The sequence below is a fragment of the Desulfuromonas acetexigens genome, from assembly GCF_900111775.1.
GTDB classification, from domain to species: Bacteria; Desulfobacterota; Desulfuromonadia; order Desulfuromonadales; family Trichloromonadaceae; genus Trichloromonas; species Trichloromonas acetexigens.
This window is the reverse complement of record NZ_FOJJ01000023.1, coordinates 1-230133: the sequence shown is the minus strand read 5'-3', so window position 1 is coordinate 230133 and position 230133 is coordinate 1. Positions and strand designations below refer to the sequence as shown.

Annotated in this window: 196 protein-coding genes, 2 tRNA genes, 1 other RNA gene, 1 pseudogene and 1 riboswitch; of the genes and pseudogenes, 144 read left to right on the top strand and 56 right to left on the bottom strand. The window is 60.9% G+C overall.

From position 1 onward, the window contains the following. Positions 1-46: 46 nt before the first annotated feature. Positions 47-316, top strand: a complete 270-nt coding sequence (locus BQ4888_RS10015; RefSeq protein ID WP_092056913.1) for an AbrB/MazE/SpoVT family DNA-binding domain-containing protein — start codon at positions 47-49, stop codon at positions 314-316. Continuing rightward, the gene (locus BQ4888_RS10010; protein ID WP_092056911.1) at positions 306-602 is read left to right on the top strand and encodes a hypothetical protein; all 297 of its coding nucleotides are present in this window, start codon (positions 306-308) and stop codon (positions 600-602) included. The genes BQ4888_RS10015 and BQ4888_RS10010 overlap by 11 nt, the downstream gene beginning before the upstream one ends. A 367-nt stretch (positions 603-969) precedes the next feature. Here the strand turns inward: BQ4888_RS10010 and BQ4888_RS17980 are convergent, their stop codons facing one another. Next, positions 970-1269 carry a type II toxin-antitoxin system RelE/ParE family toxin gene (locus tag BQ4888_RS17980; RefSeq protein WP_092056910.1) on the bottom strand — a complete coding sequence of 100 codons (300 nt, stop codon included), beginning with the start codon at positions 1267-1269 and terminating at the stop codon, positions 970-972. Further along, positions 1266-1487: an addiction module protein gene (locus BQ4888_RS10000; RefSeq protein WP_092057144.1), complete on the bottom strand. Its 222-nt coding sequence runs from the start codon at positions 1485-1487 to the stop codon at positions 1266-1268. The genes BQ4888_RS17980 and BQ4888_RS10000 overlap by 4 nt, the downstream gene beginning before the upstream one ends. Positions 1488-1752: 265 nt before the next feature. Between BQ4888_RS10000 and BQ4888_RS09995 the strand changes: the two genes are divergently transcribed. The 4 genes from BQ4888_RS09995 (at position 1753) to BQ4888_RS09980 (ending at position 7720) form a co-directional block, all read left to right on the top strand. Then, positions 1753-4383 carry a DEAD/DEAH box helicase gene (locus BQ4888_RS09995; protein ID WP_420841951.1) on the top strand — a complete coding sequence of 877 codons (2631 nt, stop codon included), beginning with the start codon at positions 1753-1755 and terminating at the stop codon, positions 4381-4383. Positions 4384-4554: 171 nt separating this feature from the next. Further along, a complete protein-coding gene (locus BQ4888_RS09990) occupies positions 4555-5637 on the top strand; it encodes a hypothetical protein (protein ID WP_092056906.1) in 1083 nt (360 codons plus the stop codon). A 68-nt stretch (positions 5638-5705) separates the two neighbouring features. Next, positions 5706-6341, top strand: a complete 636-nt coding sequence (locus BQ4888_RS09985; protein WP_092056904.1) for a LysE family translocator — start codon at positions 5706-5708, stop codon at positions 6339-6341. A gap of 38 nt (positions 6342-6379) precedes the next feature. After that, a complete protein-coding gene (locus BQ4888_RS09980; protein ID WP_170232817.1) occupies positions 6380-7720 on the top strand; it encodes an NlpC/P60 family N-terminal domain-containing protein in 1341 nt (446 codons plus the stop codon). A gap of 55 nt (positions 7721-7775) precedes the next feature. Here BQ4888_RS09980 and BQ4888_RS09975 read toward each other — a convergent pair whose 3' ends face one another. Then, positions 7776-8957 carry an AI-2E family transporter gene (locus BQ4888_RS09975; RefSeq protein WP_092056900.1) on the bottom strand — a complete coding sequence of 394 codons (1182 nt, stop codon included), beginning with the start codon at positions 8955-8957 and terminating at the stop codon, positions 7776-7778. 190 nt (positions 8958-9147) lie between these two features. On the opposite strand from BQ4888_RS09975, the gene BQ4888_RS09970 reads away from it, so the two are divergent. Further along, positions 9148-9711, top strand: a complete 564-nt coding sequence (locus tag BQ4888_RS09970; RefSeq protein ID WP_092056899.1) for a flavin reductase family protein — start codon at positions 9148-9150, stop codon at positions 9709-9711. A 14-nt stretch (positions 9712-9725) separates the two neighbouring features. Here the strand turns inward: BQ4888_RS09970 and BQ4888_RS09965 are convergent, their stop codons facing one another. Beyond that, a complete protein-coding gene (locus BQ4888_RS09965) occupies positions 9726-10649 on the bottom strand; it encodes a YeiH family protein (protein WP_092056897.1) in 924 nt (307 codons plus the stop codon). A gap of 99 nt (positions 10650-10748) precedes the next feature. Between BQ4888_RS09965 and BQ4888_RS09960 the strand changes: the two genes are divergently transcribed. From BQ4888_RS09960 to BQ4888_RS09825, 28 genes are all read left to right on the top strand, one after another. Beyond that, a complete protein-coding gene (locus BQ4888_RS09960) occupies positions 10749-11627 on the top strand; it encodes a LysR substrate-binding domain-containing protein (RefSeq protein WP_092056895.1) in 879 nt (292 codons plus the stop codon). Then, positions 11624-12304: a metallophosphoesterase family protein gene (locus BQ4888_RS09955; protein ID WP_092056893.1), complete on the top strand. Its 681-nt coding sequence runs from the start codon at positions 11624-11626 to the stop codon at positions 12302-12304. Before BQ4888_RS09960 ends, BQ4888_RS09955 begins: the two co-directional genes overlap by 4 nt. Before the next feature lie 170 nt (positions 12305-12474). After that, a complete protein-coding gene (locus BQ4888_RS09950) occupies positions 12475-13287 on the top strand; it encodes a helix-turn-helix transcriptional regulator (protein ID WP_170232816.1) in 813 nt (270 codons plus the stop codon). A 244-nt stretch (positions 13288-13531) separates the two neighbouring features. Then, entirely contained in the window at positions 13532-16591 is a 3060-nt protein-coding gene (locus BQ4888_RS09945; RefSeq protein WP_092056889.1) for an eCIS core domain-containing protein, read from the top strand. Between the two features lie 238 nt (positions 16592-16829). After that, positions 16830-18968, top strand: a complete 2139-nt coding sequence (locus tag BQ4888_RS09940) for an ATP-binding protein (protein WP_092056887.1) — start codon at positions 16830-16832, stop codon at positions 18966-18968. A 37-nt stretch (positions 18969-19005) separates the two neighbouring features. Continuing rightward, positions 19006-20295 (top strand): eCIS core domain-containing protein, encoded by a 1290-nt coding sequence (locus tag BQ4888_RS09935; protein WP_092056885.1) that lies wholly within the window; start codon positions 19006-19008, stop codon positions 20293-20295. 10 nt (positions 20296-20305) lie between these two features. Beyond that, positions 20306-21070 carry a HEAT repeat domain-containing protein gene (locus tag BQ4888_RS09930; RefSeq protein WP_140396640.1) on the top strand — a complete coding sequence of 255 codons (765 nt, stop codon included), beginning with the start codon at positions 20306-20308 and terminating at the stop codon, positions 21068-21070. Positions 21071-21104: 34 nt separating this feature from the next. Beyond that, the gene (locus BQ4888_RS09925) at positions 21105-21704 is read left to right on the top strand and encodes a Pvc16 family protein (protein ID WP_092056882.1); all 600 of its coding nucleotides are present in this window, start codon (positions 21105-21107) and stop codon (positions 21702-21704) included. Between the two features lie 2 nt (positions 21705-21706). Beyond that, entirely contained in the window at positions 21707-22261 is a 555-nt protein-coding gene (locus tag BQ4888_RS09920) for a carboxypeptidase-like regulatory domain-containing protein (protein WP_092056881.1), read from the top strand. An 89-nt stretch (positions 22262-22350) separates the two neighbouring features. Beyond that, positions 22351-23565: a phage tail sheath family protein gene (locus BQ4888_RS09915; RefSeq protein ID WP_092056879.1), complete on the top strand. Its 1215-nt coding sequence runs from the start codon at positions 22351-22353 to the stop codon at positions 23563-23565. 53 nt (positions 23566-23618) lie between these two features. Then, positions 23619-25163 (top strand): lamin tail domain-containing protein, encoded by a 1545-nt coding sequence (locus BQ4888_RS09910; protein ID WP_092056877.1) that lies wholly within the window; start codon positions 23619-23621, stop codon positions 25161-25163. A gap of 33 nt (positions 25164-25196) precedes the next feature. Next, positions 25197-25631 carry a phage tail protein gene (locus BQ4888_RS09905; protein WP_092056875.1) on the top strand — a complete coding sequence of 145 codons (435 nt, stop codon included), beginning with the start codon at positions 25197-25199 and terminating at the stop codon, positions 25629-25631. After that, complete coding sequence (locus BQ4888_RS09900; protein ID WP_092056873.1) at positions 25628-25996, top strand: hypothetical protein; 369 nt, start codon at positions 25628-25630, stop codon at positions 25994-25996. The genes BQ4888_RS09905 and BQ4888_RS09900 overlap by 4 nt, the downstream gene beginning before the upstream one ends. Then, on the top strand, positions 25939-26178 hold the full coding sequence (locus BQ4888_RS17910) for a DUF6760 family protein (RefSeq protein WP_176374252.1): 240 nt from the start codon (positions 25939-25941) through the stop codon (positions 26176-26178). Before BQ4888_RS09900 ends, BQ4888_RS17910 begins: the two co-directional genes overlap by 58 nt. Then, complete coding sequence (locus BQ4888_RS09890; RefSeq protein WP_092056871.1) at positions 26169-26606, top strand: phage tail protein; 438 nt, start codon at positions 26169-26171, stop codon at positions 26604-26606. Before BQ4888_RS17910 ends, BQ4888_RS09890 begins: the two co-directional genes overlap by 10 nt. 32 nt (positions 26607-26638) lie before the next feature. Then, the gene (locus BQ4888_RS09885) at positions 26639-28375 is read left to right on the top strand and encodes a hypothetical protein (protein ID WP_092056870.1); all 1737 of its coding nucleotides are present in this window, start codon (positions 26639-26641) and stop codon (positions 28373-28375) included. Position 28376: 1 nt separating this feature from the next. Beyond that, a complete protein-coding gene (locus BQ4888_RS09880) occupies positions 28377-28994 on the top strand; it encodes a CIS tube protein (protein ID WP_092056868.1) in 618 nt (205 codons plus the stop codon). 10 nt (positions 28995-29004) lie between these two features. Further along, on the top strand, positions 29005-30093 hold the full coding sequence (locus BQ4888_RS09875; RefSeq protein ID WP_140396639.1) for a phage late control D family protein: 1089 nt from the start codon (positions 29005-29007) through the stop codon (positions 30091-30093). Then, the gene (locus tag BQ4888_RS09870) at positions 30090-30998 is read left to right on the top strand and encodes a phage baseplate assembly protein V (protein ID WP_092056864.1); all 909 of its coding nucleotides are present in this window, start codon (positions 30090-30092) and stop codon (positions 30996-30998) included. Before BQ4888_RS09875 ends, BQ4888_RS09870 begins: the two co-directional genes overlap by 4 nt. A gap of 2 nt (positions 30999-31000) precedes the next feature. Next, positions 31001-31405, top strand: coding sequence for a GPW/gp25 family protein (locus BQ4888_RS09865; RefSeq protein WP_092056863.1), 405 nt, complete (start codon positions 31001-31003; stop codon positions 31403-31405). A 73-nt stretch (positions 31406-31478) separates the two neighbouring features. Next, positions 31479-35474 carry a putative baseplate assembly protein gene (locus BQ4888_RS09860; protein WP_092056861.1) on the top strand — a complete coding sequence of 1332 codons (3996 nt, stop codon included), beginning with the start codon at positions 31479-31481 and terminating at the stop codon, positions 35472-35474. Between the two features lie 3 nt (positions 35475-35477). After that, a complete protein-coding gene (locus BQ4888_RS09855; protein ID WP_092056859.1) occupies positions 35478-36377 on the top strand; it encodes a baseplate J/gp47 family protein in 900 nt (299 codons plus the stop codon). Positions 36378-36456: 79 nt separating this feature from the next. Next, positions 36457-37440 carry a phage tail protein gene (locus tag BQ4888_RS09850; protein ID WP_092056858.1) on the top strand — a complete coding sequence of 328 codons (984 nt, stop codon included), beginning with the start codon at positions 36457-36459 and terminating at the stop codon, positions 37438-37440. A 20-nt stretch (positions 37441-37460) separates the two neighbouring features. Further along, entirely contained in the window at positions 37461-38714 is a 1254-nt protein-coding gene (locus BQ4888_RS09845; protein ID WP_092056856.1) for a hypothetical protein, read from the top strand. Between the two features lie 69 nt (positions 38715-38783). Further along, positions 38784-39872, top strand: coding sequence for an Ig-like domain-containing protein (locus BQ4888_RS09840; protein WP_092056855.1), 1089 nt, complete (start codon positions 38784-38786; stop codon positions 39870-39872). A gap of 120 nt (positions 39873-39992) precedes the next feature. Further along, positions 39993-41288 carry a PqqD family peptide modification chaperone gene (locus BQ4888_RS09835; protein WP_170232815.1) on the top strand — a complete coding sequence of 432 codons (1296 nt, stop codon included), beginning with the start codon at positions 39993-39995 and terminating at the stop codon, positions 41286-41288. A 104-nt stretch (positions 41289-41392) separates the two neighbouring features. Continuing rightward, positions 41393-41908, top strand: coding sequence for a hypothetical protein (locus BQ4888_RS09830; RefSeq protein WP_092056852.1), 516 nt, complete (start codon positions 41393-41395; stop codon positions 41906-41908). 33 nt (positions 41909-41941) lie between these two features. Continuing rightward, the gene (locus BQ4888_RS09825) at positions 41942-44182 is read left to right on the top strand and encodes a M6 family metalloprotease domain-containing protein (protein WP_092056850.1); all 2241 of its coding nucleotides are present in this window, start codon (positions 41942-41944) and stop codon (positions 44180-44182) included. A gap of 81 nt (positions 44183-44263) precedes the next feature. On the opposite strand, the gene BQ4888_RS09820 is transcribed toward BQ4888_RS09825, so the two are convergent. Both BQ4888_RS09820 and nrfD read right to left on the bottom strand, forming a co-directional pair. Next, complete coding sequence (locus tag BQ4888_RS09820; RefSeq protein ID WP_092057140.1) at positions 44264-44605, bottom strand: flagellar basal body rod C-terminal domain-containing protein; 342 nt, start codon at positions 44603-44605, stop codon at positions 44264-44266. Between the two features lie 68 nt (positions 44606-44673). Beyond that, positions 44674-44772: riboswitch (cyclic di-GMP riboswitch) on the bottom strand. 128 nt (positions 44773-44900) lie between these two features. After that, a complete protein-coding gene (gene nrfD / locus BQ4888_RS09815; protein ID WP_092056848.1) occupies positions 44901-46127 on the bottom strand; it encodes an NrfD/PsrC family molybdoenzyme membrane anchor subunit in 1227 nt (408 codons plus the stop codon). Between the two features lie 515 nt (positions 46128-46642). Here nrfD and BQ4888_RS09810 point away from each other — a divergent pair. The 16 genes from BQ4888_RS09810 to BQ4888_RS09735 all read left to right on the top strand — a co-directional run bounded on the left by BQ4888_RS09810 (position 46643) and on the right by BQ4888_RS09735 (position 66943). Beyond that, positions 46643-47770 (top strand): cytochrome-c peroxidase, encoded by a 1128-nt coding sequence (locus tag BQ4888_RS09810; protein ID WP_092056846.1) that lies wholly within the window; start codon positions 46643-46645, stop codon positions 47768-47770. A gap of 12 nt (positions 47771-47782) precedes the next feature. Further along, positions 47783-48856 (top strand): metallophosphoesterase family protein, encoded by a 1074-nt coding sequence (locus BQ4888_RS09805; protein ID WP_092056845.1) that lies wholly within the window; start codon positions 47783-47785, stop codon positions 48854-48856. A gap of 21 nt (positions 48857-48877) precedes the next feature. After that, a complete protein-coding gene (locus BQ4888_RS09800; protein ID WP_205747990.1) occupies positions 48878-49285 on the top strand; it encodes a hypothetical protein in 408 nt (135 codons plus the stop codon). Positions 49286-49443: 158 nt separating this feature from the next. Then, the gene (locus BQ4888_RS09795) at positions 49444-49686 is read left to right on the top strand and encodes a hypothetical protein (RefSeq protein ID WP_092056843.1); all 243 of its coding nucleotides are present in this window, start codon (positions 49444-49446) and stop codon (positions 49684-49686) included. An 88-nt stretch (positions 49687-49774) separates the two neighbouring features. Then, entirely contained in the window at positions 49775-52426 is a 2652-nt protein-coding gene (locus tag BQ4888_RS09790) for a PD-(D/E)XK nuclease family protein (protein WP_092056841.1), read from the top strand. Further along, complete coding sequence (locus BQ4888_RS09785; protein ID WP_092056839.1) at positions 52423-55767, top strand: UvrD-helicase domain-containing protein; 3345 nt, start codon at positions 52423-52425, stop codon at positions 55765-55767. The genes BQ4888_RS09790 and BQ4888_RS09785 overlap by 4 nt, the downstream gene beginning before the upstream one ends. A 115-nt stretch (positions 55768-55882) precedes the next feature. Then, complete coding sequence (locus BQ4888_RS09780; RefSeq protein WP_092056837.1) at positions 55883-56626, top strand: TlyA family RNA methyltransferase; 744 nt, start codon at positions 55883-55885, stop codon at positions 56624-56626. Then, the gene (locus BQ4888_RS09775) at positions 56623-57396 is read left to right on the top strand and encodes an SAM-dependent methyltransferase (protein WP_092056835.1); all 774 of its coding nucleotides are present in this window, start codon (positions 56623-56625) and stop codon (positions 57394-57396) included. The genes BQ4888_RS09780 and BQ4888_RS09775 overlap by 4 nt, the downstream gene beginning before the upstream one ends. Beyond that, a complete protein-coding gene (locus BQ4888_RS09770) occupies positions 57393-58352 on the top strand; it encodes a peptidase U32 family protein (protein WP_092056834.1) in 960 nt (319 codons plus the stop codon). Before BQ4888_RS09775 ends, BQ4888_RS09770 begins: the two co-directional genes overlap by 4 nt. A gap of 8 nt (positions 58353-58360) precedes the next feature. After that, complete coding sequence (locus BQ4888_RS09765) at positions 58361-59479, top strand: metallophosphoesterase family protein (RefSeq protein WP_092056832.1); 1119 nt, start codon at positions 58361-58363, stop codon at positions 59477-59479. Next, complete coding sequence (locus BQ4888_RS09760) at positions 59476-61722, top strand: ATP-binding protein (RefSeq protein ID WP_092056830.1); 2247 nt, start codon at positions 59476-59478, stop codon at positions 61720-61722. Before BQ4888_RS09765 ends, BQ4888_RS09760 begins: the two co-directional genes overlap by 4 nt. Further along, positions 61697-62044, top strand: a complete 348-nt coding sequence (locus BQ4888_RS09755; RefSeq protein ID WP_092056828.1) for a histidine triad nucleotide-binding protein — start codon at positions 61697-61699, stop codon at positions 62042-62044. Before BQ4888_RS09760 ends, BQ4888_RS09755 begins: the two co-directional genes overlap by 26 nt. A 38-nt stretch (positions 62045-62082) precedes the next feature. Next, on the top strand, positions 62083-63687 hold the full coding sequence (locus BQ4888_RS09750) for an FAD-dependent oxidoreductase (protein ID WP_170232814.1): 1605 nt from the start codon (positions 62083-62085) through the stop codon (positions 63685-63687). Beyond that, positions 63684-64298: a methyltransferase family protein gene (locus BQ4888_RS09745; RefSeq protein WP_092056824.1), complete on the top strand. Its 615-nt coding sequence runs from the start codon at positions 63684-63686 to the stop codon at positions 64296-64298. The genes BQ4888_RS09750 and BQ4888_RS09745 overlap by 4 nt, the downstream gene beginning before the upstream one ends. Positions 64299-64410: 112 nt before the next feature. Then, positions 64411-65829 (top strand): HD domain-containing protein, encoded by a 1419-nt coding sequence (locus tag BQ4888_RS09740; RefSeq protein ID WP_240746321.1) that lies wholly within the window; start codon positions 64411-64413, stop codon positions 65827-65829. A 76-nt stretch (positions 65830-65905) separates the two neighbouring features. Further along, a complete protein-coding gene (locus tag BQ4888_RS09735; protein ID WP_170232813.1) occupies positions 65906-66943 on the top strand; it encodes a polysaccharide deacetylase family protein in 1038 nt (345 codons plus the stop codon). On the opposite strand, the gene BQ4888_RS09730 is transcribed toward BQ4888_RS09735, so the two are convergent. After that, the gene (locus BQ4888_RS09730; protein WP_092056820.1) at positions 66920-67903 is read right to left on the bottom strand and encodes a glucosaminidase domain-containing protein; all 984 of its coding nucleotides are present in this window, start codon (positions 67901-67903) and stop codon (positions 66920-66922) included. The genes BQ4888_RS09735 and BQ4888_RS09730 overlap by 24 nt on opposite strands. Before the next feature lie 464 nt (positions 67904-68367). Between BQ4888_RS09730 and BQ4888_RS17575 the strand changes: the two genes are divergently transcribed. The 3 genes from BQ4888_RS17575 (at position 68368) to BQ4888_RS09715 (ending at position 69602) form a co-directional block, all read left to right on the top strand. Further along, complete coding sequence (locus BQ4888_RS17575; RefSeq protein ID WP_092056818.1) at positions 68368-68532, top strand: hypothetical protein; 165 nt, start codon at positions 68368-68370, stop codon at positions 68530-68532. A 14-nt stretch (positions 68533-68546) separates the two neighbouring features. After that, positions 68547-69023, top strand: coding sequence for a ferritin-like domain-containing protein (locus BQ4888_RS09720; protein ID WP_092056816.1), 477 nt, complete (start codon positions 68547-68549; stop codon positions 69021-69023). A gap of 177 nt (positions 69024-69200) precedes the next feature. Continuing rightward, positions 69201-69602 carry a hypothetical protein gene (locus BQ4888_RS09715; RefSeq protein ID WP_092056815.1) on the top strand — a complete coding sequence of 134 codons (402 nt, stop codon included), beginning with the start codon at positions 69201-69203 and terminating at the stop codon, positions 69600-69602. Between the two features lie 82 nt (positions 69603-69684). Here BQ4888_RS09715 and BQ4888_RS09710 read toward each other — a convergent pair whose 3' ends face one another. Then, complete coding sequence (locus BQ4888_RS09710; RefSeq protein ID WP_092056813.1) at positions 69685-70077, bottom strand: FxsA family protein; 393 nt, start codon at positions 70075-70077, stop codon at positions 69685-69687. Between the two features lie 266 nt (positions 70078-70343). Beyond that, the gene (gene mazG, locus BQ4888_RS09705) at positions 70344-71015 is read right to left on the bottom strand and encodes a nucleoside triphosphate pyrophosphohydrolase (RefSeq protein WP_170232812.1); all 672 of its coding nucleotides are present in this window, start codon (positions 71013-71015) and stop codon (positions 70344-70346) included. Positions 71016-71299: 284 nt separating this feature from the next. Between mazG and BQ4888_RS09700 the strand changes: the two genes are divergently transcribed. The 21 genes from BQ4888_RS09700 (at position 71300) to BQ4888_RS09600 (ending at position 86859) form a co-directional block, all read left to right on the top strand. Further along, a complete protein-coding gene (locus BQ4888_RS09700; protein ID WP_092056810.1) occupies positions 71300-71848 on the top strand; it encodes a YceD family protein in 549 nt (182 codons plus the stop codon). A 101-nt stretch (positions 71849-71949) separates the two neighbouring features. Next, positions 71950-72129, top strand: a complete 180-nt coding sequence (gene rpmF / locus BQ4888_RS09695; RefSeq protein WP_092056808.1) for a 50S ribosomal protein L32 — start codon at positions 71950-71952, stop codon at positions 72127-72129. Positions 72130-72153: 24 nt separating this feature from the next. Next, positions 72154-73224, top strand: coding sequence for a phosphate acyltransferase PlsX (gene plsX, locus BQ4888_RS09690; protein ID WP_092057134.1), 1071 nt, complete (start codon positions 72154-72156; stop codon positions 73222-73224). 87 nt (positions 73225-73311) lie between these two features. Beyond that, on the top strand, positions 73312-74226 hold the full coding sequence (gene fabD / locus BQ4888_RS09685) for an ACP S-malonyltransferase (protein WP_092056806.1): 915 nt from the start codon (positions 73312-73314) through the stop codon (positions 74224-74226). A gap of 73 nt (positions 74227-74299) precedes the next feature. Next, positions 74300-75037 carry a 3-oxoacyl-[acyl-carrier-protein] reductase gene (gene fabG / locus BQ4888_RS09680; RefSeq protein WP_092056804.1) on the top strand — a complete coding sequence of 246 codons (738 nt, stop codon included), beginning with the start codon at positions 74300-74302 and terminating at the stop codon, positions 75035-75037. Between the two features lie 70 nt (positions 75038-75107). Continuing rightward, positions 75108-75341 (top strand): acyl carrier protein, encoded by a 234-nt coding sequence (gene acpP, locus BQ4888_RS09675; RefSeq protein WP_092056801.1) that lies wholly within the window; start codon positions 75108-75110, stop codon positions 75339-75341. A gap of 166 nt (positions 75342-75507) precedes the next feature. Further along, a complete protein-coding gene (fabF, locus tag BQ4888_RS09670; RefSeq protein ID WP_092057132.1) occupies positions 75508-76740 on the top strand; it encodes a beta-ketoacyl-ACP synthase II in 1233 nt (410 codons plus the stop codon). 2 nt (positions 76741-76742) lie between these two features. Beyond that, positions 76743-77198, top strand: coding sequence for a ribose 5-phosphate isomerase B (rpiB, locus tag BQ4888_RS09665; protein WP_092056799.1), 456 nt, complete (start codon positions 76743-76745; stop codon positions 77196-77198). A gap of 257 nt (positions 77199-77455) precedes the next feature. After that, on the top strand, positions 77456-78706 hold the full coding sequence (gene glyA, locus BQ4888_RS09660) for a serine hydroxymethyltransferase (protein ID WP_092056797.1): 1251 nt from the start codon (positions 77456-77458) through the stop codon (positions 78704-78706). After that, positions 78707-79183, top strand: coding sequence for a deoxycytidylate deaminase (locus BQ4888_RS09655; RefSeq protein ID WP_092056795.1), 477 nt, complete (start codon positions 78707-78709; stop codon positions 79181-79183). Then, positions 79180-79653, top strand: a complete 474-nt coding sequence (gene nrdR / locus BQ4888_RS09650; RefSeq protein ID WP_092056794.1) for a transcriptional regulator NrdR — start codon at positions 79180-79182, stop codon at positions 79651-79653. Before BQ4888_RS09655 ends, nrdR begins: the two co-directional genes overlap by 4 nt. An 83-nt stretch (positions 79654-79736) precedes the next feature. Further along, on the top strand, positions 79737-80843 hold the full coding sequence (gene ribD, locus BQ4888_RS09645) for a bifunctional diaminohydroxyphosphoribosylaminopyrimidine deaminase/5-amino-6-(5-phosphoribosylamino)uracil reductase RibD (protein WP_092056792.1): 1107 nt from the start codon (positions 79737-79739) through the stop codon (positions 80841-80843). Further along, the gene (locus BQ4888_RS09640) at positions 80828-81478 is read left to right on the top strand and encodes a riboflavin synthase (protein WP_092056790.1); all 651 of its coding nucleotides are present in this window, start codon (positions 80828-80830) and stop codon (positions 81476-81478) included. The genes ribD and BQ4888_RS09640 overlap by 16 nt, the downstream gene beginning before the upstream one ends. A gap of 33 nt (positions 81479-81511) precedes the next feature. Then, positions 81512-82717 (top strand): bifunctional 3,4-dihydroxy-2-butanone-4-phosphate synthase/GTP cyclohydrolase II, encoded by a 1206-nt coding sequence (locus BQ4888_RS09635; protein ID WP_092056788.1) that lies wholly within the window; start codon positions 81512-81514, stop codon positions 82715-82717. A gap of 25 nt (positions 82718-82742) precedes the next feature. Beyond that, positions 82743-83207, top strand: coding sequence for a 6,7-dimethyl-8-ribityllumazine synthase (gene ribH, locus BQ4888_RS09630; RefSeq protein ID WP_092056786.1), 465 nt, complete (start codon positions 82743-82745; stop codon positions 83205-83207). A 5-nt stretch (positions 83208-83212) separates the two neighbouring features. Continuing rightward, positions 83213-83683, top strand: a complete 471-nt coding sequence (gene nusB, locus BQ4888_RS09625) for a transcription antitermination factor NusB (RefSeq protein WP_092056784.1) — start codon at positions 83213-83215, stop codon at positions 83681-83683. After that, positions 83680-84135, top strand: coding sequence for a M17 family peptidase N-terminal domain-containing protein (locus BQ4888_RS09620; RefSeq protein ID WP_092056782.1), 456 nt, complete (start codon positions 83680-83682; stop codon positions 84133-84135). Before nusB ends, BQ4888_RS09620 begins: the two co-directional genes overlap by 4 nt. A gap of 52 nt (positions 84136-84187) precedes the next feature. Next, a complete protein-coding gene (locus BQ4888_RS09615; protein ID WP_092056780.1) occupies positions 84188-85498 on the top strand; it encodes a homoserine dehydrogenase in 1311 nt (436 codons plus the stop codon). Between the two features lie 316 nt (positions 85499-85814). After that, the gene (locus tag BQ4888_RS09610; RefSeq protein WP_092056778.1) at positions 85815-86045 is read left to right on the top strand and encodes an antitoxin; all 231 of its coding nucleotides are present in this window, start codon (positions 85815-85817) and stop codon (positions 86043-86045) included. Beyond that, entirely contained in the window at positions 86045-86443 is a 399-nt protein-coding gene (gene vapC, locus BQ4888_RS09605) for a type II toxin-antitoxin system tRNA(fMet)-specific endonuclease VapC (RefSeq protein WP_092056776.1), read from the top strand. Before BQ4888_RS09610 ends, vapC begins: the two co-directional genes overlap by 1 nt. Positions 86444-86553: 110 nt before the next feature. Next, the gene (locus tag BQ4888_RS09600) at positions 86554-86859 is read left to right on the top strand and encodes a HigA family addiction module antitoxin (protein WP_092056774.1); all 306 of its coding nucleotides are present in this window, start codon (positions 86554-86556) and stop codon (positions 86857-86859) included. Between the two features lie 206 nt (positions 86860-87065). Here the strand turns inward: BQ4888_RS09600 and BQ4888_RS09595 are convergent, their stop codons facing one another. From BQ4888_RS09595 to BQ4888_RS09585, 3 genes are all read right to left on the bottom strand, one after another. After that, entirely contained in the window at positions 87066-87422 is a 357-nt protein-coding gene (locus BQ4888_RS09595) for a PIN domain-containing protein (protein WP_092056772.1), read from the bottom strand. Positions 87423-87566: 144 nt separating this feature from the next. After that, complete coding sequence (lpdA, locus tag BQ4888_RS09590) at positions 87567-88931, bottom strand: dihydrolipoyl dehydrogenase (RefSeq protein ID WP_092056770.1); 1365 nt, start codon at positions 88929-88931, stop codon at positions 87567-87569. Positions 88932-88945: 14 nt separating this feature from the next. After that, complete coding sequence (locus BQ4888_RS09585) at positions 88946-89377, bottom strand: MarR family winged helix-turn-helix transcriptional regulator (RefSeq protein ID WP_092056768.1); 432 nt, start codon at positions 89375-89377, stop codon at positions 88946-88948. A gap of 432 nt (positions 89378-89809) precedes the next feature. On the opposite strand from BQ4888_RS09585, the gene BQ4888_RS09580 reads away from it, so the two are divergent. Continuing rightward, the gene (locus tag BQ4888_RS09580; protein ID WP_092056767.1) at positions 89810-91057 is read left to right on the top strand and encodes a hypothetical protein; all 1248 of its coding nucleotides are present in this window, start codon (positions 89810-89812) and stop codon (positions 91055-91057) included. A gap of 35 nt (positions 91058-91092) precedes the next feature. After that, complete coding sequence (locus tag BQ4888_RS09575) at positions 91093-93213, top strand: LTA synthase family protein (RefSeq protein ID WP_092056765.1); 2121 nt, start codon at positions 91093-91095, stop codon at positions 93211-93213. A 37-nt stretch (positions 93214-93250) separates the two neighbouring features. On the opposite strand, the gene BQ4888_RS09570 is transcribed toward BQ4888_RS09575, so the two are convergent. The 6 genes from BQ4888_RS09570 to BQ4888_RS09545 all read right to left on the bottom strand — a co-directional run bounded on the left by BQ4888_RS09570 (position 93251) and on the right by BQ4888_RS09545 (position 99914). Continuing rightward, positions 93251-94522 (bottom strand): hypothetical protein, encoded by a 1272-nt coding sequence (locus BQ4888_RS09570; protein WP_240746320.1) that lies wholly within the window; start codon positions 94520-94522, stop codon positions 93251-93253. Beyond that, on the bottom strand, positions 94519-95538 hold the full coding sequence (locus BQ4888_RS09565) for an NAD-dependent epimerase/dehydratase family protein (protein WP_092056761.1): 1020 nt from the start codon (positions 95536-95538) through the stop codon (positions 94519-94521). Before BQ4888_RS09565 ends, BQ4888_RS09570 begins: the two co-directional genes overlap by 4 nt. 25 nt (positions 95539-95563) lie before the next feature. Next, positions 95564-96037 carry a tRNA (cytidine(34)-2'-O)-methyltransferase gene (locus tag BQ4888_RS09560; RefSeq protein WP_092056759.1) on the bottom strand — a complete coding sequence of 158 codons (474 nt, stop codon included), beginning with the start codon at positions 96035-96037 and terminating at the stop codon, positions 95564-95566. Between the two features lie 4 nt (positions 96038-96041). After that, positions 96042-96983 (bottom strand): lysophospholipid acyltransferase family protein, encoded by a 942-nt coding sequence (locus tag BQ4888_RS09555; protein WP_170232811.1) that lies wholly within the window; start codon positions 96981-96983, stop codon positions 96042-96044. 172 nt (positions 96984-97155) lie between these two features. Then, positions 97156-98445, bottom strand: coding sequence for an O-acetylhomoserine aminocarboxypropyltransferase/cysteine synthase family protein (locus BQ4888_RS09550; RefSeq protein ID WP_092056756.1), 1290 nt, complete (start codon positions 98443-98445; stop codon positions 97156-97158). 191 nt (positions 98446-98636) lie between these two features. Next, positions 98637-99914, bottom strand: a complete 1278-nt coding sequence (locus BQ4888_RS09545) for an O-acetylhomoserine aminocarboxypropyltransferase/cysteine synthase family protein (protein ID WP_092056754.1) — start codon at positions 99912-99914, stop codon at positions 98637-98639. Positions 99915-100046: 132 nt separating this feature from the next. On the opposite strand from BQ4888_RS09545, the gene BQ4888_RS09540 reads away from it, so the two are divergent. From BQ4888_RS09540 to BQ4888_RS09525, 4 genes are all read left to right on the top strand, one after another. After that, the gene (locus tag BQ4888_RS09540; protein ID WP_170232810.1) at positions 100047-101720 is read left to right on the top strand and encodes an Rqc2 family fibronectin-binding protein; all 1674 of its coding nucleotides are present in this window, start codon (positions 100047-100049) and stop codon (positions 101718-101720) included. Positions 101721-101774: 54 nt separating this feature from the next. After that, positions 101775-101861, top strand: a tRNA-Leu gene (locus BQ4888_RS09535). A 138-nt stretch (positions 101862-101999) separates the two neighbouring features. Further along, on the top strand, positions 102000-102230 hold the full coding sequence (locus BQ4888_RS09530; protein ID WP_092056750.1) for a hypothetical protein: 231 nt from the start codon (positions 102000-102002) through the stop codon (positions 102228-102230). Positions 102231-102291: 61 nt separating this feature from the next. Continuing rightward, positions 102292-102723, top strand: coding sequence for an SseB family protein (locus BQ4888_RS09525; protein WP_092056749.1), 432 nt, complete (start codon positions 102292-102294; stop codon positions 102721-102723). Positions 102724-102765: 42 nt separating this feature from the next. On the opposite strand, the gene BQ4888_RS09520 is transcribed toward BQ4888_RS09525, so the two are convergent. The 8 genes from BQ4888_RS09520 to BQ4888_RS09485 form a co-directional block, all read right to left on the bottom strand. After that, the gene (locus BQ4888_RS09520; protein WP_092056747.1) at positions 102766-104466 is read right to left on the bottom strand and encodes an LTA synthase family protein; all 1701 of its coding nucleotides are present in this window, start codon (positions 104464-104466) and stop codon (positions 102766-102768) included. Positions 104467-104621: 155 nt separating this feature from the next. Beyond that, positions 104622-105623: a lytic murein transglycosylase gene (locus BQ4888_RS09515; protein WP_092056745.1), complete on the bottom strand. Its 1002-nt coding sequence runs from the start codon at positions 105621-105623 to the stop codon at positions 104622-104624. Between the two features lie 3 nt (positions 105624-105626). Then, positions 105627-106511, bottom strand: coding sequence for a carbon-nitrogen hydrolase (locus BQ4888_RS09510; RefSeq protein WP_092056743.1), 885 nt, complete (start codon positions 106509-106511; stop codon positions 105627-105629). Beyond that, a complete protein-coding gene (locus BQ4888_RS09505; RefSeq protein ID WP_092056742.1) occupies positions 106508-107533 on the bottom strand; it encodes an agmatine deiminase family protein in 1026 nt (341 codons plus the stop codon). The genes BQ4888_RS09510 and BQ4888_RS09505 overlap by 4 nt, the downstream gene beginning before the upstream one ends. Before the next feature lie 20 nt (positions 107534-107553). Next, entirely contained in the window at positions 107554-109128 is a 1575-nt protein-coding gene (locus BQ4888_RS09500) for a bifunctional DedA family/phosphatase PAP2 family protein (protein ID WP_092056740.1), read from the bottom strand. Between the two features lie 10 nt (positions 109129-109138). Then, entirely contained in the window at positions 109139-109687 is a 549-nt protein-coding gene (locus BQ4888_RS09495; protein ID WP_092056738.1) for an HDIG domain-containing metalloprotein, read from the bottom strand. A 46-nt stretch (positions 109688-109733) separates the two neighbouring features. Further along, the gene (locus BQ4888_RS09490; protein WP_092056736.1) at positions 109734-110060 is read right to left on the bottom strand and encodes a type II toxin-antitoxin system PemK/MazF family toxin; all 327 of its coding nucleotides are present in this window, start codon (positions 110058-110060) and stop codon (positions 109734-109736) included. After that, positions 110060-110317: an AbrB/MazE/SpoVT family DNA-binding domain-containing protein gene (locus BQ4888_RS09485; RefSeq protein ID WP_092056734.1), complete on the bottom strand. Its 258-nt coding sequence runs from the start codon at positions 110315-110317 to the stop codon at positions 110060-110062. Before BQ4888_RS09485 ends, BQ4888_RS09490 begins: the two co-directional genes overlap by 1 nt. 175 nt (positions 110318-110492) lie before the next feature. Here BQ4888_RS09485 and BQ4888_RS09480 point away from each other — a divergent pair, with 175 nt between their 5' ends. Genes BQ4888_RS09480 through BQ4888_RS09470 form a run of 3 tightly spaced genes read left to right on the top strand, consistent with a single transcriptional unit; the run spans position 110493 to position 115365 of the window. After that, positions 110493-111167: a TetR/AcrR family transcriptional regulator gene (locus BQ4888_RS09480; protein WP_092056732.1), complete on the top strand. Its 675-nt coding sequence runs from the start codon at positions 110493-110495 to the stop codon at positions 111165-111167. A gap of 51 nt (positions 111168-111218) precedes the next feature. Next, entirely contained in the window at positions 111219-112265 is a 1047-nt protein-coding gene (locus BQ4888_RS09475; protein WP_170232809.1) for an efflux RND transporter periplasmic adaptor subunit, read from the top strand. A gap of 1 nt (position 112266) precedes the next feature. Further along, a complete protein-coding gene (locus tag BQ4888_RS09470) occupies positions 112267-115365 on the top strand; it encodes an efflux RND transporter permease subunit (RefSeq protein WP_092056728.1) in 3099 nt (1032 codons plus the stop codon). 93 nt (positions 115366-115458) lie between these two features. On the opposite strand, the gene BQ4888_RS09465 is transcribed toward BQ4888_RS09470, so the two are convergent. From BQ4888_RS09465 to BQ4888_RS17570, 4 genes are all read right to left on the bottom strand, one after another. Continuing rightward, positions 115459-122484, bottom strand: a complete 7026-nt coding sequence (locus BQ4888_RS09465; RefSeq protein WP_092056726.1) for a beta-ketoacyl synthase N-terminal-like domain-containing protein — start codon at positions 122482-122484, stop codon at positions 115459-115461. A 2-nt stretch (positions 122485-122486) separates the two neighbouring features. After that, the gene (locus tag BQ4888_RS09460; protein ID WP_092056725.1) at positions 122487-129302 is read right to left on the bottom strand and encodes a type I polyketide synthase; all 6816 of its coding nucleotides are present in this window, start codon (positions 129300-129302) and stop codon (positions 122487-122489) included. Beyond that, entirely contained in the window at positions 129299-130900 is a 1602-nt protein-coding gene (locus BQ4888_RS09455) for a PfaD family polyunsaturated fatty acid/polyketide biosynthesis protein (protein ID WP_092057130.1), read from the bottom strand. The genes BQ4888_RS09460 and BQ4888_RS09455 overlap by 4 nt, the downstream gene beginning before the upstream one ends. A 103-nt stretch (positions 130901-131003) precedes the next feature. Continuing rightward, positions 131004-131291: a hypothetical protein gene (locus BQ4888_RS17570; RefSeq protein WP_170232805.1), complete on the bottom strand. Its 288-nt coding sequence runs from the start codon at positions 131289-131291 to the stop codon at positions 131004-131006. On the opposite strand from BQ4888_RS17570, the gene BQ4888_RS09450 reads away from it, so the two are divergent. Then, positions 131274-131597: a DUF1499 domain-containing protein gene (locus BQ4888_RS09450; RefSeq protein WP_240746319.1), complete on the top strand. Its 324-nt coding sequence runs from the start codon at positions 131274-131276 to the stop codon at positions 131595-131597. The genes BQ4888_RS17570 and BQ4888_RS09450 overlap by 18 nt on opposite strands. Before the next feature lie 38 nt (positions 131598-131635). Here BQ4888_RS09450 and BQ4888_RS09445 read toward each other — a convergent pair whose 3' ends face one another. The 3 genes from BQ4888_RS09445 to nadB are packed head-to-tail and all read right to left on the bottom strand — an operon-like array spanning position 131636 to position 133741. Beyond that, on the bottom strand, positions 131636-131845 hold the full coding sequence (locus BQ4888_RS09445) for a hypothetical protein (RefSeq protein WP_092056720.1): 210 nt from the start codon (positions 131843-131845) through the stop codon (positions 131636-131638). A gap of 2 nt (positions 131846-131847) precedes the next feature. Continuing rightward, positions 131848-132120 (bottom strand): chorismate mutase, encoded by a 273-nt coding sequence (locus BQ4888_RS09440; RefSeq protein WP_092056718.1) that lies wholly within the window; start codon positions 132118-132120, stop codon positions 131848-131850. Positions 132121-132142: 22 nt separating this feature from the next. Next, positions 132143-133741, bottom strand: a complete 1599-nt coding sequence (nadB, locus tag BQ4888_RS09435) for an L-aspartate oxidase (RefSeq protein WP_092056716.1) — start codon at positions 133739-133741, stop codon at positions 132143-132145. A gap of 233 nt (positions 133742-133974) precedes the next feature. Here nadB and BQ4888_RS09430 point away from each other — a divergent pair, with 233 nt between their 5' ends. Together BQ4888_RS09430 and BQ4888_RS09425 are read left to right on the top strand one after the other, a co-directional pair. Beyond that, positions 133975-134601, top strand: coding sequence for a lytic transglycosylase domain-containing protein (locus BQ4888_RS09430; RefSeq protein WP_092056714.1), 627 nt, complete (start codon positions 133975-133977; stop codon positions 134599-134601). A gap of 106 nt (positions 134602-134707) precedes the next feature. Further along, positions 134708-134782: transfer RNA gene (locus tag BQ4888_RS09425), tRNA-Gly, on the top strand. Between the two features lie 332 nt (positions 134783-135114). Here the strand turns inward: BQ4888_RS09425 and BQ4888_RS09420 are convergent. The 3 genes from BQ4888_RS09420 to BQ4888_RS09410 are packed head-to-tail and all read right to left on the bottom strand — an operon-like array spanning position 135115 to position 137329. Then, a complete protein-coding gene (locus BQ4888_RS09420) occupies positions 135115-136386 on the bottom strand; it encodes a Y-family DNA polymerase (RefSeq protein ID WP_092056713.1) in 1272 nt (423 codons plus the stop codon). After that, positions 136371-136733, bottom strand: a complete 363-nt coding sequence (locus tag BQ4888_RS09415; protein WP_092056711.1) for a LexA family protein — start codon at positions 136731-136733, stop codon at positions 136371-136373. Before BQ4888_RS09415 ends, BQ4888_RS09420 begins: the two co-directional genes overlap by 16 nt. Continuing rightward, positions 136730-137329 (bottom strand): LexA family protein, encoded by a 600-nt coding sequence (locus BQ4888_RS09410; RefSeq protein ID WP_092056708.1) that lies wholly within the window; start codon positions 137327-137329, stop codon positions 136730-136732. The genes BQ4888_RS09415 and BQ4888_RS09410 overlap by 4 nt, the downstream gene beginning before the upstream one ends. A gap of 389 nt (positions 137330-137718) precedes the next feature. On the opposite strand from BQ4888_RS09410, the gene BQ4888_RS09405 reads away from it, so the two are divergent. From BQ4888_RS09405 to BQ4888_RS09375, 7 genes are all read left to right on the top strand, one after another. Next, positions 137719-140844 carry a DEAD/DEAH box helicase gene (locus BQ4888_RS09405; RefSeq protein WP_092056706.1) on the top strand — a complete coding sequence of 1042 codons (3126 nt, stop codon included), beginning with the start codon at positions 137719-137721 and terminating at the stop codon, positions 140842-140844. Between the two features lie 376 nt (positions 140845-141220). Then, positions 141221-143419, top strand: a complete 2199-nt coding sequence (locus tag BQ4888_RS09400) for a hypothetical protein (protein ID WP_092056704.1) — start codon at positions 141221-141223, stop codon at positions 143417-143419. 90 nt (positions 143420-143509) lie between these two features. Beyond that, positions 143510-143944 (top strand): hypothetical protein, encoded by a 435-nt coding sequence (locus BQ4888_RS09395; protein ID WP_240746318.1) that lies wholly within the window; start codon positions 143510-143512, stop codon positions 143942-143944. 39 nt (positions 143945-143983) lie between these two features. Beyond that, positions 143984-145549 (top strand): restriction endonuclease, encoded by a 1566-nt coding sequence (locus BQ4888_RS17565; protein ID WP_170232807.1) that lies wholly within the window; start codon positions 143984-143986, stop codon positions 145547-145549. Between the two features lie 842 nt (positions 145550-146391). Continuing rightward, positions 146392-146946: a PEP-CTERM sorting domain-containing protein gene (locus BQ4888_RS09385; RefSeq protein WP_140396637.1), complete on the top strand. Its 555-nt coding sequence runs from the start codon at positions 146392-146394 to the stop codon at positions 146944-146946. Between the two features lie 3 nt (positions 146947-146949). Continuing rightward, entirely contained in the window at positions 146950-147726 is a 777-nt protein-coding gene (locus tag BQ4888_RS09380; RefSeq protein WP_092056700.1) for a hypothetical protein, read from the top strand. 16 nt (positions 147727-147742) lie between these two features. Then, positions 147743-148972: a YfaP family protein gene (locus BQ4888_RS09375; RefSeq protein ID WP_092056698.1), complete on the top strand. Its 1230-nt coding sequence runs from the start codon at positions 147743-147745 to the stop codon at positions 148970-148972. Positions 148973-149474: 502 nt separating this feature from the next. On the opposite strand, the gene BQ4888_RS09370 is transcribed toward BQ4888_RS09375, so the two are convergent. Next, positions 149475-150614 (bottom strand): IS4 family transposase, encoded by a 1140-nt coding sequence (locus BQ4888_RS09370; protein ID WP_092056695.1) that lies wholly within the window; start codon positions 150612-150614, stop codon positions 149475-149477. Between the two features lie 81 nt (positions 150615-150695). Continuing rightward, complete coding sequence (locus BQ4888_RS09365) at positions 150696-150974, bottom strand: hypothetical protein (RefSeq protein ID WP_092056693.1); 279 nt, start codon at positions 150972-150974, stop codon at positions 150696-150698. Between the two features lie 404 nt (positions 150975-151378). Here BQ4888_RS09365 and BQ4888_RS09355 point away from each other — a divergent pair, with 404 nt between their 5' ends. Genes BQ4888_RS09355 through BQ4888_RS09345 form a run of 3 tightly spaced genes read left to right on the top strand, consistent with a single transcriptional unit; the run spans position 151379 to position 153733 of the window. Then, entirely contained in the window at positions 151379-151621 is a 243-nt protein-coding gene (locus tag BQ4888_RS09355; protein WP_092056689.1) for a hypothetical protein, read from the top strand. Beyond that, positions 151614-152807 (top strand): site-specific integrase, encoded by a 1194-nt coding sequence (locus tag BQ4888_RS09350; protein ID WP_092056687.1) that lies wholly within the window; start codon positions 151614-151616, stop codon positions 152805-152807. The genes BQ4888_RS09355 and BQ4888_RS09350 overlap by 8 nt, the downstream gene beginning before the upstream one ends. Continuing rightward, positions 152804-153733: an HD domain-containing protein gene (locus tag BQ4888_RS09345; protein WP_092056685.1), complete on the top strand. Its 930-nt coding sequence runs from the start codon at positions 152804-152806 to the stop codon at positions 153731-153733. The genes BQ4888_RS09350 and BQ4888_RS09345 overlap by 4 nt, the downstream gene beginning before the upstream one ends. Positions 153734-153794: 61 nt before the next feature. Here the strand turns inward: BQ4888_RS09345 and BQ4888_RS09340 are convergent, their stop codons facing one another. The 3 genes from BQ4888_RS09340 to BQ4888_RS09330 are packed head-to-tail and all read right to left on the bottom strand — an operon-like array spanning position 153795 to position 159749. Further along, positions 153795-156938 carry a tyrosine-type recombinase/integrase gene (locus BQ4888_RS09340; RefSeq protein WP_092056683.1) on the bottom strand — a complete coding sequence of 1048 codons (3144 nt, stop codon included), beginning with the start codon at positions 156936-156938 and terminating at the stop codon, positions 153795-153797. After that, entirely contained in the window at positions 156931-159258 is a 2328-nt protein-coding gene (locus tag BQ4888_RS09335; RefSeq protein ID WP_092056681.1) for a site-specific integrase, read from the bottom strand. Before BQ4888_RS09335 ends, BQ4888_RS09340 begins: the two co-directional genes overlap by 8 nt. Continuing rightward, a complete protein-coding gene (locus BQ4888_RS09330; protein ID WP_092056679.1) occupies positions 159255-159749 on the bottom strand; it encodes a hypothetical protein in 495 nt (164 codons plus the stop codon). Before BQ4888_RS09330 ends, BQ4888_RS09335 begins: the two co-directional genes overlap by 4 nt. 208 nt (positions 159750-159957) lie before the next feature. On the opposite strand from BQ4888_RS09330, the gene BQ4888_RS09325 reads away from it, so the two are divergent. The 8 genes from BQ4888_RS09325 to BQ4888_RS09290 all read left to right on the top strand — a co-directional run bounded on the left by BQ4888_RS09325 (position 159958) and on the right by BQ4888_RS09290 (position 173002). Next, complete coding sequence (locus tag BQ4888_RS09325) at positions 159958-162072, top strand: class I SAM-dependent DNA methyltransferase (RefSeq protein WP_092056677.1); 2115 nt, start codon at positions 159958-159960, stop codon at positions 162070-162072. Beyond that, positions 162069-163133, top strand: coding sequence for a restriction endonuclease subunit S (locus tag BQ4888_RS09320; RefSeq protein ID WP_092056676.1), 1065 nt, complete (start codon positions 162069-162071; stop codon positions 163131-163133). Before BQ4888_RS09325 ends, BQ4888_RS09320 begins: the two co-directional genes overlap by 4 nt. Beyond that, a complete protein-coding gene (locus BQ4888_RS09315) occupies positions 163130-163693 on the top strand; it encodes a KwaA family protein (protein WP_092056674.1) in 564 nt (187 codons plus the stop codon). Before BQ4888_RS09320 ends, BQ4888_RS09315 begins: the two co-directional genes overlap by 4 nt. Further along, positions 163690-164601 (top strand): Kiwa anti-phage protein KwaB-like domain-containing protein, encoded by a 912-nt coding sequence (locus tag BQ4888_RS09310; RefSeq protein ID WP_092056673.1) that lies wholly within the window; start codon positions 163690-163692, stop codon positions 164599-164601. The genes BQ4888_RS09315 and BQ4888_RS09310 overlap by 4 nt, the downstream gene beginning before the upstream one ends. Before the next feature lie 171 nt (positions 164602-164772). Continuing rightward, positions 164773-165741, top strand: coding sequence for an AAA family ATPase (locus BQ4888_RS09305; RefSeq protein WP_092056671.1), 969 nt, complete (start codon positions 164773-164775; stop codon positions 165739-165741). A gap of 6 nt (positions 165742-165747) precedes the next feature. Next, positions 165748-168246, top strand: a complete 2499-nt coding sequence (locus tag BQ4888_RS09300; protein WP_092056670.1) for a S8 family peptidase — start codon at positions 165748-165750, stop codon at positions 168244-168246. Further along, positions 168243-169751 carry a Fic family protein gene (locus BQ4888_RS09295; protein ID WP_092056668.1) on the top strand — a complete coding sequence of 503 codons (1509 nt, stop codon included), beginning with the start codon at positions 168243-168245 and terminating at the stop codon, positions 169749-169751. The genes BQ4888_RS09300 and BQ4888_RS09295 overlap by 4 nt, the downstream gene beginning before the upstream one ends. After that, the gene (locus tag BQ4888_RS09290; protein WP_092056667.1) at positions 169748-173002 is read left to right on the top strand and encodes a type I restriction endonuclease subunit R; all 3255 of its coding nucleotides are present in this window, start codon (positions 169748-169750) and stop codon (positions 173000-173002) included. Before BQ4888_RS09295 ends, BQ4888_RS09290 begins: the two co-directional genes overlap by 4 nt. Positions 173003-173489: 487 nt before the next feature. On the opposite strand, the pseudogene BQ4888_RS09285 reads toward BQ4888_RS09290, so the two are convergent. From BQ4888_RS09285 to BQ4888_RS09245, 9 genes and pseudogenes are all read right to left on the bottom strand, one after another. Beyond that, positions 173490-174938 (bottom strand): annotated as a pseudogene (locus tag BQ4888_RS09285) (dihydrolipoyl dehydrogenase family protein); the annotation flags it as partial. A 120-nt stretch (positions 174939-175058) separates the two neighbouring features. Then, a complete protein-coding gene (arsB, locus tag BQ4888_RS09280; RefSeq protein ID WP_092056664.1) occupies positions 175059-176114 on the bottom strand; it encodes an ACR3 family arsenite efflux transporter in 1056 nt (351 codons plus the stop codon). 150 nt (positions 176115-176264) lie between these two features. After that, on the bottom strand, positions 176265-176684 hold the full coding sequence (locus tag BQ4888_RS09275) for an arsenate reductase ArsC (protein ID WP_092056662.1): 420 nt from the start codon (positions 176682-176684) through the stop codon (positions 176265-176267). A gap of 76 nt (positions 176685-176760) precedes the next feature. Continuing rightward, the gene (locus BQ4888_RS09270; protein WP_092056660.1) at positions 176761-177138 is read right to left on the bottom strand and encodes a DUF2703 domain-containing protein; all 378 of its coding nucleotides are present in this window, start codon (positions 177136-177138) and stop codon (positions 176761-176763) included. 31 nt (positions 177139-177169) lie between these two features. Continuing rightward, complete coding sequence (locus BQ4888_RS09265; RefSeq protein WP_092056658.1) at positions 177170-177868, bottom strand: cytochrome c biogenesis CcdA family protein; 699 nt, start codon at positions 177866-177868, stop codon at positions 177170-177172. 40 nt (positions 177869-177908) lie between these two features. Further along, positions 177909-178271 carry a thioredoxin family protein gene (locus BQ4888_RS09260; RefSeq protein WP_092056657.1) on the bottom strand — a complete coding sequence of 121 codons (363 nt, stop codon included), beginning with the start codon at positions 178269-178271 and terminating at the stop codon, positions 177909-177911. 23 nt (positions 178272-178294) lie between these two features. Continuing rightward, positions 178295-178531: a thioredoxin family protein gene (locus tag BQ4888_RS09255; RefSeq protein WP_092056655.1), complete on the bottom strand. Its 237-nt coding sequence runs from the start codon at positions 178529-178531 to the stop codon at positions 178295-178297. A 49-nt stretch (positions 178532-178580) separates the two neighbouring features. Continuing rightward, positions 178581-179900: a permease gene (locus BQ4888_RS09250; protein WP_092056653.1), complete on the bottom strand. Its 1320-nt coding sequence runs from the start codon at positions 179898-179900 to the stop codon at positions 178581-178583. 73 nt (positions 179901-179973) lie between these two features. Next, a complete protein-coding gene (locus BQ4888_RS09245; protein WP_092056652.1) occupies positions 179974-180306 on the bottom strand; it encodes an ArsR/SmtB family transcription factor in 333 nt (110 codons plus the stop codon). A 190-nt stretch (positions 180307-180496) separates the two neighbouring features. Between BQ4888_RS09245 and BQ4888_RS09240 the strand changes: the two genes are divergently transcribed. Continuing rightward, positions 180497-181321 carry a cation efflux transmembrane domain-containing protein gene (locus BQ4888_RS09240; RefSeq protein ID WP_217882322.1) on the top strand — a complete coding sequence of 275 codons (825 nt, stop codon included), beginning with the start codon at positions 180497-180499 and terminating at the stop codon, positions 181319-181321. Between the two features lie 91 nt (positions 181322-181412). Here the strand turns inward: BQ4888_RS09240 and BQ4888_RS09235 are convergent, their stop codons facing one another. Next, entirely contained in the window at positions 181413-183638 is a 2226-nt protein-coding gene (locus BQ4888_RS09235; protein ID WP_092056648.1) for a vitamin B12-dependent ribonucleotide reductase, read from the bottom strand. A 285-nt stretch (positions 183639-183923) separates the two neighbouring features. Here BQ4888_RS09235 and BQ4888_RS09230 point away from each other — a divergent pair, with 285 nt between their 5' ends. The 34 genes from BQ4888_RS09230 (at position 183924) to BQ4888_RS09065 (ending at position 220420) form a co-directional block, all read left to right on the top strand. Further along, positions 183924-184982, top strand: a complete 1059-nt coding sequence (locus tag BQ4888_RS09230) for a sensor domain-containing diguanylate cyclase (protein WP_092056646.1) — start codon at positions 183924-183926, stop codon at positions 184980-184982. A 3-nt stretch (positions 184983-184985) separates the two neighbouring features. Beyond that, positions 184986-186350: a sigma-54-dependent transcriptional regulator gene (locus BQ4888_RS09225; protein ID WP_092056644.1), complete on the top strand. Its 1365-nt coding sequence runs from the start codon at positions 184986-184988 to the stop codon at positions 186348-186350. A 74-nt stretch (positions 186351-186424) separates the two neighbouring features. Continuing rightward, a complete protein-coding gene (locus tag BQ4888_RS09220; RefSeq protein WP_092056642.1) occupies positions 186425-186898 on the top strand; it encodes a hypothetical protein in 474 nt (157 codons plus the stop codon). Beyond that, on the top strand, positions 186889-187713 hold the full coding sequence (locus BQ4888_RS09215; RefSeq protein ID WP_092056640.1) for a NosD domain-containing protein: 825 nt from the start codon (positions 186889-186891) through the stop codon (positions 187711-187713). Before BQ4888_RS09220 ends, BQ4888_RS09215 begins: the two co-directional genes overlap by 10 nt. After that, positions 187710-188771 (top strand): right-handed parallel beta-helix repeat-containing protein, encoded by a 1062-nt coding sequence (locus BQ4888_RS09210; protein ID WP_092056638.1) that lies wholly within the window; start codon positions 187710-187712, stop codon positions 188769-188771. The genes BQ4888_RS09215 and BQ4888_RS09210 overlap by 4 nt, the downstream gene beginning before the upstream one ends. 92 nt (positions 188772-188863) lie before the next feature. Next, the gene (locus tag BQ4888_RS09205) at positions 188864-189760 is read left to right on the top strand and encodes a phosphate/phosphite/phosphonate ABC transporter substrate-binding protein (protein ID WP_240746317.1); all 897 of its coding nucleotides are present in this window, start codon (positions 188864-188866) and stop codon (positions 189758-189760) included. 6 nt (positions 189761-189766) lie between these two features. Continuing rightward, the gene (locus BQ4888_RS09200) at positions 189767-190309 is read left to right on the top strand and encodes a tetratricopeptide repeat protein (RefSeq protein WP_092056634.1); all 543 of its coding nucleotides are present in this window, start codon (positions 189767-189769) and stop codon (positions 190307-190309) included. Positions 190310-190311: 2 nt separating this feature from the next. Next, the gene (yedE, locus tag BQ4888_RS09195) at positions 190312-191376 is read left to right on the top strand and encodes a YedE family putative selenium transporter (RefSeq protein WP_092056633.1); all 1065 of its coding nucleotides are present in this window, start codon (positions 190312-190314) and stop codon (positions 191374-191376) included. 18 nt (positions 191377-191394) lie between these two features. Further along, the gene (pqqD, locus tag BQ4888_RS09190; protein ID WP_092056631.1) at positions 191395-191712 is read left to right on the top strand and encodes a pyrroloquinoline quinone biosynthesis peptide chaperone PqqD; all 318 of its coding nucleotides are present in this window, start codon (positions 191395-191397) and stop codon (positions 191710-191712) included. Next, entirely contained in the window at positions 191705-192709 is a 1005-nt protein-coding gene (locus BQ4888_RS09185; protein ID WP_092056629.1) for a GeoRSP system radical SAM/SPASM protein, read from the top strand. Before pqqD ends, BQ4888_RS09185 begins: the two co-directional genes overlap by 8 nt. A 345-nt stretch (positions 192710-193054) precedes the next feature. Continuing rightward, entirely contained in the window at positions 193055-193981 is a 927-nt protein-coding gene (locus BQ4888_RS09180; RefSeq protein ID WP_092056628.1) for an SPASM domain-containing protein, read from the top strand. Between the two features lie 69 nt (positions 193982-194050). Next, positions 194051-195214: an aminotransferase class V-fold PLP-dependent enzyme gene (locus tag BQ4888_RS09175; RefSeq protein WP_092056626.1), complete on the top strand. Its 1164-nt coding sequence runs from the start codon at positions 194051-194053 to the stop codon at positions 195212-195214. A 22-nt stretch (positions 195215-195236) separates the two neighbouring features. Beyond that, positions 195237-195512, top strand: coding sequence for a hypothetical protein (locus BQ4888_RS09170; RefSeq protein ID WP_092056625.1), 276 nt, complete (start codon positions 195237-195239; stop codon positions 195510-195512). Positions 195513-195554: 42 nt separating this feature from the next. After that, positions 195555-196874, top strand: a complete 1320-nt coding sequence (locus BQ4888_RS09165; protein ID WP_092056624.1) for a PhoH family protein — start codon at positions 195555-195557, stop codon at positions 196872-196874. 79 nt (positions 196875-196953) lie between these two features. Next, a complete protein-coding gene (tsaD, locus tag BQ4888_RS09160) occupies positions 196954-197967 on the top strand; it encodes a tRNA (adenosine(37)-N6)-threonylcarbamoyltransferase complex transferase subunit TsaD (protein ID WP_092056622.1) in 1014 nt (337 codons plus the stop codon). A 29-nt stretch (positions 197968-197996) separates the two neighbouring features. Continuing rightward, positions 197997-198497: a DUF2062 domain-containing protein gene (locus tag BQ4888_RS09155; protein ID WP_092056620.1), complete on the top strand. Its 501-nt coding sequence runs from the start codon at positions 197997-197999 to the stop codon at positions 198495-198497. Between the two features lie 32 nt (positions 198498-198529). Continuing rightward, positions 198530-199324 carry a 16S rRNA (adenine(1518)-N(6)/adenine(1519)-N(6))-dimethyltransferase RsmA gene (gene rsmA / locus BQ4888_RS09150; protein ID WP_092056618.1) on the top strand — a complete coding sequence of 265 codons (795 nt, stop codon included), beginning with the start codon at positions 198530-198532 and terminating at the stop codon, positions 199322-199324. A 27-nt stretch (positions 199325-199351) separates the two neighbouring features. Then, complete coding sequence (locus tag BQ4888_RS09145) at positions 199352-200230, top strand: peptidylprolyl isomerase (RefSeq protein WP_092056616.1); 879 nt, start codon at positions 199352-199354, stop codon at positions 200228-200230. A gap of 118 nt (positions 200231-200348) precedes the next feature. Beyond that, positions 200349-205067 (top strand): NAD-glutamate dehydrogenase domain-containing protein, encoded by a 4719-nt coding sequence (locus BQ4888_RS09140; protein WP_092056614.1) that lies wholly within the window; start codon positions 200349-200351, stop codon positions 205065-205067. Positions 205068-205427: 360 nt separating this feature from the next. Beyond that, the gene (gene panB, locus BQ4888_RS09135; RefSeq protein ID WP_092057126.1) at positions 205428-206231 is read left to right on the top strand and encodes a 3-methyl-2-oxobutanoate hydroxymethyltransferase; all 804 of its coding nucleotides are present in this window, start codon (positions 205428-205430) and stop codon (positions 206229-206231) included. A gap of 75 nt (positions 206232-206306) precedes the next feature. Next, positions 206307-207158 (top strand): pantoate--beta-alanine ligase, encoded by an 852-nt coding sequence (gene panC, locus BQ4888_RS09130; protein WP_092056613.1) that lies wholly within the window; start codon positions 206307-206309, stop codon positions 207156-207158. 5 nt (positions 207159-207163) lie between these two features. Beyond that, entirely contained in the window at positions 207164-207562 is a 399-nt protein-coding gene (panD, locus tag BQ4888_RS09125) for an aspartate 1-decarboxylase (protein WP_205747998.1), read from the top strand. A gap of 4 nt (positions 207563-207566) precedes the next feature. Further along, the gene (locus BQ4888_RS09120; RefSeq protein WP_170232806.1) at positions 207567-208838 is read left to right on the top strand and encodes an amidohydrolase family protein; all 1272 of its coding nucleotides are present in this window, start codon (positions 207567-207569) and stop codon (positions 208836-208838) included. 73 nt (positions 208839-208911) lie between these two features. Next, a complete protein-coding gene (smpB, locus tag BQ4888_RS09115) occupies positions 208912-209370 on the top strand; it encodes an SsrA-binding protein SmpB (RefSeq protein ID WP_092056608.1) in 459 nt (152 codons plus the stop codon). A 105-nt stretch (positions 209371-209475) separates the two neighbouring features. Continuing rightward, positions 209476-209832, top strand: a transfer-messenger RNA (tmRNA) gene (gene ssrA, locus BQ4888_RS09110). A 184-nt stretch (positions 209833-210016) separates the two neighbouring features. Further along, positions 210017-212146 carry a type I restriction-modification system subunit M gene (locus tag BQ4888_RS09105; RefSeq protein WP_092056607.1) on the top strand — a complete coding sequence of 710 codons (2130 nt, stop codon included), beginning with the start codon at positions 210017-210019 and terminating at the stop codon, positions 212144-212146. Next, on the top strand, positions 212143-213432 hold the full coding sequence (locus tag BQ4888_RS09100; RefSeq protein WP_205747988.1) for a restriction endonuclease subunit S: 1290 nt from the start codon (positions 212143-212145) through the stop codon (positions 213430-213432). Before BQ4888_RS09105 ends, BQ4888_RS09100 begins: the two co-directional genes overlap by 4 nt. Positions 213433-213492: 60 nt before the next feature. Continuing rightward, positions 213493-214143 (top strand): four helix bundle suffix domain-containing protein, encoded by a 651-nt coding sequence (locus tag BQ4888_RS09095; protein ID WP_092056605.1) that lies wholly within the window; start codon positions 213493-213495, stop codon positions 214141-214143. Beyond that, positions 214140-217175, top strand: coding sequence for a type I restriction endonuclease subunit R (locus BQ4888_RS09090; RefSeq protein WP_092056603.1), 3036 nt, complete (start codon positions 214140-214142; stop codon positions 217173-217175). Before BQ4888_RS09095 ends, BQ4888_RS09090 begins: the two co-directional genes overlap by 4 nt. Before the next feature lie 17 nt (positions 217176-217192). After that, positions 217193-218227 (top strand): Fic family protein, encoded by a 1035-nt coding sequence (locus BQ4888_RS09085; RefSeq protein ID WP_092056601.1) that lies wholly within the window; start codon positions 217193-217195, stop codon positions 218225-218227. 77 nt (positions 218228-218304) lie between these two features. Continuing rightward, positions 218305-218637, top strand: coding sequence for a hypothetical protein (locus tag BQ4888_RS09080; protein ID WP_092056599.1), 333 nt, complete (start codon positions 218305-218307; stop codon positions 218635-218637). 123 nt (positions 218638-218760) lie between these two features. Then, positions 218761-219159: a ParB N-terminal domain-containing protein gene (locus BQ4888_RS09075; RefSeq protein WP_092056597.1), complete on the top strand. Its 399-nt coding sequence runs from the start codon at positions 218761-218763 to the stop codon at positions 219157-219159. Continuing rightward, entirely contained in the window at positions 219159-219749 is a 591-nt protein-coding gene (locus BQ4888_RS09070; RefSeq protein WP_092056596.1) for a plasmid pRiA4b ORF-3 family protein, read from the top strand. Before BQ4888_RS09075 ends, BQ4888_RS09070 begins: the two co-directional genes overlap by 1 nt. Beyond that, complete coding sequence (locus tag BQ4888_RS09065; protein WP_092056594.1) at positions 219746-220420, top strand: virulence RhuM family protein; 675 nt, start codon at positions 219746-219748, stop codon at positions 220418-220420. The genes BQ4888_RS09070 and BQ4888_RS09065 overlap by 4 nt, the downstream gene beginning before the upstream one ends. A 134-nt stretch (positions 220421-220554) precedes the next feature. Here the strand turns inward: BQ4888_RS09065 and BQ4888_RS09060 are convergent, their stop codons facing one another. Together BQ4888_RS09060 and BQ4888_RS09055 are read right to left on the bottom strand one after the other, a co-directional pair. Then, positions 220555-221064 carry an ATP-binding protein gene (locus tag BQ4888_RS09060; protein WP_205747987.1) on the bottom strand — a complete coding sequence of 170 codons (510 nt, stop codon included), beginning with the start codon at positions 221062-221064 and terminating at the stop codon, positions 220555-220557. 563 nt (positions 221065-221627) lie between these two features. Then, complete coding sequence (locus tag BQ4888_RS09055) at positions 221628-221813, bottom strand: ferredoxin (RefSeq protein ID WP_092056593.1); 186 nt, start codon at positions 221811-221813, stop codon at positions 221628-221630. A gap of 163 nt (positions 221814-221976) precedes the next feature. Between BQ4888_RS09055 and pap the strand changes: the two genes are divergently transcribed. Then, the gene (gene pap / locus BQ4888_RS09050) at positions 221977-223467 is read left to right on the top strand and encodes a polyphosphate:AMP phosphotransferase (protein WP_092056591.1); all 1491 of its coding nucleotides are present in this window, start codon (positions 221977-221979) and stop codon (positions 223465-223467) included. 197 nt (positions 223468-223664) lie between these two features. Here the strand turns inward: pap and ppk1 are convergent, their stop codons facing one another. Next, positions 223665-225929: a polyphosphate kinase 1 gene (gene ppk1 / locus BQ4888_RS09045; RefSeq protein WP_240746315.1), complete on the bottom strand. Its 2265-nt coding sequence runs from the start codon at positions 225927-225929 to the stop codon at positions 223665-223667. 259 nt (positions 225930-226188) lie between these two features. Here ppk1 and BQ4888_RS09040 point away from each other — a divergent pair, with 259 nt between their 5' ends. Beyond that, positions 226189-227766 carry a Ppx/GppA phosphatase family protein gene (locus tag BQ4888_RS09040; protein ID WP_092057123.1) on the top strand — a complete coding sequence of 526 codons (1578 nt, stop codon included), beginning with the start codon at positions 226189-226191 and terminating at the stop codon, positions 227764-227766. A 90-nt stretch (positions 227767-227856) separates the two neighbouring features. On the opposite strand, the gene BQ4888_RS09035 is transcribed toward BQ4888_RS09040, so the two are convergent. Then, on the bottom strand, positions 227857-228084 hold the full coding sequence (locus BQ4888_RS09035; protein ID WP_092056589.1) for a hypothetical protein: 228 nt from the start codon (positions 228082-228084) through the stop codon (positions 227857-227859). A 55-nt stretch (positions 228085-228139) separates the two neighbouring features. Next, positions 228140-228373, bottom strand: coding sequence for a hypothetical protein (locus tag BQ4888_RS09030; protein WP_092056588.1), 234 nt, complete (start codon positions 228371-228373; stop codon positions 228140-228142). Positions 228374-228699: 326 nt separating this feature from the next. Here BQ4888_RS09030 and BQ4888_RS09025 point away from each other — a divergent pair, with 326 nt between their 5' ends. After that, positions 228700-229131, top strand: a complete 432-nt coding sequence (locus BQ4888_RS09025) for an acyl-CoA thioesterase (protein WP_092056586.1) — start codon at positions 228700-228702, stop codon at positions 229129-229131. A gap of 47 nt (positions 229132-229178) precedes the next feature. Further along, a complete protein-coding gene (blaOXA, locus tag BQ4888_RS09020) occupies positions 229179-229967 on the top strand; it encodes a class D beta-lactamase (RefSeq protein ID WP_092057121.1) in 789 nt (262 codons plus the stop codon). Positions 229968-230133 lie beyond the last annotated feature (166 nt).

Sequence of the window (230133 nt, the reverse complement as noted above, 5' to 3'; positions counted from 1 at the left end):
CCCATGCTTCAGGCCTCTGTTATTCTCATTCCAGGAGGTCAAAGCCATGCTGACACAAACAGATTCCCGCAGACGGATAACCCTGCCCCCCGCCACCGGGATCAAACCGGGGGACACGGTGGAGATCGAAGTGCTTGAAGACGGCCGCATTATGCTGATTCCGGTGGAAACCGTTCCCCGTCATCAGTTATGGGCCTGGACCGTTGAGAGCAAAGCGGCCATCACCCGTTCCCTGTCCGACCCCCGCCCTTCGGAGACGGTCGAATCCACGGAGGAGGCCGCAAACGTCGCCAAAAGGTGGGCCGGTGAAGATTGAAATCCGGCCCGCCTTCGATGAGGCGGTCATGGCCGCCGAAGTGCCGGTGCGCAAAGCCGCCGCCAAAATGCTCGTGCTGTTGCAATCGCTCGATCTGCCCGATCTGTGGAAACACCCTGGGCTGAACTTCGAAAAACTGCATGGCATGATCGAACCGACCACCGGCCGGCAACTTTACTCCCTGCGTGTCACCGGCAGTTCCCGCGCCATCGCCTGCCTGCTCAACGGGCCGACCCTGGTGCTGGTCAGTCTGCATGTGCAGCACGACAAGGCGTACCGTAGGTGAATTGTTTTCTTATAGCATTGTGGCGGTTACCGTAATGCCCATTACGATGATTTCTTGCCTGTGTGGTCTTTGCCGTTTCCGCTTGGGAGGCAAGCGGCAGCAATTTTTAAAGATGGGAGAACTGATGATGAAGCAGGCGCAATGCGAGCAGATAACCCGGTGACCCTTTGGGCATCCGCCGTCCAGGAGTTAAGAGGGGTAAACAGCGTTTTGGGATGTTTGGCCTTGTCGGTAGTTGTGTTTGGACGCCTGATCGGGTTGTTGATCGATTTTGTTCTTGTCCCAGAAGAGAGAGGCAGGGGCGATCATGGAGCGGGGAGTGTTTTCAGCGGAGGGTTAATGAAAATTTGACGGGGTCGGGTGACGGCTATAGGGTTCGCTTCCGCCAGTGTCGCGGGTTTCGTCGTGCATGGAAGACGGCGAGAATGACCACCCGATGTTCCTCTGGAACAAAGAAAATCTGATACGGAAAGCGCCGGACCAGTGCCCTCCGCAGATTTTTGTGAAGGATCGGAAACTGTTGAGGGTTACGGAGTATGGCGTGAAATGCGGCGTCAACATTGAGCAGAAAATCGGACCCAAGTCCGGAAACACGTTCCTCATACCATTCATAGGCGGCGCTCAAGTCCGTTTCCGCTTCGGGACGGACGAGCAATTCGAGCGTCACCGTTTACCCCTGATCCGCTCGCGGACGACGTCCCAGGGCGAGCCTTTGGCGAGGTCGGCATGGTAGCCGTCCAGCCTTCTGTTTAGTTCCTCTTTCTGCTCTTCTGAGAGTTGGATGGCTTCGGGGGCGCTGGCAATGCTGTCCCAGATATCTTCAACCAGTTGAATACGTTCGGAAATGCTCAAGTTTAGAATGTCTTTTTCAGCCAGTTTCCCCATGGTGTGACCTCGCAACCAAGCATAAGAGATATGTTTGCATCTTAACAAATGCATCCGGATTTTCCAATCGGTTCATACTTTATCCTTCTTCGATCACCAGCCATCTTCTGACATTTGTTCTGACGACTTTTAGGCACCATCCCAAAAAGACCTTGGAAGGGGAGGGCGGGAGAGTGTATTTTCAGCTCTCGTCCGTCCTTCATGACCTTCGCCGAAAGTTGTCGTTTTCGTGGAACTGACTCTCAATCCCGCCGGTCATCTGGTGATGATCGGACTATCCGATCCCGCCGCCGCGCCACGCCTGGCGCCGATTTCCCAGGCTTTCGCCGAGTCTTCCTCCGCCGGAATCATCGCCCTCGCCGGCGGAAAATCCTCACCGGACTGGCCCCTTTCCTGGCTTTACTGGCGGGACTTCGGGGCGCGCTATCTGTCGCACCTCTGTCAAAGTCGACCGGATGTCGACCGACTCGATCCCGTGCCGCCGCTGGATGCCGCCACCCTGGCGTCCCTGGTCTTGCGCCTTCCGCCCATGCCCGGTGCCGAGTACGCCGGACCCGACGTGCTGGGGGAGCTCTGGCGCACGCTGGATGCCTGGACGCTGGCGGAGATTGCCCGCGAGCCCGAGGGTCTGGCCGGGTTTCTTTATCGGCGCGCGCCCCTCTGGCGGCAGGTCGGCCGGGTCTGTTTTCATCTCGCCGAAAACCGCCAGGATCCCGACTACCCTTTCGCCTTCATGGCGACGTACATCCCCCGCCTCGGAAAAAATGCCCGCGCCCAGCACCTGCCTCTGAGTCAGGCCCTGCGTGAGTACGCCGGTGCAGATAACCGGGCGGCTCTGCTGCGGCTGCTGGAGCCGGTTTCCGCGGCGAGCAGCTGCTGTCCGTGGGTGGGGGAACTGGTGGAGAACAACGACATCTATCATCCCCTGGCCTGGTCCCCCGAGGAGGCCTATCTCTTTCTCAAGGATGTTCCCCTTCTGGAGGAGAGCGGGTTGGTCGTGCGCCTTCCGGATTGGTGGAAAAAACGGCCCCGGCCCAAGGTGCAGGTCGCCATCGGTTCGCAGGTCGGCGACAAGATTTCGGCGCAAGCGCTGCTCGATTTCCGGGTCGGTCTCACCCTGGAGGGGGAGCCTCTGTCGCCGGAAGAAATCGCTGCTCTCATGGCTGCTGGTGAGGGGCTGACGCTGGTGCGCGGCCAATGGGTCGAGGTGGATGGCGAGAAGCTTCGTCAGGCCCTCGATCACTGGCGCAAGGTGGAAAAAGAGGCGGGCGCCGACGGCCTCTCCTTTATCGAGGGGATGCGTCTGCTCGCCGGGACGCAACAGAATCTTGCCGGGCAGGACCCGATGCTGGAGGAAACGGGCTGGGCCTATGTGGAGGCCGGCGAGCGGCTGCGCGAGCTTTTGGCCGATCTGCGCGATCCGTCTCGTCTAGCCGCCGTTGCCGCCGTGCCCGGGTTGCGGGCGACGCTGCGCCCCTATCAGCAGGTCGGCGTGAACTGGCTCTGGTTCCTGTCGGAACTCGGGCTTGGGGCTTGTTTGGCCGACGACATGGGCCTGGGCAAGACCGTTCAGGTGCTGGCTCTGCTCCTGGCCCAGGGGGAGCGGAGACCGAGCCTGCTGGTGCTGCCGGCCTCGCTGTTGGCCAACTGGAAGAGCGAGCTGCAACGCTTTGCCCCCTCGCTCACGGCGTTGTGCCTGCATCCCTCGGAAATGAACCGGGACACCCTGGCTGCCCTGGCCGCCGATCCCGAAAAGGCTCTCGCTTCCGTCGATGTGGTGCTGACGACCTACGGCATGGTACAGCGCCAGGAGTGGCTGAAAAAAACGGACTGGAACCTGATCGTGCTGGACGAGGCGCAGGCGATCAAAAATCCCGCCACTCGCCAGAGTCGCGAGGTCAAGGGGCTCTCCGGGCGGGCGCGCATCGCCCTGACCGGGACCCCGGTGGAAAACCGGCTTTCCGACCTCTGGTCGCTTTTCGATTTCATCAGCCCCGGCCTGCTCGGTTCGGCGAGCCGTTTCAAGCAGTTCGTCCATGCCCTGGAAGGGCACGAGCCGCCTTCCTACGCCCCCTTGCGCACCCTGGTGCAACCCTATATCCTGCGCCGCCTGAAGACCGATCGGAGCGTCATCGCCGATCTCCCCGACAAGGTGGAGATGCCCGCCTGGTGCGGGCTGAGCAAGGTGCAGGCGCGGCTTTACGGCGAGGCGGTCAAGTCCCTGGCGCATGCCCTGAAAGAGCAACGGGAAGGGATGAAACGCCGGGGGCTGATCCTCTCGACGCTCATGCGTTTCAAGCAGATCTGCAATCATCCCGGCCAGGCCCTGGGGGACGGCGATTTCGCCGAAGAGCGCAGCGGCAAGTTCGTCCGCTTGCGCGAACTGGTCGAGGAGATCGCCTCCCGCCAAGAGAAAGTTCTGGTCTTTACCCAGTTCCGGGAGATGACCGAACCGCTCGCGGCTTTTCTGACACAGATTTTCGGTCGTCCCGGCCTGGTGTTGCACGGCGGCACGCCGGTGGCGGAGCGGAAAAAGCTGGTGGATCGCTTCCAGCAGGAGGAAGGTCCGCCCTTTTTCGTCCTCTCCCTCAAAGCCGGCGGCACGGGACTCAATTTGACCGCCGCCGCCCACGTTATCCATTTCGATCGCTGGTGGAACCCAGCGGTGGAGAATCAGGCCACCGACCGCGCCTTCCGCATCGGCCAGAAAAAGAATGTGATGGTGCACAAGTTTGTCTGCAAAGGGACGGTGGAGGAAAAGATCGACGCCTTGATCGCCGCCAAAGCCGACTTGGCGTCCGACCTGCTGGAAGGGGCGGAACGTTTGCTGACGGAAATGGATGACGAAGCCTTGTTGCGTTTGGTGAGCCTCGATCTGGATCAGGCCGCCCTATAACAGGCTGATGAAAAAAACTCATCTGCGGCGTTGTCCTCATCCCTCGTCAACGACGTACCTTTCAGGTACGCCTTATTCCTCGGGATTTCGTCCGCCTTGCATCTGGGCATTTTTGATCAGCCTTGGAAAACCAGTTTTTCAACAACCTGCTAAATCGGGAGATGAAGGAAGATGCGATATTACGGTTGGCCCACCTATGTGACCGTGGCCGAACGGCGGGCCAAGGCCGAGAAGCAACTGGAAAAGATGAAAAAGAAGGGGGTGGCGGTGCAGCCGGTGGCCTTGAGCGGCCGCAAGATCGCCGCTTCCTTCTGGGGCAAGGGCTGGTGCGAGCAGATGGAGTCGTTCAGCGATTATGCCAATCGTCTGCCCCGGGGGCGCAGCTATGTGCGCAACGGCTCGGTCTGCCATCTCGAAATCGCCGCCGGCCGCATCACCGCTCTGGTCAGCGGGACGACCCTCTATAATGTCGTCATCACCATCGAGCCTCTCAAGGCGAGCACATGGGAAGTGGTCAAGGGCGCCTGCTCGGGCAAGATCGCCTCGCTGGTCGACCTGCTGCGCGGCAAGCTCGACGACTCGGTCATGGAAGTCGTCACCGACCGCAAAAAGGGGCTTTTCCCCCTGCCCGGCGAAATGAAGTTCGACTGCGATTGTCCCGATTGGGCCGGTATGTGCAAGCATGTGGCGGCGGTGCTCTACGGGGTCGGCGCTCGTCTCGACCAGTCGCCGGAGATGCTTTTCGTGCTGCGCGGGGTCAATCACCAGGAACTGATCGACGTCACCGCCGCCGTCGCCGACGCAACCCGGGCGGGAAGTTCTCGCCGACGCATCGCCGCGACCGGGCTCGCCGATGTCTTCGGCATCGAACTGGCCGATACAGGCGTGGCCGAGGATCCGCCGACTCTGGCGCCGCCCAAAAAAGGCGTGCCGGAAAAGAAATCAACGCCTGCGGCCAAGAAGTCTGAAGCAGAACGCACGGCGGCGAAAATCGCGGCCGTGAAGAAGGTTTCGGAGCGGCACGTGGTGAAGAAATCGCTTCCCGAAAACCATTTGCCCGAACCTTTTACCGGTAAGATTCTTTACGCCTGGCGGACCTCCCTCGGTGAAACCCAGACCGAGTTCGCGGCTCGTCTGAGTCTGAGCGCCGGTTGTATTTCCCAGTGGGAGAGCAAGGGCAAGAAGCCGATCGGCATGCAGGCCCGTTCCCGGCTGCTTCTGGAAAAAGCCTGGAAGGCGACCCACAAGGATTAGGACTGTTGCTGATGCCCCACATCCTGTGGCACGAGGCGCCGGGAGTGTTGTGAAAGGATTGAGAAGCCATGCCCGAGGCATCCACCCTGAGCCTGTTCGTTGTCGCGGCGGCGCTGCTGGTCGTTGTGCCGGGGCCGAATACGCTCTACATCATCACCCGCAGCGCCCATCAGGGGCTTGCCGCCGGGGCTCTTTCCTGTCTCGGCGTCATGGTCGGCACCCTTTTTCACACAGCGGCCGCCGCCCTCGGGATTTCCGCGCTGCTGCTTTCGTCGACGACGGCTTTCAATCTGGTGAAATATGCCGGGGCCGCCTATCTCGTCTATCTGGGGATTCGCACCCTGCGCCGGGGGGATGACCCCGGCGAGGAGAAAGGAGCGATGGCCGAAAAGGGGGCGGGCGGGACCTTTTTCCAGGGGATGCTGGTCAACGTCCTGAATCCGAAAACCACGCTCTTCATTGCCGCCTTTTTGCCCCAGTTTGTCGATGCCGCGCGCGGTTCGGTTCCGGGGCAGATCCTCTTTTTCGGGATGGTTCTGATCCTGATCGGCGCGGTGAGCGATTTGGCCTATGCATTTTTTGCCGCCAAACTGGGAAGCCGGTTGCGCGGGGATTTTCGCTTTCCTCTGCAACCCTATCTTGCCGGATGCATCTATCTCGGCCTTGGCGCGGCGGCGGCGTTGACCGGGCTGCGGAAACCTTAAGAGCCGTCCGGTCGCAAACGGCGACGGAAGGGGATGCCATGATCCGAAAGCTTTCCATGCTGCTTTTTCTCTGCCTGCTGACGGCGGGGTGCGCCCGCGATCTGACTGGTCGGGAAGTTCGCGATCTGACACTTTTGCCGCAGAACCCCAAGGCGTATCTCGCTCCGGAAAGGGCGGAATGGCCGTTGGTGTCTGCCGCTGAACAGGAGGCGCTGGCCGCTGCTTTTCTGAAAAACCATTTTGCCGCCTGGGAAAGCGCCGCTCCTCTGGAAACGACGAAAAATCCCTTCTGGGCCCTGGACTGGATCGGCAAACACCCGGCCTTTGCCGAGAATCTGCGTCCCCTCGATCCGGCGCGCCGGGACGCCTTGATCCAGCAGGCCGCGCGGGATGCCTACCCGAGTTGCGATCGCCGGGGTATTTCCCTGCGCCGCCTCGATGTTCGGGCGCTGCCGACGCGCTCACCGCTTTTTAATGACCCCCGCAAGGCCGGCGAAGGTTTTCCTTTCGACAATCTGCAGCATGGCGTCATCCCGGCCGGTGTGCCGCTGCGGGTGACGCACCTGAGCATTGATGGCGCCTGGGCCTTCATCGAAACTGCCCTCCTTTACGGCTGGGTGCCGGTGGCTGATCTGGCCTGGGTCGATGAGGACTTCATGGCGGCGTATAAAACCGGGCGTTATTTCGCGGTGACCGGCGATGAGACCGCAGTGGTCGATGAGGCGGGCATTTATCGCTTTACCATCGGCACCGGCGCGCTGCTGCCGCTGCTCGATAGCGACGGCGACGGCTATCGGGTGCTGATTCCCATCGCTGACCGGAAACAGCAGGCGCTCGTCGAGAAAGGTTTGATTGCCGGGGATCGGGGCGGGATTTTTCCCCTGGCCTTCACTGCCGCCCAGGTCGCCGAGTTGGCCGGAAAAATGATGGGACAGCCCTACGGCTGGGGGGATGGCTATGCGGGGCGGGATTGTTCGGGAACGCTGCGCGATCTCTTCGCCCCCTTCGGCCTGTGGCTGCCGCGCAATTCGTCGCGCCAGGCCGCGGTCGGCCGGGTTGTTCCCTTGGCGGAGTTACCGCCCCGAGAGCGCGAGGCGCGACTGCTCGCCGAGGGGGTGCCCTTCGCCACCCTGGTTCATCTGCCCGGCCACATCCTTCTTTATCTCGGTGAACGGGAGGGGCGGGCGGCGATGCTGCACACCCTTTGGGGAGTGCGGACGAAGGATCTGAAGGGACGCGAGGGGCGCTGGCTGGTGGGCAAGACCGTCATTACCACCCTCGAGCCGGGACTGGAAGCGGAAGGATTCTCCCTCGACATCGGCAGTCTGCTGGAACGGGTGGACGGCATGAATTTTCCGCTGGAGCCGGCCGGTCGATAAAGGGAGCCCCTCCGCGATGCGGTTCCTTCGTCACCGCATCCTACAAGGAGGGGGCTTAGGCGGTGCCGGAATCGTTCTCCTGCTTGTTCGGGGTGTCGGGTGCATCGGCCGGATCGACGATGGGGGGGGCGGACGGCGGGGAGTTGTCCGCCGTGAGGATGAGGGGGGGCGAGTTGAATTCGCGGATGAAGATTTCCCAGAAGGCGACGAAAAGGGCCGCGATCAGGGGGCCGACGACGAAACCGTTCATCCCGAAGAGGACGAATCCGCCCAGGGTCGAAAGGAGCACGATGTAGTCCGGCAGTTTGGTGTCGCGCCCGACGAGAATGGGGCGCAGGAAGTTGTCGACCAGCCCGATCACCGCTACGCCGAAAACGACCAGGATCGTCCCCTGAATCCAATTGCCGATGGCGAAGAGATAGATCGCCACTGGCGCCCAGATCAGCCCGGCCCCGACCACGGGGATGAGCGAGAGCAGGGTCATCACCACCCCCCAGAGCAGCGGCCCGCGAATATCGAGGGCCCAGAAGATGATCCCGCCCAGGGTACCCTGGGTGACGGCAACGACCAGATTGCCCTTGACCGTGGCCCGCGCCACTTCGGCGAACTTGGTAAAAAGCAGCTGTTCCCGGGCGTCGCCGAGGGGGAGGGCACGCACCAGCAGTTCGATCAGGCTACGGCCGTCGCGGAGCATGAAGAAGGCGACGTAGAGGGTCAGGCCGAGGCTGACGAAGAATTGCATCGTCCCCTGGCCGAGCTGCACGGCATTTTGCGCGATGAACTGGCTGGCGGTGAGGGCCGCCTTGGAGAGCTGGGCGGTGACGTTGTTCAGATCGAGATTGAGCCGTTCGAGAAGATTCTGGACCGTGGGGAAGGCCTGGCGCACCTGCTCGACGCGGCCCTGGATGTCGAACTCGCCGCTTTGCAGGCGCTGGTAGAGCCCGGCTCCCTCCTGAAAGAAGGAGGTCATGACAAAAAGAGTCGGGACGATGCCGAGGATCAGGCAGATGACCAGGGTCGCCAGCGCTGAGAGGGTTGAGCGGCCTCGCCACAGGTTACGCAGACGGGAATAGAGGGGATGAAAGATCAGACCGATGAGGCAGGCCCAGAAGATCGATCCCCAAAAGGGCTTGAGCAGAAATAAAAAGAGCAGACTTACCAGAATCAGCATCAGCAAAAAAGAGCGCTGTTCCAGCTTGCTGTGCTCTTTGTCGTAGCGCGGGTGATCGTCGGTCATATCGCTTTTATCCCTTGTAAGATGTTCAGGCCGGCATGGTGCTGGGCCGCCGGGTCTTCGGGGGGACCTGAAGCCCGATGGAATATATGATCTATACTCTAGCAAACGGGCGATTTTCGCAATAGTTGTCCAATATCGTTGTCCAACCCCTGTCCGAGCCGCCGCCGGTAAGCGGCGGAAGGAGAGTATCATGAAAAAATCACTCGGTTCCAAGACCTTGTTATTTCCCGCCCCGGTGCTGCTGGTCGGCACCTACGACGGCGAGGGCAAACCCAATCTGATGAACGCCGCCTGGGGCGGGATCTGCAATTCCCAGCCCCCTTGCATCGCTGTTTCCTTGCGCAAGGCGACCTATTCCTACGCCGCCCTCATGGAGCGCAAGGCCTTCACCGTCGGCATTCCTTCCCAGGAGCAGATTGTCCAGGCCGATTACGTCGGCATCACCACGGGGCGCGAGGTCGACAAGTTCGCCGAAACCGGACTGACCCCGGTGCGTAGCGAACTGGTGGATGCTCCCTACGCGGCGGAGATCCCCGTCATTCTCGAATGCCGGGTGCTGCATGTCCAGGAAATTGGTCTGCACACCCAGTTCGTCGGTGAAATCGTCGATGTCAAGGCCGACGAAGGGGTGCTCGCCGAGGATGGACTCCCCGACATCCGCAAGATCCAGCCTCTGATCTTCGATACCGCCCATCGCGGCTATTACGGCCTCGGCCCGCTCTTGGGGCAGGCCTTTGCCATCGGCAAAAAGTAAGCTTTTCTCGACCCTCAGCCGAGGCGGACCGCCGTCAGGCTGAGGGTTCCCGCCAGCAGCCAGAGGCTGATACCGAGGGCGAGAGGAGCGAATCCGACCCGCCGCAGCAGGGGGCGGCTGAGTCCCGCGCCGATCAGAAAGAGCGTGACCGTCAACGCCTGCCGGGCGATTCCGGCCAACGCCCCCCAGAGAGGATTGAGGTGGGGGAAGAGGGAGTGGAGGAGGGCGGCGGCGACGAAGGCGAGGATGAAGAGCGGGATTTTCGCCCGTTCCTGCGATTTGTGCAGCAGGGCGAAGGCCAGGGCGAAGGGGACGATCCAGAGGGCGCGGGTCAGCTTGACCACGGTGCCGACGGCCAGGGCCTCGCTGCCGAAGGCCGCTGTCGCGCCGACGACGCTGCTGGTGTCGTGAATGGCCAGGGCCGCCCATTCGCCGAACTGCTGCTGGCTCAGATCGAGAAGGTGACCCAGCGGGGGGAAGAGCAGCAGGGCGACGGCATTCAGAACAAAGACGACGGCCAAGGCGACCGCCGTTTCGTCGTCTTTGGCTTTGATGACCGGGGCCATGGCGGCGATGGCGCTGCCGCCGCAGATGGCCGTGCCGAAGGCGATGAGGGTGCCGGTATTGGCCTCGGCGCGGAAAACCTTTTGCAACAGCTTGCCCAAGAGCAGAGTCAGGGTGATGCCCGCCAGGGTCAGCGGTAAAGAGGCCTTGCCGACCGTCCACACCTCGCCGAGACTGAGGCCAAAGCCGAGCCCCGCCACCGATAGCTGCAGCAGTCTTTTGCTCCAGAGGGACGATTGCAACGGCCAGGGATTGCCGAAGAGCAGGCTGAAGAGGATCCCCGCGGCCAAGGCGGCGGCCGGCGGAAGATAGGGCAGGGCGCAGCTGCCGAGCAGTAGCAGAAACAGGCCTTTTTGAACGGTAAACGGAACCATGACAACCTCCTGTCGACTTTGTGCTTGTCAACATAGCAGATGGTTTTTATTATAAAAAATAGATAATTTTTACGAAATCCATCAATTAAACTTATATCTATGGCCCTAACCCTTCGCAAACTGGAAATATTCATCCAGGTCGCCGACCTGGGGCAGGTGACAAGAGCGGGACAGGCGCTGTCCATGAGTCAGTCCGCCGTGAGCATGGCCCTGGCGGAACTGGAAAGCGCCGCCGGTGGCCCCCTTTTTCTTCGTCAGGGGCGACGCTTGCTGCTCAACGACCGGGGCCGTCTGCTCCTCGAACCGGCGCGGGAGATCCTGCGCAAAACCGCTCAGTTCGAGCGCCTGCTCAGTGACTCGGGGGAAGCCCCGCGCGGGCTATTGCGCATCGGCGCCAGCACCACCATCGGCAATTATCTGCTGCCGGAGTACATCGCGGAATTTTCACGACGTTACCCCGAGGCCCGAGCCACCCTGCAGGTGGGAAACACCCAACAGATCGAGCAGTCCCTCGCCCGGGGGGAGATCGATCTGGGCCTGATCGAAGGGCCGTCCCATGCGCCCCAACTGGAAATTCTGCCTTGGCGGGATGACGAACTGATCGTCATCGCCGGGCGGGAGCATCCCTTGTGTCGTGAATCGGCCGTGACCCTGGCGATGCTGACCGCCGCCGACTGGATCATGCGCGAGCCGGGATCGGGGACGCGAGAGGTTTTCGAGGCGGCCCTCTCCGACAGGTCCGGACAGGTTCGCATCGCCCTCGAACTGGGGCATACGGAAGCGGTGAAAAAGGCGGTGGAGGCGGGGATGGGAATCGCCTGCCTGTCCCGTCTGGCCGTACAGCGGGAGCTGGATCACGGCTGGCTGGTCGAAATCAAAACCGCCCTCGATCTCAAACGCCCCCTGGTGATTCTTTTGCCCCGTGGGGCGAGCCGCACCCGCCTGTTGCAGGCTTTTCTGGAGAGGCTTGAAGGATGAAGCGGTTGTTGGCGATCGGCGACATTCACGGCCGGCTCGGCAAACTCAGGGAGTTGGTGCGTCAGGTCTGGCCCGATGGCGAGGATCAGGTCGTTTTTCTCGGCGACTATATCGACCGGGGGCCCGACTCCCGGGGGGTGATCGACTTTCTGCTGGCTTTCGCCGAGCGCTTTCCTCGCACGGTCTTTCTGCGCGGCAATCACGAACAGCTTTTTCTCGACGCTCTGGTGGAGCGTGGCATCCGCACCGGTAAAACCCTGCGGGAGATTTCCCCCCTCTACCGCCGCAATGCCCTTGGCGGCGATGTCGAGCTCTTCCTTGGCAACGGTGGTTCGGCGACCCTGCTCAGTTACGAGGGAACCTGGGAGATTCCGCCGGAGCATCGGCACTTTCTCGAAGAAACTGTCCTGACTTATCGCTCCGGCAGGTATCTTTTTGTCCATGCCGGCGCCGGGGACGGCTTCGAGGCCGAGGAGCAGGATCCCTACGTGCTGCTCTGGAGCCGTTTCTCCCCACCGGGACGGGGGGAGGAAGTGCAGGTGGTGGGGCACACCGTCACCGACGACGGCCAACCGCGCTTCGAGGCGGGGCGGATCCACCTCGATACCGGGGCCGGAACGGACGGCCCGCTGACCGCCTGCGATCTGTTGACGAAGCGGATATGGCAGGCACCGTGATTCCCCGCCGAAGGGCGGTGTTCGGAGGGAAGCGGTGCGCCGTTTGACTTGAAGCGCTTCTGTGTCAGAGTTGAACCATGGTCCATCGTGGCCGGATGCCCTATGGCGATGACGGAAGAAGGGAGGGGAATTCCGGGCGGTCCGTGCCGCCCCCTGCCGCTGGAAAATCGATGATCAAGAGCATTCCGTCCGAACCCCGTGTCCATCATCGCTGCACCCCCCTTGATCCGCTCCCCGTGGAAGCGGATGCCCCCCCGGTGCGGGGAACCGTCCTGGTTGTCGAACCCGGGGAAAGTTTCTACCTCATCCCTTTGCGCTTGATGCTCCCCGATTGTCGGCTGATTCTCTGCTGCGACGAAAAGGAAGCCCGCCAGATTTTCTTCTATACCCCCGTCGATGTCGTCCTCATCGATCATTCCCCGGCGCTCTCCGCTCTCGCCCTGCTGCACCTCTTCAAGGTCGGCCGACCTTCCGTCCCGGTGCTGGTCATGGCTCGGGAAGGCTCCGAGGAACTGGCGGTCGAGGTCTTTCGGTCCGGGGCGCGCGACTATTTCCGCAAGCCCATCTCTGTCGATGAAATGTACGGTGTTATCCGTTCCCTGTTGGAATTGCGCGCCGGCGCGTTCAAGGTCCGCGCCGCCAATTCATCCAAAGAAGGTTTCGACAAAGCCCTCCGTTACATCCAGACCCATTTCCATCTTCCCCTCTCCCTGGCTCAGGTTGCCGGCAAGTCGGGCATGAGCCTCTCTTCCTTTGTGCGGATTTTCAAAAAACGCACCGGCATGACCTTCGTCGATTACCTGCAGATCGTGCGCATGGCGGCGGCCTGCCGCATGCTGCGCGACCCCGGTCTCTCTCTGCTGCGCATTTCCCTGGCCTGCGGCTACAACAACCAATCCCATTTCAACCGCGTCTTCAAAAAATGCGTCGGCGTCTCCCCCCGGGTCTACAAGAAATATCTAGGGCAGAACGTTTTCCGCTGAGGAGTCAAAGCGAGAGGTTTTATAGGAAGAAGTCCGAGGGAAGTTCCCGGCGGGTCGAGGAGGGTTTTCATGAGTAGCCGAGAGCAGGAACAACAAACCAAACCGGTCGAACGGAGTGAGGCTTCCAGGGAAAAGCGTGATAATGATTCCTCAGGCACTCGTGCCGTAGGCCTCGCCCGGATTGTCGCGGATCATCTTCAATCCCCCCCGGACGCAAAAGAGTCGTCAGGCGCCCGGAACCTTGATGTTTCCGATGTGCCTCGTTTCGGTTCGGGTGTGGCCCCTTCCGTGTTGCTACGGCAGCAGCGGCGGCAGGGAATTGCTGGCCCATGAACTTGCCCACGTCGTCCAGCAACAGGCCGGTCCGCGTTGCCGCCTGTTGGTCGGAGGCGCGGAAGATGAAAATGAACGTGAAGCCGATCAGATCGCACGCCAAGTGGTAGCCGACGAAACACGCATGGCGGAAGACGGGGATGCGTCCAGTCCTGACACGGCCGGCGCTTCCGGGACGATTCGGCGGCGAAGCGTCCGCGGAGTCTTGCAACGGGACGCCGATAGTGAGGCAAGGGCTCAGCAGGCGCGGGCGCGCCACGCCGAACTCGATCGTTTCGAGGCGACCCTGGTGTCGGCGCTCAATGTCGGAGTGGCGAGTCATTCTCCCGATATTCTGATCAGTTATGCGGGAAGCATGGGGTTTCGCTACCGGCAGGCGATCGCCGATGAACGACCTGAGACCCGGATTGCTGTCGCGACGGTTCTTGCTCGGATACATACCGCCCTGGCCGGTTACGCCGAGACGGCGGAGCGGGATGTCGACGGTGCGCTGTTGATGGAGAGTTTTGGCGGTGAGCTTCACCCCTGGACCTCGGCGCGACCACAATCCCTGGAAGAGATTCCGCCCTTTACTCTCGAAAACTTGGCCGCCTGGCGGGCGGACGCCGCGTTGGGAGAAGCTCGTGCCGCTACGGAACGGGCCGCTTCCCGGCGCGGCACAGCACGCCGTGAACAACCGGCGCCACCGCCGCTTATGGATCCGGGAGAAGCTCGCACCTTCGCTCCTCTCGCCCCTCGGGAAGCCGCCGGGGCCACAGCCGCGGCGCAACCCCGCACGCCCGAGGAAGAAGTCGGACAGGCGGCACCGGGTGGCGGACGAATTGTGCGCGATGGTCTGGCTACCCTGGCCGCGACCCCTCTGCGCAGTGTCGCCGGCCCGTCTCCTTCGGCCGGCACCTCCAGTGGCCGCTCGGAAGGGGCGTCGTTGCTCGACGCTTCTTTACACATCTGGTTTGTTTCCAATCGTCTCTATGTGGTTGATCGCAGCGGACATCTGGCTCCCGGCGAAGAGAGCTGGTTTGACCTTTCCGCCATGACCGGCATGTTCAGTCGTGGTGGGGTCTTTTTCCTGCTGCCGGTGGAGACCAGGGTTGGCGGACGGTCCATCCATTTTGAGGTTCGTCCCGTCAGCGGCGGCGCTGGCGGCGCCCTGGGCGGAATTTACCCGGCGCGGACCCTGACCGGTTTGATCCCTTTGCTGGAGTTGAGGCAGGCGGCCCGCTCCCGCAACGCCGGCATCGGCCTGATCGTTGCGCCCAACATCGGTGGGCGGCTGACTTGGGGTGATCTGAGTTTCGAACGGATTTCCCAGGCTTTGGATCGCACGCCTCGGCACATGGAGTGGGCGATTCTCTCCGAGTGGGCGCGGATTCGCCGGGATCCCCTGGGCGAGGCGGCCAATCAGCTGGTGGGACTGGGAATTTCCTATGCCGCGCGGGCGCTGCCGCCGGTGGGTGCGGCGGCTTTCGCCTATCAAGCCTTGCGCTTTTCGGCTTGGCTCGGGGATGTGGCCAATGTGGCGGGCTATGCCCGGACCGACGACGAGATTGACATTGCCGCCCAGGCCATTGCCCGCAAATTGGCATCCTTCGTCGTCTCCGAGGCGATTTCCCGGGGGATTTGTGGGGTTGGTCGCGTCGGTGCCGGCGTTGCTCGGGGGCGTGGCGAACGTTCCGGCGGAGCAAGGGAAGGGCGACGGGCCAGGATCGAAGATGAAGCGTCTTCGCCGGGACCACGTCCGCCCGCCAGGCGCTCCGAGCCGGAACCCTTGCCGTCTCGGGAAGAGCCCTCCGTCACGGCTCGCCCGGCGGAGCCCCCGCCGACATCGACCCGACCCCCTCGTCGCGCGCCCGACGAAGCTTCACCAGATGAATCTGCGGCAAGCGCCGAACGTCCCGCCGCGACTACCGCCCGTCCCGCTGTTCCGCCACCGACTTCCCGGCCCCTGGTTCATGCCCTGGACGATGTTTTGACCGCCGACCGCGGTCGCTTCGACGTCAACAATCCCGCCGTGCAGGCGCGCTTGAGCGCCCCGCAGCTTGAAGCGTTGCTACGACTGCAAGCGGCCTACGAACGCTATCGTTCCAGGCGGGTCGGGGAAGGGCGGGATGCTCTCTCGCCCGAACAGTGGGCGCGGGCGGTTACATCGGGACAACCCAGACGGGATGCGGAACTGCTGTTTGGTCGAGACTACGCACGCACCGGCCGGGGGGGCGCCGCCGCGCGGCCTGCGGTGCGCCTGAGCGAAATCCCTCGACCGGCAAATTATGACGACCGGCGTCTGGCCACCGATCTGGCCGTGCTGCGCGGCGAGTCCGGCCTCTGGGACTGCCTCGGCCGTTTGCGGCAACGGGGGGTCGCCGGCAACGAAGTAAACGCTTCACTTTTCAATATCCTCAAAGGGAACATCGCCGAAATCCTGGCGCGACCGATCCTCCATCGCCGACTCGCCGAAGTTCGCGTTCAACATCCCGGCGCTCGGGTTGAATACCGAACACGGGTGGCGCGGGTTCGAGGGGATGGCGGTCACCGTAGGCCGGTGCTGTTCAGCGACGGTCTGATTGTCAGTGAACGCAACGGTCGATTGATCATTCACGAGGCCTTCGAGGTCAAATCAGGTTCCCGGGGCGGTGCCGAGGCGACCTCACAGTTTTTCGAGTGGCGCGAGGGGCGCCTTGCCGACGGCGATCAGTTGGTCCTTGCCGACGGGCGTCGCTTCACCTATGAACCTGGTCGGACCGGAGCGGGCTATGTCGAAGGGATGCAGCAATCGACCCCGCATGTCATCGCCCCCAGGGGCAGCGAACATCTCGGTACCACTTCGGGAGAGCAGGTGGCGGCTGCGGGAGTTCGCCACGCCCTGGGACAGACCGCTTCGGAAATCGACTTCCTCGCCAGGCGGATTCTGGAAGGACTCAGTTCTTCGTCGTCGTCCGCTGCTGCGGCAGCTCCAGCCTCGGCGACGGAATGATCTGGTCGGTTGTTTTTCCCTGTGAGCTGAGTTGGATGGGCGCGGTACCGGGAGCATTTTTGCTGCCGTTCGGCATTCCCCTTGAGATCAATCCGCCATATTGATCAGATCAATCAAAAATTTGCGCAGATCGGTAAAGAAATGCTTTGTCCCGCTGATACGCTAAAAGAACTTCGAGGGTGGAAACCTCGTGGTGTTGTTGCTGTGTTCACTGGCTGGCGTATTCAGGGACGAAGAAATGGCCGAAGTGAAGCGTACCTTGCCCGTGCTATCGGAGAACGCGACCGGATCGCCGGAGGCTGCCCCCTGGGCGGCGCTGGAGCGTCTCGATCTGCTGCTGGCGGAGGCGGCGCGGAGCGCGGAGGTCGTTTACGGGGTCAGATTTGACGATGACCGTTTTCGCGGCCTGCACCTCGATGCCGGAGAGGTCGGGCGGTTGCTCGATCGGATGCCGGGACTCCCGCCCCTAGCCGAGGGCCGCACCCGTTCCGTTCCGCTGCTCGACGAAAAGGATCTGCGCTTTGTCGCCCTCGGCCAACGCTTCGAATTGGCGGCGCTGGACCTCGACATCCTGCTGGTCGCCCTGGCGCCGGAGATCGATCCCCGTTACGAACGGCTCTATGCCTATCTGCAGGACGACGTCACCCGCAAGCGCCCCGGCGTCGATCTGATTCTCAACCTGCTCAGCGCCACGGCCGAAGAAAAACTCGCCGGGCACCGCCATTTTCTCCCCGCTTCCCCGCTGCTGCGCCACCAGTTGCTGCAGCTGCACGAAGATCCCCCCGGCAGCCATGCTACCCTCCTGAGCCGCTACTGCAAAGTTGATGAGCGCATCGTCGATTATCTGCTCGGCGGCGACGGCTCGGCTCTTCATCCCGACGATTGTCTCACGATCTTTCCCGCCGACAGCCGGATTTCCGAGACACCCCTCTCCGAGGCGCAGCGTGAGACCTTGCCGCGCCTTCTGGCGGAAGGGCGTGCCGTCCTTCATCTGCGCGGCGTTTCCGGTTCCGGTCGCCGGACCGTCGCCGCTTATCTGGCCCGCCGTTTGGGATGCGGCCTGGTGTGCTTCGATCCGAACAGGGCGTTGGCCCGGGGGGAGGACGATTTCCAGGCGATCTGCCGACGGGTCGTGCGGGAAGCCCGTCTGCGCGAGGCGCTGCTCTTCGTCGCCGAGGTCGATACGCTGCTTGATGACGATAAGGATGCGCGCCTGCGGGAATTCTCCCAAGCGCTGGAGGATTGGGACGGGCCGACGGTGCTCGCCGGGGAACTCCCCTGGCGCCCCTTGTCCCTCTACCGCACCCGGCCCTTCGCCCGGGTCGAGCTGGAAATTCCCGACTTCACCGAGCGGGCGCGTCTGTGGGGGCGAGAAGTGACGGGGCTTTCGGCGGAAGAGCTGGAAGCGGTCGCTGCCCGTTTCAACTTCACCCCGGGGCAGATTCGCGCCGCCGCCCACAGCGCCGGGCAGATGGCGCGCTCCCGGCAGGGCGGGCCTTCCCGCATTCAGGCGGCGGAACTTTTCGATGCCTGCCGCCGCCATTCCAACCAGAAGCTCGGCGCCTTGGCCCGCAAGATCGACCCCCGCCACGGCTGGGACGACATCGTTCTGCCCGAGGACGCCCTGGAGCAGTTGCGGGAAATCTGCCGTCAGGCGGTGCATCGACCGCTGGTTCTGGGTCAATGGGGCTTCGAGCGCAAACTCTCCTACGGTAAGGGGTTGAACGTCCTCTTTTCCGGCCCGCCGGGGACGGGCAAAACCCTGGCCGCCGAGGTCATCGCCTGTGATCTCGGTCTCGATCTTTATCAGATCGACCTGTCGCGGGTGGTGAGCAAGTACATCGGCGAGACGGAGAAGAATCTCGACAAGATTTTCACCGAGGCCCGCACCAGCAACGCCATCCTCCTCTTCGACGAGGCCGACGCCCTCTTCGGCAAGCGTTCGGAGGTCAAGGACGCCCACGACCGTTACGCCAATATCGAAACCGGCTACCTTCTGCAGAAGATGGAGGAATACGAGGGGATCGCCATTCTCGCCACCAATCTGCGCGGCAATCTCGACGAGGCCTTTATCCGGCGCATGAGTTTCTGTGTGGAGTTTCTCTTTCCCCGGGAAGGGGAGCGGCGGCTCATCTGGGAAAAGATCTGGCCCGAGCAGGCGCCCCGGCGGACGGATCTGCCTCTGGAACGCATGGCCGAGCGGTTCGAGATCAGCGGCGGCAATATCAAGAATATCGCCCTGGCGGCAGCTTTTCTGGCGGCCCACGACGGCGGTGAAATCTCCGTCCGTCATCTGCTGCGGGCGACTCGCCGGGAATACCAGAAGATGGGCAAGATTCTCGATGACGGTGATTTTCGGGAACGGATGGATGACTGATGTCCCACGGAGAACGCACCCCAAGGAGGTGTGATCCATGAAAAAGCGTGAAGAACAAGGTCTGAATCGACCAAAACAGCGCCCAGTGACGACTCCTGTGAAGGAAACTCCGGCGCGCCTGCACGATCTTCCCGGCCTGATGAGCGGCGGCGGCCTCTCCGGTGAGGCGGCGGTGCGGGAGCGGCTTGACCGCTTGGCGCCGCCGCAAGGGGTGAGCGCCGCCCTGGCCTTGCAACGGGCGGTAGGCAACCGCGACATTCGCCGAGCGATGGAAAAGTCGGCCCAGGGGGCGGAGAATGCTGCTTCGGCGAACCTGGAGCGTTCCATCGAGACGACCCGAGGGGGCGGGAAACCTTTGGACGATAACCTGCGCGGCGCCATGGAGCAGGCTTTCGGGCACGATCTGAGCGCCGTGCGGGTACACACCGGCGGCGAGGCCGACCGGTTGAGCCGATCCCTGGGGGCCGAGGCCTTCACCACCGGCTCAGATATCTACTTCCGCGACGGCCAGTACCGGCCCGAGACGGAAGGCGGAAAGGAATTGCTGGCGCACGAACTGACCCATGTGGCGCAATCGGGCCCAGTGGTTCAAGGCAGGCTCACGGTTGGCGCTCCCGACGATGCCTATGAGCGGGAGGCGGACGAGACGGCGCGGCGGGTGGTGCGGCACGAGCGGCAGGGGCCGGCGCGGTATTTGCGGCAGCCGGCGGCGGAACGGCTGGCGAACCGTTCCCGCCAGATTCGGCGTAAGCTCAGGTTTACCGGCACCGCCCCCCATCTGGCGCGGGTCATGACTCTGCTCAACGGCGGTCTCTTTGGCTACACCGTCTCGACCGACGCCGCGGGCAATCTGAGCATTGCCGCCAATCAGGATGTCGGCCCGCCATCTGAAGCGCAACAGGCGCTCTACAATCGCCTCAATACCATCGTCGGCGACAGTCATCAGGTGACCATCGCCGTGGAAAGCGGCGGCGCGGCCCTGGGCGGCAGTTATGCCACCGGCACCATCGATGTGGCCGACCTGGAGGCCTTCGGCCGTGGTGAAGGGCTATCGGCGGTGGCGGCGCTGATTCACGAAGTTGAGGAGCAGTACCGCAAGCAGGTCAGCGGTCAGGGCTACGCCACCGCCCATGCCGGGGCGCTGGTCGCCGAGACCGAGCAGAGCGGCGCGACCCGAGGCACCGAGCGGCCGATTTCCTCAAGTATCAATCCTGACGGTACGGTCAATGCCGTAATCGAGGTGCCCTACACCTATCCCGATGGCCGTACCGTCACCTTGACCATAACCGTCAGCCACAACAACATCACCAACGTGACACGGCGATAGGATGTTGATCATGAACGATTCGACGAAGATGCCCATCGACCAGGCTGTGGAAAAGGCTCTGGATTATTTCTCCACCGAGGATGTCGGACTTGGCGAAACGGAGCGGATGCGTAATTTCGAGCTGGCCCGAGGCGTTCTGAAAGAGCAACCGACAGCGGCCGTCGGCCTGCTGGCCGAGGTTTTCTCCGGCCTCAGCCATCCCCATAAAGTCGGAGCCTATCGGCTGATCGTGGAATTGGGGGCGGCGGCGGTTCCGGCCATTCATCGGTTGATCGGCGGCGCCGGCCCTCTCGAACGGATCTGGTTGATTTCCATCCTCCATGCCCTGGGGGATGGGAGCGAGACCGCGCGCCTGGCCGAACTGGCGGGCGACCACGACCTCTATGTCCGGCAACTGGCGGTGCTCGCCCTGGTCTTTCAGGGGAAACAGGCGGCCGTGCAAAGCGACCGGCTGATCGCCGTCCTTGTCGAGGCGCTGATGAGCGAGGAGAAGGTTGAGGGCAGCGCCTTCTTTATCGCCGATTCGGCTCTGAGCTGCCTGCGTTTGCTCACGGGCGAAGCCTTCTCGGAGGGGGTCGTACCGGCGGTCCATTTCTATAATTTCGATCATTTTCTCTTTTCTCCACCGGTGCATCCCTTTCCCTACACCTCGGATCGGGTCAGTACCCTGCAACACCGGCAGAAGTGCCGGTTGCAGGAGCAGGTGCGGGAATGGTGGGCGGCCCATCGAGGGACAGTGCAGTTGCACCCGATCACCAGTTGTTTTGACCTCTGATTTAAACCCCAATACAAGGGGATAGCTGATTCCCATGCTCGACGATCTCGACCGCAGCCTCAACGAACTCCTTCGCCGCGAACTGCCTTCCGCCGTGGTGCAGCAGGTGGCGATCAGCTTTGCCCCGCCGGACGACAAGTTTCCGCCGTCGGCGGTGCATTTGCCCGCCATCGACCTGTTCCTGTACGACATTCGCGAGAATCTCGAACTGCGCGACCGCGAATGGCGCCTGGAGCGGCGGAGCGACGGCACGGGGCTGAAAAAACGCCCGCCGGTACGGGTCGACTGCTCCTATCTGGTGACGGCCTGGGCGGCCAATTCGTCAAGCACTCCGGCCTACGACGAACACCGTCTGCTCGGCGAGGTGATGAAGGTGCTGTTGCGCCATCCGGTCCTGCCCGCCGCCGTGTTGCAGGGAAACCTTCAGGGGCAGGAGCCGCCCTTGCCGGCGGTAACCCTCCTTTCCGGGCAGTTGCAGAGCCTGGGGGAATTCTGGCAGGCCTTGGGAGGCAAACCCAAGGCGGCGCTCAACTACACCGTGACCATCGGCGTTGATGCCCTCGCCGCCGTGGAAACCGGGCCGCTGGTGACGGACAAGATGCTGAAGTTCCGCCAGGGAACCGGGGAGGAGTGAGCATGGCCGCGCTGCAATGGGAAATCCGTCGGCATCAGGCGGCGATAGCGGGGCGGGTGATCGACGCCGAGACGGGAAAGGCGATGCCCGGCGCCCGGGTGACGGCCACGGCCGGGCCCCTGAGCTGGGAAAGTCACAGCGGCGCTGACGGACATTTCCACTTTCTCGACCTGGTCGACGGCACCTATGGGTTGACGGCGAGCTATCCGCCGGGAGGCAGCCGTTACGGCAGCGCCCAGGTCGAGGCCGTGGTCGGCCGCGACGGAACCGGGCGCATCCAGCTGGCGACGGCCGATCTTTCCCTGCCGGCCACCAGGGTGCGCGGTCGCATCACCCGTCCCGGCGGCCAGGGGGTGGTCATGGCCGAAGTGGTAGTGGAGGGCAGCGGCGAACGGACCTACAGCGCCGCCGACGGCCATTATGCCCTGATCGGAGTGGAAGTCGGCGTGCGCCGGGTACGGGTTGCCGCCCGGGGATTTCAACCGGTGACGGGGGTGGTGACCCTTGCCGCCGCCGGCGCGGTCGCGACCCTGAACCTGACGCTGACCCCGGTGTAAATCGGATTGTGGAAGGACGAGGCGAAAAAAAGCCGAATCGTGGCGGATAAAATGACAACGCGGCATAAACCAGGACAAGGGAGGATGGCATGGCTGAGTATCTAGCGCCAGGAGTATTCGTTGAGGAAGTACCGTCGGCGATCAAACCGATTGCCGGAGTGGGCACCAGCACCGCCGGTTTCGTCGGCATCTCGGCCAACATAGCCGATACCGCCATGCCGGCCAAGCCGGCGGGGGGCAATTACAGCCAGGTGGCGGCCCTCGACCCCCAGCCGATCAACAGCTGGGAGGAATTCAAGCAGAAGTTCGGCGATTTCCAGACCGCCAACCAGTACCTGGCCCATGCCGTCTACGGTTTTTTCAATAACGGCGGCACCCGCTGCTGGGTCAATCGCGTGACCTCCATCGACGACGTCGATAACGCCGTCGACCAGTTTCAGGCCATCGACGAAATCGCCATCGTCGCCGCGCCCCTGCCGCCGGAAGCGGTAGACGCCAGTGTCACCCAGAGCGCGCTCAACGCCATCCACGCCCATCTCGTCGCCCATTGCCAGCTGATGGAAGATCGGGTCGCGATTCTCGACAGCGTGCGCGATGTGGACAGTGACAACCTAGTCATCAGCACCGACGATTCGGGCATCTGGCGGCCGGCGGCCAATCCCAAGGGTTACGGCGCTTTCTATTTCCCCTGGATTCAGGTCGCCGATCCCCTGCAGGCGGCGGGAACTCGCATCGCCGTGCCGCCGAGCGGGCACCTGGCCGGGATCTATTCCCGCTCCGACGCCCAGCGCGGGGTGCACAAGGCCCCGGCCAACGAAGTCGTCATGGGTGCCCTCGGTTTGCGCTATCCAGTGAGCAAGATCCTGCAACAGTCCCTCAATCCGCGTGGGGTCAACTGCATCCGTTCCTTCGACGGCACGATCAAGGTCTGGGGTGCGCGCACCCTGGCTTCCGATGCCGCCGGCGATCCCGAGTGGACCTACATCAACGTCCGCCGGCTCTTCAATTTCATGCGCGAGTCCATCGATCAGGGCACCCAATGGGTGGTGTTCGAGCCCAACGACATGGCCCTCTGGGCGAAAATCAACCGCAACATCACGGCTTTTCTGACCAATGTCTGGCGCGCTGGGGCGCTCTTCGGCAGCACCCCGCAAGAAGCCTTCTACGTCAAATGCGATGCCGATACCAATCCTCCCGACGTGCGCGACCTGGGCCAGGTCGTGACGGAAATCGGCGTGGCCGTGGTCAAACCGGCTGAGTTCGTTATCTTCCGCATCAGCCAATGGGCGGGGCCGGGGCAGTAAGACAGAAGGCTGAAGGCTGAAGGCTGAAGGGCGGAAACCATGGAGTTTGGGTTATGAGCGGATCGGGGTTGGCAGCGCCGGGAGTTTATTTCAGGGAGGAGGTTTCCGCGCCCGCGCGTCCCGCCCTGCGGACTGGCGTGCCGCTTTTCATCGGGTTCGCCGCCGAGGGAACGGGGCGGGGGCTGACTGAAATCCGGGGCTGGGTGGAATTCGTCCGGAACTTCGGGGACGTCCGCTCCGACTCCTACCTGGCTTACGCCGTACGCGGCTTTTTTGGCAACGGCGGCCATCTTTGCCAGGTGGCGACTCTGGCCCGAGGGGGCGATGTCGTCGCCGCCCTCGGCTCTCTGCTGGCGCAGGCGGCGGACGACCCGCTGCTGGATGAGGTCGATCTGCTCTGCTTTCCCGACGCGGTTCTGGTTCCGGAACGGACGGTGGAACTGCAACGGGCGCTCCTTGACTTCTGTCGGCGCGATGCCCAGGGGAGGCCCCATTATCTCTTCGCTATTCTCGATGCACTGCCCGCCGCCGGAAGCGATGAAATCGTCAAACAACGCAACGCGCTGGTGCTCAACAATCCGGCCGCCATTCGCAGCGGGGCTTTGTATTTCCCCTGGATTCTCCTCGCCGACGGGCCGGCGGCCGGCCGGGGTTTCGTTCCCCCCTGCGGTCATGTCGCCGGAATTTACGCCGCGCGGGACTCGGCGGTCGGCGTTCATCAGGCGCCGGCCAACGTTGAACTGGAGGGGGCACTCGACCTCCAGGCAAATGTCGATGCGCTCTTGCAACAGACGTTGAATCCCCAGGGGATCAACTGCCTGCGGGCTTTTCCGGGGCGGGGTATCCGCGTCTGGGGCGCCCGCACTCTGAGCGACGAACCGGAATGGACCTACGTCAACGTGCGGCGGGTTTTTCTCACCGTCTGCCGCTGGATCGAACGCTTCATGGAGTCGCTCGTCTTCGAGCCTCATGACGAGGGGCTCTGGTTGCGGGTGAACCGGGAGCTGAACGCCTACCTGACGGAGTTGTTCCGCCAGGGGGCGTTTATGGGCGCAACGGTCGAAGAGGCTTTTTACGTGCGCTGCGATGCCGTCACCAATCCCCGGGAAGTGCGCGATCTCAGCCAACTGGTCACGGAAATCGGACTGGCCCCGGCTCTCCCGGGGGAATTCATTGTCATCAGCATTGTTCAGGGGGAGGAGGGCGTGACCCTCGCCGTCGACGGCGACAGCGAATCCCTCCAACCCCTGCGCGCCGCCGCCCAGGTCGCCGAAGTGCCGATCCTGCACATCGAAGCCAATCCGCCGGGGGCCGACGTCGCCGGGGAATACCTGCTCATCGCCAACCGCAGCGGGCGGGGGGTGGAAATGACCAACTGGAAAGTCGTCGATCGGGTTGGACATCGTTACGTTTTCCCCCGCTTTGTTCTCCCCCGGGACGCCCAGGTGCGTCTCTGGACGAAGGCCGGCGTCGACACGGGCGGCGACCTCTTCTGGGGGTACGACCGCGCCGTCTGGAACAATCCCGGAGACACGGCCTTTTTGTACGATGCCCAGGATTATCTGATTTCGACCTATACCTATCAGGCGAGCCAATAAACCCAGGACAGAACCTTTCGAAGGAGATGAGCCATGCCCACAGGAGAAAGAAAAGATCCCTATCGTTCCTATAACTTCCTGGTCGAAATCGACGGCATCACCCGCGCCGGTTTCCGCGAGTGCTCGGGCCTCGATTCGACCCAGGATCCCATCGACTACCGGGAGGGGACCGATCCCCTCACCACCCGCAAGCTGCCGGGACTGGTCAAGTATTCCAACATCTCCCTGAAATCAGGGGTGACCGACGATGCCGAGCTGTGGGAATGGCGCAAGAAGGCGATGGAAGGGAAGGTCGAGCGCAAGAACGCCTCCATTGTGCTGCTCGACGACACCGGCACCGAAAAGGTGCGCTGGAACTTCATCAACGGCTGGCCGACCAAATGGACCGGGCCGACCTTTAACGCCACCGGCAACGAGGTCGCCATCGAAACCCTCGAAATCGTTCATGAAGGGGTCAGCAAGGCATGACGTTGCAGACCGAGTTTCCCTTCACTCTGCCGCGTGGCTTTGTCGACGGCGAGGGCAACCTGCACCGCGAGGGGGTGATGCGGCTGGCCACCGCCTTCGACGAAATCGCGCCGATGAAAGACCCCCGGGTGCAGGCCAATCCCGCCTATCTGGTGATTATCCTGCTGTCCCGGGTGATCGTCCGGCTCGGCACCCACTCCAGTCTCAACCCAAAAATGGTGGAAGGGCTCTTTTCCGCCGATCTGGCGTTTTTGCAGGATTTCTACCGGCGGATCAACGACTACGGCACCAGCCGCATGGAGGTTTCCTGCCCTCACTGCGAAGGCCGTTTCTCGGTGGAGGTAAACGGCTCGGGGGAGCCCTAGGCTACCCCTCGGACCGGCTCTACGAGGAGGTGGCCTACATCGCCTATCACTTCAACTGGCCCCATGACCAGATCCTCGGGCTGGAGCATCGCGAACGCAGGCAGTGGGTCGAGCAGATCGCCGGTATCAACCGTCGGCTCAACGACAACAGCAACGGAGGCAGCGGCGAATCATGGCCGTAGGCGCGCGGATCGATCCCTATCGCGGGTTCAATTTTCTGGTGGAGATCGACGGCCTGGTGGTCGGCGGTTTCAGCGATGTCACTGGTTTGCAGGCCGAGATCGAAGTTCACGATTACCGGGAAGGGGGGCTCAATCAGTATATGCACCGGCTGGCCGGACCGGTGCGCTATCCCGGCAACCTGATTCTCAAACGGGGCGTGACCGACAATTTGAGCCTCTGGCTCTGGCACAAAGAGGTGCGCACCGGCAAGATTCAGCGGCGCAATGTCTCGATCCTGCTCCTCGACGATAGCCGCAAGACGGTCAGGGTCTGGCATCTCGATCAGGCCTGGCCGGTGAAGTGGGCGGGACCGGACCTGCGTGCCGAGGGGAACACCGTCGCCGTGGAGTCGCTGGAGTTGGCCCATAGTGGGTTTTCGCTGGTGTAGATCAAGGACAAGGAGTCATTTCGAGGATTTTTATGGATCACCCGAATCCCGACATAACCGCCCAAGATGGCGGCGCTGGCGGCGAACCCCTGGAGGGGGCGGTGCGGGAGCGCATCCTGCGGCTTCATCCCTTAGGCGGAGACGGCGGATTGGCGGGGAGGGTGATGCGGAAAGCCTCGGGCTGGGAAGAGGCGGGATCTTTCGCCGCCGAGGTTATGAGCCGCTTCTGTTCACCCTTTGCGGTGACGCCGATGGCCATGCCTCTGGCGCTGCCGGCGGCGGAGTCCCGAATACCCGCGACCGGGTCGGCTTTGGTTCCGGCGACACCGTCGGTCCATCAGCGGCAACTTCCGGTGGTCGATTCTTCCCCCTCTGGAACAGTGGGGTCGGGAAGTCTGGTGCAACGCAAAGTCATGGGCGGCTCCGATTCTACCCCTTCGGCCCAGTCAATCGGAACGGTTTCAGAGCCGTTTTACTCCCCAGAGAAGTTAGCCGAAGGATTCCATAAAAACATAGCTGGTTCAGACAATTACAAAAGTAAAGCTAATGTATCGCCTGAGCTTAAATCTCCACCGACGGCGGCGGGGACCTGGGCCATGACCGCACGTTTGCATGGCACGCTTGGCGCGCGACTGGTACAGCGGCATTCAAGTTTCTCCGGGGCGTTGCCGGAGAAGGAAGCGGGGGAGGGGAGTCCGTTCTCGGTTCAAAAAATGTCCCTGGCGGCGGGTGAAAGTACCCCGTTGGCCAGGGGGAATGAACCGATGGGGAGAGCCGTGCAAAGGAAATCTTCCGGCGGATCCGAGTCGGGCAAGAGCACTGTGGTCACTGCGGACAACGTCCCGGCGGCAAATTACCCCGTAGGAGCGGACCCCCGTGTCCGACCGCCTTTCCTAAAACAACAGCGAGAAAGTGTTTCAACCTCTCCGAAAACCGCTGTTATCCAACTTCGACCGGAGCCGCCGGCATTCTCCCTACCTCTGGTGAAAACGGCGCCGCTAGGACCCTCGACAATCCAACGCAAGGGCGGCGCGGCGTCCCTGGCCGACGACATTTTCGCGCGGTTGCCAAATATCTCTTCCGCTGGGGCGATCCCGCCGTTGCCCTTGGCTGCGCCGGTGGTCGCTCCTCCCGGCACGGCGATTGGCGGCGCGGCTTCGGCGTCGATGGCTGCGCGATCCAGCGAATCGTCCTCCATTCCCGTTGCTCCTTTCCAACAAAGGGTGCGCCATGACGGGGTTGCTCCAGGAGAAGGCCCGTTGCCCGTCATTCAGCGAATCCAGTCGGGCGGGGGGGCTTCCGGGGTGATTTCGCGCAAGGCCAAGGAGGCCGTGACCGGGCCGGAGTTGTCTTGGGGAGGACCTCGGGCGGGTGTTTCCGAAACGGCGGGATTAGGGATCTATCCTCGCACCGATTTTTTTTCTCCGACCGTTCCGGCAATCACCTCCGGTTCGGTGCTCGCGGCGCCGCTCCCGTTGGCCCGGATACAGGGCATGGCCGGACCGGACACGGGGGGAAACATCCAACGGAAATGGTCCGATTCGCCGTCGGTGATGCAACGTGCGGAGGCAGCCGGGGCGAGTGCGTCAGCGACGCCATCCAGCGGAACGAGCGAGAGCGCGGCGGGATTTTCTTTGGGGAGATCCCCGGAAACGGACGCCGGAACGCCGACGCCGGGTGCGCCCGTCGATTTGGAACGGGTGGCCGATGAGGTCTATCGAATCATCGAGCGACGGCTGATTGTCGAGAAGGAAAACCGGGGGCTGTGAGATGAAACTGGAAAAAGCCAATATCAGCGTGGTCATCGGCGGCGGCGGGGCGGTGGAAGTCCTCTTCAATCCCAACGAGTACCGCCTCTCCGGATCGAACCAGTTCGCCGAGGTGGCCATTCCCGGCCTGCCGTCGCCGCCCCTGCAATTCGTCAAGGGGAACAGCCGCACCCTGACCATGCAGCTTTTTTTCGACACCTTTGAAAAGGGAAGCGACGTGCGCGAGCACACCCGCAAGGTGACGCGCCTGCTCGACATCGACCCCGAATTGCACGCGCCGCCGGTGGTCCTCTTCACCTGGGGCGATCTCAACTTCATGGGGGTGCTGGAGCGGGCCGAGCAGCGCTTCACCCTCTTTTACGCCAGCGGCATCCCGGCGCGGGCGACCGTCGACGTCACCTTCAAGGAGTTCACCGAAGGGACCGAACAGGCGGGGAAAAATCGCTCGGCCACCTTCGACAAGCGGCGCACCGTGCGGCGCGGCGACACCCTGAGCGGCATCGCCGGCCGAGAATACGGCGACCCCGGCAACTGGCGGCCGATCGCCCTCGTCAACGGCATCGACGACCCCTTGACCCTGTATCCGGGCCAGGTGCTGGTCATCCCCGCCATCGAGTGAGTCGCGGCCTATGGCGGGGATAAGCGGGTATATACCCGATTACAAGATTACCGTGGGGGGGGAGGATCTGCGCCTCGGCTTCAATGCCGATATCCTCTCGCTGAGCCTGACCGACAACTGTAATAGCGCCGACAGCTTCACCTTTTCCCTGCGCGAGCGCCATCCCGAAAGCGGTCGCTTCGCCGGGGGCGCCAAACTGAAGTGGTTCGACAGCGACACCTTCCGCGAGGGGGGGGAAGTGACCATCGAGCTCGGTTTTCGTGGCGCGAAAATGCAGAAATTCAAGGGGGTCATCACCAGCGTCAGCCTCAGTTTTCCGGAAACGGGTATGCCGACTTTGACGGTGCAAGGGCGCAGCCTTTACGACCGACTGCTCAACCAGTGCGAGACCCTCTCCTTCGAAAACAAGACCGACAGCGACATGGCGAAAAAGATCGCCGAAACCCGCAAGCTCGGCGCCAGGGTCCAGGAGACCAGCACCAAGTACCCCCTGGTTTCGTCGGGGAACGATACCTACGCCGCCTTTCTGCAGAAGCGGGCCGAGCGTATCGGTTACGAGCTGGTGGTCAAGGAAAACACCCTCCATTTCGAACTGCCGGCCTACCTCAGGGGAGCCGGCCCCGAGTTGACCCTGGAATGGGGACTCGATTTGTTGAGTTTCTCACCGACCCTTTCAACCTACCGCAAGGTGACTCATGTCAAGGTTCGGGCCGCGCAGACTTCCCTCGGGCGCGGCAAGGAACCCATCGAAGGGACGGCCGATCCCGGCGCCGAGCGGGGCAAGCTGGGGAAAAAGAGCGCCTCGCAGATCGCCGAGGAGATCAACGGTAAGAACGAACAGGTCGTGGACGATCATCTGGCGACTACCCAGGAAGAAGCGGAACTGCTGGCCAAGGCCAAGCTGGAGGCAAGCTCCATCGAATTCATCAGCGGTCGGGGAACCTGCGACGGCAACCCGAAACTTTCGGCGCGGACCGTGGTCGCCATCAAAGGGGTTGGCGAAACCTTCAGCGGCCACTATTACGTGACCTCGGCGACTCACACCATCGACGGCAGCGGTTACCGCACCAGCTTTGAAGTGAAGAGGAACGGACGATGAGCATTGTCGAACTGATGCGCGGCGTCGGCCGCGAAGCCTCGGACCGCCGTCAAATCGGCGGGGTGGCGACGGCCATCGTCCGGGACATCCGCGACCCCGACGGGCTCGGCCGGGTCAAGGTCGATTTCCCCTGGCGTATCGACTCCGGGGCCGGGGTGTCCGTTACCGACGGCGACGACCGGGCGCACAGCTATTGGGCGCGGATCGCCACCCTCTTCGCCGGGGCGGGACGGGGCAGCTTTTTCATCCCCGAAGTCGGTGACGAGGTATTGGTGGCCTTCGAGCACGGCGATCCGGGGCGGCCCATCGTCATCGGATCGCTCTGGAACAGCGAGGATACGCCGCCGGAAAGCATGGACGGCGAGGGACAAAATCACATCCGCGCCATCCATTCCCGCGGCGGCCACATTATCCGCCTTGTTGACGACACCGAGAATCAGGCGGCCAAGGTGGAGATCATCAGCCAAGGGGGGCACAAGTTGACTCTTGATGACGAAGGCGGCCAGGGGAATATCGAACTGAAGACCGCCGGCGGCCACACCCTGACCTTCGATGACGCCGGCGGCAAGGCGACCCTCGCCGACAGCGGCGGCAACAAACTGGAGTTCGACGCCAACGCCGGTGCCCTCAAGGTTCAGGTGAGCGGCAACGCCGAGCAGCAGGTGGGGGGGAATATGACGATCAGCGTCAGCGGCAGCGCCACCATCTCGGCCCCCTCCGGAGTGACCCTCGACAGTTCCTCCGTCAAGCTTGGCACCGGCGCCTCTCTGGCCCTGGTCAACGAAACCTTGCTGACGATTTTCAATACCCATACGCATGTCGGCAATATGGGCGCGCCGACTTCGCCGCCGGTCGTTCCGGCGGTGCCCGGCACGCAAAGCACCATTTTCGTCAAGGGAGCCTGAGCATGGGCAGCGAATTTCTCGGCGTCGGCTGGAACTATCCTGTTTCCCTGGAAAACGGGGAGATCGCCCTGGCCCGTCATGAAGAGGATATTCGTCAGGCGATTCGGATCATTCTCGAAACGGCGCCGGGTGAGCGACTGATGCGCCCCGATTTCGGCTGCGGCATTCACGATTACGTCTTTGCCCCGAACAACGTGCGCACCGCCGGACTGATCCGTTTTCACGTCGAAACCGCCCTGCGCCGCTGGGAGCCGCGCATCGATCTGGAAAGCGTCAGCGTCCGCCCCGACCCGGACGCCCCGGCAACGATCCTCATCGACATCGCCTACAAAGTGAAAACCACCGACAGCCGCTACAACCTGGTTTACCCCTTCTATTTGGAACGAGGCGGGGAAGGCGGGGAGTGAGAACGCCCTCACCCCCGGCCCCTCTCCCGCTGGGAGAGGGGGGAAATGATGAATCCATTCAGGAGCCCGAGGCATGGCCGAGCAACCGCTGATATTCAAACAAACGGCCGACGAAGTCGCCGCCTATGTGCGCGCCGAGCTGGAACAAACCGGCTTGAGCGGCGCGCCCGCCGCCGGTGTGCCCCGTCCCGGCGAAGCCATGACGCGGATCTTCGGACGGCTTTCGGAACTGATTATCCAGCGCCTCAACCGCCTGCCGGAAAAACATTTTCTCGCTTTCCTCAACGAAGCCGGGGTCGAGCCATTGCCGCCGCGCCCGGCCTCGGCGGAGGTGGTCTTCACTCCGGCCAAGGACGCCGCAGGCGTGACCCGGGTGGTCGCCGGCACCCAGGTGGCGACGAAGAAGACCGCCGACCGCCCGGAGATTGTTTTCGAGACCGAGCGGGATCTCAACGTCATCAAGGGCGTCCTCACCGCCTGCCTGGCCGTCGATCCCGTCAAGATCAGCGATCGCATCAACATCGCCGGGGGCACCGACAGCGGGTCTTTCGCCGCCTTCGCCGGAGAAGTGGAACGGGAGCGCCTCCTCTACCTGAGCGACGCCGCCCTCTTCGAATTCGACGATGACGTCAGCCGCGAAAATGCCGAACTGACCCTGAATTTCACCTATGCCCCACCGGGAAACCCGGCCAGCGACGGCTGGCGGGTTTCATGGCTCTATTTCGACGGCACCATCTGGCGGAATCTGGTCACGGAGGGGCAGGGGAGCGTGGTCGACAACACCGCCGATTTTTCCCGGGACGGCTCCGTCGTTTTCAGCAAGCTTCCGCTCCTGGTTCCCTACCCCTTCGCCGATAAAATCACCACGGCCCATCTCGCCTGCCGCTTGACCGGCGGCAGCGCCCGCGAGCATTTGCCGGAAATCGCGACGCTGACGGTCGGGCGGAACATCGTCATCGCCAGCGCCCCACCGCGTCCGGCCGATCTGCTGCAATGCGCCATTCATGCCGGTAGCGCCTTGTTGCCCCTGCCAACGGCGGACGAGTTCTTCCCCTTCGGCCAGGGACCGGGGCGGCTCGACGCCTTTTACCTGCGCTGCGACGAGGCCTTCGCCAAGGAAGGCGCGACCGTCGAGCTCAACCTCGATCTCATCGGCCTCGACGCCGGCGACAGCGGCACGGAACTGACCAATCTGCGGGTCGAATGGGCCTACGCCGCCGCCTCGGGCTGGAAGGTTCTCGGCACCAGCAGTCGTTCCGCCGTCACCGGCACGATTCTCGATTTCAAAGACGAAACCCGCGGCTTCACTCAGGGCGGCGCCGGGTTAAAGGTTTCTTTTACGTCCCCCTCCGGAGCGGAAGCCTTCGCCGCGACCCAGGTCGGTCAGGAAGAGGGCTTGTGGCTGCGGGCGCGAATCATCGCCGGGGGCTTCTGGGCTGATTCCTACTTCCGAGAGGTCCGCATTCCCGTGGCCCGGCCGCCGCTGGTGAAAAAGTTGACAGTCAGTTATCGCGATTACCGCAGCGCTTCCGCTGCCCCCGCCCCGCCGTCCGCCCTGCACACTCGGGTCGATCAGGTGACGGGCCTGAATCAACCGTTGCCCCTTTCCCCCTTTGCCGGAGAACTCGACCTTCCCGCGCTCTATTTCGCTTTCAGCGAAATTTTTCCTGTCGGCGAGTGGGTGCGGCTGCTGATCGAAGTGGACGAGGAGCGCGGCGCGGGGGGTGCGGCGCCGCTGCTCTGGTGGGAATACTGGAGCGGCGCCGAGCAGGATTGGCGCCCCTTGCCCGTTTCCGATGAAAGTTTCGGCCTGACCCGGCGCGGCTATCTCGGCTTCTACGGTCCCGAGGGGCAGGCGCGGGCGACTTTCTTCGGCACTCAAGCGGTCTGGCTGCGGGTGCGGCCCCATGTGCGGCCGCCGACGGCGACGGCTCCCGCCGATCTGACGTTGACCGTCGATGGCGAGGCGACGACGACCCTGCGTCTCGACGGCTCGTCTTCCACGGCGGCCAAGGGGGTGCGGGTCGCCCGTTACCACTGGACCCTGCAACCGCCCCGGGCCGCCGCCGGCGGTAGGATCGACCTGACCGTGAGCGCGCCGGAAGCCGCCGTGACCCTGGATGCTTCCGCCTCCGCCGAAATCTCCGGCCGTGAGATCGTGCGCTACCACTGGCGCCTGCTGTCGTCGAGCCCTCTGCTGGCCGAGGCCGGAGCGGACCGGGTCGTTCTCGCCGCCGGGGCCGAAGCGACTTTCACTCTCGACGCCTCCGCTTCCGTCGATCTCGGCGGCGATCCGCCGGCGCGTTATCTCTGGCGACGCGTCGCCGACGTCGCCGAGGCGGAAAAGGCCCTTCCGGCGGCCCTGGCCGGACCCTACCTGCGCTCGATTCGCCCGAATATCGTGCCGGTGGTCAACGCCATGACCGTCAGCGAGGAACTGCTCGGCTCGGGCAACGGCAAGGAGGGGCAATCCTTTACCCTTTTCCGGCCGCCGGTCCTCGATCCTTTGGCGCTCTATGTGCGGGAGACGGACCGCCCGGCCGGCGACGAACTGTTGGCGCTGGAACGGGAGTTGGCGCTCGCCGACGGCGATGAAACGCCGGATTTCCCCACGACCCTCCCGGCCACGGAAGGCCTGTGGGTGCGCTGGCGGCCGGTGCCCCATTTCTATGGCTCGGGTCCGGGTAGCCGCCATTTCGATGTGGATTGGACGACGGGCGGGATCCGCTTCGGCGACGGCCGCCGGGGGCGGGTGCTGCCGCCGGGGCGGGACAATCTCAAGGCGCTGCGCTATCGCACCCACCAGGGGGAACTGGGCAACGTCGCCGGAGCCGAGATCACCGTGCTGCGCAATCCCACCGGAACCTTGGCCGCCATCAAGAAGGTAGCCAATCCCTGGAGCGCTTCCGGCGGTTCGGCCGCCGAGGCGGTGACGGAAGTCGGGCGGCGCGGCCCCCGCGCCCTCAAGCATCGGGGGCGGGCGGTCACGCTGGAAGATTATGCCTGGCTGGCCCGGGATGCGAGCGGCGAGGTGGCGCGCGCCTGGTGCCTGCCGACCCGGGACGCTAACGGTCTGCCGAGCGCCGGTTGGGTGACGCTGGTGATCGTCCCCGCAGGCGCCGAGGATAAGCCCTTTCCGAGCCCGGCGCTGCTCCGCCACGTGCGCCGCTACCTCGAAGGGCGCGCCCTGGTCAATTTGCCTGCGGCCGGGCAGCTGCACATCAAGGGACCGGAATACGTTCAGGCCTCGGTGACGGCGCGGATCGTACCGACCAGTCCGGACCAGGCCGACGAAGCCAAGCTGGCGGTCATCGCCAACCTTCGCGCCTTCCTCCATCCCTTGACCGGTGGTCCGCGCGGCGAGGGCTGGGAACTCGGCCGCGACGTGCATCTTTCTGAAATCCAGGCGGTCATTGAGGGGACTGCCGGGGTCGAGCATGTGGTCGCGGCGTCGTTGGGCAGCAGTCTTATGCAATGGCACCTGACCCTGGCCGCGCCTCTGCCCGAATCGGTGCCCGACGGCGCGCGGGTGGCGACCTTCGACGAGCGGTTGCGGCTGACCCTGGCCCACGCCATGACGGTCGGCCCGACGGCCGCCACCGCCGCCGGTCAGGCCTGTACCGAGGAGCACGAGCGGCTGCTGCCGGTCTGCGGTTTCAAGGTCGGCGATCGCGTCGACGTGGTCGACGCCGACCAGCGCGTTTGGGTTCGAGGCCTGCTCATCGGCGCCTTGACGGTCGAGGGGACCTCCGTGCTCTTCGAGCAGGGTTTCGCCGAAGACGAGACGTTGCCGTCGGCCGACGAACTGGCGCTTTTGGCCCGGGACGGTTCGATCCGCCTGCCTCTGGTTGCCTGGACCCTGGAAGCCGGACGGGTTCTCGGCGCCAGTCTGCAACTCTTCCAGCCGGGGGTGGACTTGATTTGCATCGTCGCCGAGGGGCACCGCTCGCCGAATCTGGAACTGCTCGCTTTCACGGAACTGACCGTGCGCCGCGACGGGGTGGCCGTACCCCGGGGGCATCTGGCCCATTCGGGCAGCCACGATATCGAAATGGTGCTGGAGGAGTAGCCGATGCCGATCCCGCTGCCGATACTCGACGACCGCCGCTTCGACGACCTCAGCGAGGAACTGCGGGCGCTGATTCCCCGCTATTGCCCGGAATGGACCGACCACAACCCTTCCGATCCGGGGATCACCCTGCTCGAACTTTTCGCCTGGCTGGGGGAATCCCTGATCTATCGCCTCGACCGCATCCCCGAGGCGAGCTTGCGGCAACTGCTGGCGCTGCTGCGCCCGGAAGCCGAAGCGGCCAATGATCGGGCGCGAGCGATCGAGGATCTGCGGGCGCTGGTGCTGGCCGATCTCGAAACCCCCTGGCGGGCGGTGACCGCCGACGATTTCGAGTTTCTGGTGACGCGAGCCTTCGCCGACCGGGTGGCGCGGGTGCGTTGCCTGCCGGATACGGATCTGGATGCCGCGCCCGCCGGACAAAACCGCCCCGGTCACGTCAGCCTGGTGGTGGTGCCCCGCGTCGCAAACCCGGACCCGGCGACCCTGAGCGCCTTGCTGACGTCGATCCTGGCTTTTCTTGATGAACGGCGCTTGATTACCTGTCGCCTGCACGCGGCGCCGCCGGGCTGGGTTGACGTGGCCGTCTCGGCGCGGGTGGTTCGCGCTCCCGGCAGCGCGGCCACCGACGTGACGACAGCGATCCTGGCCCGGTTGCAAACCTTTTTCGCCCCGGTCGGCGACGGCTCCGCCTCCTCGGGCTGGCCCTTCGGCAAAGACGTGCACCTCTCCGAAGTCGCCGCCGCCCTCGAAGGGGTGGCGGGGGTCGATCATGTGAAACATCTCTGCCTGTTCCAGGTCGACGCGGGCGCCATCGGCCCGCGCACACAGGTCGTTCCGGTTCCGCCCAACAGCCTGGTGCGCTTCACGGCGGCGCAATCGGAAATAATCAGTGATTTGTGATTGGTGATTAGTGATTGGTTGAAGGCATTTTTCCAATCACCAATCACTAACAACCAATCACCGCTTTTTGGAGTTCTTTATGGCGGATGCGACATCGAACCGGCTGCTGCGACTGTTGCCGGGCATCTATCGGGAAAGCCCCTATCTGGCCGAGTTCCTGCGCCCCTTCGAGGCGGTGCTGCTGGAAAGCTGGCGCGACGGCGCGGGGCGGACCCAGGACGGCTTCGCCCGGCTGCTCGACCGCATCGACGGCTTTTTCGATCCGGCCCGGGCTCCGGCCGATTTCCTCCCCTGGTTGGCCGGCTGGTTCGCTCTCGATCTCGACGACGGTTGGGACGAGGCGCGCCGCCGTCAATACATCCGCGAAGCGCTCGATCTCTACCGCTGGCGGGGAACGGTGCGCGGGCTGACCCGCTTTATCGAAATCTACACCGGCCAGCGCCCGCGCATCTACGAATGCCGGTGGCCGGCGGGGATGCAGATCGGCACGGCTTCGATGATCGGCGGTCTCGATCCCGATGTCCATTTCGCCACCTTCACCGCCGAGCGTCAGGCCGAAGAGGTCTACGACTATTACCTCGTCACCGAGGACGGGCCACCGACGACGGTCTGGTACTACCGGGCCGACCGGGTGAGGCGGGTCGATGTCGATCCCGTCGCTCGCACGGTGACTCTCGATTATCTGGAACCGGGCGCCGCCGCCGTCAGCCGCCGCACCCACGCCGCCGCCCGGGTGACCCGGCGCGACGGTCTGCCGGCCACGTCCTACCACTTGAGCGGTCTTCCCGTCGGCGGCGGGGATGCGGTCACGGCCGAATATCGCGGGGATACGGTCTTCATCGATACAGTGGAGATGCCCTACCGCTTCATCGTCGATGTGGTCGTCGCCGCGGACAAGCTCGATGAGGTGCGCGTCGACAAGGTGCGGGCCATCATCGATCTGGAGAAACCGGCCCACACCCTCTACTACCTGCGCATGATCCCGGTTTATCGGGAGGAAACGCTGCAAAAGATGCAGATCGAAGTTCGTTCCACGATCGGCAGCGATGCCGTCGTCCGCTGATAAGTCGGAAAGGAGTCAACATGGCTGAATCCAGCGAATTCAAACGGATGAATTATTTTACCGGCTTTTTCACCACGGCCGAGGACTGGCGGGCGGAGCAGGCCTACCATCGGGAGGCGCTCAAGCTGCACAACCGGGGGCTGCACCGGCCGGGGGTGATGCGCGAGGTCGCCGACGGCCTGCGAGTGCGGGCGGCGGGGGGGCTGACCGTCGAGGTGCTGCCGGGGGCGGCCATCGACGGGGCGGGCAACGAAATTTTTCTCGGGCAGCCGCGTCTGTTGACGGTGCCGACCGAGGGCCTGACCGCGCCCCGCGTGATCTATGTCGCCTTGGCCTATCGCGAGGTCGAAACGGACCGGGTCGAAAACGTGCAGGTGCCGGGCTACAGCGGCAACACGCGGATTACCGAACGCCCCGAACTGCGCATCGTCGAAAGTCCGCCGGACAACCGCGCGACCCTGGAGTTGGCCCGTATCGATCTGCAACCGGGAGTAACGGCCATCGGCGATCCGGCTGATCCCGAGGCGCCCCTGGGTAACGAAATCGACCGCCGGCGGGTACCTTACGCCGGGACCGTCGGCGGGGCCGAATGCTGCCCTAGTCTGAGTGTCGAATTGCAAGCCCGAATCGATCAGCTCATGGACCGCACTTGGAGCGATTTTGCCGCTTTGGCGACACGCTTTCCCACCCCCCTTTCCGGGGATGTGCGCCATGCGGCCCTGACCCTGCAAATGCTCGCCCGGCTCGGTTTTATGCGCTCCGATCAGGTGCTTGGCCTGCTGCGGGTGCTGGCCGGGGTCGAGCAGGTGCTGGCGGACGAGCTCGAAACCCTCTATCCCGAGTTGGAGGCCCTGGAAGCTTACGAAGAGCTGCTGGGTGCGCTGATCCGCCTCTTCGATGCGCTGATCGAGGATAATCTCGATCTGGCCCTGACCCGGCAGGACGAAGTGGCCGAGGCGGCCGACCGCCTGGCGATGGTGGAGATCGAGGAGCCGATGGCTAACGCCGGTGCCGACCGCACGGTGACCACGACCGGTGTCGAGGGCCCCCTGGCCCTCGACGGCAGCGGCTCCCAGGCCTTCGAGGGGCGGACGATCCGACGTTACCACTGGAACCTGCGGGAGAGCGCCACGGCCCCGACCGGCAACGCCGGCAGCGACCGCACCATCGTCATTGCCGGCGACGAAGGGCCGGTGGCCCTCGACGCCTCCGGCTCCCAGGCCTCCGGCGACGGCACCATCGTCCGCTATCGCTGGGACGAACGCCCCGAGTGACCGGCCTTTAAATTACCTATTGTCTTCAGCCTTCAGCCTGCTCTTATAAATGCGAAAGGAGCTTCCGTCATGGCAACCCGATTCCCCATCGAAACAGACCAGCCGGTCATCGAAGTCACTCTTCCCGTCGGTCGCCACGTCCTTGAACTGGTGGTCGAGGACAGCGCCGGACTGCGCAGCGCGCCGGACACGGTGGTCATCACCGTGCAGCGGGCCGACGCGGTGGCCGTCGCCATCGCCCCGGTGACGGCGGCCCTGCTCGCCGGCGGCCAGCAGCAATTCGCCGCCGCGGTCACCGGCACCAGCAACACCGCCGTTATCTGGTCGGTGCAGGAAAGCGGCGGCGGCACGGTCTCCACCACCGGCCTCTACACCGCCCCCGCGACCGCCGGCACCTTCCACGTGCGCGTCACCAGCGTCGCCGATCCGACCAAGAGTGCCAGCGCCACCGTGACGGTCACGGCGGTCAGCGTCGCCATCAGCCCGACCAGTGCTTCCGTCGTCGTCGGCAACACCCGCCAGTTTACCGCGACCGTGACCGGTACCAGCAACAGGGCGGTCACCTGGTCGGTGCAGGAGAGCGGCGGCGGCACCATTTCTGCCAGCGGCCTCTACACCGCCCCAGCGGACGCCGGTACTTTCCACGTGCGGGCGACCAGCGTCGCCGATCCGACCAAGAGTGCCAGCGCCACCGTGACGGTCACGCCGATTTCCTGCGTGGCCGGTTCGCCGGGCGTCCCCTGTACCGGCTCATCCCCCCTGGTCTGTGTCGCGGGAGCACCCGGCACCCCCTGCACCGGTTCCGCGCCGATGATCATCTGCACCAGTGGGAACCCGACGGTGGTCTGTTCCGGGTCGACCCCCATGATCACCTGTACCAGCGGCAACCCCACAGTTCTGGAATGTGTCGCCGGTGCCCCGACCGCGACCTGTACGGGATCGGCGCCGATGGTGGAAATCTGTACCGCTGCCCGGCCGTCGGTGACCGAATGCATCGTCGGTGGACCGACCAATAACACGTGTACGGGAGCTGCGCCCCGGATTCTCGAATGCACCGTTGGCGGTCCGACTATCATTCGCAGTGAACCGGAAAAAGAGGTCGAGAAGGCCCCAGCGGAAAAACCGACGGTTAAACCCAAGGGCAAGCCCAAGAAGTAATTGGTGATTGGGGCAACCCCCGTGGTTGCCCTGGCACGGGACGGTAGATGGCGAGGTAGGGGCGCAGCATGCTGCGCCCCTGCGGCCCCGTGCAATCCACATAAACAGATGCGAGGCCATTTGCGACCATATTTTCCGCTGCGGGTGGTGAAGGGGGAGGGCTATTCCATCTTCAATCCCGTAGATAATCAAGACTATCAGATCAATCTCAGCGGTTACCGCATTCTCGAACTCTGCGACGGTAATCGCAGAGTCGAGGAAATCGCCCGGTCCCTTGAGATCCCCTTGCGTCTCGATGCCGAGCGCTGCGAGGCTTACGTCAGGGACTTTCTCGAGGAGATGACCGCCCTCGGGATGCTCTGCTGGCGGCGGGAACCGATCCCGGCGTCGAGTCCCTGGGCGCCACCGCAAACGGTCTTCTGGGATGTGACCTCGGCCTGTAATCTGCGCTGTGTCCATTGTTACGGCACCAGCGAGTCCCCCGCCCCTGGTGAACTGAGCACCTGCGAGGCGCTGCGGGTGCTCGACGAAATGGCCGCCTGCGGAGTCGAGGCGATTTCCTTCAGCGGCGGCGAACCGCTGTTGCGCAAGGATTTCATTGAACTGGCGACTCATGCCGGTCGTCAGGGGTTCAAATCGGTGGGGGTGGCGACCAACGGCACTCTGATCGATGAAAGCATGGCCCACCGGTTGCGGGAAACTGGGATCGACGTACAGGTGAGCATCGACGGTGACAGCGCCGAAATCCACGATGCCCAGCGCGGCGTCTCCGGCGCTTTCGCCAAGGCCCTGGCGGGAATTGGCGCCTTGCAGGAGGCCGGTTGTCCGGTCTCGGTTTGCACCAGCGTGACTCGCCTCAATGTCGAGCGGATTCCGGCGATCATCGAACTGATGGAACGCCTCGGCGTGAACCGCTACCGGGTGCAGGGACTGGTGGCCATGGGCCGGGGTCTGGACAATCGCGAGAGCCTGGGCCTTGAGCCCCAGCGCATGCGGGAATTGGTCGCCTATCTGGAAGGGCGCGATATCCGCATCAGCAGCTACAACTTCACCCTCAAACCACCCCCCGCCGGGCCCGTCGATTTCTGCGGGATCGGCGCGTGCAGCGCCGGCGCCACCATCTGTTCCATCACCAGCGAAGGGCGGGTCGTTCCCTGCACCTATTTCTGGGGGCTGAACGGCGACGACTTGCGCGCCCACAGTTTCGGCTGGATCTGGGAAAACTCACGGCTGCTCAACTACTTCCGCAGCATCCGCCTGGATGACGTCAAGGGCGTCTGCCGCGCGTGCCCTTGGCTTTCCGTCTGTCACGGCGGCTGCAAGGCCGAGAACTTCGCGGCCGGGGATCTCTTCGCCTCGAACCGGACCTGCTGGGTGGCGGAGGAGTTGCGGGAGGGAGCATGCCAGGAAGTATGATGGCCGATTGGGGATTGAGGAGTCGGGAGGATGACCGTTCGAGATCGTAGCGCAAAAGAAAAAAGAACGGTTTTCACGGGGCGTTGTCGGAGGGAAAAATCGCTATGTACGACCGGAATGGATCCGATCCGCAAGAAGCCACCTGTGTCGAGCCGTTGCGCCGCATGGTAAAGGGCGATTTGACCCTATGGCGGGGCCTTGCCGGGGATTGCGACCGCGCCGCCGTCGCTGCGGCCCTCGGCGTCAGCCAGAACGAAGAGGATCTGTGCGGATATCCGGGGGGTGTTCCCACCGGCTACCGGATTTATCCGGCAACAGCCGCCGCCCCCTATGGGGTTTTCGTCTGGTATGAGGAGGATCGCGCGGTGGCGTTGCAGATCCACTCCTTCACGCCGGAGCGGCCCGTTCTCGAGCAGTTGGGGGAACCGGAGGCCCGAGAAATTTCCCGTATGCCGGGCTTCAAGACCCAGTGGATTTACGCCGCGCGGGGGCTGACCCTGCATATCGATGACGATACCGGGGCCGTTGCCTGGCTCTATGGCTATCGGCCGATGAGCCTCGATGCCTACCGGGCTTCCTGGCTTTTTCGGGTGGAAATCCTGCGGCACCGAATCCAATGATCGTTTAACCGCCAACCTCAGAGGGGAGGCTCCATGAGCGCGATCTTCGGCGAAACCCTGATACTGACCCAGGACAACGGCCCCGATGTGCCGCTGGTGGTCTTCGGCGACGAATTCTACGCCCGCTATGAAACTCCTGAGGGTTACACGGCGGTCTACGATACCGATCTCGGCCTCTTCTGCTATGCGGTGGTGCTCGACGGACGCTTCGCCTCCAGCGGCGCGCCCATCGGCAAGCAGCCGCCACCGGGGCTGCGCCGGCACCTGAAGGAATCCGGGGAGGTGCGCAACGAAAAGTTCAATCTGCGCTACAACCGCATCATGCCCCCCGAGGACGTCGCAGCCGGCCATCGCCTGCGCACCTTCGGCATGGCCCAGGGCCTGCTCCCCGGCCGCCGGGTCAGCCAGGGGGCGGTGCGCGGTCTGACCATCTTGGTCGACTTCCCCGACCTGCAAAGCACCATTCCCGTCGCTGAGGTGGAGGCCCTGCTCAACGGCGACAACTATCGGGGCAACGGCAATTTCTGCTCGGTGCGGGAATATTTCGCCCTGATGTCGAGCGGCAAGCTCGATTTCCGCAACCGGGTGATCGGTCCGGTGCGCCTTTCCCAGAATCGGGACTACTACAAAACCACTCTGCTGGTGCGCGAAGCCCTGGAACTGGCCATCTCCGAATACGGAGTCGATCTGTCCGAGTTCGATTCGCGCCGCGAGGGGATCGTCGACGCCCTCAACTTTCTTTATGCCGGGCGCACCCTCTACGAAGGAGAGCTGTGGCCGCACAACAGCTATCTTGAACTGCGCTTCGGCGGCATGCGTACCAACTTCTACATGCTCACCAGCCTCGGCCGCCAGAGCGTCGATCTGAGCATCGGCACCTTCTGCCACGAAAACGGTCATCAGCTCTGCCGTTTCCCCGATCTCTACGATTACGGCACCCGCGATGGCGATTTCGAAAAGAGCCAGGGGATCGGTCGCTATTGCCTGATGAGCTCGGGCAACCATCTCAACGGCGGCCGCACCCCGGCGCCGGTCACCGCCTATTACCGCTATCTGGTCGGCTGGTATGACCGCCTCGTCAATCTCAACGGCGGTGGCGACTTCGAGGCCCGGCACGGCGAGTACGGCACCCTTTTCAAATTCGAGACGGACAAGCCGAACGAATATTTTCTGCTGGAAAACCGCAGTCGGCTGGGGCTCGACGCCCATCTTCCGGCCAGCGGCCTGGCCGTCTACCACTGCGACACCCTCGGTTCCAACGAATGGCAGGGGGGAACGGCGACCAAGCATTATCAATGCGGACTGAAGCAGGCGGACGGCCATCTCGATCTGGAGCTCAACCGCAATTACGGGGACGAGGGGGATCTTTTCGCCGGCATCTCCGGCATCGCCCTCTCCCACGCCACCACCCCCTCGTCCCGCGCCTGGGACGGCGCCGATTCAGGTTTCACTCTGCGGGACGTTTCCGCCGCCGGGGAAGTCATCCGTTTTTCCGTCGGTGAACCACCGCCCTCCCAGGCCACAACCGTTTCCGGCCGGGCGGTAGTCGATTTGCTGATTCCCGACAAGAAACCGGAAGGGGTACGCAGCGTCATCCGTCTTGACGCCTCCGGCCGTCTGACCGCCGTCACCGTCGGGGTCGACATCATCCATCCCTACATCGGCAATCTGCAGGTCGAGCTGGAGGCTCCCTCGGGCAGGAAGGTGCTGCTGCACAACCGCACCGGTCGCGGAACGGACGATCTCCACCAGGAGTGGAGTTCGGCGGAGTTCGCGGCGTTACAGGAGTTGTTCGGAGAAGAGATCTCCGGGGATTGGACCTTGCACGCCCGCGATCTTTCCCGTCGCAATGTCGGCCGCCTCAACGCCTGGTATCTCGAAGTGGGCTATGAACCGGCACAAACGGTGATCGAACAGGCGACGGCACCGCTCATCGCCATCCCCGACGGCGACCCCAACGGCATCCGCAGCCCGCTCCGCATCGACGCCGCCGGCAAGGTTAAAGAGATCGTCGTCAGCCTGTCGATAGTCCATCCCTATATCGGCGATCTGCGGGTTGAACTCATCGCCCCTTCGGGACAGCGGGCAATTCTGCACAACCGCTCCGGCGGCAGCGCCGACAACCTGCGCGGCACCTACGACAAAAGCGCGGCACCGGGGCTGGAGACGCTGGTCGGCGAGGAGGCCAAGGGGGAGTGGACCCTGGCCGTCTATGATCTGGCGCCAAGGGATACGGGCAAACTGGAGGTCTGGGCGATTCGGCTGGTCTGCTGAGGAAAAAGGAAAAAGGCAGGGAAGGGTGGCTAAAAAGGCGCGCTGAAGAGGAAGATCGTCCTATTCGGCGCGCCTTTTTGGCTATTTTTTGATGCTGAGCAGGGTTCCGGTCAGTTCGTCCTGGGCCTGAATCATCTTCAGGTTGGCGCTGTAGGCGGCTTTGGTCGGGATGGTTCCGGCAATCTCCTCGGCCATGTCGACGTTGGAGAGTTCCCGCGTTGTTCCCCGATCCTCGACCACATCCCCCGGCGTGTCGACCTTGGCGACCTCGGCCCTGATTCCGCCCTGGGCGGTTTCGCTCAGGGTGACGCGATCCTTCTTGAATCCTTCGGTATTGACGTTGGCGAGATTGTTGGCCGAGGCGGCCATGCGGGTTTCCATGGCCTTCAGACCCTGGATGCTGGTATCGAGCGCTTTGATCATGAAATCCTCCCTTGCAGGGATGCGAGCAATGGTCGTCGGGGAGGGGGAAGGGCGGGAAGGACTCGAAGGAGTGCAACCCTGCCGCCCTGTTCTCCGCGACCGTCGTCCGGGAAGTTAGGCCAGTGGCTTTGCGTCCCACCCTTTCGGATGGTTTGCCTTTTGTTTTCATCCTAACCGCTGGAGGTGTTCGCGGTCAAGACGTAAATCTTTCGCTGTGGTAAGGATTTAGCGAGAATAATTCAAGCCGCCCGGCCTTCTACCGCCGGGCGGCTTGTATTATTTCGTGGAGCTTTTCTCAGTGGGTATGTGCGCCCAGTTCTTCGTCGGTGATGGCGACACCCTGGCAACTTGTCGCCGTCGAGCCGTCCGGCAGGTGGACGTGGCGGACTTCCAGGTCGAAGACCTTTTCGGCCAGAGTGTAGAGAAAGAGGCAGAGGGCGAAGCCGCCGAGAATGATGCCGAGTTCCGCCAAGGAAGGGGTGTACCGCAGCAGTCCGTCGAGGGTTTCGGTGGTGCCGGCGCGGACCGGCACGAGTTGTCCGGCGACGACGAAATCGTAACGCATGAAGAACATGCCGATCAGCGAGAGCACGCTTGCCACCGTCAGCCCCAGGGGACTGCGGAAGGATGGGGTGAGGATCATGGCGAAGGGGATGAGCATGCCGAGCAGCACTTCGAAGACCCAGAAGTTAAAGGCCAAGGGGCCTTTCAGCAGTACCATCAGCGCTTCGTACATCCCTTCCTGCTGCTGGTAGAGGCCGGAGATGAACCGCCAGATGGTCAGGAACATGAGGATGCCGAGAAGCAGGGCGAGGATGCGGCCGAGGAGGAAGAGGTAGTTGCGGTCGTGCCCGCAGAAATCGAGATCGCGGCAGCGCACCTTGAGGTAATGCACCAAGCCCATCAATGCCGTGCCCGAGATCAGGGCGGTCACCACCAGATAGACGGGGGAGAAGACGCCGCTCCAGAAGGGGCGGGCGGAAAGGAGTCCGAAGACGCCGCCGAGGTTGGAAGGGGCGGCGATGGCGAGAATGAAACCGACCAGGCCGGTGTAAAAAGCGCCGACGCGGTTGGCCTGCATGCAGTAGTAAAACTCAATGACCAAAACCACCAAATAGACGCCGTAGAGCGCGCCCATCCACCAGATGGGCGATTCCAGATTGGGGCTGAGAACGGCGTAGATCACCAGGGCAAAGGGCTTTTCCAGTTCCATGGCGATGACCCCGAAACCGCAGACCAGCATGATGATGGCGAGGATGATTGCCCGGCGGGCCGAGGCGTGGAACTGCTCGATGCCGAAGACATGCCCGAGGCTGGAGATCAGGCACAGGCCTGAGCAGGAGACGGCGAAGAAGACATAGCTGGAGATGAGAATGCCCCAGGGAACCTCGCGACTGGTGTTGTAGACATGGCTGTGTCCCAGGGTAAAGACGGCGATCACTGCCGTCAGGCCGATGAGCATGCCCCCTCCGAGCAGGAGAAACCATTTGCTTTCCTTGGGTGAAGTGCCGATTTTAAGCATGATTGTCTCCTCCTGGGTGGGAGTTTTACGGTGCCGGATTTTGGCCGTTTTTTCAATCGGGGGAAAGTCCGATAATTAATTAAAAATTGAGTTCATATTAATTACGGTAGATAGTGAGTATTGAATAGTTTGGCCTAGAGCAAAAGCCGTACCTGCTGCCGATATATTCTGATTAATGCGTCGGATTAATCTCATAATGTGCCGTAAAATTAACATGAATTCTTTTTCTCACAAAAAATGTGATTGTCTGTTCAGGTAAAGCTGCGCGATGTGTCGAAGAGGCGCTACGGCAAATGACGGCACAATGTCGGTCTTTTGGCCAGGGTCAGGGAGAGGCCGTTTGTCGGGGCGGGGGAGGGTGTTACCGAAATTATTCCGGTCGCACTTGAATCGAGACAGTCTCTGGTATAATTCAACACCGTCGAATGAAAATGACCCGTTTGGACCTTGCCCGTTCCGTCGGAAAAAGCGGTTTTTCGATAACCCTGTCCATAACATCGCGAGGAGGAAAGATTATGAGACGACTGCTAGGTTGGGCGCTCTGCCTGATGCTGCTGGCGCCGGGGCTGACCCGGGCGGAGCAGGCCCTGCTCGGGCTGCCGCCGGTGCCGGTGCCGGAAAACAATCCCCAGACCCCGGAAAAGATCGCCCTTGGCGACAAGCTCTTTCACGACCAACGCTTCAGTTCTACCGGCGAGGTGAGTTGCGCCACCTGCCACGATGTGCAGAAGGCCTTTACCGACAGCCCCCTCAAGGTTTCCGAGGGGATCGAGAAGTTGACCGGCACCCGCAACGCGCCGACGGTCATCAACTCGGCTTATTACACCACCCTCTTCTGGGACGGACGCTCTCCGGACCTGGAAGACCAGTCCATTCATCCCTTCGTCAATCCCGTGGAAATGGGGTTGGCGAACCATGAGCCGATTCTGGCCATCGTGCGCAACGATCCCGAGTACGTCGCGGCCTTTCAGCAGGTTTTCGGCAAGAGCGGTGAGCAGATCACCCTGACCGAGGTCATTCAGGCCATCGCCGCCTTCGAGCGGACCATCGTCGCCGGCGATACCCCCTTCGACCGCTGGTATTTCGCCGGGGACGGCCGCGGCATGAGTACCGCCGCCAAGCGCGGCTTTGAGGTCTTCATCGGCCAGGGGCGCTGCGTTTCCTGCCACGTTATCGAACAGACCCAGGCCCTCTTCACCGACAACCGCTTCCACAACATCGGTGTCGGCATCAACAACATCCAGCAGGAAGTTCCCGAACTGGCCGGCGCCTTTCTCAAGGCCAAGGCCGAAGGGATCGATGTGGACGTCGCCGTGCTCACCGACAGCAAGACCTCGGAGTTGGGGCGTTTCGCCATAACGGATCAGTTCGACGACATGGGCGCCTTCAAAACCTCGACCCTGCGCAACATCGCCCTGACCGCCCCCTACATGCACGACGGCAGCTTGGCGACCCTGCGCGACGTGGTCGTTCATTACAACAATGGCGGCTTCAGCAAGGAAGGAGAGCAGGTCAACGCTTTCCTCAGCGGTGGCATCCGCCCGTTGAATCTCAGTGAGCAGCAGATCGATGACCTGGTGGCCTTCATGGAAACCCTGACCAGCCCCCAATTTGTCCAGACGGCTTCGGCCGAGCGGAACTAAGAGGAGATCCCCATGAACAAAGCCATTCATCGTCGCGACTTTCTCAAGGGGGCCGGCGCCCTGGCCCTGGCCGCCAGTCTGCCGATCAACTTGGTCGAGCTGGCCTTCGCCGACAGCAGTCAGAACTTCACCTTCGCCTATATTTCCGATGCCCATATTCAGCACATCTCCGGCAACAAGTTCGTGCGCAACTGGGATCGCGGCCTGATCCGCGCCGTCGCTGAAACCAATCTGCTCAATCCCAAGCCCGACTTCGTTCTCTTCGGCGGCGACCTTGCCCAACTCGGCACCAAGCCCGAACTCGACCACGGCGCCGAGATCATGTCGGCCCTGCGCTACAAGACCCACTACGTCATGGGCGAGCACGACTACTACCTCGACATGGGCGAATACTGGGAAAAACTCTTTGGTCCCCAGTATTACAGCTTCGATCACAAGGGGGTGCACTTCATCGTTCTCAACAGCGTGCGCACCTACGACGACTGGACCTACAACCGCTGGCCGACCGCCGAGCAGCGCATGCTGGAGATGGCCGGGCTCGACAACCCCAACGGCTCCCCTTTCATGGTTGGTGAGGTTCAGCGCAAGTGGCTGAAAGACGATCTCGACAAGGTCGATAAAAAGACGCCGCTGGTGGTTCTCTCCCATTCCCCCCTGCAGAAGATCTACAAAGGTTGGAACTTCTGGACCGAGGATGCCGAAGAGATCCAGGCGCTGCTCAAGCCCTTCGACAAGGTCAACGTTATCTACGGCCATGTGCATCAGATTCAGTACAACCAGATCGGCAACATCAGCTTCAACGCGGTGATGGCCACCGCCTGGCCCTGGCCCTATCCCCAGAGCTACGCCCAGGCCGAGAGCCTGCTGCCGAAGATGACGGTACCGATGAATAGGGCCGATCCTTTCTTCGAGCGGGACGCCACCGGCTGGCAGTTCATCAACATGAATTCGGGGAACGTGGATATGACCTTCACCCTTTACAACAACGCCACGCGCACGGTCCGCTATAACCCGAAAACCGGCCGCCCCGAGGATGTGACCTATCAGGCCGAGGACACACGGATTCCGGCTCAAACCCACTACTGATAAATAGAAGGAGACGCGATAATGAAAGCTGTGAAGCTGACCGCCCTCATCCTGGGGCTGCTGCTGTGTGGCGCGGCTCTTCCCGCCCTGGCCGACGAATTCACCGAGGCCGACCTGAAACGCTGGGAAGGGGAGTACCAGTCGGTGGTGGAGACGGGAAGGAATCTGTGGGTGAGCGCCGATCTGGGGAGCAACGGCGTGGCCTGCGCCCAGTGCCACCCCAACGCCGCCAACACCCATCCCGAAACCTACCCGAAATTCCAGAAACAGATCGGCAAGGTCGCCGAGCTGCGGCACATGATCAACTGGTGCATCCGCAATCCGCTGGAAGGGGTCGATCTCGGTTTCGACACCCCGGAGATGCTCGCCCTCGAAGCCTATATCGCTTGGGAACGGCGGAATGTGCCGCTGGCGCCGGGCAAACACTAAAGAAGTGAGGCTGAGGAAAAACGCCCATCTGCGGCGTCGCCCTCAGCCTCGTGTAGCGAAGGTGCTGTAACAAAGAGCTAAAGAGATACCCCCGAGCGGCCCGGCCTGGCTCCTCCGCTCGGGGGTTTTTATCAGCCCCCAAATCCCCAGGATTTATCATGCGTCGTCTGCTCGCCCAAATGCCTTATTCCACCCTCGCGATCCTGGCCGTCATTCTCGGCCTCTCTCCCTTTGTGCCGGAACCGCACCTCTTCGAAAAGATCCGGATGCTCTTTCAAGGCACCTTGACCCGTCCTCTCGACATCTTCGACCTGTTCATGCATGGGACGCCGATTCTGCTGCTGCTGATCAAGTGGCTGGTGGAGAAGTTCGCCCCGATGGACGAATCCTCCTCTCGCTGAATCCTCCCCTCCGGCTTCCGTCATTTCTCCTTGGCCCTCGTCCTTCACCGGGGTATGCTGCAGAGCATTTCCTGGAGAGAGGGCCGCGATGACCGAACCGTCAGCATCTTTTGAAATATTGGGGCGTGCCCTGGCGCAGGGGGCGCTGGTTCTGACCGTCAACAAGCGCCTCGCCCGCGCCCTGCGTGAGCGCTTCGACCACTGGATGTCGGACTCCGGACGAGAGGTCTGGGGGACGCCGAAAATCTACGGCCTCGATACCTGGCTGCTGCGTTGCGCCGGGGAGCTGGACGAGGATGCCGGGCTGCTGTCGGAAGGCGCGTCCCTCTATCTCTGGGAGCGGGTGATCGAGGCCGAGGTCGCCGGTTCGGAACTCGCCCTGCTGCAGGTGCCGGCCAGCGCCCGCCGCGCCCAGGAAGCGCACCGGCTGCTGGTGGAGTACGGCGCCGATCTTGCGAGCTATCCCTTGAGCGAGGACCACCGCGCCTTTTTGCGCTGGCGCGGAGCCTATCTCGACGCCTGTCGGCGGGGCGACTGGAGCGATTCCGTCCTGCTGCCGGAACGAATCTGTGCCGCCCTGGCGGACGGGCGGCTGCTGCCTCCCGAGCAGGTCTTCGTCGCCGGCTTCGACGATCCCCCGCCGCGTCTGACCCGCCTGTGCACCGCCCTCGAAGAGGCGGGGTGCCGGGTGACGGCATGGTCCGGGATCTTGTCCGTGCCCGGTGACTGCCTGCGGACGGCGGCTCTCGATGCTGAGGATGAGGTGCGCCTGGCGGCCCGCTGGGCGCGCCGCCTGCTGGAAGAAGGTGCCCCGCGCATCGGCGTGGTGGTGGCCGACTTGCAGCAGCGTCGCCGACTGGTAGAGCGGGTCTTGCGCGAGGAACTCGCTCCCGACTCCCTCATCGACCTGGAGGGAACGGAAGAGCGCTTCAACCTCTCCCTCGGTTCCCCCCTCGCCGAACAGGGGCTGGTGACGGCGGCTCTCGACCTTCTCGCCGCTTCCGGCCGTCTTTCCCTCGACAGCCTGAGTTTTTTTCTGCGCAGTCCCTATCTCGGCGGCGCCCAGCGGGAAGGGGCGGCCCGTGCCCGCTGCGACCGCAAGCTGCGCGCCGGTCGCCGGGAGAGCTTCAGCCTGGCCCATCCGCCGGCGGAAATCGCCGCTTCGGCGCCCGAGTTTTCCGCCATCCTCGCGACGTTGGCCGCTCGCGGCGGCAGTCGGCGGCGGCCCCTCGGTGAGTGGATGGCGGCCTTTGGCGAGCTGCTGTCGGCAGTCGGCTGGCCCGGGGAGCGCCCCCTGGGGAGCCTGGAATTTCAGGCGCTCAAGGTCTGGAAAGAGCGCCTGCTGCCGGCGGTGATCGAGCTGGAGCCGGTCTCCGGCCTTCTCGAACGCGATGCCGCCCTTGATCTGTTGCGCCGCCTGGCCCGGGAGACCACTTTTCAGCCCGAGACCCCGGACGGTCCGGTGCAGGTGCTCGGCCTCCTCGAATCGGCGGGGCTTCAGTTCGATCATCTCTGGGTCATGGGCTTGACGGACGAGATCTTCCCCGCTCCGGCCCGGCCCAATCCCTTTCTCCCCGTTCCCCTGCAAGTCGCTTGCGATATGCCCCATGCCGGGGCCGAGCGGGAGCTGACCTTTGCCCGCGCGCTCCGCGACCGCCTTTCCTCTTCGGCGCCGAAGGTAGTTTTCAGCCATCCCCTGAAAGAGGGGGATGTGGAGCTGCGCCCCAGCAGCCTGATTCTCGATTTCTCCGAAGGACTGCCCCTTTTGGCCGAGAGCGCCGCTCCCCTGGCGGTGCTGGAAGGGATTTCGCCGCCGCTGGAAACGCTCTGCGACGAAACCGGGCCGCCCCTCGCCGCCGCCCGCGCCGTCGGCGGCACGGCGATTCTCAAGGATCAGGCCCTTTGCCCCTTCCGCGCCTTCGCCCACCATCGCCTGGCGGCCCGGGGCTTGGAGCATCCCGAACCGGGGCTCGATGCCGCCACCCGCGGCAGCCTGCTCCATCGGACGCTGGAAAGCTTCTGGCGCGAGACCGGCGACCAGGCGGCCCTGCTCGCCCTGAGCGAGAAGGAGCTGGACGGGCGCATCGCGGGGACGGTAGAGACGGTTCTGCGCGAGCGCTTCGGTGAAGAGGCTCAGTCCCCCCTCTGCCTGATCGAGGGAAAACGGCTGCGCGCCCTGGTGCGGGAATGGCTGGAGGGGGAGAAGGGGCGGACCCCCTTCGCTGTCCACGGCCTGGAGGAGAAGCGCACCGTCCTGTGCGGTCCCCTGACCATCGACACCCAGATCGACCGGCTCGATCTCCTCCCCGACGGCGGGCGGCTGATCCTCGACTACAAGACCGGTCGGGTCGATCTCAACGACCTCCTCGGCGAGCGCCTGCTCGAACCGCAACTGCCGGTCTATGCCGGGGATGAGACGGAGGAACGTCTGCGCGCCCTGGCCATCGCCCAGGTGCGGCGCGGAGACTGCCTGTTCAAGGGGGTGGCGGCGGCGGACGATCTGCTCCCCAAGATTACCGCCTTTGCCGGGTCGAAAGCGGCGGAAAAGGCCGGTCTGGACGATTGGCCCGAGCTGCTCGAACGCTGGCGGGACCAGCTCGCCGAACTGGGCGGGGAGTTCGCCCGGGGCTGGGCGGCGGTAGCGCCGGTGGCTCCGGATAAAGCCTGCAAGTTCTGCGATCTCGCCCCCCTCTGCCGGATCGATGAAACGCTTGTTGACGACGAGGAGGTGGAATCATGACCGCTCCCGTCGACGCCCAGGCCCGGCTGCGGGCCATCGATCCCGAAAGATCCTTCATCGTCCAGGCCCCGGCCGGTTCCGGCAAGACCGAACTGCTGATCCAGCGCTATCTGCGGTTGCTCGCCACCATCCGTCGCCCCGACGAGATTCTCGCCATCACCTTCACCCGCAAGGCCGCCGGGGAGATGCGCGGGCGGCTGCTGCGGGCCCTGCGCGAGGCGTGCGCAGCGGCGCCGGAGAGCGCCCATCAGCGGCAGACCTGGGAGCTGGCCCGCGCGGCCCTGGCGCAGGATGCCCGACAGGGCTGGAACCTGCTTGACAATCCCTCGTTGCTGGCGATTCAGACCATCGATTCCTTCAATGCCGCCCTAGTGCGGCGCATGCCCTGGATTTCCCGTTTCGGCGCCATGCCGGCCATCGCCGAGGATCCCTTTCCCCTTTACCGCGAAGCCGCGCGGCGGGTCACGGCGCGGCTCGACCGGGGTGGGCCGGGGAGCGCCGAAACGGCGCTGCTGCTGGAACATCTCGACAACCGCATGGACACCCTGCAAGGGATGCTGGTCGCCATGCTCGCCCGCCGCGATCAATGGTTGCGCCATCTCGGCCGGGTCAGGCATGAAAGCTGGCGGGGACTGCTGGAAGGCTCCCTGGAAGGTTTTGTCGCTCAGCAGCTGCGTGCGGCCGAGGCCCTGCTCCCCGAGGATTGCCGCGACGAATTGCTCGAGTTGGGGCGCTATGCGGCCAGTCAGCTGGATGCGGAGGCACGCCCCCTGTGCCGCTGCGCCGATCTTGCCGAATTCCCCGGAACTGATGCCGCCGCCTTGCCGGACTGGCTGGCGCTGGCCGATCTGCTGCTCACCGCCACCGGAACCTTTCGTCTGCGCCTCGACAAAAATGGCGGTTTTCCCGCCGGCAAGGGGGAGGCGGCGGCGCGCAAGGAACGGATGCGGGAAATCCTTGAGCGATTGCAGGGCGTTCCCGGGCTGGAAGAGGCCCTGGCCGAGCTGCGCCGCCTGCCCGATATGCGCTATCCCGACGGGCAATGGCAGGTGCTGCAAGCCCTGGTCGAACTGCTGCCCCTCGCCGCCGCTGAACTCTGGCTGGTCTTTCGCCAGGAAGGGCAGGTCGATTTCGCCGCCGTCGCCCTGCAAGCCCTGGCTGCTTTGGGCGGCGGCGATGATCCTTCGGAGCTGCTGCTGCGTCTCGACGCCCGCCTCAGTCACATTCTGGTGGACGAGTTTCAGGACACCTCCTATCTGCAGTACTATCTGCTCGGCCACCTGACTGCCGGTTGGCAGTCGGGAGATGGCCGCACCCTTTTCGTCGTCGGCGATCCCATGCAGTCGATCTACCTCTTTCGCGAGGCCGAGGTCGGGCTCTTCCTCCGGGCCCGCGCCCGGGGGCTGGCGGCGGTGCCGCTGGAGCGTATCGACCTGTGCGCCAATTTCCGCTCCCAGCAGGGGATCGTCGATTGGGTCAATACCGCCTTCGCCGGGCTTTTCCCCGCCGAGGAAGACGAGGCCCTGGGCGGGGTGGTCTACGCCCCCTCGACGGCGGTGCATGAAGTGCTGCCGGGACCGGCCTGTACGGTGCATCCTTTCGCCTGGCGCGACGACGCGGCCGAGGCTGAGCGGGTGGCGGATTTGGCCGAACAGGCCCTGGCCGAGGCGGGGGAGGGGACGGTGGCGGTACTGGTTCGCGCCCGCACCCATCTCACCGAGATCCTGCGCGCCTTTTCCGCGCGCGGGCTGCGTTTCAGCGCTCGCGACATCGACCCCCTGCAGTGCCGTCCGGCGGTGCGCGATCTTCTCGCCCTGACCCGGGCGCTGCTGCATCCCGCCGATCGCCTGAGCTGGCTGTGTGTGCTGCGCGCCCCCTGGTGCGGCCTGACCCTCGCCGACCTGGAGGTGTTGTGCGGCGACGACGGCGGCCGCCTGATCCCGGAGCTGCTGGAAGACGAAGAACGGCTCGCGTCCCTCTCCGCCGACGGGCGGGAACGGCTGGTGCGGGTGCGGGCGATCCTCCAGCGCGCTCGGGTGCGGCACGGCGCGCTTCCCCTGCGACAACTGGTGGAAGGGGTGTGGCTCGCCCTGGGCGGCGGCGCCTGCTGCGACGGCGCGGCGCGCAAGGACACGGCCCGAGTCTTCGCCCTGATGGAGGAATGCGATCACGGCGGCGATCTGCCTGCCCTTGACGCCCTCGACGAGGGGCTCGGCCGGCTCTTCGCCGCCCCCGACAGCGGCGCCGACGGGCGTTTGCAGGTGATGACCATCCACAAATCGAAGGGGCTGGAATTCGATACGGTGATCCTTCCCGGCCTCGGCCGGGGTTCCGCCGGCGGCGATCGCCACCTGCTGCGCTGGCTGGAACATCCCGACTGTGGTCTGCTCCTCGCCCCGGTGCCGGCTCTGGACGGCTATGCCAAAGATGCCACCTACGAGGCCATCGGCCGTCTCGAAACGGCCAAGCAGGAGCTGGAAAGCCTGCGCCTGCTCTACGTCGCGGCGACCCGGGCCAAGCGCCGCCTGCATCTGCTCGGCCACGCCGCGCCGGACAAGGACGGCCTGCCCCGTCCTCTGGCCGGTTCCCTGCTCGGCCGGTTGTGGCCGGTGCTCGAGTCGAGTTTCGTCTTCTCCGCGACGGAGGCGGCTGTGGGGGAAGGGGAGGCGGCCGCGCGGGTGCCTCTGCCGCTCCGGCGCCTGCCCGCCGACTGGCGGCTGCCGCCGTTGCCCTCACTCACCCTGCCGACGGTCGCTCGCGCCCGGCAGGCTTCCGGCCACGGCGAGCAGGAAAACCGTCTCGAGCTTTTCACCGGCTGGGAGGCGGAGACCGCCCGCCATGTCGGCACCCTCTGCCATCTCTATCTCGAACGCATCGCCCGCGAGGGGCTGGAGCGTTGGACGCCGGAGCGCATCGCCGCCGAGGCAACGGCTGGGCAACGGCGCCTGGCCCGCCTCGGAGTGCCGGCGGCAGAGCTCGCCGAGGGCTGGAAGACGGTCGCGGCGGCCCTGCTCGGGGCGCTGGCCGCTTCCCGGGGACGGTGGATTCTCGGGGCATGGGAGGGGGCGGCCTGTGAGCTGGAACTTTCCGGGCGGATCGGGGACGATCTGCTGCACGCCGCCGTCGACCGCACTTTTGTTGCCGACGGTATTCGCTGGGTCGTCGATTACAAGATCGTCGCCTGCCAGGGGGGAAGGGAAGCCTTTCTCGCCGGGCAGATCGAGCGCTATCGCTCGCAGCTGGAGAACTACGTTGCCCTCATGAGCCGGTACGACTCGGCGCATCCGGTGCGGGCGGCCCTCTACTTCCCCCTCTTCGACGGCTGGCGGGAGCTGGACTGAAGGGGGGCGCAAGGGCGGCAAAACGGTTGCCCGTCCCCCCTCCCTGTGTTACTCTTTCGGACGCGTCGCCGGTGCCGGTTGACGGCCTCTTTTTCCAGTTTTTTTCACGGTTTCCATGAAAAAAGTCCGACTCGACAAACTGCTCGTTGACCGTGCTCTGGTCCCTTCCCGGGAGCGGGCGCGGGCGCTGATCCTGGCCGGCAAGGTGGTGGTCGGCGAGCATGCCGTGGACAAGGCCGGTGCCCAGGTCGCCGAGGATGCCCCGGTGCGGCTCAAGGGGGAGGACATCCCCTACGTCTCCCGGGGAGGACTGAAGCTGGAGAAGGGACTCGACCATTTCGCTGTCGATCCCGCCGGGCGGGTCGCCATCGATGTCGGCGCTTCCACCGGCGGCTTCACCGACTGCCTGCTGCAACGGGGCGCGACCAAGGTCTTCGCCGTCGATGTCGGCTATGGCCAGCTCGCCTGGTCGTTGCGGGAAGATCCCCGGGTGGTGAATCTCGAACGGACCAACATCCGCGAACTCACCACCGAACGTCTCGGCGAACGCCCGAGCCTGGCGGTGATCGACGCTTCTTTCATCTCCCTCGACAAGGTGTTGCCGCCGACCCTGGCCCTGCTCGCCCCCGGCGCCGAGGTCCTGGCCCTGATCAAACCTCAGTTTGAGGTCGGCAAGGGGCAGGTCGGCAAGGGCGGGGTGGTGCGCGACGCCGAACAGCACGCGGCGGTGGTGGAGCGCATCCGGACTTTGGCCGAAAGTCTCGGCTGCCTGATTCTCGGCGTGACCGAAAGCCCGATTCTCGGCCCCAAGGGGAACCGGGAATTTCTCATCCACCTGCGTCTTAAGGATGAAGCATGAATCGTGTCTATTTCATCGGTGCCGGGCCTGGCGACCCCGATTTTCTCACCCTGCGCGGGGCGCGGCTGCTGGCGCGCTGCCGCACCGTTTTCGCCCCGACCCCTTTCGAAACGACCTTCGCCGAGCAGCTGCGGGACAAGCGGGTGCTCGTCCCCTTCGATTTCTATTTCGCCGAACTGCAGGAGAAAGTTCATACCTTTCTCGAAGAGGGCGAGGTGGCCTTTCTCGTCCCCGGCGACCTGACCTTCTACGCCCCCTTTCAGGGGTTGATCGACGCCCTCGGCGAGCGGGCCGAGGTGGTGCCCGGCGTCGGCACCGCCAACGTCGCCTCCGCCCTGCTGAAAAAGACCCTTGATCTCCCTGGGGTCTGCAACCGGGCGATCATCGCCTCGCCGCGCACCCTCGGCGACGGTCCCGAAGCACCGACCCTGCGGGATCTGGCGGCGCCGGGGGTGACCCTGCTCATCTACATGAACAACCTCCCCCTCCCCGAACTGACCGCCTTGCTGCGCGCCGGTTACGGCCGGAACGTGCCCATCGCCCTCTGCCATCGCCTGGGGCTGCCCGGCGAGGAGGTGGTGACCGGCACCCTGGACGATATTGTCGAGAAGGTCGGCGAGCGGGATTTCTTCAACCTGACGACCGGCTCCAAGCGGGCGGCGCTGACCCTGGTGCTGGTCGGCGAGACCCTGACGGCGACCGTCGACGGCAGCTGGTGGGATCATCGCCGCGAACACATCTGGAAGCATCGGGACGGGGAGGGGGGATGATTCTCATCTCCCCCATCGACCAGCTCGGCGAAGTCGAACCCCTGCTCGATGCCGGTGCCGACGAGCTTTACGGCGGCTGGGTGCCGGAGGATTGGCTGGAGCGCTACCGGCTGCTCGCCTCCATCAACCAGCGTACCTTCGCCGGGGCGCAGATCGCCGGTTATGAGGATTTGCAAGAGATCGTGCAGCGGGCCCATGACCGGGGCAAGCGCTTTTCCCTGACCCTGAATGCCCCCTTTTACAGCGACGAGCAGCTGCCGCTCTTGTTCGATTATGTCGATCAGGCGGTCGCGGCGGGGGTCGACGGCGTCATTCTCGCCGATCTCGGCCTGCTGCGCCTGTTGCGGCGGCGGCACGGCGGTCTCGAATACCACGCCAGCACCCTTGCCCATCTCGCCAATTCCGGGGCGGCGGCCTTTTATGCCGCCCAGGGGATCGACCGGCTGGTCTTTCCCCGGCATCTGCCGGTGGCGGAGATGGCCGAGATCGTCGAGAAAGTGCCGGGGCTGCGCTGTGACGCCTTTATCCTTATCGGAAACTGCCCCAACAGCGAGGGGCTGTGCACCTTTCATCATTCCAGCCCGGCGAAGATCTGGCCCTGCGAGATCCCCTACCGGATCGAGCCGCTCGCGCCCGCACCCTCGCCCCGGCTGCAACGGGCGATGGCCCGCCAGGAGGAGTGGGCCCGCAGCGATCGCCGCCACGGCTGCGGACTCTGCGCCATTCCGGCCCTGGCGGCGGCCGGAATTCACGGACTCAAACTGGTGGGGCGCGGCGCCCCCTCGGCGCAGAAAGTGCGGAATCTCGCCTTGGTCGCGGAGTTTTGCGAGCGTGCCGCCGATTGCGACGATGGCGCGGACTATCGCCGCCGGGCCCGGGACGCCCACCGGCAAAGCTTTGCCGCCCCCTGTTCCCCCTTGGTTTGCTATTACCCCGAATACTGTAACGAAGCATAGGTGTCTTCATGATCCGCATTCTGCATACCGCCGACCTGCATCTGGGTGCGTTCTTTCCCGAGCTTGGCGAGAAAGAGGGAAAACGGCGCCACGATCTGCTGCAGACCTTCGAACGGCTGCTGACCCTGGCGATCAAGAACGAGGTCCAGCTTTTCATCGTCGCCGGCGATCTTTTCGATGATCCTCGCCCGGCGGCGGAGCTGGTCGAACAGGTCGCTTCCGGACTCAAACGCCTCATCGACCGGGGCATCGCCGTCGTCCTGCTCCCCGGCGATCACGACGCCCCGCCGGCCGCGGACGGGGCCTATGCCAAGCTGACCGCTCTCGGCGCGGTGCTCTTGCCGGAGACGCCGGGGCCTCAGCCGGTGACCGTCACGGTCGCCGGTCAGCCCGTGCATTTCTATGTCTTCGGCGGTTGTGCCCTGCCGAGCCCGACACTCCTCGAGCGCATGGCCCGCCGTCCCCTCGAGGGTCTGCATATCGGCGTGCTGCACGGCCTGCGGCCGGTCCTCCCCGGAGAATCCGGCAAGGGTCTTTCTCTGGAAAACCTGCGGGACTGGAATCTCGATTACCTGGCCTTCGGCCATGGCCACGAATTTCTACTGGTGGAAGCGGGCGAGCGCCTCTTCGGTTGCCGTCCCGGTTCCCCAGAGGGCCTGCGCTTCGGCGAGAATGGCCCGCGTTATTGCGCCTTGGCCGAGGTCGAGCCGGAACGAGTCCGGGTCGAACCCTTGCCGGTGGGGGGGCGAGTCCTCGATGAGCTTAGTTTGGACCTGACCGGCTGCGAGACCTTCGCCGAGGCTGCGACACGGATCATTGAGTTGCATTCCAGCGATCTGTTGCTGCGTCTGACCCTCACCGGCTTGATCGAGGTGCCGCTCGATATGGCCGAACTGCACGACCGCTGTGCCGGGGATTTTTTTCACTTGGAGCTGCGTGACCGCACCGAACTGCTGGCCGGCGAGTTCGTCGACCGCATGGCGGGCGAGGAGACGGTACGGGGGGTGCTGGCGCGCCGGGCCCGGCGTCTGCTCGCGGACTCCCCGCCGGAACGGCGACCTCTGGTGGAGGAAGCTTTTCGTGAGACGCTGCGCCGCTTCCAGGGGAAGGGAGGAGGCCGGGCATGATTCTCAAATCGATCGAATTGCGCAATTTCGGCAAGTTTGCGGAAAAGACCTTCGAGTTTCGGCGCGGCATGAATCTGGTCTACGGCGTCAACGAGGCGGGCAAGACGACGCTGATGGAGGCGATTCCGGCGGTGCTCTTCGGAGTCCGTGACAAGGAGCGTTTCCGTTCTTGGGGGAGTGATGAAGGCTGCGCCGCAGCCCTGGTTTTTGCAGGGCGGCGCGGTCAGGTGCGGATTGCCCGCGATCTGCTCGATGACCGGGTGGAACTGATCGAAACGGACGGCGAGGGGCGGGAACTCCAGCGTTTTTCGGGGTCGGTCCCCCCCGAGGAGGGCTCTTCCGGATTCGGCGAATACGGCGAACAACTGCTGCGTCTGCTTGGCATCAACGAAGAGCCGGTCTTTCGTTCCTCCCTCTTTTTCGGGCAGGGTCGGCTCGACGCTCCCGGGGCGCCGGCCATGGCCGGGCGCATCCGCTCCCTGCTCTCAGGCTTCGGTCAGGTCGATTACGACCGGGTGCTGACCGGGATGCACGGCGAACTGGCCGCCATCACCCGCGATCAGCCTTATCTGACAGGTGCCGAGCCGGGAGAACTGGACCGGGTGGCGGAAGCGGTCGCCGCCCTCGAAGAGCGCTGGCGGGAAGGGCGCGAATCGCGGGAACAGCTCTCGGTGCTGCGGGACGAGATCGTCGAACTGGAAAATTCCATCGCTTTCGATCGCGGCGAATACGCCAAGGGGGAGCGCTATCTGGCCTGGGTCCGCCGTCATTACCAGCAGGAGCAAGCGGCTCCTGCATCGGAGACCGTTGCCGCCGTGATGACGGCTCCCGAACCAGCCCCGACGGCCCCGACCGCGAGCTTTGTGGGCGATCCCGCCGAGGAACGCAATCGGCTGGAACGGGAGTTGGCCAAGACCGGTCTGCCCCGGGACATCCCCGAGGATCTGGTGAAGATCCTGGTCGATGCCGATGAGGAGCGCAAGGCGCTCGTCGCCCTGCAAGGGGAAGCGGCGGCCCTGCGTCGTGAACTCCAGGCCCAGGCCATTCCGCCCTGGAAGGGACTGGCCGCTCTTTCTCTCTTTGCTCTCTCCGCCGGGGGCGGCCTCTCCTGGGTCTTTCCTCTTTACACCCCCTGGCTGTGGGGGGGCGCGGGCCTGGTCGCTCTGGCCCCCTGGGTTCTCTTTTTGCTCCGCGCCGGTAAAGCGCGGGAGGAACAGGCGCGCATCCAGGAACTGATTCAAGGCGTGGAGGACCGACGGGAAGAGGCGCAGGCGCGTCTGGCGGCCCTGGACGGGCGCTTCGAGCGGCTCGGACTTTCCCCCTCGGCGGTGGAAGTCGTCAGGATGCGGAAGAATCTGCCCCGCCATCAGGAGCTGTTGGCGCGCATCCGGGAGTTGGATGGACTCGACTCCGACGAGGAGGGGGCCGAGGAAGAGCCGGAAGCGGTACTCAAATCCGAAGCCGTTGCCGAACCGGAGCTCCCGGCCGAGGAGGCGCCGCGCAAGGCCCACCCCGAGGCGCTGCTCTCCCTGACGGAACTTGCCACTGCCGAGGAAAAGCTGCGGGAGATGGGGGATAGCCTGCGTGAGCGGGAGGCACGGCTGCTCGAACTGAGCCGCGAGGAGGCGGTGCGGCGCGGTGCTCTGACCGATCCCGGCGCCATCGAGCGGGAAGGGGAAGGGCTCAAGGCCCGCCAGCACGCCCTGAGCCGCCGGCGCGAAGTCCTGCTCCTGGCGTCGGAGTTGCTCGGCGGCGCGGTGGAGGAGTTTCGTTCCACCTACCTGGAGCGCTTTGCCACCGATATCGGCAACGGCCTGATGACCACCACCCGCGGCGGGTACGGCCGGATCGCCTTCGACGAGCATTTCTCCCTGATGTTGCCGGCCAAGGGGGAGGAGGCGGGTTGGCGTCCGCTGGAACATTTCAGCCGGGGCACCGTCGACGCCGTCTATCTGGCGGTACGTCTGGCTCTTTCCCGGCATCTTGCCCGGGGGCACCGGCTGCCGCTCTTTCTTGACGATCCCCTGGTGAATTTCGATGGCGAACGGTTGCTGGAGACGGTCGGCATGCTCGAAAACATCGCCCGGGAGCATCAGCTGGTCTTCCTGAGCCACAACGAACAGTTGCTCAAGCGTGCCGGCCAGAAGCGCTGGCACCTCCTCTCCCTCGATCAGGCCCGCGGCGGCCGCAACCGTGCAAGCGAAGAAAGGAGTGACGATGTCGAACAACTGCATCTTCTGTAAGATCGTCGCCGGCGAGATTCCCGCCCGGCTCGTCTATCAGGATCAGCATCTGGTGGTCATCGAGGACATCAACCCCCAGGCGCCTTATCACTACCTGTTGGTGCCGCGCAAGCACATCCGCACCACCCTTGACCTGACTACGGCCGACAACGATCTCATCGGCCATGTCTTCCAGACCGCCGGCAAGATCGCTCACGAAATGGGCTTCGCCGAGGACGGTTTCCGTATCGTCAACAACTGCAACGAGGCCGGTGGCCAGACCGTCTGGCACATTCATTTTCATCTTCTCGGCGGCCGCGATCTGACCTGGCCCCCGGGCTAGATCAGGGCTGAAAGGGGACGGAGAGGGCGATGGAGAGCATGCAGACAGACGTCCTGGTCATTGGTGGCGGGCTGGCGGGTCTGACGGCGGCCATCGCGGCGCGGCGGGCCGGAGCCGAGGTGCTGCTGGTCTGCAAGCGCCGTCCCGGGCGCAGCGGTAATACCCTGATTGCGGCGGGCAACCTGACCAGTCTGCCGGAGGATGACAGTGTCGAGGGTCTCGCCATCGATACCTTTGGCGGCGGGCGGGAGATCGCCGACCCGACGCTGGTGCGGACCCTGGCCGAGGGGGCGGCGGAAGCCGTCGATTTCCTGCAGGGCTGCGGTGTGCGCCTGCTCCGGGTTGACGGGCGGCTGCAAGCGCGCCGGGTGCCCGGACACAGCCGGGCGCGAACGATCTTTCCCGAACTCGGTGCGGTGCCGGTGCAGACCGCCGGACTGACCCTCACTCTGCCGCTTCTCGCCGAAGCGCGGCGCCTCGGTGTCCGTTTCGCTGAGGGGCTGATGGTGGCGCGCCTGGCCCGCAACGGGGAGCGGGTGGCCGGCGCGCTGGCCCTCGATGGTTCCGGGGGCTGGCTGGCCCTGCGGGCGCGGGCAACGATCCTGGCCACGGGTGGGGGCGGACGCCTTTACGCCGGCAGCAACAATACCCGAGACATCACCGGCGACGGCTATGCCCTGGCCCTGGAGGCCGGAGCGGCGCTGCGCGATATGGAGTTCATCCAGTTCCATCCGGCCATGGGACTGACGCCGGTGCGGATCATCCTCCCCACCACCCTCTTCGGCGATGGGGCGGTGCTGCGCAACCGCTACGGCGAGCGTTTTCTGCTCAACTCCGTCACCGGTGGCGAACCGGTCGCCGGGCGAGACGAGATGAGCCAGGCCATCGATCGCGAGCTGCGTGCCGGAAAAGGCATCGGCGAGGGGGTCTATCTCGATCTCTCCCAGATCCCCGCCGACCTGGCGGCGACGCGCTATGCCCCCCTTTGGGCGCTGCTGCGGCGGCGGGGCTGCGATCCGGCGCAGAACATGCCGACCGTCGGTCTGGCCGTCCATTTTTTTATGGGCGGGATGGTCATTGATTCCCATGGCGGGAGCACCGTCCCCGGTCTCTACGGTGCCGGGGAGGTTTGCGGCGGGGTGCACGGCGCCAACCGCCTAGGCGGTAATGCCCTGCTCGAGGCGGTGGTTTTCGGCCGTCGTGCTGGCGCCCGCGCCGCCGCCGAGCGGACGGAGACAGCGGGGGTGTTCGACCCGCCGCCGGCCGGGAACGGCCCCTGGACCGTGGAAGAGCTGACCGGACTGCGCGCTGCGCTGCGGCAGTTACTTTGGCGTCATGCCGGGGTGATCCGTTCCGCCGAAGGCCTTGCCGCCGGACTGGCTCAATGGCGAGAGCTTGACGACACTTGTCGTTCCTGGCGCCTGGCCGAACCCGTCCCCCTTTTTCTGGAAACTAGCCTGATGCTACGCAGCGCCCGCTGCATTCTGCTCGCCGCTCAGGCCCGGCTGGAGAGTCGCGGGGCGCACTGCCGCGAGGACTACCCGATGCTCGATGATGAGTGGCGCGGCCATTTGCGGATCGAGTCGGGCGTCGGCGAGGGTGAGCCGGTCGTGCGTTTCGTGCCGCAAGAGCTTCCTGAATGATCGACCCTCTGCTGATTCTGGCCCTGCTCTGGCTGTTGTGGTGCGCCGGCCATTCCCTTCTCGCCGCCACCGCCGTCAAGGAGCGGCTGCACGGCCTTTCCCCCCTTGCTCCCACCTGCTATCGCCTGGCCTACAACCTGCTGGCGCTCCTTTCCCTGGCGCCGATCCTCTGGTGGGAGGCGCGTATCGGCGGGGCCAAAATGCTGATCTGGCAGGGGGGCTGGGAGTTCCTGCGGCTGCTCTTCTGGGCGATCGCGCTGGGTCTGGCCTGGGGCGGGGCGCGCGCCTACGGGCTCCGGTCTTTTCTCGGTCTTGATTGCCGGCGGCGGCAAGGGCAGGAAAATCCGCCCTCCTTACGCCGCGACGGGGTGCTGGCCTGGACCCGCCATCCCTGGTATCTGGCCGGTCTCCTCATTCTCTGGGGGCGGGATCTCTCCCTGGCCCAGCTGGTGACGGCGGGGCTGCTCTCCCTTTATTTGATTCTCGGAGCCTTTTGGGAGGAACGTCGCATGCTCGCGCTCTTCGGCGAGGCCTATGAAGAATATCGCCGTCGGGTGCCGATGTTCATCCCCTGGCGCCGGCCGTCGACCCGGCGGCATGGGGACGGATGAGGAATACGCCCTTGCCCCGGAGAATCCCCCTTGCCGGTCGCTTTTTTCTTCTATAAGATAAATTCTCGTTTTCCCCTTCGTTCTTGGCCGTCTTTGCCCCGGAGATTTCAGGTTGACTTACGACAGCCGCACCGAACAACGCTTGATCAACGAAATCATGGAGTTGCTCGTGACCCACTACGGTGGGGGGATGAGCGAGGCGGAGCTTGATCTGTCTATCGACAGTCTCCATCGCGCTCTCCGGGTCGCCGGCGACTCCCATTTCGGGGTTTTCCGTAAATCCGGGGAGCCCTATTTTTTCCATCCACTGCGGGTGGCGCATCTGGCCGCCCGGCACTGGATGGATTTTGCCTCGGTCATGGCGGCCATCCTCCATGATGTGGTCGAGGACACTCCGGTGACTCTCGGCGAGATCGAGGCGGACTTCGGTCCCGAGGTCGCCCTGCTCGTCAATGGCCTGACCAAGGCCGCCGATGACAATGTCAGCCGCGAGATCCTCAAGGCCGAGACTTACCGCAAGCAGTTGCTGGTGGCGATCGAGGATGTGCGGGTGCTCTGTCTGAAGTTCTGGGACCGGATCGACAACCTGCAAACCATCGGCGCCCTGAAACCCGAAAAGCAGAGCTTGATCGCCGAAGAGACCCGTTCGGTCTATGTCCCCCTCGCCAGCCATCTGGGGATGGGGTACGTCGCTTCTGAACTGGATGCCCTATCGCTGAAGATTCTCTATCCCCGGCGGGCGACGGGCTATGAACAGAACCTGGAGGAGCTGCGGCGGCACATGGAAGCCCCTTTGCGCAAAATCCGGGCGGAAATCAATAAAGAGTTTGATCACCGCAAGATTCCGGTACTGCTGCGCGACCGTTGGCGCCCCTTTTCCATCGCCGCCGCGAAAAATATGGGTCGTGGGTTTTCCACCCTCTATACATTGGAGCTTCAGGTCGATCGGACTATGGATGCCTATCTTGCCCTTGGGCTGCTGCACGGGCTTTTTCATCCCATTCCCGGTAAGTTGCGCGACCATCTCAACGTCATGTCCCAGTTTGGCTATCAGGCGCTGAAGACCACGGTGCAGGCCGGTGAACACCGGATGCGGGTGGAGATCACGACGCGCAAGCTGGCGCGATTCAACGAGGCAGGAGTCCTCGCGCCGGGTTTCGAGTTCCGGCGGGCCAATTTCGAGGGGCTGATGCGCTCCCTGCTGGAAGGGGAGTCGGCCTTTGACACGCAAAGCCTGCGCCTGGCCTCGGCCTCCATTCAGGTTTACACTCCCTTGGGCGATACCCGGACCCTGCCGGAGGGGAGCAGCGCCCTCGATCTGGCTTTCGATATTCACGAAGAGCTGGGCTTGCGGGCCATGCGTGCCCGCATCAACGGCCAGACCCGCCCCCTGAAGTCTCGCCTGATGGATGGTGATCAGGTCGGCATCGAACAGAGTGAATTTCCCCAGGTGATGCCCAAATGGCTGGAATGGGCCGTGACTCCCCGTGCCCGTAATGCCATTCGCCGTTACCTGCGTTCCAGAGTTTGATCCGTCGCCGGCTCCCATGCCGGCGTCTCTATTTTTCCCATCCCTTGTTTCTTCCCTTTGTGTAAAGGTTTGGATTATGCGTCTTTTTCTCTCCTTCGGTTTGCTCTTGGTGTTCTTATCTCTCATCACCCCGGCCTGGGCCGGTCAGGCCAACATGTTTGTCTACCATCGCTTCGGCGATGCCCGCTATCCCTCCACCAATATTGCCCTCGAGGTCTTTGCCGAGCAGCTGGAACTGTTGCGGACGAAGGAATATACCGTCCTCCCCCTGAGGGATGTGGTGGATCGTCTCACCCAGGGGACGCCGTTGCCGGAGCGCTGTGCCGTGCTCACGGTGGACGATGGCTATGAGAGCTTTTTGACCGGTGCCATGCCGCTGCTGCGCCGTTACGGCTATCCGGTGAGCCTCTTTGTCAGCACCGATTCGGTAGGGGCGCCGGGTTATCTCGGTTGGGATCAGTTGCGGGCTTTGCGCGACGAAGGGGTTGAGATCGGAAATCATAGTGCCTCTCACCCCTATCTGCTCGATCGGCAAAAAGGGGAGGATGAGGCCGCCTGGCTGACGCGCATCCGTGGCGATATCGAGCGGGCGAGCGCGGTGATGCAACGGGAGTTGGGGGGGATGAGCGGGGTTTTCGCCTATCCTTATGGGGAATATTCCCCGGAAGTGGCGAAGCTGGTCAGGGAACTGGGTTTTGCCGGAGCCGTGGCCCAGCATTCGGGCGTGGTCGAGGCGGCGGCCGATCCTTTCGTGTTGCCCCGGTTTCCCATGGGCGGAGCCTATGCCACCTTCGTCGAGTTTCGGGACAAGCTGGCCATGCGGCCGCTGAAACTGAAGGTGATGAGCCCAGAAAGCCCGGTGATCACAGGGAAAAATCCCCCGGAGCTGCTGGTGGAAATCATTGATGGCGAGGCGGATCTGAAAGGTTTGCGCTGCTTTGTCGGTGGGCAAGAAGGAGGGATTGTGGAGCCGGTTGCGGGGCATCCCGGACGTTATCGGGTCGTCGCGTCCGCGCCCCTGGAGGGGCGCCGGGGCCGTTACACCCTGACAGCGCCAGGGCGTAACGGCGGGTGGCATTGGTTCAGTCAGTTATGGGTCCAGCCGCGACCCTGACCAGCGGGAGCTGCCTTGCGCCGAGGAGAAGAGTCCGGCGGTCATGATCGCTTCCTCTGCGGGTTGCGCTTCCGGTCGGAAGATCACCGAGGTCAGACGCTGCAGCCGGTTACTGCGAATGACTGACTTGATCTTGCGCACATACGCCTGACCCTGCTCCGAATAGCGGGAGAGCCCTTCGGCGAGGTATTCGCCGCGCAGGGGTTTGCCCTCGGCCCGCAGTTTCACCCGCAGTTCCCGCAGGGTTTGATAAGCCCGGTGGGTATTGATGTTCTTCATGTAGGAGGAGACGGACTCGTAGATCGAGGCGAAAGAGCGGACCTCGTGGGTGCGCCCCGGCTGACGGTTGCGCGGGACGATCCCGGTGCCCGGGATGAAGGTCCATTCCCCGAAAAGATTGTTGCCGAGACGGGCGAAACGTGAGGTGCCGTAGGCCGATTCGGTCGCCGCTTGGGCCAGGACCAGCGATGCCGGCAAGGTGTCGACCCGGCTGAGCAGGGTCCGGCGCGCTCGTTCGTTACTTAAAGGGTCGGCATCAACCTTGTATTCACCGGCGATGGCGGTCAACCGGGCGCGTTCCACTGCGGAGAGGGTCTGCCCCTGGTCATAACGTTCCAGAAGGGTCTCCAAGGTGTCTTTCTGGGCGCGAATTTCCTCGTTGACCCGAAGAACCACGGGGAGCAGGGAGAGGAAAAATACGGCTTTTTTCCGGTCGACCTGGGAAATGCGGTGGAGATCATCAGGCAACCCTTCGAGAAAGATCGAGGGGATCCCTTCGTCCAGCGTGCTCCATTCGTAGTTGTGACGGGAGAAGAGAGCTTCCAGTTCGACATGGCTCGATGGCCGGTCGCTCAGGATGGGCAGAGGACGGATCACTTCCGGTTGGGGGGCCAAAGCGCTGCTGGAGATCAAGGGGATGAAAAGCAGGGCCAGGGAGAGTTTCTTCATCATTTTTCTCATGGCTGTCGTAAACTCCTTCCAGTCATGGCAAAACGGCAATGTCTGAATTTTTGAAAGCTGCGTAACCTAGCATGAAATCGACAAAATTTCAAGCCCTCTGGCGCCTCAAGTGGAAGCTTATGTTTTTACCGGGGATTTCCAAAACAAGGGAGAGGCGATGACAACGGTGGCGAGGCAGGCTGGCGGCGGGCAATAAAAGACCCCGTGTACGGAGGGGGGGAGTACACGGGGTCACCCCTCGGCCTCCGAAGAGGTCGAAGTTGACCCGATGATATAGCCGAACCAGAAAGAGATCAAGTGAAAAAAATGAGAGAACGTTTGCTTCCTGGAACAGCGACTACGGTGCTTGGCTGAGCCGTCCCCCTAAGCTGTTCGCCGCTTTAGGTGCTTGAGATTCTGTAGTGCCTGTGGTAAAAGGTTTCGTCATTAGAATTCGCTCTCGAATCACTCATGGATGGTGATACATGGAAACGATCAAAACCGCGAGTTTCGAATATCTGATTAGTCTGGCCAAAGAGCAGCCGGAAGGGGGCTATCTGTTCGTCCTCGACGGCTCCAGTTATCGCATCCAGGATGTCCTGGAAATATCCAAGATCGCCGAAAAGCACGGTTATATCGTGATCTACTGACAGGAGGATGGCTTATGAGTACCCAGGGAGCGGTGTGCTACACCTTCGAAGCGGCTGTCGAAATGGCGGTCAAGATGGAAGACAACGGTTTTCGTAACTATTTACGGGCCATGGCGAAGGTCAAGGATCGTCAGGCCAAGATGATTCTGAAGGATGCGGCCCTTGATGAACTTGAGCACAAGCATCAGTTGGAAAAAGCTCTGGTCGAAGGAGCCCTGGAGGGCGAAGAGAGCATGAACCGCCCGGTTCCGACCATGAATCTCGATTATGTGCTCAAAGCCAAGGAACTGCGCGCCGACGCCGATGCCCGCGAAGCGCTCGCTTACGCGATTCATCTGGAAAAAGAAGCGGTTGAGTTCTACCGCAAGATGGCCGCCGGTTGCACGGGTGCGCCCATGGGCTCGATCTTCGAAAAAATCGGCAATGACGAAACCCGTCATCTCAAAGATCTGGAAGACCTCTACGAAAAGTATTTCATGACTGAAAACTGAGAGCCTGCTCCGATCGCTACCGATGACCAACAGGAGGCCCCGCCCAACGAGCGGGGCTTCCTGTTTCTACCATATCGAATAGTTTATAAACAGGCTGGCCAGGTGTGGCCGGGTGAGATTATAATTCTCTTGTAAATCGGGTTGTTGGCTATTTCGCTCGTCTGAGGGGGGTGTGCCATGGAATTTCCCGCTATCGAACTGTTCAATCGACATCTGGCCATGGGGGTTTTCGCTTTCTATATCGTGGGCGTCTCCCTCTGGCGGGTCATGGCCGAACAGGAATTTTTCCGGCTGACCGCCATGAAGAAGATCTGGGGACGGAAGCGGGGGCTGTCTTTCCACTTTCTTTCTAATGTGGCGCTGCCGCTTGTTGCCGGCATCGTTTTTTTCAGCCAGGGGGTGGTGGTTCCCGGTGGAGTGGCCGAATCTCGGCAGGACAGACTCCAGACCCCTTGGCCCGCCCTGTCGGTCCTTCTGCTCCCGGGGGACGCGGATCTTTCCCTCACTGAATTGGCCTTGCCCGGAGAAGCCGTTTATGACATGGGCGGGCTTGGTCAGGAGGGGCCATTGTGCCCCTGACTCAGTGTCTTTTCACAAGACTTTCCATGAATGCCGCCTTCGGACGGTTTTTTTTGTCATGGAGAACGCATGGATTGCGCACTCAATAGCGGCGAATGGTGATGCGCCCTTGATCGATATAGCGCTTCATCCAGAGGCGCACCGTCTTTTTACAGAACTGCCGGGTCCCTGGAACCAGGAGGATGAAGCCCGTCAAATCGGTGAAGAAGCCGGGAGTCAACAGGAGGATGCCGCCGACCAGGACCATGGCTCCGTCGAGGAGTTCCTCGGCGGGCAAGCGTCCCTCGTTCAGTTCCCGTTGAATGCGCATGGCCAGGTCGAGGCCCTGGGTCCGGGCCAGGTAGGCGCCGGCGATGCCGGTGAGCAGGATCAGGGCAATCGTCGGCGCGACACCGATCCAGGCCCCGACCTTGATCAGGATGATCAGTTCAAGAACTGGGACGAAGGTAAAAAGCAGGAGAAGACGGATAAACATGTTAAATCCTTGAAAATGGTGTGTTTGTCTGATGCTGCCCCGGTGTTTTTAGATTAAAACCATAAGCTGTTGAAATTGCTTACAAAATTTAATGCTTAAAAAATAAGCAAGATGCTGAGGGGGTGGACGAGCGGGGTCCCTATCGGGTTGTCCACATGGTTTTCAACAGTCTCTCCACAGCTTGTGTGGAAAAGCCCGCCACCTCCTTGAGTCTTCGGGGCTTTTTGCCGTACACACGGTAAAAAAAGAAAAATAACGGCCTGAATCTATTTTGTAACCTGCTTGATGTGATGGGACAAAACCCGCTGGTTGTGAACACGCAGAATGTCTTCGGCATCTTGATCGAGGGCGGCGGCGAGTCCGGCGAGGGTGAAGAGCAGACCTCCTAGATGCTCACGGGCTTGTTCTCGGTCGTCGCCAGTCAAACTTTGACCCACGGCTTTCAGATCTCGTTCGGCCTGCTCCAAAAATGCGGTAAAGCCGCCGGTTGCGTCGTTGAAGCCGGTCTTTTTGGCGAGTTTTCCAGCCTTTTGCAGGGCCGGAAGTTGCCGAGGAAGGCGCTCCAGGGGGTGCTCGGAGTTCTTCTCGGGTTTTTCGGACCGTTTGATCGCGTCCCACTGATCCGCGAGCATTTTCGCATCGCCGGTGGGCATGCCGGCGAAGACGTGGGGATGACGTCGCACCAATTTGTCAGCGATGGCCCCGATTACGTCGGCCATGGCGAAGTTCTTTCGTTCCTCGTGGATTCTCGCGAGAAAGACAACTTGCAGAAGTAGATCGCCTAATTCGTCTCGCAGGTCCTCGACGTCCTCCCGGTCAATAGCTTCCACCACCTCATAGGCTTCCTCAATAATATAAGGTTTCAGGCTTTCGGGGGTCTGTTCCGCATCCCAGGGGCATCCCCCGGGCGCACGCAGACGCTCCATGATGGTGAGCAATCGGGTGAGGGCGGCCGGAGTCTTGTCGGAGAGGTTTGAGGTCATCGGGGCATGTCGGCTCGAAGTGAGGTGGAACGGTGCGAAAAGGTCCAATTCAAGACCCTACCCCATGCGTGAAAGGATTTCAAGAAGGGTGGCGTACAGGACAATTAATCACTTGCAAAACCAACGGGATTGGGATAAAAGGGGCGGCCTTGGGAAGGGTAGGGGCCAGGCCAGGTTTTCCCTTGACAAAACGGGGGAAGTTCCTATACATAACTTCTTTCTGTGTGGCTGGGGGTGGCATGCGTCTTTCCGTTCATGACATCAGGGATGAAGGACTGGCTCTGGAATTTGTCGAGCCGGCCGCCAATTTCCCCGTACTCGCCGAGCTTCAGGAACGTCGCGAATGCCGTTTTCCCGAACCCTTGCGGGTTACTTTGCGGATTCAGCCGGCAAGCGGCATGTTCGAGGTTTCCGGCCGCATCGAGACCTGCGTGGAAACGCCCTGCTCCCGCTGCCTCAAGCCGACGTTGGTGGTTCTGGATACCTCCTTTGAGCTAACCTATGTCCGGGAACTTCCTGAGATCGAAGGGGAAGAAGACGAGGACGGGCGGGAAATCAGCGCCGAAGAAATGGGTCTGGTCTTGTTGCAAGGGGATGAGATTGATCTGCGCGAGGTGGTGCAGGAGCAGGTGGTGCTGGCGATGCCCTTTCATCCTCTCTGTGCTCCCAGTTGCCGTGGCTTATGTCCCCGGTGTGGCGCCGATCTCAATAACGAAAAGTGCCGTTGCGCGCCGACGGATTTCAGTCTGAAATTTGCCGCGCTCAAAGATTTAAAGATCGATAAATGATTGTCACCCTTTAACCCTTTAAAGGGTGGGCCTTTCCCGACCAGACGGAAGGCGAAGGTGAATGACCGCCGGACTGACCCGGCCTACAAGGAGTAACGACCATGGCTGTACCCAAGAAAAAGACTTCCAAATCCAAGCGCGACATGCGCCGTGCTCATGACTTTCTGACCGCCCCCGGCATTTCCATCTGCCCCCAGTGCCAAGAGCCCAAGCAGCCCCATCGCGTTTGTGCTGCCTGCGGCACCTATAAAGGCAAAGAAATTATCGCCGCCCAGGACTAGGGAGCTTTCTCCTTGAGTGGGAAAATCGTTGTAGCGGTCGATGCCATGGGTGGCGATAACGCCCCTGTGGTCGAGGTCGAAGCCGCGGTTGCGGCCGCCCGGCGCTGGGGCATTGCCGTCCTGCTGGTGGGGGACTCGGCCCGTATCGAATCCGAGCTGAAAAAGCACCAGATCGCGGATTTGCCGATTGCCGTGCGTCATGCCAGCGAAGTCGTCGGCATGCACGATTCCGCTTCCGACGCTGTGCGTAAAAAGAAAGACTCGTCGATCCGGGTCGCCTTCAATCTGGTGAAAACCGGCGAAGCCCAGGCGGTTGTCAGTGCCGGCAACTCTGGGGCGACCATGGCCGCGGGAATGTTCGTCCTTGGCCGGATCAAAGGGATCGACCGCCCCGCCATCGCCACCATTATGCCCAACCGCAAGGACAACACCCTGGTTCTTGATGTCGGCGGCAATGTCGATTGCAAACCCCAGCATCTCGCCCAGTTTGCTCTCATGGGTGAAGTCTATGCCCGTCATGTCCTGGGCAAGGCGGCCCCGCGCGTTGGTCTTTTGTCCAACGGCGAAGAGGAGTGCAAGGGTAACGATCTGACCCGTAGCACCCACTGCCTGCTTAAGGGCAACCGCTCTGGTTATGTCGGCTATGTGGAAGGACGCGACGTTTTTAACGGCTCGGTCGACGTGGTCGTCTGCGATGGCTTTGTGGGTAACGTGGTGCTGAAACTCTCCGAGGGACTGGCCGATGCCATCGGCTCGATGCTCAAACAGGAGATCTCAACACGGTTTTTCGCCAAGTTGGGTTATCTGTTGGCTCGGCCGGCTTTCCAGGCGTTCAAGAAGAAGGTCGATTACGCCGAATATGGTGGCGCTCCCCTCCTCGGCATCCAGGGAACCGGGGTCATCTGCCATGGCGGTTCCAATGTCAAGGCCCTCCAGAATGCGATTTTCCAGGCTCAGGAATCGGTGGCCAAGGCCATCAATGAAGCCCTCGTGGCTCAGTTGAGCAAGAGCCTGTTCGACGAAAAATCCCTTACCGCGATGCTGGAGCGTCAGGAAGAAGTTTCCGACGTTGCCGTCGGGGTCGCGGGGCTCTGAGTTTCGGAGATCTCTTTTATTCCTGTTGCGAATAAGTGACTCGAATAAGTGACTCCGTTTCATTTTTATAAGGAAGGCGGTCGTTCAATGCTCGCTTTTGTCTTTCCCGGACAGGGTTCCCAGTTCGCCGGCATGGGTCGCGACCTGGCCGACAATTTTCCTGTGGCGCGACAGCTTTTCCAGGAAGCCAACGACGCCCTCGGCTTTGATATCGCTTCCCTCTGTTTCAATGGTCCCGAGGAAGATCTGCGGCTGACGACCAATACTCAGCCGGCTATCGTGACTGTCAGTGTTGCTGCGTTGCGGGTGGTGGAGCAGGAGACCGGACTGCGGCCCGATTACGCCGCCGGTCACAGCCTCGGGGAATTCTCCGCGTTGGTGGCCGCCGGGACTCTGAGTTTTGCTGATGCTGTGCGTACGGTTCGTAAGCGTGGCGCTTTCATGCAGGAAGCGGTACCGGTCGGCGTCGGCGCCATGGCAGCAATGATGGGCCTGGAAGAGGGTGCCATCGAAGGGATCTGTGCCCAGGCCGCTCAGGGCCAGGTCGTTTCCCCGGCCAATTTCAACAGTCCGGGGCAGGTGGTCATCGCCGGTCACGCCGAAGCGGTCGATCGCGCCATCGAATTGGCCAAGGCGGCTGGTGCCAAACGGGCCTTGCCTTTGCCGGTGAGCGCACCTTTCCACTGTGCCCTTATGGAACCGGCCGGGCGGCGCCTGGCGGAAGTGCTTGACGGCATTGCCTTCGCCCCCATGAACCTGCCCGTCGTATCCAATGTCGAGGCCTGTCCCAACAAGGATTCGGCCCGCCTGAAGGAGTTGCTGGTCCGTCAGGTCAGCGCTCCGGTGCGCTGGGATGAGTCGGTGGCCTGCATGGCCGAGCTCGGGGTGGAGCGCTTTATTGAAATCGGTCCCGGCAAGGTTCTTTCCGGGCTGATCAAGCGCATCGCCAAGGGTGCGACCGCGCAAAATGTCGAGGATGTCGCCAGTCTAAAAAAACTGTAATCGCCATCCGTCCTTTTTCGCCGAATGGCGCATTGACAGGGCGGAACCTTTACTGGTAAAGAAAGGAATCACCATGGCCAAAGACCGTGTCGCCATTGTCACCGGGGCTTCCCGGGGCATCGGCAAAAGCATTTCCCTGGCCCTGGCCGCCTGCGGTGCCAAGATTGTCGCCGTCGATATTGATTTAGCCGCCACTGAGGCCATGGTCGCCGAACTGAAGGCCAACGGCACTGAAGCGATTGCCGTGCAGGGAAACGTGACCCTGAGCGCTGATGCCGAAAAAATGGTTCAGGCCGCGGTGGAGGCTTTCGGCCGCGTCGACATCCTGGTGAACAACGCCGGTATCACTCGCGACGCCCTGCTGCTGCGGATGAAGGATGAGGATTGGGATGCCGTTCTCAATGTCAACCTCAAGGGGGCGTTCCTCTGCTCTCGGGCGGCCGCTAAGGTGATGTCGAAACAGCGCTACGGCCGGATCATCAATATCGCTTCGGTGGTCGGGCAGATGGGTAACGCCGGTCAGGCCAACTACTGCGCCAGCAAGGCCGGCCTTATGGGGCTGACCCGCTCCAACGCCCGCGAACTGGCGCGGCGCAATGTCACGGTCAACGCCGTGGCTCCCGGCTTCATTGCTACCGATATGACCGACGCCCTGCCCGAGAAGACCCGTGAGGAACTGGCAGCCCAGATCCCTCTGGAGCGTCTCGGCAGCGCTGAAGATATCGCCCATGCCGTTGTTTTCCTCGCCCAGGAGAAATCCGGATATATTACCGGGCAGGTGCTGGCGGTGAATGGCGGCATGTACATGTAAAGACCGCAAAAGCAACACAAATACCGGCCCGATCGGAGATCGGCTCGAAACACAAAGGGAGGTGAAGCAGATGGCTTCTATTGACGAAAGAGTAAAGCAGATTGTGGCGGAACAACTGGGTGTGGATGCCGACCAGGTGACCAACGACGCATCTTTCATGGATGATCTTGGCGCCGATTCCCTCGACACCGTGGAACTGGTCATGGCTCTCGAAGAAGAATTCGATATCGAGATCTCCGACGAAGATGCCGAAAAAATCCTGACGGTCCAGGACGCTATTGATTACCTCGGCGAAAATTCCTGATCCGCTGATCAAAAGGAGAGGAGGAGAAAACCCGGTTTTCTCCTCCTTTCTTGATTGGCTCCCCCCGTGTACTCAGTTTTCTTGATCTTGAACAGTCTCAATCTATTCAATCGTTCTAAATAGCTAGTCCGCGGTAGTAGATCGCGCGTCGATGGAGGAAGAAATCATGCGAAGAGTCGTCGTGACGGGAGTCGGTGTCGTTTCCGCCCTGGGCACCGGGACCGAAAAGAACTGGTCGGCCTTGATGGCGGGAAAGTCCGGAATCGACCGGATCACACGCTTTGACGCCTCCGACCTGCCCAGCCAGATCGCTGGGGAGGTCAAGGACTTCAATCCCGAGGACTTCATCGACAAAAAAGAAGTCAAGAAGATGGATAGTTTCATCCATTATGCGCTGGCCGCCTCGGATATGGCCATGAAAGATTCCGGTTTGCAGGTCACCGAAGAGAACGCCGAACGCGTCGGCGTGGTAGTCGGTGCCGGCCTCGGCGGTCTGCCGGCCATCGAAAAGTATCACGAAGTGCTGATGAACGGCGGCTATAAAAAGGTCACGCCCTTTTTCATCCCGATGCTGATCATCAATCTGGCGCCCGGCCATATCTCCATCCGTTTCGGCGCCAAGGGGCCGAATCTTTCCACCGTTACCGCCTGCGCCACCGGCACCCACTCCATTGGTGACGCCTATCACATCATCAAGCGTGGCGATGCCGACGCGATGATCGCCGGCGGCGCCGAATCGACCATAACTCCCTTGGGTATCGCCGGCTTTAACGTCATGAAGGCCCTCTCCACCCGCAATGACGATCCGACTCGCGCCAGTCGTCCCTTCGATAAGGGGCGCGACGGCTTCATCATGGCCGAGGGGGCCGGTATCGTTGTGCTGGAAGAGTACGAGTCGGCAAAAAAACGCGGGGCTAAAATCTATGCCGAGGTCGTCGGCTACGGCGCTACCGGCGACGCCCATCACATCACCGCGCCCGGTCCCGACGGCGAGGGTGCCGCGCGTTGCATGAAGATGGCGTTGAGGCACGCCGGCATGAATCCCGAGGAAGTCGATTACATCAACGCCCACGGCACCTCGACCCATTTCAACGATCTCTACGAAACCATGGCGATCAAAAGTGTTTTCGGCGAGCACGCGCGCAAGCTTATGGTCAGCTCCACCAAGAGCATGACCGGCCATACCCTGGGCGCCGCCGGCGGCATCGAGGCGGTCTACTCTCTGCTCACCATGGAGCGTAGCGCGGTACCGCCGACCATCAATTATGAGGAACCCGATCCTGAGTGCGATCTCGACTATGTACCGAATCAGGCCCGTCAGGCTGAGGTCCGGGTGGCGATGTCCAACTCCCTCGGCTTCGGCGGCACCAACGGCACCCTGATCTTCAAAAAGGTTTGATGATGATGGTCATAGCGAGCGATCACGGCGGACTTGAACTCAAGGACGCCATCTATAAGTGTCTGGAATCTCGTGGCCTCTCCGTCCGGGATTTCGGTACTGACAACGGCGATTCCGTCGACTATCCCGATTTCGGCGAAAAGGTCGCGCGGGCCGTATCCAGCGGCGAGGCCGAACGAGGCATTCTGATCTGCGGCACCGGTATCGGTATGTCCATCGTTGCCAATAAATTCCCCGGCGTGCGCGCCGCCTTGGTCAATGACCCCTTTACCGCGCGTATGGCCAAGGAGCACAACAACGCCAACGTGTTGGTGATGGGCGGCCGAGTCATTACCCCTGAGATCGCCTGCCGCCTGGTGGAGATCTGGCTCGACAGCGAGTTCGAGGGAGATCGTCATCAACGGCGCCTCGACAAAATCAGTCGGATCGAGGACGAAGTCCGCAAGGCCGCCCGCTGACGGCCGGCGCTCTTCAGGGCAGGCCGGCGGGTCTGCCCTTTGTTTTTTGCCACTCATGGTTGATGCTTTTGCAAAAAGCATCAGGGTTGTATGGCTAAGCAAAAAGCGCCAAATGCAAGGCGCGCAAATGGCAAGCAATGAGGCGTACTTATGTACGTCGAAGCAGCGGGCCGGTTGCAGCAACGCAGAAGTTGGTGAGTTTTTGCGACGCCATCATGTTTCGCGGGGGCTACCTCGCACTGAAAGGTCTTTAAATCATGTCCGAGAAACTTGCCCAGTTCGATCCGGAAATCGCAGCCAGCATCCGCCGGGAAACCGAGCGTCAGGAATACAACCTCGAATTTATCGCTTCGGAAAACTTCGTCAGCGAGAATGTGCTCGAAGTCCAGGGGTCGGTACTGACGAACAAATATGCCGAAGGCTATCCCGGCAAGCGTTATTACGGTGGTTGCGAGTTCGTCGACGAGGCCGAACAGTTGGCCATCGATCGAGCCAAGGAGCTCTTCGGCGCCGAACACGCTAATGTCCAGCCCCATTCCGGCTCCCAGGCCAATATGGCGGTCTATTTCTCCGTCTGTAACCCCGGCGACACGATCCTCGGCATGAACCTGGCCCACGGCGGCCACCTGACCCACGGCTCCCCGGTCAACTTCTCCGGCAAGCTCTTCAATATCGTTCCCTATGGAGTCAAGAAGGAAACCGGCACCATCGATTACGACGAAGTCGAGCGTCTCGCCGTCGAGCACAAGCCGAAGCTGATCGTCGTCGGCGCCAGCGCCTATCCCCGCGCCCTCGATTTCGCCGCTTTCCGCCGCATCGCCGACAAGGTCGGGGCGCTGGTCATGGTCGATATGGCGCACATCGCCGGCCTGGTCGCCGCCGGTCTTCATGCCAATCCCGTCCCCCACGCCGAGTTCGTCACCACCACCACCCACAAGACCCTGCGCGGCCCCCGCGGCGGTATGATCCTCTGTCGCGAAGAATTCGCTAAGGCCGTCAACAGCAACATCTTCCCCGGCATCCAGGGGGGACCGCTGATGCATGTCATCGCCGCCAAGGCGGTGGCCTTCAAGGAAGCCCTCGCTCCCGACTTCAAGGTCTACGCCGCCCAGGTCATCAAGAATGCCCAGGCTCTGGCCGCCGGGTTGACCAAGCGTGGCTTCAATCTGGTTTCCGGTGGTACCGACAATCACCTCATGCTGGTTGATCTTTCCGGTACCGAGTTGACTGGGAAGGTGGCCGAGGCCACCTTGGAAAAGGCCGGAATTACCGTCAACAAGAACGCCGTGCCTTTCGATACCCGGTCGCCCTTCGTCACCAGCGGCTTCCGCATCGGCACGCCGGCGACCACCACCCGCGGCCTCAAGGAAGCGGAAATGGAGCTGGTCGCCGGCTGGATCGACCGCGCCCTGAAGAATGTGGAGAATGCCGAGGAGTTGGCGAAAATCCGCGCCGAGGTCAAGGAACTCTGCAAAAAATTCCCCCTCTACGCCCATCGCTTGACTTAGATGGAGCGTCCAAGCTGGGAAGAGTATTTCATGGAAATCGCTTGCCTGGTGGCCAGACGTTCGACCTGTCTGCGCCGCCAGGTCGGTGCGGTAATGGTCAAGGGGAAGAACATTCTCGCCACCGGCTATAACGGCACCCCTTCGGGAATCACCCACTGCGAGCAGGCCGGTTGTCTGCGTCAGCAGCTCAATGTCCCCTCCGGCGAGCGCCATGAACTCTGTCGCGGCCTCCATGCTGAGCAAAATGCCATCATCCAGGCGGCCAAGCATGGGATCAATATCGCCGACGCCACCCTTTACTGCACCAATTCCCCCTGCATCATCTGTTCAAAGATGCTGATCAATGCCGGCGTCCAGCGGATCATCTATAAGGAGGGCTATCCCGATCTGCTCTCCATGGAGATGCTCGCCGAGTCGGGGGTCGAAGTTCTCGAATTCAGCCAGGTCGCCGGACGGAGCCAGGGAGAGCGCCGATGAAATGCCCGTTTTGTTCCTATCACGACACCAAAGTGGTCGATTCCCGACTCGGTCGCGAGGGGAACAACATCCGCCGCCGCCGCGAGTGCATCTCCTGCGAAAAGCGTTTTACCACCTACGAGCGGGTCGAGGAGACCCTGCCGCTGGTGGTCAAGAAGGATAGCCGGCGAGAACTTTTTGATCGTTCCAAGATCATCGCCGGCATGCAGCGCGCCTGCGAAAAACGACCGATCTCCATCGCCGTGATCGAGAAAGAGGTCGATCGTCTGGAGCAGTCCTTGCAGGAGAGCGGCGAGAAGGAAATCGAATCGAGCCGCATCGGTGAAGCGGTCATGAACATTCTGCACGAGCTGGATGAGGTGGCTTATGTCCGTTTTGCTTCGGTCTACCGCCAGTTTCGCGACATCAATGAGTTCATGGCTGAACTGACCGACATTCTTGCCAAGGGCCAGGGCAAGAAGGCCCCCTAAGCCCTTTTGCTCATGGCCGTCATTCGCGCTCCCCGGGGGTCATTCGCCGTCGGGGAGTTGCTGTTTTCGACTCTGGAGCTTTTATGCCGACCGCTGTGGAATATATGGAACAGGCCCTGGCCCTGGCGCGCCGGGCCGAGGGACGGACCCGTCCCAATCCCCCGGTGGGGGCGCTGGTGGTCGCCGCCGGCGAGGTCGTCGGGGAGGGCTACCATCCGGCGGCCGGGGAGCCGCACGCCGAAATTTTCGCCTTGCGTCAAGCCGGCGAGCGGAGCCGAGGGGCCGATCTCTATGTCACCCTGGAGCCTTGCAGCCATCATGGCCGCACCGGCCCCTGCAGCGAGGCGGTGATCGCCGCCGGGATCGCGCGGGTCTGGGTCGGCTGCGAAGATCCGAACCCCCAGGTGAGCGGTCGCGGCATCGCCCGCCTGCGTGCTGCCGGCATCGAGGTGGTGGTCGGGGTCTGCGAAGCAGATTGCCGGCGTCTGATCGCCCCCTTTGCCAAGCACGTCCGCACCGGTCTGCCCCATGTCACCCTGAAGACGGCGATCACCCTCGACGGCAAGACCGCCACCGCTGCTGGGGATTCCCGCTGGATCTCCGGCGGTGCCAGCCGCCTGCATGTGCATCGGTTGCGCGACCGCATCGACGCCATTCTGGTCGGCAGCGGCACCGTCTTGCACGACGATCCGCAACTGACCACCCGGCTCCCCGAGAGGGGGCGCAATCCCCTGCGGGTGATCGTTGATGGGCAGCTGCGCTGCTCCGCCAATGCCCGGATTTTCGATACGACCCAAGCGCCGACCCTGCTCGCTGTCACTTCCGCCGTCCCCGAGGAAAAACTGGAGCGGTTGCGCGCGCGCGGGGTGGACGTGCAGGTGCTCGACGGCCCCGACGGGCATGTCGATCTCGTCGCCCTTTTGCGCCTGCTCGGTGCCCGGGGGGTGCAGAGCCTGCTCCTCGAAGGGGGAAGCGGGCTCAACGGCGTTTTTCTGCGCCGAAGGCTGATCGACCGTATGCTCGTCTTTGTCGCGCCGAAGCTGGTGGGGGGCGCCGATGGTTACGGCATCTTCGCCGGCAATGGGGTGGCCCGTTTGGCCGACGCGTTCTGTCTGGAGGATGTCCATTTCAGCCGCTTTGAAAACGATCTGCTGATTGAAGGGGAGGTGCCGCCATGTTCACCGGACTGATCGAGGATCTCGGCACGGTGCGCGAACTGCGCAAGGGGAGCGATAGCGCCCGCCTGAGCGTGGCGACCGCCATCCCCATGGATGAGCTGGAGTTGGGGGCGAGCATCGCCGTCAACGGCATCTGCCTGACGGTCACGAATTTTGGCGGTGGCTCTTTCACGGCCGACGTTTCCCCCGAAACCCTCGGCCGCTCCAATCTCGGCGCGCTCCTTCCCGGCAGCCGGGTCAATCTCGAACGGGCTCTGCGCCTCGGCGACCGGCTCGGCGGACACTGGGTCAGCGGTCATGTCGACGCGGTCGGGACCCTGGAGCAAGCGCAGCGGGATGGCAACGCCTGGCGCCTGACTTTCCGCCTCCCCACCGAAGTCAACCGCTACGTGGTGGAGAAGGGCTCGGTGGCCATCGACGGCATCAGCCTGACCGTCAACAGCGTCGGCGACGAAACCTTTTCCGTGGCGATCATTCCCCACACCCTGGCGCTGACCACCCTCAAGGAGGCCAAGGTCGGGGCACGGGTGAATATTGAAACGGACATCCTCGGCAAGTATGTGGAGCGCCTGCTCGGGCGCTCCCCCCGCAGCGAAAGCCGCGCTCCCGTCGATCTTGAATTCCTTGCCAAGCATGGATTTCTGTGACATAGTTGCGGGCCGAAAAAAGGAGTTTTACTCATGCCCATCGCCAAGATCGAAGCCGCCCTGGAAGACATCCGCCAAGGCAAAATGGTCATTCTCATCGATGACGAAGACCGGGAAAACGAAGGCGACCTGACCATGGCCGCCGAAAAGGTCACCCCCGAAGCCATCAACTTCATGGCCCGCGAAGGGCGTGGCCTGATCTGCCTCTCCCTCACCGAGGAGCGGGCCGATCATCTCGACCTGCCGCTGATGGTGCGGGATAATTCCTCGTCCTTCGGTACCGCCTTCACCGTCTCTATCGAGGCACGGCGCGGTGTCACCACCGGCATTTCCGCCGCCGATCGGGCACACACCATCCAGGTCGCCATCGCCGACGAAAGCACCGCTCGCGATCTCGCCCGCCCCGGCCACGTCTTTCCCTTGCGGGCGAAGAAGGGCGGGGTGCTGGTGCGCGCCGGTCAGACCGAGGGCTCCGTCGATCTCGCCCGCCTCGCCGGGCTCAAGCCGGCCGGGGTGATCTGCGAGGTCATGAATGAAGACGGCACCATGGCCCGCCTGCCGGAACTGAAGAAGTTCGCCAAGCAGCATGATCTGAAGATCATCTCCATCGCCGATCTCGTCTCCTACCGCATGCGCAAGGAACTGCTGGTGCGGCGCGCTGCCGAGACGGTGATTCCCATTCACGACTGCGGCGAATTCGCCGCCATCGCCTACGAGAACGACGTCGACACGGCCCAGCATCTGGCCCTGGTCAAAGGCACCATCGATCCGGAAAAGCCGGTGTTGGTGCGGGTCCATTCCGAATGCCTGACCGGAGATGTCTTCGCTTCCCAGCGCTGCGATTGCGGTGAGCAGCTCCATGCCGCCATCCACCAGATCGACGAGGAAGGTTGCGGGGTGCTCCTCTACATGCGCCAGGAAGGGCGGGGCATCGGTCTGATCAACAAGCTCAAGGCCTACGCCTTGCAGGATGAGGGTTGTGACACCGTCGAGGCGAACGAGGCCCTCGGTTTCAAGGCCGACCTGCGGGATTATGGCATCGGCGCGCAGATCCTCTCGGAACTGGGGGTGCGCCGGATCCGTCTGATGACCAATAATCCGAAGAAGATCATCGGCCTCGAAGGTTACGGCCTGGAGGTCGTCGAGCGAGTGTCGATCCAGATGCCCGCCTGCGAAACGAACAAGCGCTATCTCGCCACCAAGCGCGAGAAACTCGGCCATCTGTTGGAAAATCTCTAAGCCGGATGTGGGAAGGGAAGAATTCATGAGCAATGTGATCGAAGGACATCTGGACGCCGGCGGGCTGCGCTTCGGGCTGGTGGTCAGCCGCTTCAACAGCTTCATCTGCGACCGTCTGGTCGAAGGGGCCGTCGATGCTTTGGTGCGCCATGGCGCCGATGCCGGACAGATCGACATCGCCAAGGTTCCCGGCGCGTTCGAGCTGCCACTGGCGGCCCAGCGCCTGGCCCAGAGCGGTCGTTACGACGCCCTCATCTGCCTTGGCGCGGTCATTCGCGGCTCCACTCCCCATTTCGATTATGTCGCCGCCGAAGTCTCCAAAGGGCTGGCCTCGGTCGGACTGGCGAGCGGTCTGCCGGTGGCCTTCGGCGTGCTGACCACCGACAATATCGAGCAAGCCATCGAGCGGGCCGGGACCAAGGCCGGTAACAAGGGCTTCGAGGCCGCCGTCACCGCCATTGAAATGGTCAACTTCTTGAAGAAACTGTAGGATTCATGGCCAAGGGAATGCGTAGGCAAGGGCGGGAGCTCGCCCTGAAAATCATCTACAGCTTGCAGGATCAGGACTCGTCCTTAGAAGAGGTCTTCGCTGATTTCTGGGCGAATTTTCGCTTTCGCGACGATGTCCTCGGCGATCCCCACGACGAATCCCATCGGCCGATTCCTCCCGAGGTGCGGGAGTATGCCGAGGGGCTGGTGCGCGGTGTGGCTGACTATCTCGAACGCATCGACCAGATGATCGAAGAGCTCTCTACCAACTGGGCTCTCGACCGCATGGCCCGGGTCGATCTGTCGCTGTTGCGGCTGGCCGCTTACGAGTTGATGGCCCGTCCCGACGTGCCTGCCAGTGTCGCTATCAACGAGGCGATCGAGATCGGCAAGATCTACGGCACCAAGGACACCCCGGCCTTCGTCAACGGCATTCTCGACAAAATCTCCCGCGCCTGTCGTCCCGCCGGGTCATGAGCGCCCTGAGCCGGTCCGACGAACCCCTTGACCGGCTGCCGGGGGACGTGGCCGCCGCCTTCTTCTTCAGCGATCTCAGACCGCCCCGGGGCGGCGCCGCACTCCTTGACTGGCGGCTGAACGGGCGGCTCACCCGCATGCTCCTCGACGGCGAAGCCGAGGGCAGGCTCGGCGAACATATCCTGGTCGCCAACAACGGTAAACTGGCTGCGGACTGGGCCCTCTTCGTCGGTGCTGGGCCCGCTCCGGCGCGGTTCTCCGCCTCTTCCCGCAAGCTTCTGCGCCATCTGCTCGATGTCTGCCGACAGGCCGGCTTCACCCGCTTGGCCATCGCCCTCAGCGCCGCCGATGCGGCAGAGGCCGCAGCTCTGGAGAAGACGTTGGCCGAGCTTCTGGCTGAAGTCGCCGACCCCGACCTGGAATGTCGGCTGGCGATAGACGACGATCTCTGATCGTTCGGTTTCGTTCCCGTCCCTTCATGCATCATCCATAGACGAGGATTCCATGAGAGAAATCAAGATAGGCTTGCTCGGTTTCGGCACCATCGGCACCGGCGTGGTCAAGGTGCTGCAGGACAACGCCCAGCTTTTGCAGGATCGTCTCGGCGCCAAGCTGACCCTGGCCCGCATCGCCGATCTCGACATCCAGACCCCGCGCGCCGTCACCGTCGCCCCCGAACTGCTCACCACCGACGCCGACGCCATTCTCAGCGATCCCGCCATCGATCTGGTTATCGAACTGATCGGCGGCTACGAGCCGGCGCGCAGCTTCGTGCTCAAGGCTATCGCTAACGGCAAGCACGTGGTCACCGCCAATAAGGCGTTGCTCGCCCTGCACGGCGCGGAGATCTTCGCGGCGGCTGAGGCGAAAGGGGTGGATGTCTATTTCGAGGCGGCGGTCGGCGGCGGCATTCCGATCATCTCGGCGATCAGGGAAAATCTCTGCGCCAACCGCTTCACCAGCCTTTTCGGTATTCTCAACGGCACCTGTAACTACATCCTGTCGCGCATGACCAACGACGGCGACGATTACGGCGCGGTGCTCAAGGACGCCCAGGAGCTCGGCTACGCCGAGGCCGACCCGACCTTTGACGTCGAGGGGATCGACACCGCCCACAAACTCGCCATTCTCATCTCCCTCTGCTTCGGCACCCGGGTGCGTTTCAAGGACATTCACACCGAGGGGATCAGCAACATCTCGGCCCTTGACATCCATTTCGCCAGCCAGTTCGGCTACCGTATCAAGCTGCTGGCCATCGGCAAGAACGAAAACGGCCAGATCGAGGCCCGCGTCCATCCGACCATGATTCCCGACAACTACCCCCTGGCCGACGTTCACGGCGCTTTCAACGCCGTGCGCCTGGTCGGCGATTTCCTCGGCCCGGCCATGCTCTACGGTCGTGGCGCTGGGATGGATGCCACCGCCAGCGCGGTCATGGGGGATGTCATGGCCATTTCCCGGGACATGCTCTGCGGCGTCGCCGGCCGCACTCCGGCACTGGGTTACGTCCCCGAAGCGATTAAGGATCTGGCGATTAAGCCAATGGACGACATCGTCAGCCAATACTACCTGCGCTTCGCCGCCGACGACAAACCGGGCGTGCTTTCGCAGGTTTCCGGCATCCTCGGCAAATACGAGATCAGCATCACTTCGATGATCCAGCCCGAACGGCAGATCGGCGGCGGCGTGCCCATCGTCATGATGACCCACGACGCCAAAGAAGCCAATGTCCGCAAGGCCCTGGCCGAGATCGACGCCCTGGCGGTGATCAAGGAACAGAGCCGCTTCATCCGCATCGAGAACGAGCTGGGGTAGGGAAGATTCCAGTGGAGTTTTGAAGACAAGAAAGGCGTCCGAAGGGACGCCTTTCTTGTTGGCGGGGCAGGGGCGCGTGGCGCGTGAGCGCAATCGATTCAGCTGTGGCGGCTGAATGGTGATTTGGAGGAGAAAATCCTCTATCGGCTTCGGCGGGGGATCCACCGCAAGTATCTCCCCCATCTATTCAACGAGCAGGATGCTGCTACGTTTTGCGGCCTCGTAACCCCCTTTTTTATTTCAGCAACATGATTTCTGCTTGATGTGGGCATCGATCAAGAATAGACTATTAGTATATATCATTGGAGGTTTGACTATGCCGAATACCGCTAAAATTTTCATGAACGGTCGCAGCCAAGCCGTTCGTCTCCCTGCGGAGTTCCGCTTTGATTGCAAGGAGGTCTTCATCGAGCGTCATGGGGATGTCGTCATTTTACGTCCCAAGCGCCAGGGGTGGGACTCCTTTTTTGACCGCCCCACCCAAGTGCCGGAAGACTTTCTTGCCGAGCGCACCGATCTGCCGTTGCAAGAGCGGGAGCTGTTCTGATGCTCTATCTGCTCGATACCAATATCTGCAGCTATATTCTCAAACGACGCCCGGAAACGGTGAAACGTCGATTTGAAGAAGTCGGACCAGAGCATCTGGGGCTTTCGTCAGTTGTCCTCGCTGAGCTCTATTATGGCGCGGCCCGTCATCCCCAGGGGATGGCTATCCGCCGGGAAATCGACGATTTTGTCTCACGTCTCACCCTTTTTTCCTGGGACGAAATCGCTGCGGATCACTACGGAGAAATTCGCGCAACATTGGAAAAAAACGGCACTCCGATCGGCGCCATGGACATGATGATCGCCGCTCACGCCCGCAGCCTTGATGCCGTGTTGGTCAGCAATAACGCCAGGCATTTTCAAGAGGTTCCGGAATTGAGCTGGGTTGATTGGGTGTAAGGAACAATCTATTAGGAAATAAAACCAATCTGATCAGGCTCGGTGTGTGGTCCCGTTTGTAATGTGTCGGGGCAAGATGTGACCCCGCCCATGTCCTTAAGGAGTACGTCATGAGCAAAAGAGATTTCCCCCCAATTCATCCCGGCGAAATTTTGAGAGAGGAATTTCTTGTTCCGTTGGGTATCAGCCAATATCGGCTCGCCAAAGAAATTCATGTACCGGCGCGGCGCATCAATGAAATCGTCTTAGAAAAGCGCGGCATCTCGGCCAACACAGCACTACGCCTTGGCCGGTATTTCGGGATGACTGCCCAGTTCTGGATCAACCTGCAGGCGCGGTATGACCTTGAAGTGGCACGTGAAGCCATAGGGGACACGTTAATACAGGAAATAAAACCGCTTAACAAGGCCGCCTGAGCCAAGTTTCAATTCCCAGGTAGGTAACCAAATAAAAGACCTCGTTCAACTTTTTCAAACCGAGTCGCCAGGTTGCGATTATCTGCACTAGCATAGGACATCGTTGAAACAATCCCGAGGTGCGCACTACGGCTTTCAACGCTTGACAGTTCGTTGCTGCCGAATGCAGTAAGTCGCGACCTGGTAAACATCACTCCCCAATCTCATCATCCCGCCCTCCAGGGATCAGTCACCGACAAACCATCGATCAACGCAAAGTCTCGCGTATTTCTTGTGGCCAGCGGCAGCTGATGGCACAGGGCGATAGCAGCGATCTGGGCATCTTCGGTGGTTGTCGTCAAACCGGCCTGGCGCCTGCCGAGAACCTCCGTGGCATAGAAGCCGGCCGCTTCGTCGTCAAACGCCAGGCAGTTGCCGGAAAAATCGAACTCGAACATCTGCCGGGCGGCCAGTTCCAGGGCATCGCGGCGCTTGCCCGCCGGCAACAACCCGATGCCGTACAAGATCTCGGCCTTGGTGATGGCGCTGATCCAGAGGCGCATTGTTCCCTGGCGGGTGAGCATAATTCAACCATTCTTTGCGTATTCAGCCGGAACTCGTGGAAATTCACAGCGGGAAAGAGGAGGTCAGATCGGGAGCAGATCTTGAACGACACCTTGCGGGTGACCGCAGTCTGTTTTTATGCTTATGGTCGACGAATTTCCGCTTTATCCATGCAAGGCATGTTGCACCGCGTGAAGAATGTTCTTCGAGTGGGTGGGGTGGACATGAACCGTTTGGGCGATTTGCCCGAGGGTCAGCTTGTTTTCCATCGCCAGGGCCAGCTCGTGGATCATTTCGGTAGCCGCTTCGCCGATGATGACGGCTCCGGCAATCCTCTCGGTTTTCTCTTCGACAAAGAGCTTCATGAAGGCCGGAGCGACCTTGTCGACGAGGGCACGACCATTGGGAACCTGGGGCAGGGTCAGGGTTTTGATTCCGTCATCGGCCTCGGTGACGCCGATAGCGGCCACTTCCGGGTGACAGAAAGTGACACGCGGTACCGTCCCGACGTTCATCCTGTTTTCGGTTCCGTTCAGCAGGTTCATCGCCAGCACCTGTCCCTCCTTCTCCGCTGAGTGGGCGAGAGACATTCCGCTGATCACATCGCCCAGGGCATAGATGTGGGGGATATTGGTCTGAAGCGACGGATTGACCTTGATCGCCCCTTTCTCGGTGACGACCCCGGCGGCTTGGAGATTGAGATGTTCAATGTTCGGCCGGCGACCGATGGCGACCAGCACCTTGTCGACGGTATCGGTGGGCACATCCCCGGCATAATGAACCTGAACCTTGTCATGGCTGATTTCCAGACGTTCGATCCGGGTCTGCGTTTTGACCGTGAGCCCCTGGTTTTCAAAGGCGCTTTGCAGCATTTTTCCTGCCTCCCGATCTTCACGGGGGATAATGCTTGCCAGCGCTTCGACGAGGATGATTTTGCTGCCGAAGGTATGGTACAGGGTGGCGAATTCGCAGCCGACGGCACCGCCGCCGACAATCAGCATCGTTTCCGGTAATTCGGTGTTTCTCAGGAGGTGGTCGCTGGAGAGGATATGCCGTCCGTCGAAAGGGGCAAACGGAAGCTCAACGGGTTGCGATCCGGTCGCGACAATAATCGTTTCACCCCGGATGAGGTCGGTAACCCCGTTACTCTTCGTGATCATGATTTCGTGGTCGGAGGTAAAGGCGCCCTGGCCTCTGAAGGCGGTGATCGGCGCCTGGGCAAACATCCCCTGAACCATCTCACGCAACTGGGCGATGTCCTGGTCGGCGACGGCGCGTACCCGGGCCAGGTCAACAGGCTTCACCTCCAGGTCCAGGCCATAAATCCCGGCCTGTTTGGCGTGACGGTAGGTCGTCGCAGCCTTGAGCATCGATTTGGTCGGCATGCAGCCGCGGTTCAGGCAGGTTCCCCCGAAGGAATCCTGCTCCATTTGCACGATGGCTACGGATTTTCCGTTCTGGCTCAGCATGATGCCTGCGGTCATGCCACCGGGCCCCCCGCCGATAATCACGACATCAAAGTTTTTCATTCCGTTATCTCCTCTCATTCGTCTGATTTTTGATTTTCCAGCGACTGCATGGCCTTGTCGAGCAGGCGGTGGAAAGTTTCTAGTTCTTCCCTGGTCATGTGCCGGGTCATTGCGGCGATCACTTCATCCCGTTTTATTCGCAGGACTTCGACGGTGGGACGGGTTTTTTCGCTGAGAAAAATCCGCGCCTGGCGCTTGTCATCCTCGTTTAAGGTTCGGTAGATCAAGCCGTCCCGTTCCATGCGGTAGAGAGTGTTGGCCATGGTCGGCTGCTCAACCTGAATTTTTTGGCAGAGCTCCTTCTGGGTCTGGCCCTCCTCGTCATGCAGACAGCAGAGTACCGGAAGCTGCCCCTGTGTGACGCCGTGGACTCTGATCCGTTGATTGACTTGCGAGAGCAGCAACCGGCCCAGGTAGTTCAGTTTGTAGCAGAGGTCATCGGTCATGATCCTTCTCCCCAGAGGACGACAAATAGTCGGCTATATAAAAAACATTGTCGGCTATCTTTGTCAACGGAATAAGTCAGCGTGAAATTTTTGGTGTGACGTGCGAAAGGGGAGCGGGCGAGGTCGGAGGTGGCTTTGTCGGAAAATTTAACAGTCCCTCATTCAAGGAGGATGCGCTGAACTTATTTGAAAATTAAGAGCCGCCTGCGGATCGGATCCCGCAAGCGATTCCTAATTGTCGGTGGATCGATTCACCAATAGACCGCAGAAATCGCTCGCCGGGAAATATCTGGCGGGAAGTACGAGGGCGGGCAGCTTACGCTCGGCAGTCTAATCCACTCTGCGCCGTTCCGAAGAATGCCGTTGACAACCACCCGGGCCTCGGCTATTCATCGTCCGTTCACACTCCCCACTTTCCCGGCGAGATCTTCCATGCGCGAATTCATGCGGGTCAAACGGTCGATATTTCTTCTGGCGCTGATCCTTATCCTGGCCCTCGGCATGGCCCAAGCCGCCGGGAAGACCGTCCGGATTCATCCCGATACTCCTCGGCCCGGCCGTTTCGTGGTCGAGGGGACGCGGCTCGTCGACCGCGCCGACGGGCGGGCGGTCTTTTTTCGCGGCATGGGCTATTCCCCCTATATGCCGGGTGAGACTCCCCAGCACGGGGCGGGGCCGGGGAACGACGGGCGCTATACCCAGCATCTGGCCCTGCTCAAGGGGATGGGGGTGAATTACCTGCACGTCTTCCCCCTGCGCATGCCCGCCAACTTCTTCACCGCCCTCGACGCCACTGATCTGGTCTACGGCCAGGATATCTGGATCGATCCCTTCACCCCCGACCTGCTCGATGAGGACTACCTGGCGAAGACCCTCGCCAACATCCGGCAGGTCATCGACCACACCTATGCCGTCGGTCGGCCCGAGCGCCTGGTGCTCTTTTCCATTGGCGACGAGTTGCAGGCGGCGACGGTTGAGCGCACCAACAAGCTTCATCCCGAGGTGCGCGACTACCGGGGCAAACACCTGACCGTGACCGGGCGCAGCGCCAGCGAGGTTGCCCTGGCCCGTCTCATTGACCAAGCGATGGACTACGAGTTGACCCGTTACGGCCGCCGCCATCTCTACACCCACACCAGTTGGACGCATATCGGCCCCATCGCCGACCGCCCCGATCTCGAACTCCCCCGCGAGCACCTGCTGGCGCCGGACATGGGCGATCTCATCTGCATGAATATCTACACCTACGCCAACGGGGTGAAGACCTCGCCCCCTGGGTCGGTGACCGGGACCAGCTATCAGGGCTATCTGGAGGAACTCGCGGCGACCACTCGCCTGCCGATCCTGGTGACCCAGGTGGGATTTTCGACCTCGCCGATCATGCCCCGGCCGGAGCTGGCCGATTATGGCGGCAATCGGGCGCAGCGGGTCGCCGAGGGTTTCCGTTCGGTCTGGCGGGATATCCGTAGCGCGCGCGGGGCCGACCGCTTCTGCGGCCTGGTCTTTTTCGAGTTTCAGGACGAGTGGTGGAAGATCGGTTGGACCCCCGAGGACGAGTTCCGCCACGAAGCGGGCGACCCCGAGGAGTGGTTCGGGATCTATGAAGTGGGCAGGAACAACAAGCTCTTCCCGAAGGGGGATCTCCCCGAGGTGGTGCGGAGTCTGTTCACCGGTCCCTGATGGTAAAAATCCCTTTTCCCAGTCGATAAGTCTTTATGGCCATCTTTAAGGTTCTTGCCTATCTTTCCCTGATCGTTGTCACCCTGACCCCCTTTTTTCGTCGTCTCGCGCTCAGTGGGGTTGGCGAATACATCGGGCTGCTCTCCGATGCCGGGGTGGGTCTGCTCCTGCTCGCCCTGCTCCTTTGGGCGCCCCGGCCGGTGCGCATCCTGCTCGCCCTGCTCTGGGCGGCGTTCATGATCGGCGCCAATGAACTGGCGGCGGCGATGAACCGCCTGCCGACCTGGCAGGATCTGCATTATCTGACCAATGCCGATTTCGTCCAGAAGAGCGCCTCCGGCTTCAATTTTTCCGCTCCCGGACTGGTCTGGCCGCTGGCGGTCACGGCGCTGCTGGTCGCTCTTTTGCCCCTGGCCCGGCCGCGCCTGCGCTATTCCCTGCCCCTGCTCGTCGTCGGCGTCGCCATCCTCGGCCTGCACACCCGCCTCAGCCTTGCCCGCGACGATCTTGCCGTCATCCCCCGGCACAATGCCCTGCACTGGTTTGTCATCGACACCTTCTTCGCCCCGCCCCCCTTGACTGCCGAGGAGCTGGCCAACTTCCGTCTCCCCCCGGAGTACGACCGGGCCGATTTCGACGGAGTGCCCCTGATTCCCACGGGCAAGGCCAAAAATGTGTTGATCATCACCTTGGAGGGGATTCCCGGTCTCTACCACCCCGAAATCCGTCAGGCCATGGGGGTGGGGAATTACGACAAGGTGACCATGACCCGCCTGGCGGAAAGCACCCCCGGGGCGATGCTGATTCCCGACTTCACCGTTCACAGCCACCAGACCATTCGCGGCCTTTACGCCCTGCTTTGCGGCGATTTCAGCAAACAGTCCTGGAGTACGGCCAAGGCGGTGGAGCTTTTCGGCAACCCCCGGCGGGCCGAACAATGCCTGCCCGCCCAGCTCGCCGCCCAGGGTTGGGAGAACCACTACCTGCAAGGGGCCGGGCTCGCCTTCATGGGCAAGGACCGCTTCATGCCCCTGATCGGTTTCCATGAGGTGCACGGTTCGGAATGGTTCACTGAGCCCAATCCCTATCCCTTCGAATGGGGGGCGATCGACGCGGTCCTCTTTCGTGGCGCCCGCGCGTATATCGCCGACCTGCGGAAGAAGGAGAAGCCCTGGATGCTGACCCTGCTGACCGTCGGCACCCATCAGCCCTACGCCGTGCCCGATGAGATCGTCGCCAACTATCCCGACCGCCGCGCCGCCACCGTTGATCAGCTCGATCAGGCCCTGGGCCAGTTCATCGAGGATCTGCGCGCGGACGGGGTGCTGGAGGATACCCTGGTGGTCATCGCCGCGGACGAATCCCACGGCGCGGAAATCGGCGACTGGACCAGCAGTTGGGGGATGGGGATGGTTCTGGCACCGGAAGGCGAGACCTTGCCGCGCCTCAAGCCGGGGGGGTACGGGCTGGTCGATACGGAGATCTCGATCCTCGACTATCTCGGGCTGCCGGTGCCGGAGGAGGTCGTCGGCCGCAGTTTCTTCCGCGATTACACAAGCCCTCGGGAGATGATCGCTTTCACCGCCTCCAAGCGCCGCCGGCATACGGCCGACAATCTGCGCTACGAATGCAGCGACGACGGCCGTTGTCGAGTCGGAAAGGCCGACAGCTTGCTCGGGCCCCCTCCGGCCGACTTCACCCGCGACGAGCAGGGGCGCCGAAATCCCGTCTTTCTCATCGCCGGCGCCCTCGACCGCAAGCTGCTGCCCAAGGAGGGGGCGCGGGTGCTGAACTTCGCCGACGGCGAAATCCGCCCCCTGCCGGAGAAGATCCGCAGCGAGTGGTCCGATACCCTGGTCGGTGCCCAGGGGCTCGATTTCCCAGCGAATTCCAGGGTCCATGTCACGATCAGGGTGAAGATGCTGCAAGCGCCGCCGGAGGGAGTGCAGCTCAAGCTGATTCTGAAGATGTGGGAACACACTATCCACAGCATTCCCCTTCCCGAGTTCCCGGTTCTGCGCGCGCAGGAGGAAGGGACGGTCGAATTCTCCTTCGACAACCCGGAAGAGCGGCGGTCCTTCTCCTTTCACCTCCTGGGGGAGGGGAAGGATGCGGTCGTGCAGATGGAGGAGTTTCGGGTGTCTGTGGAGATCTGACGCGGGAACGGTTCAGGGAAGAATTTGCCCCGGGGGGTCACTGCCGCCACTGCTGCAACGTGGCCCGAATGATTTCGAAATAGCCCGGCGCCCGCACGACTTCTTGATATCCCGGAACGGCCCCCACCCACTTGCCCAGTCGGACGTTGCGTTCCTGGGTGAGATAAAGGGTGGGCAATCCCATCAGCGCCGGACCGTCCATGCCGGCCGTGGTGACGCCGATCTGGCCCACCAGGCCGTGACGGTCTTTCAATTCTTCAAACAGTTGCAGTTGCGCCCGGCGCATGTCCGGCCCCTGGAAGAGCGGCTCTTTCCAGCACAGGGTCAGATCCACTCCCCTTGTCGGCACAAGGTCGGCGGGAAGAGCATCGCCGAAAAAGATGGGAGTGAGCCCGGCAGTCAATACCAGCTTGGATAGCTGACGCAACTCCTCAAAACAGGTATTGCGCAGGGCATCGTGGTCACCCGTTCGGATCCAAAGCAGCACCTTCTGTTTTGGATTTCCTCCCCCATGGCCATCGATCCATGATCTTAAGGAAGCCGATGGCGGTTCATCTCCCAAAAACGCTGCGCGAAGGGTGCGCTGTGCTCCTGGCGGGTCGGCGCGAAATGCCTCAGCGATGATATGAGTCAGGTGTTTGGGGCTCGACGGACGAGACCGATAGGGGCGAAGGGACCCTTCCAGCCCGGCATCGAGAAGGAATCGTTTGGCCTGCACTTCCTGGGCGGCGCCGGGTCTGATCTGGATGGGAACGCCGGCAAGCAGTGCCGCAGCAGCCAGGTACCAGCCTTCGCCAAAGGAAAAGCCGGGATCGGCATGGAACGTATAAGCGCAGTTCCGCTCCGTGACGATTTTCCTGGCGGCTTTTGCGGCAACTTCAGCCCTGCGGGCAATCGTTCTCGCCTTGGCCGTATCAAGGAGCCGGGCAAAACGTGCGGCCGCTAATGCCGCCACTTCCGCAGTGCAAGCGATCTGCTCAACGCGCTGCCAGCCCTCTTCGCAATCTGCCAATGTCGGCGCCCGCTGCGCTCCGCGAGAGAGCTGCCCGGCACCATAGCGCGCATCCTCGGCCCGGGCCCCGTGTGCCTGCACCAACACCCACTGGAGTAACGCGGACTCGCGGCTTTCCAGATTGTTGTCCAGCGCCCGTGTGGCCAACAAAACAACCTGCTCCAGTCGAGATCGATAGTCATCGCGCACTCCGGGCAGATGCAGCGTTCCCTGCAATGCCGTGGCCTCCGCCAACAGAGTGGCAGCCTTGTGTGCAAGCCCCTCGCCATCCCTTTTGTGATGGAGCAGCCCTGTCACAGGACCTTCTTCGACCATGTTTTCGGCGCGAGCGGCCCGTCTATTTCCAACTCAACATTGTGTAAAAAAGGGCGGGGCCCGCGAGATTTGATCCAGGCGATCATAACAGCCAATCCCTCTTCGAGTTTCACCTTCGGCTGGTAATCGAGCAGTCGCCGGGCCTTGTCGGCGCAGCAGTTGGCAAAGAAAACCTCCTGGGGGCGGCTATCGATCCGGTTCGGCTGCAGATCAAAATCGAGCAGCCGGGCGATTGTGGCGGCTAGCTCGTTGATGGTGACAAACTCATCGTCGGGACCAATATTGATGATCTCATGGACACAGCGGTCGTCCGAGGCCATCCGCAGCAGCGGGTCGACCACATCAGAGATATAACTGAAACAGCGACTCTGATTGCCGTCCCCGTAGATATAGGGCTGGCGTCCTTGCAACATCAGGTTGATGAAAATAGCGGCCACGTTGCGATACGGATCGTCGTACCGCTGCCGCGGCCCGATGATATTGTGAGGAACCGCCACCACCCACTCCATGCCGTGGGTTTCGGCAATATTGGCCAGCAGCCGTTCCGCACTCCATTTGGCGATACCGTAGGGGTCCTGAGGAGCCGGCACCATATCCTCGGTAAACGGAACCTCATTGGTGCCGTACCTGGCCATGGACGAACAGAGAACGAAGCGCTTGACTCCTCCGGCCGCTGCCGCGGAAACAACGCCACTGGTTGCCGTGACAACGTTCCGGGTGACCAGATGTGGGCTGAATACGGAGAGGCCTTCATAGGCTGTGGCAGCGCAATGGTAGACAATATCGACGTCTTTCATCAAAGTGGCCAGTGGCACAAAATCATTGCAGTCGATTTGATGAAAGACAGCACCACTCGGAACATTGTCAAGGTAGCCACCCATCAGGTTGTCACATCCTGAAACCCGGTACCCTTCAGCCAGGCACCTGTCCGCAATATGACTCCCTAAAAAACCGGCTATTCCCGTAATGAAAATTCGTTTTCCGCTCAATTGAAACACTCCATGCCGGATTTTTTTTCATCGCTCAGGTCAGCCGTCCCGTTTGTCGCAGGGCTTCATAAAGCACGATGCCGGCGGCGGTGGAGAGGTTGAGGCTGCGGACGATGGGGGAGAAGATTGGAATGCGCAGGCAGCGCTCCGGGTGGGCGGCGAGAAGGTCTGCGGGCAGCCCTTCGGTCTCCTTGCCGAAAACGAGGAAATCGCCGGGAAGAAACTCGGCCTCGACATGGCTACGGGCGGCCTTTTTCGAGGTGTACCACCAGCGTCCATCGGGAAAAGCCGCTTGCAACTGGGAAAGTGAGTCCCAGCGGCGCACGTCGATGGCTTCCCAGTAGTCGAGCCCGGCCCGCTTCAGTTGTTTGTCGTCGATACTGAAACCGAGCTTGCCGACCAGATGCAGAATGGTGCCGGTGGCGCCGCACAGCCGGGCGATGTTGCCGGTGTTGGGGGGGATTTCCGGCTCGATGAGGACGAGGTGAAAGGCTGTTTGGCTGGTCACGGCCTCAGTCCCGCCAGCGGCGATGAACCCAGAACCACTGGGTCGGCGCCCGTCGCACCGCCGCTTCGATATTGGCGGTGAGGTGAGCGGTATTGTGGATCACCGTTTCCGCCCCCGGCTCGTCGGCGAAGAGAATCGGCGGCTGCGCGATGATTTCGTAATGGAAGTCCTCGGTACGGTAGGAATAGATGGGGACGATGGGGATACCCTGTTTCATGGCGAGTTGGGTGATGATTGGGGTGGTCCAGGCCTTGCGCCCGAAAAAATCGACGGGGACCGCCTCGCTCCGGCTGATGTGCTGGTCGAGAAGGACGGCGATCATATGTTTTTGTTTGAGGGCGCGCAGAATCCGCCGGGCGCCTTTTTTACTCTCTATGCAGCGGCCGCCAGCGGCTTCCCGCAATCGCTCAAAATAGCGGTCGACGTAAGGGTTTTTCATGCGTTTGGCGACGAAATCGACGGGAAAGCCCAGTTGCGGGATCAAAAAAGTCCCCACTTCCCAGAAGCCGATGTGCCCGGTCAGGAGCAGGACCCCCTTGCCCATGGCGTGGGCCTGATGCAGGTGTTCCATGCCGACCAGGGTGAAATAACGATCCACGTCGGCCTGGCCGCGAAACAGGTCGAGGCGCAGCATCTCGACGGCGCTCACCCCGAGATGACGAAAGACCGCCCGCACGTCGGCCTTGATCTCCTCGCTCGATTTTTCGGGATAGGCGCGGCGCAGGTTGTCGGTTGCGGTTGCGACGCGTTTTTTCTGCGTCAATCGCGCCAACTCCCCCAGTTTTCCCCCCAGGCGCAGGGCGGTGACGCGGGGCAGGACGCGGGTCAGCCCGGCCAGAGTCAGAAAGAGAAGGTATTCGAGAAGATAACGGCCGCGGCTTTGCCGCTTGTCTCTCGGCTGATTACGAAAGCCGTGGGGGGCAGGCGGGCGTGAAGAGTGAGTCATCGAGAGCCTCATGGTCGTCGGATTGGCCGCGACCCGAATAAGTCGGCGCCGGGGGGGGCATTACGGATACGGGCGCGGAGTTTACCATTTTTTCCGCCTCTCGGGCAATATAAAGGCGGACGGTTGAGGCCGTCCGCCTGGGATTCACTCACGGCCGATTGCGTCGGCGATGTCAGGTTTGACTGGCACGCAGGGCCTGATCGAGGTCGGCGAGGATGTCGTCGATATCCTCGATGCCGACCGACACTCGGATGAAATCTTCGGAAACCCCGGCGCTGCGCTGTTCCTCGGGTGTCAGCTGTTGGTGGGTGGTGGAGGCCGGATGAATGACCAAGGTCTTGGCGTCGCCGATATTGGCGAGGTGGCTGGCCAGTTTGACCCCGTCGATGAAGCGCGCAGCGCCGGCAGCCCCGCCTTTGATGCCGAAACCGATGATGGCGCCTTGTCCTTTCGGCAGGTAGCGTAAGGCGTTGGCGTGGTCCGGATGGTTTTCCAGTCCGGGATAGTTGACCCAGGCGACGGCGGGATGGCCTTCGAGGAAGTGAGCCAAGGCCAGGGCATTATCGCAGTGGCGCGGCATGCGCACATGGAGCGTCTCCAACCCCTGAAGAAACTGGAAGGCGTTGAAGGGGGAGAGGCAGGGGCCGAGATCGCGCAGCAGGGTGAGGCGCATCTTCAGAATGTAGGCGAGTTGGCCGAGGGCCTGGTGATAAATCAGGCCATGATAGCTCGGGTCGGGGCTGGTGAATTCGGGGAAGCGACCGCTTGCCCAGTCGAAGTTGCCGCTGTCGATCACCGCGCCGCCGACGCTGGTGCCGTGGCCGCCGATAAATTTGGTCAGAGAATAGCAGACGATGTCGGCGCCGTGCTCGATGGGGCGGAAGAGGGCGGCCGTGGCGACAGTGTTGTCGACGATGAAGGGTAGCCCGTGCTTGTGAGCGATCTTGGCGATGGCCGCGAAATCGTCGACATTGTTCTTGGGGTTGCCGATGCTTTCGGTGAAGACTGCCTTGGTGTTGCCGTCGATAGCGGCGGTAATGCTCTCCAAGCGCGAGGTGTCGACGAACTTCACCGCGATGCCCATGCGCCCAAGGGTGTGACGGAAGAGGTTGTGGGTGCCGCCGTAGAGGGAACTGCTCGACACAATGTTGTCACCGGTCCGGGCGAGGTTGAGAATTGCCAGAAAGATCGCCGAGGAGCCGGAGGAAAGGGCGAGGGCGCCGACCCCGCCGTCGAGGGCAGCCAGACGTTTTTCCAACACGTCGGTGGTGGGGTTCATCAGCCGGGTATAGATGTTCCCCATCTCCTTGAGGGCGAAGAGATTGGCGGCGTGTTCTGTCGAGTTGAAGACGTAGGAACTCGTCTGGTAGATAGGGACGGCGCGGGAGCCGGTGGCCGGGTCGGGAACCTGCCCGGCGTGGAGGGCGCGGGTTCCGATCCCCTGGGGGTGGAAATCACTCATGATGGTCTCCTTCGTGGCGTAGAAAGGCGAAAGGCATCGTTGAGCTTTAAGGTCAACTTGCTATTTTTATCTTCTATCAACGCGAAGTTTTTATGTCAAGAATATATCGCCAAAAAAAGTCTCGTCATTGGTCGTAAATAAAAAGGCGGACTCCTGCGAGCCCGCCTGGGGAATGGAGATGTTTATAGGAATCAGCCGGCGTTCAGCGCCTGTTCAACATCGGCGATGAGGTCGTCGATATGCTCGATGCCGACGGAGAGGCGGATCAGGTCGGGCGTGACCCCCGAGGCGATCTGCTGGGCCTCGGAGAGTTGCCGGTGGGTGGTGCTGGCCGGATGCAGCACGCAGCTGCGGGCATCCCCCACATGCACCACCAGGGCGATGATTCTGGTCGCTTCCATGAAACGGATGCCCGCCTCGCGCGCCCCTTTGATGCCGAAGGTCAGCACCCCGCTCGCCCCTTTCGGCATATATCTTTGCGCCAGGGGATAGCTCGGGTGACTCTCCAGCCCCGGATAGTTGACCCAGGAAACCTTCGGGTGCCCTTGCAGGAAATGGGCGAGGGCCAGGGCGTTGGCGCTGTGACGTTCCATGCGCAGGGGCAAGGTGGTCAGCCCCTGATGGAAGAGAAAGGAGTTGAAAGGTGAAGGGGTGACGCCGAGATCGCGCATGTATTGGGCTCGGGCCTTGACGATGTAGGCGGACGGGCCGAATTTCTCCACGTAGCGCAGGCCGTGGTAGGAGCTGTCCGGTTCGGTCAGTTCCGGAAATTTGCCCGAGGTCCAGTCGAATTTGCCGCCGTCGACGATGACCCCGCCGAGGCTGCTGGCATGGCCATCGATGTATTTGGTCGCCGAGTGGATGACGATATCGGCACCGTGATCCAACGGCCGGCAGAGGTACGGTGTCGGAAAGGTGTTGTCAATGAGCAGCGGTACCCCCGTCGCCCGGGCGACGGCGGAAAACTTTTCAAAATCAAGAACATTCAGACCGGGATTGCCGATGGTTTCGGCGAACAGGGCCTTGGTTTCCGGGCGAAAATGTTTTTTGATCTCCTCCGCCGAGGAGTCGGGATTGACGAAGCTCACTTCGATGCCGAGTTTTGGCAGGGTGTTGGCGAAGAGCGAGTAGGTACCGCCGTAGAGAGTGCCGGCGGTGACGATATGCTGCCCGGCCCGGCAGATATTCATGATTGACAGGGCCGTGGCGGCCTGACCCGAGGAGGTGGCCAGGGCCCCGACGCCCCCTTCCATCAGAGCAATCTTGCCTTCGAAGGCGTCAGTGGTGGGATTGCCGAGGCGAGTGTAAAAGGGGTCGGGCAGGTCGAGGTCGAAGAGTTTGGCGACGTGCTCGGCGCTGTCGTATTTGAAGGTGGTGCTCTGGCAGATCGTTGGAATGCGCGCTTCGGTCGCTTTCGGCGCATAGGTTCCCTGGACCGCCTGGGTTTCGATTTTCCAGGATTTGCTCATGCAGGCCTCCTCGATACGGATTGGAAAGCGGCATCATAGCAGAAATGGCTTGAATGAAAAGGGCAAATCCCTGAGTTCGACACGGTCGATGGAGTCTTGCTCTTCGTCCTTTCCTCCCTTATGCTGGCCGTCATGGATATTCTCACTCTCGACGCGATCGTCCGCGAACTTAAACCCCTGTTGACCGGCGCGGCCGTTGGTAAAATTCATCAGCCCGGCGCCGACGATCTGGTCCTGCGCCTGTGGAATGGGCGGGAGAATCTGCGGCTGCTGATTTCCGCCTCGGCCCGCGCGGCGCGCCTCCATCTGACCGCCGAGACCGCGCCCAATCCGCAGACACCACCGCGCTTTTGTCAATTGCTGCGATCGCGGCTGCGGCGCCTGCTGACCATCGCCCGGGTTCCCGGTGAACGTATCGTGCGCCTGGTCTTCAGCGGGGCAGGGGAGAGTCGTTGGACCCTGGTCGCCGAGCTCTACGGCCCGCAGGCCAATCTTCTGCTTCTCGACGGCGAAGGGCGGATTGTCGACAGCCTGAAGCGGCAGGCGGAGACTGGGCGGCCGGCTTTGCCCACTACGGTCTACGTTCCACCGCCGGCCCTTGAGCGGCTGGATCTGGTCGCAGACCTTCCGCAACCGCCGACTGAGCAGCCTTTGGTCGACTGGCTGAATCAGGCGGTGACGCCCATGACTCCGCTTTTGGCGGCCGATCTCGATGCGGCCGTCGCCTGCGGCGGCGATCTGCGGACGGTTCTGGAGGATTTTCGAGCACTTTGGCTCGCTGAGAAATTCTCCCCCTGTATTGTCGGTTGGCGGGGACGTTCCTGGCTCACGCCGTTGCTTCCGGCTTATCTGGAACTGGAATCGGCGCGGCGCTTTGCCACGGTATCCGAAGCGGCCGAGGCCTATTACTGCGATGGGGCGCAGGACGCCGTTTTTGGCGGCGGTCGCGGCGAGTTGGAACGCCTGCTGGGCAAGTCCAGGGCACGGCTGCGTCGGCGCCTGGAACAGATCGAAGCGGAAACGGCCCGCATGGGCGATTATCAACGCGAGCAGCAGTGGGGCGAACTGCTGCTCGGCAATCTCGCCCGGTTGCGTCGAGGGATGACGGAACTCTCCGTGGACGACTGGTATGCCGAGCCGCCGACCCAGGTGACCATTCCCCTCGACCCGGGGCTGACGCCGAAGGAAAACGCCGAGCTCCGCTTCAAGCGTCACCGCAAGGGGAAACGAGGGCTGGAACACGCCGAGCGCCGACGGACCGAGACCCTGGAGGAACTGGACTGGCTGGAGGGGGTGGCGTTGGCGCTGGAGGAGGCGGATAGCCCCGCCGAACTCGATCCGGTGCGGGAAGAGTTGGTCGCCGCCGGGTTGCTCAAGGGGGCACGCCCCGCTGCTAAGCGTCCGGCGTCTTCCGGTGTCGATGCAGGCATCCGGCAAACTCTTAGCCCCTCGGGCTTGACCATCTTCTGGGGTCTAAATAACCGCGCCAACGACCGGGTCAGCAAGTCCCTGACCGCTACCAACGACCTCTGGTTTCACGCTCATCGTCTGCCTGGTTGTCACCTGCTGCTCAAGCGTGACGGGCGGCGTGAGATCCCGGAAGAAGATATCGTTTTTGCTGCGTCCCTGGCGGCGGGGTATTCGCGGGGGCGGCACGACCTCAAGGTTGAAGTGATGCTGACCTCGGGGAAAAAAGTGCGCAAGCCCAAGGGCGCCCGACCCGGGCTGGTTCTGGCCGAGCCGGAACGGACCCTGATGGTGGCGCCTCGCCGCCTGGAGAGGGATGCCGGAAAAAGATCGGAATAAAGTTATTTTTGTTGCAATGCCAAAATCCTTTTGTTATAAACACCCTCGCTTCACGCCGAAGTGGTGGAATTGGTAGACACGCTAGGTTCAGGGTCTAGTGCGCGTAGGCGCGTGGGAGTTCGAGTCTCCCCTTCGGCACCAAGAAAAAACAGGGGTTGACGAGAAATCGTCAACCCTTTTTTTCGTCCGGCAACGGCGCTGCAGCGGACAGCGGCGGTTCCGTTTCCCTTTTTCCGGGGAAACGTGTATTCTGACCGCCTTTCTAAACGCGGAGGATTCATGTCCGAAGGGCTGACAATCAAACAGATTACTATTGTGCGCATCATCACCATGACCGGCGGGGTACTTGGGTCCTTGGTCTTGCTGCATGAACACGGCTTTTTTTATTTCGGTCCCCAGTATACTCTGAACCTGTCCAACGCCCTGGTGCTGATGGTCGGGGTTCTCTGTCTGATCAAACTGATCAAACACTGCCGGATCTGGCGCGGTATTCGCCGTTCGCAACACTGAGCTTCGCCGGTCGGCAACGAACGATTTTTATTTTCCCCTTCCACGAAAGGAATCCTTTGCCATGACCGACCTCGATCTGGCCCTGAGCCTTTGTCAGCAGGAACCCGAAGATCACGATAAACAAACACGTTTTTACGATCTTTTTCTCAATTCCAACTTCTACGTGCCAACCCAGGCGGAAGAGGGCAAGTCCGGGGAAATCACTGCCGACGATTCCGAGAATGCGGTGCCGTTGATTATCGACGGAGAAGGGGAAGATTTCCTGATGCTGTTTGATCGGGAGGATCGCCTCTATGCCTGGGCCGGTGCCGAAGTCAGTTATGTGCTGGTGGCGGGTTACGCCCTGGCGCGCATATCGGACCCGCCTCTGCATTGGGCGCTCAATGTCGGCAGCGACTATCCCAAGCAGTTTCTCCCCGATGAAATCGGCTGGCTGCGCAGCGTGGTTGAAAACTGTGAGGGTGAAGCGGAAAGTTCTTCAGCCCCGGCCTGATGTAAAACGCCCGCCTGAAAAGGCGGGCGTCGTTTTTTCAACTCAGAGCATGGCTCTGGCCATGATCGTCATGTACTCCTCCCGATACACCGTCTTTTCCTCGGGGCTCTCTTCCGGGGTAAAATCGCAATCCCCATCCCCATCCCGGCAGTATTCCCCCCGCGTCACATAGTCGAGGACGATTCGCGGCACGTCGTAGTGATTGATGGTGCGGTGACGCGTCACCTTGCCGTTTTCGATGAAGTAGATGCGGTTGAGGTGGATATCCCCCTCCACTCCGGCCAGATAGTTCAGGGACCGATAGGTTAGGGGCCCCTGGTCGAGGCTGGGGAGGTGATCGCTGACCAGAATCACCAGACTTTCCGGATCGATGCGCTGCAGGCCCTGAACAAATCTGGCGATGGCCTCGGTGCGGTAGTAATACTGGTTGACCGCGCGCTCCAGTTGGCCGAGCTGGGGTGCGCCTTCCACCCGGAGAACCCGGGGACGCTTGGCATCGTCGAGGATATGCGGCAGGTGGCCGTACATGCCGATGATATAGTTGAAGAGCGGTCGTCCCTTGCTGGCGCGGATCTTTTCGGCGATGAAAGCAAGATTGCTGTCCAGCAGGTCGCCGTCGAACATGTAAATTTCGTCGCCGACCTCGCCGGTGCCGAAATAGCTGTCCCAGCCCGGGGCGAACTCCCGAGGGTAGAAAATACTATTGAAGCCCATGCCGGCATAGGCATTGGTCGAGTTGAAGAAATCGGGCTTGTAGGCATTGCTGGCCAGGGTCTGATAGCCGCCTTCCGCGAGCAGATAAGGGAGACAGGGGGTGGGGGAGCCGGTAAAGACGTCGAACTCGATCCCTGACAGTTCCCGCATCGCCGGAACGCCGCAGAGTACCTCGAATTCGGCCTGGGCGGTGCCGCCGCCAAAGACCGGGGAAATGCTCAGGCTGCCTTTGCCGCCGAACAGTTCGGAAAAGGCCGGATGGGCCGGATCCTTGGAGTATCGGGCGGCGCCGAGCAGGGATGGGTCGAGAAAGCTTTCCAGCACCACCAGATGCACGTTGCGCTTATCCCGCTGATGGCGGATCTGTTCGGTGCGCTTGGCGTATTTTTTCAGATAGGGCGTATCCCCCTGGTAGTGGGTGGTTTCCTGCAGATAGCTGCGGCGCTTCGCCTCGTTGTAGAGCATCATCGCCACTCGACCGTTGGCCTTGGCGCTCTTGGTATCCGAATAGAAGACCATGGCCGTCTGGGTTTTGGCGAAAAGGGCCATGATGCCGCTAGGATAGAGCGCGATGGAGAGACAGATCGCAAACAGGGGGATTGCCGCCGCCAGGGTCGATTTCCAGCGACGCCAAGCGACGGCGCGGAGGAAGAGCGTCAACGGGATACCCACCGCCAGAAAGGTCGCGAGGCGGATGCCCGGCGTGAGAACCTGGATCAGTTCCGGGATCTGCGCAACTTCGGTGATGCGCAGCAGACGGCCGAACTGCATGTGGTAGAGATCGAAGATGACGTAGAGCAGCACGGCGGGAATCGCCGCCAGCCAGGGTTGCCGGCGGGAGGGACGCAGCATGCGGTTGCCGAGCCAGTAGAGATAGAGCAGCAGCGGGATTTCCAAGCGCCAGGCATGGCGAAGGGCAGGCAGGCCGCCGCAGCGCTGGCAGATTTCCGTGGCCAGGATCAGCGCCAGAACGAAAAGGAAGTAGCGATTCAGGAACAAGGAACGGAATTTATCGAGATAGGCTGACATGGTCGGTATGTTCCGGATCGACGGGAGAAGTTGCGCCGGCCCACGAAAAAACCCCGTCTCGCCGTTGGCGGAACGGGGCAGGCTGAGCGGCCTAGCCAACGGCTATCAATACACTAACCATTTTCTAAAGAAAAGAAAATTTTACGTTCCCTTGCTCAGGGAAAGGTTTTCCGCTCCAAGGCGTAAAGGCGGTGGGCCAGATGACCGACGGTCAGGGCGAAGGATTGGGAGCGGTTCCAGTGGAGGAGCACACGGAAATTGTCGTAAACCAGAAAGGCCGGACTGTTGGTGCCGTCGGGGAGCAGCAGCGATGCCTGGAGATGACCGGGCCCATCGATATGGCGAACGCCGAGGCGTCGCCATTGAGCGAGGGTCTTGCGCGTGTTCAGTCCAGCCAGACGAGTATTGAAACCCTTGGGTAGCACTACCTTTTCCCCCCAGCCCTGTCCCGAACGCCAGCCGTTGGCATTCAAGTAGTTGGCGGCTGAGGCCAGAGCATCGGCTTCGTTGCTCCAGATGTCCTTGCGCCCGTCACCGTCGAAATCGACGGCGAAATTCATGAAACTCGACGGCATGAACTGCACCTGCCCCATAGCTCCGGCCCAGGAACCGACCATGCTCTCCGGCTGGATATGCCCCTGATCGATGATCTCCAGGGCGCGGAAGAGTTCCCCCCGGAAAAACTCCCCCCGCCGGCCGTCGTAAGCGAGGGTGGCCAAGGCCTGGATAACCGGGGTCTTGCCCTGATGATCGCCGAAATGGCTTTCGATCCCCCACAACGCCACCAGATAATGGCCGGGCACCCCGAAGTGGGCGTTGATACGGCGCAACAGGTTGCGGCGTTCCAGATAACGGGCCTTGGCCCGTTCAATCTTTTGCGGGGGCATCACCCGTTGCAGATAGCGGCTGTACATCCCGGTGCGTTTCTGACCGTCGCTGCGCGGCATCTGCTTGCGGTCCTGTTCGATGACGTAATCGAGCGGCGTCAGTCCATCCAGGCCGGAGGCGACCGTCGCCGGGGAGATCCCCCGGGCCAGGGCCTCGGCGCGAACCTGGTCGAGCCAGGTCGTGAAGTCGGGAAGGTTCGCCATTGCCGACGTCGGCGTGCTGAAAAGGGCGAGTAGCAGGCAGCCGATGAAACATGCGTATCTTGTCATGATTTAATCCCGATAGCGCCGCAACAGGTCACCGTAAGCGTCGATGCGCCGATCCCGCAGGTAGGGCCAGATGCGCCGCACCGCTTCGCTACGCGCCCGATCGATCTCTACCAGCAGCACTTCTTCCTGATCTTGGCCGGCACTGACCAACAGTTCCCCCTGGCAACCGGCGGCGAAGCTGCTTCCCCAGAAACGGGCGCCGGCGGTCTGACCGGAAGGATCTTCCTCGAAGCCGATGCGGTTGACGCTGACGACGGGGATGCCGTTGGCGACGGCGTGCCCGCGCTGGATGGTGATCCAGGCGTCGCGCTGACGGGCCTGCTCATCGGCCCTGTCGTTGGGATCGTAGCCGATGGCGGTGGGGTAGATGAGCATCTCAGCCCCGGCCATGGCCATCAGCCGCGCCGCTTCCGGATACCACTGATCCCAGCAGACGAGTACCCCGAGGCGGCCGACGGAGGTGTCGATGGGGGTGAAGCCGAGATCGCCGGGGGTGAAATAGAATTTTTCGTAATAGCCGGGATCGTCGGGGATGTGCATCTTGCGGTATTTCCCGGCGATGGAGCCGTCTTTTTCCAGAACCACGGCGGTGTTGTGGTAGAGGCCCGGCGCCCGCTTTTCGAAGAGGGAGGTGACGATGACGATCCCCAGTTTCCGGGCGAGAGCGCCGAAGACCTCGGTGCTCGGTCCGGGGATGGTTTCCGCCTGATCGAAGCAGCCGGTCTCTTCCGTCACGCAGAAATAGAGGCCACAGTGCAACTCCGGCAGCACTACCAGTTGCGCCCCTTGCGCGGCGGCGCGGCGGATGCCGTCAATGCTCTTACGGATATTTTCTTCCCGGTTGGCGGTGCAACCGTGCTGCACCAGGGCGACTTTCAGCGTATTCATGCCGGAACTCCTTTCGGCAGCTGCATGGTGACGCAATGCAGGGAGCCGTGTTGCCGGATCAATGCCCGGCAATCGATGGGCACGATCTCCCGGCCGGGAAAGGCCCGACCGATGACGGCGCAGGCTTCGGCGTCGGCTGGGTCGTCGTAGGTCGGCACCAGCACCGCGCCGTTGATGACGAGGAAGTTGGCGTAGGTGGCGGGCAGGCGGCCGCCTTCGTCATCGAAGCAGGCTTTGGGCCAGGGCAGAGGGAGCAGACGGAAACGCCCCCCGGCGCGGGGGCGCAGGGCGCGCAGCTCCGCCTCCATGGCGGCCAGGGCGCCATAGTGTTCGTCCTGCTCGTCGGCGCATCTGACGTAGAGGATGGTGTTGTCCGGGGCGAGCCGCGCCAGGGTGTCGATGTGTGAGTCGGTATCGTCCCCGGCCAGATAGCCGTGTTCCAGCCAGAGGACATGATCGACCCCGAAGAGTTCCCGCAGCTTTTCTTCCAGTTCCACCCGGGTCAGGTGGGGATTGCGGTTGGCTTCGAGCAGGCACTGGGCGGTGGTCAGCAGCGTCCCCGCGCCGTCGCTTTCGATGCTCCCCCCTTCGAGGATCAGCCCCGGCACCGACACCCGGCGCTGGCCGAAGCCCCCGAGGCGGGCCAGTTCGGCGGTGATGCGATTGTCGAAATGGGCGGCGAACTTGAGACCCCAACCGTTGAAGCCGAAATCGCAGAGGACCGGTTCGTCCTCCTCGAAGATGGTGATCGGGCCGAAATCCCGCGCCCAGGTGTCGTTGGTTGGCAGGGCGTAGAGCGAAACCCGCTCCAGATCGATCCCGGCCCGGTGCAGTTGTTCGGCGATCGCCGTCGTCTCCGGGGCGACGATCAGCACCCGCTGAAAGCGAGCGACGGCTTTCGCGATGGCGACGAAGACTGGCTCCACCAGGGCCAGATCCTCACACCAGTCGCTATTTACATGCGGCCAGGCGAGAAGAACGGCCTCCTGCTCTTCCCATTCGGCGGGCAAACGTCTGCGCATAAAAGTGAATATCCTTACGATCAAGGGGATGAAACCGGCTTGTCGGCAGGCATCCTAGCCGATTCAACGGTGGTTGTAAACCTCTGCCGGGGGCCGAGATCCCTTTCCAGGCGATAGTCGACATAGTCCCAAAGCGCCCAGAGTAGCGGGATGGCGGCCAGAGCGAGAAGCAACCGCCGACGACCCGGCGAGAGGGCGGGGCGGGCCGGCGGCGGACCCCAGGGGAACTCACCGGCCCGGCGGCGGCGCAGTTCTCCGGCGGTAATGAGCAGGCTCAGCCAGGCGGCGGCGAGGGCGTAGCCGCCGAGCACATCGCTGAACCAGTGCACCCCCAGGTAGAGTCGACTGAAACCGATGAGCAGAGTCAACAGGCTGCCGCCGACGACCAGGTAAAAGCGCTTTTCCAGATTGTTCAGGCTATCGAGGAGCATATAAACGAGCAGGCCGTAAAAGACCAGGGCGACAAAGGCATGGGCGCTGGGAAAGCCGTGCAGATCCATGACCAGATGGATGAAGGGGGATTCGGGCCGGGGCCGGGCGAAGAGGAGCTTGAAGAGATAGACGAGGAGTTCCCCGGCGAGGGTTCCCCCGGTCAGGAGCAGGATACTGAAATAGCGGCGGCGCAAAAGCAGCCAGAGATTGGCCCCGATCCCGAGGAGGGCGATGACCGGCCCATTACCGAGATAGGTGATGAGCAGGGCGATGGGGTCGGCGACGGGATGGCGTAATCGGGCGAGGCTCTGGTGGATGCTTTGGTCGAGATGAGGGAAGGGGCCGACCAGGAGGATGAAGAGGACGGAAAAGAGAAGGACCCCGGCGAAGCCGGCGGTGAGAAAGAGTCCGGCGCTATGGCGGGGATCGAAGCGATCGGCGAGAAAGGTCCAGAATCCCGGATGGCGTTCTTTGAGACGGCGTGCCGCCGGTCTTTGCAGGAGATTTCGCCATGATTCCGCGATCCGGAGGCGATACCGTTGCCCCAGAGACCAGAGTCGAGGAGCGAGTTTTCTCCAGAAGAGATGATTGCCGACGAGCAGAACCACCAGCGCCGCCAGCAGGTAGCTGAAGCGTCCGGCCCAGAGTTCCACCATCTGCCAACTGGCGCCGAAGAAATAGCCGAGACCGGGATAAGCCAGGCCCCAGAGGATGCCGCTGATGACGGCGTAAAGGGCGAAGAGGCCGGGACGCATGCGGGCGTAGCCGGCGACGAAGGGGATGAAGGGACGGATCAGGCCGATGAAACGGCCGAAAAAGACGCTTTTGCCGCCATGTTCGAGAAAGAAGATCTGGGATTTGCGGAAGAGTCCCCGGTAGCGCTTGAACAGGGGGCGAGCCAGCAGGGCCGCACCCATTCGCGCCCCCAGCCAGTAACTGAGCAGGTCACCGAGGATGGCGCCGAGGGTGGCGGCGAGCACTAGCGGCACGTAGGCGCCCTTGCCGTTGGCGGCGAGAAAGCCGGTGAAGACGATCAGGGTACTGCCGGGCACGACGATTCCGGCGAAGGCCAGGGATTCGCAGAAGGAGATCAGGAAGACCAGGGCGTAGTAAAGTGCCCCGGTCGGCAGCCAGTGAAAAAAATCCTGAATCCAGGCTTCCATAGGTGTTTGTTCAGCCGCCGAAGCGCTTGTGCCAGGCGTCGAAGATCGCCGGCTTGTCTTCGCCGAACCGGCGCAGGGTCTTGCGCACCTCCTCCGGCGTCCGTTCCCGGTCCTGCTCCCGGGGGTTTTTGGAGAAGAAGAGATCGGCGTAGGTGACGATCTCTTCTTCGACGCTCAGCGGGAGCATATCGCGGATCGGCAGGGGCAGGCCCTTATCGCGGATCTCATCCGCGCTCAGGCCGACGCCGATGTGCCGTTCGCAGACCAGGGCATGCCGGGGATATCCTTCTTTTTCCAGCAGTTCCCGCCCCTTGTAGCCGTGGGCCAGATAGGGCAAGGCACCGGGACAGCCGAGGTCCGGCGCGTCGGTGTAGAAGATGCCGATATCGTGCAGCAATGCCGCCTCGCGGACGAACGGCACATCGACCGTTTCCCGTAAGGCGGCATGGCGGGCGGCCTGCATCGCCTTGGCCGCGACCCGGCCGCTGTGGCGCAGCAGGATGCGGTGGGCGAGGGAGCCGGGGGGGTAGTATTTTTCGATCAAGGGGATGGGGTTCATGGGCGCCTCCTCGGGCGGGGTCGGCTGTTCGCATCAGAATAACGGCTCACTGCAAAATCGTCGTCAATTTGGCCAAAACCTCGTCGATGACGGCCTGGGGGACGCTTTCGAGCTTGCGGGCCTGACGGGAAGCGAGATCGAGGGCACGGGGCTGATCGCAACGGATGACCCCGCTCGTCGACGTTCCACTCAAGGGAACGGCAAAGCCGGCCGTTCGCGCGAAATTCCCTCCGGTGGTGATCGGGAGCACGATCGGAGTGCGCGTGAGGCGGTTGAAGGCGCCGGGAGAGACGATCAAAACCGGGCGTCGTCCCTGCTGTTCATGCCCCGAGGTCGGGTCCAGGGAAACCAGATAGATGTCGCCGCGTTCCATCAGATCAACTCGTTGCCCGAGGGTTTTTCATCGAGCCAGACCCGATCCTCCGGACTGATTTCGGCGGAACCGTCACACTGGGCGAGCAGTTCATCGAGGGTGTAACGGGGCTTGACGGAAGGTTCGATCACCAGTCGGCCATCTTCCACGGTCAGTCCCACCGTTTCTCCGGGATGAAGATGCAGCAGGTCGAGAATCGCCGGCGGTACCGCCAGCATGACGGAACCGCCGACTTTGCGCAGATTGGTGGTATGCATGGGAACACTCCTTGTTGGTTATATAAAAATATAACCTATGTTTCTCATCCATGGCAATCACGAAGTAAGAAAGAGCGGACCGTTCGAAAATTCGACCGAGGTCGAAATTCCTCATTGCCATCATTGGGGGGCTGGGATAAAATTCGACCGCGTTCGACTTTTTATGGAGTAAACGATGAGCGGTATCCGCGCAGCGAAAAAACGGGCGACCCGGCAGGCGATCATCGCGGCGGCGGTGCGGCTTTTCGCCGAGCAGGGGTTCGAAAAGACCAGTATCGAGAAGATCGCCCGGGCAGCAGGGATTGGCAAGGGGACGATCTACGGTTACTTTCGCGCCAAGGAAGAGATCTTTCTGGCCTTCTGCGAAGACGAGATCGACTACGCCTTTGCCGTGTTGGCGGAAAAGAACGATCCCGAGGCGCCCGTTCTCGAACAACTGTTGACCCTTTTTACCAGCCAGTTCCGGTTCGTCACCAGCAATCAGGAGTTCGGTCGGCTGCTGATGCGGGAAATGGCCTTTCCCCGGACCGCCGGCCGGGCCCAATCGCAGGAACTCAACAGCCGTTATGTCCGCGGCGTCGGCGAGATTCTCGAGCGCGCCCGCCGGCGAGGGGAGATCGGCGGACGCTTCGACACGCTGACCGCCATCGGCCACCTCTATGCCCAGTACCTGCTCATGCTCTCCAGCTGGTATTCGGGCTATCTGCAAAACGAGGCGGAAATGGCCGCGGTGCTCCGCGTCCTGCTGCGTCAGGCCCTTGCCGGCATCGGCAGCGCCGGGGGGCTTTCCGGCGATGAAAGCACGCTTTTGCACTACCTCCACCAGCGCACCCTCTCCGGCGAAAGTTGATTCGACATGCGCCCAAGTTCTTCCTCCCCCCATAAATCAGGAATGTTCTCCATGCCCCTCTACTTATTACTGATTCTGCTCTTGGCCGGCTGCGCTCAAGAAGGCCCGGGCGAGTCCGCTCCCGAATCTCCCGCAACCGTCGAGGTCAAACGGACCAATGTCGTGGTGGAAACGGTGACGACCCGCGATCTGCGTGAACTGCTGACCCTGCCCGGTTCGTTGGAGGCCTGGGAGGATCTGCTGCTCGCCGCCGAGATCGATGGCCCAGTGCGCTGGCGCGGCCCGCAAGAGGGGGAACGGGTGCAGGTCGGCGAACCACTGCTGCGCATTGATTCCGATAGCCGTCAGGCCGCCCTCGACCGGGCGCGCTCCGAGGCGGAACTGCGTACCGTCTCCCGTGATCGTCTGCGGCGGTTGCGTGACGAAAAACTTATCAGCCCCCAGGAATACGACAATGCCGCCGCCGCCCAGGATGCCGCCGCCGCCGAGCTGCGCCAGGCGCAGGTCGCTCTGGAGAAGAGCACCCTCTATGCGCCGATCAATGGAGTGCTCGACAAGTGGTTGGTCGATCGGGGGGAATATGTCACCGCCGGCATGGCCGTGGCCGAGCTGGTTCAGGTCGACCGGCTCAAGGTGCTGCTGGAAGTGCCGGAGAAGGATGTCGGTTTTCTCACCCTGGGGGAGAAGGTCAGCCTCACCCCGGCTCAGGTCAATCAGACGGGGGGGGAGGAATTTTCCGGCGAGGTCATTCATCTCGCCTACAAGGCTGATCCCCTGACCCGCACCTACACGGCCAAGGTCGAGGTGGCCAACGGCGGGGGACGGCTGCGGCCGGGGATGATCGTGCGCGTCTCCGCCCTGCGCCGGGAGCTGCCCGGGGCGATCGCCATCCCGTTGCACGCCGTTGTCGACCAGGAAGGGCGCAAGCTGGTCTACGTCGCCGAGGACGGAACGGCCCGGCAGCGGGATGTGCGTCTCGGTTCCGTCATCGATGGCCGGGTGGTGGTCGAGGCGGGACTGAGTCCGGGCGAGGCGCTGCTGGTCAAGGGGCAGCATCTGGTCAACGACGGTTCTCCCATCGTCATCGTGGAGCCCTGAGATGCTCATCACCAACGCCGCCATCCAGCGCCGGGGCACCGTCTATGTGCTGATGTTCATCGCCGTCGTCGTCGGCATTTATAGCTATTTGACCCTGCCCCGGGAGTCCAACCCGGACATCACCATCCCCTATGTGCTGGTGGTGACCAATTACGAAGGGGTGGCGTCGGAAGACGTCGAATCCCTCATCACCCTCCCCATCGAGCGCAAGCTCAAGGGGCTCAAGGAGGTGGAGGAGATCCGCTCGGTGAGCGCCGAAGGCTCGTCGATGATCACCATCGAATTTCATCCCGACGTGGATATCGACGACGCCCTGCAGTGGGTGCGGGACAAGGTCGATCAATCCAAAGGGGATCTCCCCAACGATCTGGAGGAAGACCCGTCAATCCTCGAAATCAACCTCTCCGAGTTTCCCATCCTCATGGTCGCGATCTCCGGGGATGTAGGGGAGACCGTCCTCAAGGGGGTTTCCGAGGAGTTGGAGGAACGCATCGAGGAGATTCCCGGGGTGCTCGACGTGGTTCTGACCGGCGCCCGGGAACGGCAGGTGCGGGTCGAGTTCGACCCCGACCGCCTCGCCGCCTACCGCCTCTCTTTCGCCGAGATTCTCGCCGCCATCCAGCGGGAAAACGTCAACATCCCCGGCGGCAGCATCGATCTCGGCGAAGGCAAGTACCTGCTGCGCATCCCCGGCGAGTTCACCGATCCTAACCAGATCGACAACCTGGTCATGGTCACCCGCGACGGCCGCCCCATCTACTACAAGGATGTGGCGACGGTCGACTTCACCTTCGAGGACCGTCTCAGCCATGCCCGCTTGGGGGGCATGGAGAGCATCAGCTTGGCGGTGAAGAAGCGTACCGGCGAAAATATCATCGCCGTCGCCGACCAGGTCTTCGCCCTGCTGGAAGGGGCTCGCGATCTGGTCCCCGAGGGGATCTCCCTGGAGGTGACGCTCAATCAGTCCAAGGATATCCGACGCATGGTCAGTGAGCTGGAAAACAACATCCTCACCGGCCTGATTTTGGTCGTCGCCGTGCTCTTTTTCTTTCTTGGTCTGCGCAACTCCCTCTTCGTCGCCATCGCCATCCCCTTTTCCATGCTCCTCTCTTTTATCGTCATCCAGGCGTTGGACATGACCCTCAACATGGTCGTCCTCTTCAGCCTGATCCTCGCTTTGGGGATGCTGGTCGATAACGCCATCGTCATTGTCGAGAACGTCTATCGCCACATGCAGGAAGGGAACGGGCGCATCAAGGCGGCGCGGATCGCCGCATCCGAGGTCGGCTGGCCGGTGATCAGCTCGACCCTGACCACCCTCTGCGCTTTTTTACCCATGATCTTCTGGCCGGGGATTATGGGCGAGTTCATGAAGTTTTTGCCCATTACCCTGATCATCACCTTGAGCGCCTCGCTCTTCGTCGCCCTGGTCATCAATCCGGTGCTCTGCGCCGGTTTCATGCGCCTGCGCCCGAAGGAACTCCATCCCCAGGAAGATCGCACCCTGATCGTCCGCCTCTACCGCAAGACCCTGGAAATCGCTCTCGATCACAGCTTGCTCGTCGCCCTGGCCGCCTTCGGCCTGCTCATCGGGGTTTCCGCCCTCTACGGGAAGTTCGGGCACGGCCTGGAATTTCTGCCCGATACCGAGCCGAACCGGGCCTTTGTGGAAATCAAGGCGCCGGAAGGGACCCGCCTCGACAGTACCGATGCCCTGGTCCGTCAGGTCGAAAAGCTCGCCCTGGCGGAAGCGGATATCCGTTTCGTCACCGGCGAGGCCGGGGTGGCACCGAGCGGCGAGGCTGGCGCCGAGAGTGGGGGCCAGTCGCACATGGGCAAGGTTTCGATGGAATTTGTCGAACGCATCGATCGCCGGGAAAGTTCCGATGCGGTGCTGGAGCGCTTGCGCCGCGCCCTGGCCGATTTCGCCGGCGCCGAAATCAAGGTCGAGAAGGAACAGCACGGCCCGCCGACCGGTCCGCCCATCAATATCGAAATCAGCGGTGAGAATATCGAGACCCTGGATGCGCTGGTAGCGCAGGCCCGCAAGCTGATCGCCGAGGTGCCCGGCCTGGTCGATCTCAAGGATGACTTCGCCCGAGCCAAGCCGGAAATCCAGATTTTGGTCGATCGTGAAAAGGCCTCCCTGCTCAACCTCTCCACCTCCGAGATCTCCAACATGGTCAAGGCCGCCGTCAGCGGTAGCAAGCTTGGCAACTACCGCTACGGTCAGGACCAATACGATATCGTCGTGCGCCTGCCTGAAGATCGCCGTCAGCGGTTGGTCGATATCGAGAATCTGCTCATTCCCACCCCTGGCGGCGATCCCGTCCCGATTTCCACGGTGGCGACCATACGCCTTGCCGCCGGCTTCGGTGCCATCCGCCATCTCGATCAGAAACGGGTGGTGACGATTTCCGCCAATACCCTGGGACGCAACAGCAACGAGGTGCTCAAGGAGGTGCAGGCGCATCTGGTCGAGCTGAAACTGCCCGGCGGCTACCAGTTGGCCTTCTCCGGCGAGCAGGAAGAACAGCAGAAGGCTATCGACTTTCTCGGCAAGGCCTTCCTCGCCGCGCTCTTTCTCATCTCCCTGGTGCTCGTTACCCAGTTCAACTCCCTCTCCCAGACCCTGATCGTCATGACCTCGGTCATCCTCTCCCTGACCGGGGTGCTGATCGGCCTGCTCGTCACCGTCACTCCCTTCGGCGTCATCATGACCGGCATCGGCGTCATTTCCCTGGCCGGGGTTGTGGTCAACAACGCCATCGTTCTCATCGACTACATCAACCAGCTGCGCGCCCAGGGGATGCCCTTGCGCGAGGCCCTGATCCGCGCCGGCACGGTGCGCTTCCGCCCGGTTATGCTCACCGCCGTCACCACCATCCTCGGCCTGCTCCCCATGGCCGTGGGGATCAGTTTCGATTTCCGCTCCTTAAGCTGGGAGATCGGCGGCGAGTCGGCCGAGTGGTGGGGACCGATGGCGGTGGCGGTGATCTTCGGCCTGACCTTCGCCACCTTGCTGACCCTGGTGGTGGTGCCGGTGTTGTATCGGTTGATGGCGCGGTGGATGGAAAAGACGGAAGTGGAGGAAGGGTAAGAGAGGAAACAAGGGCATTCAGGTGAGTACGGCCATCGGCCGGAAGCGTCATAAGTACCGCTTCCGGCCGATTTTTGTTGGGCGGAATGTGATTCAGGACCAGCGCAGGCTGAAATCCTTCATCTGGTAAATCACCTTGCCGTCGACGGTCAGGTAGCCGTCGGCGGTGAGCAGGTGTCGGGCATCGTCGACGGCGGTGACGACCGCTTCGATGGTGATTTTTTGATTCTCGGGGATGATCTGCCCCCGGTAGTTCCATTGGTGACGCATCCCTTGGGCGACGGTCTCCAGGCGGGTGGCGGGCGTGCCGCCCCAGCGTCTGACCGCGACCACTTTTAGCAGCTGCAAAAAGGATTCGAGACCCAAGGAACCGGGGCAGACGGGGTCCTGATAGAAGTGGGCCTGGAAGAACCACTCCCCGGGGTCGACCCGCTTCGTTCCCCGGATGAAGCCGAGCCCCTGGGGACCGCCGTCGGCGACGAAGAGCTCGATGGCATCGACCATGCGCAGTTGCGTATCCGGGAAGGGGGCGTCGACCGGGTAGGGGAAGGCCTCGCCTCGGGACATCTCCTCGGCGCTCGGTTGATAGGGGCGGGCGTCGCGCACCCCGACCTGCTGGGCGAGGGAGGCGGCAGAGAAAAAGCCGAAGACCGTATCGCCGGTGTAGACCGGCCCCTGGGCATCGCTGATCTCGAAATCGTAGCTCTGGATGATCATGCCGCCGCTGCTGGAGATGCGAGTGATCTTGACCTTGGTGGTCAAGGTGCCCGATTGGGGCGTTACCGGCCGGTGCTGCACGGCGTTGCCGTCGAGGTTGCGGAAGCGCAGGTCGATGTCGCTGGTCAGGGCGCTACCGAGATAGGCGGCGAGCCAGCCGCAGGGTTGCAGGCCGGTTTCGAGCAGGACCGCGAAGGGCATCTCCGGCTGGCGGCCGGCGGCGAAATACCAGGCGTCGGCAGGGACGTCGTACTCGGCTTCGATCGTTACGCCCGGTACCAGCTTCCAGGGTTCGCCGTCGATGGCGACGATGCGGTCGAGAAACTGGAAGGGCGGACGGGGCAGACGGGCGATTCTGCGCTCGCGGTCGAAAATCCGGTAGGGCTCGCCGAAGGCCTCCGAAGGATTGCCGGCGGAAAAGGCCAGGATCTTCTCGTAATCGTAGAGGGCCGGACGCCGGCCCGCGACCGATCCGGGGGTGGGTGATGGCAAGGGCGTTTCATGAATCGCCCCTACGGACGGTTCATTGGACCTCCACAGATTTTCGACCTTCTCCCGGGTCAATCCCGCCAGGCGCACCGACATGTTGGGGATTTCGACGATGGCCTTGCCGTCGGCGAACATCAGGGCATCGACGATGGCGAAAGGTTCCGGGCCGTAGCCGAGCTCCTTGATGCTTACCTGGTAGGTGACGACCTTCGTCGTCTCGATCACCTGACCCCGACACTTGAGACCACTGGCGACGCCGGGCATCGGCTCGCACCAGGTCTCCCCGGCCGCGCCGACCCAGCCCATCCGCAGCAGGTAGATGCGCAGGGTGTGCATGCAGCACTCGTACATCAGGGTGCCGGGCATGACCCGGTCATCGACGAAGTGGCAGGTGAGAAACCAGGCGTCGGGGCGGATGTCCATCTCGGCGCGGATCTGACCCAAGCCGTAACGGCCGCCTGTCGGGTCGAGCTCGATGACCCGGTCGACCAGCTTGAGCCGGCCGCCGGGGAGGGTCTGGGGACGCCCGATGTCGAGATGGGCGAAGCGCGGCCCGAAGGCACCGGCAAGATCGCCGGCGTAGATGGCGTCGACCTGGGCGGCGCTGTAGGCTTCTTTCGCCATCGGCACCAGTTCCCGCCAATCGGCGGGGAGTTTGCCAGGTTGCGGCAGCAGATCGAACTTGGTGTGGACGATCCCCTTGCCCGCTTCCAGTTCCTCGGCGGTGAAGAAACCGGCGCAGCCGTTTTTCATGGAGAGGAACGGTTCGCCGCCCACTGTCGCCTCGAAGTTGAAGCGGAAGAGATAGGTCTGGTCCTGGCGGAAAAACTGATCGATGTGGATGTCGTAGCGGATGATCTCCCCCGGCATCGGCAGGCTGCGGTGGAAGGTGACGACGGCGTCGAGCAGGCGGTAGACCGCCAGCCCCCGGGTGATGAAATCGATCCCCAGATAGCCCGAAAGCCAGAGGTCGGCCTGTCCCGCCTCGACGGCGATACAGGTGGGGATGCGGCCGCCGTCGAGATACCAGCGATCCGCCGTCACATCATGCTCGGTGACGACCCGGCCGTGACTCATGGAGCGCGGTACGCCTTCGACCTCGACAATGCGGTCGACCAGCATCAGCGGCTCGTCGGGGAGGCGCACCCGGGTCGGGAAGGTATCGGCTTCGGCGAACTCGGGTCCGAGCATTTTGGCGATGGAGCCGATCGCCGCTTCCATGCACATCTCCCGACTGAAACGGGCCGGGCGGGCAGGGGCCGCAGGTGGCGCGGACGGCGCCGGGATGGCGGCGAAGAGGCCGGCGGCGGGAGCGACGGGGGGGAGCTCTCCCCCCTGAACGCTTTGGGACAGCAGTTCCATGTGCCAGTTGAGATTTTCCGTCAACGCCTGACGCAGGCCGTTGGCGAAGCTGAGATAGGCGGCGTGCCCTTCGGCCCCGGCGGCGGTCAGCCGCTCCAGCGGGGCGAGCAGGGGATTTTCGGCAAGCACGGCGGCCGTTGCTGACGGCGCGGCTTTCAGCGGAGCTTGCATGGTCGGTGGCGCGACGGGCATCAGCGGCGGGATGGGCGTCGGTGGTGTGGCCGGGGGGGGCTTGACGACCGCAACTGGGGCGGAGGCGGGTGAGGCTGCCGGCGTCCGGGACTCTTCTTTCGCCGGCCGGGGCGGGGCAAAAGGCGCGCCGCCGATCTCGGTGGCGATCAGCGACGTCTTTGCTTTCACTGCCTTGGTACCGGGAACCTCGGGATAGAGGGCGGCGACATCGACCGGCAGCCCTTCGGCGAGGCACTGCGCGAGCAGGCGCAAGATCAGGGAGACGGCGTCGACGCCGGGATAGCAGGCGGCTCGGGCGAAATGAGGACGATCCTTGAGAATGCGGCCGATCATGCGCGTACAGGAGTTGCCGGGGCCCATTTCCAGGAAGATGCGGGCGCCGTCGGCGTAGAGCTGCTCGACCACGCGCGGGTAATCGACGGTATCGAGGGCCTGGCCGAGAATCGCGTCGGCGACGCTGTTTTCATCCAGGGGATAAGAACGCCCCAGGGCACAGCTGTAGAAACGCAGGCCCTCGGGGGGCGTGGTCGGGAAGCGGTGCAGCTCCCGGTAGCGATGGGCGACCTGGTCGGCGACCGGGCAATGGACCGTGGTCACCCCGCGCAGGGGGATGAAGGTCGCGCCGAGGCGTTTGACCACCCGTTCGAGATCGGCGCGACGGCCGCCGATGACGCATTCCTCGTAGGTGTTGACGATCAGCAGATAGACCCGTTCTTCGCCGGCGAGGGCTTGGCGTACCTCTTCCGCCGGGGCGGCGACCAGGCCCAGGGTCCAATCGACCGCGTCCTCCGGCGGCAGCTTCCAGGTCCGGCGGGCGGCCTGGCAGGGCCCGGCCAGATCTTCGGTGAAGAGGGTCGATTCCCGCAGGCGCCGGGCCATGCCGTCGCGATCCTTCCAGACGCCGAAGGAAAAGAATCCGGCCGATTCGCCGAGGCTGTAGCCGCTCACCAGTTGCGGTTCGATGGCGAAGCCTCGCACCAGGTCGCTGACCGCCGTGCCAAGAGCGACCTGGGCGATGACCAGGGCGTTGTGATGCTCGTGGATTGCCTCGTTCAAGCTCTCCCCCCAGAAGTGCTGGGGCAGATACTGGCGGCGCAGATAGTGGCTGGAGGCGTCCTGCCGGCGGTGGATTTCCGGCCAGCGGGCGGAGAGGTCCCGGCCCATGCCGGCGAAGTGATTGCCGGAGCCGGGGAAGATGAAGGCGACTTTGCCCTCGGCGGCGAGCGGCGCGGGGTTATAGAAGATCCGGTCGCGCAGCCCCCGGGGGGTGCGGTCGTTACCGTCCAGACGTTCTTCCGGAAACTCGGTCAGCCAGTCCCGGGCCTGATCGAACAGCGCCGTCAGTTCCTGTCGATCCCCGGCGACCAGAGTCAGACAGCGACCCCGGCTGCGTTCCACGGGATAGCGCCGCAGCCAGGCGCGAGCGAGGTCATCCAGTGATCCTTCCGCTTGGGTGGCGGCCAACTCCCGCAAGGCTTTGAGCTTGCCGAGCAGGGTTTCGGCACTGTCGCCGGTGAGGGCGAAGAGTCCTTCGCGCAACGGCCCCAAGGGGCTGGGAAGAGAAGGGGTGCGCGTTTTCCCCTTGCCGTCGAAGCCTTCGAGCAGGGCTGTCGAGCAGCTGCCGTCGCCACCGAGGGCGCTGACCAAGGCGTGGCGCGGCCCCTCGGCGCGGTCGCGCAGCCAGTATTGGGGGGCGCAGGCCAAGCGGTAGGGGCGTTTCCGTTTCGCCCAGGGGGTGCCGTCGATCTGGGACGGGCACAGCGGCGGGAGGATCTGGTGATGGAGGGCGAGAGCGGCGCGCACCAGCGAGGCGAGCCCGGCGGCGTGACCGGCATGGCCGATCTCGGCCTTGACCGCGCCGATCCAGCAGGGCCGGTCGTCGCCGCCGGCATCGAGGAACTCGGCCAGGGCCGCGCCTTCCAGGGCATCTTCCTCGAGGTCTCCGCTGCCGTGGGTTTCCAGATAGTCGACGGCGGCGGGCTTAAGCCGGGCCTCCTGAAAAGCCCGGTGCAGGGAGAGATCGAGGGCGGCGCGATCGGGGCGGGAACTTTCGGCGGCGCCGCCGGTGGCGCTGCCGATTCCCTGGATGACGGCGTAGATGCGGTCGCCGTCGCGCTGGGCGTCCTCCAGACGTTTGAGGACCAGGGCTGCCGCGCCCTCACCGATGAGGGAGCCGTCGGCGTCGGGCTGGAATGGGCGGCATGATCCCGAGGGGGAATAGGGTTGCTTATCCTGGCGGCCGAGGACGGCGCGCAGGTCGCCGTGGAGATCGACGGCGCCGACGACGGCGCGGTTGACGGCGCCCTCGCGGAGGGCATGGACCGCCACCTCCAAGGCGCGCAGCCCCGAGTTTTCTTCACTGGAGAGGGTGAAACTCGGCCCGCCGACACGGAACTCCTTGGCGATGCGGCTGGCGACGATGCTCCCCAGTCCGCCCATCACCCGGTTGGCGGTCAAAGGCGGTCCGGCGGCCTCGCGCAGTTCGGCGATCCACTCGGCCATGCTTTTTTCATCCAGCTTGCGCCCCAACTCTTCCGCCCAGCGGCGGGCGAGGCGGGGGATCTCCCAGCGGAAACTGAAACCGGTGGCGTTGAGATCGAGGCCGGTGCCGATGAAGACCCCGGCGTGAAGCAGATCCTCCCCTTTGAGCTGGGCGTCGCGCAGGGCCTCATCGGCCACTTGTAGCATGAGCAGCTGGCGCGGCAGCATTTCTTCCAGTTCTTTGGGAGGAATGCGGAACTCTCCCGGTGCCGCCGCCACGGTCGGCACGAAGTGACCGCGCAAGGCCGCGGCGTTGATGCCGCTATCGCGCAGCCAGCGGCTTTCTTCCGCCCCCCACCAGCGTGTTGGCGATGCAGCCGCCGGTCCTTCTCCGGCGCCAAAGACTTGCCGTTGAAAGGTCGCAAGATCTTCCCAGGGACCGAAATGGGCACCCATTCCGACGATGGCGATGGGCTGGGGCGTGCGCTGAAAAGAAGGGGGGAAGGCCACCCGGCTCTTGCTCGGCTGGGGGGGCAGCCACTCTTCGATCAGCAGATGGGCGTTGATGCCGCCGAAACCGAAGGCGCTCACCGCTGCCCGGCGCGGCCGGCCCGCTTTGCGCGACGTCCACGGCCTGGCCTCGGCGAGGATGGCAAAGGGGCTCTGGTCGAGATCGATGCCTTTGGCCGGAGCGCGGAAATTGGCGGTCGGCGGCAGGGTTTCCGCTTGCAGGGCGAGCAGCACCTTGGTCAGGGCGGCGGCGCCGGCGGCGGTAAGCAGGTGGCCGATGTTCGATTTCACCGAGCCGATGATGCAGGGCTCCCGGCGTTGGGCGCCATCCCCCCAGAGACTTTTCAGACTGGCGAACTCCACCGCGTCCCCCACCGGGGTGCCGGTGGCGTGACACTCGATGAGATCGACGTCGCTCGGATTCCAGCCCGCCTGCTGGTAGGCGGCGCGCATCGCCCGCAACTGTCCCTCGGAAGCGGGGGCGAGGAGGCTGCCGCCGAGATCATTGGAGAGGCCGATGCCGCGGATCACCCCGAGGATGCGGTCGCCGTCGCGCAGGGCGTCCTCGGTGCGCTTGAGCAGGAAGATACCGCAGCCTTCGCCGACGACCAGACCGTCCCCCTGTTGATCAAAGGGGGAACAGGTGCCGGTGGGGGAGACGGCATGAAGCTGGGAAAAGCCCATCTGGGTGTAGAGGGGATCGGGGCGGGAGAGCCCGCCGCTGAGCATGGCGTCGGCGCGGCCGGAAAGGAGTTCCTCCACCGCCAGATGTATGGCGTAGAGGGACGAGGCGCAGGCGGCGTCGAGGGTGTAGCTGGGTCCGCCGAGACCGAGGGCGCGGGCCAGCAGCCCGGCCGGAAGCCCGGCGACCCGGTGATTGACGGCGGCGACGACGGGGGGACCGACGCGGCTCTCCCCCAGCAGCCGTTCCTCGAAAGTGCGGCCGAGCCAGTCCCGGGCCAGGGCCGAGGCCGATTCGCTGGGCAGGGCGAGATGGCCGATGATGACCCCGACGCGGCCGCGGTCGAGGGTGTCCGTTTTTCCTCCGGCGAAGGCGCGGTGTCCAGCGCGCAGCAGCAGGTGAAAGAGAGGATCGAGTCCGGCGGCGAAATCGGGGTCGATGGCGAGATCTTCGGGCAAGGGGCCGAGATCCCCCTCGATATAGCAACCCTTGGCGGAACAGACCTTATCCGGGGCGCCAATCCGCTGATCGTAGACCTCCTCCGGTTCCAGCAGCCAGCGCCCCTTGGGGGGGCGACGGGAGCTGTTGACGCCGTTGACGATATTGTTCCAGAAGGCTTCGAGGGTCGGCGCGTCGGGAAAGATCCCGCCGAGGCCGACGATCGCCACCGATTTTCCGTGCTTCATGCTCAGGCGGCTCCCTGCAGTTTATTCCGCTGGAAGCTCTGGTTCAGCGAGGCGTCGATGACGCACTCATAGTCCTCGATGCGGGCGATGAGCCGGCCGTCGGCGGGATCGACGAACTCCATGTCGGCCGCCGCCGTGCTCGGACTCTGGCGGGTGACCTGGATGCGGATTTCGCAGCCTGCTTCGGGGAAACGCTCGGCGTACTGACGGTAACGTCCGGTGAAGACCGGCAGGGAACCGGCGTTGTAGCGCTCGAAGCTCCACAGGATCATCAACTGGAAGGCGCAATCGAGCACCAGGGGATCGGCGAGCCAGGAGTTGCGCAGGGGCTGAGCGATCCAGTCGCCGGGGGCGGGAGCGCCTTTGGCCCGGGCGCTGATGCCCGCCTCCGAGCAGCCGAGAATATCGGTCAATCCCTGGAAGTCGGCGCCGTGGAAAAGCCGCTCCGGCCGGTAGATTTCACCGATCGGCCGGGAGTAGGCCGCCAAATCCAATGGCTCGGCCGCCGCCCGCGCGGCGGGGAGGCGGTTGGCCAGCACCACCTTAGCGCGGGTATGGACCAGAGGCCGGCCGGAGTCGACGCGGCCGGAAAGCTCCACCGGCACCACATGGAAACCGTCGCTCTTGAAGGCTTTGCCGGTCAGCACCTGCAGGGAGCGCAGATCCTCGGCGCCGAGGGTCACCCCCTTCATCACTCGCAGGTCGTTGAAGCCGTGGAAGCGCAGGCCAGGGTTGTTGTGGATCGCCGCTTGCGCCAGCCACTCGACCATCATCGCCATAGGCAGCACCGCCTTCTTGTCCATGACGTGGGACTGGAGGAAGGGATACTGGGCGACGCTCAGGTCGAGATCGAAGGCCTTGGAAACGTGGATGTTTTCCGGCGGCGCCGGCGGTTCTTCGCTGGCGGCGGTTTCGCGGGTGCCGAGGATGACCAGTTCCACCGGCCCGCCCGGGGGCGTCGCCAGTTCCTGGATCAGGTAGTCGGCGCCCGCTTGCAGGCCGATCACTTCGACCCCTTCCTGAGCGAAGAGCTTCTTCAGCCCCGGTGTCACCATGCCGCCGTCCCAGGGGCCCCAATTGAGGGAGAGCACCCGGCAGTGGGGACGCAGCCGCGCCTGCTGCTGGGCGATCTTGTTGAGCACTTCGTTGGCGACGGCGTAGTCGACCTGGCCGGTGCGGCCGAAGCGGCCGGTGGAAGAGGAAAAGAGGGCCATGAAGCGCAGTTCGTCGTCGCCGACGGCATCGAGCAGGGCGCGCAGACCGGCGATCTTGGTGGCATAGACCATTTCGAACTGCTCCAGGGTTTTATCGGCGATATGGCGATCGGCGAGAACCCCGGCGCCGTGGATCAGTCCCCGTACCGGGCCGTGTTCATCCCGCGCCTTGGCGATGACCCGGGCCAGTGCTTGACAGTCACGCAGGTCGACGCTGCGATAGAGGGCCCGGCCCCCCGCTTCCTCGATGCGGCGCAGATTGGCGCGGATTTCCCGGCCGTGCAGCAGGCTCTGGTAGCGCGTTTCCAGATCCTTTGGTTTCAACGGGCTTTCCGCATGCTGGAGCAGGGCCTGCTTGATGGCCGTCTCTCCCTGCAGATCCCGCAGCCACTCCGGTTCCGCTTCCGGCGCCGAACTCCGCCCGAGAAGAAGGAACGTCGCCTGCCCGGCGCGGGCCAGGGCGATCGCCACTTCCGCCGTGACGCCACGGGCGCCACCGCTGACAACAACGAGATCGTCGGGGGAAAGGGGCAGCTCGCCGGGTTCCCCCGTAAGGGGGGTGGTCGTCAGTTTGAGGGTGTGCAGACCGGCGGCGGAGAGGCCGACTTCCCGCGGTCCGTCGCGGAGAATTTCTTCGGCCAGGGCCGCAGCCGCCTCATCCGGTGAACTCCAGTCATCCGCCAGGTCGATGGCTTTGCAGTGCACCTTCGGCCATTCGTGGGCGGCGGTTTTGCTCAACCCGGCGAGACCGCCGGAAAGGGGGTCGGCGGGCGCGGCGCCGGGCGAAAGTCCGAAACTGCCGTTGAGGCGGGAGACGGTGACAAAGAGGGCGTCGCGCTCTGCGGCGACGCGATTGAGACCGGCCCCGGCGATCTGCATGAGGCGGAAAGTGCGTAGCAGGTCGCGGTCCTCGCAGCCGGCAACAGGCGTAAGCAAAATCAGCCCGGCCAGTTCCGACGGCGCCGGGAGAAAGTCAAGTTCATCGAGGGGGATCAGCCGGGTAAGCTGCCCCTGATCTTTGAGGCGTGCCGCCAGATTATGAGCCAGAGGAGAGCCGTCGTCACCGATCCAGAGCTCCAGTTCGCCCCCGGCCAGGGTCAACCGCGCGCGTTCCGCCTTGGGATTGAGCGGGACGACCTTGAGCAGTTGGCGCTCGACGGAACCACCGGCGACGGGCTCGGCCGGAAGTGCGGCAGGGGCGGGCGCCGGGGCGCCGGAAACACTGGCGAGGAAGTCGACGATCTGCGCCACCGTTTGCAGGGTGCCGAGGTGTTCCGGCTTGATCGGCGGCGCTTCGGGGAGCTGCTCCTGCAGGGCGGAGAGGATTTCGACGCGCTTGATGGAATCGATACCGAGATCGGCGTCGAGAGCCATATCGAGTTCGAGCATCTCGCGGGGGTAGCCGGTCTTCTCGGCGATGACGGCGAGGAGTACCTCGGCGACCCGACCGGAAGCCAGGCCCGGCGCGACAGCGACGGCGGAAGCTGTCCCTATGGCCGGAGCGGTGACGGCGAGACGCTCGACGATCTGCCCCAGGGTCTGCAGGACGCCGAGTTCGTCCGGGCGCACCGGGGGCGCGTCGGGGAGCTGCTCCTGCAGAGCGGAGAGGATTTCCACCCGCTTGATGGAATCGATACCGAGATCGGCGTCGAGAGCCATATCGAGTTCAAGCATCTCCCGGGGATAGCCGGTCTTCTCGGCGATCACCGCGAGGAGCACCTCGGCGACCCGGTTGGAATCGAGAGCGGCGGCAGGGCTCGCGGCAGCAACAGTCATGGCTGCGGCCGGGGCAGCGACGGCGAGACGCTCGACGATCTGCCCCAGGGTCTGCAGGACGCCGAGTTCGTCGGGACGAACCGGGGGCGCGTCGGGGAGCTGCTCCTGCAGGGCGGAGAGGATTTCGACGCGTTTAATGGAATCGATGCCGAGATCGGCGTCGAGAGCCATATCGAGTTCGAGCATCTCCCGGGGGTAGCCGGTCTTCTCGGCGATAACGGCGAGAAGCACCTCAGCGACCCGGGTGGAATCCAGAGCGGGGGAAGGGCTCGCGGCAGCAACGGGCGTGGCTGCTGACGGGGCGACGGCGAGGCGCTCGACGATCTGTCCCAGGGTCTGCAAGACGCCGAGTTCGTCGGGGCGCACGGTTGGCGCTTCGGGCAACTGCTCCTGCAGAGCGGAGAGGATTTCAACGCGTTTGATGGAATCGATGCCGAGATCGGCGTCGAGAGCCATATCGAGGTCGAGCATCTCCCGGGGATAGCCGGTCTTCTCGGCGATGACGGCGAGCAGCACCTCGGCGACCCGGCCGGAATCCAGACCCGGCGCGGTGGTGATGGCGGGAGTCGTCGCCATGATGGGAGAGGCGACAACGGGCGGGGCCATCGTTACCGGTGGGGCGACGGGCGGCGGAGAGGCCGGGGCCACAACCGTGGGGGTTGCGACCGCGGCCGGTACGGTGCCGGGAGCCGTGCCGAACATCCGGCGCTGCTGCTCGACCAGACTGAGGAAAGACTGGACCGCTTGCTCCTGGCCGGTAAGAAACTGCTGATGCAGGCGGGCGGTCTGCTCCTGCAGATTCTGCAGGGCTTGCAAGCCCTGGCGGCTGAGGTTCATGGCTTCACGCAGTGCTTCGTTCGAAGGTTGCGCGGGAGTCGGTATCGCGGCGGCAGCGGGGAGCGAGACCGGCGTCGGAGCGGCGGCCGGTGAGACGGGAGCCGCTGCCGGAGTGGGGGGCGTGACCGGCGCGGGGCGGGCCGCGGCGGGACGTTTCGGCGGCCGCTTGAAGTAGTTGGCGCCGCCGATGGAGACGGTCAATCCGGCCTTCTTCCCCGTTGCGGCTTCCGCTTCCTCGGGGCGATCATCCCAGCGATCGAGGCTTACGGACTGGCCAAGCACCGCCAGTTGTGCCAGGGCGCGGGCGAGATCGAGCAGGGCCGAGCGTTTGCCGTTGGCGGCGTCGATGGCCAGGGCCTGATGGGGGCGGTCGCCGAGAATCGCCTTGACCATGCCGGTGAGGCGGGCGCCGGGGCCGACTTCGAGAAAGACGCGGATGCCGGCGGCGTACAGGGCTTCGATTTCCTGCACGAACTCCACCGGTTTCGCCAGCTGGTTCGCGAGCAGATCCCGGACGGCAGCGGCGTCGGCGGGATAGGGGGCGCCGCTGGTATTGGCATAGACCGGCGTCCGGGCGCCGCGAAAGGCCACATCTTTCAGTTTTTCGGCGAAGGGGCCAGCGGCGTCGGCGACCAGTTCACTGTGAAAGGCGGCGGCGACATTGAGCATCGTGCAGCGCAGACCCCGTTTGCCCAAGCATTCGGCGGCCCGTTGGATCTCTGTGACGGGGCCGGAAAGTACCCCTTGTTCAGGCGTATTTCTGTTGGCTAGAACGAGGTTTAGCTTCTCTTCTTCAAGTGCTTTCTCAATCTCAGCCAGCGGCGCCGAGACCGCCAACATGGAGCCCTTGTCACCACTGCCGGCGGCCATCAACTCACCGCGCAGGCGCGACAGCCGGTGCAGGTCGGCGGCATCCAAGACTCCGGCGGCGCAGAGGGCGGTGAGCTCGCCGTAGCTGTGTCCGGCGAATGCCGAGGCGCTCAGGCCGAAGTCGGCGAGGACGCTCCAGGCGCCGAGGCTGACCGCACCCAGGGCCGGTTGCGCCACCTCGGTGGCGCGCAGGCGTTCGCTTTGAGCCTGGCGTTCGCCGTCGGTGAAGGCCGGGCGGGGATAGACGAAGTCAGAGAGCGGTCCGGCCTCGCTGGGAAAGAGACGATCCGCCTCTTCGAAGCGTTGGAAAAAGGCGGGGAAGTGCAGGGCCAGTTCCTTGAGCATCCCCGGATACTGGGCCCCTTGGCCGGGAAAGAGCACCGCCGGCGGCGCCTCGGCCTCCCCGGAAGCGAAACAGATGCCGTCCGGCGTGGTCCAGCTTTTCTGGGTGCGGTTCTTCTCCAGCTGGGCCAGGGCCTTGCGAACCTGTTCCGCCGGTTCCGCTCCATCACGGACGAAGACCAGGGCCAATCGAACGTTATGGCGGGGATCGAAATTGCGGCGGCTCGTGCGGGCGGCGCGGGCCAGTTCGGACCAGGGACCGGTGGTGGGGAACTGTTTCAATCCCTGTTCCAGGCCGTTGTTGTCGGCGGCGGAAAAGGCGGCGATCTGGATATCATCGGACCAGTCGACAGTCGCTTTTTCGGGACGGTATTCTTCGAGAACACAGTGGAAGTTGCTGCCGCCGAAGCCGAGAGCGCTTACCGCCGCGCGACGGGGATGGCCGGAGGCGGGGAGCCAAGGACGGGTTTCGTTGTTGATGTAGAAGGGAGTTTTCCCCGAAGTCACGGCGTCCTGCGGTTTTTTGACCTTGATCGTCGGCGGCAACACCTTGTGGTGCAGGGCCAACGCCGTCTTGATCAGCCCCGCCGAACCGGCGGCGGCCTTGGTGTGGCCGATCTGCGATTTCACCGAACCGAGGGCGCAGGTCGGCTGTTCGGCATCGCCGAAGACCTCGCGCAGAGCTTTGACTTCGATGGCATCGCCGACCCTGGTGCCGGTGCCGTGGGCTTCGATCAGGCCGATGGTGGCCGGTTCGACGCCGGCGTTTTCATAGGCCCGGCGCAGGGCTTTCTGCTGGCCCGAGGGGCTCGGTTCGTAGATGGCGCTCCCCTTGCCGTCGCTGGAGGTGCCGATCCCCTTGACCACGGCGTAGATCTTGTCGCCGTCCCGCTCGGCGTCGGTCAGGCGCTTCAGCACCAGGATGCCGAGGCCCTCGCCGAGGGTCGTGCCGTCGCCGTCGGCATCGAAGGGGCGGGCATGGCCGCTGGGAGAAAGGGCCGGAGTCTTGCTGAAACAGGTGTACATGAAGATGTCGTTGAAGGTGTCAATGCCGCCGGTAACGACCATGTCGGATTGGCCGGTAGCCAGCTCCAGGGCCGCCAGGTTGAGGGCGGAGAGGGAGCTGCCGCAGGCGGCGTCGCAGACGCAGTTGGTACCGCCGAAATTGTAATGCTTGCTGATGCGGCCGGCGACAACGTTGCCGAGCAATCCGGGGAAGGAGTTCTCCTGCCAGGGGACATAGGCGTCGCCGATGCGCTGGACGGCGTCGTCGATGGCGGCATCGTCGATCCCCGCCTCCTTCATGGCCGAGCGCCAGATGGGATGGCCGAGGCGGGCGCCGAGGGGGATGACCAGCTCCAGGGCGCCGGTGACGCCGAGAATGACGCTGACCTTTTCCCGATCGAATTCCCGCTCCGGGCCGTAACCGGCATCCTTCAGGGCCTGGCCGACGGCGACCAGGCCGAGGAGCTGGGAGGTGTCGATCGCTTCCAAGGCGTTGGGCAGGATGCCGTAATCCATGGGATTGAAGGGGACAGGGTCGAGAAAACCGCCGAGCTTGGCGTAGACCTTGTCCGGCGCCTTGGGATTCGGGTCGAAGTAGTCCGCTGCCCGCCAATGGCTTTCGGGGACCTCGCGGATGGCATCCACGCCATTCTTGATGTTGGACCAGTAGGCCTCGACGTTATCGGCTTTGGGGAAGAGGCAGCCGAGGCCGACGATGGCCAGGGGAGGAAACGGAGTGGTGTGGACATTCTGTTCGGCGCGATCGGTTTTCAACGGAGGTACTCCTTGAGATTCTCGGTTTCCAGGGGCGCGTAGGCCGCAGCGGCGGCAAGAGGAAAGCCCTGGAGGATCAGCTGACGGGCGCGCCAGAGATAGGCGGCACCGAGCAGCAGGTTGAGAGCGACAGGCACCACCCGGCGGCGGGTGGGGTCTTCGAGAAAGGTGCCGGCGGTCCATTCGTTGAAAGCGCCCATGGCCGGACCGCACCAGATCTGGTAATCGATTTTCCGCGAGCTCTCCCCCCGGTTCGCCCAGACCGGCGATTGCCCCAGATACCAGCGGAAGATCAGGGCCATCTTGTGCTTGGGATCCTGTTGCGCCCGTTCTACCTGGCGGGGATCGCGTTTGGCGAAATAGGCGCGGGTCTCTTCCCAGATGTTTTCCAGGGGGGTGCGAAAGAACGTTTTTTCAAGCTTTTGCCGTTCGGCGGCGGGGATCTCATCGATGCTGCCGCACTGGCGGTAGAGTTCAAGGAGGCGGGCGGCGCGCATGGAAAACATGGTGCCACGTTTGAGCACCTGCACATGCACGCCCATCTCGAACATATCCGCCGAAGGCGCCATGGTGATATCGGCCTGGCGGGTTTCGGCGAGCATTTTGCGGACTTCGTCGCAGGTGCCCGACTCGACGCAGGCCTGATTGACAGTGCCGGTGACGAGATAGGCGGCACCCATGGCGAACGCGGCCAGAGCCGAGGCTGGGGTGGCGATGCCGCCGCCGAGGCCGAGTCGCGGGGACTGATCGTAGCGGTAGCGGGCTTGAAGCTTGTCCCGCAGCGCGAGGATGGAGGGGAAGAGGGAGATGGCCGGGCGGTTGTCGGTGTGCCCGCCCGAGTCAGCCTCGACGGTGATGTCCTGGGCCATGGGGATGTGCGCCGCCAGTTCCGCCTGTTCGGCGGTGATCTGGCCGCACGCGACCAGTTCCCTCAACAGCCGTTCCGGCGGCGGGGCGAGGAACTTGGCGGCCAGTTCCTCCCGGGAAAGTTTGGCGATAATCCGGTTCGGTGTGATAATTTGTCCCGAGCCGTCGCAGTGGATGCCGTGGACGCGGAAGCGCACCACCGGCAAGGTCAGATCGAGAAAGGCCGAGGCTTCGATCAGACGGACGCCGCGTTTAAGGTAGAGCTCCACCAGCGCCGCTTCCAGGTCGGGCTCGTTCGGGCTGTGGATCAGGTTCATCCCGAAGGGATAGGGGGTCGCACCGCCCTGGAGTTGTGCGATAGCCTGCTCCACCTCGTCAAGGGGGAGGCCGGCGGCGCCGAAAAAGCCGAGCATTCCGGCGGCGCCGAAGGCCTGGGCCATGGCGACGGAACTGATCCCCTTGGCCATGGAGCCGCCGACATAAGCGTAGCGCAAACCGTGATCGCGGCAGAAGTCGGGATCGCCCAACTGCTCGGGGGGGCAGGGGGGAACCATGCCGACAAAAGGGACGGTCGGCGCGCCATCGTCGGTAAGGGCGGATCCCGTCTGAAGACACCCCTGGTCATCGATGAAGAGGGGGGTGTCGGTCTGGAGCAGGGCGGCTGCGGTCGTCGCCGGTTGCCGCGGGGCGGGGTGGAAGAGGCCCAGTGCGGGTCCGGACCCTGGTTTCATCTGGTTCAAGCAAAACTCCTCGTGCCGGGCGAAGGGATCGCCACACCGGGAATATCGTCTACTTGGTCGGGTCCCGGTAGGCACAGATGCAGAATTTTTTATTTCAAATCACGTAATATGCCAGTTTGCCGGTAAAATGGCAAAGGCTTTGTGGAAACCCATGAATAAATAACGGAATTGTAACGATCATCATGGTCGGGAAAGGCGCGGGAAAATCATGGACAAAAGGAGGATCGACTGGTTGAAAAAGCTGATGGTTATGGGAGGTTTTCTGGGCCTTACCGCCTGCGTTTCCGGTTCCGCCGATGGGCCGGGTCTCAGGGAGGGCCGCTTGAGGCCCTGTCCGCCAAAACCCAATTGCGTCTGCAGTGAAATGACGGATGAGGCCCATCTTGTCCCCCCCGTCGCGGTGAAGGCGGAAGACTGGCCCCGGATTCAGGAGCTTGCGCACCGGGCGGTGGAGGAGCTGGGGGGACGGGTGGAGCGGGCCGACGAAAAGTACCTGTGGGCCACCTTCCGCTCGCGGATTTTCCGCTTCGTCGACGATCTCGAATTGCGCTTCGACGAGGCGGAAAAGGTGGTGCATCTGCGTTCCGCCGCCCGCCTTGGCTATAGCGATTTCGGCGTCAACCGCAAGCGGGTCGCGGCGTTGCGGAAACTGCTGGCAGAGGAATTGCGCGGGCCGGAAAATCCCTGAAAAAAAGCGGGAGCGTCGCCGCTCCCGCCGGGGACGGGTCATTCCTCCTCGGAAATTTTGAAGACCTGTTGCACTCCGGGTTGGGCTTGCAGATCATCGACGGAGACGCGGCCGGTGTCGCCGATGACGCCGAGAATGACCCGGTTGGCCCCGGTTGACTGATGAAAGTCGAAATCCCGCTCGATGAGATACTCTTTGACCTGTTGCAACTCGTTTTCGGTGACGTTTTTTTTCATGACAATCAGCATCTTCACAGACCTTTCGTGCGGATACGTTCCAGCCGCCGGGATTCGTCGATGACGCGCTCGAACATGCGAACGATGGCGCCGTTGTCCAGGGGGCCGGGGTTGGCCGCCTGCATGGCCTCGAAGATGCGCTTCTCCCGGGCCGGGTCGTAGACGGCTAGGCCCAGTTCCTTTTTGATCTCCCCGATCTGCAACGCCAAGTCAGCCCGTTCGTTGAAAATCTTCAACAGCAGGCGGTCCAGCTCGTCGATGCGTACGCGAATCTCGTCAATGGTCAAGGGTCGGCTCCTGGTTGGTTTTTTAAAATTGTTTCTGGATCAGGGTATCCCGCTTCCAGTGGATATCGTCGGTTTCGGGGAAGTCGATCGTGTAGTGCAGTCCCCGGCTTTCTTCCCGTTCCAAGGCACAGCGGACAATGAGTTCCGCCACCGTGGCGATGTTGCGCAATTCGATAAGGTCCGAGGTGATGAGGAAGTCCCAGTAGTAGTCGGCGATCTCCTCCTGAATCATCTGGATTCGGCGCAACGCCCGCACCAGGCGCTTGTTGGAGCGGACGATGCCGACATAGTTCCACATGCAGAGGCGGATTTCGTGCCAGTTGTGGGCAACCACCACCTCTTCGTCGCTGTTGGTGGCGGTGCCGTAGTCCCAGGGGTCGATGGACGGATAGGTGTCGGGCAGGCCGGCCAGGCGTTCCAAGGAGCGTTGCGCGGCGCGTTTGCCGTAGACCACCCCTTCGAGCAGACTGTTGCTGGCCAGGCGGTTGGCGCCATGCAGGCCGGTGCAGGACGATTCGCCGATGACGAAAAGGTTCTGAATGTCCGACTCCCCCCATTCGTCGACCCGTACCCCGCCACAGAGATAATGGGCTGCCGGCACCACCGGAATCGGTTCCTTGGTCATGTCGATGCCGAAGGAAAGGCAGGTCTCGTGGATGTTCGGGAAATGCTTCTCGATGAACTCCGCCCCCTTGTGGGTGATGTCGAGAAAAACGCAATCATCCCCGTAGGTTTTCATCTCGTTGTCGATGGCGCGGGCGACGATGTCGCGGGGGGCAAGATCCCTGAGCTCGTGATACTTCTCCATGAAGGCGGTGCCGTCCCGGCGCTTGAGAATCGCCCCTTCGCCGCGTACCGCCTCGGAAATCAGGAACGATTTGGCATGGGGATGGAAGAGGGTGGTCGGGTGGAACTGCATAAACTCCATGTTGGCGATGGTGGCGCCGGCGCGGTAGGCCATGGCCACGCCGTCGCCGGTGGAAACGTCGGGATTGCAGGTGTAGAGATAGACCTTGCCGGCGCCGCCGGTGGCGAGAATGGTGATTTTCGCGCCGAAGGACAGGATTTCGCGGCTGGCGATGTTGAGCACGTAGGCGCCCAGGCAGTTGTCCGGACGGATGCGTCGGTGAGCGGCTTTTGCGGCGGTGATCAGGTCGACGGCGATGTGGTTTTCATAGATGCTGATGTTGGGATGTTTGCGCACTGCTTCGACCAGCGCGCGCTCGATTTCCCGGCCCGTGATGTCCTGGGCGTGGAGGATGCGGCGGTGGCTGTGTCCCCCTTCGCGATGCAGGTCATAGCTGTCATCGGCCTTTTTGGTAAACTGCACGCCCCAGTCGATCAAATCGTGGATGGCCTGGGGCCCATTTTCGATGACCATGCGCACAATCTCTTCGTTGGGTAGAAAGGCGCCGGCGACCAGGGTGTCGCGCACGTGGTTTTCGAAGGAGTCTTCCTGCGAAAAGACCGAAGCGATACCGCCTTGGGCGAGAGAGGTGGCGGTTTCAGACATTTCCCGCTTGGTGACGATGGCAACTTTGCCTTCGGCGGCGACTTTAAGAGCGTAGGAGAGACCGGCGATACCGCTGCCGATAACCAGAAAATCGGAAATAATTTTCATGATAGGCCTCGTTGGGCGAAGAATGGACCGGCATTTGCATACCGTCAGGTGATGGAGGCCAACAGACATTCGGGCCCCATCCGGAAAGGGATTTACGCTTTAAGAACCATTAAAATGGGTTATTATCGGCCCGTGATCCGCCCTTGTCAAGTTCTTTGCCGACTCGCTAACTAGGTTGAAATACAGAAAAAAATTCGATATATTGCGGAAGATTTCAGAAAAACGAGGGAACTATGAAACATTTCGCTGTCAATAGTTTGGCTGTTTGGGGTTTGTTCCTTGTCCTGCTGTCGGTGCCGGCCACGGGCTTCGGCGATATTTATCGCTATGTCGATGCCTACGGCGTCACCCATTTCACCGACCGACCGACCAATGGGCAGTACCGGTTGTTTATGAAGTCAAAACGTTCCCAGCCTCCCAAATCCGCCGGGAAATCTATCAACCTGACCAATCTCACCAAGCATTACGACTCGCTGGTCAAGCAGTACGCTTCCGCCTACAACCTCGATGAAGCGCTGGTGCACGCGGTCATCAAGGTGGAAAGCAACTACAATTCCAACGCCCTCTCCAATAAGGGCGCCCAGGGGCTCATGCAGCTGATCCCCGAAACCGCCAGCGACATGAATGTGCGCGACCCCTTCAATCCCGAGGATAATATTCGCGGGGGAAGCCGCTATCTGCGTCTGATGCTCGATCAGTTCAAAGGCGATACCGATCTCGCCCTGGCCGCCTACAACGCCGGACCTAATGCCGTTTTGCGTCACCAGGGGATTCCCCCCTACGAAGAAACCCGCAACTACGTCCAGAAGGTCAAGAAATATTTGGAATATTTCCGCCAGAACCGCACCGCGTCCTTATAGCCCGGGAAAGCCGCTCCGCGTTTTTTTTCGAAAATTATCTGTTGACTTGAAAAATCGCATTTGCTATTAATACAGCCGCTCGCAGCAAGGCAAAGCGACATATCGAGCGGGAATAACTCAGTGGTAGAGTGCAACCTTGCCAAGGTTGAAGTCGCGAGTTCGAATCTCGTTTCCCGCTCCAAAAAAACAACGAAGGCCCGGTCGATTGATCGGGCCTTTTTTCTTTTATTTTCTGGTGCTTGCAGCTTCACCCCCGGTTCTTGAAAACTCCGGCCGCAGCGCGTCTTCCCCGCCTCATTTCCGGGTGGACTCCCTCACTGCCCAAATCATGCCCAAATCATGCCTTGGCTTCTCCGGACGCAGGTGCCGATCAGACATGAAAATGACTTCAACCTGTGATTTGTCACTCCGAGGCAATCCGCCTTCGGTTCGGCCGCCAGGCCGGGTGATGACGGCACGAATTTTCATCTATCTCTCCCCTTGGGCTGCGCCAAGTCCTACCATTCTGAAAAATCATCCCGCCTTCGCCACCGCCAGTTCCTCCAGGTTCGTCGTGTAACGGGGCGTGCGCCGTTCGGCGCGCATCGCCCAGCGCGGGTCGTTTCCTTCCGCGCCGAGTTTCACCGTGCCTCGGCCGTAGGCCCGGTTGATCTGGTCCATCGCTGCCATCAGCGCCTGAGATCCGGTCAGCGCCGCGCCATCTTCGAACAATCCGGGCTGGCGTTTTTCTTCCGGAAGCAGGTTGGTGAGGATCACTCCCGCCTTCTGGTAGGCGAAGCCGGGGCGGTAGAGGTTGCGCAAAAGTCGCAGCGCCGCTTGCGCCAGCAGTCGGGTGTCGGCGGTGGGTTCCAAGGGGCAATGCCGGGCGGCGTGGTACTGGGGAAGATCGGCGCGAAAGGGATTGGTCTGCACGAAGGCCCCGACCGATCCCGCCACCAGACCTTGCCGACGCAGCTTCTCGGCGGCGCGGGTGGCGTAGGCGGTGACCGCTTCCTCCAAGGGGGCGAACTCGGTAATCAACTGCCCGAAGGAGCGGGAGGAGAGGATCTGCTTGCGCGTGGCGGGTCCGGCGGCAAAGCCCAGACAGACTTCGCCGTTGAGTTCCCGCACCGTGCGCTCCAAAGTGACGCTGAAGGTCTTGCGGATGCGTCCCGGCGCCGCCCGTTTAAGATCGAGGGCGGTGTGGATGCCGAGGGTTTGCAGCCGCGCCGTCAGGCGACCGCCAACACCCCAGACCTCGGAGACCGGCGCCCAGGCGAGCAGGGCGTCGATAGCGGTGGGGGAGAGTTCCCCGAGGGCGCAGACTCCGGCGAACTCGGGGCGTTTCTTGGCGCAGTGGTTGGCGAACTTGGCCAGGGTCTTGGTCGGGCCGAGGCCGACCCCCATGGAAATCCCCACCAGCCGCCGCACCTCGTCGCGAATCCGTCGGCCGCAGGCCCCCGGCGAGGGCTGGGCGCCGGCCAGATCGAGAAAGCACTCGTCGATGGAGTAGACCTCCTGCGCCGGGCTGAAACCGGCGAGCACCTTCATCACCCGCGCCGAGAGATCACCGTAGAGGGCGTAGTTGCTGGAGAGGGCGACGATGCCGTGACGGCGGGCGAGGGACGTCAGGGTGTGCCAGGGGGCGGCCATGGGGATGCCGAGGGCCTTCGCCTCGGCGGAGCGAGCCACCACGCAGCCGTCGTTGTTGGAGAGGACGACCACCGGTCGGCCGATGAGCCGCGGCTGGAAGAGCTGCTCGCAGGAGGCGTAGAAGTTGTTGCAGTCGATCAGGGCGAGGGACACAGGCGATGGATGGCCCAGCGGACCACTCCCCAGACGGTGACTTCGCCGCGCGCCTCGCGGGCCAGGGTGCGCAGCTCGCGCAGGACGAATTCGCCGTCGGCCACGGCGACGACGATATGGCCGGAGCGCGGCGTCACCGAGCGGTCCACCACCAGCAGGTCGCCGTCGAAAATCCCCGCCTCGGCCAGGACCGGCCCCGCCGCCCGGAAGAAGAAGGTTGCCTCGGGATGGTCGATGAGGCTGCGGTCGAGGCTGATGCCGAGTTCCGCGTAATCCGCCGCCGGGGAGGCGAAGCCGGTCGGCTCCAGTCGCGGCGAGGGCGGCTCAACGCCAATATCACGGATCATGCCTGCCCCTTGCGCAGCCGCCGGGCCAGGCCGGTGACCACCCCCACCAGGGTCAGTTCCCCCTCGGGGCGGATGTCGGCGAACTCCGGATTCTCCGGGTGCAGCAGCCAGCCTCCGCCGTCCCGCAGCAGCCGTTTCACCGTCAGTTCGCCATCCACCAGCGCCACCACGATCTCCCCCGGCGCCGCCTCCGCCTGACGCTCGACGATCACCATATCCCCGTCGAAAATGTTCGCCTCGCGCATCGACTCCCCCCGCACCCTGACCAGCAGGGTGCGCGACGGGGTATCGACCAGCAGATCGTCGAGCAGCAGCGCCGTCATCCCCGCCTCCACATCGGCGGCCGGACTCCCCGCCTGCACCACCTGCCGCGCCAGTTGCCGCTCGAAAAAGCGCCGAGCCGGCACCCAGGCGCCGTCCGGCGTGCGCTCCAGAAACTCCGCCCGCCGCAGCCGCTCCAGCACCTTCCCCGCCGCCGACCGGGAAGCCAACCCCCACAGGGCGCAGAGCCGTTCGTAGGAAGGAATCATCTTCCAGCGGGCGAAGTAGTCTTGCAGGCGGGAAAGATATTCGGGATCGGCTTGCGGGGTGCGCATGGGGCCTCCTGGTGTACTTTTGTTCCACGGAGAGACTATAGAGAACATTTGTACGCTTTTCAAGGGGGGTGTGATTCTTTCTCGGGAAAAATGGAGTGCGTTCGCATTCAGTAAAAACACTTGGTTGAGATTAGGGGATCTCCTGATTGAAAAATTTTTATTTTTAGATTTAAATAGACAAGAAATTTCAATGGCTTTTAAAAAATGATCCCTCCTGCAAGGCAGGGGTCGCTCTTTTGCTGACATCGATGTCCAGAACCTTCCATCACCAAGAAACGGTTCTGGGTTTTGTCCGTGAGCAGAAGAAGCGAACCGGGGTGACTTGCGACGAGGTGCGTGGGTGTGTGCCTGTCTGGAATGTTTTCGTAGCCCTGTCAGCTTGAGGTCCCATGCGCTTATCCCCCGGCATCTATGCTGCATTGCTTGACGAAGCCTTGCAGGAGGCACTGGCCCAGCGGCCGGAGCTACGCCGCGTCTTCAGCAAGATCGACCCGGAGGAGCAACCGGCGCTCTACGCTAGTTTCGTCGCCAAGGTGCTGGAACAGGCCCTGCGGGAAGAAACAGACCCGGACCAGCGGCTGGCCCTCTGCAACCGGCTTCTCGGCACGGTAGCTGCCGCACCGGGCAATGGGCATCTGGAAAAGCGCCGCCTCGTAGCGGAGAACAAACCACTCCTGCTGGAAATCACTCCGCCCAACTACGGCCAATCTGGCCTGCCTCGCCCCCATACCTCCCTCGCTGAAAGCAGCCTCTTCACCGGCTCACCCCAGGAACCGCAACTGGCCCATGAACTTCTGGAAGAGATGCGTTCCGCCGATGGGGTAGATATCCTTGTCTCGTTCATCAAGTGGTCCGGCCTGCGGCTGCTGCTGCCGGCCTTCGAGGACCTGCGCGACCGGCAGGTGACGGTGCGGCTGATCACCACCTCCTACATGGGGACGTCCGATGCCCCGGCGGTGGAGTGGCTGGCGCGGCTGCCGAATGTCGAGGTGCGCGTCTCCTACGATACCGAACGCACCCGCCTGCATGCCAAGGCCTATCATTTCAAGCGCAACAGCGGTTTCTCCACCGCCTACATCGGCTCGGCCAACATGTCCCATGCCGCCATCACCAGCGGGCTGGAGTGGAACCTGAAGGTCACCGCCCAGGACATGCCCCACGTGCTGGAGAAGTTCAGCGTCGAGTTCGAGACTTACTGGAACAGCCGGGAGTTCGTCCCCTTTGATCCGCAGCAGCCGGAGCAGTTCCGCAGCGCCCTGGCCCGCGCCAGGAACAAAGAGGCAAACGGCCCGGCAGTCTTCTTCGATCTTAGTCCCCATCCGTTTCAGGAGCGGATTCTGGAAGCACTGGAGCGGGAGCGGAGCAGCCACGACCGCTGGCGTAATCTGGTCATCGCCGCCACCGGCACCGGCAAGACCGTGGTGGCCGCCTTCGATTTCAAGCGCTTCTTTGACCAGCGCCAGAGGCAGGCGCGGCTGCTCTTTCTGGCCCACCGGCAGGAAATTCTGCAGCAGGCACTCGCTACCTTCCGCAACATCCTGCGGAATCAGAATTTTGGGGAACTGCAGGTCGGCCCCTTTGAAGCCACCCGCCTTGAGCACCTGTTCTGCTCCGTCGGCATGCTCGCCTCCCGCCGGCTCTGGGAGCATGTGGGGAGCGGCTTCTACGACTACATCGTGGTGGATGAGGCCCACCACGGCACAGCCAGCAGCTACCGCCCCATCTTCGACCACTTCACCCCGCAGATCCTCCTCGGCCTCACCGCCACCCCGGAGCGAATGGATGGCGACAACGTGGCCGCCGATTTCGGCAACCGCTTTGCCGCCGAGATTCGTCTCCCTGAAGCGCTGGAAGAAAAGCTCCTCTGCCCGTTCCACTATTTCGGCATTGCCGACCCCATCGCCATCAACGGCGACCAGTTCTGGCGCAATGGCAAGTACGACGCCGCCGCGCTGGAGAATGTCTACGTGCTGGACCCGGCCCGCGCCCGCCAGCGGGTAACGGCCATCATCACTGCACTGCACCGCTACGAGCCGATTGTTGCGAGCCTCAAGGGGATCGGCTTCTGTGTCACGATCCGCCATGCCGAATACATGGCCGAGCAGTTCAGCCAGCACGGCATCCCGTCCGCTGCTTTCACTTCCAACAGCGACAGCGACCAGTGCGCCGACCTGCTGGTCCGGCTGAAGAACGGCCAGCTCACCTTCCTCTTCACCGTGGACAAGCTGAGTGAAGGGGTGGACGTGCCGGAGATCAACACCGTCCTCTTCCTGCGCCCCACCGAGAGCCTGACGGTCTTTCTCCAGCAGCTCGGCCGCGGCCTGCGCCATGCCCCGGAGAAGGACTGCCTCACCGTCCTCGACTTTGTCGGCCAGGCCCACCGCCGCTACCGCATCGACACCAAACTAAAAGCGCTCCTTCCCCGGCACCGCTTCTCCATCGACAGGGAAGTGGAGCAGGATTTCCCCCATCTCCCGGCCGGCTGCGCCATCCAGCTTGACCGGCTCTCCCGCCAGTACGTGCTGGAGAACATCCGGGAAAATCTTGGCCGGCTGGCGGTGCAGGTGCCGGACCGGCTCCAGACCTTTACCAGCGAGACCGGGCAGGAGCTGACCTTTGGCAACTTCATCCGCTACCACGATTACGAGCCGGAGGTGCTGCTGGCCAAGGAGTCATGGAGTGAGTGGAAAGCCAAGGCTCAACTGGCGCCGATTCCGGTTGATCCCGATCTGACGCGGCTGAAGAAGGCGCTGATCCGGGCCGCCTTCATCAACGGGCCACAAGAAGCAACTCTGCTGCGGCAGGTGCTGGCCATGCTTGCGACCGGTCAAGTGGCCGAGGCGCTGGCCCAGGCCGGTTCATCCGCCATGCTGCTCTATTATCGCATCTGGGGGGATAGGGCGGAGAAGGTGGGGATTGCCTCGCTGGAAGAGGCATTCCAAAGGCTGGGCGCCAATCCAAGCATCTGCGCCGATCTGGACGAGATTCTGGCCTGGGCGTTGGATACCACCGAAGTTGCCGGGATCACCCCGGAGCTGCCGTATCGGGTGCCGCTGGAGCTTCACGCCCAATACGGCATCCGCGAAGTTCAGGCCGCCTTTGGCCGGGCGACGCTGGAGAGCAGCGGCCAGACCGGGGTCGGGGTGATGCACTTTGCCGAGCAGAAGACCTATGCCCTGCTGGTGACCTTCCAGAAGACGGAAAAGGAGTTCTCCCCCAGCACCATGTATGCGGATTACCCCATCAGCCGGGAACTGCTGCACTGGGAGTCACAGGCCAACACCGCTCAGCACCACACCGACGGCCAGAACCTGATTCACCATCAAGAGCGAGGTTATACGGTGCTGGTCTTTGCCCGTGGCCAGAAAAAGCGGAACAACGTGACGGTGCCGTTCACCTACCTGGGGCCGGTGGATATGGTGAGTTACGAGAGTGAGCGGCCGATCAAGATGGTCTGGCGGCTGAGGTATGCGATGCCGGTGGAGATATTTGAGGATAATAGAAGGGGTGGGTAAGCGGTGTGCAGCCTCGGGTTGAGCCAATGTGGAGAGATGATTCTGGCCCTTTTTGGTTTCAATAGAAAAATAGAAAAGAACGTTCCTTCGGCCGTTTCTTATAAATGGCGGCAGATTTGAAGAAAAAAATAAGCTGAAAATATATTATGCACTTAAAGAAGTTCTGTAAGTAACAAACTATGATTAAGTAATTGATGTAATGTTGCGATCGAAAAAGATCTATAGTATCTACAGCGCATTATGATATTTCTTTCAAGACATCGTTTAGAAATTAATTTAACGACTCGTTAAACCACATCTGAGATAAACTTTCACAAAACCATATGATGGTTGTTTTTACTTCGAACTTAATGGCATGTTTAATTATGGAGATGAAATGGATACCAATAATAAGACAATTTCTGTCATAGAGTTCGGCAGCGTATTTGAGAAGATATGCAATTTCATTGCAGTTTCAAAAACTGGAGATGCAAAGTCAACGATAAAAGGTTTGATACTCCTTTCCCTTAGCCAAGAAACTGTCAGTTTTAGAAAAGCGGAAGACTTCCAAGCCTCAATTGAAAAAAATTATGGGTTAGAAATTCCTCGTTTACAAATTGAAGATGCAATTGGCGAGTTGGAAAGCGAAGGAAAGGTTAGTTGTCCGTCAGGGACAAATTATCGGTTAGATAAGGATGTTGAGCGTCAGTTGCTTGCAGATATTTCACACGTTTCATTGCTTGAGGGGAAGGTAAAAAGTGAATGGTTTGAAGAGCTTCAAATAAAAGCGACAAACTTAGATCTTGAAACGAGTTGGCGAGCATTAAAAGTATATTTATCGAAAACTTTTAGACGGCATGGTATTCAAGCCGCTGCGCTGCTAGATCCTAACATTGATACGGAACCAGGTCTTGATGTTAGTTTGACAACACTCCTTCGAAAGTCAGTACAAGAAAATTTTTCTAAAGAAAATCATCAAGAAGCTTACAGAATCATTACTGATTTTATGGCCTCTGTGGGAATAAATAAGGATCGCTCAAAATTTATTACCCAACTTGCGGACGCCGCATTCAACTTTTTTACCTTAGAAGTCCCACAAGAACTTGCCAAAACGCTTAGGGAACAACTTAGCGAATTAGTCCTTTTTTTGGATACAAATTTCCTTTTTGGAATTCTTGATTTACATTACAACACCCAGGTCGAGGTTTCGCATGATTTGATAAGGGCAATTACTACTAACAGTTTTCCTTTTAAACTTAGTTTCCATGAGCGCACCGGCCGGGAGATGATTAATACGATCGATCATTTCGGCCGCACATTGAGAACACGTGCGTGGACGCGTTCTCTTAGTAGAGCCGCTTCGATGACAAGAAACCTTTCTGGCATTGAACAGAAATTTCACGAAAAAAATATGTCAAATGTTATTGACGTAGATGAATTTTTAAGGCCTTACGAGCATTTCGATGAGTTGCTCAGGGAAAAGAATATTCACGTGTATCATCCCGGTGAAGAACCTCAGCAAGCTCATTCAGATCTATACCACGAATATAGAGAATATCTTGATAATAGGGGGCGTGGGGATAAGTCATATGAAACTGTAATGCATGATGCTGTGTTACTTGAGGCGGCAAGAAGGCTTAGAACGGATTCAACCTCAAGCTTAAAAGCCGGGGCTTTGATTATTTCGTGTGACTATTATTTGTATCGTTTTGATTGGGAATCCTCTCGGCGTAACAGGCAGCGGGCGTGCGTCCTTCTACCAAATATTTTTTGGCAGATCCTTAGACCATTTATTTCAAAAGACCAAGATTTCGAGAAGGCTTTTGCTGAGACATTCGCTTTGCCGGAATTTAGGATATTAGGAAGTGGTGGAACCAAAGCATGTTCAAAGATGCTCTCAATTTTAGCTACATATAAAGATGTACCTGAAAAGACGGCTATCAAGCTATTGTCAAACGACTTGTTGTTAGACAAACTCAGAGCGACCAATACAGATGAGCAATTTACAGAACATGTCGAAATGGCTTTTGTTGAAGAAAATCGGACCCTTATTGAGGAAAAAGCTGCCTTAGCCAAACAATTAGAGGAAGAGAAGTCTAGGCGTGAGAGAGAGACACAGGCTCGCGAACAACAAAAGGAAAAATTTATAGAAGAACAGCATATTTTGGGTAGCAGGTTGGATGAAATAAAAGGAGATTTAGAAGTCGCAATGCGAGCGGCCGCAGAGCATCGGGTCGCCGCAGATGAGGCAGCAAGAAGAGCACAAGAAGCACAACGGTTAGCCAATGAAGCCGCATTAGAAGCGAACCGGTTAAATAGTGACATTCAGGGGGTGCAAACAGTCGCACAAAAAATGAGCATTGTTGCAGGGTTTGCTTTAGGTGCTTTGTTGATATTCATTTTCGAAGGACTGTCACATATGGTTCCTTGGGCATGGCTTGTAAACCATAAAAACACACTCCCGCTTCAGATTGGAATTTCACTGATGCTGTTGTTTATGACTTTGGGCATCACTGTCAAACCATGGAGAAAATGGTGCTATGGAGTCGCTTGTTTTGGATTCTTTTTAACTGTGTTGCCTCTCATGGGTAATTAGAGGGGCGGAATTTCAGAAGACCTCCCCGAAGGCCACACAGGGGGGCAGTGTCTCAACCCAATACAGACTTCACGGAAATTCAAAAAGCCAATGAACACCCTCTCCCTCTCCATAAAACATTTCTCCTCCCTCTCCCGCGCCCCCGGCGCGGTCTGGACCGAGGCCACCAGGCGCAAGGCGCCCCACAAGCCGCTGCTGCTCATGGCGGTGCTGGATCTGGTGCATCGGGGCGTCATCACCACGCCGTTCATCGACGTCACTGCCGATCTGGTGGAGCTGAACGAGCTGTTCAACCTCTACTGGCGGCGGGTCGTCCCGCTGGGGCAGACCAGCAGCATTGCCTTTCCCTTCTCCCGTCTCTCCCGCGAACCGTTCTGGGAACTGGTCCCCCTGCCGGGCAAGACCATAACTGATGCGGTGATCAACAACACCTCCTCCGTCAGCTACCTGCGGAAATATGCTCTGGGAGCAAAGCTGGACGACGGGCTGTTCTGGGTCATGCAGAGCGGGGAAGGGCGCGTTTAACCTTTATTTGTTTCGATGTCTGAATTTCCGGAGGGCAAGTTGAAAAGACTCATCCTGTTTCCGCTCGTTTTTCTCCTGTTCTGCTCAACCCCGATCTCCGCTCAGGAAAACCCGGTCTATGCCGAAACCGTCGCCTGGTGGCGAGGTGTCATTCAGGAGTTGCAACCCTATCGGGAGCAATTGCAAAACCTGTATGCCGATACCGAAGCCCGTAGCCAGTTCGAGCGCGGCAAAATCGAAGGCGAGTTTCGTCAGCGGCTGGTTCGGGAGTATCCCGGTTCCAGTTTCTTTGCCAGCATGGGCGGCACCTGGCAGGTCAACGGCCATACCCTGATCGGCTTCGATCGGAACTGGCAAATTCACAAGCTCACGCAGAAGTTCGGCTCACTTACCAAAACTTACGATTTTCGGCAGAACCTTTTCATCGTCCAAGAAGGTCTCAACCGGCTCAGTCTCAAACTCGACCTGAGGCGCCCCCAGGGGACTTACTTCAACTACGCGATGATCCCCGCCATTGCCGTCAGCGCCGAGCGGGTTTTTCAAAAGCAGTCCTCGCGGATGACGGCACCGGGTCCGTTGAAGGATATTTTGAATGACGTCGTTTCCAGCCAATTCTCCGACCTGAGGATGGATGTTCTGGCCGAGCAGATGGTGGTCGACGACAGTTTCCGGGAGCGGATTCTCGCCATGGCTGACGAACTCTATTCGACCAACGGTTGGCAAGCCGAATCCCGCAGGCGGCCGAGCGGGGTTTCGAGTCCGTTGGGCCAACTTTTTTCGTCGCAGACTGGCCAGCCCACGCCCGCATTTAACCTGTTTACCCTACTGCCCTGGTACTTTTGGCCACTTATTATTGGCCTTGCCGTACTGAAAGCCTTGCCCGCAACCAAATTGCGCTCGATTAGATCACGACGACCGCGCAAGCAGGAAAGGTCTGGCGATTTTCACCTCGGTGGCAACCCCCAGAAGGAAGAATGGTTTGAATGGGATCGTTCAAAACGCCTTGCACAGGAAAACACAGTCAAACCCGTTGAAATCCCGGTCCCGCAAGAATGGAGTCTTGAGGTTCTGCAATCGCTGGAGTGGAAGCGTTTCGAAACAGTATGCGCCGAGCATATCCGCATGACCGGGTTCGAGCCGAAGGAAACCCGCATCGGCGCCGATGGTGGGGTCGACATCTGGGTCTACAAGCCGGGTATCGAAAAGGCGGTCGGCATTGTCCAGTGCAAGGCCTGGAAGTCCTACAAGGTCGGGGTCAAGCCGGTGCGGGAGTTGCTGGGGGTGATGGCGAAAGAAAAGGTTGCCCAGGGTAAATTCATTACCTCGGGCGAATTCACCGCCGAGGCCCTGGCGTTCGTCGAGGGGGAAAAGCTCAAGCTGATCACCGGCGAGATGTTTCTCGCTTCGATCCGGAGTCTCCCGGCAGAAAAGCAGAAAGCGCTTCTGGAGATCGCCGTCAGCGGAGATTATCGGACGCCGACCTGTCCTCAGTGCGGCGTCAAGATGACCCTGCGGCAGGGGCAGGGTCAGTGGCGGGATTTCTGGGGCTGCCCGAATTACCCCCGCTGCAAGGCGACTCTGGTTTATAAATCGGATACGATGTGATCACGGTTCCAATATCGCCCCTCCCGGACAAGGTCGCATGAGCTCTTCCCCAGTCCCGTGCCCTTGTGGGTAATGAGCGGGGCCACGGTTTTGTCGGAGAAGTCATGCTTTGATAGCCAGGTTGTGCAGCGGCGGAGCCAAGGTGTTCCGCCAGTTTGGCGAGCCGACCAGGATCACGTCGTCGGCATCGGGATGCCTGACAGTACTTTTGGTTCTTCCGCAGAATTTATGAGTCAATTGCATCTCTGACTTGAAGGGGATGCGCGGCCAATCGGTTATCGTTTTTCAGGATTAATAGTACCCCCCAATTTCCACAGATACCAGCAATCAAAATCAATCCGGTGCAATTTCTAAGACAATTCCTCGACGACAAAAGGGAAGATACGGAGGTTTTGTAAAGTTTTTCATTGCGAGTGTCGTTAAATTTTACACTTTTTTTAATCAAAACCTCTTGCGTGTGGTAAATGCAGATATATAATCCCCCCTGCGAATGCGCAAGGGGGATTATATTCTGGGGACTCAAAGGTAGTTTTTCCGTAAAACTAGCATTGGATTAAAACATGAATCAGGAGTAAATGGTAACTGAAGCTACCGAAATCCAGAATTATGACCATTTATGTTTCGATTGCTGTAAATCAATCCGACACAATGTAAAGAAAAACGACAGATTCAGATAAGCGTTCTTTAGTTTATAAACGAGAAATAGACTGATTTTCAATATGTTGAGAATGTGGCATCAACGATGCATAAACGCCAATGGGCTGTCCGGTTTAAATGTTTTAAATAATTAAAACATTTAAATGTGGGCAATATTTTTAATTGCATCAAGAGGAGGTAGATGAATGAGGAGTACATATTGGAAGGGAGTGTTTCTGGCTTGGTTCGTATTAGCGCTGGTAACTCCATGCTTGGGGTCTTCCATTACTTTCGAGGCCACAAACTTGAATGATTCTGGTGGGGCTGACCGGTGGGCCTACAGCTATCGTGTTTCAGGAAACTTTAACATGTTTTCGGGGTTTACCGTTTATTTCGGAGTTGGAGACTCTGCCAACATCTCCGCCAGCAATCCCCAGGATCTTGGCGACTGGGATGTGCTTACGTGGGAACCCGACCCAGGGATTCCCGATGATGGAGCCTATGATGCCATGGCGCTGGTCGACAACGCCAGCCTGAACAGCGTTTTTAACGTTGGCTTCGATTGGATGGGCAGTAGCGCCCCGGGTTCTCAGTATTTTGAGATTTACGATGAAAACTTTCAGATCCTCGAAAGCGGCTACACAACTCTAGCGCTTTCCGCCCCTATTGCGACTCCTGAGCCGGGAACTTTTCTGCTGGTAGGTTTTGGTGGGGTCGCTTTACTGATATTTAAATTCAGAAAAAGCAATACGGAGGCTTGAAATATGAAACTAAAAACTTGGACGATTATGATAATTGCCCTTTTGTCCGCCGCCAATGTTTTTGCCCAAGAACCGCAGTTCAATACTCTGGAATTGGTAAACACGTTCCGCCTATCCAGAACCGAGTATGAATACACATATCGCGTTGTTATCGACAACCCAGGCCCGGAGATGATTCAACTTCTCGGCAAGGCTTCAGGGGGAGGTGAGGGAACCACCATCCTAGACGGGGAAGTTGCGTTTGGTTCTGTAACGGCCGGAGGGCAAGCCAAAAGCAGCGACACTATTACCCTCAAGCACAATCGCGTTTATCCGTTTAATCCGGCCGCTATCTCTTGGAGTTTTTCCGGTACGTTCCAAAATGGCCTTCTATTGCCTCCGGATCCCGGAGAAGAGGGAAAAGTAACATTGACCGGCATCGATTCTGACAACGATGGAGTGCGGGATGACATTCAGCGCTTCATAGTCCTTAACTATGGTAACAACGTGCCTCTGGTGAACGCATTGCATGGCCAAGCCCTTGCCCAACAGGAATTAATGGTTAATGGTCAGGCCGACAAAGAAGCCGCCCTTCGGGCCTTTGAGCGTTATACCTTGGCTGCCGGCTGTTCGTCCTTGCTGGAGGACAGAAATGATGCCTTGGTGACGAATCGCAAGTTGAGGGCGCAACTCCTCAATACGGAAGAAAGGTATGAGGCGTATATGCGGGCAGACCAGAACCTGAGCGGCGAGACATTTAGCGTGGGTTCCCAGACTGAAATAGAGCAATCTTGCCAGTGACAAAAGGAGGGTTTCCATGAAATGGACAACGAGACTTCTGGCCGTTCTTTTCCTTTTTTTCATCCCTTCAGTCACATTTGGGGAAGGATGTTACGAAAATAAAGGTACCTACGTCTATTTTGTTAACGGAATGTTTACCCCCACGGCCGGCGATGCGTGGGACACCGTCAATTTAGCCTTAAAGCCTATGCTTGACAGTGCAAAGTCAGGATCAGGCATATCGTCTGAGAACCTGATTTACAAGGTGTCATACAATAAAAGCGAAACTTTTCCCTTTCAAGTTTTAGAGGTCGCGAGGCAAAAGATAATTACCGATTGGCAGTCTATTTATCAATGGTTGGCCAACCTTGAAGAAGCTCCGGATTGGTTTAAAGACGCCATGCTAACCCTCTCCAAGGGGATGACCGCCGGAGAATATGTCATCGACAGTCAATTGCGTAATTTTGTGTCTAAATATCGGGAGAACCTAGATACCGGCTACAAGGTTCTGCTTTTTGCTCACTCCCAAGGCAACTTTTATTCAAATTTGGCCTTCACCTGGGTTAACAAGCCAGACAATGTTGGAATCGTTTCCGTGGCGACGCCAGCTAATTATGTGAGCGGGGGAGGCCCTTATACTACTTACGACCACGACCTAGTTATGGATTCAGTCAGGACAATTTTTCCTTTTACTTTGGCTTCCAACGCCGGAAACGGGTTTTTCGATTTTTTTCTGGGTCTTTTTGACGACTGGACTGGTCATTCCATCGTAGATACGTATCTCGCCGGCGACAATACTGGCCCTATAATTATCAACAACGTTATTCAATCCATCGGGGACCTACTTCCCCCGAATGTGATTGCCGGGGACGGCATAATCACCGTTCGCTTGGAGTGGGGGGCTCAGCCAGACCTTGATCTTCACGTATTCGAACCCAACGGAGCACACGTCTACTACGCCAATCAGAGAGGGCCTTCTGGCTACCTTGACCTCGATGACGTCAATGGGTATGGCCCAGAACACTACTTCGTATCCTGTGATACTCTTGAGACAGGTGTCTATCGCGTAGGGGTCAATTATTATTACGGCTTCGCCCCCGAGACGGCGCGAGTCAATATTGTGGCCGGGGATAAGAATAGAAGTTATTCGAAAACCCTTTCCTACAGTCGGGGGTCTGGAGGCAATTATTCGCCGACCCCCATAGCCAACATCGAAGTCTACGAGTCATCCAACGGAGTGAAATCTTTTTCCGTTGTAGGACAATAGTCTATTCTGCCGCTTGCACCATCTGAGGGCTTCCCATTGATGGGAAGCCCTCATCAGCCCACTAACAAACCCCGCTTCTTCATCAACTGAAGGCTTGGCAACAGGTGGGCGTCCATGTATGTGTCCAAAGAACCAGTTCCGCTACATCAATAGGAAATTGAAATTATTCTTGAAATCCACAATAAATGTTACAAAATACATAGATATAATATTTATAGGTTGTCAGTCTTGAATGTTGTATTAATATTTAATCTCGATTTTCCTAAGATTTTTTAAAACAGGGTAGTTATCGTTCAAGGAGGTACAAATGGAATATGCTTTAATCCTCATTTGAGGTTTCATCGTCTTTGCCATTTCTGTTATAATTCATGACAAATTGGTTGGTCGAGGGGAGAAATAACAATTTTTATCTCATTGAAATTCCGATCAGCGCATGAAGCCAGCAGGCGAAATCTCCGATTGTTTTACGATCATTAGTCAACAACACTGCTGTCTCATAGTTTTAGATGAGGGACAACTGACTGTCGTATAACGATAATTTTGGTTTTGGTGGCGCAAGCAGCTCCAGAAAATCGCGCCGTTCGAACAAATTCAACTGCATTAACCGCAGGATCTGCTGCATCGACTGCCCCAGTTTAGATTGAAACTTGTGGAAAGCCAGCAGCAGGTAGGTGCACAACACCACCCAGATCTGGGTCATCACCGCGTTGCGGGAGGTTCCCAGAAAGCTTTTGATGTGCAGGTTCTGTTTGATCCATTTGAAGAACAGCTCGATCTGCCAGCGCTCTTTGTACAAATCGGCAACCGTGGCGGCTGGGATATCCAGCGCATTGGTCAGAAACTCATAAGCGACACCGGAGTCTTCATCCAGATAGCGCACCTTGCGATAGGTTCCGGTGATGCCATTGAGCGCGACTTCCTGATCCAGCAAAACTCCCGGGCTTTTGCGGCCTCTGCGCTTGGCGCCGGGAGTGGTGACAGCGTTGCTCTTGAGGCGAGTAACAAAGCGGATGCCGTTGTCCGTGAGCTCCTGATACCAGGCATAATCGGTATAGCCCCGGTCGAAGACAACATAGGAATCTTTGGGCAGTTCCAGCTGACGGGCCATGTTGATCTCATGCTCCTTGCCCTCGCTCAGGTCGACAAAGGCCGGTAGGTAGCCATCGGCGTCCAAGGCGATATGCAGTTTCGCTGCGCCCTTGCTCTTGCGGTACTTCGCCCAGGGGAAAAGTGACAAGGTAAGATCGATCATCGTGGCATCAAGCAGATAGAGCTTTGCTGAGTCCTTGAACTTGAACCGCCTGTTTCTGGGGGCAAGATCCTGACAGCGAACCAGCAGACGCTGAAACAGCGCTTCGTACATCTGATGGGGCTGCTGTTCGTTGGCCCGGCTCAGGGTGGCCCGACTGAACGGCTTGATACCGAGATGATAGATCTTGCCAGCCTGAACCGACAGATTCTCAACGATATCCCGCAGGCTGTCGCGCCCGGTCAGTTGCGCCGTCAACAGGGCTACAAACTGAGTCCAGCGGGAAAACGAACGGAATTTCTGTCCGACGTGATACTTGTTCGCCAGGGATTGAAATTCATGTCTCGGGAAAATCCGTACAATTTGAGAAAGAACAGTGCTACAATGCGCCATGGCCTGGAACCCCGCGTGTTTATTGTTGTTTTGGCGAACGCATTATAACACGAGCGAGCTTCCAGGCCTCCTATTTACTGATCAAACTGTGAGACAGCAGTGAGTCAACAACTCTCGCCATTTGTTATCCTCACCGACTTTAGCCATGTTGCGGCTTAGAATATTGCATGCATCAATGAAGGCATTATGCGCCAGAGTCCTCACCCGATCATGTTCTTTGCGCTGTTCCGTGTCATAGAAAAACCATTCTGATCGGATGCGCGCATAGGCAAGCGCTTTGCGGACAAGATCCATTTTCAGGTTTTCTAAAGTCGTCTTCTCGATGGCACCCCAGATAGTGCGGGCAGTAGCCACGTCCATTTCGGCCTCCATATGTGTCCAATCTATTGACAGAAAAATACTCGGGTGCTAAATACGTCTTATGAACGTAGAAGAGCGAAAAAAGCGGGTTAAGCATCGCCTGGTGGATTTGGGGATCTCCTTTCGCGAGTGGTGTCGCCAGGAGGGGATTTCCCATAGTGTCGCGCGCGATATCGTCAACGGCCGCTTGGACGGGAGCCGGTCAGAGCAGACCCGGCAGATTAAGATGAAAATCCAGGAAATTTTCGGAAACGATATTTTTTGAAAAAATTCTGCAATTTTTTTGTATTGACTGTACGACCAATGGATGTATTCTGATTGCAAGTCGAGGAGATCCTCTTAGCCGTTGGCCGGCTATTTTTTGGGATCTCTATACGTCCAATGTTCGCATAAGGAGGTTTCTAATGGACGAACGCAGTTATCTCACGGTCGAGCAGCTGTCGGAAAAAATCCACTATGCCCCGCGCTATATCCGCGAAAGGCTGTTGAAAACGGTTTTCCGCGAAGGGGTGCATTTCTTCTATCCCTTCGGCGGGCGGCGAATCCTGTTTATCTGGGAAGCCATCGAGCGGGACATGATGGTGCTGAAGGCGCCCGATGAACTGCCGACGATTCCCTTGTCGCGGGGAGGGGTCTGCCATGGGTAGTGTTCGAACCAGGAAGGAAACGGGGCTGCTGTTTTTCGATTTCAACTACAAAGGGTTCAGGTGCCGGGAATCTACCAGGCTGCCCGAAACCGCCGAAAATCAGCGGAAGATGGAAAAGATGCTCAAGCATATCGAAGCGGAAATAACCCTGGGAAGCTTCGAGTATCGTAAATATTTCCCGAACTCGAAAATGCTTCAGAAGCTTGAACTCAATGAATCCCCCTCCGCGTCTGCGGCGCCGGAGCAGGAGGGAAGCGATGCCCCGTTGTTCAAGGAGTTCGCAGAGGAATGGCTGTTCGAGAATGTCGTGCGCTGGAAGCGGTCTTATACGGCCAATATTCGCGGCATTCTGGATAACTACCTGGTGAAAACCTTTGGGGAAAAGAAAGTCAGCTGCATCACCAAGGGGGAAATTCTGAAATTCCGTTCGTCTCTCGCCAAAGTTACCAACGGAAAACGAATTTCACCTGACCGGATCAATCACATCATCACGCCTTTGCGGATGATTCTCAATGACGCAGCTGACAGGTACCACTTTACCACGCCTTTTTCGGGAATAAAACAGTTGACGGTGGCGGATACGCAGGTTGACCCGTTCCCCCTCAAAGAGGTCTGGCAGGTCATCAACAATGTGCCGAAACGGTTCATGGATAACTACATCGTGCGGTTCTTCAGCGGGATGCGCACCTCGGAGATCGATGGTCTGAAATGGGAATATGTCGACTTTGACCGCCGGGAAATTCTGATTCGGGAGACGCTGGTCAGGGGGCAGGTCGAAACGACGAAGACCGTCGGGTCGGCACGATCCATCGCCATGTCCGGTCCGGTCTATGAGGCGCTGAAACGGCAGCACCGGAAAACGGGAACGAAATCCGAATATGTCTTTTGCACCGCCAAGGGCACGCCCTACAACTACAGCAATATTACGACCCGGGTCTGGTATCCCACGTTGAAGAAACTGAAGTTCAAGCCCCGGCGGCCCTATCAGACCAGGCATACTGCGGCAACGCTGTGGCTGGCTTCCGGCGAGAACCCCGAATGGATCGCCAAGCAAATGGGGCATACTTCGACCAAGATGTTGTTCACGATCTACAGCCGGTTTGTCCCCAACGTGACACGCATGGATGGGACGGCATTCGAGTCGCTGATTTCCGCTGATGCATTTCTGTTGCGGGAGGCGTTATGACCGACTTGGGACTGGCCGCCGGCCAATCGGTGCATGCCGCCTTCCGCGTTCATCGCCCGCAACCCAAGATGGCGCAGAACGGCAAGAAGTATTGGTCGCTTGCGCTTGAAAACAGCAGTGGCGCGATTCGTGCCCATATCTGGGAAGATCGATATCGTGGGCGAGAGTTCTACCTGGACGAAAGCAAGAAGATCGAGGTTCAGGGCCGGGTGCGGGAATTTGACCGGAAGTTGATCGTGGATATTCATGACTGCCGGGAAATCACGCGCCCGGAAAAGGACTCGTGGAGTCTGATTCCAAGCCGGTGGTTTTCGCAGCCCGGCGACGCGGAGCGTTTGCATTTTCTGACGGATCAGATTGAGACGACGGCTTTACGGGATTTTCTCGGAGGAATTTTTGCCGACGATGGGCTGGCTTGGTCATTTTTGACCTTGCCGGCAAGCCATCGCCACCATCATTCGTGGCGAGGCGGTCTCTTTTGCCATAGCCTCGAATGCGCGGAGATAGTAGCCGTCGTGCCCGGATTTCGGCATGTCGAAACCGAGTTGGGGATGGTCGCGGCGCTGTTGCACGATATCGGGAAAATCCGGACTCAGGGCTCAGGCACCTTGCGGTTTCAGCAGCGGGTTCTGTTGCCGCATGATATTTTTACGCTGGAAATTCTTTCGCGGCATCTGGAACGACTCGATCAACAATGGCCCGAAGGGGGGATCTCATTGCGTTATCTGCTGACCTGGAAGCCCGGCCGCACCGTTCCCGCCATGACCATGGCCGAAATAATTGCGTGTGCGGATCGTGCCAGTGCCGGACAGGACCGGGAGCGTCAGGCTTTTTCCGCCCTTCCCAAAGGCTCTCACTTGGTGATCGAGAACAGGATCAACCGTTGGAGAACGCCTGCTCCCCCCGAGGTGAAAATCGGGGCCTGATCTGGAAGGATGAATGACGACGGGGCTATCTCTCGATTATTATCGGTGGGTAGCCCCTTTTTCATGGGACGAGATCCTGATCGGTCAGCAACAATATCGCCAGTAGGTATATCGCCGACCGGAACCCATAATTGGCATAGTAAGTCCCATTTTTTGGATCGGCTCTACTGTCGTCCGGATCGATGATTTTCATGTCGAAACGCTTATTTCTGATTGTTCCGGGATTCGATTTTCCTTGGACCACAGTGGCGGAATTTCCAAGGTAGTTGTCAAGGGCTCTATTGTTCTTTGCCGCATCGAAAGCGTTGGCTTCAGGATAGTCGACGGAAACGATGAGTTCTTCCCGTTTTATCCCCAGTGATCGCAATGTTTCGACAGCCTTTTTCAGGGAAACATCGCTGTCATAACGGATCGCCTTGTGACTGATATGGTAATTCCGCAAGAAGTACAGCAGAAACTCCATTAGGTTGTCTTTTTCGGCCCTGACGAGCTTACAGCCATGAAAAAAGACCTTTTTCTCCATTGCTTTTTCTGTCTTCGTCTTGCAGGGACCGGGAAAGACAGAAATTCCCTTTGAGGCAGTCGCTACATTGAGATGCCGAGGTTTGTTGACGTCCGTTTTCAGGGTTCGGATCCAGTTCGCGACTCTGTGCCATTGGTGAAACGTCTCCATCGATAGGTTGAGACTATTGGCAACCCCATCAACCGGTTTGTTGGCCGCCAGGGCGGCAAGAACCTTGGGGATCACTTGATACATCTGCACATAATCGATGAGCTGAACCGACACCTGGCCGGCAAGGGGGGCGAGGAGCGGTTTCCGCAGCGAATATACGTAGGGATGAGGCAGTCTGTTGCTCCGCGATACATATTGGGAGAGCCGAAATTTCCCGGATTCACTTCCGGAACCGCTTTCGCTGTTTTCCTGATAGTAAATTTGCGTCCAGCTGAGTTCGGTCAGGGAGGATATGGCGGCGGCGGATACTTGGGGCTCGCAGTGTTCTGCTGCCAGGCTCTGTCCGAGTATCCAGTCCAGCAGGTGGACATAGTGCTTCAGGGTGGTCTCCGGAGATTCATGCCCCACAAGGCGAGCCAGTTCATAGAGCAGTTGTCGCCCGGCCGATCGATTGTGGAGCAGTTGCTTGCGCAAGTTTTGGCAGGCGTCGAGCTCGAAATCGTCGTGTTGGGCGAAGGGGGTTCTCTGTTGCGGCAAATCGGGAATCATCAGGCGCAACAGAGTCCAGGTGGCAAAGGAGTGTCGAAGATGGTGGAATCGCAGGGTGGTGTCGCCCGTCACCTGGTGCAAAGCCATTCTTATTGGGGTCATCAGGGCCTTTTCGACACCGATTGGATCCGGGACATCGAACATCAGAGCCTCGGGAAGAGCACTCCCGACCACACTCGCACGGTAGTCAACCCAGTCCTTCAGGTTTTGGAGTTGGTCGTCGCTCAGCAGGGCATGGAGCGGCAGTCGCCGGACGGATGACGAGGATTTGGTCCGGCCGTAGCGGCTATTGCGGACCAGCAGTTCAGGACAGGAGCCGGGGTGAAAATCGCACAGCCGCAACCTCAGGCATTCGCCACGGCGTAGCCCGCACCGGAACGCCAGCATGGCGATGAGCGAGCGCATTTTCTGCCGGGTGTCGCCAGTCTGCCCGGGAAACAAGACCTGTTGCAGCTGCTCATATTCGGTGTAGCTGATGACATTGGCGTCCACATTGATTCTGCCGTTATGCGACGACACCAGGTCGTGAAAATCCACCGGAGGGGCACCGAACCCAAACTGCAAAAAGCCGTGGAAGCGCTGCAATGCCTCCGCGCAGCGTTGCGCGATCAGGTCATGGGGATGAGCTTTCGGCGAGGGGGGGCAAAGGGCAATTGCGTCGGCGTAGAGATCATGGAGTTCCTCCGCATCCATGGTCACGAGATCCTCGTCTACGGCGCTCGTGATCAGGTAGATGGCCACGTCCGCCATGTAACTCAGAGCGCTTGCGGCGCGCAACTGGCCCTTCTCCCTCCCTGGGTAGTAGATTAGTTCGTGTTTCTTTGTCACGGTTACAAGGTCAATTCCCCAGCGGAGGATGTAATCCAGGGAGGGGAGGAGTTTCCCCGCATGTTGGTGTAAGTACGACTCTATCTCGGCTCTGAAAGCTGCATGTGTACCGGACTTAGCGCGTTTGGCGATTTTGCGCTGCAATGCACGCCAATAACCAATCTGACGAGATTTTTCTAGGTCAGATGGATGTCCGGAAATGACAGTGACAGGTATGGCCGGCATTGACGTGCCATCTGAATCGGTTGCTGATGCCTGGCGATTCAAAGCCAGGCCGGTGTGAAGGCGCTGCCAGGTGGCCTGGGGCAAGGATACGGAGTCGACAAGTCCTCGGCCGTAATCGACGAGGACGGGGGGGATTCTCAGGGCCAGCCGGTGATGACATTGTTGTCGTAAGTCCGCGACCGAAAGAGTCGATCCAATCCCTATATGCCGCAGATAGGTCTTGATCGCCTGGTCCGGGTGGCGGATTTCCCCAACAAACGGATGATCGCTCTGGTGGTCGCGCCACCACCTCTGGATCAGGGCTTGGGTTACGGGGTCGGCGAACCACAGATTATGTCGATCCGCGCTGTCGGGAGTTTTCAGCGGGACCACGAGGTTATGGCCGGCGGTCTCGCATGCACTCGGTAAATTAGTGACCAGAGCCCGTAGATTCGACACATGCAGCATGCCGCCATAGAGCATGGCGCTGAGCAGGATCTGTCCGTAACGGGCTGCGGACGTGGGGGGCGCCGGATTGCGCAGATCCTGCACAATGGCCTCGGCGATCGTGTTTGCTTCCGCGACGTGAAACTGCCCAGGAAGGTACCGGTTTTTCGGTCGTCGGGTGAGGTAGGGGACAGAGGGGAGATGCACTGTCCATTGCAGGTTGTTGCGGCCGTACTCCAGTAGCCGCCGGAAAAAGTAGATCCTATGGAAATACACGTCTGTGTCCACATTCGCTTGAAGGAGGTCGGCGAATTCCTCGACCTGCTCGCGGTTGAGGCAGACGCCTCCTTGGCCGGCGTGGGCATCCGGGTAATGACGCGCCATCAGGTCCAACACCTCGCGATGGATCTGTATCACGGTATCGGGCGATCCGGTGCTGGGGACGAGATCCAGCCATATGTCGTGATTCGCGCAAGCAGAGTCGTCGAAGCCCATGTCAGTCATTTTTTGCGACTCCTTCAATCGGCTCGAACCCGAGATGATCGAGAAGCTCTTGCACGTGACTAGATAATGACAATCGGTACTGATGGGGGGACAGCGCAGAATGCTGTGCCCATGGTTCTTCGCCGAGGAACCAGTGCCCTAGGAACGCGTTTATGACTTCCGGCGATACCCCGCGTACTAATAGCCATGACCGCAACATGTGGCGGTTCCCATTTTCCGCGATGGAGATTGGCGTCGGCAGGTCGGAAAAGTCATAAAGTCTCTTTGGGCTGATAGCCGCCGGACTCCCATTTTCGTCGAGAAAGAAAAACCGGTCTTGCGCTTTGGTAAAAAAGTCACTTCTGATGTTCACCATGATCGAGGCGACGAGTTTCGAGTGGGTTCGGTAGAGGAGGTATTGGTTGTGGCAGCCGGGGGGGAGCCAAATGAGGCGTGTGTGATAGTTGTCGTCACTATCTTTGTCGTTGATGACGCAGAAGCCCGTTTCATGGTCGATATTTTCCTCATTTGGGAACGGGTGCGTCACCGCGCGAATACCTGTGGCATAAGCGATGTAGGTCGCAGTATAACGAGTCAGGGCATTGTGGCATTGGATCAGATTCCTATGGTCTTTGTCTTTTTTATAGGATTCTTGGTGTGTACGGATTTTTGCTTTGAGCTGTTCCACGAGCGATTGGATGACTTCCCGGCTTGGGACTCTGGAAGAACCTATGTCTGGATTTTGGGGGAGGTGCTTTCCCGGAAGGTCTGCAGGATGCTCGGGAAAAATTCCCTCCCAGACTTTTATGTAGATTGATGTCAATCGGGTTCCGGCCTGTCTGGTGTAGTGGGATACGACCGTGCCGAGATAGGCCGATTTTCCGGTGATGTACATGGCGCTGGCGACATCGGCACCTTCCTGTTTTTGGATTTGCTCAAAAAGATAATGGCTTACTCGTTCTCTGGTTAGCCTTGTTCCGTACTTGTTATTGATTCTAGTAATAATTGTCTGTATGTCCGTTTGCAGCGCGGAGATGTTCGTCAAGGCACCGATGGTGTCAGAGTAAGACAGGGCCAGATGTTGAAAAACCGCATAGGTGCATTGCGGCAGGGGCAATGTCAGGCATGTGCCTTTCGGTGTCTCATCGCCATAGTCGACCGAATAGGGGACACTGACCCAGTACCATTGACCATGGCGATGTAGCAGGCCGGGCCGAGGGTGGTCGGGAGGGTCGCCATGGTAGATCATCATGCCGGCTGCCTCATCTGCCGATTTCCCACACAGAAGCATTGCCGCCATCGTCGTGGCTAGGACATCGTTTGGATTGGCTGTTTTAGCGTTCGATGTCTGATTGCGACTAAGCCAATCGATGGCAGACCACAACCTCATGATTTCATACTGGGTCAATCCTCGCCAGTGGTGGGGCAGGGCTTGATTGTGGTTGACCAAGGCGGTACGCGCCGCGCGCTGTGAAGATAATATGCTCTGGGTCAGACTATGTAGCTGTTGCCTCGGCTCGCTCGCGGCGATCATATCGGGGTAGTGACTGATTTCGCCCTCCGCAAGGAGCATTTCTTCCTCGTCCGGGTCTTCACGGCGCCGTGAGATCAGGGTGATTTGCGTAGTTCCCTGCAACTGTTCTTCGTCGAGACCGAGGTCATCGTATGTGCTAGAAGTCAATCGATGACGATAGGTGGTCGCCCTCCTCTCGCCGCCCTCGCGGCGAGGCGCCGATTTCGTGTAGATATAGCTTAATAATGTGCATACCGGCGCCAGAGCCTCGGCCAAGAAGGAATTGAGGATTGCTTTTCGTAGAACTGTGGGGGAAAAATGTAGATTTATCCCCGACAAAGAGGTGGATGCCTCGAAAGCCTTTCTTAATGCACCGGGGGCAGTCACCAGTACATTGCGGTACTCCGGGCTCTTTTCTGCCTTTTCTCTTATGATGGATGTCGATATAACCACGTGGGCAAGCAATTCTATGTACGCCGTAGTTTCCCTCGGACCTTGTAATATGGTCCAAATCGCTACATAGACGGCGTGGCTTTGAAATAGGCCCCAGAGGGGGGACCGTTTTTGGTCTCGATATGTTACGGCAGTGGGGGGCTGCATCAGCGAGGCGAGCGTTGTAGCCATATCCAGCCATTGTCGATCGTATTGAAAGTCCCGGTAATGGAGGCCAAAGCTCGCGATTTTATCCAAAAGCTCAGGAAAAAACTTCAGGATTTGATCGAGGCCATCACCGCCTTCGGGAAGATCAATCAACGAAAGAAAGCTATCGATACTACTAGCGGGAAAACCTTCTCCTAGTAGCGTTTTTGTGATCTGGTCTCTGGTCATCGTCTTGCCTTTCTGCTACGAAAAACCGTCTCTTTGGTCGCGCTGAGAGCCGACGCAAAGGTCTTTTGTGTAGAAGCAACAAAGAGCTTCTCGTGGGTAACATTGTCCCGACGCCGCAGCTCGGTCAACAGCTCGCCCAGATCACTCTTCCGGGAGATGCCGGTGATTATCGAGGATGCCATGATGTCGGCTGCGATGTACAGACGGATTCGTTGTGCTCCCGGATTTCTGATTACCCGGATCGGCACTTGGGCTTCGACTCCCAGTACGCTTCCCGCTACGATGAATGTGCGATGCCCGGAAATGTATTCCCATGATCGTCCCTGTCGAATCGCGACGATCGGCAGTGTTTCCAGCACGACCTCGATAGCTTCCGGCTGGATGAGCCCTGGGTCACGCAGCAGATAGTCGGTTTTCGCCATCGTCGCGCCGTAGGATTTATATCCCTCATGGCGGCGCAGTTTTTGGATCGGTACCCTGTGTATTTCCATCGTCATCCTCCTCCAGTGTGGTGGCTATTGAGGTCGATTAGACAATGGAAATTCTCATTATCGTGTTACGATAAGGGCCCTTTTTGCCTCCTTTTTCGAGGATCGTTGTTTCAGCGGGTCGTTGCGGAAGGGGTGGCCAGCCTTTTGTTTGTTCTTGTTAATTTGATGACGCTATCGTAAAAGCGTATTTTGGGAAGGAAGCGTAAGCATGGCCCAGCTTGAACATATCGAAGCCATTGAAAAGCGGCTCTGGAGCGCGGCGGACACCCTGCGGGCCAACTCCAACTATGCCAGCAACGAATATTTCATGCCGGTTATGGGCCTGGTCTTCCTGCGCCATGCCTATAGCCGCTATCTTGGCGTCAAGGATGCCATCGAGGCGGGCCTGCCGACACGGGGCGGCAAGACCCGGCCGTTGACCAAGGAGGATTTCTCGCAGAAGAGCGCCATCTTCCTGCAGCCCAAGGCTCAGTTCGATACTCTGGTGGCCCTGCCCGACAGCGCGGACCGCGCCAAGGCGATCATCGACGCGATGGAGTCCATCGAGGCCGACTACGAGAACCTGCGCGGCGTGCTGCCCAAGAGCGAATATCAGGAGCTCGACAACGCGGTGCTCGGCCAGCTGCTTCGCACCCTCAATCCTGAGGAGCTCAAGCGCGTCTCCGGCGATGTCTTCGGGCGCATCTACGAATATTTCCTGACCCAGTTCGCCGACCAGAAGGCCCACGACGGTGGCGAGTTCTTCACCCCGGTGTCGCTGGTCTCGCTCATCGCCAACGTCATCGAACCGACCTGCGGCACGGTCCTCGACCCGGCCTGCGGCTCGGGCGGCATGTTCGTGCAGAGCGCCCGGGTGGTCGAGCGGCGGCACGAAAATCCCACCGAGAAGCTCACCTTCTACGGCCTGGAAAAGAACGCCACCACCATCCGCCTGGCCAAGATGAACCTGGCAGTCCACGGCCTGGAAGGCGACATCCAGAAATCGATCACCTACTACGAAGACCCGCACGAACTGCTGCGCAAGGCCGACTTCGTCATGGCCAATCCGCCCTTCAACGTGGACGAAATCGATGCCGACAAGGTCAAGAGCGACCCGCGCCTGCCCTTCGGCCTGCCCGGCGTCAACAAGAAGGGCAAGGTCAGCAACGGCAACTACGTCTGGATCAGCTATTTTTACAGCTACCTCAATGAACAGGGTCGGGCCGGGTTCGTCATGTCGTCCCAGGCCTCCAGTGCCGGGCGGGACGAGGCCAAGGTGCGTCAGAAGCTGGTGGAGACCGGCGACGTGGATGTCATGGTCGCCATCCGCTCCAACTTCTTCTACACCCGCACCGTCCCCTGCGAGCTCTGGTTCCTCAACCGCGCCAAGCCGGAAGCGCACCGCGACAAGGTGCTGATGATCGATGCCCGCAACATCTACCGCAAGGTCACCCGCAAGATTTTCGACTTTTCCCCCGAGCAGGAGCAGAACCTGCTGGCTACCGTCTGGCTCTATCGGGGCGAGACCGGGCGCTATCTCGATCTGGTGGCGGGCTACTGCCAACGCATGCTGGCCGAGGGGGCGGCCTGCTTCACCATGAAAGATGACGATGGTGAAGAGGTCGAGCCTCTGCCGGATTTTATCGGTGCGCTGGACACGCTGCGTAGCGCTGTTGAACCATTCATCAAAACCCTGGACGTAGGGGCGATTCATGAATCGCCCCTACAGGAGCTAGATGAGGCCATCCCGCTGTTCAAGGCGGACGTGGAGGCGTTCCGGCAGTCCGTCACCGAACAGCAGTCTGCGTGGGGAGAGCAGAAGACGACCAACGGCGAGTTGAAAAAGGCCGTGGACCGCCTCGCAGCCTTGGCCGAGACCAGCCGCGACCTGGTCAAGCAGACCGACCTGCTCTACAAGCTCGCCTACCGCCTGATCGAAACCTGCGAAAACGAGTGTGCCGCCCGCGACAGCGACGCCTGGGCGGGCCGTGACATCACCCGCGCCCGCAAGGCCGCCGACGAGGCCCGCGCCCTGGCCGTGGAACAGCTCAAGCAGGTGCGCTACTTCTGGAAACAGGCCCGTTGGCTCACCGAACGCTTCCCTGAGGCCGAGCTTCGCGATGTGGAAGGGCTGGTCAAACTGGTGGACCGCTCCGAGATCGAGGCCAACGACTGGAGCCTCACCCCCGGCCGCTATGTCGGCGTCGCGCCGGAAGAAGAGGACGAGAATTTCGACTTCGAGGAGGCCCTGCGCGACATCCATGTGGAGCTGGAGGATCTGAACGCCGAGGCCGTGCAACTGGCTGCGACGATCAAAAAGAATTTTGAGGAGTTGGGGGTATGAACTTAACTCCTTATAAATTGGGCGATATCTGTCGAATGAAGTACGGCAAGATCCCCCCCAGCAATGTCGTAGCTGACGAGGGATACCCGATTTTCAGTGGATACAGAATTACGGGATGCGCCAAGGAGTACCTGTATGACGAACCGCGCGTCATCGTTGTTGCAAGAGGTGTGGGGGGTACGGGAGACGTCAAAATGTCACCCGAAAAATCTTGGATTACAAATCTTTCAATCGTACTGGATCACGATGAAGGAATTGTAGATAAAAAGTTTCTACTGTACCGACTCGGCCGTGAACCTCTAAAAGAAAAACTCAACACTGGGGCTGCACAAGCTCAGATAACCATTGATTCGCTTAGCGCTTACAGCATTACGCTACCACCTGTTGAGGCTCAAAGACGCATTGCCTGCATCATCACGGCCTACGACGACCTGATCGAGAACAACCGGCGGCGAATTCAGTTGCTGGAGCAGGCGGCGCGGCTGCTCTACAAGGAATGGTTCGTCCACCTCCGCTTCCCCGGCCACGAACACACCCAAATCATCGACGGCGTGCCGGAGGGGTGGGAGAAGAAGCCGTTGGGGGCTATTGCCCCCCTGAAATACGGTAAAGCCTTGAAGAACGACGATCGCGTTCCCGGGCCGTTTCCGGTCTATGGCTCAAGCGGGATTGTTGGGACCCACACAAAAGCCCTCGTGCCTGGCCCCACCATCATCGTCGGCCGAAAAGGTAATGTCGGCAGCGTGTACTGGTCACCGGACGATTGCCACCCCATCGATACGGTGTACTACATCGACTCGGAGCTTTGCTCTTTCTTCCTCTACTACGCTCTGCAACAGATGACCTTCATCAGCACGGATGTTGCTGTTCCCGGATTGAATCGCGATTTTGCCCACAGTCGTTCAATTCTGGTCGCAGATCAGAAGATTCTTCGATTGTTCGAGGAGACGGTATCGCCGCTGCATCAGCAGATGGAATTGTTGAAGCGGCAGAATGCATCACTTGTCAAAGCCCGCGACCTCCTCCTGCCCAAACTGATGAACGGGGAGGTGGTGGTATGAAGCCAGTCAAAGAGGGTCTCAGGTTGGCCCGGTTGATGATGGTGTTGAGCAGTATCTCGCCCTTGTTCATATTATGGGCGGTACGCGGCAACAGCTTGATACCCGAGTATTGGTTTCTTGGGTTTTGTCTCTTCATGGTTATTGCGCCGTCTTTGTATCTTTGGCGGCGTATCGTGATCGCGAGAAAACAAAAACAGATTCGCCCCATCGTGGTTGGCAAGGTAGAGGACCATCGAGATCACTTGTTGGTTTACCTGTTTGCCATGTTGCTGCCCTTTTACAGCGCTGATTTGAGTGCTTGGCGCGACCTTGCAGCGGTATTGGTGGCGCTAGGCTTTATCGTTTTCCTGTTCTGGCACCTGAATCTTCATTACATGAACATCCTGTTCGCGGCGTTTGGCTTCCATGTCTTCACGATCTACCCGAAAACAAACGACAACCCGCTGAGCGGTAAAACCAGCGTTGTTTTGATTACGAAACGTGTCGCTGTGTCTGGTGGAGAACAAATCGACGCTTATCGCTTGAGCAATACGGTTTACTTTGAATCAGGAGGGGAATGATGGATTTTGAGTTGAATGCCATCCGGACGGTGCAGTTTGGCGTAGGGCGGGACGATGGCGATGAACACGCCTTTCATTGCGTGATGGTGGATGAGGCTGTGCAGACTGCACTTGGTGAGATGGCCGCGGAAACTTGGGCGACCATGCGGCAACTGAGCAATGATCCGGTCCGCTATGAACCTTCAGAAAAGCACTCTGGCTGCGAACATGTATATCTTCCGCTTGATGACGAATTGGCTGTGCGTATGAGGAACCTGCACGAGGCAGTCAACCTGGATATTGATCAGAACTCCCTTGATTATACAGAGGCAATGTTTTGCTATTTCGCAAAGTTCACTGATAACCAGGGCCGATACCTCACGGCAGTAAGGCGATCAACCCAATTCAAGGGTGTATTGAAAAGCCGCTTGATTTGGCAAAGTGGGGATGCCCTGAGGATAGTGGGCGATAAAATTTTCAAGTTGGATAATGACTTCGATTTATTGATTGATAGCCAGAGAATCAATATCTTACGTCCAAGCGGCTTTGAATTTGCCGGAAAACTGCAGGAGGCTATTCTTGCCGCTGTTGTTGGCAATGTTGCAACGCTTCAGGCAGACCTGCCTTTCGTACAGTTTGGCGGTATTCAGCAGTACGCTACCACCCATCCCCGTGCCGCCCGATACCTTGCTTCTATCCGTTCACAGCAGGAAGTCGCCAAGATCGATAGGCAACACCTGATTGATGCGTGTGGTGCAACTGGAGTTGATATTACTATAAACGGGGAAGAGCTTATCGTTAATGGACGAGACATCATGGGTTTTTTGGAAGTGCTTGATCGCCGTCGCTACGAGGTAAAACTTGTGCCGGATGAACCGGAACAATACCGGGCACCGAGTCGAACACGCCTTCGTAAGGAAGCTTCATGAACTCAAGGGATATTAACAAACACCGCCCAGTTCAAGCGCTCTGGCACTCGAGCCAAGTGCGGGAAATATGCGCCTTTGCTTACACCACCAGTAGTGGTGAACCTCCAACTGATGAACGGGGAGGTGGCGGTATGAAAGATGACAGCAATACAACAGGAGGGAATGCGTAGCATGGCAACCGCCGAACAAATCAAATCCCTCATCCGCTCTCATTTAAGCGATCATCCAGAGCAGTTCTTCACTATTGCGCTGCAGGTTGCCGCCCATGAAGCGAAACAGGGGCATCAGAGCCTGGCTCACGAGATACGAACTCTGGTCGATAAGGCCAAGGCACGGCCAGTCCGGGTAATTCCTTTCACACCGGATCTGGATCACATGGTGTTGACCTCGGAGCCCAAGGAACGTCTTGGGGTGCTTGTGCAATCCGATGAGATGCGCGGGAGGATCGAGCGCATCTTGCGTGAATACCGGCAGAAGGCAAAACTTGAAAAGCACGGCTTGTCTCACCGGCGAAAGATCCTGCTCGCTGGACCGCCGGGAACAGGCAAAACCCTGACTGCCGCTGTCCTGGCTGGGGAATTAGGCCTGCCGCTCTTCACCATTATGATGGACAAGATCGTCACCAAGTTCATGGGTGAGACGAGCGCCAAGTTGCGCCAGATTTTCGATGTCATTCAGGAGCGCCGGGGAGTGTATCTGTTTGACGAATTCGACGCCATCGGCGGTGAGCGCAGTCGTGAAAACGACGTAGGCGAGATGCGCCGGGTGCTCAATGCATTTCTTCAGTTCATCGAGCGGGACAGCTCGGACAGCCTGATCGTGGCGGCAACCAACAATCCCCGCATTCTGGACCAGGCGCTTTTCCGGCGTTTTGACGACGTGCTGCATTACCACCTGCCGGAAAAGGCCGAGATCGAACGGTTGATCGAGAACCGTCTGGGGTCGTTCCGCTCGAAGAAAATGCAGCTTGAAACCTCGGCCAAAATTGCTGAATCGCTTAGCCATGCCGAGATCGCCCAGGCCTGTGACGACGCGATCAAGGAGACGATTCTCGCCGACCGCAAAACCGTGACCGCGACGCTGCTCAAGCAAATGCTTCAGGAGAGACGATCCGCCTATAAGGCGTCCACGAGGGGGTAAGATCGCATGGCTACAGAGCATTCCCATATTTTTCTGCGCGATACACAGGAAACCGATAAATTTACGACTCCTCGTGGCGGTGGTCCACAAAAGGATATCCCCGAGCGTAATCGTCAATCGCATAGCACCAAGCTGCAGAATCAATGGGCCGCCATCTGGGCCAGGGCAAGAGAGCAGCAAGAATCCCGGACGGCGGTATCGATGCCGACCAGGGATGGCGTTTATGTCGAGTTCGAAGGAGCGCCGGGATACGATCTAGTCACCAAGAGTCTCGAAGACCGAGGTGCCGGGATACGCCTTCTCAACGTCTATACCATCCGCGCCGAGACTGATCCTACACAGGAGATCACCCGGGCAACCGTTTTCATTCCCTCGGGTAAGCAAGAAAAATTCCTCAAGAAAATCAACGAATACGCCCAGAATGAATCCGGGGGTAACAAACGTACGCATGCGACGCTGATGCGGAGCATCGAAGACCTAAGGCTGGCAGTTCTGGAATCCTTCTGGCGCGACGACCTGCGCCTGTTACCACAGGGGACGACGGCGGTCTGGTGCGAAATCTGGCTACAGGGAACGGATGACGATATCGAGCAGCGTTTTCGGGAGACCGCTGCCGCCTTGAACATAAACGTGCAGGCGCGATCGCTTCGTTTTCCTGAAAGAACGGTGCTGCTCGGCAGGTCGACCCGGGAGCAGCTCGCCAACTTGATCGAGTCCAGCCCCGATATCGCCGAATTCAGACGAGCCAAGGAGACCGCGCGGTTCTTTCTCGAATTGGAGAATCGGGATCAGACGGAATGGGTGAACGATCTGCGTTCCCGTTTGCGGGTCAATCCCGATGCCACGGTGGCCGTGTGCGTCCTCGATACCGGGGCCAACAACGGGCACGCGCTACTCCGGCCCGTTCTTGCCGATGCCGATTGTCACGCGGTGGAACCCGGCTGGGGTGTCAACGATGATAAAGGCCATGGCACCTTGATGTGCGGAGTCGCCGCCTTCGGCGACCTGACGGATGTCTTGCAGCACAGCCATCCACTCCGGGTCGATCATTGTTTGGAGTCAGCGAAGATACTTCCTCCGCGAGGGGCCAACGACCCGGACCTGTACGGCGACATCACCATCCAGGGTATGTACCGCGCCGCAATCCAGGCTCCGGAACGAAATCGCATTGGTTGTATGGCGGTGACCTCTGAAGATGGGCGCGACCAGGGGCGGCCTTCTTCGTGGTCGGCGGCCATCGACAAACTCACCTCCGGGTATGACGACGACACCAGGCGTCTTTTCATCGTTTCAGCGGGGAATATCGAGGAACAGCAGATTTGGGCCGACTATCCACAAAGCAATTTGGGGTATTCCGTTTGTGACCCCGGCCAGTCCTGGAATGCCCTCACCGTGGGCGCATACACGGAAAAAGCCATTCTTGCGGACCCGGACCTTCAAAATCATGTCCCGCTGGCCCAACCGGGTGAGTTGTCACCCTTCAGCTCCACCTCACACAATTGGGAAGGGAAATGGCCTGTCAAACCGGACATTGTACTTGAGGGCGGAAATGTTGCCCACGCTCCCGATGGTTTCATCAGCGAACATGACGATCTCTCACTGCTATCGACGGGACATCAGCCGACCCAGAGGCAGTTCGACGCGATCAATGCGACCAGTGCCGCTGCAGCTCAGGCGGCCTGGATGGCAGCCCAGATACAGGCGCGGTATCCTGAGGCGTGGCCGGAAACGATTAGAGGACTGATGATCCAATCGGCCGAATGGCCGATTGCCATGAAACGACAATTCCTGAACGCGAATGGCCGGGGGGAATATTCCAAGTCCGATTATGGACGGCTGCTGCGTATCTGTGGATATGGGGTCCCCAACCTTGCCAAGGCGTTGGCCTGCGCGTCGAACTCACTTACGCTCATTTCTGAAGCGGAGATTCAGCCCTACACCAAGAAAGAAGGCCGCTCCGATTGTTCGACCAAGGATATGCATCTGCACCGGCTTCCCTGGCCGCGTGAGGTCTTGCTCGAAAGAGGAGAGATGCCGGTGGCTCTGCGCGTTACGCTTTCCTACTTTATCGAGCCGGGACCGGGCGAAGTTGGCTGGAAGGACAAATACCGATACGCTTCCTTTGGTTTGCGGTTTGGCCTGAATAGTCAGGGAGAGACCGAAGAAAATTTCATAAAGCGACTGAACAAAGCTGCTCGTGATGAAGGGGAAGGAAGACCAGACACAGAAAGTGGTAGTGAGCGGTGGCTTATTGGATCAAACAGTCGCGATACAGGTTCTGTTCATTCCGATATCTGGAAGGGCACGGCTGCTGATATTGCGTCATGTAATTTGATCGGGGTTTATCCGGTGATCGGCTGGTGGCGCGAGCGGACGTGGCTTGGCCGATGGGACCGGCGAGCCCGATATTCTCTGCTCGTCTCGCTTCATACGCCTGATGAAAGCGTCGATATTTACACGCCGGTCGCCGTTCAACTGGGCATACCTGTGGAGGTGACGGTGTGACGCCAAAACACCTCCACAATCTCCTCGCCCTCGGCGAAGGCTTCACCACCGAGTTCAAGCGTTCCGGTACCTCGAACCTTGGCCGGGAGATCTGCGCCTTTGCCAATGCCACCGGCGGGGTGATCCTGATCGGGGTCACGGATGCGGGGGAGATTTTCGGGGTGAAAGATCACAACCGGCTCAAGTCCGAGGTGCAGGCCGTCGCCCGGTCGGCCGAGCCGCCGATTGCGGTGGAGATCGAGAGTGTCGGCGAGGTGCTGGTGGTCAAGGTGCCGGCCCAGCACAGCAAACCCTACTCCTTCGGCGGCAAGTTCTTTATCCGTGAAGGGGCGTCGTCGCAGCAGATGACTCGTTCCGAGATCCGCGAGTTTTTCTACAAGGAGGGGTTGATCCATTTCGATGAAACACCCTGCGAACGGTTTTCCCTGGCGGAAGATCTGACCGACGAGGTCTGGGAGCGCTTTCGCCGCCGGGCGAGGATTCCTGCCGATATGGAGGCGCTCACGGCTCTGGAAAACCTGCATCTGATCAGAGACAGCAAAATGACCCATGCCGGGTCCTGGCTGCTGGCGCGGGATATCCGCAAATTCAATGTCAGCGGCGACGTGGCCGGCGCCTTGTTCATGGGGACCGACAAGGTGCGCATCCTCGACCGGCGCGGTTTTCATGGCGATGTCTATTCCATGATCGACGAGACGGTGGCCTACATCCTTTCCAAGATCAACGTGGAGTACATCATCAAGCATGTGAAGCGCGAGGAGCGTCCAGAACTGCCGGAGGAGGCCCTGCGCGAGACGGTGGTCAACGCCCTGGCTCATCGTGACTACCGTTCCACCGCAAATGTGCAGGTCTATATCTTCAAGGACCGGGTTGAGATCGTCAGCCCCGGCGGCCTGCCCGCCGGGATGACTGAGGCCGATCTCGGCATTAAGAGCATCCCGCGCAATCCCCTGCTCTTTGCCATGCTGCACCGCATGGAAGCGGTGGAACATATCGGTTCGGGCATCAAGCGCATCCGCAACCTCTGTCGGGAGTACGGTGTTGCCGAACCGCAAATTGAGGTGTCGGAGCATTGGTTTACCGTGATCTTTCCCAGGCCGGAGTTGCCCGAAGGCAGACAAGCAGAATCAGACCAGGCCCAATTGGAAGCCCAAGTCGGGACCAAGCCGGGTCCAAGTCGAAACGGAAGAGAGGGCAACGCGACCCAGTCACCGACCCAGTCACCGACCCAGTCACCGACCCAGTCACCGACCCAGTCACCGACCCAGTTTGCCGACCCAGTCGTTCGGTTGTTGCGCGAGCTTGAGCACGGAGAGAAATCATCAGGAGAACTTCGGGAGGCACTGAATCTCAGCCATCGTCCTACGTTTCGCAGTAACTATCTGCACCCAGCCCTTGAAAACGGCCTGATCGAATTGACCTTGCCCGAAAAGCCCACCAGCAGTAAACAGAGGTACCGGTTGACAAACAACGGCAAGCAGATGTTAAAGGGGGGCGAGAAATGACGCCCGCACCCTACACCGAAGACACCCTCGTTCAGCAGACCACCGCCGAGTACCTGGAACAGGAACTGGGCTGGGAGTCGGTGTACGCCTACAACAATGAGGATTTCGGACCGGATAGCCTGCTGGGCCGGGAATCGGATCGCGAGGTGGTGTTGACCCGCACCCTGCGGGCCAAAATCGAAGAATTGAATCCCGGGCTGCCTGCCACGGCCTATGAAGACGCCATCCGCCAGATCGTCACGGTTTCCGCCACGCAGACCATGGCCGCCACCAACCGCGAGAAGTACGAACTGATCAAGGACGGGGTGCAGGTCACTTTCCGCAACGCCAAGGGCGAGCGGGAGCGCCGGCGGTTGTGGGTGTTCGATTTCGATAATCCCGAAAACAATCATTTCCTCTGTGTGAGGGAACTGTGGGTACGGGGCGATTTGTACCGCCGCCGGGCGGACATCCTCGGGTTCGTCAACGGCCTGCCGCTGCTGTTCATGGAGCTGAAGAACGTCAGCAAGGATATCCGCGCCGCCTACGAGCGGAACTTTCTGGACTACAAGGACACCGTCCCGCATCTGTTTCATCACAATGCCGTGGTAGTGCTGGCCAATGGAGTGGACGCCAAACTCGGCTCGCTCACCAGTCGGTTCGAACATTTCCACGAGTGGAAACGACTGGCCGAGAATCAGCCGGGTGTCGTGGCCATGGAGACGCTGCTCAAGGGTGTATGCGCGAAAGCCAATTTCCTGGACCTGGTGGAAAACTTCATCGTTTTCGACGACTCGGCCGGGGAATCGCGGAAGATTCTGGCCCGCAATCACCAGTATCTGGGCGTCAACCGGGCCATCGCGGCGGTCCGCGACAGGAAAGGCCGGGACGGCAAGCTGGGGGTTTTCTGGCATACCCAGGGTTCGGGCAAGAGCTATTCCATGGTGCTCTTCACCCGCAAGGTGCATCGCAAGCTGGGGGGCAACTTCACCTTTCTGATCCTCACCGACCGCGACGACCTGGACACGCAGATCTACAAGACCTTCGCCGGTTGTGGCGTGGTGGATAACGACCGCGACCCGTGCCGGGCCGCGAGCGGCGGCCATCTCGCCCAGCTGCTGGCCCAGCACAAGTCGCATGTCTTTTCGCTGATCCAGAAATTCAATCAGACAGTTAGCGAAGGCGAGGCCTATTCCCGGCGCGACGACCTCATCGTCATCACCGACGAGGCTCACCGCACCCAGTACGGCACCCTGGCCCTCAACATGCGCAACGCCCTGCCGAACGCCGGCTATATCGGCTTTACCGGCACGCCGCTCTTTAAGGACGACGAGATCACCCGGCGGGTGTTCGGCGATTACGTCTCTACCTACGATTTCCAACGGGCTGTGGAGGATAAGGCCACGGTGCCGCTCTATTACGATGCGCGTGGCGATAAACTCGGCGTGGCGGTCGGCGATCTGAACGAGCGGATTGCCGAGAAGCTGGAGGAACTGGAGACGGGCAATATCGATGTGGAGCAGCGCCTGGAGCAGGAGCTCAAGCGCGACTACCACATTATCACGGCCGGGAAACGTCTCGACCAAGTGGCCCGCGATTTTGTGCAGCACTACTCTTTGGGCTGGGAAACCGGCAAGGCGATGCTGGTCTGCATCGACAAGATCACCTGCGTTCGCATGCACAAGTTGGTCGAGTTCTATTGGAATGAGAGAATCGGCGAGTTGGAAGCGCAGTTGCCCCAGGCCACGGACGAGCAGGACGAACAGTACCGGCGACGTCAGATCGAGTGGATGCGCCGGACGCAGATGGCGGTGGTGGTCAGCGAGGAACAGGGCGAGGTCGAGAAGTTCCGCAAATGGGATCTGGACATCACCCCGCACCGCCGTCTGATCAAGGAAGGCATCGACCTGCCGGAGGCCATGCGGAAGCAGCCGCAGTTCCAGAACATGCAACGGCTGTCGCTGGACGATGCGTTCAAGGCCGAGGAACACCCGTTTCGCGTTGCCATCGTCTGTGCCATGTGGTTGACCGGCTTTGATGTCCCCAGCCTCTCCACCCTGTACCTGGACAAGCCGCTCAAGGCGCACACCCTGATGCAGGCCATTGCTCGGGCGAACCGGGTCAACGAGGGCAAGAACAACGGGATGATCGTCGATTACTGTGGCATCCTGAAAAACCTGCGCAAGGCGCTGGCGACCTTTGCCGGAACGGGTGATGACGGACGCGGTGGCAACGGCGGCGAGACCGAACCGGCCAAGCCCGATGAGGAACTGCTGGCCGATCTTCGTGAAGCGATTGCCTTTGTCAGGGCCTTTCTGGAAGAGCGAAGCGCGTCTTTGGATGGAATTATCGGGCAGAGCGGATTTGCCCGAAATGCCGCGATTCTCGCCGCCAAGGAGGCGGCGAACGAAAACGACGAGACGAGAAAACGCTTCGAGGTGATGTGCCGGGCGGTATTTTCGAAATTCAAAGCCTGCATCACCATCGAAGGCGTGAATGCTTGCCGGGACGACTTCGACGCCATCAACATCGTCTATAAAAGCCTGCAGCAGGACCGGGAGCAGGCGGATATCACCGATATCATCCGTCAACTGCATCAGGTCGTGGATGGAGCGATTGAGGTTAGGGAGGGTCCCGCTGAAATCGCAGAAGGTGTCTATGACATCAGCAAGATCGATTTCGAGCGGTTGCGCCGGGAGTTTGAGCGCAGCCCGGCCAAACGCACCACCGTGCAAAATCTGAAAACCGCCATCGAAGAACGCTTGCAGCGTCTGCTGCAGCAGAATCCTTTGCGGACCGATTTCCAAAGGCATTACGAGGAGATTGTTGCCAAGTACAACCGCGAGAAGGATCGGGTGACCATCGAGAAGACCTTTGAAGAGCTTCTGCAGATAATGGGAAAGATGGACGATGAGGAGAGCCGTGCCGTGCGGGAAGGGCTCAATGAGGAAAGTCTCGCCGTATTCGACTTACTGAGGAAGCCGGATCTGACGTCCGGTGACATCAAACGCATCAAGGCAGTCGCCGTCGATCTCCTCGAAACACTCAAGGCGGAAAAACTGCGGATCAATCATTGGCGAGACAAGGAATCCACCCGGGACGCGGTCCGTCTGACGATTCAGGATTATCTCTGGAGCGAACAAACCGGGTTGCCGGAAACCTATTCTGAGGAGGACGTGCGGGACAAGACAGAGGCGGTTTTCGTGCATGTGTTCCGGGCGTACCCAACGGTGCCGTCACCCTACTACGCCAGCATGGCCAGCTTGGCATAGGTTGTCCAGCCCCCCCCATGATGATTAATCCTTGACCCGCCGAAATCGTGCGACGGCACCTTCCGCACCGCCTTTTTCAGCAGGGGGGAAGTCGAAAAATTTCCCATCGACTTTTGGATTTTTGTGCCCAACGTCGGCGGTACTTTTCTGTTTTTATATGGTCCAGAATGACGTAGAGTGTTCAACGGAAAGCTGTAATGTATCGTTTTTGCGGCATTCTATGTCATTTAAGCCCATTCGTTGAAGACCAAACGTCAACCTTGCCAAGGTTGAAGTCGCGAGTTCGAATCTCGTTTCCCGCTCCAAAAAAATAACGAAGGCCCGGTCAGTTGACCGGGCCTTTTTTCGTTTTCTTTCAGGTGCTTGCAGTTCCTGTCCCCGTTCTTGAGGCCCTTGGCCTTCTCGCGCCATTCCTACGTCTACGTCATCCCCGGTCGAATTTCCACGGTGCCCAAATCGTACCATGGGTTGTCGCCGCTTCTCGCTTTCAACCCCGCCGCCAGGCGTGGAACTTTTCCACCCAGGCCAGGAGCCTTTTCGGCACATGCGTCTTTTTCCAGGCGCCGGCCGCCATTTTGTTGGCTTCGGCCAGGGTCGGGTAGGGGTGGATGGTGGCGAGAATCTTGTTCAGGCCGATGCCGTGCTTCATGGCCAGGATATATTCGGCGAGCAGGTCGCCGGCATGGGTGCCGACGATGGTGACGCCAAGAATTTTGTCCTTGCCGGGCGGCGTGATGATTTTGATCCAGCCCTTATCTTCTCCCTCGGTAATGGCGCGATCAAGCTCGGCCAGTTCGAATCGGGTGACTTCGTGGGGGATTTTCCGCTCTTTGGCTTCGTTTTCATTGAGACCGACCCGGGCGATCTCGGGGTCGGTGAAGGTACACCAGGGGATGACCCGGTAATCGACCCGGAATTTCTTGAAATCGCCGAACAGGGCATTCACCGCGGCGTACCATGCCTGGTGCCCGGCGGTATGGGTGAACTGGTAGGGGCCGGCGACATCCCCGGCGCAGAAGATGTTGGGGATGTTGGTACGCAGGAAGGCATCCGTTTCGATCGTGCCGCGCTCGCTCAGTTGAACGCCGAGATCTTCGAGTCCGAAACCCTCCACCCGAGGCCGGCGGCCGACCGCCACGAGAATCCGGTCGAAGGGGAGGCGTACCTGTCGCCCCTGGTGTTCGCAGATAAGAATTTGCTCGCCGTCTTCCACCACAACCTGCTTGGCGGCATGCTCGGTTAAGACCTTGACGCCTTCGGCCGCGAAACGCTCACGGAGAAATTCGGCGATATCCCCATCTTCCCGCCCCATGATCCGAGCTGCCTGCTCCACCTGGGTCACCTGCGCGCCGAACCGGGCGAAGGCCTGGGTCATTTCGCAGCCGATTGGCCCGCCGCCGAGAACCAGCAGTCGTTTCGGCAGTTCCCGCAATTGCCAGAGGTTGTCGGAGGTCAGATAGTCCACCTGGTCAAGTCCGGGAATCGGCGGGACGAAGGGAACCGCCCCGGTGGCAACGATGATGCCGCGCGTCGTCAGGATGCGGCCGGCCACCTCGACCGTGTACGGGGAGGTGATGCGCGCCTCGCCCTGAAAGCAGTCGACGCCGAGCCCGGTGTAACGCTCCACCGAGTCGTGCGGTTCGACCTTTTTCACGACCCGCTGTACCCGCTCCATCACTTCGGCGAACTCGAATTCGGTCACGGTTTTGCGGAAGCCGAATTCCTCGGCCCGTCTTCCGTAGGCCAGCAGCCTGGCCGAGCGAATCAGCGCCTTGCTCGGCACGCAGCCGGTATTCAGGCAGTCGCCGCCCATCTTGTGCTTTTCGATCAGCGCCACCTTGGCCTTGACCGCCGCCGCGATGTAGCTGGCCACCAGTCCGGCGGAACCGGCGCCGAGGACGACCAGGTTGTAATCGAAACTTTTCGGCTTCGGGTACGTGTCGGGTTTCTCGCTTTTTCCCATGATCTGGTCTTCCTTTGCAGGGCACAGGCGGGAAGCTCCCCGTGGAGCGAGGGGGAACGCTGGGCGTGCGTTGGCGCCGGTGGCTGGCGAATCTCAGTATCCCGCTTCTTCACCAAAATAGCGACGCTGGAACCAAAAAGCGACATTGACCAGGGCGATCATTACCGGCACCTCGACCAGCGGCCCGATGACCGCCGCGAAGGCGGCGCCGGAGTTGAGGCCGAAGACGGCAATGGCGACGGCGATGGCCAACTCGAAGTTGTTGCTGGCGGCGGTGAAGGCTAGGGTCGTGGTCTTGCTGTAGTCCGCCCCGACCTTTTTCCCCATCCAGAAAGAAACCAGAAACATGACCACGAAATAGATCAACAGGGGAATGGCGATGCGCACCACGTCGAGGGGAATCCGCACGATCAGCTCCCCTTTCAGGCTGAACATGACGACGATGGTGAAGAGCAGGGCGATCAGGGTGATCGGGCTGATTTTCGGCACCACCACGGCGTGGTAGCGTTCTTTGCCCATGATTTTGACCCCGATCAGGCGGGTCAACGCCCCGGCGATGCAGGGGATGCCGAGGTAGATGAAGACGCTTTCGGCGATTTCGCCGATGGTGATGGCGACCACCGCTCCTTCCAGGCCGAAGAAGGGCGGCAGCATGCTGATGAAGAACCAGGCGTATACGCTGAAGAAGAGCACTTGAAAGATGCTGTTGAAGGCGACCAGGCCGGCGGCGTATTCGGTGCTCCCCTCGGCCAGTTCGTTCCAGACGATGACCATGGCGATGCAGCGGGCGAGGCCGATGAGAATCAGGCCGACCATGTACTCGGGATAGCCCTGGAGGAAGATGACGGCGAGGATGAACATGAGGATCGGGCCGATGACCCAGTTCTGCACCAGCGACAGGCCGAGAATTCGCTTGTTGCGGAAGACGTCCGGCAGTTCTTCGTAACGCACCTTGGCGAAGGGCGGATACATCATCAGGATCAGCCCGGCGGCGATGGGGATGTTGGTGGTGCCGACGGTGAAGAAATCCACGAAATTCTTGACCCCGGGGAGCAGCCAGCCGAGCCCCACGCCGAGGAGCATGGCGGCGAAGATCCACCAGGTCAGATGACGGTCGAGAAAGGAGAGGCGTTTGGAAATAACGGTCATGGGGATTTCCTTGTCGGGGCGGGTCCCGGTGTCATGTTATCGGATTTGGCCGTAGGATGCCGGTGAGCGAAGCGAACCGCATTGGATGCCAATGTCGGAATGATGCGGTTCCTTCGTCACCGCATCCTACGCATTGGGCAGGCTGGGGAATTACGCCGCCAGCTCTTTGTCGAAAAATTCCCGCATGGTGCGGCGGATGTCGTCCCGCACCCGGCGGTAGACGGCCATGACTTCTTCTTCCGTACCGGTCGCTTTCGGCGGGTCTTCGAAGCCCATGTGCAACCGCTGCACGCCGCCGAAGAAGAGCGGACATTTCTCGTTGGCATCGCCGCAGAGGGTGATGACGTAATCGAAGGTTTCGCCTTCATATTTACTGATGTGGTCCGAGCTGTTGCCGGAGATGTCGATGCCGAGTTCCATCATCACCTGGACCGCTTTCGGGTTGAGCCCATGCGGTTCGGTGCCGGCGGAGAAGGCCTCGATGCGTCCGGCGAAATCGTGATTGACCAGGGCGTCGGCCATCTGGCTGCGGCAGGAATTGCCCGTACAGAGAAACAAAACTTTCTTCACTCCAACCTCCTTCAAGGCTGCCCCTTCGGCAGCAGTTCCAGGAAATACTTGGCCTCGTCGCCGCGCGGATTTTCCATCAGGCCGAATCCCGCAAGGCCTTCAGCGCCGCCTCGCGCATCAGTTCCTCGGGGATGTCCTCATAGGTCTTGCCCTGATAAAGCAACGTCCGGCATTCCGTATCCTCGCCGATCAGACAGGAGCAGGAGCAGCATTCGTTGCTCGAAACTTCGGCTCCGTCCAGCAACTCCTCCAGCGGAACACCGTTGAACAAGACCATGTTCGACTGGGCGATGGACGACGCCAGCAGGTGGGATTCCTGGTACTCGATCGTGACGCCCTCTGTGCGCGCGAGCTCTTCGATGACCCGCCGCAGCGACGCGCCCGTATCGCCGCAACGGTCGCAGGTTTGTCCGCCCGTTTCAAAATGCCGCCATTCGATCTTCAACTTTTTCATAAATCGGCTCCGCGTGAAGGGGATGAAAAACTTAAGGCGCGCTGTAGATCAGCCAGGCGCCGCCGGCGATGACGAGAATGCCGCAAATCTTCTTGAGGATGACGGCGCCTTTGGATTTCTCGTTCCAGTCGAGGTAGTGTTGGATGACTTCGGTGAAGGTCCCGGCCAGGACGATGACCGCGCAATGGCCGAGGCCGTAGGCGAGAAGCAGGCTTGCCGCGTAAGCCATGTTGTCGGCGGCCTGGCTGAAGGCGACGGCGAGTATCGGCGCCATGTAGGCGAAAGTGCAGGGACCGAGGGCGATACCGAAGATCAGACCGAGGAGAAAGGCCGCAAGCATGCCCTTGCGGGCCATGCCGACGCCGCCCGGACCGGACCAGGGCAGGGGGATGAAATCGAGCAGGTGCAATCCCACCAGGATGAAGATCCCCGCCACGAACCAGTTTGCCCAGGGGCCGAGATCCCCCATCATCCGCCCGGCGGCCGCCGTGATGACGCCGATCAGGGCGATGGTGATGAGAATGCCGACGGCGAAGAGGTTGGAAATGAGAAACGCCCGGCGGGTGGTCATCGGCCCCTGACCGTTGATGAAGCCGACGATCAGGGGGATGCTGGCGAGATGGCAGGGGGAGAGGACCACGCTTAAAATCCCCCAGAGTAAGGCGGCGGAAAGGGCGATGAGCGGGGCTCCGGTGACGGCGTTACTCAGGGCGATGAACAGGGATTCCATGGGAAAATTCCTTATGGGGAATCAAATGGCCGTCTGGAGCCTATTTGTCGAATTCGTAGCCCAGTTCCCGCCATTGGGCGAGGATGTCTTCCTTGCCGATAAATCCCGAGCGCCGGAACAACTCCTTGCCTGCGGCATCGTAAAAAATCTGGGTGGGGATCATCCGCACCCCGTACTCGGCGGCCTTGGCCCGGTCTTTCCAGACATCGATGAACTCGACCTGCATCCGCCCGTCATACTCCTTTTTCAGCTCATCCAGAATCGGCGCCATCATCTTGCAGGGGATGCATTTATCCGCACCCAGATCGACCAGCCGCGGCAGCCCTTCGGCCCCCGCTGTGCCGGCACAAAACAACAAAAAAACAACAAACGGAACCATCCGTGCGGCAAATGCTCGCATCATCACAAATCTCCTTATCCGGGTTTTCAGGAACGCAGCAGTTGCAGAATCTGTTCAGGCTTGAGCAGCTTCCCCTGGCTGACCAGTTTGCCGTCGATGACCAGGCCCGGCGTCGTCATGCAGCCGAATTTCATGATCTCGTTGAGAGTGGTGACCTTCTCGAACGTGGCTTCTTCCCCCGACTGCTTAACCGCTTCCTTGGCATTGTTCATGAGATCGTTGCACTTGGCGCAACCGCTGCCGAGAATCTGAATTTTTTTCATGGTTCTTCTCCTTTGGTTGGTAGGGGCACGGCGCGCCGTGCCCTATGTGTTAAAACAGGGCGCCGTAAATCAGTCCCGAGATCGTCGCCATGATGATGACCAGAAGAACAAAGACCACGGTCTTTTTTGTTCCCATGACGCTGCGGATGACCAGCATGTTGGGCAAGGAGAGGGCCGGACCGGCGAGCAGCAGGGCCAAGGCCGGGCCCTTGCCCATGCCGGCGCCGATCAGCCCCTGCAGAATCGGCACTTCGGTGAGGGTGGCAAAGTACATGAAGGCGCCGACGACCGAGGCAAAGAGATTGGCCCACAGAGAATTTCCGCCGACCAGACCGGCAATCCAGGCGGACGGAATCAGCCCCTCGTGGTCGGGACGGCCGAGGAGCGCGCCGGCCATCAGCACCCCCCAGAAGAGCAGGGGCAGAATCTTTTTGGCGAAGTCCCAGCTCGTTTCGAACCACTCCTGCAGTTCTCCCGCCTCATCGCGCCCGGTCGCGGTCAGCACCGACAGGGCGATGGTTCCGGCGACGAAGGGGATAATGGGATTGTCCGGAAAGATCAGGGCCAGAGCCACCACCGGCAACGCTGCCAGCAGCATGCGCAGTTTGCCGACTTGAAACCAGCTCACCAGCATGATCGCCAGCGCCAGGGAGAAGAGCCCGGTGACGAGCCATTTGGCGGCATAGATCGCCTGCCAGAAGCCGGTCGGTTCGGTCGGCTTGCCCCAGTTGGCGAAGACCAGGATGCCGACCATGCTGGCGAAATAGAGCGCCGTCTGCCACAGGGGGCGGGAAACTTCCGGTTCGGGGAGATTCCCGGCCGCTTCGAGCTTTTCCGCCTCTTCCTTGCGAAAGAAAAAGTGCATAAGCAAGCCGATAATGACGGCGAAGCTGACGGCGCCCACCGCCCGGGCAATCCCCATCTCCGGCCCGAGAACGGCGGCGGTCAGGACAATGGCGAGGATGTTGATGGCCGGGCCGGAATAGAGAAAGGCACTCGCCGGTCCCAGCCCCGCGCCCATGCGGTAGATGCCGGCGAAAAGCGGCAGGATGGTGCAGGAGCAGACCGCCAGGATGGTGCCCGAGACCGAGGCGACGCCGTAGGCCAGGAACTTATTCGCTTTCGGCCCCAGGTATTTCATCACCGCCGCCTGGCTGACGAAGACCCCCACCGCCCCGGCGATGAAAAAGGCCGGGACCAGGCAGAGCAGCACATGCTCCTGGGCATACCACTTGGCCAGATGCAGCGCTTCCCAGAGGGCATTTTCGAGGCGTTTCGTCTCTTGCAGCCAGTCCACCGGCAGCCAGTAACAGGCGACGAAAACGGCAATGATCGCGGCCAGCGATTTCCACTCGTTTTTCCAGTTCATTAGCTACGTCCTTGAGTTGAATCTTCCTGCTTGGCCGAGTGGCCAAATACCCAGGCAAAAAAAGGGCCGGGGGCTAGCGACAGCCCCCTGCCAGACAGGCGACCTGTGTCTGGGCCTGAGATTCCAGCACCGATTCCACACAGTCGAAAAACTTGAGCATGCAGGGAATCCGCAGCCGGTAGTAGACCTGATTGCCCCGTTTGTCATCCGCGACGATGCCCGCCTGGCGCAAGACCGAAAGATGCTTGGAAACGGTGGAGATGTCGGCGCCGATCATCTCCGTCAGTTCACAGACGCAGCGTTCGGTCTTTTCCAACTCTTCGATGATCAGCAACCGGCTCGGGTGGGCCATGGCCTTGAGCACCCGAGCCCGGGCTTCCAGATGGGCTTTGCGTTCTTTATCCATAGATGCAATGCTCCTTTGCTTTGGCTATTTGGCATATTAGCCAAACAGCTGCGGATGTCAAAGATTTTTTCCCTTGATCCGATCAATTTGGTCAATTTTTTCTCCCGCATTTCCGGGGAAATTTGTCTTTTCGACTTTTTCCCAAGAATGTTAGTCTGTCGGCTTCATGAACAAGGGAGGAAGAACCAGGATGAGTCAGGAAGAAAAGGATGGGATTCACCGCAGTCTCTTTGCTGTCCCTCAGATGGATTGCCCCTCGGAAGAAAATCTCATCCGCATGGCGCTGGACGATCTCGGGGAGGTGCTTTCCCTGGATTTCGATCTTTCCGCTCGGCGGTTGACGGTCGTCCATCGCGGGGAGGCGGCGGTGGTGCTGTGTCGGCTCGAACCGCTCGGGCTGGGGGCGGAACTGCTTGCTTCGGAAGGGGTTGCCGAGACCGAGGTCGTGGCGAAGGACCCGGCGGAGGATGCGGCGGAGGCGAAAGTCCTGAAGACCCTGCTGGCGATCAACGGCGGCATGTTCGTCGTCGAGATGGCCATTGGCCTGGCGGCGCAGTCGACGGGACTGATCGCCGATTCCTTGGATATGTTCGCCGACGCTGCCGTTTACGGAGTGGCCCTGTACGCGGTGGGGGGCGCGGCTCGGCTGAAGATGCGCGCCGCCCGTTTCGCCGGCTGGCTGCAGCTGGCTCTGGCCTTGGGCGCTCTCACCGAGGTTGTGCGCCGCTTCATTTACGGCAGCGAACCGGTTTCGGCGCTGATGATGGGGATGGGGCTGGTCGCGCTGGCGGCGAATGTCTACGCGCTTATGCTCATCACCCGCAAGCGCGACCGGGGCGCGCACATGCAGGCGAGCTACATCTTCTCGGCCAACGACGTCATCGCCAACCTCGGGGTCATCGTCGCCGGCGGCCTGGTCGCCTTCAGTGGTTCGCGCCTTCCCGACCTGATCGTCGGTACGGTTATCGGCCTGATCGTGCTGCACGGCGCCCGGCGGATTCTGCGGTTGAAGTAACCTTCAATGGTCGGAACTTTTGGAACTTTATTAGTTTCTTGCCGCTAAACGTCAAACGGCCTCCCGAGGGAGGCCGTTTGACGTTAGGGAATCAGGCGCATTCGCTGTAGCCGCAGGCGTGACAGACGCAGCAGCCGCCTTCGTGTTCGACCGGGCCGCCGCATTCGGGGCAGGCACCGCCGTTCTGCTTGACCGCGACGCCATCCTCGCCGTGCTGGGCCATGTGCATCTGAATCGCCTTGGCTACGGCGTCGGCGCAGGAAGTGACGCGGTTTTCGCCGAACCCGGCGGGCTTGTGGCAGGTGATGCCGATCATCTGCTTCACCGCCTGCCGGGCCTGTACGCCGCTGCGCCAGGCGAGGGAGACGAGGCGGCCGATGGCCTCGCACTGGCTGGCGGCGCAACCGCCGGCCTTGCCCATGGTGGTGAAGAGCTCAAAAAGTCCTTCCTGGTCTTCGTTGATGGTGATGTACAGCGGCCCGCAGCCGGTCGTCATCTGGTAGGTGGCGCCGCGCAGCGCCCGGGGGCGCTCGCGCTTGCGACCCTGTTTCTTGGTTTCGCGGGGGACCGTGTCTTCCGGCGCCGTCTGCTCTTTGCCCACGGACAGCACCTGCTGATCGCGGCTGCCGTCACGGTAGATGGTGACCCCTTTGCAACCCAACTGGTAGGCCAGCCGGTAGACGGTGGCGACATCCTCGCGGGTGGCGCTGTTGCAGAAATTCACGGTTTTGGAGACGGCGTTGTCCGTGTATTTCTGGAAAGCCGCCTGCATGCGGATGTGATCCTCGGGGGTGATATCGTGAGCGGTGACGAAGACCCTCCGCACATCCTCGGGCACTTGCGGGATGTCCTGCACCGTGCCGTGCTGGGCGATGAGCTTCATCAACTCCGGCGAATAGAAGCCCCGGTCGCGGGCGATCTTTTCAAAGAGCGGGTGAACCTCGACGAGAATGTCGTTATCCAACACCTGACGGACGTAGGAGACGGCGAAGAGGGGCTCAACGCCGCTGGAAGCACCGGCCATGATGGAGATAGTACCGGTCGGGGCGATGGTGGTGCTGGTGGCGTTGCGCACCGGCTTGCTCCCCTTCTGGTCGTACAGGCTCCCCTTGAAGTTGGGGAAGGAGCCGCGCTCGGCGGCGAGCTCCATGGACATCTGCCGGGCTTCGTCGGTGATGAACCTCATCAGCGTCTCGCCCAGTTCCACCGCTTCGTCGCTGTTGTAGGGCAGGCCGAGCAGAATCAGCAGGTCGGCCCAGCCCATGACGCCAAGGCCGATCTTGCGGTTGCTGCGGGTCATCTCGGCGATCTGGGGGATGGGATAGTTGTTGACCTCGATGACGTTGTCGAGGAAACGGGCCGCCAGGCGCACGACGGTCTTCAGGCGCGCCCAGTCGACGTCGCCGTCCTTGACCATTTTCGCCAGATTGATCGAGCCGAGGTTGCACGATTCGTAGGGGAGGAGCGGTTGCTCGCCGCAGGGATTGGTCGCCTCGATCTCGCCGACCTGGGGGGTCGGGTTGTCACGGTTCAAGCGGTCGAGGAAGATGATCCCCGGCTCGCCGTTGTTCCAGGCCAGCTCGACGATGTGTTCGAAGACCTTACGCGCCGGCATGGTTTTCACGACCTCTTTGTTGCGCGGGCTGACGATGGCGTATTCGCCGTCCTTCTCCACCGCTTCCATGAAGGCTTCGGTGAGGCCGACGGAGATGTTGAAGTTGGTCAACACCGTCTGGTCGCGCTTGGCCATGATGAAATCCATGATATCCGGGTGGTCGACCCGCAGAATCCCCATGTTCGCCCCGCGACGGGTGCCCCCCTGCTTGATCGTTTCAGTGGCGGCGTCGAAGACCTTCATGAAGGAGAGGGGGCCGGAGGAAACGCCGCTGGTCGAGGCGACGACGTCCCGGGCCGGACGGATGCGGGAGAAGGAGAAGCCGGTGCCGCCGCCGCTTTTGTGGATCAGGGCGGTCTGCTTGATCGCCTCGAAGATCTCTTCCATCGAATCGCCGACCGGCAGGACAAAACAGGCCGAGAGTTGGCCGAGTTCACGGCCGGCATTCATCAGGGTCGGCGAATTGGGCAGGAATTCGAGGCCGGTCATGATGCGGTAGAACTCATTTTCGAGAGCGGCGGCGTCCTGGCCGGTTTTCAGCAGGGTCTCCGCCGAGGCGATGGTGTGAGCCACGCGGTGGAACATGTCGGCCGGAGTCTCAAGAACCTTGCCTTCGGCATCGCGCTTCAAATAGCGGCGTTCGAGGACGGTGACGGCGTTGGTGGAAAGGGCAAGAGACGGGGACGCGGCCGGTTTTTTCATGGGTTGGAAATCCTTTGCACTGGAAATTCAAGGGGTTGTTGAAAGGGGGATTGCGCTATATTCTGTGTAGCGCCGAAATATAAACCACAATATCCTGTGTCTGTCAATCTTTGTGGCAGTGTCTTTGGGGAAATTAATGCTTTTATGAAGGTGTCCGCAAAAGTCCGGCAGTTTCCTTTCCATGGCCGGCTTAGTCCTTTACAGAAATTCGATAACTATGGTAGTTGTACCCCATGGATTAACTGTTCTCTGCAATGCTTTTCCAGCCCTTGCCCGGATGCCTCCATGCCTGCCGATGATCCCCGCCCCCCTGACCCCATTCAGGAAGAACTCAAGGATCTCAAGGATGTTCTTTCCGTAGCGCAGGTGGTCGTTTCCTCTCTGGAACTCGACGAGGTGCTGCGGAATATCCTTTACAGCGCCATGGCCGTCATGGATATGCCCGCCGGCAGCGTCGCCCTTTATGACGAACCCCTGGGGCAGCTCTCCCTCCATGCCCACGTCGGGTTGAGTGAAAATTTTTTGCAGCGCTTTCGCTGGCCGGTGAAGGAAGGCTCCCTGATTCATCATGTTCTCGACGAAGGCGAGCTCTTCATTGTCGAGGATGTGCAGGGCGGCGGATTCTGTTGCGGCGATGCCCTGGTTTTGCAGGAGGGGATTCGCTCCCTCGTTGCTGTTCCCCTGAAAATTCAGAACAAGGTGGTCGGTCTCATTTGCCTGGATGATTTCGCCCCGCGCCAATTCGCCCCCAACCGGCTCAAGGTGCTGTCGATTCTGGCCTCCTTCGCCGCCATGAGCATCGACAATGCCTGCCTGCATCAGCGCACCCAGCATCTGGCGGTGACCGACGGCCTCACCGGCCTCTACAACCATCGCCAGTTTCGCCTGATGCTCAAGGATGAGCTCATGCGCGCCCGCCGTTACGCCAAACCGATGACGTTGCTCATGTTTGACGTGGACAACTTCAAGGCTTTCAACGATCGCCACGGCCATCTCAAGGGGGATCGCGCCCTGGTCGCCGTCGCCGAGATCCTGCGTGGAGCCATGCGCGAGAGCGACATGGTCTTTCGTTATGGCGGCGAGGAATTTGTCGCCATCCTCCCCGAAACCGCCATCGACGTGGCCCTGACCGCCGCCGAGCGGGCCCGGTGGGAGATCGAGGAGCGATCCCCGCATCATCTCGACGGCGAGCTGCCGGAAGGGGTGACGGTCAGCGTCGGAGTGGCGGCCTACCCCCGCGACGGCCAGGACCGCGACGCCCTGTTGCAGGTGGCCGATGCGCTTCTCTACCAGGCCAAGCGCGAAGGCAAGAACCGGGTTTATCATCGACACGATAAGGATTGACGAATGTTTTCCGGAAAGATTCTCATCGTCGACGACGAAGAAGGACTGCGCAAGGTACTGGCGCGGGGGCTCGCCAAGGAAGGCTATCAGACCGAGGCGGTCGGGTCGGGGGCCGAAGCCCTGAGTCGGATCGCCGCCGAAAGTTTCGATCTGGTCATTACCGACATGCAGATGCCGGGGATGAGCGGGCTGGAACTGTTGGCGGAGATCAAGGCCTTCGATCCGGCCCTGCCGGTGCTGGTGATCACCGCCTACGGCACGGTGGAGAGCGCAGTGCAGGCCTTGCGCCTGGGCGCTTACGACTACATCACCAAACCTTTCGAGAGCGACGAACTCAAGCTGACCATCGCCCAGGCCTTGGAACGGGAACGGCTGCTGGCGGAAAACCGCTATCTGCACGAAGAACTGCAGCAGCGCTGGCAGGCTTCCGGCATCGTCGGCGATTCCCAGGGGATGGCCCGGGTTTTCGACACCGTCCGTTCGGTGGCGGACAGCACCGCCAATGTCCTGGTTACTGGCGAATCGGGGACGGGCAAGGAACTGATCGCTCGTTCCATCCATCTTCAATCCCCGCGCAAGGATCAGCCCTTTATCGTCCTCAACTGCGCCGCCCTTTCCGAAGGAGTGCTCGAAAGCGAGCTCTTCGGCCATGAAAAAGGGGCCTTCACCGGCGCCCTGGCGACCAAGAAGGGGCGCTTCGAGCTGGCCCATCAAGGCACGCTCTTCATCGACGAAGTCGGGGAGATGTCCCTGGCTGCCCAGGTCAAACTGCTGCGGGTGATTCAGGAACACGAATTCGAGCGGGTCGGCGGCACCCGGACCATCCACAGCGATGTGCGCCTGGTGGCGGCGACCAACAAGAATCTGTCCGAGGAGGTCCGTCAGGGGCGTTTCCGCGAAGATCTCTATTATCGCCTCAACGTTGTCAATATCGAACTTCCCCCCCTGCGCGACCGGCGCGAGGACATCGAACCTCTGGCCCGCCATTTTCTCGCCAAATACGCCCGCGAGACGGGTCGGCCGGTGCGCGCCATCGCCCCCCGCGCCCTCGGCTGCCTGCTCACTCACGACTGGCCGGGAAATGTGCGCGAACTTCAGAACGCCCTGGAGCGGGCGGTGGTGCTGTGCAAGGGGGATACCGTTACCCCCCGCGATCTCCCCCAGGGGATCGCCGGCCCGGCGCAGATCTGCCTGGAACTGCCGGAAAGCGGCGGTTCCCTCACCGAGATTCTCGAAGACCTCGAACGCCAGCTGATCCTGCAAACCCTGGCTCGGGAGAAGGGTTCCCAGACCCGGACGGCGGAGGTGCTGGGGATCAAACGCACCACTTTGCGCTACAAGATGGAAAAGTACCGCATGCTCGACTGACGCCGGTTCTTTTCCGCCGGTACGCCCCTTGCTTGTCCCATTCCAGACCCTTTCTCCCTCCGCGGAACCGGATCATGAAACGCATCCTGCCCCTGATGATTTTTCTGCTGCTCTTCGGCGTCGAATCCGCCGCCCCCTGTTTCGGCCCCAAACTTTACTTGGGTGTGCCGGAAGGGATGCGTTTTCAGCTGTTAGCCGAACTGACAGTGGTCTATATCAAGGAAAAGACCGGGGTGGAAACGGTTCGGACGACAGTGGCGCCCGCTGCCGCCGTCGCCGGAGTGCGGGGCGCGACGTTCGATCTGGCCCTCTCTGCGACGCCGGCCGAAAACCTGACCCTGCTGCTGGCGGCGCCCGGTGGGCCCTTCCTGCTGAGCGGCCCGCGAGTGCTGACGGATCTGCAATTTTCCACGGTGCCGGCGGCGTTGAAGAAGCTGGGAGGATTGTTGAACGAGGATTTTTTCGTGGGATTGACGGCCGAGGTCGAAGGGGGCGCCGAACCGGCGGCGGTCGTCGGCCGCGCCCTGCGAGAGAAACGATGGATCTGAAACCATTATTCACGACTCTGCTTCTAGCCTGCGTTCTCTTTGCCGGATGCGCTGCCGTCGCCCCCCCGGTACCCCCTTCGGTGGCTCAGTTGGAGCGTCTGCCGGTCCTTTCCGGCGTCGTCACCGGCCACCGGGTGCTGCGCGGGGAAGTCTATCTCGCCGACGACGTGCGGGTGGCGCCCGGGGCGGTGCTGGAACTGCGCCCGGGGACGACGGTCTATGTCCGTTCCGCCGAAGGGACGCAGATCGACCCGGAATATCTTTCCTCGCTGACCGAACTGCTGGTGCATGGGCGTCTCGAGATTCAAGGAACGGCGCGGCGGCCGGTCCATTTTATCCCGCTGACGCCGGGCAGTCCCGACCAACCGGCCTGGGCCGGGATCACCCTGACTGGGGCCGAAGGCGGCCAAATCGTCGGTGCGCGCATCGAGCAGGCCGAAACCGCCGTGCTCTGCATCGCTTCGTCGCCGGAGATCCGTGCCAATCTTTTCACCGGCAACCGCTACGGCATTATTGCCCAGCAGGGGAGCGCCCCGCGCATCCTCGCCAATCGCATCGAAAAAGGGGAGGGGGGGATTTTCTGCTGGCGCGGTTCGGCTCCGGAGATCTCCGGCAACGAAATTCTCGATCACGCCGAAGAGGGGATTTTTGTCGATGCCGACAGCCGGCCGCTGCTGACGGGCAATCGGGTAAGCGGCAACGATCTCGGGCTGGCCCTTTACGACCGGGCCCTGGCTGGAGATCCGGCCCAGGCGCAAAGGAATCGCGAGGATCTGCGGATTCTGCGCCTGCCGCCGACGGAGATTGCGCCATGAACGGCCGCTGGGCGCTATTGCTCCTTATCCTCTTTTTGCCGGGAGTCGTCCACGCCGAAACGGTCTATCGCGGCGAGCAGAGTTTGTGGCAGGATACGGTCTGGAGCGGCGACATCCTCATAGACGGAATTCTGACCATCCCCGCCGGAGTGTCGTTGGAAATACGTCCCGGCAGCCGTGTGCGCTTCACCCGTTTCGACAGCAACGGGGACGGCATCGGCGAGCATGAAATCTTCATTCAGGGTGTTCTCAAGGCGCAAGGGACGGCGGATAATCCCATCCTCTTCACCAGCGCCGAAGCCCAACCCGTCCCCGGCGACTGGGGGGCGGTGAACATGATGGCCGCTGAGCAAGAGAACCGTTTTACCCATTGCCGCATCGAATACGCTTACCGGGGTTTTCATTCCCACTTTTCCGATGCGACCGTCAGCCATTGCGAGTTTGTCCGCAACGTGCGGGGGATGCAGTTTCAGGAGGCGACGGTAACTATCAACGACTGTCAGGTGTGGGACAATTTCAACGGCATCCAGTTTCGCAACTCGCGGGTGCGGCTGAAAAATTTCGTCCTACGCGACAACCATTGGGGGCTGCGCTGCGTCTACAGCGAGGTAACGCTCGAAGACGGCGAGGTCACCGGCAACCTGATCAACGGCGTCAATCTGCGGGATTCGACCTTGGAAGGGAGCCGCCTTCGTGTCGTCGGCAACCGCAAGGGCATCTATCTGCAAGGGTCCAAGGGCACAGTGCGCGACAGCGAATTGCTCAACAATAGCGAACATGGCATTCTTCTTGAAAAATCCGAGGCGATGGTCAGCCGTAATCGGATCTCCGGCAACGGCCGCGCTGGAATCCTCTGTCGAGAGGCAACCGCTTCTCTGCGGGACAATCACCTCGGCGGCAACGGCGAATATGCCCTGGTGAACGACGGGGCGGGACCGGTCGATGCCCGGGGCAACGCCTGGGGGAGTCTCGACCCGGCGGAAATCGCCGGATTGATCCGCGACGGCGCCGACCGGCCGGGATTGGGGGTGGTGGATGCCGCCGGCCCTCAGCCCTGACTGGTGGCTGATGAAAAAGGCCCATCTGCGGCGTTGTCCCCGTCCTCGTAGTTTCGACGTACCTAAAGAACTTTTTTTTCGGAATGACCTTCATGACCCGACGTTTCTTGCTTTTGCTCCTTCTGTCCGCTTTTTTTCTGACCGCCTGCGACCGTCTCAATGAGCGGCCGACGATGAAGATCGGCTACATGAATTGCAACAACGAGCGTGAGACCTACCAGCGCTTCGCCCCCATTTCCAGCTATCTTTCGGAAAAGACCGGGGTCGAGTTCGAAACGGTAGTGGTCGATACCCACGAGTTCGAAGAGCGCATGAAGGCGGGCGAATTCGCCCTGGTACACACCAACTCGCTGCTCTACATCAATCTCAAGGAGACCGTCGGCCTTCAGTTGCTCGCCGCCGAAAAACGCGGCGCCTTCGGTTCCCACGCGGCGGGGGCGCTCATCTCCCGTAAAGGGAGCGGTATTGAAAAGATCGAGGATATCAAGGGCAAACGCCTGATTTTCGGACCGATGATGGCTCCTTTCGGCTATCTCGCCCAATACGATCTGATGCTCGCCGCCGGTATCGATCCCGAGCGGGATCTGGCCTACTACGCCATTCCCCCGGGTGCCTTCAAGCACGAAAAGCTCATTTACGCCGTCTATTTCGGGGATTTCGACGTGGCTGCCGCGCCCGTCCTCGACCTCGAAGAAATGACCCGGGAAGGCAAGATCGAAGCCGACGATTTCACCATCCTGGCGCAGAGCGCGACCTTTCCCTACTGCACCTTCGGCGCCGCCGCCGATCTCGATCCCGCGCTTTTCGCCACGATCAAAAAAGCGCTGCTCGATCTCGGTCCCGAGGATACCGCCGAACTCGATGGCGAACGGCTCAAGGTGTTGAAGACCTCCTGGGCCGATGGGTTCGAGGATCTGCTCGACAGCGACTATGATGGTCTGCGGGAGATGGCGCGGCGAGCCAACATGCCCCCCTATCAGAGTTACTGAAGGTTCATGGCCAACTTTTCCTGCACCAGTCGACTCAAGCTGCTCCTTCTCCTCGCCACGGCGGGGCTGGTCGCGCTTCTCGCCACCGCCCCCAAAGGCGGGGGGACGGCAGGATCCTCCGCTCTGGATAAGGCGATGGAGCGGGAACTGGCCTGGCAGGCCCGAGCCGCTTTCGTCCGGGAACTCTACGCGCCGGTGACGGAACTGCGCGCGGCCGGGCAGTCGCAGCAGGCCCTGCTCAAGTTGGAGGAGCTGGCCCGGACCTATCCCGGCGATCCCTTTGCTCTGGTGCTGCGTGCTGAAATCCTGCGCGAACTGGGGCGGCTCGACCAGGCCATCGGCCACTATGCCCAGGCGTTGCGCCTCAACGGCGAGTTTCTCGATGAACAGGGGCCCTTTTCCCGACGGACGGAAATTCGTCAACTGGTGGAGGAGGGGCTGGCGACCTTACTGCCGCGCTTTCAGGCCCACCCCGACAACCGTTCTCTGGCGACGACGGTGAAGGAGATCTACTACCTGCAAAGTCGGCTGGCCGGGGGGTGCGAGTAGCCATGAACCTGCGTGACCGCCATTTGTGGCTGGTGATTTTTGCCGGGCTCGCCCTCGGTAGCTTCGGCGCGCTCCTCGCGGTCTGGGGGAATCCGGAGAATTCCGGTATCTGCGTCTCCTGTTTTCTCGAAAACAGCGCCGGCGCCCTGGGGTTGCACGATAACGAGCGCATGCGCTACCTGCGCCCGGAGTTGATTGGCTTTGTCCTCGGCGCCCTGGGCAGTTCCCTCCTTTTTCGTGAGTTCCGCTCCCGGGGGGGGAGTGACCCGCTCCCCCGGTTCTTCGGCGGAATCTTTCTTATGGTTGGTTGCGCCGTTTTTATCGGTTGCCCGATCAAGCTTTTTCTCCGCCTGGGCGCCGGCGACCTCACCGCCCTGTCCGGCTTCGCCGGGCTTTTCGTTGGGGTCTGGGGCGGCCTGCGCACGATGGTCGACGAAGTACGTCTCGTTCCGGCGCAGCCCCGGCGCGGAAGCGGCCTGCTCGTGCCGGCCCTCTTTCTGTTCTTGCTGGTCTTTCTGCTGACCGGCCCCGGTTTTCTGCAGGAGTCGGCAGGGGGAAGCGCCACGGCCCACGCGCCCCGGTCGGTTGCCCTGGCGGTCGGCTTGCTCCTTGGCGGACTCGCCCAGCGCAGTCGTCTCTGCGTTACCGGCGCCCTGCGCGATGCCCTGCTCCTCGGTCGTCGCTCGCCGCTCTTGTACGGGCTGTTGGCCTTCGCTCTCAGTGCGGTGTTGGTCAATCTTCTAACCGGCGGCTTCCGCCTTGGCTTTTATGGCCAGCCCGGGGCGCATACGGACCAGCTCTGGAGTTTCTTCGGCATGGCCCTGGTCGGTTGGCTCTCGGTACTGATCGGCGGTTGCCCCTTTCGGCAACTGATCAAGGCCGGTGAAGGGGACGCCGATGCCGGGCTGGTGGTGATGGGTATGCTCGTCGGCGGGGCCGTCGCTCAGTCCTGGGGGCTGACCGCGACCGCCGCCGGGGTGCCGCTGTACGGCAAGGTAGCGGTCCTTTCCGGCTTTATTTTCGTCTTCGCCTGGAGTCTTTTCAGTCGCGAGGATAAAACCTGTTGAAGAGATAAAGGGGGATTGGTGGTAAATCGTCCGAAACGGCATCCCGACATTGTCTGGCGGGTGGAAAAGGGGCGCGAGGCCCGGATTGTTGAGGCTCTGGCGGCGGGGGAGGAGGTCTCCGACCTGGGGAGCGTGATCCTCATCATCTCCGGCATGATGCATCAACTCAACCTGGTCGGGGGGCGTATCTGGAGCCTCTGTGACGGCCATCGCACCGAGGAGGAAATCGTCGCGGCCCTGGCCACCGAATTCGACGCCGAGCCCGAGGAGTTGCGGGCGGATGTGGCGGAATTCATTGCTGATCTGCGCGGGCGGGGGTGGCTGAGCGATGAGTGATTTTTCCACCGAAATCTTCAGCGCGCCGCTGACTATCAACTGGACCCTCTCCTTCGGCTGCAATTTTACCTGCGAGCATTGCTACAGCCGCGACGAAGTCTGCGAGGAACTCGCCACCGCCGATCTGCGCCGGATCGTCGATATCCTCGTCGACAAACAGATTCCTTTCGTTAATTTCGGTGGCGGCGAACCGCTGATCCGCCCTGATCTGCTGGAGCTTGCCGCCTACGCGACAGAGCGGGGGCTCAACGTCTCGATGAATTCCAATGGCTGGCTGCTCGATGCCGCCATCGCCCAAGGATTGCACGACAGCGGCTTCAAGAGTGTCGGCATCAGCATCGACAGCGCCGAGGCGGAACTCCATGACGATTTTCGCAACCGCTCCGGTTCCTTCGCCCGGGCGGTGGCCGCCCTCGACCATCTGCGCACCGCCGGCGTGCGCACCACCATGAGCAGCGTCATCTCGCGCATCAACTATCGCCATTTGCGGGATCTGCTCGATCTTGCCCGGGATCGCGGCGTCGCCCAGGTTTATCTGCACAACTTCAAATGCAGCGGGCGCGGCTTCAAAAATAGGCAGGAACTGGATCTGACCGCGGAAGAGTGGCGGGACTTCTATGTCGAGGCGTTGCGGGTGCGGGATGAGACTTCCGATCTGCTCATTTCTTTCGATGATCCGGTCATTTCCTCCTTGCCGGGGTACTCCGCTAAAAGCTTGGTTAACGGCAGCAGTTGTGGTAAACTTTCTCTACATTTACGTCCCAACGGCGACCTCACCCCCTGCGGATTCATCCCTTTGGTGATCGGTAACATTCTGCGGGACGATTTCGACGCTCTCTGGTACGATTCGCCGATTCTGCAACGGATGCGGCACAAGGAGGCATCGGGTAAATGTCAGGGCTGCGCCGCCTTTGAAAAATGCCTCGGCGGCTGTACCGCCCGGGCCTTCGCCGTGACAGGCGATTTCAACCAGCCTGATCCTCATTGCTGGAAATAGTTTTCGATACGCTGTCGCACCAGAAATTTCTTGTTACAACCCCAAATCGACAAAGGAGGTGAGGCCCATGAAAAAGTACATGAAGCCCCGGGTGGTTGGTTCCTCGAACGTCCATCCCTGCTAGCAACACGGTACCGCGGGGGGACAGCATCGCTGCCCCCCCTTTTTTGATGGCGTCGCAAAAATTCACCAACTGCTGCGTTGCTGCAACCGGCTCGCTGCTTCGACGTACATAAGTACGCCTTATTGCTCGCCTTGCATTTGGCGCTTTTTGCTTAGCCATCCAACAAGATGCTTTTTGCGAAAGCATCTTTTTTTATCTCTTTTTCTTGATTCGACGAATTGATGGGTCTTGACCTTCTCGATACCCCGGTGCGGATTTCCTGGCGTTTTACTCCGACCTCTCCGCTGTCGCGGGCGGATCTTCTCCGCATCGCCGGGCGGTTGGCGGAAGGCGGGGTCTTTTTCGTTTATCTCGACGGTCGCCCCCTGCTCCATCCGAACCTCTTGGAATTGCTCGACACTCTAGCGAACACAGGGATACGCATTTCCCTCGTTTCCGGCGGCTCTCCGAAAGAGCTGGATGTTTTGCATCCCGGTCTTCCCCTGGCTCAGTTGGATATGGAAATCATCGACCGCAACGGCCTCTCCCGCGACGTTCTAGGGCGAACTTTGAAGGATCTTCGTGCGTGCGGTTATGAGCCGGGTTTGCTGCTGCGGCCCCTGGCGACGCGCCTCCCTCTGCTTTCCGAACTTCTGGCGACGGCGCGCGAACTGGGCGTTTCCCGGGTGCGGCTGCCGAATATCCCCCTCGACGGCGAGGAGGCCCCGCGCGACCCGGCGGAACTCCCCAGCCCGAAAGATCTGGAGCGATTGCGGCAGTCCCTGGCCCCCGACTGCGCTGCGGGATTGTCTTTCGAAATCCACGATCTTTTCATCTGGGAACTCTTCCACGGCGAAGACGGAGCACAGCGGGCCGAATATGGCGGCTGCCAAGCGGGTAACAGCCTCGGGCATGTGGATGCCGCCGGCAACCTTTACCCCTGTGCCAGTTGGCCGGGCGCGCTCGGTTCGCTGCTGGAGTATTCGCTGGCGGAACTCTGGGCTTCCCCGGCGCGCTTTTCCGTTCGCGCCGAGTTGGAACGGGTTCCCTCGGGTTGTCGGGATTGTGCCGGCTATGACTTCTGTTTCGGCGGCTGCCGGGGTCTCTCCCGCAGCTTCGATCCTCACGGTGACGGCCGCGATCCCCTCTGTGCCGGACCGCGCCGGTGAAGAAAGAGCTTTCCCTGCGATGGTTCCCGTTGCTCTTCATCCTCTTAATCTGATATTCTCGAAATTCCCATGAGCATTTATCTCGACAACGCCGCCACCAGTCATCCCAAGCCCGAAGCGGTTTACCGCGCCATGGATCAGGCTTTGCGACAGGTGGGGGCCAACCCCGGCCGCGGTGGCCATGCCATGGGACTGGAAGCCGGACGCCTGGTTTTCGAGGCGCGTGAGTCCCTCGCCGACTTTTTCGGTATCGCCGACAGTTCGCGCATCGCCTTTACCACCAATGCTACCGAAGCGATCAACCTGGCTCTTTTCGGCCTCCTTCAGGCCGGCGATCGGGTGGTGACCTCGACCATGGAGCACAACGCGGTGATGCGCCCCTTGCGAGTGTTGCGCGAACGGGGGGTGGAGGTGGTTCAGGTGCAAGGGGATCGCCAGGGTTTCGTCGATCCGCAGGCGGTGCGCGATGCCTGCCGCGTGCCGACGCGGTTGGTGGTGCTCTCCCACTGCTCCAACGTCAGCGGGACCTTGCAGCCGGTGGAGGAGATCGGGCCCTGGTGCCGTGAACGGGGCATCCTCTTCCTCCTCGATGCGGCGCAGAGCGCCGGCGCCTTTCCGATTCACGTGGATCAACTCGGCGCCGATCTGCTCGCGGTTCCCGGCCACAAAAGTCTGATGGGTCCGCAAGGAACCGGCTTTCTCTATGTCCGCTCCGGGCTGCATCTGAACCCTCTGATTCACGGCGGTACCGGCGGTCATTCCAATGCTGACGGCATGCCCGAGGAAATGCCCGAACGCTACGAGGCGGGAACCCGCAACACCCCGGGCATCGCCGGACTCAAAGCGGCGGTTGACTTCCTCCGCGAGACGGGCCTGGAACGGATACGCACCCATGAAAAGGCGTTGCTGCAGCGGTTGCTCGACGGCCTTGGTCGCATGCCGCAGATAAGGGTCCATGGCCCGAGCGATCTCGACCGGCACGGCGGCGCCTGTTCCATTACTCTGGACGGCATCGATCCGGCGCAGGTGGGGTTCTGGCTCGACCATGCCTACGACATCGTCTGCCGGGTTGGGCTCCATTGCGCCCCCGACGCCCATCGCACCCTGGGCACCCACCCCCGGGGGACGGTCCGGGTCAGCCCCGGCTATTTCACCACGGCCGAAGAGATCGATGCTCTGCTGGCTGCCTTGGCTGAGTTGCCGGGGCGGATCGCCGCCGAGGGCGGCGCCTGATTCGAAGAGAAAGGTGTTACGAATGAAATGCTGGTTGGTGATCGCGCTCCTCATTTCTGTAACGGCGGCCTGTTCTCTTCCTCCGGAAGTCCCGGTCACCCGCGCCGAGCTGATGAAGACCCAGATCTACCGTAACTATGTGATCAAGGAATCCCCCGAGGAGATCGTCAACGCTCTCAACAAGGAGGGGGAAGTAATTATGGACAGCCGGCGCAACGTCCCCGGCAAGGATATCCCCGTGCACGTCAAGATTCTCGCCACTTCCGAGGGACTCGACGTCCTTGAATACGAACGCTAACCGGGACGGAATTTGTCGCCCACTCGCTTCCGAAGGGACCCCATGAAAAAGACCTATGTTCTTGATACCAATGTCTTGCTGCATGATCCCCAGGCCATCTTTCGCTTCGAGGACAACGATCTGGTGATCCCCATCACCGTCATCGAAGAAATCGACCGCTTCAAAAAGGATATGAACGAGAAGGGGCGCAACGCCCGTCAGATTTCGCGCATTCTCGACGGCTTTCGCGCTACCAGCAAGCTGATCGAAGGGGTGCCCCTGGAAAAGGGGGGGGTACTCAAAGTGCAGCTTTATACCGAGGCGACCATGAAAGGGCTCCCGCCCGAGCTACAGGTCGATCGGGGGGATAACCGGATTCTGGCCGTGGCCCTGGAACTGAAGAAGACCTGCTCCTGCCCGGTGATCTTCGTTACCAAGGACACCAACCTGCGCATCAAGGCTGATGCCGTGGGGCTGGCCGCCGCCGATTACGAGTCGGACAAGGTTTCCATCGATGATCTTTATTCAGGAACGGCCGAGGTCGAGCTGAGCAAGGATGAGGTAGACCGCTTCTACGGCCAGGGCTATCTCCCCCTGGAAGGGGATTTCTACCCCAATCAGTGCATCACCCTGGTTGAGGCGGGCAATCCGTCGCACACCGCCATCGGCCGCTACAATCATTCCATGGGGCGGGTCAATCCGCTGATCAAGGTGCCCAAGGAAGGTCTCTGGGGGATTCACCCCCGCAACCGAGAGCAGCAGTTCGCTTTCAGTCTGCTCCTCGATGAAAATATCCAGCTTGTGACTCTGGTCGGCAAGGCCGGTACCGGCAAAACCCTGCTCGCCATTGCCGCCGGTCTGACCATGGTGGCGGATCAGGGGCAGTTCAGCCGGCTGCTCGTCTCCCGTCCGGTCTTTCCCATGGGGCGCGATCTCGGCTTTCTCCCTGGGGATGTGGAAGAGAAATTGGCGCCCTGGATGCAGCCGATTTTCGACAATGTCGAATTGCTCCTCGGCGCGGTGGAAGAGCGCGGCGGCAAACATAAACGCGGCTACAAGGAGCTGGTCGATATGGGCATCCTTGAAATCGAGCCGTTGACCTACATCCGCGGCCGCTCCATTCCGAAGCAGTACATGATCGTCGACGAGGCGCAGAACCTCACCCCCCACGAGGTGAAGACCATCATCACCCGGGCGGGGGAGGGGACCAAGATCGTCCTCACCGGCGACCCCTACCAGATCGACAACCCCTACGTCGACGCCTCGAGCAACGGCCTGACTTATACTGTCGAGAAGTTTAAAGGCCAAGCCCTCGCCGGCCATGTCACCCTGACCAAGGGGGAACGGTCGTCCCTGGCCGAACTGGCGGCAAATCTTCTTTAGGAACAGTGATCAGTGAGGAGTGACGAGTTACAAAGTTTGTGCTCGTCACTCCTCACTTCTCACTCCTCACTGATTTTATATGCTTCTACTTGCCATCGAATCTTCCTGTGATGAAACCGCCGCTGCCGTGGTGCGCGACGGTCGTCATGCCCTGTCCAATGTCATCGCCTCCCAGGTGGATGTTCATGCCCGCTATGGCGGCGTGGTGCCCGAGATCGCCTCGCGCAAACATCTGGAGGCGATCTCCGTGGTCGTTGAAGAGGCGCTGGAGCGGGCCTCGGTGACTCTTGCCGAGATCGAGGGGCTGGTGGTGACGCGCGGGCCGGGGCTGGTCGGCGCCCTGCTCGTTGGACTCTCCTTCGCCAAGGCGGTCGCCATGGCCCGCAACCTCCCCCTGGTCGGGGTCCATCACATCGAAGGGCACATCCTGGCGCCGCAGTTGGAGCAGGCGGTGCCCTTTCCCTATCTCGCCCTGGCCGTCTCCGGCGGGCATACCCATCTCTACCGGGTCGACGGTGTCGGCCGTTATCGGATTCTCGGACGCACCCTCGACGACGCCGCCGGCGAGGCCTTCGACAAGGTCGCCAAGCTCCTCGGTCTCGGTTATCCCGGGGGGGCGGTCATCGATCGCTTGGCCGCCGAGGGGAACCCCAAGGCCATCGATTTTCCCCGGCCGATGCTGCATAAACATCAGCTCGACTTCAGTTTCAGCGGCATCAAGACGGCGGTGCTCAATCATGTGCGCGCCCAGTCCGAGCTGCCGGCGGGCCAGGACCTGCGCGACCTGGCCGCCAGTTTTCAGGCGGCGGTGGTGGAGGTGCTGGTGAAAAAGACCCTGCGCGCCGCCGAGGAACAAAATCTGGAACGGATCGTCGTCGCCGGGGGTGTAGCCTGCAACAGCGGCTTACGTCAAGCGATGGGGGCGGCCTGCGCGGCCAAGGGCAAAACCGTGGTTTTCCCCTCGCCGCTCCTTTGCGCGGACAATGCCGCCATGCTCGCCGTCGCCGGGGATTCTTACCTCAGCGCCGGAGAGCGGGACGGTTTCGCTCTGAACGCCCTGGCGAGCTGGCCCCTCGACCGGGCCGGTCGTTGACTGTTTCGGGGGGCGGGTGAAGAGAGCGTATGTGGCGACGTTTCGGTTTTATCCGGCAACTGAAGCTCAACCTGGTTAAATTCATCCGTCTGCGCGGTTCTCCCGACGAGATCGCCAAGGGGGTGGCCCTGGGGATTTTCATCGGCATGACCCCGACCTTCGGGTTGCAGATGCCCATCGCCATCTTCTTCGCCTTTCTGCTCAAGGAAAACAAACTGGCGGCAGCCCTCGGCGTCTGGATCACCAACCCGGTGACGGCGCCGATCATCTATGGTTTGCAATACGAGTCGGGCCGCCTGCTGCTCGATTTGCCTCGGGCACGGCTGCCAGAGCTCACGTTCGAGTCGTTAAAAGCGATGGGGGGCGAGGTACTGCTCCCCTTATGTCTGGGGAGTCTGATTTTCGGCATAGCCTGCGGCGCCCTCGCCTATGCTCTGACCCTGCGGGCAGTGCCGCTTTTCAAGGCCTGGAAAATCCCCCGCTGGCCCCGTCCCCGGGGATTGCACATCCACCGGCGCAAGGGGGATTGATCCGCTCTGGAGAGCCCCCGGAAAGTTCACAGATGGAACATCGCCCCAAAAAACGTTTCGGTCAGAATTTCCTGCGCGATCATTCGGTCATCGACCGCATTCTCGCGGCGGCCGAGCTGGGTCCCACGGATCAGGTGCTGGAGATCGGTCCAGGGATGGGCGCGCTGACCGACCGGATGCTCCCCCTGGTCGAGCGACTGCAGGTGATGGAACTCGACCGGGATCTCATCGCCGCGCTGGAGGGGCGCCAGGCCGCTCATCTCATCATTCATGAGGGGGATGCTCTGCGCTTCGACTGGCCAGAACTGCTCGGCCCGGGGCCGTTCAAGCTGGTCGCCAATCTCCCCTACAACATCTCCAGCCAGATTCTCTTCAAGTTGCTCGATCATCGCCAACTCTTCTCCCGCGCCGTGCTCATGTTCCAGAAAGAGGTCGGCGACCGCATCGCCGCTTCCCCAGGCACAAGAGATTACGGCATCCTCTCGGTCTTCTGCAAACTCTGGTTCGATGTGCGACGGGTGGTGACGGTTCCCCCCGGAGCCTTTCATCCCCCGCCCAAGGTGACCTCGGTGGTACTGGCCTTCGACCCCCTCGCCGAAGCGCGGGTGCTTGTCGCCGACGAACCATTCTTCCGCCGGGTGGTGAAAGCGGCCTTCGCCCAGCGGCGCAAGACCCTGCGCAATACCCTGACCGCTTCCGGTCTGGGCTTTCCCGGCTTCGAGGCGCGCCTCGCCGAGGCCGGGATCGACCCCGGTCGCCGCGGCGAAACCCTCGATCTGACCGAGTTCGCCCACCTGGCCGAACTGCTGCGACAACCTTCCGTCTGATATCTTCCCCGCAAGGAGTTTTGATCTGTGACTGAACCGATTCGTGCCCGCGTCAACGGCAGCCCCATTTCCCACAAGGATTTCGTCAATGCCGTGCAGGGCTATGCCATGGAACTGCACCGCAAAACCAAAGAGCATCTGGATGCCGATGAACTGGCCAAGGTCGAAGCCTTGGCCCTGGAAAAACTTCTGGCGCGCGAGCTCCTTTATCAGGAAGCCCTGGCCCGAGGGCTGGTGGCGTCGGCCGAGGCGGTGGCGGCGGAAGTTCAGAGGCTGATGGCGAACTTTCCTTCCCCTGAAGAATTCGTCGGAACCCTGGCCAAGGCGGGGATCGACCTGGGGGATTATCAGCGCATGATCCGCCAGGATCTCACCGTCAATCTGCTCACCGCCCAGGAAACGGAAGCCCTGCCCGAGCCGGACGAGGCAGCGATCGCGGCTTTTTACCAGGAATACGCCGAACAGATGCGGGAACCGGCCCGGGCGCGCGCCTGCCACATCCTGCTGAAGGTCCGTGATGGCAATAAGGAAGAGACCCGGCGCGCCCTCGAAGCCTTGCGCGAGCGCAGTTGCAGCGAGGATTTCGCCGCTCTCGCCGAGGAAGCATCCGACTGCCCGAGCGCCGCCCGGGGCGGTGATCTCGGCTATTTCCGTCGGGGGGAGATGGTCCAGCCCTTTTCCGATGCCGCCTTCAGCCAACCGGTCGGTGAGGTGGGGGAGGTGGTCGAAACCCCCTTCGGCCTGCATCTGATCAAGGTGCTTGAGCGCAAGGACGTCCGCGCCCTCGATCTGGCCGAAGCAACGCCGAAGATCCGCCGCTATCTCCTCGAACAGCAGGCAGCGCGCCATCTGGAGCAGTTTGTGGCCGAGTTGCGTGGGCGGGCGAAGATCGAATTTTGCTCTTAGGATTTGCCGCGATTGCCGCAAACCCCGTTTTTCGTCAGCAGGTTAAGGCCTAGTCTGATTGCCCGTCAGGTGCTAACCTTGAAGGACGAGTTTTCATCCCACTCGCCAGGAGGGCGTCATGACGGTTTTTGCCGATACCTATTCCGATTCTTCATCCCGTGCCGAGCTCGATGACCTTTTTGCCCGGGTCGAGACGCTACTTTCCGCTGCGTCCGATGACCGTCGCCGATCCTTGGCGCTCGACCTGGGGCAGCTCTTTCGGCAAAGCATCCATCCCACCTACCTCCTCTCCCTCTCCCCCGAAACCCTAGCTCATTGGCTTTCGCAACTGGTCGATTGTCTCGAATCGCGGGGGACGGGCGTCGGCGTCTTCCTCATCAACCTCGAAGGGGGACATCCACTTCTCGTTTGCAGCTCCCCCGATGCACCCTTTCTGGTCGATTCCCTGCTGGTTCAGCTCAAGAGCAGGGAAATTCCCTTCCATCTGATCTGCCATCCTAGTTTCCCCGCTCTGCGCGAAAAAAATCAGTTGCTCCGTTTGGGGGCTCAGGCCGAGGACGCGCCCCGGGAGTCGCTGATTCTCGCGGAACTGGCGGTCCTTCCCGAAATTGCCGCCGAGCTTGTGCCCCCGATTCATCAGGCCTTGAGTGCCGCCTTGGCTGTGGAACATGCGCGGGATGATCTGGAACAACGCCTCGCCGCCACCCGGTCGGTGGCGGAAGCGGGCGGCCACGACGATTTCTGGCAGTGGCTTGCCGACGGCAACTTTCTCCCCTTTGCCTATCGCCGGCGGCGGGTGGTGAAGGCCGATGCCACCGCTTGGACGTTCGAACTTCAGGAAGAAGGGCTGCTGGGCATTTCCCTGCCGGCTGAAGCCGGGGCCGGGATGCGCCGCCGACTGGAGACGGGGGAGCCGGTCGCGGTCGAGACGACCGCCGTGGCCAGTCCTTTGCTGCGCGCCGAAAAGCTGGTTGCTATCGGCTGCCTTGAGACGAGCGCCGGCGGTCTTTGTGAAGTCCACGAATTTTTCGGGCTCTTCAGTGAAAAAGTGCGGGGAGAACCGGCCTGGAAGATTCCGGCCTTGCGCCGGCGCATAGAAGAAGCCCTGAACCTTTCCGGGCTTTCGCGGGGAAGTCACGGCTATCGCAATGCCGTCAAGATTTTCAATGCCTTCCCTAAGGTGGAGCTTTTCTTTCTCGACGCCAAGGATCTGGCGGCGGCCGTTCGTTCCGTCGCCGCCATGTCCCGGGATACCCTGGTGCGCATTATTGCCGCCGCTTCCCCGGCTCTTTCCGGATTGACCCTCTTTCTCATTCTTCCCCGGGGGAGTTTTTCGGTGGAAACCATGGCCCGGGTGGAACGCTACTTGCGGCGGTTTTTTTCCGCCCCCGCCGCGGAAATCTCCCTGGTTCAGGTCACAAGCGAACACTCCCTCCACCACGCCCATCTCCTTCCCCGTCATGAGCCCGTTCACTTCGACCCGGCCATGCTCGAACGCTGCCTGTCGCGCATGCTTCGCCCCTGGACCGGTCGCCTGCGTCGGCTTCTCGAAAAGGCCCACGGCGAGGCGGAAGGACGGCGGTTGTGGCGGGAATTCGGCGAGAGTTTCGACGAAGCCTATCGCAACCGGGTGCATCCCCGCTTCGCTCAACGCGATGTTCTCCATCTCGATCGGGTAGCGCGGGACGGCGGCGAAAGTTTCGACCTCTGGGGGCCTTTCGCCGGGGTGGAGCGCTACTACCGCTTGCAGTTCTACAGCTCAAAGCGCAGTTATCTCAACGATCTGATGCCGATTCTGCAAAATCTCGGGCTGTCGGTCATCGAAGAGGTCGATTTTGATCTGCCTGGGCCAACGGGGCTTTTGCACATCAAGAGCTTCGCCCTCTTCAGTGTGCACGGCGAGCTGGCCGATCGGCGCGAGGCCTTGCTGGAGGCCTTGTCCGCTCTTCGCCGGGGAGAGCTGGAGAATGATTACCTCAACCAGCTGCTGATCCCGACCGGGTTGAGCTGGAAGGAGATCGACATCTTCCGCGCCTACCGCAACTACTTTTTCCAGCTCGGCACCCCTTTCAGCAAAAAGCGGGTGGCCTATGCCCTGATCAACAACGCTGCCGTGGCTCTGCTCCTCTATCGTTACTTCGAGGGGCGCTTCAAGGAGGATGCAGCCTGGCAGGATTTTTCCGTTCGCGAGGAGCAGGTGCTCTCCCCCCTGCGACAGGAAATCGTCGATGCCCTGCGGGAGGTGAGCGACGTTAACGAAGACCAGATTCTCCGTACCCTCTTCAACCTTATCGACTCGACGGTGCGCAGCAACTTCTTTGTTCGGCGGAACAGCGACGACTATCTGCTCTCTTTCAAGATCAACGCCTTGGGGATCATCGACATGCCCGCTCCCCGCCCCATGTTCGAGATCTACGTTCATTCGGCGGCGATGGAGGGGATTCATCTGCGCGGCGGCAGGGTGGCGCGGGGGGGCATCCGCTGGTCCGACCGTCCCGACGACTTCCGCACCGAGGTTCTCGGCCTGATGAAGACGCAGATGGCCAAGAACGCCCTGATCGTCCCCGTCGGCTCGAAGGGCGGTTTCGTCGTCAAAACTCCCTATCGCGACCGGGAAGAGGGGATGGCGTTGGCCAAGGCCGCTTACCAAACCCTGATCCGAGGGCTCCTCGATCTCACCGACAACCGGGTGGGCGATCAGATCGTCCGCCCCGAGGGGATCGTCGCCTACGACGCTGAGGACCCCTACCTGGTGGTCGCCGCCGACAAGGGGACGGCCCATCTCCCCGACACCGCCAACGAGCTGAGCCAGGGCTACGGCTTCTGGCTCGATGACGCCTTCGCCAGCGGCGGTTCCCGGGGGTATAGTCACAAGGCTCTGGGGATTACCGCCCGCGGCGCCTGGGAGAGCGTCAAGCGTCATTTCCGTGAACTTGGTCAGGATACCCAGAGCGAGCCCTTCACCGTGGTCGGCATCGGCGACATGAGCGGCGACGTCTTCGGCAACGGCATGCTCCTCTCTCGCCATATCCGCCTGCAGGCCGCCTTCGACCATCGCCACATCTTTCTCGATCCCGACCCCGATCCGGAACCGTCCTTTGGCGAGCGTCGGCGTCTTTTCCAGCTGCCCCGTTCCAGCTGGGACGATTACGACCGCGCCCTGATCTCGCCGGGGGGAGGGGTCTATCCTCGCGCGGCCAAGGAGATTCCGCTCTCCCCCGAGGTCCGCGCCTGGCTCGGGGTCCGTCACGAAACCATCGATCCCGACGGGTTGATCCGCCTGCTGTTGACCGCCGAGGTCGATCTGCTCTGGAACGGCGGCATCGGCACCTATGTCAAGGCGAACAGCGAGAAGAACGAGGAGGTCGGTGACCGGACCAACGACAAGGTGCGGGTCGACGGCCGGCAATTGCGGGCCAGGGTCGTGGGGGAGGGGGGGAACCTCGGTTTCACCCAGCGCGGTCGGATCGAATATGCTTTGGCCGGTGGGCGGATCAATACCGACGCGGTGGATAACTCCGGCGGGGTCGATTGCAGCGACCACGAGGTCAACCTGAAGATCTTCATGCAGCACCTTCTCGGCCAGGGCGTTATCGCCGGTCAGGACGCCCGGGATGCGTTGCTGCGCGAGTTGACGGACGAGGTCTGCGATGCGGTGCTGGCCGACAACTACGGGCAAAGCCTCTGCCTGAGCCTCGATCAGCGGCGCTGCCTGCGGGAGGTCGAACCCCATCTGGAACATTGCGAGAGATTGGCCCGCGCCGGACTCATGGACCGGCGCGGTGAGTACCTTCCTTCCGAAAAGGAACTTCTGGCCCGTGATCCCCGGGTTTTTACCCGTCCGGAACTGGCGATTCTCATGGCCTACGGCAAGATGCAGATTTATCAGTACCTGCTCGAAGCCGACCTGGTCGCCTCTCCGGACGTTCGGGCGCTCTATCTGCCTTCCTATTTCCCGAAAGTGCTCCATGATCGATACGGGGAGCATCTTTTCGACCATCCCCTGGCCGCGGAAATCACTGCGACGGCCATCACCAATTACCTCGTCGACCGGGGTGGGAGCTCCCTGATCAACAGTCTCTGCGACCGACACGGATTGTCCCAGGTTGTGGTTACGGCAAGCTGGCTCGGTTTCGACCGGGTGATTGACGGCGAAACTCTGCGTCAGGCGGTCCATGCCCTGGACAACCGCATGCCTGCCGATCGGCAACTTGAACTTTTACTCAGCCTTGAGGATACCCTGGTCGCCTTCTGCGACTGGGCGCTTGCCCATGATCTGGAACTGGCCCCGCACAGTTCTCGGGTCGCCTCTCTGCGGGAACAGCTCGCGGCTTTCGAGAAGGTGCTCGGCGGTTTGCTTCCCGAAGAGGAATGGCAACGTTGCAAGAATGTCGCTCAAGCGGTGGAAGAGCAGGGGATGAGCGCTGAATTGGCCCGGCGGTTTTCCCTGCTGGGGGCGCTGCGGGATTTCCTCCCCGTGGTCATGCTCAACGAAGAGGCCGGCGGCGAACTCTATGCCACGGCGCGAGCCTTTCTCGATTTGCGCCGCCTGCTTGGTCTCGACGAACTGGCTCGGCTGGCCCGTACGGTCCCCCTGCGCGACCAGTGGGACCGGCAGGCCTTGCGCGCCGTCACCAGCGCTTTTGAACGGGTCGGTTTCCGCCTGGCCAGGCTGGTGCTGGAAGAGTACTCAGGCAATCCCGAGGCCTGCCTTGCCGCCCGTCGCCGCGAGCTCAACGGCTTCCAGCGGCTGCGCGAGAGCCTGCGCGGCATGACCCTGGTCAATTACCACCCCCTGCTCATCGTTGCCGAAGCGGCCGAGGATCTTCTCCCATAAGGGCAGGGAAATAACGGGATTTTTTTCGTGGGGATTAAAATTATCCCTGAAATTTCGATGGGTTGATGATGGATTTGGACCGAGATAAGGGTAGACAGGGGCCCTTCGGCGTGCTATAAAAATTCCGTTTTTTGAATTGTTTAAAGACCGTTAAGGGAGCGTTGCCCGGAACCTGTGCCGGAGCAAAACATGCGCTTCGCGAACGGTCGATCCGATATAGCAATGCCGCCTGGATCTACGGACCGGGACGGAAGGTGAGCGGATGGGGGGCGTAGTGCCCTGCCGAGACCGCTAACACGCCTTTCGGACGGCTTCCGAAGGGCTTTTTTTATTGCCTGTGGGCAAGAGGGGATGTGCCTTTTGAAAAAGACGAAGACCATACTCGATATTCGCCGGATGAAGGTTGAAGGGGAAAAAATCACCGTTCTCACCGCCTACGACTATCCTTTTGCTCGCCTCATGGATCTGGCGGGGATCGACATGATCCTGGTCGGCGATTCGGTCGGCACGGTCGTTGCCGGTTACGACAACACCCTGCCGGTGACGCTCGAAGAGATGCTCTATCACACCCGTGCCGTGGTGCGCGGCACCTCTTCGGCCCTGGTCGTGACCGACATGCCTTTTCTCTCCTATCAGGTCGATCTCGCCGAGGCCCGGCGCAACGCCGGTCGGTTGATCAAGGAAGGGGGAGCGCAGGCGGTCAAACTCGAAGGGGGCGAAAATATCGCCGCCACCATTCGCGCCATCGTCGACATGGATATTCCGGTGGTCGGCCACATCGGCCTGACCCCGCAATCGATCCATCGCATGGGCGGTTTCCGGGTGCAGGGGAAGGAAGACCTCCAGGCCCGGCAGCTGCTCGCCGACGCCCGTGCCGTCGAGCAGGCCGGCGCTTTTGCCCTGGTCCTCGAAGGCATTCCCGCGCCCCTGGCCCGGGAAATCACCGAGACTGTCTCCATCCCGACCATCGGCATCGGTGCCGGGGTCCATTGTGACGGGCAGGTGCTGGTGATCCACGACATCCTCGGGTTGTGTGAAAAGTATTCGCCCAAATTCGTCAAGCGCTTCGCCGACGTTTCCGAGACCATCAGCCAGGGGATCAGCGATTACATCCGCGAGGTCAAGGCCGGTACCTTCCCCGACGACGAACACTCTTTCAAATAAGGAGGAAAAAGGCTGAAGGCTGAAGGCTAAAGGGTTTAAATCCTTTGTCCTCAAGCCTTTATCCTCGCACCTTTCATGCAAATAGTTACCGACGTTCAAGAGATGCAGGCGCGTTGCCTGGCCGCCCGCGAGGCGGGAAAACAGATCGCTTTCGTGCCGACCATGGGCTTTCTGCATAACGGCCACCGCTCCCTCCTCGACGAAGGACGCAAGCGCGGCGACCTGTTGGTGCTCTCGATCTTCGTCAATCCGACCCAGTTCGGCCAGGGGGAGGATTTCGCGTCCTACCCTCGCGATCTGACCCGCGATGCCGCCCTCGCCGAAGAGGCCGGGGTCGATTGGATCTTCGCCCCGGAAGCTCGGCAGATGTATCCGCGCGGCTACGCCACCTACGTCGACGTCGAAGGGCTCACCGATACCCTCTGCGGCCGCAGCCGCCCGGGGCATTTTCGTGGGGTGACGACGGTGGTGAGCAAGCTCTTTCTCATCGTCCAGCCCCATGTCGCTCTCTTCGGGCGCAAGGATTTCCAGCAGCTGGCGGTGATCAAGCGCATGACGGCGGATCTCAACCTGCCGGTGGAGATCGTCGGCATGCCCATCGTCCGCGAAGCCGACGGCCTCGCCATGAGTTCCCGCAACATCTATCTTTCCCCCGCCCAACGCACCCAGGCCCTGTGCCTGGTCGATGCCCTGCGCCTGGCGGGCGGGCTCGCCCGTGGCGGCGAACGTGCGGCGGAGCGCCTCATCGCCGCCGCGCGAGAGCGGATCGAGCGCGAGCTGGAAGCGCAGGTCGATTACATCCAGATCTGTCATCAGCTGACCCTTGAAGACCAGTCGACCGTCGACGGCGATTCGGTGCTGCTGCTGGCGGTGAAAGTGGGGAATACCCGTCTGATTGATAATGCTTATCTTTTCGAGGAGGTATGAACAAGATGCGGAAAATGCTCAAGTCGAAGATCCACCGCGCCACCGTCACCGGAGCCGACCTGCACTACGAGGGAAGCATCACCATCGATCCCCTGCTCATGAAAGAAGCCGACATTCTTGATAACGAATTCGTCGACATCTGGAACGTCAACTTTGGCACCCGTTTCGCCACCTACGCCATCGCCGGTCAACCCGGCAGCGGCACCATCTGCATCAATGGCGCGGCGGCCCGTCTGGTCGCCAAGGGTGATCTCGTCATCATCGCCAGCTGGAAAGAGATGAACGACGCCGAGGCCCGGGCGCATAAACCCAAGCTGGTCTTCGTCGATGAGAAAAACCGCCGCATCGATCACGACCGCGACCAGGAATGCCCCGGCCAGGGCGAACTGCAAGTGGCGATCTGACATCGTGTCCACCCTCTTTCTTGCCCGCTATCTCCTGCCCATAACCGCGCCCCCCATCGAGGACGGCGCCCTGCTGGTCGACGGCGGGCGCATCCTTGAGGTCGGCACCCGCCAATCGATGACCGCGACCGCTTCGGGGGCCGCGGTCATCGATTTTGGCGATGCCATTCTGCTCCCTCCTCTGGTCAACGCCCACACCCATCTGGAGCTGACCCATTTCCCCCGCTGGCGCGCCGAAGCCGGGGAGACCATCGCTCCCGGCGGCGACTTCGTCGACTGGATCTTGCACGTCATTCGGGTCAAGCGGGGCCTTCCCCTCGACCGTTTCGAGTCCTCCGTGGCGGCGGGGATTGCCGCCTCTCTCGCCGCCGGTACCGGCGCGGTGGGGGACATCCTTTCCTACTTTCCCGCCCGCACGGCCTATCGGCACAGCCCGCTCAAAGGGCGGCTCTACCTGGAAACCCTCGGCCTCGATCCGGCCCAGGGGCGGCAGCTGCTCAGTCGCATCGGCACCTTGCTCGACGAAAAACGGGCCGGGCAGTTGCGGCTCGGCATCGCCCCCCATTCGAGCTATTCGATCTCCGCCGAATATCTCGCCCAGATCATCGATTTCGCCCGCCGCCGGAAGGTGGCGACCACCCTGCATCTGGCCGAAGCCCCGGCTGAAGTGAGTTTCATCCGGGATTCGAGCGGGCCCCTCGCTGACAAACTTTATCCCTACGTCGGCTGGCAGGGGATGGCCCCGCCGCCGGCGCGCCGTTCCCCCGTCGCCTGGGCCGAGCAGTGCGGCGCGCTCGTTCCCTCCTGCCTGCTCGCCCACGGCGTGCAGATCGACGCCGATGACGCCGCCCGTCTCGCCCGGGCCGGGTCCACCGTCGTCTGCTGCCCCCGTTCCAACGCCCGCCTCGGCGTCGGTCGACTGCCGGTGGAACTCTATCGCGCCGCCGGGGTGCCTCTGGCCTTGGGGACCGACAGCCTCGCCAGCAACGAAACCCTCTCGGTCTGGGATGAAATCGCCTTCGCCCGGCAATGGCTCTCGGGCAAGATCGCGCCCGCCGAACTGCTGACCATGGCCACCATCCACGGCGCCCGCGCCCTTGGGGTGGCCGCCGACCAGGGAGAACTCAAGGCCGGACTGGGCTGCAACTTTCAGGTGCTCAAGCCCGCCGAACTCCCTGCCTTCGCCGAACTTGAAGAATTCCTCTGCGCTCCGGGGCGAACCGCCGAAGTCGCCTCCCTTTTCCTCGATGCTTGGGATGTGTTGCAAAAGTCCTGAGTCGTCGCTATACTCTGCATCCCACTAGCGACGCCGAGCGCAAACCGGCGCATTCACTGGAAGAAGCGACCCGATGGGCATCAAAATCATCGCCACCAACAAAAAGGCCTATCACGAATACTTCATCGACGAAGTCTACGAGGCCGGACTGGTGCTCACCGGCACCGAAGTGAAATCCCTGCGCCAGGGGAAGGTCAATCTCAAGGAGGCCTTCTGCCGCATCAAGGACGGCGAGGTCTTCATCAACAACATGAACATCAGTCCCTACGAGCAGGGGAACCGCGAAAACCACGATCCCACCCGGGTACGCAAGTTGCTGCTGCATCAGGAAGAAATCGCCAAGCTGACCCGCAAGGTTGAGGAGCGGGGCCTGTCGCTGGTGCCGACCAAGATCTATTTCAAGGAGAGCCGGGCCAAACTCGAAATCGGCATCGGCCGCGGCAAGAAGCTCCACGACAAGCGCGAGACCCTCAAGGAAAAACAGCACAGCCGCGAAACCGCCCGCGCCATCCGCGACCATTCGCGCGGATAAAAACGCTGGTTTCTTCGACAGTTTTGTGCGATACTGAAAACACTTTCGAGAAAAACCGAAAGCAACCAATTACCAACAACCAATCACTAATCACTGTTTCTAAAAGGGGGTGCCCAGGTTTCGACGGGGATTGGAAGCGAAGGTGGCATGCCGGGGACGCCAGTTGGCCTCGTTAAAAAACTGGCATCAATACAAACGCCGACACTGACGTTTCGTACGCACTGGCAGCTTAATTGCTGCCACGTCTTCAGGCCGAGTGCCTGCGTAGGTTTGAAGACGTCAATTTAGTGGGCTAGCTTTTGTGAAGGTCTGTGGCGCAAAGGCGAAATCAAAGCAGAATCGCCGTTCAAGTATCCTGTCCATGGGAGCCTTGATCGGTTAAATCCAATACACGGACTACGCATGTAGAAGCCTTACGTGAAAGATTTTCGGACGCGGGTTCGATTCCCGCCACCTCCACCAGTTCAAGAGGGTCACCTGTTTCCAGGTGGCCCTCTTGTTTTTTATTGCTTTCCCCCCTCTTGTGGCGGGTGCTATATTTCATCGCGTGTGCTCGGGAGGCTTTCTAATTCGTTGAAACGACTTACGTGTTCCGCTTGGATCTATACTTCGGCAAGTTGAAACTCGATAACAAGGATATTCATCCATGACCCCAGGCAATTTTCAGCAACTGGCGAATTTCATCTGGTCCGTGGCCGACCTGCTGCGCGGGCCGTACCGTCCGCCACAGTACGAACGGGTCATGCTGCCGTTAACTGTGCTACGCCGTTTCGATGCGGTACTCGCCCCCACCAAGGAGGCGGTGCTCAAACGCTACGAGACCTTGAAGGACAAAGACCCGCAACTGGTGGACCGGGTGCTGAACGAACTGGCCAAGGACGAGGACGGCAAACCGCTGGGTTTTCACAATCACAGCCAGCTCGATTTCCGCAAACTCAAGGGTGATCCGGACAATATCGGCCAGCACCTCGTGGGCTACATCAAAGGGTTTTCCGAGAACATTCAGAAGATTTTTGAGCGCTTTGAGTTCGATCAGGAAATCGCCAAACTCGAAGAGGCCAACCGCCTCTATCAGGTGGTTTCACAGTTCACCGAAATCGACCTGCACCCCCGCCATGTAGACAACATCACCATGGGGCTGGTGTTCGAAGACCTGATCCGGCGTTTCAATGAGGCGGCCAACGAGACAGCCGGTGACCACTTCACCCCGCGCGAGGTCATTCGCCTGATGGTCAACCTGTTGCTGGAGCCCGATACCCAGGTGCTCACCCAGGCGGGCAAGATTGTCACCATCTGCGACCCGGCCTGCGGCACCGGCGGCATGCTGGCCGAAAGTCAGAACTGGCTGCGCGCCCACAACGAGCAGGCCACGGTCAAGGTCTACGGTCAGGACTACAACCCGCGCTCCTACGCCGTCGCCGCCTCCGACCTGCTGATCAAGGGGCACAAGGACAGCCGCATCGAATACGGCAATACCCTGATCAACGACCAGTTCTCCGACATGCGCTTCGACTACCTGCTGGCCAACCCGCCCTTTGGCGTGGACTGGAAGGGGGAGAAGAAGGAGATCGACCGCTGGCCCCACTTTCGCGGCTACACCGGCAAGCTACCACGCATCAACGACGGCGCACTGCTCTTTCTGATCCACATGATTGCCAAGTTCCAGCCGTGGCAGTCGGGTAACCGCGACAAGCCCGGCTCGCGCATCGCCATCGTCTTCAACGGCTCGCCGCTCTTCACCGGCGGCGCGGGCAGCGGTGAAAGCGAAATTCGCCGCTGGATCATCGAGCACGACTGGCTGGAGGCCATCGTCGCCCTGCCCGAGCAGATGTTCTACAACACCGGCATCGGTACCTTCGTCTGGGTGCTCAGCAACCGTAAGGAAAAGCACCGCAAGGGCAGTATCCAATTGATCGACGCCCGCGAGCGCTGGACGCCGATGAAACGCAGCCTCGGCAACAAGCGCCGCTGGCTGGATGAAAAGGCCATTGATGAAGTGACCCGCGAACATGGCGCATTGACGGAATCGAAGACCAGCAAGATTTTCGACAACGCCGATTTCGGCTACCGCCGCGTTACCATCCTGCGTCCACTGCGCCTGAAATTCCAGATCACCCAGGAGGCCAAGGAACGCTACCTCGACACCTGCCCCGAGCTGCTCGACGCCGTGCTGGCCATAGAAGAGGTGCTCGGCAACGAAGCACATGACGACTGGAATCAGGTTTGGGACGAGGTGCAGACGATCGTCAAACGGTTGCCCGACGATGTCGAAGGCTGGGCCAAGGGAGCCAAGGGCACGGCACAGAAAAAGAACTTCCGTGATGCCTTTACCGAGGTAGACCCAGAGGCCGAGGCGGTTATCGCCAAGGTGCACAAGGAAGTCGCGCTGGATATCGAAGCGTTGTTACCCGGCCAAACCCTGCCCGAGCTTGCGCCCGATGAGCTGAAAGCCCTGCTGGGACTCAACCCGGCCGGTAAAGGGAAATATGTCGAGTACGAGGCTGACTCCAACCTGAAGGACTCTGAAAACATCCCGCTCAAGGAAGACGTGATCAGCTACGTGCTGCGCGAGGTGCGCCCCTATGTGGCGGACGCCTGGATCGACCGCGACACCCTCGATGAGCAGGACGGCGGCATCGGGAAGGTGGGGTACGAGATCAACTTCAACCGCGAATTCTTCCGGTACCAGCCGCCGAGGCCGCTGGCCGAGATCGATGCGGAGCTGGAGGCGGTGGAGAAACGGATTATGGGATTGCTGCGGGAGGTGACAGAGTGAAAGCCACCGAACTGCTCTCGACTCTGCCTAGCGGTTGGCGAACTGTTCCATTAAAGGCGGCCTGTTATTACACGGTAAGCAATGTCGATAAGCATTCTATCGAAGATGAAATTCCGGTTCGCCTCTGCAATTACACGGACGTATACAAAAATGACCGCGTATCTCCCGAGCTCGAACTAATGGTGGCCACTGCCACAGAAGATGAGATCGAGAAATTTCATCTTGAGGTTGGTGATGTCGTCATTACTAAGGACTCCGAATCTTGGGACGACATTGGTATCCCGGCATATGTTGAAGCCACAGCGGAAGACTTTATTTGTGGCTATCACCTCGCCTTCATGCGCCCAAACAGCGGCTTGCTTGAGGGACGATTTCTTTTCCGTTGTGTTCAGTCACGGCCTGTTGCGCTCCAATTGGAATTGGAGGCAACTGGAGTCACAAGATATGGCTTGCCGAAGGGTGCCATTGGTAATGCACTTATCCCTTTGCCATCGCTCGAAACCCAACGCCTGATCGCCGACTACCTCGACCGCGAAACCGCGCGCATCGATGCGCTGGTGGCGGAAAAGGAAAAGATGCTGGCCCTGCTGGAAGAAAAGCGCGCCGCCCTCATCAGCCGCGCCGTCACCCGCGGCCTCGACCCCAACGCCCCCCTCAAACCCTCCGGCCTCGACTGGCTGGGAGATATTCCCAAGCATTGGACGGTTGAACGGGCAAAGAACTTATTTTCTGTGCGTGATCAACGCTCTGAATCCGGTCTTGAGGAACTGTTAACCGTATCGCACATAACGGGTGTTACCCCACGTTCTGAAAAAGACGTTTACATGTTTCAGGCTGATGACAAAGCGGGCTACAAACTCTGCTATCCCGGCGATCTGGTTATCAATACCTTGTGGGGCTGGATGGGCGCGATGGGGATCAGCTCGCTTGAGGGTATAGTCAGCCCCGATTACCACGTCTACACATCCAAAGGTTTATTGCTGCCAGAGTTCGTCGAACTGCTGTGCCGTTCCAAACCCTTTGTCGCCGAAGTTAATCGTTGGTCGAAAGGTGTCTGGTCGTCTCGTCTCAGGCTGTATCCCGAGAATTTTTTTGAAATGCGCTTACCTGTTCCGCCTCATGATGATCAACGAAACATCATTGCCGCCGTGGAAGAGAGCCAGCACAAAACCAAAGAGCTTGCTGGAGTGATGCAGCAGTCGATTTCCTTGGCCAAGGAACGCCGCGCCGCCTTGATCACCGCCGCCGTAACTGGGCAGATTTCAGTCGAGGAGATGGCGGCGTGAACGGGGCTTTGGTTGACGCAGTGGACGTTGTGGACTGAGTGGCCCCTGGTGGAGGGAGAGATGACCGAGCAGGAAACCTTGATTCCCAAGCATGGCGGCTACCGCAAGCTGAAGAGTTTTCAGGTGGCGCAGCTGGTCTATGATGTAACGGTGCGCTTTTGCGACAAATACATCAGCAAACGCAGTCGCACCCATGACCAGATGGTGCAGGCGGCGCGCAGCGGGGTGCAGAACATCGCCGAGGGTTCGCAGGCCTCGGCCACCTTGAAGAAAATGGAACTGAAACTGACTCAGGTGGCCCGTGCCAGCCTGGAAGAACTGAAGCTCGACTACGAAGATTTTCTGCGCCAACGGGGGCTGGCGCAGTGGCAGCGCGAAAATCCGCTACGGCAGGCGTTGATCGACCGGCGGTGTGAAACCGCCGATGAGGTGGCAAGGTGGGTGGTGGCGGTGAGTCGGTCAGGTGGACCCAGTGGACAATCTGGACAGGGTGGACAAGTCTCTGAAGCGTCCACGGTGTCCACAATGTCAACGAAGTCCACCGAGCTTTACCCCGAACTGTCGGCCAACGCCGCCCTGACCCTGTTGGCCGTGGCCTGTTCTCTGCTTGATCGACAGGTTGCCCGGTTGGCTGCCGATTTTGAAAACGAAGGCGGCTTTACCGAGCGCCTTTACCGGGTGCGCACCGCCAAACGGAGAACCCAACGATGAAACAAACCTCCGAAGCCGCCTTTGAAACCGCCATCGAAGCGGTGTTGCTGAATGACGGTTACAACAAACTGGCCTCAGGCGCTTTCGACACCGAACGGGCCATCTTCCCCGACGAGGCGCTGACCTTCATCCGCGAGACCCAAGCCAAGACCTGGGAGAAACTCGAAGCCCTGCACGGCGCGGAGACCGGCGCGCGGGTGTTGCAGGCGCTCACCAAATGGCTCGACACCCACGGCGCGCTGACCACCCTGCGCCACGGCTTCAAATGCTTCGGCAAAACCCTGCGCATCGCCTTTTTCCGCCCGGCTCACGGCCTCAACCCGGAACTTGAAGCGCGCTACCGCGCCAACCGGCTGGGCATCACCCGGCAGCTTTATTTCAGCGGCAAGAACAAGAAATCACTGGATGTGGCGTTGTCGGTCAACGGCATCCCGGTGGTGACGCTTGAGCTGAAAAATCCCCTCTCCGGCCAGACGGCGGCCAATGCCATTCACCAATACCGCCACGACCGCGACCCGCGCGAGCCGATCTTCCTTTTTACCAAGCGCACTCTGGTGCATTTCGCCGTGGATACCGAAGAGGCCCACATGACCACGCGCCTGGCCGGGACCAGCACCCATTTTCTGCCCTTCAACAAGGGCTGGGATGGCGGGGCGGGCAATGAGCCGGACAAGCAAGGCCGCAACTACAAGACCGCCTACCTGTGGGAAGAAGTTTTGCAGCGCGACAGCCTGCTGGATCTGCTGGCGCGCTTCCTTCATCTGGATATTGACGAGAAGGTCAGCGACGATGGCAAGAAGGTGCGCAAGGAGACGATGATCTTTCCCCGCTACCACCAGTTGCAGGCGGTGCGGCAGATGGTGGCGGCGGCGGGCAGCGAGGGCGTCGGGCATAACTATCTGGTGGAACACTCGGCGGGGAGCGGCAAGAGCAACACCATCGGCTGGCTGGCCCACCGGCTTTCCTCCCTGCACAACGAGCGGGACGAGCGTATCTTCGACAGCGTGGTGGTGATCACCGACCGGGTGGTGCTCGACCGCCAGTTGCAGAACACCATCTACCAGTTCGACCACCGTCAGGGTGTGGTACAGAAGATCGACGAGGACTCGCGGCAACTGGCCGAGGCGCTGGAATCGGGCGTGCCGATCATCATCACCACCTTGCAGAAATTCCCCTTCGTCTCCAGCCAGCTGATGAAAATGGCCGAGGAGCGCGGTGAAGGCAGCAGCCATCTACCGACGCGCAAATACGCGGTGATCATCGACGAAGCACACAGCTCCCAGTCGGGGGAGACGGCCACCGAACTCAAAGGCGTGCTGGGTGGTGCCGAGCTGATCCGCAAGGCCCGTGAAGCAGCGCAAGAGGAAGGCGAAGCGGAGCTGGAGCGGCTGTTTCGCGCCATGGCCAAGCGCGGCCGTCAGCCCAATATGAGTTTCTTCGCCTTCACCGCCACCCCCAAGCATAAAACCCTGGCCATCTTCGGCCGAAATGGCGAACCCTTCCACCGCTACATCATGCGTCAGGCCATCGAGGAAGGCTTCATCGAGGATATGCTGAAGAGCTACGTCAGCTACAAGACCTACTACAAGCTGATCAAGAAAGCCGAGGACGATCCCAACGTCGAGCGCAAGAAGGCGGCCCGGGCGCTGGCGCGCTTCATGCGTCTGCATCCGCACAACATCGGCCAGAAGACCGAGGTGATGGTTGAGCACTTCCAGCAGCATACCCGCCACAAGATCGGCGGCCACGCCAAGGCGATGGTGGTCACCGGTTCGCGCCTGGAGGCGGTGCGCTACAAGCAGGAGTTCGACCGCTATATCAGCGAAAAGGGCTATCCCATCAAGAGCCTGGTGGCCTTTTCCGGCACGGTGGAAGACGACAAGGTGCCCGAGAAGACCTATACCGAAGTTGAGATGAATCACGGCCTGAAGGAAAAGGAACTGCCCGAGACCTTTGCCAAGCCCGATTATCGGGTGCTGCTGGTGGCGGAGAAGTACCAGACGGGCTTCGACCAGCCGTTGTTGCATACCATGTACGTGGACAAGCGGTTGGCCGGAATTCAGGCGGTGCAGACCCTCTCGCGCCTGAACCGTACCCATCCGCTGAAGGACGACACCTTTGTGCTCGATTTCGTCAACGACCCGGACGACATTCAGGAGGCGTTTCGCCAATATTACGACGGTTCGGTCATGGGCGAGGAAGTCGATCCGGATCGGCTGTACGAGGTGAAAGCCGAGCTGGACGGGTCGGGCATCTACCTGCAAGACGAGGTGGATGGATTCTCGCGCATCTTCTTTGCGCCCAAGCGCCGCCAAAGCCCGGCCGACCATAAGAACATGAATGCCCTGCTTGATCAGGCGGTGGCCCGCTTTGCCCAGCTACAAAACGACGAAGAGGACGAGGCCGAGCTGTGGCGCGGCAAAACCCAGGCGTTTCGCAATCTCTACAGCTTTTTGAGTCAGGTGATTCCCTATCAGGACAGCGATTTGGAAAAGCTCTTTACCTATCTGCGCCACCTGGCCTTGAAACTGCCCAAGCGCAAGACCGGGCCGGGATACCAGTTCGATGAAGAGGTGGAGCTTGACTACTACCGGCTGCAGAAGATCAGTGAAGGCTCGATCAATCTGGCCGAGGGGTATGCCAAGCCGCTCGACGGGCCGCGTGAGGTAGGCACCGGAGAGGTTCGCGAAGAATACGTAACGCTCTCCCGCCTCATCGACATCATCAACGAGCGTTTCGGTGCCGAGTTGAGCGAAGCGGATCAGCTTTTCTTCGATCAGATCGCCGAGGCAGCAAGCCAGAACGAATCCTTGCGCAAAGCCGCCGAAGTAAACTCCCTCGACAAGTTCCAGTTGGTGTTCCGCCAGGTGCTGGAGTCTCTGTTTATCGAACGCATGGAGCTCAATGAGGAGCTGTTTACCGATTACATGAGCAAACCGGAACTGCAGGATGTGGTTTCCAAATGGCTGGGTAGTCAGGTTTATGACCGGCTGGGTGGTTCGAAAGACAGCATTGTCTATCCGAAGACGTGATGCGAAAGGGAGACAAGATGAAATATCAGCCACCCTACACCATCACTCCCGAGATCCTGAACCGGGTCGCTGCAATCAGCGAGGCCATCGGGCGATTGACCGTGCTCACCGATCAGGCGAGAGCCTTGCGGCTAAGGCGTATCAATCGTATCCGCACCATTCGCGGTTCGCTGGCCATCGAAGGCAACACCCTGAGCGAGGCGCAGATTACAGCGATTCTTGAGGGCAAGCGGGTCATCGCCCCGCCCCGCGAGGTGCATGAGGTGAAGAACGCCCTGGCCGCCTACGACCAGTTCGACACCTGGAAACCCTCATCGGAAAAGGATCTGCTGGAGGCGCACCGGATACTCATGTCCGGCCTGATCGACGAGACAGGGCTGTATCGGCATGGCGGCGTGGGCGTGATGGCGGGCCAAGAGGTGATCCACATGGCCCCGCCCGCCGACCGGGTGCCGCAACTGATGGGTGACCTCTTCGGCTGGCTGGCCGCCACCGACGCCCATCCGCTCATCGCCAGTTCGGTCTTTCACTACGAATTCGAGTTCATCCATCCCTTCGCCGACGGCAACGGCCGCATGGGGCGGCTGTGGCAGAGCCTGATCCTGGCCCGCAGGAATCCCCTGTTCGTCGACATCCCGGTGGAAAGCCTGATCTTCGAGCATCAAGCCGAGTACTACCAAGCCATTCAGGAAAGCACCCAAAAGACCAATTCGGCGCCCTTCATCGCATTCATGCTGCGGATGATTCTGGATACGGTGACCAGCTCGACCCCGGAAGTAGCGCCGGAAGTCACCCCGGAAGTTCGACTGCTCTCAGTTCTTGCCGGAGAGATGACCCGGCAACAGCTCAAAGAGGCGCTCGGGCTGAAAGATGATGAGCATTTCCGCAAGGCCTATCTGCTCCCGGCTCTGGATGCCGGTCTGATTGAAATGACCATCCCCGACAAGCCGCGCAGCAGCAAGCAGAAATACCGTCTGACCGACAAGGGCCGTCAAGTGATGGCCCGACACGGCGGTGGAAAACTTGCGACAGACTCGCGACACGGCTTGTGACACCGAGCTGTGACAACGCTATGACATGGGCTGTGACACCTTGGTGGGCCAGAGTGAGGTAACCAGAAAGGCATCCTATGAAGCAGATGAAACCGTTTACCGGGAAATGGCGCATCGTCGAGATGGAGGTCTGGGGCCAGGAATACGTCGACATGGAGGTGCCGGGATACATCCGCATCGGCTCTGACGGCACCGGCCAGTTTCAGTTTGGGCTGGTCTCCGGGGATATGGATGGCCGGGTGGAGCAATGCGGTAATGCGCCACGTTTTGAATTTTCCTGGTCTGGGCAGGAGGAAAACGATCCGGTTTGCGGTCGGGGTTGGGCGGTCATTGAAAATGGCGAGCTGAACGGCCGCATCTATTTGCATCTGGCTGACGACTCGGCCTTTCGGGCCGTGAAGTCTGCGTAAGTTCTACAGCCAACATGCCACTCAGGCTACGTTTCAAAAGGAATTTTAGAAATTTATGGACGGACACTTGCGCCGCCGAGCCCTGGTGCAACGTCTGGTCAAAGTGGGATTATGGCGAGACAAATGAGCGTCGACAGGAACAGTGAAGCGGAGAGTTTTCGCGCCTGGGCACCGGATTTCGACCGGTGGCCGAAGAGCTGGATGGGCGTTGAAGAGGATCTCGCCTACGGCAAGAAGCTGTTGCCCTGGTTTGTCGGTTTTCTGCAGGCGCTTTATGACGAGGGATTGGCCCGAAAGACCTTCGTCCAGTATCGTGGCCATCTCTGGTTGCTTGGCGGGTCCATTATCAGCAGGGTTTCACTCTACGAGGAGTATCAGGACGATCCGCTGGAGAAGCTGCGCGAATCGGTCGCTGATGACGGTATTCTGCCCGATCATTACGACCAGATGACCCAGGCCGAATTAAAAGCCTTCGAGCGCATGTGCCGCAGGTTTGAAAAATATTTAGGAGAATGCAAGTAATGAGCGAACGAGTTTATCTGCTGAAAATACAGCTGCTTGACATCGAACCATCAATCTGGCGGCGTTTTGTCGTGCCCGCCAGCATCACGCTGGATCGACTACACGACGTCATCCAGATTGTCATGGGTTGGACCGACAGCCACCTGCACGAGTTCACCATCGGGAATAAACGATACACGGAATATCCGGAATCAAAGGAAGACGGGCTGGTGTGCGGCAGGTATCGTCTCGGGGATCTGATCAAACAGAAAGGGCGCACTTTCCGCTATCTGTATGATTTCGGAGACGGTTGGGAGCATGAACTTGTGCTTGAGGAAAGCCGCTATTCCAATCCTGAACTGAGAACGGAACTGGCCTGCCTTGATGGTCAACGAGCCTGCCCGCCAGAAGATGTGGGCGGCGTGCCCGGTTACTTTGAATTTTTAAATGCGCTGAAAGACCCGAATCACGAGGAACACGAAAGTTATACGGAATGGTCCGGGGGCAACTTTGACAGTGAGCGATTTGAACCCGAATCGATCAGCTGGGAGCTGATGAAATACCTCCGCTGGTCTCGGGACAGGTATCAAGGCTGGGGAGGGATCGAATGAAAAATAAGGATAAGGAAATACAGAAGCCTCATAAAAAAGAGAAGGCCATTGTTCGCTCCTCGGCAGCCGAATATCTGACCTTTGTCGCGGCTGGGGGAGGATCGGAAGCCAGCGTGGAAATGCGCTACGAGGACGAAAACATCTGGCTGACCCAGAAAATGATGGCGACCCTCTACGATGTCTCGGTGCCCGCCATCAACCAGCACCTGAAACGCATTTTTGCCGACAACGAGCTGACGAGGGAGGCAACTGTTAAGCAATACTTAATAGTTCAAACCGAGGGCAGTCGGGAAGTCCGACGCGAGGTTGAACACTACAACCTCCAGGCCATCATCGCCGTCGGCTTCAAGATCGAGAATGAGCGGGCGGTGCAGTTCCGCAAATGGGCCAACCAGATCGTCAAGGATTACACCATCCAGGGCTGGACCATGGATGTGGAACGCCTCAAACGCGGCGGTAACCTGACCGATGAGTTTTTTGAGCGCCAACTGGAAAAAATCCGGGAGATTCTGCAGGACGCGGGAAAGGTATCGGCAGAGCTGGCCAAAACCCATGCCGAAAGCGAATACGAAAAATACCGCATCGTGCAGGACCGGTTGTTTGAAAGTGATTTCGACCGAATGGTAAAGCAGATCGAATCCGCCGGAGAGGAAAAACCGGAGGAAGAATAAGTCGGCCACTTGGGGGCTGACTTGAGGGCTGACTTGGGGGGGGAACTTGCGACAAACTCGCGACATGGCTTGCGACACGCCTCGGTTCAGCGGCTCAGCGATCAAGTACCGACCAAGTAACCGATCAAGCAGCTCTACGGCTCGATCTCTAGCAGAAACCGCCAGACCGGCACGACCTGGATGGTGCCGAAGCCCACGGGGATGGTTTCATCGGTACGCCAGGTAACGATGGTCCCCTCTGTCACCGCCAGCTCAACCATGGCTTCGGAGAGGGAACGGACCTCGCTCTGCTTGACGCGGGAATCGGCCAGCGAGGCGCAGACCTGAACCAGCATTATGGCTCGTTCTTGACCCAGCGCTGGCAGCAGCGCGACAAGGTCCACCTCCCGCCCTGTTTGGGTCTTGTGGTAGAAGATCTCCGGCATCACCCGGCGCAGCGCGGTGAACACCAGATTCTCCAACAGGCTGTCGCGGTTGGTGAGGATGCCGGAGCTGACCGAGGCCACCAGGGCGTGGTCGATGCAGTAGACCTTGCGGGGATTGACGCTGATCCGGGTCGGCGAGTTGGAAAAGATGTTCACGCTGAACAGCAGCCCTGCGTCCTCGAACGCGGCACACCAATCGACCACCGAACTTTTACGCACCCGGTGGCCGGCTGAACTGCAAACCCGTCACCCTCGTCCGGTGCCGGGAAATCAGGGGAGAAAATCGTTTCTCTGGTCAGGTTGGCGGGAAGCGGTTGTGCGAGATGACTTCGGCCATTATTATCAAGGAGTTACGGGGTACTCTGGTTTTGAGACTGTTTTGCGGCAGGTCGGCGTTCCCTCCACCAGTTCAAAGGGACGATCCCATTCGGGGTCGTCCCTTTGTCCATTTGAGGGCGGGAATCGAATCAACGCGAGCGCTGACACGATGTCGGAAAAACAGCCAGGGATAATTTCGTCACCGAGTCGAGGGAAATCGACGCAGGGAAGGGCGGGAATTCCCGCTACCTTCAACAATTTAGAAGGGAGTGTCCATACGGGGTCGCCCTTCTGTTTTAGCGGTGGAGGTGGCGGGAACCGAACCGAAAACCGAACATTTCGACATGCTCTGAACCAGAAAATTAACTGAAGTTGTTACGGTTCAGCCGTTATATCGTCATCGATTGTTTCGGCGCGGAAACCCCGGATACCCTTGCTCAGGGTATCCGGGATGTGGGCCGGCCTCAGCTGTGGGAAATCGCCTGGACCGGGCAGCCGACTTCGGCGGAGAGGGCGCAGTCTTGCAGGTCGGCGGGAACGTCGGCGAGTTTGCAATGGGATATGCCATCGACCAGCTCGAAGACGTCGGGGCAGGTCGATTCGCAGGCTCCGCAGCCGATGCAGTCATCCTGGTTTACGGTGAATTTCATAAGACCTCCTGGGGAAATGGGGAATGGCGGGCTTGACGGCGTTAGGTGACCATGATCAACAGCTTTCGCTCATCGTTCTGTCGGGCCGCCGTGCCGCAGATTCCGCGTTTTCTGCTATGCTTGCAGAGTGAATTAAGATTCTACCCGAAAGAGGAGGGTTGTCATGTTCGAATCCGCCGAACTTGGTCATGCCATTGACGCCGAACGGTATAATCAGGAACTGCCCCGGTTGCGCCGGGAACTGCTCGAAGCCCAGCTGGAGCTGGTGGAAGCCCGTCGCTTCGCGGTGATCATCATCATCGCCGGGATGGACGGCGCGGGGAAGGGGGACACGGTTAACGTCCTTAACGAGTGGATGGATCCCCGGCACATCCAGACCCACGCTCCCGGCGAGCCGACCGAGACCGATCTGGCGCGGCCGCCCATGTGGCGGTACTGGCGGGCGCTGCCGCCGAAGGGGAAGATCGGAATTTTTTTCGACGCGATCTACAGCGAGGCGATTCGCGACCGGGTTTACGACCGTATCGGCAATTCGGAGTTGGATCAGGCGCTGGAACGGGGTAACCGTTTCGAGAAGATGCTGGTGGACGAGGGCGCCCTGGTCCTCAAGTTCTGGCTGCATCTGTCGGAAAAGCGTCAGAAAAAGCGGTTCGACAAGCTGGAGAAGGACCCCGCCACCAGCTGGCGGGTAAACAAGGACGACTGGCGCAATCACAAACATTACGGTAAGTTCCGGCAGGTGGCGGAGCGGGCTTTGCGGCAGACGAGTTCTGCGGAGGCACCCTGGACGATCATCGAGGGCTACGATGCCCGTTACCGGGAGCTGACTTTAGGTGAAGCTTTGCTGCAGGCACTGCGGCAGCGCCTGGCGGTCGAGACGGTGCCGCCGCAGCCGGCGGTGACGGTGCCGCCCCTGGTTCCGCGTATCGATGAGCTTAACGTGCTGCGCGCTCTCGATCTGAGCCTCGATCTGGATAAAAAAGATTATGAGGAGCAGTTGGCCCAATGGCAGGGAAAGCTCAACAAGCTGAGCCGCAAGAAGGGCTTTGGCGAGCTTTCGGTGGTGGCGGTCTTCGAGGGGAACGACGCGGCCGGGAAGGGGGGGAGCATCCGTCGGGTGACGGGGGCGCTCGACGCCCGGCGCTACCAGGTGGTACAGGTCGCTGCGCCGACGGACGAGGAGGATGATCACCCCTACCTGTGGCGCTTCTGGCGACATCTGCCCGAGCGGGGCAAGCTGGTGATCTTCGACCGTTCCTGGTACGGCCGGGTGCTGGTGGAGCGGGTCGAGGGTTTTTGCGCCGAGACTGACTGGATGCGCGCCTACGGTGAGATCAATGATTTCGAGGAGCAGTTGATCCGCAACCGCACCCTGGTCGTCAAATTCTGGCTGGCTATCGATCAGGATGAGCAGTTGCGGCGTTTCAAGGCGCGGGAAGAGATTCCCTTCAAGAACTTCAAGATTACCGAGGACGACTGGCGCAACCGGGAGAAATGGCCCCTTTATGAAGAGGCGGTGTGCGACATGGTCGAGCGCACCAGCACTGAAATCGCCCCCTGGACCCTGGTTGAGGCCAACAGCAAGCGCTACGCCCGGGTCAAAGTCCTCAAAACGTTGGTCGAGCGCATCGAACAGGCCTTGGAGAAAGACTGAGGCGTTTAGTCCTTGGCGGCTTTTCCCTTCTTCGCTGCGAGCTTTTTCACCGCTTTCTTCGTCAGTTCATCGGGTTTGCAGAGGTGGTTTTCCTTTTTTGAAACCGCCCCGCAGCGCTCGCAGCGAAAGCGTCCCTGCTTCGGCTTGTTCTCCGATTTTCCCTTCAGGCAAGCGCCCATTTCGTTATCTCCCTTCCCTCAGCGCAGGTTGCGGCCGCCGAGGCTTTTCGGCTTGCGTTTGCGCAGCCGGGAGGCGTCGCGATTGCGCTTTTCCGCCAGTTCGATCAGCCGTTGCTGGCTGCCGATGGCCTCTTCTGTGTTGCGCGGCCGCCGCTGGCTGTAACTGCCGTCCGACTTGAGTTCCCAGGCGCTGCGGCGATCGTTGAGCTGAATGTCCAGCATTTGCCGCAAATCCTCGCGGATGCCCGGGTTCTCCACCGGAGTCAGCACTTCGACGCGATGTTCGAGGTTGCGTTTCATGGCGTCGGCCGAGCCGATGAAATACTCCTCCTCGCCGCCGTTGCGGAAGAAATAGAGGCGGGCATGTTCGAGAAAGCGGCCGACGATGGAAATGACCCGGATGTTCTCCGAGAGCCCGGCGATCCCCGGCCGCACCCGGCAGCTGTCGCGGATAATGAGGTCGATCCGCACTCCGGCGCGGGAGGCGCGGTAGAGGGCGCGGGCGATGTCGGCGTCGTCGAGGGCGTTCATTTTGAAGATGATCTGCCCGGGGGATTTCTCCGAATGTCCGGCGATTTCCCGGTCGATACGCTCCAACAGGCCACGTTTGAGCATCTTCGGCGCGACCAGCAGCTTTTGGTAGCGGCGGCTGGGGCTGAAGCCGGTGGTCAGATAGTTGAAGAGTTCGGTGGCGTCGCGGCCGATGTTCTTGTCGTAGAGCAACAAGCCCAGGTCGCTGTAGAGGCGCGAGGTTTCCGGATGGTAATTGCCGGTGCCGAGATGCACGTAGCGGCGCAGGCCGTTGTAGTCGTTGCGCACCACCAGGATGATTTTGGCGTGGGTTTTCAGCCCGACGACACCGTAGGTGACGTGGATGCCTGCTTCCTCCAGCCGCGAGGCGAGGCGGATGTTGGCCGCCTCGTCGAAGCGCGCCTTGAGTTCCACCACCACCGCCACCTGTTTGCCATTCTGCGCCGCCTGGATCAGATCATTGAGAATCGGGCTGCGGCTCGAGGTGCGGTAGAGGGTCATTTTGATTCCCCGCACCTTGGGGTCGTGGGCCGCTTCCTTGAGAAAGCGCTCCACCGAGGTGGAAAAGGATTCGTAGGGATGCTGCAACAGGATGGCGCCGGCGTCGCGGATCAGGTGAAAGATGCTCCGTTCGTTCTGCAGGGCCGGATGAATGATGGGATGGTGCGGGGCCTCCTTGAGCTGGGGGAGGTTGAGGGCGGCGAGTTCGAAGAGATCGCGGGTGCCGAGCATGCCGTCGATGATGAAAACATCGGCCTCTTCGTCCAGCCCCAGTTCTGCTGCCAGGCGCCCGCGCAGCGTCGGATCCATCCCCGGCATCACTTCGAGGCGCACGATGGGGGCGAACTTGCGTTGTTGCAGGGTCGACTCGATCAGGGCGAGCAGGTCTTCGGCGTGCTCTTCGGCTTTCTCGGTGTTGGCGTTGCGCGTTACCCGAAAGAGGTCGGTATGGAGAATTTCCATCCCCGGAAAGAGCATGTCGAGGTTCTGTTCCATCACTTCTTCGAGGAGCACGAAGCGGTTTTTGCGACCGACCCGCAGAAAGCGCGGCGCCCCGGCGCTGATCGGCACCTTGACCCGGGCCATGGAAGTTTCTCGGTCCTTGGGATAACGCAGGGTCACCAGCAGGTTGAGGGAGAGGTTGGAGACAAAGGGGAAGGGATGGGCCGGGTCGATGGACTGGGGCGTGACCAGCGGAAAGATGTTGTCGTAATACTCTTCCCGGATCTTTTCCTGCTCGGCCTTGTCGAGTTTGTCGTAGGGGAGGATGTGGATATCCTGGTCGCGCAACTTGCGCAGGAGGATTTTCAGCAGGCGCTGTTTTTCGAGCTGGTGCCTGCGGATAAAGGCGTAGCAGGCGCCGATCTGCTCCTCGGGTGTGCGGCCGTCGACGGTGCGTTCCTGCACCCCGGCGCCGACCTGCTGTTTCAGCCCGCCGATGCGCTTCATGAAAAATTCGTCGAGATTCGACCCGGCGATGGCGGCGAACTTGATCCGTTCCAGTAAGGGGGTGCGGCGGTCCGTCGCTTCGTGCAACACCCGCTGGTTGAATTCCAGCCAGGCGAGTTCGCGGTTCAGATAGAGTTCGGCGGACTCGAGGTCGCTGGGGGCGGGCAGGGCCTTGAACGGTTCTGGTGGCGCTTTTGGAAAAGGGATGGTCGTCAAGGCGGTCTCCGTATTTTTTCCTTTTTCCGCCGCCGAAAGACCGGGCTCTGAGGCGGAAGGGAAATTGGGCATTTCAGCGGTATCCATAGCAATCATCCTTTTGGCAAAAGGCTTATCCGGATCTTTCCGGAAAACGCTCAACCTGAAGTTTGCCATAGATTTGTTAGAAAATTGTTAAAAAGTCACAAAAAAGGAATGCTCGAAAATTTTTGCGCAAAATTTATCTAACTCTAACATAACGGCAGGTTTTTGCTGATATAATGAGCAATTAATCAAGAGCTTCGTTTTTGGGGAAAGGTGATTCTATGAACGAAAAAACAGGAAAAGACTTCCCGTGGTCGACGGTATGAGACCGCAAGGAGTACGCGGTGACGCCGCCAAGGGAAAGAGTTCAGGGCAACGACTCGCGGCCCTCGATATCGGTACCAACTCCATTCGTTGCATCGTCGTTGAAATCCTGGAAGGGGGGGATTACCGGGTACTCGACGACGAAAAAGCGACGGTGCGGCTCGGGGAAGGGCTGGCGGCCAGCGGCTCGATTTCGACCGCCGCCTGGGAGCGGGCGGCCCAGGCCCTCAAGCGCATGAAGCAGATCGCTGACGGGCTGGGGGCGACCCATTTCGTCGCCGTCGCCACCAGTGCCGTGCGCAAGGCCGCCAACGGCAAGGCGTTCGTCGCGGCGATGGCGAAGGACGCCGGGGTCGAGATTGAAGTCATCGACGGCGAACAGGAGGCGGAATTGGCCGCGTTGAGCGCCCGCCATCATTTCGACATGGCCGGCAGCCGCTACGCCATGATCGACATCGGCGGCGGCAGCGTCGAGATGGTGACCGCCACCGGCGAGCACATCGAAGAGATCCATTCCCTGGAACTGGGGGCGGTGCTGCTGACGGAGCGTTTTATCCACGGCGATCCCGCTCCGGAGAAGGATCTGGCCCGGCTGCGCAAGCATATCCGCCAATCCTTGAAAGAGACCTTGGCGACCCCCGATTTTCCCGTGCAGTGTCTCATCGGTTCCGGCGGCACCCTCAACTCCGTCGGCGCCATGGTCATGGCCCTGCGCAGGGAAGCCTACGGCTCCGTCCACGGCTACGAGGTGCTGCGTTCCGAGGTCGTCCATCTGCTGGCCATGCTCGAACGCAAGGATGCCCGGCAGCGGCGGGAAATCACCGGTCTCAGCCCGGAGCGGGCCGATATCATTATCGCCGGCGTGACCCTGGTCGATGAGCTGATGCGCTTCTTCGGCGCCAACCTGTTGCGCATCAACGAGCGCGGCATACGCGAGGGCTTGATTTTGAAAAGTCTGGATGATCTCGGTCTGATGGAAAAACGCGAGGCGCGGCGGGACTGGCGGACGGTGGTGCAGGAGTTCGCCCGCTCCTGCCATAGCGACGAGGGGCATGCCGAAACAGTGCGTGATCTCTCCCTGCAGATCTTCGACGGCACCGCCGCCTTGCACGGTCTCGATGAACGCGCCCGGCAACTGCTCGAAGCCGCCGCCCTGCTTCATGACGTCGGCTATTTCATCGATTACGCTAAGCATCACAAACATTCCTATCACCTCATCCGTCATGCCGGTCTTTTTGGCTTCACCCCCCGCGAACAGGAGGTCGTCGCTAACCTGGCCCGCTACCACCGCAAGTCCCTGCCGAAGAAAAAGCATGAGAACTTCGCCCTGCTGAGCGCCGAAGACCAGCAGCTGGTACGGCAACTGGGAGGCATCCTCCGCCTGGCCGATGGTCTCGATCGCTGTCGCAGCGGCAACCTGCAGCGGATTACCGCCGAACTGACGGGGAAAACCTGTACCCTGCGACTGGCAGGGAAGGGCGATCTCGGGGTGGAGCTTTACGGCGGGCAGAGCAAGGGCGATCTCTTCGAAGAGGCCTTTGAACGGAAGCTGGTGCTCGCGTTAGTGAAGAACTGAACCGCACCGGGAAAGACAAAAGAGCAACAGCCGAAGCGGAAATCCGTTTCGGCTGTTGCTCTTTTAAGGGCCATGTTACCTTCTGAACGTTTACCGGGTCGACTGGTCGGCGGTGCTCCCACCCGTCACGCCTTGAACGATGCCGACCAGCAGCATCAGGGCGGGGACCAGTTGGGTGGCGACGATCAGGCCGAGGAAGCCGAGGAACAACCAGATCAGCAATCCCCCGCCGGAAGCGGCGCCGGTAGCGGCGAAAGCGGAAGTGGCGACGGTCGAAAGAAGGGCGGTGGCGGCGGCGATGCGGGCGATGGCTTTCATGGTGTCCTCCTCTATATGGATTCGTTGGTTTCGTAAGATCTAAAGTCGGTTCCGATTATTTGTTGGTCTGCTCGGCGGCTTCCTCGCGGGGAGCCATGACCCCTTTGGCGATGCCGAACATAACGAGCAGGGCCGGGATCAGTTGGGCGGCGATGATGACACCGCAGAAGCCGAGGAAAACCCAGATCAGGATACCGCTGCCATCCGGGCGACCGGAGGCGGCGAGAGCGGAAGTGGCGATGGATGACAGGGCGGCGGTGGCGACGGCGATACGGGCGATGGCTTTCATGATGTCCTCCTCTTAGGTTCTATGGTTATCGAGGTTCCGTTTGTTTTGCTTTTGTCTTTGTATATAGCGAGGAACATGCCAGTCTTGGAAAATATTTTATAATAATTTTTAACATCATGTTTTTATTGAAGAAAGAAGATTGAAGAGGACTTTGCGACAGGGTTGCGGCCGAGGTCTCTGTATGGAAGAAATATACGTTTTTTTATCATTGTAAACTAATTAAAATCTGGAATATTCAACGTAATCTGCTGTAATCATAGGAATCTTTTTCAAATATTAGGTGTATATAACAGTTATACTCAGAGCAGAAACGAAGGGGAAGTGTCATGAAAAAATATACAGCACGGCTGGAGTTCCAGGTGCGGGACTATGAATGCGATATGCAGGGGGTGGTGAACAATGCGGTCTACCAGCATTATCTCGAACATGCCCGGCACGAATTCCTCAAGACACTGGGCATCGACTTCGCCGAACTGACCCGGCGCGGTATCAATCTGGTGGTGGTTCGCGCCGAACTCGACTACAAAGCCTCGCTCACCAGCGGCGACCGCTTCTGGGTCGGCACCCGCCTGGAACGCATCTCGCCGGTGCGTTTCGCTTTTATGCAGGACATCTACCGCGAACCGGATCTCAAACTGGCCCTTTCGGGAAAAGTCATCGGCACCGCCCTCAACGAACGGGGCCGCCCGAAAATGCCCGACGAAATCGCCCGGTTGCTGGCGGCGGGGGAGGGGATGGAGCTAGTCGTGCCGGAATAGTGTTTGACCTGTTTTCGGATTTTTCTTCGTTTTTCTGCGAGGGCACCATGAAACGTTGGCTTCTACTGTGGCTGTTGGTAACGGCCTTCCGGGCGCAGGCTGGGGACTGGCAAGAGAGTCCCGAAGTTGCAGCTCTTTTCACCAGCGCCGGGGTGGTGGGCACCTTTGTTCTGTACGATGTGGCCGCCGACCGATATGTCGGCCATGATCGATCGCGGGCGCAAACCCGTTTCATTCCCGCATCGACTTTCAAAATTCCCCATTCTCTGATCGGTCTGGCTGTCGGCGCGGTGGCCCATGTCGATGAGATCGTGCCCTATACGGGGCTCGCGCAACCGTTCATCGAGTCCTGGGGCAGGGATATGGGCTTGCGCGACGCCATTGCCCTCTCCAACGTCCCTATCTATCAGGAACTTGCCCGGCGCATCGGTCTTGAACGCATGGGCGAGCATGTCAGGCGTCTGGAATACGGCAACATGGCGATTGGCGACCAAGTCGACCGGTTCTGGCTGAAGGGGCCGCTGAAGATCAGCGCCGTTGAGCAGGTTCTATTTCTCGGCAAATTAGCGAAGGGTGGATTGCCTTACGCAGCGACTCAGCAACAGAGCCTTCGTGACATTCTTCTTCTGGAGCAGGGGCCGGGTTGGAAGCTCTACGGCAAGACAGGTTGGCAGAACGCGCCCGAACCGGGTGTCGGCTGGTGGGTGGGCTGGGTGGAGAAGGGTGAGCAGGTCTATTCCTTCGCGCTGAATATGGACATCAGGCGGGAAAGTGATGCCGCCAAGAGGATGGAGTTGGGTAGAGCCAGTCTGGTCGTACTTAAAGTTCTGGAATGACGTGGCCTTGCGCGTTCACAGTCAAAAATAAATCCGTCCGTACGCAGTAACAGTTGAATATCTAACGGGTTTAAGTCCCGTCCGGGGAGTTGTCCGTTCACCCCGGTAGCTCAAGGGAGCGGCGTCTTGGTAACAAGGGGTCGTAAGTTCCCAATTGGCAAAGCAG

What these genes read in the sequence shown, in the direction of transcription:
- BQ4888_RS10015 (WP_092056913.1), top strand. Translation starts at nt 47, where the DNA reads ATGCTGACACAAACAGATTCCCGCAGACGGATAACCCTGCCCCCCGCC.
- BQ4888_RS10000 (WP_092057144.1), bottom strand. Translation starts at nt 1,487, where the DNA reads ATGGGGAAACTGGCTGAAAAAGACATTCTAAACTTGAGCATTTCCGAA.
- BQ4888_RS09995 (WP_420841951.1), top strand. Translation starts at nt 1,753, where the DNA reads ATGATCGGACTATCCGATCCCGCCGCCGCGCCACGCCTGGCGCCGATT.
- BQ4888_RS09990 (WP_092056906.1), top strand. Translation starts at nt 4,555, where the DNA reads ATGCGATATTACGGTTGGCCCACCTATGTGACCGTGGCCGAACGGCGG.
- BQ4888_RS09985 (WP_092056904.1), top strand. Translation starts at nt 5,706, where the DNA reads ATGCCCGAGGCATCCACCCTGAGCCTGTTCGTTGTCGCGGCGGCGCTG.
- BQ4888_RS09980 (WP_170232817.1), top strand. Translation starts at nt 6,380, where the DNA reads ATGATCCGAAAGCTTTCCATGCTGCTTTTTCTCTGCCTGCTGACGGCG.
- BQ4888_RS09975 (WP_092056900.1), bottom strand. Translation starts at nt 8,957, where the DNA reads ATGACCGACGATCACCCGCGCTACGACAAAGAGCACAGCAAGCTGGAA.
- BQ4888_RS09970 (WP_092056899.1), top strand. Translation starts at nt 9,148, where the DNA reads ATGAAAAAATCACTCGGTTCCAAGACCTTGTTATTTCCCGCCCCGGTG.
- BQ4888_RS09965 (WP_092056897.1), bottom strand. Translation starts at nt 10,649, where the DNA reads ATGGTTCCGTTTACCGTTCAAAAAGGCCTGTTTCTGCTACTGCTCGGC.
- BQ4888_RS09960 (WP_092056895.1), top strand. Translation starts at nt 10,749, where the DNA reads ATGGCCCTAACCCTTCGCAAACTGGAAATATTCATCCAGGTCGCCGAC.
- BQ4888_RS09955 (WP_092056893.1), top strand. Translation starts at nt 11,624, where the DNA reads ATGAAGCGGTTGTTGGCGATCGGCGACATTCACGGCCGGCTCGGCAAA.
- BQ4888_RS09950 (WP_170232816.1), top strand. Translation starts at nt 12,475, where the DNA reads ATGATCAAGAGCATTCCGTCCGAACCCCGTGTCCATCATCGCTGCACC.
- BQ4888_RS09945 (WP_092056889.1), top strand. Translation starts at nt 13,532, where the DNA reads ATGTTTCCGATGTGCCTCGTTTCGGTTCGGGTGTGGCCCCTTCCGTGT.
- BQ4888_RS09940 (WP_092056887.1), top strand. Translation starts at nt 16,830, where the DNA reads ATGGCCGAAGTGAAGCGTACCTTGCCCGTGCTATCGGAGAACGCGACC.
- BQ4888_RS09935 (WP_092056885.1), top strand. Translation starts at nt 19,006, where the DNA reads ATGAAAAAGCGTGAAGAACAAGGTCTGAATCGACCAAAACAGCGCCCA.
- BQ4888_RS09930 (WP_140396640.1), top strand. Translation starts at nt 20,306, where the DNA reads ATGAACGATTCGACGAAGATGCCCATCGACCAGGCTGTGGAAAAGGCT.
- BQ4888_RS09925 (WP_092056882.1), top strand. Translation starts at nt 21,105, where the DNA reads ATGCTCGACGATCTCGACCGCAGCCTCAACGAACTCCTTCGCCGCGAA.
- BQ4888_RS09920 (WP_092056881.1), top strand. Translation starts at nt 21,707, where the DNA reads ATGGCCGCGCTGCAATGGGAAATCCGTCGGCATCAGGCGGCGATAGCG.
- BQ4888_RS09915 (WP_092056879.1), top strand. Translation starts at nt 22,351, where the DNA reads ATGGCTGAGTATCTAGCGCCAGGAGTATTCGTTGAGGAAGTACCGTCG.
- BQ4888_RS09910 (WP_092056877.1), top strand. Translation starts at nt 23,619, where the DNA reads ATGAGCGGATCGGGGTTGGCAGCGCCGGGAGTTTATTTCAGGGAGGAG.
- BQ4888_RS09905 (WP_092056875.1), top strand. Translation starts at nt 25,197, where the DNA reads ATGCCCACAGGAGAAAGAAAAGATCCCTATCGTTCCTATAACTTCCTG.
- BQ4888_RS09900 (WP_092056873.1), top strand. Translation starts at nt 25,628, where the DNA reads ATGACGTTGCAGACCGAGTTTCCCTTCACTCTGCCGCGTGGCTTTGTC.
- BQ4888_RS09890 (WP_092056871.1), top strand. Translation starts at nt 26,169, where the DNA reads ATGGCCGTAGGCGCGCGGATCGATCCCTATCGCGGGTTCAATTTTCTG.
- BQ4888_RS09885 (WP_092056870.1), top strand. Translation starts at nt 26,639, where the DNA reads ATGGATCACCCGAATCCCGACATAACCGCCCAAGATGGCGGCGCTGGC.
- BQ4888_RS09880 (WP_092056868.1), top strand. Translation starts at nt 28,377, where the DNA reads ATGAAACTGGAAAAAGCCAATATCAGCGTGGTCATCGGCGGCGGCGGG.
- BQ4888_RS09875 (WP_140396639.1), top strand. Translation starts at nt 29,005, where the DNA reads ATGGCGGGGATAAGCGGGTATATACCCGATTACAAGATTACCGTGGGG.
- BQ4888_RS09870 (WP_092056864.1), top strand. Translation starts at nt 30,090, where the DNA reads ATGAGCATTGTCGAACTGATGCGCGGCGTCGGCCGCGAAGCCTCGGAC.
- BQ4888_RS09865 (WP_092056863.1), top strand. Translation starts at nt 31,001, where the DNA reads ATGGGCAGCGAATTTCTCGGCGTCGGCTGGAACTATCCTGTTTCCCTG.
- BQ4888_RS09860 (WP_092056861.1), top strand. Translation starts at nt 31,479, where the DNA reads ATGGCCGAGCAACCGCTGATATTCAAACAAACGGCCGACGAAGTCGCC.
- BQ4888_RS09855 (WP_092056859.1), top strand. Translation starts at nt 35,478, where the DNA reads ATGCCGATCCCGCTGCCGATACTCGACGACCGCCGCTTCGACGACCTC.
- BQ4888_RS09850 (WP_092056858.1), top strand. Translation starts at nt 36,457, where the DNA reads ATGGCGGATGCGACATCGAACCGGCTGCTGCGACTGTTGCCGGGCATC.
- BQ4888_RS09845 (WP_092056856.1), top strand. Translation starts at nt 37,461, where the DNA reads ATGGCTGAATCCAGCGAATTCAAACGGATGAATTATTTTACCGGCTTT.
- BQ4888_RS09840 (WP_092056855.1), top strand. Translation starts at nt 38,784, where the DNA reads ATGGCAACCCGATTCCCCATCGAAACAGACCAGCCGGTCATCGAAGTC.
- BQ4888_RS09830 (WP_092056852.1), top strand. Translation starts at nt 41,393, where the DNA reads ATGTACGACCGGAATGGATCCGATCCGCAAGAAGCCACCTGTGTCGAG.
- BQ4888_RS09825 (WP_092056850.1), top strand. Translation starts at nt 41,942, where the DNA reads ATGAGCGCGATCTTCGGCGAAACCCTGATACTGACCCAGGACAACGGC.
- BQ4888_RS09820 (WP_092057140.1), bottom strand. Translation starts at nt 44,605, where the DNA reads ATGATCAAAGCGCTCGATACCAGCATCCAGGGTCTGAAGGCCATGGAA.
- nrfD (WP_092056848.1), bottom strand. Translation starts at nt 46,127, where the DNA reads ATGCTTAAAATCGGCACTTCACCCAAGGAAAGCAAATGGTTTCTCCTG.
- BQ4888_RS09810 (WP_092056846.1), top strand. Translation starts at nt 46,643, where the DNA reads ATGAGACGACTGCTAGGTTGGGCGCTCTGCCTGATGCTGCTGGCGCCG.
- BQ4888_RS09805 (WP_092056845.1), top strand. Translation starts at nt 47,783, where the DNA reads ATGAACAAAGCCATTCATCGTCGCGACTTTCTCAAGGGGGCCGGCGCC.
- BQ4888_RS09800 (WP_205747990.1), top strand. Translation starts at nt 48,878, where the DNA reads ATGAAAGCTGTGAAGCTGACCGCCCTCATCCTGGGGCTGCTGCTGTGT.
- BQ4888_RS09795 (WP_092056843.1), top strand. Translation starts at nt 49,444, where the DNA reads ATGCGTCGTCTGCTCGCCCAAATGCCTTATTCCACCCTCGCGATCCTG.
- BQ4888_RS09790 (WP_092056841.1), top strand. Translation starts at nt 49,775, where the DNA reads ATGACCGAACCGTCAGCATCTTTTGAAATATTGGGGCGTGCCCTGGCG.
- BQ4888_RS09785 (WP_092056839.1), top strand. Translation starts at nt 52,423, where the DNA reads ATGACCGCTCCCGTCGACGCCCAGGCCCGGCTGCGGGCCATCGATCCC.
- BQ4888_RS09780 (WP_092056837.1), top strand. Translation starts at nt 55,883, where the DNA reads ATGAAAAAAGTCCGACTCGACAAACTGCTCGTTGACCGTGCTCTGGTC.
- BQ4888_RS09775 (WP_092056835.1), top strand. Translation starts at nt 56,623, where the DNA reads ATGAATCGTGTCTATTTCATCGGTGCCGGGCCTGGCGACCCCGATTTT.
- BQ4888_RS09770 (WP_092056834.1), top strand. Translation starts at nt 57,393, where the DNA reads ATGATTCTCATCTCCCCCATCGACCAGCTCGGCGAAGTCGAACCCCTG.
- BQ4888_RS09765 (WP_092056832.1), top strand. Translation starts at nt 58,361, where the DNA reads ATGATCCGCATTCTGCATACCGCCGACCTGCATCTGGGTGCGTTCTTT.
- BQ4888_RS09760 (WP_092056830.1), top strand. Translation starts at nt 59,476, where the DNA reads ATGATTCTCAAATCGATCGAATTGCGCAATTTCGGCAAGTTTGCGGAA.
- BQ4888_RS09755 (WP_092056828.1), top strand. Translation starts at nt 61,697, where the DNA reads ATGTCGAACAACTGCATCTTCTGTAAGATCGTCGCCGGCGAGATTCCC.
- BQ4888_RS09750 (WP_170232814.1), top strand. Translation starts at nt 62,083, where the DNA reads ATGCAGACAGACGTCCTGGTCATTGGTGGCGGGCTGGCGGGTCTGACG.
- BQ4888_RS09745 (WP_092056824.1), top strand. Translation starts at nt 63,684, where the DNA reads ATGATCGACCCTCTGCTGATTCTGGCCCTGCTCTGGCTGTTGTGGTGC.
- BQ4888_RS09735 (WP_170232813.1), top strand. Translation starts at nt 65,906, where the DNA reads ATGCGTCTTTTTCTCTCCTTCGGTTTGCTCTTGGTGTTCTTATCTCTC.
- BQ4888_RS09730 (WP_092056820.1), bottom strand. Translation starts at nt 67,903, where the DNA reads ATGAGAAAAATGATGAAGAAACTCTCCCTGGCCCTGCTTTTCATCCCC.
- BQ4888_RS17575 (WP_092056818.1), top strand. Translation starts at nt 68,368, where the DNA reads ATGGAAACGATCAAAACCGCGAGTTTCGAATATCTGATTAGTCTGGCC.
- BQ4888_RS09720 (WP_092056816.1), top strand. Translation starts at nt 68,547, where the DNA reads ATGAGTACCCAGGGAGCGGTGTGCTACACCTTCGAAGCGGCTGTCGAA.
- BQ4888_RS09715 (WP_092056815.1), top strand. Translation starts at nt 69,201, where the DNA reads ATGGAATTTCCCGCTATCGAACTGTTCAATCGACATCTGGCCATGGGG.
- BQ4888_RS09710 (WP_092056813.1), bottom strand. Translation starts at nt 70,077, where the DNA reads ATGTTTATCCGTCTTCTCCTGCTTTTTACCTTCGTCCCAGTTCTTGAA.
- BQ4888_RS09700 (WP_092056810.1), top strand. Translation starts at nt 71,300, where the DNA reads ATGCGTCTTTCCGTTCATGACATCAGGGATGAAGGACTGGCTCTGGAA.
- rpmF (WP_092056808.1), top strand. Translation starts at nt 71,950, where the DNA reads ATGGCTGTACCCAAGAAAAAGACTTCCAAATCCAAGCGCGACATGCGC.
- fabD (WP_092056806.1), top strand. Translation starts at nt 73,312, where the DNA reads ATGCTCGCTTTTGTCTTTCCCGGACAGGGTTCCCAGTTCGCCGGCATG.
- fabG (WP_092056804.1), top strand. Translation starts at nt 74,300, where the DNA reads ATGGCCAAAGACCGTGTCGCCATTGTCACCGGGGCTTCCCGGGGCATC.
- acpP (WP_092056801.1), top strand. Translation starts at nt 75,108, where the DNA reads ATGGCTTCTATTGACGAAAGAGTAAAGCAGATTGTGGCGGAACAACTG.
- fabF (WP_092057132.1), top strand. Translation starts at nt 75,508, where the DNA reads ATGCGAAGAGTCGTCGTGACGGGAGTCGGTGTCGTTTCCGCCCTGGGC.
- rpiB (WP_092056799.1), top strand. Translation starts at nt 76,743, where the DNA reads ATGATGGTCATAGCGAGCGATCACGGCGGACTTGAACTCAAGGACGCC.
- glyA (WP_092056797.1), top strand. Translation starts at nt 77,456, where the DNA reads ATGTCCGAGAAACTTGCCCAGTTCGATCCGGAAATCGCAGCCAGCATC.
- BQ4888_RS09655 (WP_092056795.1), top strand. Translation starts at nt 78,707, where the DNA reads ATGGAGCGTCCAAGCTGGGAAGAGTATTTCATGGAAATCGCTTGCCTG.
- nrdR (WP_092056794.1), top strand. Translation starts at nt 79,180, where the DNA reads ATGAAATGCCCGTTTTGTTCCTATCACGACACCAAAGTGGTCGATTCC.
- ribD (WP_092056792.1), top strand. Translation starts at nt 79,737, where the DNA reads ATGCCGACCGCTGTGGAATATATGGAACAGGCCCTGGCCCTGGCGCGC.
- BQ4888_RS09640 (WP_092056790.1), top strand. Translation starts at nt 80,828, where the DNA reads ATGTTCACCGGACTGATCGAGGATCTCGGCACGGTGCGCGAACTGCGC.
- BQ4888_RS09635 (WP_092056788.1), top strand. Translation starts at nt 81,512, where the DNA reads ATGCCCATCGCCAAGATCGAAGCCGCCCTGGAAGACATCCGCCAAGGC.
- ribH (WP_092056786.1), top strand. Translation starts at nt 82,743, where the DNA reads ATGAGCAATGTGATCGAAGGACATCTGGACGCCGGCGGGCTGCGCTTC.
- nusB (WP_092056784.1), top strand. Translation starts at nt 83,213, where the DNA reads ATGGCCAAGGGAATGCGTAGGCAAGGGCGGGAGCTCGCCCTGAAAATC.
- BQ4888_RS09620 (WP_092056782.1), top strand. Translation starts at nt 83,680, where the DNA reads ATGAGCGCCCTGAGCCGGTCCGACGAACCCCTTGACCGGCTGCCGGGG.
- BQ4888_RS09615 (WP_092056780.1), top strand. Translation starts at nt 84,188, where the DNA reads ATGAGAGAAATCAAGATAGGCTTGCTCGGTTTCGGCACCATCGGCACC.
- BQ4888_RS09610 (WP_092056778.1), top strand. Translation starts at nt 85,815, where the DNA reads ATGCCGAATACCGCTAAAATTTTCATGAACGGTCGCAGCCAAGCCGTT.
- vapC (WP_092056776.1), top strand. Translation starts at nt 86,045, where the DNA reads ATGCTCTATCTGCTCGATACCAATATCTGCAGCTATATTCTCAAACGA.
- BQ4888_RS09600 (WP_092056774.1), top strand. Translation starts at nt 86,554, where the DNA reads ATGAGCAAAAGAGATTTCCCCCCAATTCATCCCGGCGAAATTTTGAGA.
- BQ4888_RS09595 (WP_092056772.1), bottom strand. Translation starts at nt 87,422, where the DNA reads ATGCTCACCCGCCAGGGAACAATGCGCCTCTGGATCAGCGCCATCACC.
- lpdA (WP_092056770.1), bottom strand. Translation starts at nt 88,931, where the DNA reads ATGAAAAACTTTGATGTCGTGATTATCGGCGGGGGGCCCGGTGGCATG.
- BQ4888_RS09585 (WP_092056768.1), bottom strand. Translation starts at nt 89,377, where the DNA reads ATGACCGATGACCTCTGCTACAAACTGAACTACCTGGGCCGGTTGCTG.
- BQ4888_RS09580 (WP_092056767.1), top strand. Translation starts at nt 89,810, where the DNA reads ATGCGCGAATTCATGCGGGTCAAACGGTCGATATTTCTTCTGGCGCTG.
- BQ4888_RS09575 (WP_092056765.1), top strand. Translation starts at nt 91,093, where the DNA reads ATGGCCATCTTTAAGGTTCTTGCCTATCTTTCCCTGATCGTTGTCACC.
- BQ4888_RS09555 (WP_170232811.1), bottom strand. Translation starts at nt 96,983, where the DNA reads ATGACTCACTCTTCACGCCCGCCTGCCCCCCACGGCTTTCGTAATCAG.
- BQ4888_RS09550 (WP_092056756.1), bottom strand. Translation starts at nt 98,445, where the DNA reads ATGAGTGATTTCCACCCCCAGGGGATCGGAACCCGCGCCCTCCACGCC.
- BQ4888_RS09545 (WP_092056754.1), bottom strand. Translation starts at nt 99,914, where the DNA reads ATGAGCAAATCCTGGAAAATCGAAACCCAGGCGGTCCAGGGAACCTAT.
- BQ4888_RS09540 (WP_170232810.1), top strand. Translation starts at nt 100,047, where the DNA reads ATGGATATTCTCACTCTCGACGCGATCGTCCGCGAACTTAAACCCCTG.
- BQ4888_RS09530 (WP_092056750.1), top strand. Translation starts at nt 102,000, where the DNA reads ATGTCCGAAGGGCTGACAATCAAACAGATTACTATTGTGCGCATCATC.
- BQ4888_RS09525 (WP_092056749.1), top strand. Translation starts at nt 102,292, where the DNA reads ATGACCGACCTCGATCTGGCCCTGAGCCTTTGTCAGCAGGAACCCGAA.
- BQ4888_RS09520 (WP_092056747.1), bottom strand. Translation starts at nt 104,466, where the DNA reads ATGTCAGCCTATCTCGATAAATTCCGTTCCTTGTTCCTGAATCGCTAC.
- BQ4888_RS09515 (WP_092056745.1), bottom strand. Translation starts at nt 105,623, where the DNA reads ATGACAAGATACGCATGTTTCATCGGCTGCCTGCTACTCGCCCTTTTC.
- BQ4888_RS09510 (WP_092056743.1), bottom strand. Translation starts at nt 106,511, where the DNA reads ATGAATACGCTGAAAGTCGCCCTGGTGCAGCACGGTTGCACCGCCAAC.
- BQ4888_RS09505 (WP_092056742.1), bottom strand. Translation starts at nt 107,533, where the DNA reads ATGCGCAGACGTTTGCCCGCCGAATGGGAAGAGCAGGAGGCCGTTCTT.
- BQ4888_RS09500 (WP_092056740.1), bottom strand. Translation starts at nt 109,128, where the DNA reads ATGGAAGCCTGGATTCAGGATTTTTTTCACTGGCTGCCGACCGGGGCA.
- BQ4888_RS09495 (WP_092056738.1), bottom strand. Translation starts at nt 109,687, where the DNA reads ATGAACCCCATCCCCTTGATCGAAAAATACTACCCCCCCGGCTCCCTC.
- BQ4888_RS09490 (WP_092056736.1), bottom strand. Translation starts at nt 110,060, where the DNA reads ATGGAACGCGGCGACATCTATCTGGTTTCCCTGGACCCGACCTCGGGG.
- BQ4888_RS09485 (WP_092056734.1), bottom strand. Translation starts at nt 110,317, where the DNA reads ATGCATACCACCAATCTGCGCAAAGTCGGCGGTTCCGTCATGCTGGCG.
- BQ4888_RS09480 (WP_092056732.1), top strand. Translation starts at nt 110,493, where the DNA reads ATGAGCGGTATCCGCGCAGCGAAAAAACGGGCGACCCGGCAGGCGATC.
- BQ4888_RS09475 (WP_170232809.1), top strand. Translation starts at nt 111,219, where the DNA reads ATGCCCCTCTACTTATTACTGATTCTGCTCTTGGCCGGCTGCGCTCAA.
- BQ4888_RS09470 (WP_092056728.1), top strand. Translation starts at nt 112,267, where the DNA reads ATGCTCATCACCAACGCCGCCATCCAGCGCCGGGGCACCGTCTATGTG.
- BQ4888_RS09465 (WP_092056726.1), bottom strand. Translation starts at nt 122,484, where the DNA reads ATGAAGCACGGAAAATCGGTGGCGATCGTCGGCCTCGGCGGGATCTTT.
- BQ4888_RS09455 (WP_092057130.1), bottom strand. Translation starts at nt 130,900, where the DNA reads ATGAAACCAGGGTCCGGACCCGCACTGGGCCTCTTCCACCCCGCCCCG.
- BQ4888_RS09450 (WP_240746319.1), top strand. Translation starts at nt 131,274, where the DNA reads ATGACGGATGAGGCCCATCTTGTCCCCCCCGTCGCGGTGAAGGCGGAA.
- BQ4888_RS17570 (WP_170232805.1), bottom strand. Translation starts at nt 131,291, where the DNA reads ATGGGCCTCATCCGTCATTTCACTGCAGACGCAATTGGGTTTTGGCGG.
- BQ4888_RS09445 (WP_092056720.1), bottom strand. Translation starts at nt 131,845, where the DNA reads ATGCTGATTGTCATGAAAAAAAACGTCACCGAAAACGAGTTGCAACAG.
- nadB (WP_092056716.1), bottom strand. Translation starts at nt 133,741, where the DNA reads ATGAAAATTATTTCCGATTTTCTGGTTATCGGCAGCGGTATCGCCGGT.
- BQ4888_RS09430 (WP_092056714.1), top strand. Translation starts at nt 133,975, where the DNA reads ATGAAACATTTCGCTGTCAATAGTTTGGCTGTTTGGGGTTTGTTCCTT.
- BQ4888_RS09415 (WP_092056711.1), bottom strand. Translation starts at nt 136,733, where the DNA reads ATGATCCGTGATATTGGCGTTGAGCCGCCCTCGCCGCGACTGGAGCCG.
- BQ4888_RS09410 (WP_092056708.1), bottom strand. Translation starts at nt 137,329, where the DNA reads ATGCGCACCCCGCAAGCCGATCCCGAATATCTTTCCCGCCTGCAAGAC.
- BQ4888_RS09405 (WP_092056706.1), top strand. Translation starts at nt 137,719, where the DNA reads ATGCGCTTATCCCCCGGCATCTATGCTGCATTGCTTGACGAAGCCTTG.
- BQ4888_RS09400 (WP_092056704.1), top strand. Translation starts at nt 141,221, where the DNA reads ATGGATACCAATAATAAGACAATTTCTGTCATAGAGTTCGGCAGCGTA.
- BQ4888_RS09395 (WP_240746318.1), top strand. Translation starts at nt 143,510, where the DNA reads ATGAACACCCTCTCCCTCTCCATAAAACATTTCTCCTCCCTCTCCCGC.
- BQ4888_RS09385 (WP_140396637.1), top strand. Translation starts at nt 146,392, where the DNA reads ATGAGGAGTACATATTGGAAGGGAGTGTTTCTGGCTTGGTTCGTATTA.
- BQ4888_RS09380 (WP_092056700.1), top strand. Translation starts at nt 146,950, where the DNA reads ATGAAACTAAAAACTTGGACGATTATGATAATTGCCCTTTTGTCCGCC.
- BQ4888_RS09375 (WP_092056698.1), top strand. Translation starts at nt 147,743, where the DNA reads ATGAAATGGACAACGAGACTTCTGGCCGTTCTTTTCCTTTTTTTCATC.
- BQ4888_RS09370 (WP_092056695.1), bottom strand. Translation starts at nt 150,614, where the DNA reads ATGGCGCATTGTAGCACTGTTCTTTCTCAAATTGTACGGATTTTCCCG.
- BQ4888_RS09365 (WP_092056693.1), bottom strand. Translation starts at nt 150,974, where the DNA reads ATGGACGTGGCTACTGCCCGCACTATCTGGGGTGCCATCGAGAAGACG.
- BQ4888_RS09355 (WP_092056689.1), top strand. Translation starts at nt 151,379, where the DNA reads ATGGACGAACGCAGTTATCTCACGGTCGAGCAGCTGTCGGAAAAAATC.
- BQ4888_RS09350 (WP_092056687.1), top strand. Translation starts at nt 151,614, where the DNA reads ATGGGTAGTGTTCGAACCAGGAAGGAAACGGGGCTGCTGTTTTTCGAT.
- BQ4888_RS09345 (WP_092056685.1), top strand. Translation starts at nt 152,804, where the DNA reads ATGACCGACTTGGGACTGGCCGCCGGCCAATCGGTGCATGCCGCCTTC.
- BQ4888_RS09340 (WP_092056683.1), bottom strand. Translation starts at nt 156,938, where the DNA reads ATGACTGACATGGGCTTCGACGACTCTGCTTGCGCGAATCACGACATA.
- BQ4888_RS09335 (WP_092056681.1), bottom strand. Translation starts at nt 159,258, where the DNA reads ATGACCAGAGACCAGATCACAAAAACGCTACTAGGAGAAGGTTTTCCC.
- BQ4888_RS09330 (WP_092056679.1), bottom strand. Translation starts at nt 159,749, where the DNA reads ATGGAAATACACAGGGTACCGATCCAAAAACTGCGCCGCCATGAGGGA.
- BQ4888_RS09325 (WP_092056677.1), top strand. Translation starts at nt 159,958, where the DNA reads ATGGCCCAGCTTGAACATATCGAAGCCATTGAAAAGCGGCTCTGGAGC.
- BQ4888_RS09320 (WP_092056676.1), top strand. Translation starts at nt 162,069, where the DNA reads ATGAACTTAACTCCTTATAAATTGGGCGATATCTGTCGAATGAAGTAC.
- BQ4888_RS09315 (WP_092056674.1), top strand. Translation starts at nt 163,130, where the DNA reads ATGAAGCCAGTCAAAGAGGGTCTCAGGTTGGCCCGGTTGATGATGGTG.
- BQ4888_RS09310 (WP_092056673.1), top strand. Translation starts at nt 163,690, where the DNA reads ATGATGGATTTTGAGTTGAATGCCATCCGGACGGTGCAGTTTGGCGTA.
- BQ4888_RS09305 (WP_092056671.1), top strand. Translation starts at nt 164,773, where the DNA reads ATGGCAACCGCCGAACAAATCAAATCCCTCATCCGCTCTCATTTAAGC.
- BQ4888_RS09300 (WP_092056670.1), top strand. Translation starts at nt 165,748, where the DNA reads ATGGCTACAGAGCATTCCCATATTTTTCTGCGCGATACACAGGAAACC.
- BQ4888_RS09290 (WP_092056667.1), top strand. Translation starts at nt 169,748, where the DNA reads ATGACGCCCGCACCCTACACCGAAGACACCCTCGTTCAGCAGACCACC.
- arsB (WP_092056664.1), bottom strand. Translation starts at nt 176,114, where the DNA reads ATGACCGTTATTTCCAAACGCCTCTCCTTTCTCGACCGTCATCTGACC.
- BQ4888_RS09270 (WP_092056660.1), bottom strand. Translation starts at nt 177,138, where the DNA reads ATGAAAAAGTTGAAGATCGAATGGCGGCATTTTGAAACGGGCGGACAA.
- BQ4888_RS09265 (WP_092056658.1), bottom strand. Translation starts at nt 177,868, where the DNA reads ATGGAATCCCTGTTCATCGCCCTGAGTAACGCCGTCACCGGAGCCCCG.
- BQ4888_RS09260 (WP_092056657.1), bottom strand. Translation starts at nt 178,271, where the DNA reads ATGATGCGAGCATTTGCCGCACGGATGGTTCCGTTTGTTGTTTTTTTG.
- BQ4888_RS09255 (WP_092056655.1), bottom strand. Translation starts at nt 178,531, where the DNA reads ATGAAAAAAATTCAGATTCTCGGCAGCGGTTGCGCCAAGTGCAACGAT.
- BQ4888_RS09250 (WP_092056653.1), bottom strand. Translation starts at nt 179,900, where the DNA reads ATGAACTGGAAAAACGAGTGGAAATCGCTGGCCGCGATCATTGCCGTT.
- BQ4888_RS09245 (WP_092056652.1), bottom strand. Translation starts at nt 180,306, where the DNA reads ATGGATAAAGAACGCAAAGCCCATCTGGAAGCCCGGGCTCGGGTGCTC.
- BQ4888_RS09240 (WP_217882322.1), top strand. Translation starts at nt 180,497, where the DNA reads ATGAGTCAGGAAGAAAAGGATGGGATTCACCGCAGTCTCTTTGCTGTC.
- BQ4888_RS09235 (WP_092056648.1), bottom strand. Translation starts at nt 183,638, where the DNA reads ATGAAAAAACCGGCCGCGTCCCCGTCTCTTGCCCTTTCCACCAACGCC.
- BQ4888_RS09230 (WP_092056646.1), top strand. Translation starts at nt 183,924, where the DNA reads ATGCCTGCCGATGATCCCCGCCCCCCTGACCCCATTCAGGAAGAACTC.
- BQ4888_RS09225 (WP_092056644.1), top strand. Translation starts at nt 184,986, where the DNA reads ATGTTTTCCGGAAAGATTCTCATCGTCGACGACGAAGAAGGACTGCGC.
- BQ4888_RS09220 (WP_092056642.1), top strand. Translation starts at nt 186,425, where the DNA reads ATGAAACGCATCCTGCCCCTGATGATTTTTCTGCTGCTCTTCGGCGTC.
- BQ4888_RS09215 (WP_092056640.1), top strand. Translation starts at nt 186,889, where the DNA reads ATGGATCTGAAACCATTATTCACGACTCTGCTTCTAGCCTGCGTTCTC.
- BQ4888_RS09210 (WP_092056638.1), top strand. Translation starts at nt 187,710, where the DNA reads ATGAACGGCCGCTGGGCGCTATTGCTCCTTATCCTCTTTTTGCCGGGA.
- BQ4888_RS09205 (WP_240746317.1), top strand. Translation starts at nt 188,864, where the DNA reads ATGACCCGACGTTTCTTGCTTTTGCTCCTTCTGTCCGCTTTTTTTCTG.
- BQ4888_RS09200 (WP_092056634.1), top strand. Translation starts at nt 189,767, where the DNA reads ATGGCCAACTTTTCCTGCACCAGTCGACTCAAGCTGCTCCTTCTCCTC.
- yedE (WP_092056633.1), top strand. Translation starts at nt 190,312, where the DNA reads ATGAACCTGCGTGACCGCCATTTGTGGCTGGTGATTTTTGCCGGGCTC.
- BQ4888_RS09185 (WP_092056629.1), top strand. Translation starts at nt 191,705, where the DNA reads ATGAGTGATTTTTCCACCGAAATCTTCAGCGCGCCGCTGACTATCAAC.
- BQ4888_RS09180 (WP_092056628.1), top strand. Translation starts at nt 193,055, where the DNA reads ATGGGTCTTGACCTTCTCGATACCCCGGTGCGGATTTCCTGGCGTTTT.
- BQ4888_RS09175 (WP_092056626.1), top strand. Translation starts at nt 194,051, where the DNA reads ATGAGCATTTATCTCGACAACGCCGCCACCAGTCATCCCAAGCCCGAA.
- BQ4888_RS09170 (WP_092056625.1), top strand. Translation starts at nt 195,237, where the DNA reads ATGAAATGCTGGTTGGTGATCGCGCTCCTCATTTCTGTAACGGCGGCC.
- BQ4888_RS09165 (WP_092056624.1), top strand. Translation starts at nt 195,555, where the DNA reads ATGAAAAAGACCTATGTTCTTGATACCAATGTCTTGCTGCATGATCCC.
- tsaD (WP_092056622.1), top strand. Translation starts at nt 196,954, where the DNA reads ATGCTTCTACTTGCCATCGAATCTTCCTGTGATGAAACCGCCGCTGCC.
- BQ4888_RS09155 (WP_092056620.1), top strand. Translation starts at nt 197,997, where the DNA reads ATGTGGCGACGTTTCGGTTTTATCCGGCAACTGAAGCTCAACCTGGTT.
- rsmA (WP_092056618.1), top strand. Translation starts at nt 198,530, where the DNA reads ATGGAACATCGCCCCAAAAAACGTTTCGGTCAGAATTTCCTGCGCGAT.
- BQ4888_RS09140 (WP_092056614.1), top strand. Translation starts at nt 200,349, where the DNA reads ATGACGGTTTTTGCCGATACCTATTCCGATTCTTCATCCCGTGCCGAG.
- panC (WP_092056613.1), top strand. Translation starts at nt 206,307, where the DNA reads ATGCAAATAGTTACCGACGTTCAAGAGATGCAGGCGCGTTGCCTGGCC.
- panD (WP_205747998.1), top strand. Translation starts at nt 207,164, where the DNA reads ATGCGGAAAATGCTCAAGTCGAAGATCCACCGCGCCACCGTCACCGGA.
- smpB (WP_092056608.1), top strand. Translation starts at nt 208,912, where the DNA reads ATGGGCATCAAAATCATCGCCACCAACAAAAAGGCCTATCACGAATAC.
- BQ4888_RS09105 (WP_092056607.1), top strand. Translation starts at nt 210,017, where the DNA reads ATGACCCCAGGCAATTTTCAGCAACTGGCGAATTTCATCTGGTCCGTG.
- BQ4888_RS09095 (WP_092056605.1), top strand. Translation starts at nt 213,493, where the DNA reads ATGACCGAGCAGGAAACCTTGATTCCCAAGCATGGCGGCTACCGCAAG.
- BQ4888_RS09090 (WP_092056603.1), top strand. Translation starts at nt 214,140, where the DNA reads ATGAAACAAACCTCCGAAGCCGCCTTTGAAACCGCCATCGAAGCGGTG.
- BQ4888_RS09085 (WP_092056601.1), top strand. Translation starts at nt 217,193, where the DNA reads ATGAAATATCAGCCACCCTACACCATCACTCCCGAGATCCTGAACCGG.
- BQ4888_RS09080 (WP_092056599.1), top strand. Translation starts at nt 218,305, where the DNA reads ATGAAGCAGATGAAACCGTTTACCGGGAAATGGCGCATCGTCGAGATG.
- BQ4888_RS09075 (WP_092056597.1), top strand. Translation starts at nt 218,761, where the DNA reads ATGAGCGTCGACAGGAACAGTGAAGCGGAGAGTTTTCGCGCCTGGGCA.
- BQ4888_RS09070 (WP_092056596.1), top strand. Translation starts at nt 219,159, where the DNA reads ATGAGCGAACGAGTTTATCTGCTGAAAATACAGCTGCTTGACATCGAA.
- BQ4888_RS09065 (WP_092056594.1), top strand. Translation starts at nt 219,746, where the DNA reads ATGAAAAATAAGGATAAGGAAATACAGAAGCCTCATAAAAAAGAGAAG.
- BQ4888_RS09055 (WP_092056593.1), bottom strand. Translation starts at nt 221,813, where the DNA reads ATGAAATTCACCGTAAACCAGGATGACTGCATCGGCTGCGGAGCCTGC.
- pap (WP_092056591.1), top strand. Translation starts at nt 221,977, where the DNA reads ATGTTCGAATCCGCCGAACTTGGTCATGCCATTGACGCCGAACGGTAT.
- ppk1 (WP_240746315.1), bottom strand. Translation starts at nt 225,929, where the DNA reads ATGGATACCGCTGAAATGCCCAATTTCCCTTCCGCCTCAGAGCCCGGT.
- BQ4888_RS09040 (WP_092057123.1), top strand. Translation starts at nt 226,189, where the DNA reads ATGAGACCGCAAGGAGTACGCGGTGACGCCGCCAAGGGAAAGAGTTCA.
- BQ4888_RS09035 (WP_092056589.1), bottom strand. Translation starts at nt 228,084, where the DNA reads ATGAAAGCCATCGCCCGCATCGCCGCCGCCACCGCCCTTCTTTCGACC.
- BQ4888_RS09030 (WP_092056588.1), bottom strand. Translation starts at nt 228,373, where the DNA reads ATGAAAGCCATCGCCCGTATCGCCGTCGCCACCGCCGCCCTGTCATCC.
- BQ4888_RS09025 (WP_092056586.1), top strand. Translation starts at nt 228,700, where the DNA reads ATGAAAAAATATACAGCACGGCTGGAGTTCCAGGTGCGGGACTATGAA.
- blaOXA (WP_092057121.1), top strand. Translation starts at nt 229,179, where the DNA reads ATGAAACGTTGGCTTCTACTGTGGCTGTTGGTAACGGCCTTCCGGGCG.